Below are 225512 nucleotides of genomic sequence, written 5' to 3' on the forward strand. Positions count from 1 at the left end.
CAGAAGACGCTGGCGGAGTACAAGATCGCCAAGCCGTCGCCCGCCGTCCCGTACACGACGGTCGAAGCCCAGCAGGCCGCGCTGAAGCAGACCGCCATCATCGACTCGACGAATACCTGGACGCTCAACTTCATGCTCGGCAAGAAGTCACTCACGTCCGACTGGAACGACTACGTGAACGAGCTGAAGGGCAAGGGCCTGCAGTCGTACATCGACGGCGCGAACAAGGCCTACCACGACGCGAACACGAAGAAGAAGTCGACGAAGGACTGATCCATGGCGAAACAGGCGACGAGGGAGATCACTAACGGTCCGCTGTACCGGGCGTCCGCCGGAATCTACGGCGTGCTCGGTCCGACCGTGTGCTTCCTCGTCGCCTGTTTCCCGTTCGCGGTGGTGACCGTGCTCGTTCCGAGCCCGGTCGCCATCGCCGTGGCGGGCATCCTGATCGGTCCGGCGTGGACCGCCTTGCTGTACGCGGCACGGATCGTCAGCACGGACCGCGAACGCGGACCGATGGCGTCGTACTGGCGGGGCTATCGCCTTGGCTGGCGCCAGGCGCTCGCCGTCTGGACGCCGTACTGGATTCTGCTCGTCGTCGCGGCCTCGGACATCACGTCCACCGCGACTCCGCTCGCGCTGCGCTGGATCGTCGGCGTCATCGCCGCCGTCTCCCTGCTCTGGATCAGCGCCGTGCTCCTGATCATCAGCCGCTACGCTTTCCGCCTCCGCGACGTGCTGCGACTCGGCCTCTATCTGCTCTTCGCCGCCGTACGCAGCACGCTCACCAACGCCGCACTGCTCGTGGTCGCCGCGGCCGTCATCTACTTCGCCTCCGAGTTCGTGCTGGGGCTCCTCTCGGGAGTCTTCGCCCTTTTCGCGGTGATCGGCGCACGCGGACTGTTCGCGCTGGTCGACTCGCGGTTCACCACCGAAGCGGTGGTCGAGGAGAGCACCGGTCGAACCCCCGCCGCTGATTGAACTCGCCGAACCAGGGTCGTCACCTGGTTCCGCTCCCCAGCACCAACGGCCGTCACGCCGCTACACGACCGGCCAGAACCAGGAGCCGGAAGCCCGAGGCTCAACCGGCCGTGTGGGCAGCGAGCTCGACCCGGAAACCCGCTCGCCCGAACCAACGGAAAGACAGGACACGTACATGCCCCGCCCCGACAACCCCCGTCCCGCCGGCATTCCACTGGCATCGAGCGCGGAGCGCATGGAGGCGCTACGCACCCGACTCGGCGGGTTCGCGTTCGGAGGCGACTACAACCCCGAGCAATGGGACCGCGCCGTCTGGCGCGAGGATGTCGAACTCATGCGCCGAGCCGGCGTGAACATCGTGACGCTCGGCGTCTTCGCGTGGGCATCACTCGAGCCGGAACCGGGCGTGTTCACGTTCGAGTGGATGGATGAGGTCATGGACCTGCTCCACTCCGCCGGCATCGCCGTCGACCTCGCGACGCCGACCATGGCTCCGCCGGCGTGGCTGTCCCAGAAATGGCCGGAGACTCTGCCCGTGATGGCGGACGGCGAGACCTTCGGGTTCGGCAACCGGCTCCACTACGATCCGTCGTCGCCGGTGTACCGGGAGCGCGCGGCGATCATCACGCGCGCGCTCGCGGAACGCTACTCGCGGCATCCGGCACTGGCGATGTGGCACATCAGCAACGAGTACGGTCCGACCGCCTACAACGCGGAGAGCTCTGTCTCGTTCCGCGCCTGGCTGCAGCGCGAGTACGGCTCGCTCGGCGCGCTCAACGACGCCTGGTACACGCGATTCTGGAGCCAGACGTACACGGACTGGGCACAAGTGGACGTGCCGGCTGTTCCCCGGTCGTGGATGAATCCGGCCAGGCAGCTCGACTTCAAGCGCTTCGTCTCCGACGCGCTCCTGGAGTGCTTCGTCGCCGAACGCGACATCGTGCGCGAATACCGCGACGACCTCCCTGTGGTCACGAACTTCATGCGGTTCTACCGCAACGCCGACTACTGGAAGTGGGCGCGCGAGGAAGACGCCGTCGCGCTCGACATCTACCCGAACCCCGGCGAGGAGGATTCCTGGGTCTCCGCCGCGCTCAACTTCGATCTGATGCGCTCACTCAAGGGCGCGCCGTGGGTGCTCATGGAGCAGGCGGCGAGCGCGGTGTCGCAGTGGAAGGTGAACAACGTCAAGCGACCGGGGATGATGCGCGCCGGCTCGTACCAGGCCATCGCGCACGGATCCGACACCGTTCTGTACTTCCAATGGCGCGCCAGTCGCGGCGGGCACGAGCGCTTCCACTCGGCGATGCTTCCGCACTCCGGCACGGCGTCCCGCACCTGGGTCGAGGTGGAGGCGTTCGGCAACGAGCTGCCGCTGATCAAGGATGCGCTGGGGGCGACATCCCGCTCCGACATCGCCGTGCTGTTCGACTGGGATGCCTGGTGGGCGCTCACGGAGACGCACGGGCTGCCGCGCAACGAGTTCGACTATCCGCAGCTCGTCACGGATCATTACCGACCACTGCTCGAGGCGCACCACGGCGTCGACCTCGTGTCGTTCGACTCGGATCTCTCCGGCTACCGCATGCTCGTCATCCCGAACGCCTACCTCATCACGGACCGCTTCATCGCGGAGCTCACCCGCTTCGTCGAGGGCGGTGGCGTCGTCGTGTGCTCGTTCTTCTCCGGTGTCGTCGATGAGGTCAACCAGGTGCGTCAGCCAGCGTATCCCGGCGGTCTGCGCGGCCTGATCGGCGGCTACGTCGACGAGTACTGGCCCGCTCGCGATGCCGAGACGTTCGGGGTGCGCTTCGACGACGACGGTGGGTCGGAATCCACCGCCGACTGGTGGCAGGACAGTCTGCACGCCGAATCGGCGAGCGTGCGTGCGGTGTACACGTCCGGTCTGCTGGACGGACGTGCGGCCGTGCTCGAGAACGCCGTCGGCGACGGGCACGTGGTGTACCTCGGGACTCGGCTCGAGCCCGCAGCACTGGCACGCGTGCTGACGGGCGAAGCGGAGAGGGCGGGCATCCGCTCGCTGGTTCCAGATGCCCCGGCTCACGTCGAGGCGACACTTCGCGAGTCGGCCGGCGCGCGGTTCCTCTTCCTTGTGAATCATTCGGAGACGGATGCCGCGACCGTCGCCCTGCCCTTCGCCGGGCGCGACCTGCTGGCCGGCACGGACGTGGAGGACGCGCTCACGCTCGCACCGCTCGGCGTTGCCGTCGTACGCGCACAGCACAGCTGAGACCGGTCCTCGCCTCCAACCTGAGCGATCTCTCAGGTTGGCTCTCATAAGCTCTCGACTCCACGGCCGCACCCGACCACGGAGCATCGATGAGTCTCGAACCCCCTCCCGCCCGAGCACCCTGGTACGAAATGGTCGAGCATGCGGGGGAGCGTTTCCTTTTCGCGAGCCGTTGGCTGCTGGCTCCGCTCTATGTGGGACTCGTCGTCGCGCTGGTCGCGATCGCCATCAAGTTCTTCCAGGAGCTGTGGCATCTCACGACCCACATCATCGATTCGACGGGAGACGACATCGTGCTGAGCGTGCTCGCGCTCCTCGATCTCGGCCTTCTCGCCAACCTGGTGCTCATCGTGATCTTCGCCGGATACGAGAACTTCGTGTCCAAGATCGCCGCAGCCCGCAAGTCGGAGGACCGGCCGCACTGGATGGGCCACGTGGATTTCTCCGGCCTGAAGATGAAACTCATCGGATCGATCGTGGCGATCTCCGCGATCGGACTGCTGGCCGACTTCACGGGCCTCACCAAGAAGGATCACATCGACACGAATGAGTTGATGTGGCGCGTGGTGCTGCACCTGACGTTCGTCGTCTCCGGCCTGCTCTTCGCAGTCATGGACTGGGTGGGCGAGCGGCGCATGCTCCTCACGAAGCAGACGCACGGACATGCCGACGAGAGCGAGTAGCTGCGACTCTTCGATAGCGGGGCTCAACGAGACGAATCGGATGCGCCGACCCCGGTTTCCGCCGGCGGCTGATGCTCGATGAGACCGACGAGATTGCCCTCGGAGTCGCGGAGGAGCGCGTGCCACTCGACGGTGCCCGGTGGACCGGCCGCGGCATCCACTCTCGCGAAGAACACGTGCGGCTCTCTGACGATCACCGCTCCCTGCGCCCGTAGCCGCTCGGTCGTGGCATGGATGTCGCGCGCCTTCACGTAGAACAGCGATGTGGAAGGGGCGTTCCGGTCGAGCACGAGGCGCACCCCCTCGAGCTGGAAGTAGACGGGCCCTTCCGCCGCGACCCGGTACACCGGCGCTGTGCCGGTGAACGATTCGTAGAACGCCGTCGCTCTGGCGAGGTCGTCGACGTGCAGCAGAATCTGACCGATCTCCATATCGCTCTCCTCGTTGCGCTCAGTATGTCGTCGTGCCCGGAGCGCGGGTTTCGACATGCGACCCGTGATCGGTCGATGCGCCTGTCGGTACGTTGCGAGCCGAGATCGCGCGGCCGTGACTGACTCGTGTTGAACGCGGAGATCGCTCTGCCAGCATGTCGGGCATTCGACGTTACGGGACGTCCACGCCCAGGATGATGTCGGGAGACCCACCTGCTTCGAGTGTGATCGGCTGGGGTCGCACGATCGGTGTGCCGTCGAGGGATTCGGCCACAACGAAGTACTTACCCGCGTCGACGGTGCACGAGAAGGTTCCGTCGGCTGCGGTTCGGACCTCGCGGACAGGTGTTCCCGATACGGCCTGTTCGCCATCACTGCGTCGGTAGATGGCGACGATGCCCACGGCAGGTCGTGGCGTCGGCTGTGTTCCATCCGCGGCGACGGGTCCGCCGAATTGCAGGATCGATCCGCTGATCGTTCCTGGTTCGTGGCCCGGGATGAGTTGTTCCAGTTCGGGGACGAGATTGCTTCGGGCGATGGAGGGACGGACCAGGCCGCCGTTGCTGGCTGTTTCGCATCCGCTCGTCCAGTAGCGCACGCGGATGTGCTGAGTGGAGTCCCAGTAGTAAACGTCCAGGTGCGAGGCGTCATCCATCGGGCAATTGACGACGCCGAGGTTCGGCAGTTGTGCTGCCGCATTCGTGTCTGCCGCCAGCCGCGCTGCCTTGGCCCCGGCCAGCCTCGCGGTACCGGAGAGACGCCCGGCCGGGGACTCAGCGGAACCGTTCATCCCGTTGTACCGGCACAACAAGGCGTGCACTGGGCTGAACGGAACCAACCTCAGCTGTGACTCCGGAAGCCCTGAGTAGCCGGGCGCCTCCGGCGGCTCACCGGGACAGGTCGAGGGAACCGGAGCCGCCCGAGATGCGATAGACGCGTTAGTGATCAGACCGCCGGCAACGACAACGGCCAGAACGCACACCACTGTCAACCATGGCCCGCGCCGCATAATCGCAGGCTAACGACGCACATCATCGATGGCGGTCACGATCACACAACAAGACTGCGTCGAGTCGTCGTCCGCCGTTCCCGCACTTCTTGTCCAAAGGAGAGTTTCGCGGCCATCCGTCACGGAACTGGCCGTGTTCCGGAGGCCGCACGCACGGTGGGAGCAGAATCGGTCGGGTGGATTCGGCAGTGAGCATTCGGGATGCGCAGCAGGACGACTGGCCCGCCATTTGGCGGATCATCCGGGAGGTCGCTGCCGCCCAGGGGACGTTCGCGATGGATGCCGCGCCCGAGGAGCACAGCGCACGTTCCGACTGGATGACCAGGGCGCCGGGGCGCGTCGTGGTGGCGGTGGCGGACGACGTCGTCGTGGGCACCGCGAACATGTACGCGAACCGTCGGAACCAGGGATCCCACGTCGCATCCGGTTCGTTCATGGTGGCAACGGCGTCGCGCGGTCGAGGAGCCGGCCGCGCACTCGTGCGGGACATGATCCACTGGGCCGAGGAGCGGGGCTTCGCCGGCATCCAGTTCAACGCCGTCGTGCGGACGAACGTCTCGGCGATCCGGCTCTACACCTCAGAGGGCTTCCGCATCATCGGCTCCGCCCCTGGCGCCTTCGAGCATCCTGAGCACGGTCGCGTCGATCTGCTCATCATGTGGCGGGACCTCGAATCATCCGTGAGCTAGCGCGTCAGCGGGCCACTCGGTGGCGACGGCACGCTCCGCCAGGCGCCCGCCTCATGCGTACACCCGGATGAGCTCGCAGATCGTAGGGACGATGCTCGGGATCGGGATGCCGGAGGCCAGCATCGCGAGCAGCTGTCGGAGGTTCAGGATGCGTGCATGCTCACGCCAGTCGCCGTGCAGCGGGCGCACCTCGGCGTACGCGTCGAAGAAGCACTCGGGAACGCCCCCTGAGCAGAGCATGTGCGCGACGTCGATCTCGGCCCACGTGTAGCTCACGGCGGGATCGAGGAACGCCGGTTGTCCCGTGCTGTCGGCGATCACGTTGTTGCGCCACATGTCCCCATGGGTGAGGCAGGCGCCCGTGTCGGGGACCAACTCGGGAAGTCGCGCGCACATCCGCTCGATGCCGCTGCGGTCGGCAGCGTCGAGTGCGGCTTCGACCCGCGGTTCGCCGAGATAGCGCAGTACGCGATTCTCGGCGAAGAAGCGATGCCCGTCCGAGGTCCACGGGTTGCGCTGCGGGAGGAGGCCGAGCCAGCCATCGCGCTCCCATCCGAAGAGGTCGTGCGACGTGGAGCTGTGCATGCGGGCGGCGTGGTGGCCCGCGCTGCGCCAGAATTCGTCAGTCTGCGGCAGCTCCAGATCGAGCGCCTCAAGCACGATCGATCGCGGACCGACCGCGATCACCCGCGGTGTCCTGAGACCGCCGAGTTCGGCGAGCACCTCCAGGCCCTCGGCTTCCGCGGCGAACAGCTCGGCACTGTCGCGCGATGACGCCTTGACGACGACCTGCTGACCGTCGTCGAGGTCGCACAGCCAGACCGGGCTCGCGAACCCTCCCGTGAGGGAGCGCCGTCGCCGTACGGTTCGGTCTCCGGGCACGAAGTCGGGAGACCACTCGACCTCGGGCACTCGCACTCCTCTCCGCTATTTGTTGCAGAACACTACAAAAGCTCGAACACCGGGTCAAGGCTTGGCGGCGGCCTGGGCGGCTGACACGCCCTAGGCTGGCGCGCATGACAGGACGGGAGCACGAGGCGTCCGACGGAACAGCGACCCCTGGGCGGACTTGGGCGCGCGGAGACGTCGTCGTGCTGCGCAATGTGAAGGATGCAGATCCCGGCCACCACGAACCCCACGTCGGCTACGCGCACACGGCGCGCGTCATCGCCGATGGCGACCTGGTCGTTCTGTACCAGCCGCCGAAGACTCTGCACATGGAGCGGAGCGGCGAGCGCGGCGGCCCGCGCGGACGCAACATGGTGCGCGGCGGATGGGACGGCTCTCACTCCGAGCGGGAGTGGCGCGGCGATGGTGTGGTCTACCTGCATCGGCCGTCGGAGCCCTGGTCGGTCTGGCGCTGGGTGGATGCCGACGGCGTCTGGTCGACTCACTTCTACGTCAACTTCGAGCGTCCTTGGCGCCGCACCCGGCTCGGCTTCGACACCGACGACTGGGTGCTCGACCTCATCGTCACCGGACCGGAGCACGACGTGACGGTGAAGGATGCCGACGAACTCGAGTGGTGCGTCGCCGCCGGTACGATCTCCGCCGAGCAGGCGGAGCTGGCGCGGCGCTCCGCGGAGGAGATGACCGAGGTCGCAGCACGCGGCGGCTGGCCCTTCGACGCCGACTGGTCGGCGTGGCTTCCGGATGCGAGGTGGAGCGCAGAGCCGCTGCCGACCGGCTGGGCGGACATCGAATGAGCGGACCCGGAATGAGCAGACCGGGAATGAGCGAGATGGAGCGTGAGGCGCAGTGAGCGAACCGGTGCGACGCGTGCACGTCGAGCAGTTGCTGCCACGCAACCAGTACCTGGTGACGAACGCGGTGGTGGCATCCGCGCTGCGTGACGGACGCTGGGTCGACGGCGAGCTCGGGTTGACCGAGGAGTGGCTGGTGTTCGCGTCGGGGGATCCGCACGACGCGCCGGACTTCGTGCTGCTCGACGGCGATGTGGACGCAGACGTCAGCGAGGGTGCGGGTACCGCCATCGTCACGATCACGGTGTCGACAACGGCGCACCGGTACCGCGCGGATGCCGCAGAGGTCGCGCCGCTCGTCGACGCGCTGCGGCGGTTGCGCGCCGACCCGCCCGCCAGCACCCACGTCTGGCGAACGGACGCCGGCGCGGATCCCACGCCCTGAGGGCTGTAACGTCGAGTGGTGACGGATGGCGCAGCGACCGGGGCGGGCAGCACCACCACCCACTCACGCTACGCGGCGCTCGTCGTCGCGGGGCTCGTGTTCCAGGAGGTCGGGGCGTCCGTCGCCGTGCTGCTCTTCCCGCAGGTGGGCGCGCTCGGCATGGTGTTCCTGCGCGTGCTGTTCTCGGCGGTGATCCTGCTGCCGATCGCGCGGCCGTCGCTGCGAGGCGTCCGCGGCACGTCGTGGCTGACGGTCATCGGATTCGGTCTCGTGCTGGCGCTGATGAACGGACTGTTCTATCTATCGCTTGACCGGATCCCGCTCGGCGCGGCCGTGACGATCGAGGTGCTAGGACCCCTCGTGCTGTCCGTCGTGGCCGCGCGCCGGGCGATCGCCTGGCTCTGGGCCGGCCTCGCGGCGGTAGGAGTCGCGCTGCTCGGCGAGGGCAGCTTCGGCGACCTCGACCCCATCGGCGTTCTGCTCGCGGCGGGCGCCGGCGCGGCCTGGGCGGGATACATCCTGCTGTCGCGGCAGACGGGTCGCCGGTTCGCGAAGCTCGACGGCCTGGCCCTGGCGATGCTCATCGGTGCCATCGCGGCCGCTCCTTTCGGGATCGTGTCGGCCGGATCCGCGCTGCTGCGCCCCGAGGTACTGCTGCTCGGTGCCGCTGTCGCGCTGCTGTCGTCGACCATCCCGTACGGGCTGGAGCTGCTGGCGCTGCGGAGGCTGCATCCCTCGGCGTTCGCCATTCTGCTCAGCCTCGCTCCTGCCATCGCGGCACTGGCGGGCCTCGCACTGCTGCACCAGACGTTCACCTGGGTGGGTGTGATCGCTGTCGTGCTCGTGGTCTCCGCGAGCATCGGTGCGGTCTGGTCGGCACGCGCCCATGAGCCGGCGCCGGAGGCGCCTGACGAAATGGGCTGAGCTCGCTCGGCGAGGATCCGCTGCAGCGCTAGGCGGTTCCAGTCACCGCTTCGACGCCCGGACCCAGGCCTTGAGACGTTCGTACTCGGCGTCAACGTGCTCCACGACGGCGGGCGCCGTGCCGGCCCGGTTGCCCAGGTTGAGGGCGATGAGGCGGGTGCTGTGCTCGCGGCCGGCGGCATCCGTCCATTCCAGCGACGGCTTGTTCGTCGCCCTCCGGATGCCCGCCCTCGGCACCGTCGTCGTCACCAGAAGCCCGCGCACGGTGGCGGCATCGGGGGCGAGAGTGACGGAGACCGTCTGACCGCGCACCGCAACCACCACGCCGTAGGCCACCAGCAGCACGCCGAGGACCGCCAGAAGCCAGACCGTGCCCGACGAGAATCCGAGGACGAATCCGACCACGACGAGGAACACTCCGATGACGGCGACGAACAGCCCGCCAACGAGGTAGCCGCGCCGCGTCACCGGGAGCGGCCGCAGCACGATGGAATCGGATGCGGATGCGGGTGCCGCGCCCGAACGGGACTCGGCATCGGAGCCGGACTCGGCGCGGGCGTCGGCCGCATCGTCATCTGACGACGAGTGGGACGAGGGCGGAACGGGCACAGCAGCACGCTACCGCGTGCCGGCTGACGACCCGCACCCCATCGAAAGTGCACGTTTCCGGTCGCGAGGGCACGCCTCCGGTCGCGAAAGCGCACGCCTCCGGCTGCGGAGATGCAGACGCTCACAGCACGACACCGGCGACCAGCACCAGCACGAACCCGGCGACGACGACAGCGACGCGTGCGTAATGGAGGCCATCCCAGCGACGGAACTGCTCGCGCCAGTCGGCCGGGTGCTCCTGCGCGGTCCAGGTCTTGCTGCGGTTGTTGATCGGCACCAGCAACGTGATGGACATGATGACGCTCACGGCGAGCAGCGCAGCGCCGACCAGCGCCGAAGCAGCAGCCGCCGTGCCCCACGTGAAGACGGCGAGGAGGACCGCGAAGATGAGCGATCCGAAGTACCAGAACGGCATCGCCCGGCCAAGCATCCTGCCGCCGTGCGCACGGGCGTCGATCGACGGTCCGATGGGCAACGCGGTCATGATCGGGTTGAAGACGAAGGCCACGGCGAACTCCACGCCGGCCATGAGGCCGACGACGGTTCCGGTGATGACGGCGAGGGCGGGAATCATGGAGTGTTCCTCTCGAATCTAGCGACGCTATATTTCCTAGCGGTGCTAATGTAGACCTCGGGCCCTCGGATCCGCAAGAGCCGGTTGCGGCCGAGGCGTGAGCACAGATCGCGGAACCACGAAACGGTGGCACGGATCCGGGCGGAGATCCGCGGTCGCGGATCAGCGCAAGATCCGCACCCCGCCTGCGAATGGGCGATCGGTGACCGAAGGATGAGTGAGGGAGTGCAATGGCCGACACCACGGCTCGTCAGCAGCGCAGCGACGAACGGCGGCGGAGCATTCTGGATGCAGCGCGAGAGCGAGCGGATGCCGACGGCTGGTCCGCTGTCACCACCCGGCATCTCGCCGATGCCATCGGCTACACGCAGCCGGTGCTGTACGGGCACTTCCCCGGCGGCAAGAACGAGATCATGCTGACCGTCGCACTCGAGGGATTCGTCGAGTTCACCGATCACTGCCGCTCCGCTGTTGGACGCAAAACCGGACGCCGTGCCGTCGAGGCCATCGCCACCGCCTATCTGGAGTTCGCGACGGCGCATCCTGCGGTGTACGAGGCAATGTTCCAGCTGCCGATCGACACCAGATTCGCCAGCGACGACACGGTCTCCGAGCTGCGCGACGCGTTCGATGTGCTCGCGCAGACGCTCGGCGATACCGGCGGCGCGCAGACCGAGGTGTTCTGGGGCGCCCTGCACGGAATGGGACAGCTGGAGCTCGCCGGCCGGATGCGGCCAGAGCACCGTGCCCAACGCATCCGCGAGCTCGGCGCCCGCTTCGGCGGCACGCCGTAGCGCCACTCCTGCCGCGGTCACCGCAACGTGCCCTTCTGCCGGTCGAGAGCGTCGCCCACTCCGGGCGAAGTACTCGCACGACGCCGAGCGGCGCGAATCCGGCGGCTTAGCGTCGTCGAGGGGCCGGTCTACGCCGATGGCCCTTCCATCCACCCGGACAGAGAGCACTGGATCACGCGAACCGTCTACGCCGGCGCATGCCGCGTCACCCCGAACCCTAGGAGGCCCTCGTGAAGATCATGCGACCGCTGATGGGACTCGCCGGGCGCAACGTGGTGCGGGAACTCCTCGCCGGCGTCACCCTCCTCGCCATCGCCGTGCCGCTCAACATCGGCTACGCCCAGATCGCCGGCCTTCCGGCCACCGCCGGCCTCTACGCGCTCATCGTCCCCGCCGCCATCTATGCACTGACCGTCTCGTCGCGCCAGCTCGTCGCGTCGCCGGATGCCGCAGCCGCTGCCCTGGTGGCATCGTCGATCGGCGGGCTCGCGGCTGCCGGCAGCGACAACTACCTCACGATGGCCCTCGCCCAGGCGATCATCTGCGGTGCACTATTTCTCATCACGGCCGTCTTCCGCCTCGGATTCCTCGCCAACTTCCTGTCGAAACCGATACTCGTCGGATTCGTCGGAGGCCTTGCGCTGGACATCCTGATCAGCCAGATCGCGAAGATGCTCGGCGTCAAGATCAACTCCGGGGGCGAATTCGTCGAAAAGGTCGGCGACCTGTTCGCGGGCATCGGATCGCTCAACTGGTGGTCCGTGCTCATCTCCGCGGTCGCCATCGTGGTGCTGATGGTCGGGGCGCGCATCGCGAAGGTCGTGCCGTGGGCTCTGATCGTGCTCGTGCTGGCCACCATCGTGGTCGTGACGACGGGCCTGGAGTCGGCGGGCGTCTCGGTGCTCGGCAAGGTCGACGCCGGACCGCCGCACTTCACGTGGCCGATCCTCACCTGGACTCAGTGGCTCAACCTCTTCCCGTCGGCGATAGCTCTGCTGTTCGTGACCATGGCCGAGGGCCTGCTCGTGGCGCGCAGCTACGGAGAACGACGCGGGTACGCCACGAATCCGAACCAGGATCTGTTCGCCTTCGGACTCGCGAACATCGCCTCTGGCGCAACGGGCGGGTTCACCGTGGGATCGTCCACCTCGCGCACCGCCGCCATGGACTCCTCCGGCTCCCGCACGCAGCTCCCCAGCCTCGTCGCTGCCGTTGGCACGCTCCTCCTGGTGATCTTCGGCACGGCACTGCTCGCGGACATCCCGTCCCCGGCGATCGGCGCCATCGTGGGAGTCGCTGTGCTGCCGCTGCTCGGCATCCGCGACTTCGTCGCCATGTGGAAGCAAGACCGGTTCGAGTTCATCATCGGGGCCGTCTGCTTTCTCGTGACCCTCTTCGTCGGCGCGATCGCGGGCATCGCCGTGTCGTTCGTGCTGGCTCTCGTCAACCTGGTGAGCAGGGCGTCGCGACCGGCGATCGACGTTCTCGAAGCGGATGACAACCCCGACCACTCACTGCTCGACAGCGCTCCGAGCGGGCACGAGACCGCGCCGGGTGTCATCGTGATCCGGCTCGCCGCGCCGCTGTTCTTCGCCAACAGCACGGTCTTCGCGGATGCCGTCAAGCGCGCCGTACAGGCGTCCGTCAACCCGCCGGTGCACGACGTGGTGATCGATCTGGAATCCGTGACCGACATCGACGTCACGGCGGCCGAGACCATGGAGGCGCTGAAGACGTGGCTGAAGGACCACGACGTCACGCTCGGATACAGCCGCGCCCGGCTCCCGCTTGTGAAACGGATGCGCGACATCGGCATCGTCGACGACGAGAAGTTCTACGACACGAACCGCGAGGCGCTCGCGAAGCTGGGCGACCCCGCCAGAGCCCGCTGACTCGGGGTCTCGGCGTAGTGTGTGGTCGCGGATGCCGCCTGCCGCATCCGTCCGTCGTCATCGAGGAGGCACCGTGTCCGAACCCATCGCCTACACCGCGCTGCAGAAGGGCGCAGTGGTCACGGCCTCCGGCGGCGAGCGCCTGGGGACCGTCGAGCACGTGCTGCAGGATCCGTCGCTCGACCTGTTCGACGGCCTCGCCGTGCGCACGCACCACGGGCTGCGGTTCGTCGACGCGCGCCAGGTGACCGGGATCACGACCGACGGCGTCGACACGACCATCGACGAATCCGAGGTGGCCGGGCTCCCCGCGCCAGACGGAGACGCCGTACTGGATGCCGATCCCGAGCAGTACGAAGGCGAGGGCCTCACCGCGTGGTGGGGTCGCACGTTCCGCCGGTCGCACTGGCTGCGCGAGAAGGACTGAGCCCATGGCCGAGAATGCGGGCATCGACCCGGCAGTGCCGCCGAGCGGCACAGGATGCGTGGACTGCGACGCAGCAGGCGGCTGGTGGTTCCACCTCCGGCGCTGCGCAGAGTGCGGTCACATCGGATGCTGCGACTCCTCGCCCGCGCAGCACGCGACAGCTCACTTCCGCGAGACGGGCCACCGCTTCATGCAGAGCTTCGAGCCGGGCGAGGACTGGTATTGGGATTACGTGACCGAGTCGATGGCATCCGGTCCGGTGCTCGCGGCGCCGTCGAACCGGCCGGAATCGCAACCCGCTCCCGGTCCGGAGGGCCGCGTTCCCGCGGACTGGCAGGAACTGCTGCACCGGTGAGCAGGGTGTCCGCGGCTCGAGCGCTCGACGGCTCACGCTGACGGGGCGGTGACCGCGAATATGGCCGCCGAACACCGACGCTCGGAGCTCACGCCGTTTCTCGCTGCGCTCGACGCCCTGGCCGCCGACGTACCGGACGACGCCGAGTTCCTGTACGACCCTTCGACGCCGCGGGGTGCACTGCGCCGCGGCAATCTGCTGCACTATCTCGCGCTGATGGCGGAGATCCGCCCGAAGGTGCTGCTGCTCGCCGAGGCGCCCGGATACCGCGGGATGACGGTCAGCGGCGTGCCGTTCACCAGCGTGCGCCAGCTGACGACTCGTCCCGGACTCATCACCGGCCGGGCTGAGGGGGACGGGTTCGAGGTACCGGAGCATCCGGATGCAACGTGGGAGTCCTCCTCCGGCATCGTGTGGCGGGCGTTGCAGTCGTGGCGCGGACCCCTGCCGCTGCTCTGGGGGGTCTACCCGAATCATCCGTTCGTGCCCGGCGACCGCCTCACGAACCGGGCACCGCGGCCCGCGGAGGTGCGAGCCGGCGCCCCTGTCGCGCTGGCCCTGGCGGAGGCGTTCGGCATCGGTCTCATCGCCGCCGTCGGCCGCAAGGCTCAGGGCGCCATGGCGAGCGCCGGAGTCGATGCGCCTGCGTTACGCCACCCTGCACAGGGTGGAGCGACGATCTTCACGCAGCAGGTGCACGACCTCAACGAGCGGATGCTCACGTCCTGACGCCCCGAGCGTCCCGCTCCCTCCCTCCCTCCCTCCCTCCCTCCCTCGAGGGTGCCCGTTCCTCCGCCCGAGGGTGCCCGTTCCTCCCGCCGAGCGTGCCCGTTCCGCCTCCCGAGGGTGCCCCTTCCTCCTCCCGAAGGTGCGCGTTCTTCCTCCCGAAGGTGCGCGATCCTCCCCCGAAGGTGCCCGTTCCGCCTCCCTAAGGTGCCCGCTGCTCCTCGCGAGCGCGCTGTCCATCCCGACGAACGTGCATACCTTGGCGAGGACGGATGACTCCGCGACTCGGCACCCCGATGCCGCGATGTCACAGTAGGAACATGAACGACTCGGATCCGTGCCCGTGCGGAAGCGGATCGACCTACGCCCAATGCTGCGCGCCACTGCACCGCGGTGTCGCGACGGCCGGCACGGCCGAACGGCTCATGCGATCGCGGTACTCGGCGTTCGCGGTGGGTGACGCTGCATATCTGCGTGCGACGTGGCATCCGTCGACGCGGCCGCGCGACCTCGAGCTGGACCCGGAGGTCGAGTGGCGGCGTCTGGTGATCGTCGACACGGCCGCGGGCGGCGAGGCCGATGACTCGGGTGAGGTCGAGTTCCGCGCATTCTGGCGCACACTGCCGGCACCCGGCAGGGCGCGGGACGGCGGCGTGCTGCACGAGCGCAGCCGTTTCATCCGAGAACGCGGCCGCTGGTATTACGTCGACGGTGACATCGCCTGACGGTCCACCACGTCGATTAGGCCCAGGCCCCGCAGTCGGCCGGTCGAGAGCAGAGATAGGCAGTTTCGGGAGGAGGAACGGGCACCCTCGGGAGGAGGAACGCGCACCCTCGGGAGGGGCGGGCGCCCTCGGGAAGAGAAACCGGCACCCCCGAGAGGAAAAACGGGCACTTTCGGGAAGAGAAACCGGCACCCTCGGGAAGAGAAACGGGCACCCTCGAGGAGAGGAACGGGCACGGTCGGGAGGCGGAACGGGCACCCTCGGGAGGAAGAACGGGCACGGTCGGGAGGAGGAACGGGCACCCTCGGGAGGGGGAACGGGCACGGTCGGCGGGGCGGCGCGCGTATGCGCCGCCCCTTGGACCTACTCCGCGAGGATCAGGTACAGCGCCTTGCGCAGCTCGTCGATCTTGTCGGCGGCCTGCTTGCGCTGCTCGTCCGTCGCCGCGAAACGGAATTGGTGCACGACGCCCATCAGCTTGCCGATGGATTCGTGCAGGGCGGCATCCTGGGCGCTTCGGCCGGGAGTGGCCTGCCAGGCCGCATCGAGCTCCGACCGGTGCTCCGCGATGTAGGCCTTGCCGGCATCCGTCAGCTCGTAGTCGGTGCGGCGGCCGTCTCCGGTCGCCTCGACGAGTTCCTCGTCGACCAGCTGCTGAAGCGTCGGGTACACCGAGCCGGGGCTCGGCTTCCACAGTCCATCCGTCTTCTCGGCGATGGCCTTGATCAGCGCATAGCCGTTCTTCGGACCGTCGGCGAGCAGGCTGAGGATGGCGGCACGGATGTCGCCGCGCGATGCCCGCTTGCGTCCGCGCGGCCCGAAGGCGGCCAGTGCCGCCGGGTCGAATGCGCGCGGATCGAAGCTCGGTCCGAATCCGCGACGACCGTAGCCGCCGAAGCCACGAGGACCGTAACCCTCGAAGCCGGGGCCGCCTTCGCCGTGCTCGTGCTGGCCGTGCCCGTGCTGGCCGCGCGGATCCTCGCCGTGGCCCTCGTCACGACCGGCGCCGTGGTGCTGCGCACCGTGCTCGTCGTCGTGGTGGAAGCGCCGAGGGCCGCAGCCCCACTGCGCGTTGTCGCGGCCGGGGTGGCCGCCGGGTGCGTGATGGCGACGATGCTCGTCGCCCGAAATGTAGACGTCTCTCATGACGTACTCCTATCGTTGACTATCTAAGACACGTCAACGATATATCGTTAATGTTCGAATGACAATGACGAGCGTTCGTCTCTGAGCGAACGCTCGGCTGCCTTTTCCTACGGCTGCACCGGGTCCAGCTTGAAGCGCACGACGTCGACGGAATCCTCGTCGCGGATGCCCGGGTAGTGCCCCAGCAGACCGGTGCGCAGGTCCTCGGCGATCGCACCGCCCTCGAGCCGGGCATCCGCATCCGTGATCTCGTCGAACCGCTTGGTCTCCACGGATTCCACGACTCCGCGCAACCGCTTGTACCCTTCGTCGAACTCGAACACCAGCCAGGCGGGGCCAGGAAAGCACGGATCGTCGAATCGCGTCGTCGCCGTCTTCCGACCGCTGAGCACGGCGTCGTAGTAGCGCGGGTTGAACCGGATGAAGCGCTGTGGTGCCGCCTCCGGCCAGCCGTACGAATACGGCAGGAGGTGCCGGATGTTCACGAGGCCGGGGCCATCCGGCGTCGGCACGATCACGGCGCAGCCCGGCTGCTGGTCGAGCATCACCTGCCAGCAACGTCCGCACGGCGAGACGACCCCACGGCCCTTGTCACCGACCGCCACCATGGTGGTCAGCGGCCCTGCGCCGGCTGCGGCGGCGACGCCGAGGACGACCAGCTCGGCGCACGGCCCGCCCGTGAAGTGATGATCGTTGAAGGCGGTGTAGATGCCGCCGGCGGTGTCCATCGCGGCGGCGGCAACGGTGTGATCCGGATCTCCTACGAGAGCCTGGGCCTGACGGATCGCGGCGTCGAGGACGCGCTGTTCTGGGGGATACAACACGCGGACACTCTTCCAGACACCAGTGGAGCAACCTCCGGGTGTCGGTGCGCGCCGAGCTCCGCGACCCTAGCTCAGCATCGGCTCACAGGGCCGCCCTCAGGACTCTCGCGTCGCCGGTCGGCTCATTCGCCCTCGGCCTCGGCAGCCTGCGACGATGCCCACTGGGCGACACGGTCCGCGCTCTCCTCGAACGAGAGGTCCTCCACCCTGGTCATCACCGACCAGCGCACGCCGAACGGATCCAGCAGCGACGAGTATCTGTCACCCGTCACGAAGGTAGCAACGGGCTCGCGCACTGTCGCGCCTGCTGCTGCGGCGGCATCCGTCACGTCGTCGCAGTTCGGAACATACAGGGCCAGCGAGTAGTCGTGACGTTCCGGCTCGTCGGGAGCGACGAGCCCGTACGACTCCATCGGGTCGCTCAGGGTGAGCATTCCCGTGCCGAAGTCGAGGATCGCGTGGGCGACGCCGTCTCCGCCGGGGAATCGGGTCACATCGAGGACTCTGGCGCCGAAGACATCGCGATAGAAGTCGAGTGCCGCTGCGGCGTTCCGCACCACGATGTGCGGAGTGATCGAGGTGGAACCGTGCGGCATGCCGTTCGTGGTGTGCTGTCCATTGGCGGGGGCGATCGACTGGCTGATGGTCATGACTCCGACGCTACGGCTGGGCGTCGGCGGGCTCTTGTACTTTTGCGACAGTGCCGACGAACGGGTCATCCGACCGAGCCGACAATCGGCTGAGCGCACGGTCAAACGGAGGAGCTGAGCAGGAGCAGATGACGGATGCCGCACCGCAGTCCCGCGGACACCTCAACCCCGGGGACCCCCGCGTGGTCTTCGACCGCTTCGTGCTCGGCGCGCACCTTCGCGATGTGGTGCGCCACGTGTGGGTCGTGCGCTGGGATGCACCGGACGGTACGGAACTCGCGCAACGGGTGCTGACGTATCCGGCGTTCAACGCGGTGTTCGAAGCCGGCGGAACGTCGTCCGGCGACGCGGAGGCGAGACTGTATCCGCCGACCGGCCGGGTGGATGTGCGACGCCTGTCGGGAACGGGATGGGGGGTCGGCATCCTGCTGCGGCCGTGCGCGGCACACCTCATGCTGACCGGCGGAGACACACGGATCGACGTGCACGGCGTTCCTCGCGAGGGCCTGCTGCTGGAGGACGCCCCCGTCGCCGCGGTCAGCGACGTGCTCCTGCGCGCGGGCGAGCTGCCTGAGGGGCTCGGGCTTGACGGGCGGGAGCAACTGGGTGACATCCTCCGGAGCTGGCTCACGCCGCACGCCCGACGAGTCGACGATCGCGATCGCCTCGTCAACGAGGCATGCCGGATCGCCGAGGAGGATGCGTCGGTGCAGCGGGCGTCGGAGCTGGCCTCCCGGCTCGGGCTCGCTCCGCGCACGCTCGAGCGTCTGATGCGCGACTATCTGGGCCTCGGCCCGAAATGGCTGATCGAATGCCGACGAATGCAGGAAGCCGCGACCACGTTGTACGCGCATCCGGAGACGGACCTCAGCACGCTGGCGGCCGACCTCGGCTACGCGGACTATGCCCACTTCTCGCGGCGCTACCGCTCCGTGCTGGGCGAGACGCCGAACCGGACGAGGGCCGCCGCATCCGCCGATCTGCAGTGACGGCTACCCGAGCAGCGACGTCCCCGTGGCATCGAGGAAGTCGATATGCAGGTGATTGCAGGTGTCGTCGATCTGCTGGAAATGGATCAACGAGACGCTCGAACGGCAACCCACCTGCCCGACGGTCGACTTGGATGGCGCGACCTTGTCGAGTGTCTCGAGGAGCTTGATGGAATCGGAGTCGCCGCCGGTGAGCGAGTGCCCGTTCAGCCTGAAGAAGTCGACGGCGTGCCCGCCTCCGTCGGTGTAGTGCGCGGATGCCGTGCCTGCACCCTCGATCTGCCCCGTGCAGTGCCGGTTGATGTCACTGACGCCGACGGTGTTGAACGTGCTGAGTGCGACGGCGATCGTCTGCAGCACGCGATAGTCGATGCCGCAACCCTGTACAGCCTCCCCGGCAGCGAGGTAGCGGATCTCGAAGATGTGGTCTGGGGTGCTTCCAGTGAGCCTGCCCTGGGCGACCGCCGTCATGAGTTGCTGGGCGAGAGCCTGCACCTCGGGGGCGACCACGCTTCCCGTCGTCGAATCGAGCGTGGCAGGCAGAGTGTGCGCGCCGAACTCGTCCTTGACGATCGAGCCGTCCTGGATCGCTCCGACGGCGAGCGTCTGGGTGCGGCCTGTGCTGGGGTCGATCCACGTCGGGGAGTCGAACTGGGCGTACGCGGGCACGGCGGTCGTGGCGACCATGCCGGCTGCGGCGAGCATGATGCCGGCCTTCGCGAGGAACCTCGTCAGCGGCGACCGACGCTTCCTCGACATCGCGGACATCGACGCTGCGCGGAGCCTGGCGCCGTGCACCCTGACGGTCTTGGCCTTCGGCCTGGGGTGGGTCGTCGCTGATACCGCACCACGCGAAGGGCTGCGCCCCGCCCGACCCGCTGCCGCGGAGGGACCGGCCACGTCGGCGTAACTGCCGGCATCGTCAGCGCCCGGCCTCTTCGACGGCTTCGATTCCGGCCGGCTCGTGCCTGCGCGCTTCGCCTCGGCCGCCGCGAGTTTGGCCGCCTTGGCGGCCGCACGCTTCTCGGCTTTCGGAACCTTGCCCGTGAGGCGTCCCGACGCGGCGCCGGCAGCGGCCCCGCCGAGTTCGTGCTCGACGAACGCGGCACCGCCGAAGATTCCGCCGCCGACTTCGTCGGAACCGAACGGATCGGTCTCGAAGGGATTCGGGCCGACGGCACCGCCACGACCCTGATCGGCGAACTGGGCGTACTGCGCTCCGGGCAGCGCGAGCGGAATGGGAGCGGAATCCGTCGACCGGGCGAACTCTTCCGGACGCAAGCGCAGACGACCCGTGTGCGTCGCAACGACCACTTCGTCGACCCGATGCGCACGGCCGGCGTCCGGCGAACGACGGGGATCGTCGAGGCGGGCATCCGTGTCGCGGACATCGACCGTGCCACGCCGCGATGCTTCGCTCGCAGGTTCGGCAAGGCCCAGCAACTGCGCGAACGGATCGGCGTTCTGCACCGGGGGCCGAGGCGCCGCGACACTCGGTGCCTGCAACCCGGCGGCCGGCGTGTACGGCGCGGATGCAGAGGCAGGCGTGTACCGGGCCGACGCAGCAGCCGGTGTGTACGGGGCAGACCCAGCAGCCGGCGTGTACGGCGCAGGTGCGGATGCCGGTGTGTACGGCGCAGGTGCGGAGGCCGGCGTGTAGGGAGCGGATGCAGCTGGCGGGCGAGGGGCAGACGTTGGAGCCGCTGGACCGGTGTAGCCGCCCGACGTGTAGGGAGCTGGCACCGAGGCGGGATACCCACCCTGAGGATCCGCTTCTGCAGGCGTTCCCGATGCCTGTGCCAGCGCATCCTCGTACGCCCGCCGCGCTTTGCGACTGCTGAAGACCGGCTCTGAGCCCGTGAAATCGGGCGCGCTCGCCTCGGAATCGGGGCCGGGTCTGAGCATGGGGTCTGTCACGAGAGGGCTTCGGGGGCTGTCGGGTAAGCCGGGAGGACTCCCGGCACAGTGTCCCCATGTTATCCACCCGTTATCTGGATGTCACCTGGCCGCCCGTACCTGCGAGGACACTCAGGCAGCCGGTCACCGCATGGACGCTGGCGAACAGGTGATTCACAGCATGCGCACGGAGGCCTTCTTGAGACGCAGCCGTTCGCGTTCCGGGTCGTTGTCGCAGAGCGCGATCGCCTCGTCGTAGGCGAGCTCGGCGTCATCCGCTCGCCCGAGTCGCTGCAGGAAATCCGCTCGCGCCGCTTGCAGGTACGGATACCGCACGAGCTGCGGCTCAACGGCGAGTTCGTCCAGCAGCGCAAGGCCATCGGCCGGTCCATCCGCGAACCCGATCGCGATCGCCCGGTTCAGCTCGACGACCGGCGACGGCCACACGGCGCGCAACGTGTCGTAGAGCCCCGCGATGCGCCGCCAGTCCGTGGATTCCCAGTCCGGGCTGCTGTCGTGCACCGCTCCGATCGCGGCGAGCAGTGTGTACCTCGACGGCGGCACGCCCTCCACGGCGACCGCGAGCTGTTCGAGCCCGAGCTCGATGAACCGCGGATCCCATCGTGTGCGGTCCTGCTGTTCGAGGAGGATCTCGTCGCCTGCGACATCCGTTCTTGCCGGGCGCCGTGCCTCGGTGAGGTAGATGAGTGCGAGGAGGCCCGCGACGTCGGGATCGCGAGGGAGCAGCATGCGGAGCAGCTCGGCGAGCTCGCGGCCGCGCTCGGTGAGCTCGCGGCGGGACAAGGCCGCGCCGGCCGGGGCCGTGTGGCCCGTCGTGTAGACGAGATGGACGACGTCGAGCACGCCGCCGACACGGTCGGGGAGGTCCGCGGAGGCCGGCACGGCGTATGGGATGTGCGCCTGCGCGATCTTGCGCTTCGCCCTCGTGATGCGCGCCGCCATCGTCGGCTCCGACACGAGGAACGCCCTCGCGACCTCGGCCGTGCTCAGTCCGCACACCATGCGCAGCGTGAGCGCGACGCGGGACTCCGGCGCGAGTGCTGGGTGACAGCAGGTGAAGACGAGACGAAGGCGGTCGTCCGACACGAACGATTCGTCGTCGTCATCGGTGAGGAGTGGGGATCCGGATGCCGCGGCGCGCTCCTCAGGGTCCACCAGCTTCGGCAGGGCCCTGCGTGAGACATCCGTGCGCCGCAGCAGGTCGAGCGCGCGATGCCTCGCCGCCGTGGTGAGCCACGCCCCGGGACTCGTCGGGATGCCGCGCGCTGGCCACGTCTCGAGCGCACGGGCATAGGCATCCTGCACGGCTTCCTCGGCGTCGTCGAGGTCTCCGGTGACGCGCACCGTCGCGGCGAGCACGAACGCCCACTCGCGGCGGTGCGCATCGGCCACGGCCGCGGCGACGGCGGCCGCCGCGGCCGGGCCGGTCGGGGCCATGTCAGCTCCGGATCGCGATGGGACGCAGCTCGATGCCGCCGTTCCGCACCGGAACCTGCTTGGCGATCGAGATCGCCTCGTCGAGGTCGGCGGCCCGCAGCACCCAGTAGCCGCCGAGCACCTCCTTGCTCTCCACGAAGACGCCGTCGGTCACGGTGACGTTGCCCTCGGCATCCGTTCGAACGGATGTCGCAGTCTCCGGCCCGGTCAGCGCGGCGCCGCCGAGGAGGTGGTCCGCGTAGGTCTCCATGAACGACTGGTACGGCGAGCTGACCTCCGTGCCGGGTGTTGGGGCGACGAACGCGGGATCGGGATGCACGAGCATCAGGTATTCAGCCATGGGATCATCCTTGTCTCTTGCAGTGGTGATGAGCCCGGATCGGGGCTCATTCCTACCGACGCGGATGCCGGCGCGAAATCGACAGCTCTGCGGAAGAAGCGCTCGACGCCGCTCAGGATTCCTCGACATCCGCGAACACGACGCGCACCCCGCCCGTCGCCAGTTCGAGCGCACGAGGGAACAACGCCCCCATCTCCTGGGTCGCCACCGCCGCGTTCGCCGCGTCGTACTCGGCGAAGTAGAGGTCGATCAAGCGATAGGCCGGAGTGGGCGTGCCGTCCTCCTTGGGCCAGACCTTGGAGGTCTCCATCTTCAGCACACCGGGAACGCGTCGAGCGCGCTCGATCAGGTCCGGGTAGGCGGACTCGAATGCGGCGGGATCGACCGGGTTGTCGAAGATGAACGTGATTTTCGTGGACATGGGAACTCCTTGCGTGATGGGTGATCGGTGATGGATAGGTGGGCGGTCAGGCGGCTGCTTCGACGGTTCCGCTCGTCATGCTCGCTTCGCCCCCTTCCGGATGACCGCGTGCAGCCGGATCGCCGAGATCAGGAAGAAGATCCCGCCGAGGATCGCATAACCGCCCACGCCGGTCAGGGCTGCGTTCGGTCCGCCGGCCATGAGCACGAACCCGGCGCCCGCGAACACGGAGATGCCTCCACTGAGAATCATCGCCAGCTGACCCCCGAGCCGCCACCGCAGGATCGCGATGATCAGCTGCACGATGCCTGCGGTGATCGCCCAGGCGCCCCACACCCGCAGCACATTCGGGATGCCGGTGCCGACGACGAAGGCGAGTGCGAGCGCCGTCAGCAGGCTGAGCGCCATGTTGACGTACAGCGGCGCCTTCGGCCTGCTGGATCCGGACGACCGGTAGTCCACGATCGCCGCAGCGACGTCGAACAGCGGGTAGATGACGAGCAGGGTGATCGTGACCGGATCGACCGACTTCGCGATCGCGATGAGCAGGATCGCCCAGACGATCGCGAAGCCGAAACGCACGACGTACAGGTTGCGCAGTGCCTTCGTGCTGCCGGTCAGACCCACCGTGCCGGCGGCAGGATCGCTTGCGGCGCCCCCGATCGAGTCGGAAGTGGTTTCACGGTCGTGAGGTATGGACGGCTGCGTCGATGGGGCGTCGGCTGATGCCACGGTGAGCTCCTTGTAGATAGAACGATCGGTATTGCTGAGCTTGAACCTCGTCGGGCGAGATGTCAAGAACGATCGTTCTGTCTCTTTCTGCTATCGTAAGAACGCACGTCGTCACGACCGGAGCGGAGAAACATGTCGGAGGCGAAGACTCGACTTCTGGAAACGGCCTCGCGGCTCTTCTACGCCGAGGGCCTGCATGCCGTCGGCATCGATCGGGTCGTCGCGGAAGCGCAGGTCACCCGTGCAACGCTCTATCGGCACTTCCCGAGCAAGGACGACCTCCTCGTCGCCTATCTGACCCAGGCCGATGAGGCGATCCGCGCCCGCGCGGCGGAGGCGCAATCCTCGGGCGCAGACGCCGATGACGTGATTCGGACCATCGCCGAGTCGATCGCCGATGACATCGGCAGTCCGGGTTTCCGAGGATGCGCCTTCCTCAACGCCGCCGCGGAGTACCCCGACCCGAAGCATCCGGTGCACAAGGCGGTTCTGGCGCACCGGCAATGGTTCCTGAAGACCATGACCGGACTCTTCGCCACGACAGGGAAGACGGACGCCGAACCCGCGGCACGGCACTTCGTCATGCTGCGCGACGGCGCCATGGCTGCCGGCTGCCTCGCCGATCCGAAGCCCATCTGCGCGACCTTCCTTCGCGGGGTCGAAGGTCTGCTCACGTATCGCAGTGGCCTGGAGTCCGACGCGGATCTGTCCTGACGATCCGCGCGCCGAACCGCACACAGCAGCTCGCGGGCGCTCAGCCCTCTGCCATGGCCAGCGCCTCTTCCGCCCGCTCCGGGCTGCCCTCGGCGAGACCCTTGGCGATACCGCGCGAGTTCAGCGCCCACAGCACCAGGGCGACGATCAGCACGACGATCTCGGTCACCGTGAGCGCCCAGATGATGCCGGTCAGTCCGAACCAGAGGTTGCCGAGGATGACGATCGGGATGAACAGCACGCCCTGCGTCATCGACAGCACGATCGCCGCTGTGCCGCGTCCGGTGGCCTGCATGAGCGAGGTGATGAGCCCGGTGAATCCGTTGCCGATCATCGCCACGAGCTGTGCCGTGATGATGGTGACGCCGATGCCGAGCAGAGAGTGATCCGAGGAGAAGACGGAGAACAACTGGTCGCGGAACAGGAACACCGCGACGAAGAAGATCGCTCCGATGCCTCCGACGGCGACGGCCGACGATCGCACCGATGACCACAGCCGCTTGCCGTCGCCCTTGCCGAATGCGTATGCGAGCAGCGGCAGCACGCCGATCGTGATGCCCATGACGAGGAACTCGGGCACCTGGGCGATCCGGACGGCCACGCCCATGGCGGCCAGCGGACCGTTGCCGTACTGCGCCGCCAGGTTGTTGAGCACCAGGCTCGTGACGATGAGGAAGGCGGACTGCAGCAGCTCTCCTGCCCCGATGCTGAACACCGGCTTCAGCACGGACGCCTTGAGCGTGAACCAGCGCGGCGCGATGCTCACGTGCCGGCTGTGCTTGGTGAGCCACGCCCCGTAGTACACGACGGCGATGACGTTCGAGAGGCCGAGGGCGAGCGCAGCCCCTGCGACGCCCCAGTGCAGCACGAGGATGAAGAGCACATCGAAGACGAGGTTCGCGATGGTCGATGCGATGAGGCCGATCATCGACTGCCTCGCTGCGCCCTCGGCGCGCACGAGTTGCTCCAGGCAGAACGTGGCGGCCAGCACCGGGACGAACGCGAGCATGACGGCGACGTAGGCGGAGGTGGCCGATGCGGCAGCGGCATTCGCCCCGAGCAGCGAGACGAGCGGATTCAGCAGCAGCAGCCCGATGGCGCCGACCACGGCTCCCGCGATGACGGACCCCCACACGGCGAACGACGAGACGTGCTTGATCTCGCCCGCCTTGGATGGATCGTTCTCGGATGCCCCGAGCAGCCGCGAGATCAGCGCACCGCCACCGACGCCGAAGACGCCGCCGACGGCCATGATGATGCCGAGCAGCGGAGTGCCGAACGTGATGGCGGCCAGCAGCACGGAGTCGTGCAACGAGCCGATGAAGCCGGCGTTGATGACGTTGTACACGGCGCCGACGGCCATGCCGGCCGCCATCGGGACGCAGAGATGGATGAGTGCGCGCACGATCGGCGCGGCGGAGAGGTACCAGCGGTTCGAGCCGACGGTGTCGGTCGTTGGTGCGGTTTCGATGCTTGTGGTGCTCATGATGGGCTCCCTTCAGGGCATGACGAATCGGTTCAGGGCATGACGGGATGGCGTCGGGTGACGGCGCCTGCGTCAAGGCATGACGAGATGGCGTCGGGAGGCCGACGCGGTGATGTCGCCTCGGTGGTGCGGTGGCTGTGCGGGCCCGGCGCTTACGGCCGCTCGGGCTCCGGCAGTGCCACTGTGATCTTCTTGAGCATCGTGGTGAGCTGCTCGCGCTCGGCGGCCGTCAGCGGGGCGAGGATCGTCTCGTCCGCCGCGACCATCGCCTCGTCGAATCCGGCGATGAGTTCCAGACCCGCGGGGGTGGCGTACACGCGCTTGCTGCGTTCATTGCCCTCCTCCGTTCGACGTTCGATGTATCCGCGGCGTTCGAGCCCCTGCAGCATGCTGGACACGCTCGCCGGGGTCGTGCGGGTCATCCTGGCGATGTCGCGCTGGATGGCGCCGGGCTCGTGCTCGAGGTATCCGAGCACGAATCCCTGCTCGAACGTGATGTCGCGCTCGCGGATCCAGTCCTCTGCTGCCTTGCGCTGAGCCCAGCCGATCCAACGCAGCAGCTGAAGACCGCTGGTGTTCTCGACCTCTCGCCTTTCCATGGTTAAGACTCTAATAGTTTGAGCTCTAACTGTCAAGCTTCTAACTATCGCGGATTCGAGGCTCAGTCGAGCAGTGCGCGGATGTCGTCGGCCGACAGCGCCGACGAGAACGTGCCGTCCCCCTCGAGCACGGCATCGAACAGTTCGGCCTTGGCTCGACCGAGCTGCATCACCTTCTCCTCGATCGTGTCGGATGCCACCATCCGGTACACCATGACCCGTTTCGTCTGCCCGATGCGGTGCGTGCGGTCGACGGCCTGGGCCTCGGCCGCCGGGTTCCACCACGGGTCGAGCAGGAACACGTAGTCCGCCTCGGTGAGGGTGAGCCCGAATCCGCCCGCCTTCAGGCTGATCAGGAAGACGGGCGCGTCTCCCTCCCGGAATCGGCGGATCACCTCGGGCCGACGCCGCGTCGATCCGTCGAGGTAGACGTACGGGATCCCTTCGTGATCCAGTCGCGCCGCCACCTTGCGCAGATACGAGGTGAACTGGCTGAACGCCAGCGCTCGATGTCCCTCGGCTACCACATCGCCGAGCTGGTCGACCAGGGCGTCGAGCTTGGCTGATGGCACATCGGCATACTCGGGGTCGATGAGCGACGCGTCGACCGCGAGCATCCGCAGCAGGGTGATGGACCGGTAGACGATGAAGCGCTGGCGGTCCATGTCGGCGAGCAGGCCGAGCAGCTTGGTGCGCTCCCGCTGCAGCCAGGTGTCGTAGATCCGTCGATGCGCCGGGTCGAGCGGGATGCTGAGCACCTGCTCCTGCTTGTCAGGCAGCTCGGGTGCCACCACGTCTTTCGTGCGCCGCAGCATGAGCGGACGGATGCGCCGGCGCAAGCGGGAGAGTCGCGCGGCACCGTGCGCGGTGTCTGTTCCGTGCGCCGGGCTCGCGGCTGCCGCGATGGGTTTGACGTACTCCTCCTCGAATCGGCGCCGGGACGGGAACAGTCCGGGAGCCACGATCGAGAGCATCGCCCAGAGTTCGAGCAGGTTGTTCTCGAGCGGCGTTCCGGTCACGGCGAGGCGGAACGGGGCATCGAGCTCGCGTGCATGGCGGTGGGTCTGCGACGCGTGGTTCTTCACGAACTGCGCCTCGTCGAGCACCAGCCCCGACCACTTCAGCGCCGCGAACTGCTCGTGATCGAGCCGGAACACCGTGTACGTCGTGAGCACGATGTCGGCGTCGGCGATGACATCCGCGAGGCTCGTGCGCTCCTTGCGACGCGTCGCCGTGACGGATGCCACCCGCAGCCCGGGGGTGAACCTCGCCGCCTCGCTCTCCCAGTTGGCCACCACCGATGCCGGGGCGACCACGAGAAATGGCGCCCCCGCACTCGCGGGAATCCGGCCCCCGAGATCCTCCGGGACCCGAGACCGCTCGACCGCGTGAGCGATCAACGCGAGCGTCTGCACCGTCTTGCCGAGCCCCATGTCGTCGGCGAGGACACCGCCGAGGCCGTGCCGCCAGAGAAACACGAGCCAGTCGTAGCCATCGCGCTGGTAGGGACGCAGCTCGGCGGTGAGGCCCTCGGGCAACGGCTCCCGCTCGACGAACCCAGCCTCGTCAGCCGCACGCGACTCCGCCGGTGCGGCCAGCGCCAGCAGCCCCGCCACCGTCTCGCGCCACTCGACGGCGGGCAGAGCCTCGTCGGCGAGGTCCTCGAAGTCGGCCCAAAGCGCAGCCTGGTAGCGGCTGATCCGCGGACCCGTCTCCCACTCGGCGAGCGCCTCCGCCTCGGCGAGCAGTTCCTTCAACCGGTCGAACACCGGCTGGTTCAGCGAAAGGTAGGTGTGGTCGACGAGCAGCAGCTTCTTGCGGCCGCCGGCCAGCGCGGTGAAGAGCGGCTGGAAGGGGATCGTGCGGCCGGCAACGGTGACCATCACTCCGAGATCGAACCAGTCGCGCTGATCCGTCGGCACCGTCGTGACGGTGAGCTCGGGAGTCTCGGTGAGCTCGCGGTAGTCGACGCGATCGCCGACGACCTCGATGCGGATGCCGTCCCCTGCGTGCTCCTCCAGCGACGGCAGCACCGTCGAAACCCACTCGGCCGCCGCGATGCCGGTCAACGTGCGGTCCGCGAGGCTCGCCGCAGTGCCGTCCGCGGGGGCACCTGCGGTATCCGTCGCCTCCGCGATCGCCTGCAGCACGCGACGGACGATCGCCGCCTCGGCATCCGTGTCGCGCTGCATCGGATCTGCGCGTGCCTGCGCCATCGCCACCACGTCGACGCGCTCACCCGTTCGGTACTCCCAGGAGAACGACAGCGACACCCGCTGCCGCGACAGGAACATGACGGTCAGCACGAAGACCGGCGGCTCCAGCGCCGGGAGCCGATTCGTCGACGCCCGCTCAATGGGGAAGGACCGCGCCAGCACGGGATACACCTCGCGCGTGAACTCCGCGAGGTCATCCGGCGGCACGACGATCGGATCCTCGCTGAGCATCGCGAGTTCACGGGACGACACGGGCCGATCAACCGGCGCGAGCGTGACGAGCGGTGCTGCCTGCGTCCAGTCGACGATCGCAAGCCCGTGATCGCCGATCGGCCGCACCGTCACTGCCGACGGAGCCTCGACGCCGTCGACGCGAACCCGCGGTTGCAGCAGCAGTCCGCCGTCGTCGGTGTCGGTCGCCACGATGTCGAGCTCGGCACGATCGGCCACCTCGACGCGACCGCTCTTGGCCGCGGAGGCGATGCGGATGCCGCGGGCACGGGCATCCGCGAGCATGCGCCAGAGCAGGGGGCTGGCGTACTCGTCGAGCACGAGCCTCGAGCCGTCGCTGCTCGAGTACCGTCCGGGCTCCGCCCGGGAGAGCACGTCGACTTCGACGAACCAGCGCACCTGATCCGGATCCAGTCCGAGCTCGTGCGTGCGGTACTGCAGACCGCCCCAGGTGATGGGTGCGTTCACCCATCCGCCGCGCTTGCCGGGCACGCCGGGACGCACGGTGACGACGAACGGACCGACGGATGCCACCGTCGCCGTCTTCGTCGTGTCCCCTGTGTGCTCCCATCGCCCGGCTCCGCCACGTCGTGTGCGCTCGCGCACCTCGACGAGGAGAGCCAGCGGCAGCGTCTCCGCCGCGCGGCCCTGACCGCTTCGGAGGGTCAGCGGAAGGAGCTGGTCCCGCCAGTCGTCGTGCTCGTCGTGCCCGGATGCACCAGGGGAGAACGAGCGGCCGGACACCCGCTCATGCTCTCATGCGCCCCCGACGCCGGCGGCAAGCCGCTGGAGCATCGACACGGCGGCGACGCTGTCGACGCCGGCGAAGAATCGTGCGTCGGCGTCCTCCACGACGGAAACGGCACGGCCGGCCAGCTCACGCCCCGCCACCGTGACCTCGACCGCCTTCGCCCTGCTGTCGTTCGGGTCGGGTCGCCGGGTCACGAGACCCTTCGCCTCCAACCGCCCGAACACCTCGGACGCCGTCTTCACGTCGGCTCCGGCCTGCGCCGCCACCTGCGCCTGGTTGGGCGTGGCGCCCTCCCGGCCGAGCCACCATGAGCAGGCGAGCAGCACGAACTGCACGTGCGTGAGGCCGAGGGGTGTCAGAGCGGATGCCATCGCCCGCTGCCACGCGCCCGTCACCCTCCAGAGCAGGAAACCCGGGCTCTCGGCTGGTCCGCCGGCGAATCGTGTGCCCGATGCCGGCGCTTGGGCGCTGTCGGATGCCGCGGCCTCAGGCATCGGCATCCTCCGGGTCCCATGCGTCGTTCGACGCCGCCGCGATGAACAGGTGCCGCATGACCTCGGGGAAGTCACCGGCGATCTGCGGCCCGAGTTGCGGACCCACCTCATCGGACGGCTCGCCGTCGATCTCGAGGCGGTGCGTCACCCGGGTCCCCGTGCCGACCGGCTCGAGGAGGTGCCGGAACCGCAGCGTGAGGTCACCGTAGATGGTCTCGTCGGCGTACGCGGATCCTTCGATCAGCTCCACGATCGTCGAGTCGAAAGTCTCCTGCCCGTCAGGGGTGACCGACAGCCGGGTGCCGACCGCGAACGGACCGTGCAGCACGTAATCGTCGCCGCCCTCGTAGGTGAACCGGCCCTCGTGCAGCGCACGAAGTGCAGCCCACACGCGTGCGGGTGCAAGCTCGGTCTCTTCCGTGTATTCGGTGCTCCACATGATCGCGCCTTTCGTTGTCGAAGTGATTTGATCTGTGTACAGATTATCCGTACACGGACTAATTGACAAGAGGTCGGCCCCAATTGGTCCCCTCAACCGAGAAAGTCAGCCCCGCGGCGTCGCAGGAAGGTGCAGCACGATGCGCGCGGCGTCGCAGAAGAGGTCATCCGCAGTGCGCCCGGTTCCGATGAAGTAGTCGCCGATCGCCTTGGAGATGACGGGGAATCGGCGCCGGACCTCGTCCACCGATGGCGCAGGGCCGTCTGGCTGCGGCGATTGCTCCTCGAGGACCCAGCCGACCGTGAAGCGCTCGCCGACGAGGACGAGGAGGCGAGCATCCTGGGCGTCCATGCCCCACTGAACGAGCGACGCCATCGCCGTCTCGGAGAAGTCACCGCGCCGCAGCGAGTATCGGGCCCCCGAGATGATGCGCGCGCCGTCGGTGTGCCGCAGGAGAGTCGCGCGCAACGCGGTGAGCGCATCGAGGTACCACGTGCGTCCATCGCCTTCGCCGCCGGCGTCCGGATGCGGCACCGCTGCGATCGCCTCGTCCATGATCGCGTCCGCGAGGCCGTCGAGCAGCTCCGACTTGTTCTTCACGTGCCAGTACAGGGTGGGCGCCTGCACCTCGAGGCGGGAGGCGAGAGTTCGGAGGCTCAGCGCGTCGAGTCCGTCGTCGTCGACGAGCCGAAGCGCTTCCTCGAGCACACGATCGCGATTCAGGGGCACCGTCGTCCTCTCTTGCGCATCTCCTCTAACAGTGTTAGAACAAGCATAGTCCCTAACACTGTAAGAGAAGGATGATGCGATGAAGGCAGCCGTAGTCGATCGGGTCGGCGGTGTCCCGGAGTACCGGCAATGGCCGGATCCGGAGCCGCATGACGGCGAGGTCGTCGTGACGGTCGAAGCCGTCGCCGTCGAGAACGTCGACCGCGCCATCGTCGCCGGCACGCATTACGCGTCCGCCGACTTCCAGGCGGCGCTTCCGGCCGTCCCGTGCTTCGACGGCATCGGACGCCTTCAGGATGGAACGTTGGTCGGCTTCGGGGGCTCACGGCGCCGAACGGGGCGCTGGCCGAACGCGTGGTCGTTCCTGCCGCCTACACGTCGCCGATCCCCGCCGGCATCGAACCATCTGTCGCGGCCGCGCTGTCCTCGGCGATCAGCGGCATGATCGGCCTGAGCGCCGCCGGAGAGCTCGCGGCGGGCGAGATCGTGCTGGTGCAGGGCGGCACCGGTGTCGCCGGGCGGCTCGCGATCCGGATCGCGCGGCTCCTCGGCGCCGGACGCATCGTCGCCACCGGCCGCGACGACGCCGCGCTGGACGAACTGCACGACCTGGGCGCCGACGCCACGATCTCCACGGCCGTCGACGACGACGCGCTGGTCAAGGCCTTCGCCGAGGCCGCCGGCAACGGTTACGACGTCATCGTCGACTATCTCTGGGGACGTCCTACCGAGCTGCTCATCCGCGCCCTCACCCCCACGAGCTTCGCGCTGGGCTCGCCGACGCGGCTCGTGCAGGTCGGCGAATCAGCCGGCCACGACCTTCGGCTGCCCGCGGATGCCCTGCGGACCTCCGGCCTCGAGCTCTACGGCGCTGGACGCAACGCGGCCACCGGCATGGCCGCCGCCTACCAGCGGGTCGTGGAGTGGATCCGCAACGGTCAGCTGACCATCCCCGTCGAGACGATGCCACTCAGCAACATCGCCGAGGCCTGGGCTCGCACTGACCTCCGCGGGAGGCGACTGGTCATCGTCCCCGACTGAGAGCCGACCGCTCCACACGAACGCATCACCACAGCCCCATCAACACGGCCCGATTAACAAGAACACCGGAAACAGGAGAACATCACCATGAACACCTTCAGCAAGACTCTTCACGGCCTCACGCACCTCATCCCCGGCATCCCGGAGCACTCCGACAGCGCCAACGCACGTCACCATCGGCCCGCTCAGGGTTCGCATGGGCAGCGGCACCAAGGAGTCGCGCTGCGGAGCCCGAACCGGCACCACCAGAACCCGCCGCGCGTGCTCGTCGGCTGGCAGAACCGCATCGCGCGCCTGGTGCACGCCGACCGTTAGGTCGGCGCCGGTCGCCATCGCGGGCGCGACGGGCACGGCGCGATGGCTCGAGGCCGCCGAGCCGCCGTTCAGCACAGCGGCTCTGCACCCGTCTCGATGACGGAAAGGGACCGTCGTACGCGACGGCGGCAACGCCTTCTGCCATCGAGACGGGACTCGGTCGGATCCGAAGATCCGATCGGGCCCCTGCTAGACGTTCTCGGCGCGCAGGGAGCGGACCATGCTCCGCAGAAGGCGGAAGGCATGCGACTGGTCGTCCTGCGTCAGGCCGTTCAGCATGCGGAGCTCAACGGATCTGACCACGACTGTCGCCTTCTCGAGACTGCGCCGACCACGTGGCGTGAGCCGAGCGGGAAGGGCCTTGCCGACCGGAGCCTCCGACGGTCTGGTCACGTAGCCATCCCGTTCGAACGCCTGCAGCAGCACGTTCATCGACTGGCGCGTGACGAAAGTCCCTCTCGCCAGCTGCGAATTCGACAGGCCGGGCCGCTGGGCGAGCAGTTCGAGACATGAATACTGCGTTACGGTCAGCCCCAGCGGCCGCAGTGCCGCCTCCATGGCCGCTCGAAGTGCGCTTGACGCCTCCTTGAGCAGATAGCCCAACGAGGTCTCGAGATCGATTCCGGCCCCACCTTGACTCATGTCAGTATTCTGACATACAGTTGCCTGTGTCAGAACACTGACACGAACGCGCGAGAAAAGGACATCCTCATGCCTGCCACCGGCCCCGACTTCATCTCCCTCCAGGTGCGCGATCTCGATGCGTCCCAGGCGTTCTACGAGACCTATCTCGGCCTCGTTCGCTCTCCGGCCGGCCCACCGCACGCCGTCGTCTTCGGCACGAAGCCGATCGCGTTCGCGCTGCGAGACATCCTGCCGGGCACCGAGCTCGCATCCGCCCCGCAGCCCGGCATCGGTGTCGCGATCTGGCTTCACGCCACCGAGGTGCAATCCATTCATGACGCTCTCGCCGCGGACGGGCGCACCATCGTCGCCCCGCCGATCGATGGCCCCTTCGGACGCACGTTCACCTTCGCCGACCTCGACGGCTACCACGTCACCCTCCACGACCGCGCCTGAGCCGCGGATTCCCGTGGCAACCGGATATGATCCGGCCCTCCTCTCGGAGTTGACCGTCTCGCGTTCCAGGGCGTCCGAGGTATCAGTCGGCGACGACGAGCGGTTCGATCCCGGCGAGATCCGGATCGAGCCCGATGTCGACGAGCACGACGCGTCCGGCGTAGGCGGCCGCCGGCTGCCGCAGCAGCCCGGCCTTGTGGGCGCCGAACGTGACGGTCACGTCGGCGGGCAGGACCGTCTCGTCGGGCACCGCGCCCGTGTCGGGGTCGACGCCGCTCGGCAGGTCGACGGCCACGACCCGTCGACGCGGTGAGGCCGCCAGCGGCCGGATCGCCGCAACGGCATCACGGGCCGTTCCCCGCAGCGCCGGGCTCCGGTATGCGCCGGTGCCCAGGATCCCGTCGACGATGACGTCTGCTTCCGTCACCGCCTCGACGATGGAGGCGACGGCATCCGCACCGAGGTCGACGACGGTGGCACCGGCGGCGAGCGCTGCGGCCAGACCGGCCTCGTGGATGCGCGAGCCGAGTTCGACGACGTGCACCGAGCATCCGGATGCCGCGAGCTCCGCACCCGCGAGCAAGGCGTCGCCGCCGTTGTTGCCGGATCCCGTGAGCAGCACGACGCGCGCCGTCTGCACCGGATCCTCCATCTCGGCGATCTCGTCGCGGATGGCGTCAGCGAGCCCAGCGGCTGCGCGCGCCATCAGCGACTCGCCTGCCTCGAGGTGCGGCGCCTCCGCGGCACGGATCTGCTCGGCCGAATACCCCCGGATCACGCTTGCGACACTACGCGCGCGTCCCGTCCGTGTGCGGCCCCACCCCGTCGAGTGTGCGGAGAACGTGCTTCGTTCGTTGCGCTAGCGCGTTCCTGGCGCCGAACGGGATGTCGCAGTCGACCCGGGGTCGCACCCGGCGGAGCGCCGTGCTGGCGGGATGCCGGCGGAGCGGGTTCGGCATCGGTCAGCGTCTACCGGATGCCGTGATCGTGAACTTCGCGTTGCGGTCGACCTGACGCGTCGGTCCGACGAGCTGCCGCAGCGCCGGCCGGTAGCCGAGGTGCGAGTTGTAGACGGTCCAGAGTTCGCCACCGGGGGCGAGGATGCGCGCTGCGGCCGCCACCAGCATCCGCCCGATTCGTAGGTCGATCGCCGCGCCGTTGTGGAACGGCGGGTTGAGCAGCACGAGGTCTGCCCATCCGTCTCCGATGCCCTCGCCCGCGTCCTCCCGCCGCACCTCGACGCGGTCGGCCACGTCGTTCGCCGCGGCCGTCGCCCGAGCGGATGCCGCGGCCGCAGCCGACTGATCGCTCGCGATCACGCTCACCTGCGACCGGCGCAGCGCCAGTGTGCCGGCGAGCACCCCCGTGCCGCAGGCGAGGTCCACCGCGGTCCGAGCCGTCGGCATCGCGGCGTCGAGGTGGTGGAGCAGGAATCGCGTGCCGATGTCGATGCGCGTGGCGGCGAACGCTCCGCCGTGCGCGCACACCCACAGTCCGGGACGGATGTCAGCGTGGAACGCCCGGGCCGGCCAGGTATCGACGCGTGCCGCCGTCCGCGGTCCACGCACGGTGAGCGTGCGCGCCTTCTGGCGTCCGTGGCCGACGTCCACGCGCTCGAAGTGCCGCAGGAGCACATCGTTCATCGCCGGGGTCATGTACTTCTGCATGCCGCCGGCGACGATCACGACCTCCGGATCCGCGCGGCCGGCGAGCACCGCCGCGATCTCGTCGAGAGCGTCCAGGCTCTTCGGCAGCCGCAGGAGCACGAGACGCGCCCCTCTGGCCAGCTCCGGATCGAGCTCGCAGGAGCGGTATGCCCCCGCGAGTCCGAGACGTTCCGCGTTGGCGGCGAGCGCTCGCTCACCGACGACCGGATCCTGGTGCACGCGGATGCGGTCGGCATCGACGGCTTCGCCCCGTCCGCGGTCCATCAGGGCGGCGGCAGCGAGCGTCAGCGCGCCGTACGCGTCACCGATCACGACGACCTCTCGCGGGCGCAAGGCGTCCAGCGCGGAGGCCGCGGTGTCGAAGATCAGCCGGTCGGCGGCATCCGCTGCGACGAGGTTGTCGGCCTCCTGGTCGGGCCAGCGACGCAGTCGTTCCCACGCGAATTCGGCCACCCGACCAGCCTAGGTTCCTCCAGCGCCCGCATACCCCCACCCTCGGGCCGCGCTGGGTCTCAGCGATCGGCGAAGGCGAGGCGCAGGTACTGCAGGTCATCGCGGTCGACGACCACGGTGAGCATCCGGTCGCCGAGGTCGGCACCGAGTGCATAGACGTAAGGATCCGTGTCGATGCGGATGCCGTCCACCGCTCGCCCGTTCACCTGCACCTCGACCCCGTGCTCGACGTGCGAGTCGGCGACGCGGTCCCAGGCCTCGGGGCGCGGGATCCCGTCCCCATCCACATCGGTCGGCTCCGGATGCCGGTTGATCAGGATGTAGTTCACGTGCCGCACCAGCTCGTGCTCCAGCGTCGGCCTCGCATCCGCACGCTCCGGGGAGTACCACGCGGTGCTGACGGCATCCCAGAGCGACGGATAGTGTGCGCGCCGCCGCGCCTCCATGACCCAGTCGGGCAGCTCGACGGGCGGCGAAGTGTCCAGGGCTCGCTGAAGGTCGTCAGGCAGGTCGGCGAGGTTGCGCGGATCTTCGCGATCCTCCGGGATGCGCCACAGCGTGTACGACACCCGCACGGTCCGCTCGTAGACGATGCCGTTCGACGTGCCGGATGCGTTGCTGCCGCCCAGCTCATCGAGGTGCGGCTGCGGCACGAATCCGAGCACGGGTACGGGCATCAGCGCGGCCCACTCGTCGAGCGACGGTGGTGCCGGTCGGTCTGGCTCGAGGTATCCGCGCGCCCACATGCCGCAACTCTGTCTGGCCAGGCGGGCCGGGTCAAGGGTTGCGGCGGGCGCGGCGCCAGTGAGGGGCGAGCCTACGCGTTCAGTGCGTCGAGCTTGGCCTGGAGCTCCGGATCGGTGGGCTCAACGAAGTGCGTGCCATCAGGGAAGACGACCACGGGGATCTGCGTGCGACCGCTGATCGCGTGCGCCCGATCGGCCTGCGTCGGATCCGCTTCGAGGTCGATGTACTCGTAGTCGGCGCGCACCCGGTCGAGCAGAGCCTTCGAGCGGCGGCAGTCGCCGCACCAGGCTGCACCGTACATGGTGACGCGGTCGACGGGGGCTTGGGTGAGGTTCTCGGGCATGGTTCAAGGGTAGGCGGCTTGCCTGAAGGGTGCCGGAGCCCTATACCGCGACGGCGTCCCTCGAGTCCACGAACGCCCGCACGCAGCGTTCGATCTGCTCGGCGGTGTGCGCGGCGGAGAGCTGCACCCGGATGCGTGCCCGCCCGCGCGGCACGACGGGGAAGCTGAACGCCGTCACGTAGATGCCGCGTCTCTGCATCTCGTCCGCGATGCGCGCGGTCAGGGCGGCATCCCCGAACATGACGGGAACGATCGGATGCTCGCCGGGCAGCAGTTCGAATCCCGCCTCCGACATCAGCCGACGGAACAGCGACGCGTTGTCTCGCAAACGCTCGCGCAGCTCGCCCGACCCCTCGAGCAGATCGAGCGCGGTCAAGGTGCCGGCCACGATGGAGGGCGCCAGAGTGTTGGAGAACAGGTAGGGGCGGGCGCGCTGCCGCAGCAGGTCGACGATCTCGCGGTGCGACGACACGTAGCCGCCCGACGCACCGCCGAGCGCCTTGCCGAACGTTCCCGTGTAGATGTCCACACGACCCTCGACGCCGCAGAGCTCCGGTGTACCGCGGCCGTGCTCGCCGACGAATCCGACCGCGTGCGAGTCGTCGACGAAGACGAGCGCGTCGTACTTGTCGGCCAGGTCGCAGATCTCGCGCAGGGGGGCGATGTAGCCGTCCATCGAGAACACGCCGTCGCTGACGATCACACGGAACCTGGCGTCGGATGCCTCGATGAGCCGCGCCTCGAGATCCGCCATGTCACGGTTCTTGTAGCGAAGCCGCTGCGCCTTGGAGAGACGGATGCCGTCGATGATCGACGCGTGGTTCAGCTCGTCGGAGATGATGGCGTCCTCCGCCCCGAAGAGGGTCTCGAACACTCCGCCGTTGGCGTCGAAGCACGACGAGAAGAGGATGCTGGCCTCGGTGCCGAGGAACCGGGAGACGCGTCGCTCCAGCTCGAGGTGCTGCTCCTGCGTTCCGCAGATGAACCGCACGCTGGCCATGCCGTAGCCCCACTCGTCGAGCGCGCCCTTCGCTGCGTCCACGAGTCGCGGATCGTCGGCGAGGCCGAGGTAGTTGTTCGCGCAGAAGTTGAGCACCTCGGTGCCGTCCGCGACGATCGCCGTCTGCTGCGGGCCGCGGATGCCGCGCTCCCGCTTCGTGAGCCCCGCTGCTTCGATCTCGGCGAGTTCGTTCGATGCGTGCTGCCGATAAGTCCCGTACGTCACAGCTGTGTCCAATCCAGGATGATCTTGCCCGTGCCGCCGGCCGCGGCGGCCTCGAAACCACGTTCCCACTCGCGGGCGGGGAAACGCTCGGAGATGACGGAGGCGATCGCATCCCGCAGCACGGCGCTGGTCTGCAGCATGGCGCCCATCGCGTTCCACGTCTCGAACATCTCGCGTCCGTAGATGCCCTTGAGCGTGAGCATGTGCGTCACGACCTTGCCCCAGTCGATGGAGAACGGCCCGGAGGCGAGACCCAGCATGGCGATGCGACCGCCGTGGTTCATGTTCTCGATCATCTGCGGGAGCGCGCTCGGTGAGCCGCTCATCTCGAACCCGACGTCGAACCCTTCGCGCATCCCGAGCGCCGTCTGCGCGTCGGCGATCGGGGTGGTCGAGACATCGACCGTGTAGTCGGCGCCCATGTCGCGCGCGAGCTCGAGCCGCGGGGCGCTCACGTCGGTGCCGACGATGAACCGGGCGCCGACGTGTCGTGCGACCGCGATGGCCATGAGGCCGATCGGGCCGCATCCCGTGACCAGCACGTCCTCGCCAACCACGGGGAAGGCCAGGGCGGTGTGCACGGCGTTGCCGAGCGGATCGAAGATCGCGCCGACATCAGGATCGATGGAGGAGTGGTGCACCCACACGTTGGTGCCGGGCAGAGTGAGGTACTCGGCGAAGGCGCCGTCGCGCTGCACTCCGAGACCCTTGGTGCGGATGCACATCTGCCGCCGGCCCGCCCGGCAGTTCCGGCACATACCGCACACGATGTGCCCCTCGCCGGAGACGAGGTCCCCGACGGCCACGTCGTGCACGAGCGGTCCGACTTCGACCACCTCGCCGAAGAACTCGTGACCGGGGATGAGTGGGGCGTTCACGGAAGACGCCGCCCAGTCGTCCCAGCGCAGAATGTGCAGGTCCGTGCCGCATATTCCCGTGCGCAGCACCCGGATGGTCACCTCATCGGGGCCGGCCACCGGATCCGGACGGTCCACGAACTCCAGCCCGGGGCCGCGTTCGGGTTTGAACAATGCCTTCATGTCGTTGACTTCCGATCGTGTCGTGTCGTCGTGACGTGCGCGGCAGGTTGGGCCGCGAGCCGTCAGCAGTGATTCTGCACCGCGAGCGGGCGCGCGTCAGCACCCGCCGGCCATTGCCGGTCGAGCTCGCCGGAAACACCTCACATGAGATCCCGATCAGACATGTTCCGGCGGCCATGGGCCGGCTTCGGCAAAGCTCACCCGGCTAGCGGGCTGCCCTCAGCAGACTCACACCGAGGCAGCAGCAGCCGGCTGCCCCGCCTCGAAGTAGTCGACGAGGTCCGCGTCGAGCCGCGGAACGTCGAGCAGGCATCCGGATCCGCGCAGCGACTCCGTCGCCCGGATGCCGGTCGCCACGGCATTGCGGGCAGCGATGGGCGAGGTGGCCGTTCGCCCGCCATCGCGCACGAACGCGGTGAACTCGTCGATCAGCAGGCTGTCCGCGCCGCCGTGGCCGCCCTGCGCCTGAGGGACGATGAACGTCTCGTCGGCAGGTCCGGCGCCGTTGCGGCGCGTGTTCCACAGCCGCACCTCGTCGCCCGAGCCGTCCCCCATGTTCTCGAGACGTCCCTCGGTGCCGATGACGGTGTAGTTGCGCCAGTAATCGGGCGTGAAATGGCACTGCTGATACGAAGCGAGCACACCGCCGTCGAGCACCAGGTTGAGCTGCGAGATGTCCTCGACGTCGACGACCGGGTTGAGCCCGGTCTGCTCGGTGGGGGGCCAGTTGTCGAGGCTGTACCAGTCCCACATCCGCTCGCCGACGTGCTCGCGCCGGTCGGCGATGTCTCCGTACACGCTGAGCGAACCGACGGCCTGCACCCGTTCGGTGTACGCATTCGCGAGCCAGTGGATGACGTCGATGTCGTGCGCACCCTTCTGCAGAAGAAGTCCGACGGACTTCGACCGGTCAGCGTGCCAGTCCTTGAAGTAGAAGTCGCCTCCGTTGCCGACGAAGTGCCTGCACCACACCGCCTTGACCTCGCCGATGCGCCCCTCCTGGATGAGCCGGCGCATCAGCGTGATGACGGGCATGTGCCGCATGTTGTGCCCGACGTAGAGCCTGCTCCCTGTGCGTCTGGCCGTCTCGAGGATCGCGTCGCAGTCCGCGATGGTGGTCGCGAGCGGCTTCTCGCACAGTACGGCGACGCCCGCCTCGAGCACCGGTATGGCGACGCTCGCGTGCAGGTGGTCGGGGGTGAGCACGAGCACGGCATCCACTCCGGATGCCAGCAGCCGGTCGAGCGAGTCCGTCACGACGGCATCCGGGAACGCCGCTGCGGCATCGGCCCTGCCCCTCTCGCTCGTGTCGCAGACGACGGTCACGGCGGATCCCGCCCCCGGCCGGTGCGCCTCACGCGCCAGGCTTCCGCGCAGGCCGAAGCCCACGACGCCGATCCTCAGGTCGTTGCTGTTCTCACTCAATGGGGTTCCCCTTGTTCGTGCTCATCAGGAAGCTTCCCGCCGGAGCGGGGCAGGTGGAAGGAATGCTCCACCTGCCCCGCTCGTGGTGGGGAGTCGGCCGCTACCGCGCGGCCAAGGTGACGTACTGGCCGGCGTCACCCGGGGCTTGCTGCGCGAGCCGCATCCGCCCAGCCGCGAACTGGAGTGCGAGCCCGCTGTTGCGGTTCACGAGACGGTACGTCGTGGAGCCGGCCACCGAGGTGCCGTGGGTGGCGACGCGCTGCAGGTACCACTGGTCGCTTCCGCCGGTGGATCCGAGGCTGGTCGACGACATCGCAGTTCCGTTGGGCTGCTGGTCGCCGACCTTCGCGACGGCGCCCATGGCCCTCTGCGCCGCGATCCCGTCACCTGCGATCTGCAGGTCCTTGCCGGTCGCCGGGTTCACGAGACGGAAGAATCCGCTGTTCTGGCCCGTCGAATTCGGATCGGCAACCGGCACGAGTTGCCACGACGACGAACTCGTCGCCGCGCCGTTGCCGCCGACCAGGGACGGTCCGCCGTTGGCGTTCACCGCCTTGCCGCCGACGCGGAGGATGTACGAGCCGTCCGCCGTGACGGCGTTGCCGTCCGTGTCGCTCGGCACGTACTCCTTGCTCGCGACCGACCCGTCGGCCGCTGCCGTCTGGTCGATGTCCACCACCGTGCCGTTCAGGTCGGAGATCGTCAGGAACGAGCGTCCGGTGACGTTCTGGTTCGTCAGGCTGCCGTCGTCGAGCGACGTGAGGTATCCACCGTTCGATCCCGTCGGCATCGTGCCGACGACCTTCCACGAGTTCGGGTCGCCGAGGTCGGCGGTCTCGTACACGTTGCCGTCGTATCCGACGATGCGGTACATCCCGGCGTAGGCGTTGTAGCTGATCGCTGACTCGTTGTTCACCGCCGGCAGGTAGATGTGTCCCTGCGCGTTCTTGAAGTACCCGCTGCCGGTGATCAGGTCGACGGTCTGCGATGCACCCGTCTTCGGATCGGTCTGCGTGACGTAGAGGCCGCCGGTGACGGTCTTCACACCGTTCACGTACACATCATCGAGGACTCTGATCCACATGTTCATGCCGGTCGTCGGATCGGTGTACTTCACGGTGCGGCCCGGCACGGCCTGACCCGTCGCGTTGTTCACCATCGTGTGCGCCAGCGTGTTCACCGTGTAGGAGTTGCCGGAGTCGTCGGAGAAGACGGCGATGTGGTCGCTCTGCACCTGCGCTCCCTGGTACGACACCGCGGAGTTCGCTCCCGTGCCGTTCCACGAGATCGCATCGGTCGTCGGGTCGTACGCCACGTTCAGTCCGCCGATGGAGTTCACGTTGCCGTCGATGCCACCGATGCCGGGCTGCGACCAGGCTCCGTCGTACCACTTCTGCCAGGTGCCGGATGCCATGCCGCCGCTGATCGGCGCGCGCGCCATCTCGGTCCAGCTGGCCAGTGTCGACGACGCGGGCTTCTTGTAGATCTTGACGTTGTAGGTGATGTAGAAGTACCCGGACGAGTAGTCGACGTAGAGCCGGCATCCGGAGTTCCCGAACGGATACGACGTGCCGGGAGACGCCGCGCCGTCGATGACCTGGTCGTCATCCCATGCCGAGGTGAGTGCCGGTCCCGCGTACTGCCATGACGCACCCTTGTCGGTCGACGTCGCGAGCAGAATGCGGTTGTTGTGGTTCGCGGTCGCGATCTTCTGGGCCACCGTGGCCGTAGGACCGGACGTCGACCACGGGTCGAACTGGAACTCGTCGTTGAGCAGCGCATGCCAGGTGCCCGCCTGATCCACCCGCACGCCGATCACGTCGCAGTGGTCGTCCTGCTGGGGCGACGGGACGGGGTGCGTCCCGTCCTTGTCGAGCTGGTAGCAGATGGTGCCGGGATCGGCGTAGTACGCGGCTGCCGTCTTCTTCGTGGTCGTCGTTCCCATGCCGGAGCTCACCGCGCCGAGATCGGTGTTCGTGAACGTGTTCGCCCACGCGTGCGCGGGATTCGTGTCGTACGGCGTATCGCCGTTGGACCAGTGGAACTGGCCGTCCTTGTCGACGAACGCCGAGCCGGCGATGTCTGACAGGAGTCCGCCGTTGAGCTTACCGGTCTGGGCTGCCGTGTACTGAGGCGGGGTGGTCGCGCTGTCGGCGAACCCCGCTGCGGGCACTGCGGCGAGCACCGCGGTGGTGACGACGGCCAATGGAGCGAGCACGCGGATGCGTGCCGACACGCGTCGTCGCGGGCCGGGTTTGTGGTGCATGGTGCCTTCCTTTCGTCGAACTATGGATGGGTGGTGCTCGGGAGCCTTCGACCGGGTCAGAGCTTTACCGACGCGGTCTTCGCGGCAGCCGGTGCCTCCGCCACGTCGGGGTTGACCTCGACGGTCTGCCGCTGTGTCTCGTCGCGCTCCACCTCGATGGCGTAGACCAGCGGAACGGATGACTCGCGCGGCACGTCGACGGAGATGGTGCGCTCGTCGAGCAGCCGGGCCTCGACCGGTGCGCTCGTCGCGAGCGCCGTCACCGACCGCAGCCGGGTGCCGACCGGGAGAACGGGCTTGATCACCCCGGTGACCGGGATCCTGGTGACGATCGCGTAGGTCACGCCCGTCTCGGCGTTGTGCGTGTAGTGCCCCCAGCCGGGATAGTCCCAGTCGCGCGCCATTCCGCAGCCGTGGATGGCGGCGCCGTTCACCTCCATCCAGTCGCCGATGGCCGCTGCGGTCTCCACCTCGAAACCGGGGAGGGCGCCATCACCCATGGGGCCGAAGTTCAGGAGCAGATTGCCGTCGAGGCTGACGATGTGCGCGAGCTGCTCGATGAGCTCGCTCGGCTTCTTCCGCGACGCCGCGGCAGCGGCTCCCTCGTGGTAGCCCCACGATCCCTGCGGGATGGTCATGCACGCTTCCCAGTCGTGCGCGGCGACGGAACGGTCCCAGGCGTCGGGGAGCCTGCGCTCGTATCCGCTGAAGAAGTCGCCCATCATGTCGCCGTTGGAGTCGTGGTGGCGGGCGCCGTGCTCGTCGGCCCGCAGCCTGCTGTTCACCATGACGCCCGGGATGAGCTGCTTCAGCATCCGCTCCACCTCGAGGGTCCACCAGCCGTTCGCCTTCACGGATTCGTCCCACGTGCCGTCGAACCAGAAGCCGCGAACGGTCGGATACCTGGTGGCGAGTTCGCGCAACTGGTTCTGCGCGAACTCGAGGAACCGGGCGAAGGCGATCTCGTCGTCGGGGCTGTCGATGCGGTAGCGCCAGTCCGGATGGTGCCAGTCCAGAACCGAGTAATAGAGATGGACGGCCAGTCCCTCCTCCTCGTACGCCTCGACGATCTCGCCGAGCAGGTCGCGTCCGTGCGGGGTGGCAGCCACCGTCGTGTCGCTGAACGCGCTCGGCCACAGGCAGAACCCGTCGTGGTGCTTGGCGGTGACGGTCACGTACCGTGCCCCCATGGCCTTGGCCGTGCGGGCCCACGCCTTCGCGTCGAAGTGCTCGACGGTGAAGTCCGCGGCGATCGCCTGCCAGTCCGCGTCGTCGATGCGGGCCGACTTGGGCAGGAACTCGGCCGCGAAGTCGTAGGTCGTGCCGTTCCAGGCGCCGGCGGGCAATGCGTAGAGCCCCCAGTGGATGAACTGCCCGAAGCGATCGTGCCTGAAGGCCCTGATGGTCGGATCGTCGCGGCGTTCCAGAGTCTGTGCGCCGTACTGCAACTCCATGCGGATGTTCACCTCAGAGGTTGGCGGACTTGGGGCCGGTGTGGTGGTCCCACGGCACGAAGGTCACGAGATCGCAGTCGACGGTGGATCCGTTCGTCCAACGCACGCGCACGGTGCTGCCCGCCACTTCGACGTCGACGGCGGATGCCCACTCGTCGGGCCGCGGATCCTCGGTCGTGGTGAGCACGTGCAGCGTGACGAAGACGCTCGATCCGTGCACGGTGCTGCCGAACAGCGCGGGTGTCGCCGAGTGCGGGCCCATGGCGTTGGCGCCCTGGTAGCGGAAGACCACGGCTTCGTCCCAGCCGTGCAATCCGATGACGGCCGCGGTCACGGATTCGGCGCCGCGCACCCAGGCGGTCGAATCCGAAGCGTCGCCGCCGAGCGGCTCGGCATCGGCCACGGCGAATCCGCCCTCGCGGACCCTGCGCACGACTGGCGACTCGACAAGGTGGGCGCGCACCTCGTAGATCCCCTCGACGAACGACACCGTCGTCACGGAGCACCCGTCGAAGAGCTTGCGGTACAGCTGCGGCAGGTGGACGGATCCCGCGACGGTGCCCTCGACGCGGGATCCCCGAATGGCGCTGCGCCGACTGGCGTTGCCGTCGTCGTCGAGCAGCGCGAAGTGGGAGTCGACGTTGTCGTTCCACGCCTGGGCGGTGCCCGGCGCCGTGTGCGTCGAGTACGCGAACTTCGCGTAGTGCGGATCGTCGGAGTCCACATCGCGGCCCACCGGGATGCCGACGTGGTCGGTTCCGTGGTTGACGAGCCGCACGATGCCGTCTCCTGGCGACGCGAGGACGAATCCGGTGTCGGGCATCCCGGCCTGGAAGGCGTTCCCGTCGCTGGGCTGCTCCTGCTCCGGCTGCGTCCACACCGGCGCGTCGGCGGGCAGCGCGAGGCCGAGGAATCCGATGCCGGCGAGGTACGGAGACCCGAAGCCGCTGTAGTCCTGGCACATCGGTTCGAACGGTTCGTACCAGCCGAGGCCGAGGGGACCGTCGACGCCGACGCCCTTGTCGGTGAAGCGGGAGAGAACACCGGATGCCAGGCGCCGCGTCGTCCCCGGGGACAGCGGATTGACCCCGGAGATCTCCGCGCACCACAGCGAGGCGAGCACCGCCGTGCGGTACGTGAGCGACCGGCCGAAGTGCAGCACCGATCCGTCCGGCGCGAACATGCGCGAATACGAGCCAACGAAGGATGCGAGGCGCTCGAGGTGGCGCTGCCCCTCCAGCGTGTCCACCGTGTCGGTCATGCGGTACCACGCCCAGAGATAGGGGTGGATCGCCCACGCGTTGTAGTAGTCGATCGAGTGCTCGGGTCCGTCCGTGTACCAGCCGTCGCCGAGGTACCACGACTCAACCCTTGCCACGTTCCGGTGACCGATCGTTCCGCTGACGTCCTCGCCGACCGAGCGGAGGAATCCTTCGGCCATGGCGGGGAACAACTGCCAGTTGTTCTGCCACACCTCTGCCCTCGCATGGTGCAGAAGCCAGGTCGCGAGCTGGCGCTGGTCGTTCCGGCCGAGACGGTCCCAGAGCTTCTCACGGGTGACGTGCAGGCCGAACGCGATGTTCGCCGCCTCCACGATGGAATTCGTCACCCCGGGCAGCGGGGTGCGACACGTGACCCCTGTCGGCCATTCCTCGTCCCCGCCCGGACGAGTGCCGGCCAGCAGCGCTCTCGAATACCACTCCAGTTGTTCCTCGGCCGCTGCGTCGGACGCGCCGGCGATGCGCGGAGCGGCGAGCAGGAACGACCTGCCCACCGTCTCCATGCATTCGCGCCGCACTCCGTCTTCGGTCACCCGACCGGGAAGCCGGGTCATCGCGCCCTCTGGACTGGAGAAGCTCCGCACCTGCGACAGCCAGTGGTCGGCCACCGCAGTCCAGTGCTCGCGCCCCCAGCCCGTGCTCGGCGATCGCTCGAGGTCGAGCTCCGGCAGACGCAGGCCACGTATCACTGTCACTCCTGGTATTTCGATGGGGCCGCTGACGGGACGAGTGCTCAGGACGACGGGGTCGCCGTCGAGCCGCTCTTCGAGCCCTTCATGGCCTTCTGGTATTCGGAACGGATCTGGTCTCCACCGCCCGACTTCCAGTCCGAGACGGCGCTCTTGAGCTGGGCGAGTGAGCTGCGGCCCGCGATGTAGTTGTTGGTGGCGTCCGTCATCGCCTGCGACAGCGTGAGCCCCTTCTGCGCGTTCGTCGGGCTGAACAGGTTCGCGGTCGGGTCGGCGACGCCGATCGGGATCAGCTTCGAGTAGGCGCTGTGCAGCGTCTTGATCGCGTCGGGGAACTGCGGAGAGTACAGGGCGTTCGGACCGGCGGCCAGATACTTCCACGGCACAGCGGTGTCCAGCGCGGCCTGATCGGTCGCGATCGGGTTGCCTGCGCTGTCCAGCTTGTAGTCGGCGCCCTCGACGCCGTAGTTCATCAGCAGGTACTCCTCGCTGCCGAACGGAGCCGCCAGGAAGTTCGCCACCTGCAGCACGAGCTTGATGTGGTCGGAGCTGCCCTTCTTCACCATCGTCCAGGCGAAGTCGATGTTGTCCAGCCAGGTCATGGCCTTGCCGCCGTTGGCGCTGAACGGGATGAACGGGGCAGCCTGGTTGTCGGGGTTCGCGGCCGGCAGGGTCTGCTGGTATCCGCCCGGCTTGCCGTACGCGGGAAGCCCGTCGTAGATCTGGGCGACCTTGCCGGAGATGAACGCATTCGACATCTGCGACTTCGTCCAGCCCTCGCTTCCTGGAGCGATCACGCCGGCCGCGTAGAGCTTCTGCACGTACGAGATGGCCTCGATCCATTCCGCGGTCTCGTAGTTCTTGACGAGCTTGCCGTTCTTCTCGGTCCAGTTGAACGGCACGTGGAAGATGTGCATGAACGGCACGAGGCCGAAGTTCGTGCTTCCGAACGCCCACTGGTTCGCACCCGTGAGCTGCTTCGCGAGCGTGAGGTAGTCATCCGCACTCGCGATCTTGCTGGTGTCGGAGACGCCCGCCTTGGTGAAGTACGTCTGGTTGATGAAACCGGATCCGCCGGTCATGCTGCGGGGGATGGGCACCCCGTAGAGCTTTCCGTTCTGCACCGTCGGTTCCCAGAACGCCTGCGGGATGTTCGCCAGGTTCGGGTACGCCTTCACCTTGTCGCCCGCGAGGAAGGGCGTGAGGTCCTGACAGGACGACTCGAGGAACCCGATGATGTTCGGGATCGCCGTGGCGTCGTTCAGGATGAGGTCCGGCAAATTGCCGCCGGCGATGACGGTGTTGAGCTTGGTGTCGTAGTCGCTGCTGGACACCGACGTGATGTCCACCGTGCCGCCGAGACGCTTCTCGATCGCCTGCCAAGCCGGGTTGCTGGAGCGGTCGGTGGGCGGCGGTCCGAAGATGTTGGTGATGCCGGTGACGGTCTTGCCCTTCATGAAGGGGCTCGCCACCGAACGGAACGGGTTCTTGGGGTAGTTGAAGAACGCCGCGGGAACGCCCTCGGCCGTGGCCGCCAGATCGGCGGTGAGGCCCTTGACCGGGGTGTAGCTCGGCAGAACCGAGGTCGAGACGCTTGACGCCTTGAGCGCCGTCTGCGAACCGCAGCCGGCGAGCGAACCGCCGGTCACGACAGCCAGCGCACCGAGTGCCGTGTAGGAGAGGAAGGTGCGCCGGGTCGTCTGGGTGGACATCGACGGCTCCTTTCGTGGGTTGATGGTGGGTGATTGAGGGGGAGACGAAATGTCAGCCCTTGACGGCGCCGGTCAGGACGCCCTTGGTGAAGTACTTCTGCAGGAACGGGTAGACGAGCAGGATCGGAACGAGACTGATCACGACGACGGCCATCTCGATGGCCTGGGACGGTGCCGAGATCTCTCCGACGGTCGCCGTGTCGAGCGGGGACCCGAGCAGCACGTACTGCCGCAGGATCATGGCCAGCGGCCACTTGTCGCTGTCGAGGTAGAGCATCGCGTTGAAGAACGCGTTCCAATACGCGACCGCGTAGAACAGTCCGACGACGGCGAGCACGCCCTTCGACAGCGGCAGAACGATCGTGGTGAGGATGCGGAAGTCACCAGCACCGTCGATCCGCGCCGCCTCGAACAGTTCCTGCGGCAGCCCCATGAAGAACGAGCGCACGACGACGAGGTTGAACGCCGACACCAGCACGGGGAGGATGAGCGCCGCGTAGCTGCCCAGCAGCCCGAGCTGCTTGACCATGAGGAAGCTCGGGATGATGCCGGGGCTGAACAACATGGTGAAGAGTGCGACGAGCAGGATGAACTTGCCGAAGGCCAGGTCGCGACGGGACAGGCCGTACGCCATACCGACCGTGGCCGCCAGCGACAGGATCGTGCCGATCACGGTGATGAGGATGCTGCGCACGAGCGCCGCCGTCACGACCCCGCCCGCAAAGATCGTCTGATACGCGGCGAAGGTCGGATGCAGCGGGAAGAGCACCAGTCCGTTCGCGTTCGCGATGTCCGTGCTGTCCGACAGGCTCGTGGAGATGACGGTGAGGAACGGATAGATCGTCAGGATGCTGATCACCACGACGGCGATCACCTTGCCGACCCTGCCCAGTGCCGAGGGCTTCTCCATCCACGCGGGGCGGGCATCCACGGCACTCGGGCGCCGCTTGCGTTGCGCCGGCTTCGTCTGAACGAGAGCGGTTTCACTTGCCACTGGAGTAGACCCCTTCCTGACCGAACAAGTGGGCGACCTTGTTCGCACCGAGCACGAGCGCCAGGCCGACGATGCCCTTCACCAGGCCGACCGCCGCGGCCGGACCCCATTGGCCGTCCTGGATGCCGTGGTAGTAGACCCACGTGTCGAGAACTTCACCCGCACCGGGGCCGACGTTGTTGCGCTGCAACACGATCTGCTCGAATCCGACGGAGAGGATGCTGCCCAGGTTGAGGATGAACAGCAGGATGATCACCGGCATGATGCCCGGCAGGGTGATCTTCCACAGACGCGTCCACGGGCCTGCGCCGTCGACGGCCGCAGCCTCGTACAGCTCCTGATCGATGTTCATGAGCGCGGCGAGGAAGATGATCGTTCCCCATCCGGCGTCCTTCCAGATCTCCTGGATGGTGACGAGGAACGGGAAGAACGCCGGCGTCGTCATGGCGTTCCACTGCGGGAGACCGAGCATGTGCAGGAGGTTCGGCACCACTCCCGACGCACCGAGCACCTGGCTGAAGATCGAGACGATGATGACCCAGCCCAGGAAGTGCGGCAGGTAGACGACGCTCTGCACGAACTTGCGCACATTGCTCGACAGGATGCTGTTGAGCAGCAGCGCGAGCGCGATCGGCACCGGGAAGAACAGCACGAGCTGCAGGGACGTGATCACGAGGGTGTTGCGCAGCGACTGCCAGAACGTCGGATCTCCGAAGATCGTGACGAAGTTCTCGAACCCGGCCCACGCACTGTTGATGAAGCCGAGATAAGGCTGGTAATCCTCGAACGCGATGATGTTGCCCGGCAGCGGCAGGTAGTGGAACAGCACGAAGTAGAGGAAGCCGGGCGCGATCAGCAGCAGCATCACCTTGTCGCGCTTGATGCGCTGCCAGAGCGTCTTCTTGCGCACCGTCCGCGCCGTGGCGCTGCCTGCAACGCCCTTGCTCGTGCGGGTCGCCTGCAGCGCACCCGACCCTCGCGAGGCATCGGCGCCGTGACGTGAGGCGCCGCCACGACCGGAGGCTCCGGCCGCCTCGGACGACGTCGAGTCGTCCGCCAGCGTCTGGCTGTAGCTGCTCATGTGGTCCCTAGATCTGCAGCTCCGCAAGGGAAGCATCATTGATTCGCTTGACCGCCGACGATAGTAAGCGGTTTCTTTCGGACGACCGTAACAGCAGCCTCGCCAGGATGTCAACGCGAGCCGTTTCGCCGAAATTGTTCTGCAATCATGCAGAAACAAGGGGAAGTTGCACCGGTCCTTGCGTGAACGCCCGTTGATTCAGATACAGTAAGCGATTACTACGACCCATCGAGAGGACCTGTCGAAGCATGGACGAAGGCGCCCGAATGCCAGCGATCTTGGCGATGAGTGAGGCTTCGCTCGCCGAGGTGTTCTCGCCGCGTGCGCTTGCGCGACTGGAGCGTGCTGTCGAGATCGTCGGGCCTCGTCCGATCACGGAGTTCCGCTCGCCGGAGGCCCGCGCCGCTCTGGCCAACGCCCGGCTCATGGTGACCGGGTGGAACCCGCCACGAGTGGACGCCGCGGTCGTCGCCGCTGCACCGAACCTGCGAGCGATCGTGCATGCAGCGGGAACGGTGAAGACGTTCCTGTCCGAGGACGTCTTCCGGAGCGGAATCCGTGTCTCGAGCTGTGCCGCAGCGAACGCGATCCCCGTCGCGGAATTCACGTTCGCCTCGATCGTGTTCGGCATGAAACGAGTCGGACGGTTCTCCGCACGCCTGCGAGCCACCCATGCCCCGCGTGATGTCTCCGGCATGCCTCCGATCGGGGCGAGCGGCGTCACCATAGGGCTCGTCGGAGCCTCCCGTGTCGGCCGCGAGGTGATCCGTCTGCTCAGCGGACTCGACGTGCGCGTGCTCGTCAGCGACCCGTATCTTCCGGAATCGGATGCCGCACTCCTGGGCATCGAGCTCACGGATCTGCACGACCTGTGCCGGCGATCCGATGTGCTCAGCCTGCATGCACCGCTGACCCCGGAGACGAGGCGGATCATCGGGGCGGCCGAACTCGCGCTGCTCCCCGACGGCGCCGTGGTGATCAACACGGCTCGCGGACCGCTCATCGACACGGCGGCGCTCACCGCCGAACTCGTCTCCGGCCGCCTCGACGCCTATCTCGACGTCACAGATCCCGAGCCGCTGCCGAAGGACTCGCCCCTGTACGACCTGCCCAACGTGACCCTGACCCCGCACATCGCAGGCGCACTCGGCAATGAGGTGCTGCGGCTCGGCGACCTCGCCGTCGACGAGATCGAGCGACTCGTCTTCGGTGCCCAGCTCAGGCACGAGATCCGCTACGGCGATCTCGCCCGGATCGCCTGAGACTGGGGCTCCGACCGATGGCCCGACCGCGGAAGAATGCAGGTGCACACGACCCTGGGAGAGGCGCGACGATGAACTCCGACGCACCACGCGGAAAAGCAGGCACCACACGTATGCCCACCATCGACGACGTCGCCGCCCACGCGGGAGTCTCGACGGCGACGGTCTCGCGCGTGCTGAACGGGAACTATCCGGTGGCCAAGCACACCCGCGAGAAGGTGCTGGAGGCCGTCGCCGAGCTGCGCTACACGGCCAACGCCCACGCAAGGGCTCTTGCCGCTTCCGCGACCCGCACCGTCGGCATCATCGTGAACGATGTGGTCGACCCGTTCTTCTCGTACATCGTGCGCGGCGTCGAGCAGGAGGCGACGCTCAGCGACAGGCTCTGTCTCGTGGCCGCCGCACGAGGCGGCAGCGGCAGGAGCAGCCGCGACGAGGAACTCGAGCTGATCGACCGGATGCGCGAACAACGCGCGGACGCCGTGATCGTGGTCGGCGGCGCCTACGACGACGAGGGCCTGCGGCGCAAGATGGCGGATCGGGCGCGGGCACTCGCCGACGTCGGATCCGTTCTCGTGCTCTGCGGCCGCCCTTCGCTCGGAGACTCCGTGCCGACGAAGATGGTCGGCTACGACAACGAGGGAGGCGCCTTTGCGCTCACCGAGCACCTGATCGCGCAGGGCCACCGACGCATCCTGTACCTCGGTGGTCCTCCAGGGCTCTCCACCACCAGCGCGCGGCTCCAGGGATACCGTCGCGCCCTGCTCGCTCGCGGCATCGCACCCACGGATGATCTCGTGCACGAGGGCGCCTTCGGCCGCCATTTCGGCTACACCCGCATGCGCGAGCTGCTGCAGACAAACCTCTCCTACACCGCGGTCTTCGCAGCGAACGACCTGGTGGCGGCAGGCGCGCTCGAAGCGCTCACGGATGCCGGCATCCGCGTTCCGGAGGACATCTCGCTCGTCGGTTACGACGACATCCCGCAGTCGTTCGAGCTGCGACCCAAGCTGACGACCGTGCACGTACCGCTCGAGGAGATGGGACGCGAGTCCGTGCGCATCGCGCTGCACCGCGAGGATGCGTTCGACCGCCAGTCCGCCAACGAGGTCGTCGTCGGCACGCACGTCGTGGTGCGCGAATCCGTCGCCCCGCCGAGGGAGGCGTAGCCGGCGACACCACCTCACGCTGCCGCCCCGATCCCGGCGATCAGAGACCCGAACTCTCCTTGTCGTAGCCAGACCTCGCCATCCGATCTCGAGGACGAGAGAAAGAGAGAACCATGCACGGCAACGAAACATCCGGAGTCGACGCGAGCGCCGGCGCATTCACGCTGTCACGTCGGAGCCTGCTCATGCTCGCCGGCGCCGGAGCGCTCGCCACCACACTGATCGGCACGACTTCCGGAGCGCTGAGCGCCTCGGCGGACACGGCGGACATCGCGGTGCCCACGCTCGCCGACCTGATCGCCAGGCGGGCGACGATGCTCATCGGATCGGGCAACGCCGACGAGGTAGCGGCCCTGGCGGGCACCCTCGCGCGCATCTCCTCCGACGCGACGGCATCCTGGTCGGCCATGACCCTGAGTGCCGGTGCGCCCGGCCTGTGGGCCGACCTGCCGCTTCTCGGCATCGCCGCCGCGACGGCGACGGGCAACATGGGCGTCACGTTCGATCGAGTGCTCAGCCTCGCCAAGGCCTGGGCGACGAAGGGCACCGCTCAGTTCGGTGATGCGCAGCTCGCCGAAGACCTGGTCACAGCCCTCACCTGGCTGAGCACGAACTCCTTCGTGGCCGGAAAGGCGGCGGCGGGCAACTGGTGGTTCTGGGAGATCGGAGTGCCGCGCGACGCCGCCGACACGCTCGTCCTCCTCTACGACGAGGTACCGGCTCCCGTGCGAACGAGCCTGCTGGCAGCCGCCAGGTACTTCGCGCCGAACCCGAACTATCGCGGCAGGGGCACGAGCCTGGCCGAGACGGGCGCCAACCGGAGCGACAAGGCGCTCAACACGGCGCTCCGCGGCATCCTCGACGACCGGACTGACGAGATCGCCATCGCGAGGGACGCCCTCAGCGACGTCACCGGCAACAGCCGCAACAGCCTCTTCGCCTACGTCACCTCCGGCGACGGGTTCTACCGCGACGGCTCGTTCGTGCAGCACACCTACCTTCCCTACGCCGGCACCTACGGAACCGTGACGCTCTCGGGTGTCGCCTCGATCCTGGCGCTGCTGGGCGGCAGTACCTGGGCCGTCACTGATCCGAACCAGTCCGTGTTCCTCGACTCCATCCAGAAGACGTTCCAGCCGTTCGTGGTCGGCGGACGCGTGATGGACACGATCCGCGGAAGGGCCGTATCACGCGAGAAGGAGCCTGACTACGTCGACGGCGCCACCCTTGTCGCCTGCACGCTCCTGCTCGCGACGGGCGCACCGGCGCCGTATCAGGCTCAGTTCCTCTCGCTCGCCAAGGGCTGGCTGCAGCAGTGCACCGACGTCGACCTCGTCGGCGTGCCCACGCTGACCATCGCCCAGGCGCTCCTCGTCGCCGGCGTGCTGTCGGACGACTCCGTGCAGCCTGCACCGGCCCCGGTGACCACGCAGGCGTTCGGCGATCAGGACCGCCTCGTTCACCACCGTCCGGCCTGGTCATCGGTCGCGAGCGTCTCGTCCAAGCGCATCGGACGCTACGAGTGGGGCAACGACGAGAACAACCTCGGCTGGTACCAGGGCGACGGCATGCTGTTCGTCTACACGCCGCAGTCGGATCCCGCCCACTTCAGCGCGGACTTCTGGCCGACGGTGGATCCGTACCGCCTGCCGGGCACGACGGTGAACGACGAGACCCGCGCGTCGGGCGCGGGCGGAGCGGGCACCGGCATCCCTCGGGCGTTCCAGGCCTTCGCGGGCGGACTCGCTCTCGAGAACCGGTGGGGTGTTCAGGGCATGGACCACCTCAACTTCGACAAGACCCTCGCCGGCAAGAAATCGTGGTTCTTCCTCGATGACGGGGTCGTGTGCCTCGGCGCGGCCATCGCCGGATCCGGCGGCCACGATGTGCTCACCACCATCGAGAACCGCTCCTACGCCGCAGGGTCCGCCCCCGTGCTGCGCGTCGACCACGCCACGAAGAAGCCTGTGGCAGGCAACGCACCGCTCGCCTTCACCGGCAGCCTCCACATCGAGGGCTACGGCGGGATCGTGCTGCTCGACGCCGAAGGCGTCTCCGGCACCCCGCAGGTTCAGATCGTGCATCGTGAGGGAGCCTGGTACGACATCAACTCCGGAGCGGATACCGCCGGCTCGACGACCGTGCGGCAGCGCGACTACGTGACGGTGACGCAGCCGCACGGCACGGACCCGACGTCGGGCGGATACGCCTTCCTCCTGCTCCCGACCGCCGCCCACAGCACCACGTTCTCGACGCAGGCGCAGAAGCCGGTCAAGGTGCTGGCCAACACGGCGGCGAGCCAGGCGATCCTCGACACGAGAACCGGCGTCACGCTCGCCAACTTCTTCGCCGTCCCCGCGAATGCCGTGAAGGGGATGCAGGTGAGCGGCCCGTGCTCCGTCGCGGTGCACAGGGACGGAGACGTCGTGACCGTGGCGCTCGCGGATCCGAGCCGCACGCAGTCGACGGCGACACTCGTGCTTCCCGACACCGGATCGTTCACGGTGCAGCAGGCGGACGACGGCGTAACGGTGACGGGATCCGCCCCGCTCACCCTGCAGTTCGCCCTCGACGGTCATGGGCACGCGAAGCAGATCGTCCTGACGCGCTGAAGCACAGCGGGCCGCGTCGCAGCGTCGGCGTGGCCCGCTCGCCCCTCACGGTTCGCACCACGACTCTTGCTCGATCCGACAGAGGCGAGCGCCGCCGCTACACGAGGTGCTGCTTCTCCAGCTGCTGTTCCACCGCAGCCGCGATCGTCAGCTGTCCGTCCGAATTCGGATGCACGTCGTCGGACTGCATGTATCCCGGCTTGTTCAGCAGGGGCGTTCCGATCTCCAGGTAGTACCCGTCGACGGACGCCGTCGCGGCGTGCATGTCGTCGTCGATCTCATCGAGCTGACTCGGCGGCTCGTTCTCGTTCCACACCGGACTGACCGCCACGATGATCGTGCGCGGGAGATCGTGGCGGAGGGTCTGCATGGCGTCGATCATCGACTGCTGCACGTCGGATTCCGAGACGCCGAGGTCGTTGCTGCTGCCGGAGATGACGACCATCGACGGATCGAACCGGACGGCCTCGGTGACCTGGTCGGCGAAAATCCCGCCGCTGTTGCCCTTGGTGACGAATCCTGCGCCATCGGTGGAGAGATTCACCAGTCGCCATCCGTTGTACTCGCCCAGCACATAGGGCCACGCCTGATAGACCGAGTCCAGACCGTGGCCGTTCATGATGGAGTCCCCGATCGCGACCACCGTGCTGGCCCTGGCCGTGGATCCGCTCGTCACCGGATGCCGGTGCACATTCGCGTTCAGCGCCGTTGAGATGGCGAGGGCACCGCATCCGATCACGGCTGCCGCAGCGCAGGTGATGAGCGCGAGCGCTGCGAGGGGCGTCTTGGCCATGCGGCCGATGCTAGGGACGGATCCTCTCTGCTGGCTGACACCGCGCATCCGCTCGCCCGCTTCTGCCTGAGTGCTACTTCTCCAAGGGCCGCCACACGACGACCTGGTTGCTGCGACGCACCCGAGTGCCGGCCCGCAGAGACACCACTTCGCCCTCGGACCCCGCGGCGAACACCCGCCTGCCCGGCCGATTGAGCAGCTCGTCTGCGAGCGCGCTCTCGAGCTCGCGCACCCGCTCGTTGAGACGCGTCACATGGTTCTCGAGCTCCAGAATGCGGCGGATGCCCTCCAGGCTCACTCCCTCTGAGCCCAGCCGCGACACCTCCCGCAGCTGCACGACGTCGCGCATCGAGTAGCGCCGGGAACGCCCGGCCGTGCGCTTCGGGCTCACCAGCCCGAGCCGGTCGTACTGACGCAGCGTCTGCGGATGCATGCCGGCCAACTCGGCGGCCGCGGTGATCGCGAAGACGGGAGTCGTCTCGTTCAGTTCGACCATCGCCGTTCACCTCGCTCTCTTTCGGTACCGCTCATTCGGCGCAGTCCATGCCGCCCGACGGTCCGTGTACTGCCTGCGTACGCGATGGCGCCGCCGCTACGCGTTCGGCACGCCGGTCAGCGCGCCGCTGCCCTCGCCTTCGCGAGCAGCTCATCGCGCGGGTTCTCCTGCGGCAGGGTCTCCTCGAACGCGTGCAGCGCTTCCTCGCCCGCCTTCGTCAGGTGCGACGGAACGACGATCTGCACGACGGCGAGCAGGTCACCGGTGCCGCTCTTGGTCGAAACGCCGCGTCCCTTGACCCGCAGCACGCGTCCGCTCGGCGTTCCCGCAGCGACCTTGAGCCGAACGGTGTCTCCGCTCAGCATCGGCACCTCGATGGTGGCGCCGAGCGTCGCTTCACCGAAGGTCACGGGCACCGTGACGCGCAGGTTCAGGCCGTCCCGCTCGAACACCGGATGCTTGCGCACCGACACGGTCAGGTAGAGGTCACCGCGCTCGCCGCCGTCCGGCGACGGTCGTCCCTTGCGGGGCACGCGGATGCGCTGCTTGTCCGAGACGCCGGCCGGGATCCGCACCTTCACGGTCTCGCCGTCGACTGTCAGGTGAACGGTCTCGCCGCTGACCGCGGTCTGGAAGTCGATCGTCGTGGATGCCGTGACGTCCTGGCCCTGCGTCGGGCCGCCGTATCCGCGGTATCCGCCCGTCGACTGGCCGAAGCGTCCGTTGCCGAAGAGACCCCCGAGCAGGTCGTCGTATTGACCGCCGCCGCCCTGCTGGAACGTGTACGACTGGCCGCGGCCGCCCTGGCCGAACATGCCGCCGAAGACGTCCTCGAAGCCGCCTGCGCCCTGGCCGCCGCCGGGTGCGGTGAAGCGGGCGCCGGATCCCATGGCCCGGATCTGGTCGTACTCCTTGCGCTCCTCCTCGTCGGAGAGCACGGAATACGCTTCGCTGATCTCCTTGAACTTCGCCTCGGCCTTCGCGTCCCCCGGATTGGAATCCGGGTGGTACTGGCGCGCGAGCTTGCGATACGTCTTCTTCAGCTCGGACTGCGATACGTCCTTGGAGACACCGAGGACCTTGTAGAAGTCCTTGTCGAACCAGTCCTGACTGGCCACCCGGCACCCCCTTCCTTGTGTTGCTCTTGTCTGTATTGAGTTGAGGACCGCCGCTGCCGTTGGTCGGGCTTTCTGCCGCTGGTCGAGCTTGTCGAAACCAGCAACCCGCCGGTCGAGCCTTCCGAAGCCGCTCTTCCTGGTTTCGACAAGCTCGACCGGCGGTGCAGGCGAGTCCGTTCTGCCGGTTCTACGCGGGAACCGCGACGACCACCTTGGCCGCACGCACGAGCGTGGAGCCGAGCGTGTAGCCCACCTCCACCACGTCGATGATCGTGGGCTCGGTCACGCCGGGAGACGGCTGCTGGAAGATCGCCTCGTGCACGTTGTGGTCGAAGACCTCACCGGCCGCACCGAACGGCGACAGTCCGAGCTTCTCGGCCGCGCCGCGCAGCTTGCCGGCGATGGTCGCGAAGGGGCTGTCGCCCTCGAGGTCCCCGTGCTTCTCCGCACGGTCGAGGTCGTCGAGCACGGGCAGGATCGCCTTCGCGGTGTCGGCGACGGCGCGCTCGCGCTCCACCTCGCGGTTCGCCTCGGTCCGCTTGCGGTAGTTCGCGTACTCAGCGGTCACCCGCTGGAGGTCGGCGAGCCGCTCGGCAGCGAGTTCCTCTGCGCTGGTCTGGCCGGAGAGGAAGGCGAGGTCGACGTCGGAGAGCGAGGTCTCGACATCCGGTCCCTCGTAGCCCTCGCCGGTGTCGACCACCTGCTCGTGCTCGAGATCACCGGTCTCGGCGGCGGAGCCCTGCGACTCCGCCGCGTCATCCGGCTGACGAACCTTTCCCGTTTCGGGGTCGATGCGCCGCTTGTCGCGGATCACCGGCTCCTCGTGTTCGTTCGATTCGTCCTTCTTCGCCATGACTACTTCTTCTCGTCCTCGTCGTCCACGACCTCGGCGTCCACGACGTCGTCATCAGACGACGACTCCGGCTCGCCTGCCGGCTGCTCGCCCTGCGGAGCGGATGCGTCGGCCTGCGCTGATGCGTAGATCGCCTCGCCCAGCTTCTGCTGGCTGGCACTCAGCTTGTCGTATGCGGACTTCACGGCCTCGTCGTCGTCACCGGCGAGTGCGGACTTGAGCGCGTCGACGTCGCCCTGCACGTCGTCCTTCACGTCGGACGGCAGCTTGTCCTCGTTGTCCTTGATGAGCTTCTCGATCGAGTAGACCATCTGCTCGGCGCTGTTGCGCACCTCAGCGGACTCGCGGCGCTTCTTGTCTTCTGCGGCGTGCTCCTCGGCCTCGCGCACCATGCGCTCGATGTCGTCCTTCGGCAGCGACGAGCCGCCGGTGATCGTCATCGACTGCTCCTTGCCGGTGCCCTTGTCCTTGGCGGACACGTGAACGATGCCGTTCGCGTCGATGTCGAACGTGACCTCGACCTGCGGGATCCCGCGCGGAGCCGGCGCGATGCCGGTCAGCTCGAACGTGCCGAGCGGCTTGTTGTCACGGGTGAACTCGCGCTCACCCTGGAACACCTGGATGGCCACGGACGGCTGGTTGTCATCCGCGGTCGTGAAGGTCTCGCTGCGCTTGGTCGGAATGGCCGTGTTGCGCTCGATGAGCTTGGTCATGATGCCGCCCTTGGTCTCGATGCCGAGGCTCAGCGGGGTGACGTCGATGAGCAGGACGTCCTTGCGCTCGCCCTTCAGCACGCCGGCCTGCAGAGCGGCGCCGACGGCGACGACCTCATCGGGGTTGACGCCCTTGTTGGGGTCCTTTCCGCCGGTCTCCTGCTTCACGAGCTCGGAGACGGCCGGCATGCGCGTCGATCCACCGACCAGCACGACGTGGGCGATGTCGCTCACCTTGATGCCGGCCTCCTTGATGACGTCCTGGAACGGCTTCTTGGTGCGGTCCAGCAGGTCGCTGGTCATCTGCTCGAACTGGGCGCGCGTGAGCGTCTCGTCGAGGTTCGCAGGGCCGTTCTCGGTCAGCGACAGGTACGGGAGCTGGATGCTCGTCGACATGCTCGACGAGAGCTCCTTCTTCGCCTGCTCAGCGGCTTCCTTCAGACGCTGCAGCGCGATCTTGTCACCGGAAACGTCGACGCCCGTCGTGTCCTTGAACTTCTTGATCAGCCACTCGACGACGCGCTGGTCCCAGTCGTCACCACCGAGGCGGTTGTCACCGGCGGTCGCGCGCACCTGGATGGTGGAGAAGTCGTCGTCCTTGCCCACTTCGAGCAGCGAGACGTCGAACGTTCCGCCACCGAGGTCGAAGACCAGAATCAGCTCGTCTTCCTTGCCCTTGTCCAGGCCATAGGCGAGCGCCGCAGCGGTCGGCTCGTTGATGATGCGCAGCACGTTGAGGCCCGCGATCTCACCGGCCTCCTTGGTGGCCTGGCGCTCGGCGTCGTTGAAGTACGCGGGGACGGTGACGACGGCGTCCGTCACCGTGTCGCCGAGGTACTGCTCCGCGTCCCGCTTGAGCTTCTGCAGGATGCGCGCGGAGATCTCCTGCGCGGTGTACTTCTTGCCGTCGATCTCCTGCGTCCAGGTGGTGCCCATGTGGCGCTTCACCGACGAGATCGTGCGGTCCACGTTGGTGACGGCCTGGCGCTTCGCGGTCTCACCGACGAGCACCTCGCCGTCCTTGGTGAACGCGACCACCGACGGAGTGGTGCGGAATCCCTCCGCGTTCGCGATGACGACCGGCTCGCCGCCCTCGAGCACGGCGACCACGGAGTTGGTCGTTCCGAGGTCGATACCTACTGCACGTGACATGTGTTGTGTTTCCCTTCCTCGGGCGCACGTCGGTGCACCCTTGTGGCCCGGTGCCTTCTGCACCCGCGACCGAAGTCATGGAACGAGACCCGGTACTCCAGGCGTCGCGGCGTGAAGATACTTGAGTCTCGCAGACTCAACTTATGTCACAGCCGAGTGCGTGTCAAGCGCGACCGGACAAAACTTGAGTGCACTTATATCAACTTTCAACCCGGCTGTCGTATTCCGCAGAACAAGCGGCGCGATCACCCGATTCACGGCAGGGCGGAGAATGCTGTGCGACCAAGGCGACGCCGTGATCCGACGCCCGCGAAGACGAGAGCCAGCCCGATGACGCCCCAGAGCAGTGCGATGACGGTGCCAGCCACGGCGAGCGCTGGAACGCCGCCGATCGCACCCCGCAGGGCATCGAGCGCGCTGGACGTGGGAAGGATCCCCGCGATCGTGACGAGCGCGGCAGGAACGGTGGATGCCACACCGACGGCGAGCGCGACCACCCCGATCACCAGGGCGATCACCCTGCCGATCGCGCCCATCGCCGCCGCCAGACCCTGATTGACCACGGCGAACACGGCGCCGACGACCACGGAGACCCCGATATAGCCGAGCCAGATGCCGGGTGTCAGTCCGAGTCCGATCAGCACGACCGTCGACACCAGCAGCCCTTGCACGGCACCCAACGCTGCGCTGACGCCGGCCGACCCGATGGCCAGGCGCAGGGATGACCTGCTCCCCAACAGCCGTTTCTCCGGCACAGACTTGCGCACGAGCGCCAGCACCATGGCACCGATCCACAGGGCGAGCATGGTGAAGAGCGGCGCGGACTGAACGCCGGACGGTGCAGACCGCGGGTCGATCACCACCGGCTGGGAGGCCGTCGACGACAGCACCTGAATATCCGAATCCGAGTACGACGGGATCTTCGGCACGGCCGCAGCGAGCCCGGATGCCAGCTGATCCGCTCCGCTGCTCTCCTGCTGCGCGCCCGTCGACAGGCTGGCCGCACCGTCGGCGAGCGACGCCGCGCCCGACGCGGCCTGGTCGATGCCACCCACCAGCTGAGGCGACGCTGCCGCGAGCTCGGCAGCCCCTGACGCGACCTGATCGGAGCCGGCCGCGAGCTTCGCCGTGCCGGTCGCCGCCGCCTGCATGCTGGCGAGCGCGGCTGTCGCCCGGTCGCACAGTGAGCCCGGGTGCTGACAGATCTCGGCGACCACCCCGGCGAACGACGCCAAGGCGGCGGACAGCGAACCCGAGATCGCGTCGTTTCCGGAACTCACCTGGGCCGCACCCGCCGCCAGCTGCGCGGTCTGAGCGGGCAGCGCTGCCGAACTCGCGGAGAGGGTGTCGAGTCCGGACGACAGCGAGGCGGCGCCGTCGGAGAGCTGCTGTGCACCGCTGGAGACGGAGTCCGCTCCCGCTGACACCTGAGTCGCACCGCTCGACGCCTGTGCGATCTGGTCGTGCACGGAGTTGAAGCCCTGATAGACGCCCTGGAGGTACTGGTCCACGATCTGGCGGTTCAGTTGCGCCGTCGCCGTGGCCGTCACAGCCTGCACGAGCGCGGGGTCGAGGAGCGCAGCCGACGCGCTCGTCCGCACCTGAACGAGCGCCGGTACCGCGCTCTGAGCCGGTCCCGACAACGAACTGATCGATGTCGAGAAAGTCGTGGGGATTGTGAGGACCGCGGCGTACCGACCCGCGGCGAGGCCGTCCGCCGCGTCCTGATGGTTCGTGAGCACCCACGTGAAGTTGGATCCGACCACTGCCGGCTGAATGGGTGTCTGCTCGTCCGGGGATGAACCGCCGATGAGGCCCGCCGCGAACTGCCGTCCGATCGGTGTCGAGGTTCCGTTGATCGTCACGGGCACGTCGTCGTTCACGATCGCGGCGCTGACGCGATCGAGATGCAGCGCCGGTGTCGAGAGCCCCCACGACAGCAACAGGCCGAGGAGCACCGGGAGCAGCACGACGACCGCGACCGCGATGCCGCCGAGCCTCTCCGAGCCGGACCGTCCCGACAGTGGACCACCGGTCATGTCAGCTCACCTCCGAGGCCATGCGCTCATCCGTCGATGCCGGTGCCGTCGCCTCGACCATCGCGCTGTGGGTCGTGACGGACTGGCCCATCAGCTCGGCGACATCCGCATCCACTCCTACAGATGCGACGACGGTCAGCGGTGGGGCACCGCTTCGCAGGCGTTCCGCCCGCTCCCGCTCCAGTACCTCCGCGATCGCGTTCCGATCCCGCTCATCGCCGACGCTGTCCGGATCGCAGAGCCCGAGCACCGCGATGCCATCGCGGAGCGCGAGATCCACCTCGTCGGCGGGAGCCGACGATCCGCGCAACGGGACGATGGCGGACCGTGCGCGCACGGCGCCCGCCCTGGTGGGCAGCACGAAGCCCGCGACCTTGAGGCGGCCGGATGCCACGTCACCGCGCCCGCAGATCGCCGCCACTACGATCGCACCGGCAAGGTCGTCATCCGCGCGCACGAGCAGAACATCGCCGTACGGGACGAGGACATCGAGCCCCGAGGCGATCTCGCGCCCAGAGCGGGCGACCGCGACGTTCTCCGCGGCGATGGCGTATGCCGAACCGTCAGCCGGCCAGTCGGCGAGCTCCAGCTCGTGGGCGATGCCCTCACCCTCGGCGTCGAAGTGCGGCAGCATACGGTCGAGGCCGGCGGGCATCCACCAGGCGAACCTGCCGAACAGCCTCAGCACGGCGGGGATCAGCGTCATGCGCACGATGAACGCGTCGATCGCGACGCCGACGGCGAGCCCGAGGGCGATCGGCTGGATCGAAGCGTCGCCCTCCGGCACGAAGGCCGCGAACACGGCGAACATGATGACGGCTGCCGCGGTGACCACCTTGGCCGAGCCGAGGAATCCCGCTTCGACGGCGCCGTGCGCGTCACCGTGATGCACGTAGTCCTCACGCATGCGGCTGACCAGGAAGACCTCGTAGTCCATGGCCAGGCCGAAGAGCACACCCATGAGGATGATCGGCATGAAGCTGATGACGGACCCCAACGAGGCGACTCCGAGCGGTCCGGAGAGCCATCCGTCCATGAAGACGAGGCTCGTGATGCCGAACGCGGCGCCGATCGAGAGCAGGTAGCCGAGTGCCGCGGTGACCGGAACCACGATCGACCGGAACACCATGGCCAACAGAACGAGAGACAGTCCGACGACCAGGATGCCGAACGGGAGCAGCGCCTGGGCGAGGCGCTCGGAGACGTCGATGCCCGCCGCCGTGTATCCGGTCACGGACAGGTCGACGCCGTACTGCTTCTGGAACTCGTCGTGCATCCCTCTCAGTCGTCCGACGAGGTCCTCCGTGGCCTGCGAGTCAGGGGCGCCGCTCGGGATGACCTGCACGATGCCCGTGTCCCCGCTCTGGTTCGGCGTGGAAAGCGGCACCGCGACGACGCCCGGCACCTTGGCGATGCTCGCGCCGAGATCGTTCATCAGCCCGACCGGATCCTTGCTCTGGATGACCGACCCGGTCATGATGAGCGGCCCGTTGTATCCGGGGCCGAAGTGCTTGTCGATGAGGTCGTACGTGACGCGCCCTGGTTCGCCGGCGGGCAGTGATCCGGCATCCGGAAGTGCAAGGCGCAGATGGGACGCGGGAACCGCCAGCAATCCAAGTGCCGCGACGATGACGACCACCGTGACGATCGGCCATCGGGTGGCGCCGCGGACCCAGCCGAGGAACAGCCGAGACGGACGGGCAGCGACGCGATCGGGAGTTGCGCCGGATCCGTCCTTTTCCACGTCGTCGTCCTGGCCATCGGCCGGACCGGATGCCGAGGGTGACGGATCGCGGGTCGTGGCATCCGTGATCGTCCCTGCGTCGGATCCGGCATCCGGGGTCACCGCCGCCGACCCCTCGGACGCCGCTTCGTGCGCCGACGCCCCGGACGCCTGCGCGGAGTGGCCCGTGCCCTCGTTCACGTGGCGGCGACCGTGCGGCGTACGTCCTGCCGCGCCGGGACGGAGGGCTTTCGGAACGATCCGCCATCCGAGGAATCCGAGTAGCGCCGGCATGAGCGTCATCGAGATCAGCACGGCCAGAGCCACCGCGCCGGCGGATGCGACGCCCATGGTGGTGAGGAACGGGATGCCGGCCACGCTCAGCCCGAGCAGCGCGATGATCACCGTCACCGCCGCGAACACCACGGCCGAACCCGCCGTTGCAATGGCCCGCGCTGCGGATTCTTCCGGATCGATCCCGCTGCGCACCTGGTCGCGATGTCGGGAGGCGATGAACAAGCCGTAGTCGATGCCCACCGCCAGACCGAGCATGAGAGCCAGAAGCGGCGTGGTCGACGTGATGGTCGTGACCGACGTCATGGCGAGGATCACGGAGAGCGACACCGCGACACCGAGGAGCGCGGTGATCAGCGGCATCGCCGCCGCCAGGAGCGACACGAACGTGAACGCGAGCACCACGAAGGCCACGGCGATGCCGAGAAGCTCCGTGATGCTGATCCCCGTCGATGTCTGCGCGAACAGTTGACCGCCCATGGCGGTCTGCGACCCCTTCGGCAGCTGCGACTCGAGGTGATGCGCCTCCGTCTGCAGGGCCGCATCCGTGGCGTCGGACACCGCGCTCTGCGCGACGGAAAGCTGCACGGGAACGATAACTGCCGACTCGTCGGAGCTGATGTTCGCCGTCGACGTCGATGAATACGGCGACGTCGCGGACGATACCTGAGGGATCCGCGACAGCCGGGTCACGCTCTCCTCGACCGCTGACTGGAAGGCCGGATCCCGCACGCTCGCGCCCGCCGGCGCCACGGCGACGAGTTGGGCGGATGCGCCGCTCATCTGCGGGAACGTGCGGGCCAGAGCGTCGAGCGCTTGCTGCGACTCGGTGCCTGGAATGGCGTACGTGTTCTGGGTCCCCGTGCCGAGCAGCGCTGCCCCTGCGATGGCCAGGGCCACGAGCGCCAGCCAGATCGTGAGAACCCAGGAGCGTCGCCGGAACGCCCATCGTCCGACGGCGTAGAGAAAGGACGACATGCTCAGCCCCCTGCCATGGTCCTGCGGTGAATGTAGGTCGGAGTTCGACCCGCCGCAGGCCCCCTAATGAGGGGTCTCATGTTCAGTACAACGCCCGCGTCGGGTACCTGGTCGTCGCTGTCGCGGCGTTCGCGAGCGACTCGGTGCCGGCATCCAGGTAGCCGAAGGTGGTCACGTGCTCGCTGAACTTCTTCGCCAACGCGGTCATGTCGGTGACACCTGCGTATGCGGCGGATGTCGGATCGTTGTTCCAGTTGGAGTGTTTGATCGGCTCATGGGCCGTCACGGGCAGGCGTCCGCCCGAGCCCTCGACGTGAAGGATCGTGGCGCCGAACGACGGCGAACGCGGATCCTGTCTCGTGAGGCGCCCCCACTGCGCCTGGGTGTCGCCGACCGCCTCGCCTGCGTACACGTGTTCCGCGTGCAGGGCACGGGCATCCCGGATATGCGCCTCGATTCCCGCAGACCCGAGCATGACGAACGAGAAGATGCCGAGTCCGCGGGTGGATGCCAAGGCGTTCGCCGCCGTCGTCGTGCCGTAGGAGTGCGCGATGACGCTGAGGTCCACGCCGACGCCGCCGTCTCGGCTCGCACGGAATCCCTCGAGCGCTGTCACCAGCCGCGGAGCACCGCGGGCCGCGTAGCCGCCGAGGGCGGCGTCGATGCCGGGAGGCGGGGTGATGTACCCGATCCACGCGATGACGGATCGATGCGACGGGGCGCCGGCCTTGCCCTGCTCGTCGTACACGTTCTGCGCCGCCTGCGTCCACAGCTGCATGTCGTCGGCGTACGTTCCCATGCCCGGCACGTCGAAGGTCACCTGCATCGCCTGATCGGGATTGCCGACGGCCACCGCCGCGAGCGGCCGAGGCGCCGGCGTCAGCTCGACGAGGTAGCGCTCGGTGCCGCCCTTGCCGGTGAGTGATGCCTTGACCGCTTTGAGGGCGCGCAGACGGAACTGCGCCGTCGCATCCTTCGGGCGCGCCGCGACGCGCTTCTTCGTCGCGGCGAGCGCTCGCCCGAGGTAGAGCCGGTTCGCCGCGTCCCTGTCGACGTAGTCGACGCCCTCGAGGTTGCCGATGAGGTCCGGCGCGTTGCGCAGGGCGGTCTTGCGCTCCTTGCCCGTCGCGTCGTTCCAGAGTTCGTCGACGTACTTGCTGTCCGAGTTGGCGAGATCGACGGCCGTCTCCGGATGCTTGCGCAGATACTCCTGCGCCTGTTTCGGCGGCATGCTCCACAGCTTCTGCAGCCCGTCGTCGATGACCTGCTTGCCGACGGTCGGCGCGGTCAAAACCGCCGTCACAGCGACACCGGCCATGACGATGATTCCGACGGCTCGCCCCCAGCCGATCATGTGCCGAAGTCTAAGCGCGCTCGGAGAGGCCCTGCCCGCCCCGAACGGGGGACGAACGGACGGATCGGTTCGGATCGGTGAGAGCCGCGAGGTGGCCATCGGGCCGGTGGGCACCGCACCGCCTGTCGCGGCTGAGAGCGCGACCACGGCCGCGCATCGACGGATGCGCGCACAGGCCGACATGCACCATGCTGGTCATTGCAACGATTCGATCGATGACGATCTCCGCCTCGCGAGGCGACGGGGAGATCAATGAAGGAGCATCCCCATGGCTGCCGAGACAGCGTCCACCCCCTCCGTTCAGCTCTACTCCGTGCGCGACGCCATCGACGCCGACCTCGACGCCGCCGTCGCGCGCGTCGCAGAGATCGGCTTCCGCAACGTCGAGCCCTACGCCTTCCACCTGCGCACGGCGGACTACAAGCGCGCGTTCGCTGCCAATGGCATCCAGGCGCCGTCCGGCCACGCGCCGGTCATCGACTCGGATGACGCGGCATCGATCTTCGACGCCGCCTCCGAGCTGGGCATGACCACCGTCATCGACCCGTTCATTCCGACGGATCGCTGGCAGACGGCGGATGACGTGCACCGCATCGCGGACCGCGTCAACGAGCTCACCGAGCAGGCCAAGGGCAACGGCCTCGAGTTCGGATACCACAACCACCAGTGGGAGTTCACGAACAAGGTGGACGGCCGTGCGGTCTACGACCTGTTCGTCGAGCTGCTGAGCCCCGACACGGTGCTCGAGGTGGACACGTTCTGGGCCACGGTAGGCGGCGCCGACGCGCCCGCCGTGCTGCGCGCGCTGGGCGACCGGGTCCGCGCCTTGCACATCAAGGACGGCAAGATCGACGAGGACATCCGCAACGTGCTGCCCAGCAGCGAGAGCGCGCTGATCGTGCCGGAGGCGCTGCAGCGTGCGTTCGAGAACCAGACGCCGGCCGGTCAGGGCGACGTCGATGTGAAGGCGATCCTGCAGGCCGCGCCGAACGCGCTGCGCGTGGTCGAGTTCGACGCGTACAGCGGCGACGTCTTCGTAGGCATCGCCGAGTCGCTGGCCTGGCTCGCCGAGAACGACAACTAACCACCGGCCGGCCACTGGCCAGTGGCCACACCTGCACCGAGAACAGCAACTGTCGCGCTCTCAGCACGAGAACAGCAGCAATTCTGCTGTTCTCGCAGACAGTTGCTGTTCTCGGAGCGGGCAGTGGTCAGCGGCGGTGACAGCAACTACAGCGGCAGGTCAGGCCGAGGCAGCGATCGACGCCCGCCGTGCGACGCCGCCGCTGCGCAGGAACTCAGCGACCGGCAGCGTCGCGGCGCCGAGTGCAACGGCATCCCGACCGAGGTCGGCACGCACCACCTCCAGCCGCTGGAACGGGCGAGCCAGCGCGTTGCGTCCGATGGCTTCCCGGATGAGCGGCAGCACCTGGTCGGGCAGCGCATGCCCCAGCCATCCTCCGATCACGATCTTCTCGGGCGTGAACAGATTGACGAGGTTTCCGAGCCCGACTCCGAGGTAGTCCACCAGCTCGCCGACGACCTCCACGGCCGCCGGATCGCACGTCGAGCCATCCGTCGAATCGGTCACCGAACCGCGTGCGGCCCCGCCCAGTATCCCGACGAGCCGCTCCTCGACCTCCCGCGGATTCGCCGCACGCTCGCGTCCGGTGAGGTAGTCGTATCGCGCGACAATGGCATCCGCTCCTGCGTACGCCTCGAGGCATCCGTTGGCGCCGCAGACGCAGTCGCGTCCGCCTGCCACGACTGTGGTGTGGCCGAGTTCTCCCGCGAACGACCTGGCATCCGTGCCGGGCGTCGCCACGATGCTCGCGCCGACTCCCGCGCCGAGCAGCACGATGATGGCGTTCTCGCTCTGCGCTGCCGCGCCGAACCAGCGTTCGGCCTGCCCGAGGGTGTTCGCACCGTTGTCGACGACGAGCGGAAGGTCGGTGCGCTCGCGAAGCATCCGCTCGATCGGCAGGGCTCCCCATCCGATCGACTGGTCGTAGACGACGGCTCCTTCGTCCTCGCGCTCGACCAGGCCGGGGACTCCGACACCCACGCCGAGGATCTCGTCGGCCTCCACCCCTGACTCTGCCATGACGGCATCGATGCCCGAGATCACGTGGTCGATCACCTCGTCGGGACCCAGCCGCACGTTGCTCGTGCGGGAGCGGTGCGAAGCAAGCACGTGCATCCCGAGGTCGAAGAGTTCGACCCGCACCGTCGTCTCGCTCACGTCGACGCCGATCACATGACCCGAGCGGGGATCGATGTGGAACAGCCCGCGAGGACGTCCGCCGTTCGACTCCTCCGATCCGACCTCGGCGACGCATCCGATGCGCAGCAGGTCGCACATCACGTTCGAGACGGTGGCGAGGCTCACATGCGCCGCCCTTGCGATGCCCTGATAGGTGAGTGGACCGTGCAGGTACAGCTCCCACAGCGTGCGCGAACGGTTGGTCCTGCGGAGGTCGCGCACCGTTGTCGGGCGTGCTGACGGCATCCGATCCACCTGACTGTCGTGGCCGCCGACGCCACGACACGTCTCCGCGGCGACACACAGCCTGTTCCGCCCATCGTAGTGAGAGCGCGACCATTGCCGGACCGGAGCATCGACCGGGTCGACCGACCCACACCGCCATGCCCTTATCGCGGCCGCGCCACTTCAACCGACTCCATCGGCTCGGCCATGCGAGCAAGCTCGCGCGGCGCTCACCTCAGTCGTCGGTTATCGCGGCCGCGCCACTTCAACCGACTCCATCGGCTCGGCCATGCGAGCAAGCTCGCGCGGCGCTCACCTCAGTCGTCGGTAAGGTGTCCGCATGACCGACCACCCGACCGGCCGCGGCAACGACGCTGCAACTGGCGCCCAGCAGTCCTCCACCTCGTCCGCCGCCACGGATGCCGCCGCCGGCGAGACCCTGCTCGTCGCGCCCGTCCCACGGCGCAAGGTGCTCGCCTGGGCGCTGTACGACTGGGCCGGGTCCTCCTTCAACGCGGTGGCCACCACCTTCGTCTTCACCCGCTACCTGACCAGCTCGTCCTTCGGCGACACGGATGCGCTCTCGGGCCAGCTTGGTCTCTGGCTCGGTCTCGCGGGCGTTCTCGTCGCCGTCACCGCGCCGATCACCGGCCAGCAGTCGGACGCCGGCGGCCACCGCAAGCGCTGGCTGGGCGTATGGACAGGCATCACCGCCGTCGCCCTCCTCGCGATGGCCTTCGTCTTCCCCGAGCCGCGGTTCGCGGTGCTGGGGTTCCTGGCCCTCAGCATCGGCACGATCGCCAGCGAGCTCGCCAACGTCAACTACTACGCCATGCTCACGCAGGTCTCCACGCCGAAGAACGTCGGCCGGGTCAGCGGATTCGGCTGGGGCATGGGATACGTGGGCGGCATCATCCAGCTGCTCATCCTGTTGTTCGCCTTCATCAACCCCGAGTTGCAGATCGCCGGATTCGGATACGTGCAGCTCTCGATGATCGTCTCCACCCTCTGGTACGTCGTCTTCTCGCTGCCGGTGTTCTTCGCACTGGGCGAGAACAAACAGCCGGTCGTCGGCGGTGTGCAGCGCGCCGGCCTAATCGGCGCGTACGTCGAACTCGGACGCTCGGTCGCCCGTCTCTGGACGCGCAGCCGCAACACGGTCTGGTTCCTCATCGCGAGCGCGGTGTTCCGCGACGGCCTGACCGGAATCTTCACGTTCGGCGGTGTGATCGCCTCCGGCTCCTTCGGCTTCTCGGCCAGCCTGGTCATCTATTTCGCCGTTGCGGCGAATCTCGTCGCCGGCATCGCCACCATCGGAACCGGGGTACTGGACGACCGGTGGGGTCCGCGACGCGTCATCATCACGTCGCTGGTCGGTCTGCTGGTCTCTGGTGTCGCCGCCGTCGGCCTGGCGCTCGGCATGTTCGATCCGACGGCGGGCGCCATCAAGTCCGACGGCTCGCCAAGCGGCCTCGCGCCGGCGTGGATCTTCTGGATCTTCGGCCTCTGCCTCTGCCTCTTCGTCGGACCGGCGCAGTCGGCATCGCGGAGCTTCCTCGCGCGCATCATCCCCCCAGGCCACGAGGGCGAGGTGTTCGGTCTCTACGCCACCACCGGGCGTGCCGCCACGTTCCTGTCGCCGCTGCTCTTCACCGCGTTCATCGCGATCGGCGGCAGGCAGATCTGGGGCATCGCCGGCATCATGCTCGTCATCCTGGCCGGCCTCGTGCTCATGCTCTTCGTTCGGGCGCCCAAGGACGACAAGCTCGACCTCACCAGCTGATCGGGGCCGGCCGAACCGGATTCGACCAGCTCGACCGGCGGCCTACCCGACGCTCACCCACCCGCCACCGGCACGCAGTGAGTCACGCGCCGCGAGCGCCGTGCGCAGAGCCAACACGGCGTCGCCGACGGGCGCCACAGTCGACGGCCGACCGGATGCCACGCATTCCATAAAGTGGGCGGCCTGCCTCGCGTAAGGGTTGGCTTCGACGGCGTCCGCTCCGGCGTGCGACGCGGAGGCCGTTTCGGGAACATCCGTCTCGAGCGGATCCGCGCTGCGGATCGCCACGAGCCCACCGTCTCCGATCACCTGCAGCGAGGTCGCGAACGGGAGGCTCTCCGGCATCCGGGCGTGACTGAGCACCTGGGCGAGGCCACCTCCCGCGTACCGCACAGTGGTTTCGACCGGCCCGAGCGGATCCGACGCCGTCGCCCGCACAGTGACCGGCGCGCCGAGCAGCACGTTCGCCTGGTCGAGGTCGTGGATGCCGACATCCACGACCAGCCCGCCGGACTGGTCCTCGTCGTACCACCACGGCGTCGGCGGCTGCGCGATCATCCGCTCCGCCCGAACGTGCAGCGGATGCCCCACCTCGCCGCCGTCCACACGCAGACGCATCCGCTCGTACTCGGGGAAGAACCGTACGACGTGCGCCACCATCAAGATCAGGCCGCTCCCCTCCGCCACGGTGGCGATGGCCTCGGCATCCTCGACGGTCAACGCCATCGGCTTCTCGAGCAGCACGTGCTTTCCCGCTCGGAGCGCGGCAACGGCGAGCTCGCGATGCGTCGGAGTCGGCGTGCAGATGGACACGATGTGGACGTCAGGGTCGTCCAGCGCGAAGGCGACATCGGTCACGGTACGAGCGTTCGGTGCGGCATCGAGCGCTGCATCCGCTCGCCGTGAGACGAGATAGGAGACCTCGGTGCCGGTCGCGCGCCACGCGCCCGCGTGCGCGGCGCCGATCATGCCCGGCCCGATTATCGCGACTGTCATGACGGCATCCTGTCACCTGCCGGGCTGTCGTGTTCCGGCGCTAGGGCCGCTGGATGTCAATCGGATTCGTCGGTGTCTCGTCCGGATCGTAGCGGGGGTACACGACCGTGTCGTCCGGGTCGTACTGCGGGTACACCGCGGTGTCGTCCCACTCCTCGGCCGGACGCACCGTGACCGTCGGCACCTGCTGCGGCGGGTAAGCGGCGCCGCCGCCCTGCGCCCCGTCGACGTCATCGGACCACCAGTCGGTGTGTCCGCGCAGGCCGGCCCTCTGGATGACCCGTTGGATGGTCAGCCCGCGCTGGTCCGGCTTGCCGACGTAACGGATCTGCCGCAGCCCCTGCGCCTGGGCAGCCGACTCGAAGATGAAGTGGCCGTACCCCAGGATCCGCCCGATGACCGGCTTGTCGACGGAGATGTCGAGGATTCTCGCGAGCGGCATCGTCGCGATGTGCTCGGAGAGGATGCCGTGGATGCGGAACACCCGCATGTTCGTGATGACGAAATGGTCGCGTTTGCGGTCGAGGATGCGCCACGACGCGTGCACGATCCCGACGACCGCGATGATCACCAGGAGAATCCAGATCATTGTGGCGACGCCGGCCAGGATGAGCACGATCACGCCGGCCACGAGCTCCAGCACCGGACCGACCTGGGCGGCCCAGTGCTTGCGCACCTCGTCGATCACCACCTCGCCCTGATCGGAGATGAGGTGCTTCGCGGTGCGTGGGTCGACGGCGGGCATCAGCTCGCGAGAGCGGTGAAGAATTTCACGACGGCCTGCCCGGCGTCGAACACGGCGCCGATGGCGACCTGCACCGCGTTGGCCGCATCCTGCGGGCGTGCGACGACGTAGAAGACGGCGAAGGCGATGATCACGATGATGACGACGCGCTTGACGATCTTCACAGGGGGAATCCTTTCAGTCCACGTCAGCGAAGCGATCCCCCCAGATGCCATGCCTTGCCGTTTCTACCGTGGACGGGGCCGATTCGCCACCGGACACGCGCGCCGCGACGGAAACTGGGCGCGCTCCCGCACTCCGAGAGAGCTCAGGACAGTCGCTCGGCGGACTGGGCGGCCGGGCGGAACCGACGCACTCGCTGACCGGCGCACGGCGGGCTCAGGCCAGCCGGGTCCCCTCGAGGTGTTCGACGAGCGTCCAGGTCGCGCCCTCGTCGTCGCTCACCCATCCGTCGAACTCGTAGTGGTCGTCGGAGACGGCGCTGAAGTTCCAGCGGATCGGCCGCTCGTCGTTCTGCGTGCCGTCCTGGCGAACCCCGTCGCGCCACCCCTGTGCGACGAGGTTCGCGTACTGGTTGTTCGCCGGGGAGAAGTAGCTCACCCGCACGATGCCCGCCGCCGGGTCGTAGACGCGCACCGCGACCGCGATCGTCAGCGGTCCGTCCTCCGTTGCGACGACCTCGATGTCCTCGATGGCGCGTCCACCCATGACCCACGACACCATCCAGGTGAAGTCGCGGTCGACCCAGACGCCATGCTCGTCCAGGCGACGTCCGAGGACCCGCCATGAACCGACGAGCTGTCCGAATCGCGTCATCCGGTTGGGATGCTCTGGCGCAACAGCGCTGCTGATCAGCGCACCTGCGAAGTCCGAAGCCGGGGCAGAATCCGGTGTCGCTGGAAGGTCCGGCTGCTCGCCCATGGTCGTCACCCCCGGTTCACGGTGTCGGATGCCGGTTCCCGCCCGACCGGGACCTCATGCGCGTCGCGCGAGGCGGCCACCTGCTCGGCGGCGATCTCTCCGACGGTCGTTCCGCTGACATCCGTGCGGTGGAAGTTGAGATAGGAACGGGATGCCGTCGGCCCCCGCTGACCCTGGTACCGCGAGCTGTACGCCGCTGACCCGTACGGCTTCTCGGCCGGCGACGACAGCTGGAAGAAGCACATCTGCCCGATCTTCATGCCCGGCCAGAGCTTGATCGGGAGCGTCGCGACATTGCTGAGCTCGAGCGTGACGTGTCCGGTGAATCCGGGGTCGATGAACCCGGCGGTGGAGTGCGTGAGCAGGCCGAGTCGTCCCAGCGAGCTCTTGCCCTCGAGGCGCGCCGCGATGTCATCAGGCAGCGTCACGCGCTCGAATGTGGATCCCAGGGCGAACTCACCGGGGTGCAGGATGAACGGCTGGTCGCCGTCCACCTCCACGAGGTGCGTCAGCTCCGGCTGGTCTTCCGAAGGGTCGATGAACGCGTACTTGTGGTTGTCGAACAGCCGGAAGAAGCGGTCGAGGCGCACGTCGATGCTCGACGGCTGGATCATCGCCGGCTCGTAGGGCTCCAGAGCGATGCGCCCGGCGTCGAGTTCGGCCGTGATGTCGCGATCGGAGAGCAGCACGTCGCCAGACTACCGGGTGAGTGTTTCGGCCGCCGCGGCCGCTGGGCTCGTGCGCGGTATGCGCTCATCCGCGACGTGCGGGCCTCTACTCTTGTGGCATGCGCACGGAGCGGGGGCTGGACCGGCTGGTCTTCTTCACGGACGCCGTCTCCGCGATCGCCATCACTCTGCTGATCCTGCCGCTCGTCGACTCGGCTGCCGCCGCGGCCGGTCACCTCAGCGCGTCCCAGTTCATCGCCGCCAACCTCAATCAGCTGTTCGGATTCGTGCTCAGCTTCGCCGTAATCGCCCGGCTTTGGGCTGCTCATCACTCGATGTTCGAACACGTCTCCTCGTACGACAGGTCGCTGTTCGTGCTCAGCCTGTTCTGGGCGCTGACCATCGTGTTCCTGCCGCTGCCGACGGAGATGCTGTCGCAGTTCGAGACGACTCCGACGACGGTCGCGTGGTACATCGGAACGATGCTGCTGAGCAGCATCGCGCTGCTGCTCCTGGCGGTCACGATCCGACGGCATCCGGAGATCGCCCGCAAGGACAACCCGATCTCCGGACGCGCGGTCTTCGGCGTGACCGCGAACGCGGTGTCGTTCCTGCTGGCGTTCGTCGTGGGTGTCTTCATCCCGGAGATCAACTTCTTCGCGCTGCTCCTCGTGTTCCTGGCCACTCCCGCCACCTGGCTGTACGACCGCGCGATGGCGCGACGGACGGCGCCCGAGACGGGGACGGGGTCACGGCCCGAGACGGGGACGGGGTCACGGCCCGAGTCGTGACATCCGTCATCCGCACTCCCGAGCCGGTCGGCCTAGCGTGAAGGCATGGACGACGCGATGGACACCCGTGATCGCTGGCGATCGCGCACGCTGCCCGCGCTGCGCGGAACGGTGCTCGACGTGGGCGCCGGCACCGGAGTCGCCGCCGGCCTGCTCGACGCGTCGGTGACGTGGATCGCTCTCGAGCCGGCACGGTACGCCCGGGTCGAGCTCTCTGCCCGAGTCGCCGCGCGCAACGGATCTCGCTACCTCACCGACCGCGCCGAATCCATCCCGCTCGACGACGGATCGGTGGATGCCGCCATCGCCTCGACCGTGCTCTGCTCCGTGCGCGACCAGCGTGCCACGCTCGCCGAGGTGCTGCGTGTGCTGCGCCCAGGCGGATCGCTCGTGTTCTACGAGCACGTCATCGGATCCCGCGGCAGCTGGACCCGCTTCCTCCAGCGCGCCTACGCTCCGTTGTCTCGGATCATCGATGACGGATGCGACCCAGCGCGCGATACGGAATCCGCCATCCGCGCCGCCGGCTTCGCATCCGTGCAGGTGAGGGCCTTCGAGACCCCGGGGATCCTGGGCACCGTGGAGCCCCACATCGAAGGGGTCGCGGTGCGGTGACGGTTCGTCGCGGACGCTGAAACCCCGGGTCTACGATGCGGTCGCTCGGTTGTTGGTCGGAGCGCGCCGAACCCGGGCGAACGGCAGAAATGCATACGCTCCGACAACATCGAGTCCTGTGGGCTGGGAGCATGACTCATCCCACCCGAACCACTGCAGGCGTCGGCGTCCGGACTCCGTCATCAAGATGCCATGGCAAATCACCCCGGCGCTCCCATTGGTGCTTTCGGATCGTTCCCTCCCAGGCTTGAATTGCGGCGCCGTGTCCTCGGAGCGACAGAGAATGACATGGTGAACGATCCGACTCTCGGGCTCGCGCTGAGCGGTGGCGGCGCATTCGGCGCGGCTCACATCGGGGTGCTCGAAGAGCTCGCAGCCCGCGGGCTCGATCCGGGCGTGGTCGCCGGGACCAGCTCCGGCGCCCTCGTGGGTGCCGCCTTCGCCGCGGGGATCGGCCTGTCCGAGATCGCGCGCGGCGCGGCGGCCTTCCGATGGCGGGACATCGCCGGATTCTCGCTCCGCCCTCGATGGGGATTGCTCGACTCGGATGTCCTCGGCGTCAACCTTCGCAGGATCCTCGGCGAGGACCCCTCGATCGAAAACCTCGAACGTCGTTTCGGTGCCGTCGCCACGGATCTGCGGACCCGTCGAGTGGTCGTCCTCGACAGGGGACCGCTGAGCACTGCCCTACGAGCCAGCATTGCCGTGCCCGCCATCCTCGCCCCGATCTCGCGAGATGGCATGCTCCTCGCAGACGGCGGCCTCGTGGACAACGTGCCCGTTTCCGCCACGAAGCAACTGGGAGCGACCCGCACTATCGTCGTGAAGCTGCACGCGAAATGGGAGAACGTGCGGATGATGCGCTCGACCGCACTCGTCGAGGACTCGTCGGTCATCTTGATCCAGCCCGACATGGCACGGATGGCGCAATGGACGATGTCCGACGTGCCGCGTCTCATCGAGGAGGGGCGAAGGGCCGCGGCCGCCGCGCTGGACGCGACCGAGGCGCAGGACGAATCGGCCACCACGGCCTGAGAGATTGGTGCGGGCAACGACTTACCCGCACCGCACCATCTCAGCGTTCGGCCGCACGACGACGGCTGCGGAGTACTTCAGTCAAGCCACGCTGATGATGGTCCGCCGAAGGCGAAGTAGCCGAGGAGACCCGCGCCCACGGCCCCACCGATACCCGTAGGATGGCTGTGGCGCCCGCAACGGGGACGCCATAGCTATGTGGGAACCAAGGTTGGGTAACCAACCGCGATTCCAATGTTTTCAAGGCAATGCCGATGTAGTTCAATGGCAGAACTTCTGCTTCCCAAGCAGACAGCGCGGGTTCGATTCCCGTCATCGGCTCTCATGGTCTCGGCGGTGTCCCTCGGGTGCTGACGAGACCATTTGTGTGCGGGATGATCCGCCGCTCAACCAGCCGTTCTAGCTCGTCGCGCCCCGAACAGCCGCGCGAACGGCCCCCGCAGCACGCCGGTGAACAACAGTAGGAACAACGCGAAGTAGCTGATCACTGGGAACACGATGGCGACCCCGAGGCTGATCAGGAACAGCACTGTCATCGCGAGGCTGGCTCCCAATCCGCGCAACAAGGCGTGCTCCGGGATGTCGTGCAGCTCCGGATGCGCGCGCAGGTACAGCTCCTGCACGAGCGCGAGCAGGCTGGTGAGCGCCATCGTGCCGATGTAAGCCACGAGCACGAGCACGTCGTCGCTGTGCAGGATCCCCGTCATCGCAGTGGCAACCGGCAACCACACGATGGTGAGCAGCCACGCCATGTTCAGCCAGAGCAGCGGTGTCGTCACGCGGCGCACCCCGGCGAACATGCGGTGGTGGTTGATCCAGAACATGGCGATCACCGCGAAGCTGATCAGAAAGCTCACGAGCAGCAGGTAGTTGCCGTCGAACCACAAGGCGGCCGGGATCGAAGGCTTCGCGTGCCCCTCCGATCCGAGGCTCGTGATCGCCTCGAGCAGAGGCAGGATCAGCAGGGTCATCGCGATGGCGACGACGGCGTCGATGAACGCCTTCGCCCGGTCGGCGCTGAAGAAGGCCTCGACTGTCGTCGCCTTCGCGTCCGCGGTCGCCGGCACCGCCGTCGAATCGTGCGGCATCGGCTCGGGAATCCGCTTGTCGTCCGACGGCTCATCGCTCACGTGACGATGGTACGGGCGAGCCGGTGACCCCGAGGTCCGCTCGCACCCGCGTCCATTAGGCTCGCACTGCACAGCATCCGCCGAGGATTCGGACAGGATGCCGCGCACCACGGTTCGGCTCGGCAGACGGGGGCGCCATGACGGACACGGCCGGCCAGCTGCTCGGCCTCAGCGACGCGGATGTCGCGCAGCGCGTCGCCGACGGGCGTACGAACGCCTACACGGATGCCACCAGCCGGTCGGCGTGGAGCATCATCCGGGCGAACGTGTTCACGCTGTTCAACGGGATCATCGTCGCCTGCTTCGCCGTGCTGCTCATCCTCGGCCGCTGGCAGGACGCGCTCTTCGGCCTGAGCGCCATCGCGAACACGATCATCGGATCAGTACAGGAGTTCCGCGCGAAGGCCGCCCTCGACAAGCTGGCGCTGCTGCACGCGCCGACCGCACGCGTGATGCGCGGCGGGGAGCTGCGCGAGGTGACGACCGCGGAGGTTGTGCTTGACGACATCCTCGTGCTCCGCGCTGGAGACCAGATCGCCGCCGACGGGGCCGTGCTCGACACGGCGCGGCTGCAGGCCGACGAGTCGATGCTGACAGGCGAGTCGGATGCCGTCGACAAGCTGCCCGACGACGAAGTGCTCAGTGGTTCGATAGTGGTCGGCGGCGAGGGTGTCGTACGCGTCACCCGGGTGGGCGCCGACTCGTTCGCCAACAAGCTGGCGAGCGAGGCGAAACGGTTCTCGCTCGTCGCCAGCGAACTGCGGCGGTCCGTGGACAAAGTGCTCAAGTTCCAGGCCTGGATCATCGGACCGGTCGCGCTGCTCGTGCTCAACGCTCAGATGTTCGTGTTCGGCGGGTGGCAGCAGGCGATCGAGAGCGGCGACTGGCGGCAGGCAGCGGTGAACGCCATCGCGGCCGTGATCGCGATGATCCCGCTCGGGCTCGTGCTCATGACGAGCATCGCGTTCGCGGTCGGTGCCGTGAAGCTGGCTGCTCGCCAGGTGCTCGTGCAGGAGCTGCCCGCCGTCGAGGGCCTCGCCCGAGTCGACGTGATCTGCCTCGACAAGACGGGCACGCTCACCGAGGGCGAGATCGTGTTCGACGAAGCGCATCCGGTGACGGAGGCCGCCCCCGAAGGCTGGAACGACGTGCTCGCCTGGTACGGCGCGGAACCGGACGCCAATGCGACGGCACGCTGCCTGACGGCGGCCTACGTGGTCGACGGCGCGCTCGATCCCGCCGGACGGATCCCGTTCTCGTCCGCGCGCAAGTGGAGCGCCGTCTCCTTCGAGTCGGATGCCCGAGGCACCTGGGTTCTCGGCGGCCCCGAGATGGTGTTCAAGGGTGCGGATCACGCGACGTTGCGGGCGCAGTCGGCCCAGCTGGCGGCATCCGGACGGCGCACCCTCGTGCTGGGATACGCGCCGTCGCCGCTGTCCGCCGCCGAGATCGAGGAGGAGACGCTGCCGCAGAACGTGGTGCCGGTCACGCTGCTCACCTTCAGGGAGAGCGTGCGCTCGGATGCCCTCGAGACCCTCGGCTACTTCGCGTCGCAGGGTGTGGCCGTGAAGATCATCTCCGGAGACAACCCGCAGACCGTCGCCGCGATCGCCCGCGAGGTCGGGCTGGATGCCGAGACAGGATTCGACGCGCGCGAACTGCCCGAGAACGAGGACGCTCTCGCTGCCGCCCTGGAGGAGCACACCGTGTTCGGGCGAGTGACTCCGACCCAGAAGAAGGCGATCGTTCAGGCGCTCAAATCGAAGGGACATACGGTCGCGATGACCGGGGACGGCGTGAACGACGCCCTCGCCATCAAGGAGGCGGACATCGGCATCGCGATGGAGTCAGGATCCGCCGCAACGAAGGCCGTCGCCCGGATCGTGCTGCTCGACGGCAAGTTCGAGCACCTTCCTGGCGTCGTCGCCGAGGGCCGCCAGGTGATCGCGAACATCGAACGCGTCTCGATGCTGTTCCTCACCAAAACCTCGTACGCGACGGTGCTTGCGATCGTCTTCGGGCTCAGCATCATGCAGTTCCCGTTCCTGCCCCGTCAGCTGTCGGTGATCGACGGGTTGACGATCGGGATCCCCGCGTTCTTCCTGGCGCTCATGCCGAACATGCGGCGTTACATCCCAGGATTCCTGCGCCGCTCGCTGAGCTTCGCCATCCCCGCTGGCATCATCGTCGGCCTCGTGCTCTGGTGGTACGCCTGGGCGGCGACGGGTGCGGACATCGAGCAGGACGAGCTGCGGACGGGATCCACGCTCATCCTCACGATCGTCGGCCTCTGGGTGCTCGTCGTGCTGTCGCGGCCGATCGACGGCTGGAAGATCGTGATCATCGGCGCGATGATGATCGGCCTCATCCTCGTCTACGCCGTGCCGATCGCCCGCCAGTTCCTCGGACTCGTGGACCCATCGCTCACCGTCACAGTGCTCGTGATCGGGTTCTCCGTGCTCGCCATCGCAGGGATCGAAGTGGTGAGGTTCATCCACCGCCGCTACGTGCGCCGCCTCGGCGGCACCGGCGACTACTGAAGCGCTGCCTACAGACCGGTGTTGCGGGAGGCGGCATCCCGCTCGGTGATGTGGTCGAAGTAGCGTCCGGTTCGTCCGACCCAGAGCACCACAGTTGTCAGCACGGCAACGGCCATCAGCACGATCTCGAACCAGTACGACGTGCCGTCGATGATGAGCGACACCACGGCGAGCACGAACTCGACCACCATCGCGACGGTGAGGAGCACGCGCGCGTAGTGCTTGCCGCGCGTGAGGGCTGAGGCCAGCGCGATCACGAACAGGCCGAACAGGATCACGATCGCTCCCGTCAACGTCACGGCGAAGGATCCGCCGAGCAGCCCGTTGTCCACGGCATATCGCAGCAGGATGAAGAGGATCCCCACGCCGATCGCGATGAAACCCGCCACATAGGTGAGCACCACGATCACGATCAGCTCGGCCGGCGGACGTTGGCGCTTCTGGCCGGATGCCGCACCCGAGGCATCCGCGGACCTTCCGGCCGGCGTTCGGTTGGTCATGGTGTCACCTTATGGCTGTAAAGAGGTTGCGATACCTTCCGTCGCAGCGCAGCTGCGTCGGCGCTGGGCCCCCATCGCCGGTTCCGACGCGCCGATTTCGGCGTGACGGCCGTGCGATAGGGAGGGTCGAGGCGAAGGCCCGCCGAGCCTTCGCCTCCAGCTGCACGGAGTTCTGGCCGGCACACCGTGTATTCGGCCGAATGGCGGCGTGCCGGCCGGGCCCCGCCGCATCCGAGCGACGGGCGGACCCCTTCAACTGTCGGGTGGGGTCCAGGAGGCGCCGGCGGCCAGAAGGCCGTCCTCAGCACCACGCTCCTGACGTCGATGGCCACGACTCCGACCGGGAACACCCCGCTCCAGCCGCAGAAAAGGGGAGCCAGTGGGCGCGGTTGCGGCCCCCGCGGCATCCGCGCCCCTGGCATTCCCACATGAACCCAGCGCTGAGGCGAGCCCCCCGGCAACATGCCCTCTGCGCACGTGACTCATGACCCCCATCTTGCACCCGTTATCCGGCAGTGACCAGGGCCCATTCCGGGTGAAAACGCGGCATTCGGGCTTGCTGATGCCCCAATCCGGGTGACGATCGGGAGTCGACGCGGTGCAAGGTAACGGCGCATATCGATCCGCTCAGCGTCTGCTGAGCTTCACGGCGATCTGCCACCGGCGATGCTTACGGTGTACCTCTCGACGCCGATGGGGGCTGGCGCGAGCGATGCCTCCGAACGAGCACCGGGCCACGACGAAAGATGTCGGAACGGCCCGGACCGAGACGAAGAGGAGGATCCCGTGTCGGATGCCCGAGCACTCCGTCCACCCCGAACCCCGCGCGCGCCTCTACGCGTCGGGGTCTTCACGCGCGGCCGCCTCAGGCGCCTTGCAATGCGGGACGCCCGTGCTGGCGTTCCCCGCGCCGCGTACGAAGCCGAGCCGGTCGGCGATCCGACACCGACAGTCCAAGCGCTGCAGGCGCACGCCGCGACCTACGCCCAGCGCGAGGGACAGCGGTTCTTCACGGACGTGCGCGTCCAGTGGACCGAGAACGAAGCCCTCGTCGAGACGATCGGACGCGAGCAGAGCGAGTACGCAGAGCGCGCGGCGGCCCTGCAGCACCAGCCGGCGGAGGTGGCGCAGGATGCCACTTCCCCCGCTCACGAGGATCTGCGCCGCCTCGAGCGCCGCATCCAGCGCGACCATCGGAGGTCGGCGCACCTCAAGGCGCTGATCCATACGCGGTTCACCGTGGCGCGGCTGCGCGCCCGCCGATACTTCGACTACTCGGATGAGAAGGTCGCGATCTACTGGGGCACTCTGCGGCGCAAGCATCCGGCGGCGGAGAACATCGCGGATCGGCCGCCTGTGCTGACCCGCCCGATGTGGCTCACGGTCGACGACAGCCACCGGGCACTCGAGTTGTGGCACGGCACGGACCTGTTCGCTGCGCTGGAGCAGCGCGGACCGTGAGTTCCCGGAGCGAGCGCAGCGCGCGTCCGGGCTTGGGTTCGGGTTTCGGGTTCGGAGACAGGTTTTCAGCAAACAGCACGGCGGCCGACGCAGGCTGCTGAAGGGGGCCGATCGGAGCATCCGATCGGAGCAAGGAGGAACCATGTCGGCTCGTGACCGAATGGGAGCCGTCGTCGCGGTGGTGGACACTCACGACGCGTTCGGCCTGGAAACCGTTGGGTATCGCCTTCCAAAGGTGAGTGCCCTGTCGCGCAAGCTGCGATGGCGGCTGTGGCGCATGCGCAAGTCGCTCGATGTCGAGACTCTCGATGTGTTCGAGCACGAGCTCGACGCGTTCGAGCGAGCAGGGCTCGCCGAGCTCGCCAGGCAGCGCACCCGGCACGAATCGACGTGCGAGGCCCTGCAAACGATAGCGAAGGCGCGCATCGAGCTCGTGGACGGCGCTCTGCGCTCCGCGAGCGGGGACCTCGCCAAGGCGGAAGCCGACGCACTGATGCTCGAGCGCAAACTCGCCGACCGCGACCCGCAGTTCCACAGCTACGCCTAGCGCGGCTGCACCGCTCACCGACTCGATCGACTCGGCGACACGAGCGAGCTCGCATCGCTCGCACCTCAATCGCCTATGAAGGGGATCTCATGGCTCGCGACATCGTCATGAAGCCGCCGCGGAGCGGTCCGCGGCTCGGGCGGCTCTCGCCGTTCGTGCACGTGCTGGTCTACGTGCTCCTCGTCGGCATGATCGCCGTCGACTACTACCTGCTCTCGCAAACGCTGACGCTGCTGCTGCGCAACGACAGTCAGTACGGATCCATCGGCGCCATGATGTACATCATCACGGCGGGCATCTCGGCGGCCATCGTCACCATCCCGCACCTGGTCGCCGTGCTGATCCGCCGCATCGAGAGCGGCATCACGACCCGCGGATGGGTCCCGGTGGTCATCGGACTCGGCATCCTCTGGGCCGCCATCCTGATCGTCGTCACGCTCGCCCGGATCAAGGCAGGCATCGACAGCCAGAACTCCGGCGGCCTCTCCGGGCTCGTCGGATCCGGTCAGTCCGCGACCACAGCAGGCTTCTCGTGGACTGCCCCCGACACGATCATGGCGTTCCTCATGCTCGGCGTGCTGGTGACCTCCGGATGCCTGAGCTTCGTGGCCGCGTGGCTCACCACCCGTCCGCTGGTCACCGCCGTCGAACGGGGGTGGCACCGCGTGCAGCGTGCCCGCCAGTACCGCGACCGGCTCGTGGCCGAGCGGGTCAAGGCAGCGGATGCCGTCGCCCAGCAGGCTGTGCAGAACGCCGCGGATCTGCAGCGATACGCGCTGGCGCAAACGATGCTCCATGCCCAGCTCGAGGAGCTGCGGGCTCAGCTCGCGACGACGCTCGCCGAGCGCTTGCGGGATCCGCAGGGCACCAGCCAGATCATCCACGAGCTGCAACTGCGGCGGGACCCGCCATCGACCGCGTCCGCCGAGTGACGACCCGCCCACCATTGAAAGGACACTCTTACGTGAGATCCGCGATCCGCTTCGTCGCTCCCGCCCTCGCGGCCTGCCTCGTCGCGGTCGCCCTTGCCGCCTGCTCGTCGTCGGCCGCCTCGGGACCGTGCAGTCAGGCGAGCAAGCGGAACCTGGGCGTCGTCGCCGGCAGCACCGCGAACGAACCGGCGATGCAGCTGCCGGCATCCGCGGCGAATCAGCTGAAGGCGACGGGAGCCAGCAACGGGAGCGTCACGATCGTGATCCCTTCGGGCACGCCGGAGGCGCGCGGCACCACCCTTCTTGGTTCGACGGCCAACGACGACATCGTGTGCAAGAGCGACCAGCGCAACAAGCTCGCCCAGGTGACGGACTACATCGACGCGCTCAAGGCGTCCAAGCCGGAGGTCGATTTCCTCGACGCCATCGACCAGGCAGCGCGCAACCTAGGCAAGAACTCGATGGGCGTGCTCGTGGTCGGCAACGGATTGCAGACCGTCGATCCGCTGAACTTCGCCGTGAAGGGGCTGCTCTCGGCCGAGCCGCAGCAGGTGGCGTCCGATCTGAAGTCCAAGGGCGAACTGCCGACGGATCTGAGTGGCGTCACGGTCTACTGGTCGGGTCTCGGCGACGTCGCTGGATCCCAGCAGCCGCTCACGATCACTGCCCGCAGCAACCTGGAATCCATCTGGGCTGCGATCATCAAGACCGCGGGCGGCACGCTGTCCGTGCTGCCCGAGCCGGCGTCCGGATCCGCGGGAGACGCACTGCCTGCCGTCACGGCCGTGCCCGTCCCTGCTGCTGCCACGAAGACCGACTGGAGTCAGCCCATCATCGTGCGCGACAGCGACCTGCTCTTCGTGAAGGACACCGCCACCTTCTCGGATCCCACGACCGCCTCCAAGGTGCTCGAGGCCCTGGTCCCTTCGATCGAGCAGAACGGTCAGGTCGTGACCATCACCGGCACGGCATCCAAAGATCAGGCGACCAGCAACACCGCAGACCTCGCGCTCTCGAGACAGCGAGCGGATGCCGTCAAGCAGGCCCTCACGTCACTCGGCGTCCCTGCGTCCCTGCTGGCGACCGCCGGAGTCGGACACCAGTGGTGCGGGTTCAAACCCGAGACGGACGCCACCGGCACCTACTCGGACGCTCTCGCGGAACAGAACCGCACCGTCATTCTCACATCGCCGGGTGTGTCGCTCTGCGGATGATCCGCGGCGCACCAGGCCGAGCCCGAGTCGCCGGTTGAGCCCGACGCCGCTGGTTGAGCGAATCAGCCGTGGGAAACATCCCACAGGTGGTGCACCGGGTCGTGGATGTAGTACCGGGCTAGCGACTCCACGCTGAAGACGGATCCGTCGCTGCGGCGCCCCGACCGGCCGAGCACGTCGTCTGGGACAGCTTCCCAGGCATCCGCGATGGCGAGGCCGGCGTCCCGCAGCTGCACGGCCACAACGGCCGGATCCTGCTCGCCGTACCGCTCGGCGACGGCGGCGGCGTCTTGATCCCAATTCGCGAACTCGGGATCGTCCTGATCCAGGATCAACTGGAGACGGCCGCTCATCACGCCGAACACGTCGCGCACGTGCGCTGCGTACTCCAGCGGCGACCACGTGGTTTCGTTCGGACGCACACGCACGTCGTCGCGCTCGAGCACGGGCATCCAGGCGGCCACATTCTCTCGAGTGAGCCGCGGAATGGCGCGGAACGGAACGGTGCTGGCGTCGAATCCACACTCGGGGCAGGGACGCTCGAGCACCCAGGTCCAGCTCTTGGTCTCGGGAACGATCGGCATGGCATCGACGATAGCGCCACGCTGAGACGCATCCGCACCAAGCGGGCCTCGATCAGTTCGACGGGAGGGGACGGTAGACGGCGGGCGGCGGCGTGGGCTCCGGCGTCGGAGTCGGAGCCGGGGGAGCACCGGCCGGACGGCAGGTCGCGAGCTGGTTCAGCGACGCAGCAGCGGCATCCGCGTTCCACGGAAGCGTGATGGTCGGAGCCTTGCGCCCTTCGACGGGCTTGAACGTCGTGGCGATGGCCGCGAGCTGCATCGCGAGGGCCTGAGCGTACGCGGCACCGGACGTCGAGTCGTTCAGCATGACCACGATCGTGAGCCCGGAGGCCGGATCGCTGAGCATCGAGGTGATGAAGCCCGGCGCGCTCCCGTCGTGGCCGCGCATCGGCCCGAGCTGTAGCCCTCCCATGCCGTAGGTCTGCCAGCCGGCGACCGTCGTTCCCATCGGCACGGTTTTCCATGCCGCCTTCTTGGCGTCGCCGCGCAGCAGTGAGGACGTCGCGAACGCCTGGGCGAAGGTCTTCAGATCGCTAAGTGTCGAGACGACGCCGCTCGCGGTCCAGGTCGCTGTCGGCGCCACCTGCGTGTCGTCAACGACCGTGCCGCATGCCGGGCTTCCGGTCACGGCATCGAGCGAGGTCGCGTAGCCGTGCAACGCGGATCCCGGGATGCTCGTTCCGGCCGGCAGCGAGGACGAGCTCATGCCAAGCGGCTGGAAAACCTCATTGCGGTACAGCGTCGTCCAGTCCTCGCCGGTCGCGGCCTGGAGCGCCATGCCGAGCAGGATGAAGCCGGCATTCGAATACGACCAGGCCTGTCCCGGTGTGCCGGTGCGCGGTTCGCCGAGACCGCTCGCGACCAGTTCCATCGGCACATAGGGGCGCTGCGGATTGTCGACGAACTGCGGGTTGAGCGCGCTCGTGTAGTCACCGAGACCCGACGTGTTCTGGCAGAGCTGGCCGAGGGTGAGCCCGTCGACGCCGACGAGCCGCGGCAGATACTTGGTCACGGGATCGTCGAGCGCAACCCTGCCCTTCTGCACAAGGGAGAGCAGCACCGTGCACGTCATCGGCTTGGTCACCGATCCCACGCGCCACGCCATGTCCGACGTGACCGCCTGCTTACCCTTCGCCGTGGTGGTTCCGATTCCTGCCGTGTACGAACCGGCCCATGGTGCCCAGACACCGACGATCGCACCGGATGCCGCGGTCGAGCCCATCGCATCCGTGACCGCCTTCTTGACGGCAGCAGCCTCGTCTGCCGGCAACGTCACCGAGGCCTGCGACGGTACGGGTGCGTTCGTCTGCGAGGTGCATCCGGAAAGGAACGCAGATGCCCCGAGCACGACGGCCACGGCCGCCGCGATCAGCGTGGAGCGACGCGTGCGCCCCCGAAGTCCTGACATCAAACGCCCCCTGCGGTCCCCCCGGTCCTGTCTTTCAGACTAAACGGACGCCTGTCGATATCGCGTAGGCGGCGGTAACGAGAAGGCAACATCGGAGAAGAAATCATCCGTTGTGATGACAGGGGAGATCGTGTGGTCAGACCACATCGGCGCTGGCCTTTCGGCGAGAGTCCTGGCTGTGCTGCACGTCGGGGATCGCTTCATGGCTGTTCCCGCACGTTTGGCGTGCACCGCTCGGATCGCCGACTCCGATCCGGTGCACCCGAGACCGGTCTCGGTGCTACTTCTCGCCGTGCATGAAGCGGTCGACGTCGCGGTCCACCATGACATCGCTCGGACGCAGCGGCCGGTTGAGGTAGAGGCCGTTCAGGGAGGTCAGCCGGCTGAGGGCGACGTACGTCTGTCCGGGGCTAAACGCGCGAGCGCCGAGGTCGACGATGGCGCTGTCGTACGTCTTGCCCTGGGACTTGTGGATGGTCACGGCCCAGGCCAGTCGCAGCGGGAACTGCGTGAACTCCGCTGCGACATCCTTCGTCAGCTTCTTCGTGAGCGGGTTGTAGGTGTACTTGTACCGCTCCCACACCATGGGCTCGACCTCGTGCACGTCGCCGTCGACCTCGACGAAGACGTTCGCGTCGATGCGGACGACCGTGCCGATCGTCCCGTTCACCCACCGCGGCGGCTCGCCACCCTGGCCGGTGTCGTTGCGCAGGAACATCACCTGCGCTCCGACCTTCAGCTCGAGGGTCTCGTCGGCGGGATAGTTGCGCTGCCCGAAGTCGCCGGATACCTCGGCCTTCGCCGTCAACGCACGTCCGGGGAGCCGAGCCAGCGCCGACGCGTTGATGCGGGCCACTGTGTCGTTGCGGGTGGCCAGGGTGATGGTGCCGTCGTCGGGTTTCGGACGCGCGCCGACGCCGTTGAGGCGATCGGCGATCTCTTTCGTCACACGTCCGTGGCGCACGGCGTTGAGCATGTACTTGAAGTCGAGCTCATGCTGTCGATGGATCTCGGTGAGCTCGAAGCGATGGAGGGATGTCTCGTCCCACACCTTCGCGTCGAAGAACCACATCGACCGGTAGTTGTCTGCGAAGTACGCCCGCTCTTCGGCATCCCCCGGCACCGGTGCCAGCTGGTACGGATCGCCGAAGAGCACGATCTGCACACCGCCGAAAGGTTCGAGCTTGCGTTGGCGGGCCTGCCGGAGGGCACGGTCGATGGCATCCATCAGGTCTGCATTCACCATGGACACCTCGTCGATGACGAGAGTGTCGATGGAGTTCAACAGGCTGAGCAGCTCGCGGGGCTGGTCGAGGTCGTGGTCGGCGATGACGCCGATGGGCAGACGCAACAGCGAATGGATGGTCTGCCCGCCGACGTTGAGCGCTGCTACGCCGGTCGGAGCACTGATCACGAGCTGCTTCTTGGTGTTCCAGCTCAGGTGGTTGAGGAGCGTTGACTTGCCTGTGCCGGCTCGCCCGGTGACGAACACGTGATCGCTCGTGTTCTCGATGGCGTCGTAGACGGAGGCCTGCTCGGCCGTCAGCCTCAGCTTGCTCAACCCCGTGGCTCCTCGTGCTCGTGCGCCGACGCGACCGCGGTCGCGGCCGTGCTCAACGCTGGGGCTCCCGGGTGGCATCCGCACTGGAGGGCGCCGATGCCCCCGTGGTTGCAGGCGTTCCTGCGACATCCTGGGACGCATCGGATCCCCTGGCGGATACCGCCCCCTCGGCGCCGTTCGCGCCGGTGGATGCCATGCGTTGCAGCATCGCATTGTAGGCCGCGAGCTCCGCGTCACCCGTGCGATCCGCCTGCCTGTCGCGACGCTTGGTCTCTTTCGCGTCGCTGCGGCTCCACTGGATGGCCACGAGGATCGCGAGCACCACCGTCGGAATCTCGCCGATGCTCCACGCGATGCCGCCGGCGAGCTGCTGGTCGGCCATGGGCGTCACACCCCAGGTGCGCCCCATGGCGCCGTACCAGTCGGCCAGGAAGAGCCCATTGGCGGTGATGATCGACAGGCCGAAGAAGGCGTGGAACGCCATCGTGCCGAGCAGCAGTACGAGCCGCAGCGGATACGGGAAGCGGTACGGAACCGGGTCGATGCCGATCAGGGACTGTGCGAACAGGTATCCGGTGATGAGGAAGTGGACGATCATCCACTCGTGACCGATGTGGTCGGTCGTGGCCCAGCTGAACAGGGACGAGTAGTAGAAGACCCAGAGGGAACCGGCGAAGAGCACGGCGGCGGTGATGGGGTGCGTCAGGAAGGCAGCGATCTTCGAGTGCACGACCAGGAGGATCCACTCGCGACCGCCTCTGGAACCGTCCGTGCGCTTCACGATGGCGCGCAGCGCCAGCGTGACGGGCGCCCCGGGGACGAGCAGGACCGGCACGGCCATGGTGAGCAGCATGTGCGCCAGCATGTGGCTCGAGAACAGGTACTTCTCGTAGACGTTGATGCCGCCGTTCGTGACCCAGAGCAGCAGGATGATCCCGGCCACCCACGCGATCGTGCGTCCGATGGGCCACCGGTCGCCGCGACGACGCAGCCGCACGACGCCTGCGATGTAGAAGAACAGGGCGAAGCAGCATCCGATCAGCCACAGGGGATCGATGTTGATGCCGAAGAGATAGTGCGCGAGGGTCGCTGGAGCAGGAAGGGGCTCGCCGGTGAGCACCTCGGCCGGTGTCGGCTGACTGACCGGGACGTCGGCGACAGGCGTCGCGGTGCGCGCGAGGGCCGCCGCGACACCGGACGCGATGCCCATGAAGGCGAGCTCGCAGGAGACGAGCCACCAGAACGGTCCCTTGCTGCCGGTGCGCTTCAGCCGGCCGATGAGGTAACGACGCTGCAACAGGCCGAACAGCCCGAGCACGACGAGAGCGAGCGCCTTCACCAGCACGAGCACACCGTAGGAGGTGAGGAGGTTCTCGAGCGTCCCGATGCGGAGGTCTGCGTTGATGACGCCGGAGAACGCGACGACGACGAACGACACGATCGCCAGAGTCGAGAACCGCTCGAGCACCGCGACCAAACGGTCTCCGCTCAACGACTTGCGGATGAGCACGATCGTGAGCAGCCCGCCGAGCCAGATCGCAGCGAAAACGAGGTGCAGGCCGAGGGATGTGATGGCCTGGTCGTGTCCGGCGGTCCCTGCGGAGTGACCGCTCAGCGCCATCGGGATGAGGGAGCACAGGGCCACGATCGCGACGAATGCGACAGCCGTGTGATTGCGCACCGCGAAGCAGAGCACGGTCGTCACGGCGGCGATCAAGGTGATCGCGAGCCAGACCTGCCCGATCGCGATCTGCGTGGCGAACTGGCTGATCCCGTCGCTGAACTGCTGGTCGAGGGAGAGCGCCGACCCCGTGACATCCAGATAGGTCAGCACGCCGGTGACCGCACTCGCGACGGTCATGATCGCGGCGGAGCCTGCCGCGGCATCCATCGCCCTGTCGTACTCGGGCTTCTCAGGGCTGAGCGCGAAGCACGCCATGATGAGCGCACCGATCATGCCCGCCGCACTGAGGTTGACGAAGAGGTTCGCGACCGGAAGTCCCCAGCGCACGACGGGACCCGGATCCAGCAGCGCGGGAGCGGATGCCGCACCGCCGTACGCGAGCGCCGCGATGATGGCGAGCAGCGCGAAGACGACCAGGGCGACGGGGCCCGCCACGCGCTGAACTCTGCTCACCAGACAAGCGTAGGCGGTTGGACCTGGGCACCCGACGTGACCGGATGGCCGTGTGCAGACATCCGTGGTCCGCAGCCGTGTGGACGGAGAGTCGACACGACGGGATGGCGCCTGACCCTGTACTGCGAGCCACCTCGTGCTGCCCAGCCACCCCGGCACTCGCGCAAACAAGCGGGTGGCTCGGCAACTGGCTGGTGCTCGGCGACAGACCGGTGGCTCGGCGAGGGTGATCCGGCGCCGGCGGCGCGGTCGGATATCGCAGCGGGATAGGAGGCGAGTCGCGGGTCCGGAGGCGGGACGCGCACGCCGCTGGTGCTGGGGGCACGAGAAAGGGGATGCCGGCGAACCGGCATCCCCTTGTCAGGCGCTGATGGCTACTTGACGGAAGCCTTGAGCTTGCTGCCCGCGGTCAGCTTGACACGGTGGCCTGCCGGGATCTTGATTTCGGCACCGGTCTGCGGGTTGCGGCCCGTACGCGCGGCCGTCGACGTGCGCTCGGCGGCGAGCCAGCCCGGGATGGTGACCTTGCCCCCGCCTGCGACGGTCTCGGCGATGGTCGCGAAGAAAGCGTCGACCACAGCCCCCACGGCGGCCTGGCTCTGACCGGTCGACGCGGCGACCGCCGCCACGAGCTCGGTCTTGTTCAGCGACTTGTCAGCCATTGAGTGTCCTCCTCGGACGTTCTGCTGCTGAGCAGCGATTTGGTGATGAGCGGCGATGAGCCGCATGGAGTGGTTCGCGAACAGGTCCGCGAACCGCCCTCAAAGTACCAAGAAACCGCGGAATTCCGCGGATTTCTGGGGTTTCAGAGGCCATTTGGAGCGGTTCTGGAGAGCTATCCACCGTTCTTGGGCGAGTTATACACAGAACCGGCGGAGTTATGCACAAGCAAAGGTGCGTCATCGCTTCGTCCGGGCGCATGCCAAAGGGGCGCCGTCCCTCAGGACGACGCCCCTTTCGAAGCACTACGCCGGACGAACCGGCTGCTGGGCGTTGCTTACCAGCTCGACTTGGTGATACCGGGCAGCTCGCCACGGTGCGCCATGTCGCGGAAGCGAACACGGGAGATGCCGAACTTGGTGAGGACACCACGCGGACGGCCATCGACGGCGTCGCGGCTGCGGAGGCGCACCGGCGACGCGTTGCGCGGCAGCTTCTGCAGGCCGACGCGAGCGGCTTCGCGCTCCTCGTCGGTGGAGTTCGGGTTGATGAGGGCCTTCTTCAGCTCGAGACGCTTCTCGGCGTAGCGGTCCACGACTTCCTGGCGCTGCTTGTTGCGCGCGATCTTGCTCTTCTTGGCCATGCTTCTACCGCTCCTCGCGGAATTCGACGTGCTTGCGCACAATGGGGTCGTACTTCTTCAGCACGAGACGGTCGGGGTCGTTGCGGCGGTTCTTCTTGGTCACGTAGGTGTAACCGGTGCCGGCCGTCGAACGAAGCTTGATGATCGGGCGGATGTCCTGCTGCTTGGCCATCAGATCTTCTCCCCACGGGCCAGAATCTCACTGACCACCACGTCGATACCGCGGGCGTCGATCACCTTGATGCCCTTGGCGCTGACATTCAGCGTGACCTTACGGCGAAGCGACGGCACGTAGTACGTGCGCCTCTGGATGTTCGGGTCGAAACGGCGCTTCGAGCGCTTGTGCGAGAACGAGATGGTGTGCCCGAAACCGGGCACAGCTCCCGTCACCTGGCAGACAGCTGCCATGATTTCCTCCATCAGTACCGAAGGGCGGATGCCCTTCCCAAGATCTCTTGTCGGCGCACACAACGACTCACGCTTTCGCGACGAGGGGGATTGTGTGTGCGAACTGCGCAGAGGAGTCCGCGCAGACAAACGGCAAGTCTACGCGACACGCCGCCGGTACCCAAATCGGTGTCGTCCGAGCGGCCCGATCCGGCCAGTGCGGTGCGTCGGGTGCGCGCCGAAAGCAGGAGATGTGGCCGAGAACCGGAGGAATCCTGCTGTTCTCGACGCGAGAGCGCGATCCCTGCTGTTTTCACCCCACGAGGACAGGACGCGACTGGGCAGGCTGGCGCCCGGGGCAGGACGCGACTGGGGCGGGACGCGACTGTGCAAGCTGGCGCCGTGGCCAGCCGGCGCCGTAGGCGGCAGGGGTGGGCGGCAGGTGGCGTGAGCGGCGCGGGTCAGTGGTCGGAGGCGGATGCCGCGCAGGCCGCGCACAGACCGAAGACGTCGACCACGTGGCGCGCATCCGTGAAGCCGTGCTCGGATGCCACGCGCTGCGCCCACTGCTCGACGTCGTCCGCCGCGATCTCCACGGTGAGCCCGCAACGGCGGCAGATCAGGTGATGGTGGTGCCCGCTGGTCGAGCACGCTCTGTACAGCGCCTCGCCCTCCGGCGACTGCAGCGAGTCCGCCTCGCCCTCTGACGCCAGGTCGGAGAGCGCGCGGTAGACCGTGGCCAGGCCGATGGGGGATCCGTGCTCGCGCAGCTCGGTGTGCAGGCTCTGGGCGCTGACGAATCCGTCGTTGGACGACAACGCCTCGCGCACGGCCTCGCGCTGCCAGGTGTTCCGTTTCATCGCTGCACCCCCGATCGTCCGTCCATCATGACGCCTCCACGGGCTCCGCGACCGGGGTGGGGTCTGTCGCGACCGACGGTCTCGAGGCGGCGAGCGGCGCCTGGACGGATGCCACAGGCATCCGCCGTCCGCTCACTCCTCGGCGCTTGCGGCCCCACGCGATCAGTCTGCAGACCACGTAGATGAGGAAAGAGATGGTCGTCACGTAGGGACTGATGGGCACGCTGCCGCCGAGTGCCAGCATGATGCCGCCGACCATCGAGACCACGCCGAACACCACGCTGAGCACAGGAACCCAGAGCGGCGACGACGACACTTTCAGCGCGGCGGCAGCCGGCGTGACCAGGATCGAGAGCACGAGCAGGGCACCGACGATCTGCACCGAGACCGCTACCGCGAGCCCCAGCAGCAGCATGAACACGATCGAAAGCGAACGGGTCGGCACGCCGCGTGCGGCCGCGACATCGGCATCGGTGCTGGCGAACATGAGCGGACGCCACACAACGCCGAGGCCGACCAGCACGATGATCGAGATGACCAGGAGTGCGCCGATCTGGGGGTTGTCGATAGCCACGATCTGCCCGGTGAGCAGTCCGAACTTGTTGGCGGAACGTCCTGGATAGAGCGCGAGGCACAGGATGCCCAGCCCGAGTCCGAACGGCATCAGGACGGCCGTGATCGAGTTGCGTTCCCGCGCCCGCGAGCCCAGCAGCCCGATCAGGAGCGCGGCGATCAGAGACCCTACGATCGACCCCTCGACCACGCCGACGCCCAGCAAGAGGCCGGCAGATGCTCCGGCGAACGACAGCTCGCTTATACCGTGCACCGCGAAGGCCATGTCCCGCGACATGACGAACACCCCGATCAGCCCTCCGATGATGCCGAGCATCGCCCCGGCGAGGATCGAGTTGTGCAGCAGCACGAGCAGCTGGCCGTAATCCGTGAAGTTGAAGATCTGGCCCCACCAGCCGGGGGCTGCGTCCAGATGGATCACAGGATCGTCCTCACTCCCTCGGTGTCGTGCGACGGGTCGTGCTGCTCGTCGTGGTGGGCGTGAGGTCCGTCGGGATGCCCGCCAGGGGCATCCGCCGTGCCGACGACCACGATGCGGCCCCTCGTGCGGATGACGTCGACCGGCGACCCGTACAACTCGCTGAGAACCTCGCTGCGCAGCACCTGATCCGGTGTCCCGATGCGGAACTTGCCGCCGGCGAGGTAGAGCACGCGGTCGACGAGGTCGAGCACGGGATTCACATCGTGCGTCACGAACAGTACGCCGAGCTGGCGCTCACGCCGGTGACGGTCGATGAGCTCGCTGACGGCGCGCTGGTGGGTGAGGTCGAGCGAGAGGAGCGGCTCGTCGCACAGCAGCATCCGCGGATCGCCGGCGAGAGCCTGCCCGACGCGCAACCGCTGCTGCTCGCCACCGGAGAGCGTCGCGACCGGCACCTTGGAGTACGACGAGGCGCCGACGGCCTCCAGCAGACCGTCGATGCGCCTGCGCCGCTGCTTCGACGGCCATGGGATGCCCCACCGGTGTCCGTCGACGCCGAGCCCGACGAGATCCCTGGCGCGCAGCGGCGTGCCGTCGTCGGCGAGCTTCTGTTGCGGGATGTAGCCGATGCGGCGATTGCCGCTCGTCACCGGCTCGCCGAGGAACTCGATGGATCCGGACAGGAGCTTCTGCTGCCCCAGGATCACCTTGAGCAGGCTGGTCTTGCCGGATCCGTTCGCGCCGAGCACCGCGATGAACTCGCCGGCGTGCACGTCGAGGTCGAGATCCGACCAGAGCGTGCGGTCGGCGAATCCGAGCGTCGCGTCACGCAGAGAGAGGACGGTTTCGAGGGATCCGCGCGGAACGTCGAGGGAGCTGTCGGAGCTGTTCGTCATGAAGCCGCCTTCTCCAATGCCGCGCCGATGTTCGTGAGGTTGCTGCGCATCCAGCCGAGGTAATTCTTGCCTTCGGGGAGCGTCTCCGTCACGCCGACGACGGGGATGGCGTTCGCCTTCGCCGCGGCCAGCACCTGCTGGGTCTGCGCGCCCGTCGTCTGCTCGTTGTACGCCAGCAGTGAGACTGAGCGACTGGAGAAGAGGGCGAGGGTCTGCTGCATGACGGCGGGTGCCACATCCGTGTCGTTCTCGATGGCTTCGCTGAACTTCTCGGGCGTCTTGTCGACGAGGCCGATCGCCTCAAGCATGTAGAGCGGAACCGGTTCGGTAATGGCTGCACCCTTGCCGGCGAACCGGCTCTTCAGGTCGGCCTCAGTGTTCTGCAGCTGCGCGACGGAAGCGCGGAATGCCTTCGCATTCGCATCGAACGTCGACGCATCGGCCGGTCGTGCCTTCGAGAAGGCACTCGCCAGTTCGTCCGCCACCTTGTCGACGGTCGGCAGGTCGTACCAGACGTGCTCGTTGAATTCGCCGTCTGCCGGGTGCTGGTCATGGCCGGAGATGTCCGCCGCGTTCAGCACGGTGGGCGACGTGTGCACTGCCGACAGCATCTCGCTGACGAAGTCGTCGTATCCACCGCCGTTCACCACGACCACCTCGGCCTTCGAGAGTGCGAGCTGGTTCTGCCCGCTGGCCTGGTACTCGTGCGGGTCCTTGTCGGGGTCGTCGATGATCGACGTCACGGCGACCTCGCCACCGCCGACCTTCTTCGCGATGTCGCCCCACACATTGGTGGAAGCGACGACGGCGATGCGGCCGGTCTTCGGGCTGGAGGGATCGGCGGATGACGCGGAGCATCCGGAGAGGAGAAGGGCCGCAGCGACGACCGATGAGAGGGCGGACAGCGTCAGGACGGAACGCTTCATGAAGGGGGAACCTTGTCTAAGCCGCGTGAGTGGCCGGATCGGTTCCGATCCGGCACCGATCGCCGCGGAAGTGCGGCAGACGAGCGACGACGACGCGACTGACGTCGACTCTTATTGATAATGATACTCAAAAGCAAGAAGGTGTGTGGCCGTCGTGCCAGACGTTCCGGCGGACAAAAGGGGGCGAGCCCCCACGCGTCACCGGTGGGTGCGAAGATCGAGCGCATGGGCCGACTGATGCTGCTCGACACCGCTTCCCTGTACTTCCGCGCGTTCTATGGCGTGCCCGACAGCGTGAAAGATGCGGACGGGATGCCGGTGAACGGCATCCGCGGACTGCTCGACATCATCGCGAAGCTCGTCACCGACTACGAGCCGACGGCACTCGTGGCGTGCTGGGACGACGACTGGCGCCCGCGCTGGCGGGTGGACCTCATCCCGCAGTACAAGGCGCACCGGGTGGCCGAACTGAATCCGGGCGGCGTCGACGTGGAGGACACGCCGGCGGGCCTGGTGCCGCAGGTGCCGGTGATCCGCCGGCTGCTGGGCGAGCTCGGCATCCCCGTGGTCGGTGCTGAACAGGCGGAGGCCGACGACATCATCGGATTCCTCACCCGCCGCGCCTCGGACCGGCCGTCCGGGTCGATGGCCGTCGACGTCGTCACAGGGGACCGCGACCTGTTCCAGCTCGTCGACGACGCCGCCGGCGTGCGCATCATCTACACGGCGCGTGGCATGAGCAAGCTCGAGCTGGTGACGGATGCCGTCGTCGAAGCCAAGTACGGCATCTCGCCTCGCCAGTACGCCGCGTTCGCCGCACTGCGCGGAGACCCATCGGATGGATTGCCGGGGGTCGCCGGCGTCGGCGAGAAGACCGCCGCGGGACTGCTGCGGGAGTTCGGCGACCTGGACGGGATCCTCGCGGCGGCGGCGGATCCATCCGTGGCGCTTTCGCCCAGCGTGCGGATGAAGCTGACGGCGTCCACCGAGTACCTCGCCCGTGCGATGCCCGCCATCGTCGTCGGGGAGCGGGTCGACCTGCCGGAGGTCGACGGGACGCTGCATCCGCTGGATGCCGAGCGACTCACATCCGTGCACGCTCTGGGCCAGCGCTACAACCTGGGCGGCTCGCTGGACAGGGCCCTGAAGGCGCTCACGGCCGCTGCCTGAGAAGCCGCCAGCTCAGTCCAGGAGGAGCGCCGGTTCCTCGATGATCGAGGCCACGTCGGCGACGAAACGCGAGACGACATCGCCGTCGACGACGCGATGGTCGAAGGATCCGCCGATCGTGGTCACGAAACGCGGACGCACCTCGCCGTCGACCACCCACGGCTTCTGCTTGATCGTGCCGAGAGCGACGATGCCGACCTCGCCGGGGTTGAGGATCGGCGTTCCGGTGTCCATGCCGAACACACCGATGTTCGTGATGGTGATCGTGCCGTTCTGCATGTCGGCCGGCGTCGTCTTGCCGTCGCGGGCGGTCAGCGTGAGTTGCTCGAGCGCGCGTGCCAGCTCGAGGAGGCTCATCGACTGGGCATCCTTGACGTTCGGCACGATGAGACCGCGCGGCGTCGCAGCGGCGATTCCGAGGTTCACGTAGTGGTGGATGATGATCTCGTCGTCGGTCCAGGTAGCGTTCACGCTCGGGTTACGGCGCACGGCCCAGATCATCGCCTTGGCCATGATGAGCAGCGGCGAGACGCGCACGCCGGCGAACGCCGTCGAGTCCTTGAGTCGCTTGACGAACTCCATGGTGCGGGTGGCGTCGACGTCGACGAAGACGCTCACGTGCGGAGCGGTGAACTTGGAGCGCACCATCGCGGATGCGATCTGCTTGCGCATGCCCTTGACCGGCACGCGCTCCTCGCGCTCGTCGGCCCACTCCGGAGTGTCGATGTTGCGGAAGACACTGGCCTGGCTCGCGTTGCGCACCACATCGTCGCGCGTGATCTCACCGGCGATGCCGGTTCCGGAGATCGCGAGCAGATCGACTCCGAGGTCCTTGGCGAGCTTGCGGATCGGCGGCTTCGCGATCACGGGCGTCGCCGATGCCGCAGGCACGAGGTCCGCTGCCGTCGGCACATGGCGTCCTGCAACCTCCGACCCACGCGTCTGGCCGCGGCGTCGGCTCGCGCCGTGACCCGCGGATCCGTAGCCGACGAGCACCGCTCCCGGCTTGGGCTCGTCGCCCTCGCGCTCGATGAGGGTTGCCGCCTCTGCATCCTCCCGCGCGACCGCTGCGGCGTCGGCTGCGGGAGAGTGCCCGGCCGAGGTCGCGGAAGCTGCGGACGAAGCATCCGACGATCCGGATGCTTCACGCACCCTCGCCAGTTCGGCGTCGTCCACCTCGATGACGTTGTCGAGACCGCCGACGTGCTGCGTGGAGTCCGCCTGGGCTCCGTCACCGACGATGATGATCGGCGCACCGACCTCGACGGTGTCGCCCTCGGTGACCAGCAGCCGGTCGACGACACCTTCGAACGGCGAGGGCAGTTCGACGAGCGACTTCGCCGTCTCGATCTCGCACAGCACGTCGTTGACGTGCACGGTGTCGCCCGGCGCCACCTTCCACGAGACAATCTCGGCCTCCGTCAAGCCTTCGCCGACGTCCGGAAGCAGGAACTCGGACTCACTCATGGTTCTCCTCGCGGACGTTTCTTCGTGGTGTGGTGATCGCGGACGCGCTGGGCGGATTCAGCCGGTGGATGTCGCCGTGCGAGGCCGTCAGTAGGCGAGCGCGCGATCGACGGCTTCGAGCACGCGGTCGGCGTCCGGCAGGTAGAGGTCTTCGAGCTTGCCGGGAGGGAACGGGGTGTCGAATCCGGACACCCGCAACACCGGTGCCTCCAGCGAATAGAACGCCTTCTCGGCGACGGTGGCTGCGACTTCGCTGCCCACGCTCACGGATCCCGGTGCCTCCTGCGCCACGACCAGCCGACCGGTCTTTCGCACGGATCCGAGCAGCGGGCCGTAGTCGATCGGCGACAGTGATCGGAGGTCGACCACTTCGAGGCTGGTGCCCTCCTCCGCGGCGATCTCGGCCGCGCGGAGCAGCACGCTCACCATGGCGCCGTGACCGACGAGTGTGGCGTCTGTTCCCGTGCGCACCACCCGGCTGGCGTGCAGCGGAGCGGCACTGGAGCTGAAGTCGACCTCGCCCTTCGGCCAGTAGCGGCTCTTCGGCTCGAGGAAGATGATCGGATCGTCGGAGGCGATGGCCTCCTGCATCATCCAGTACGCGTCGTTCGGCGTCGACGGGCTCACGACCCGCAAGCCGCCCGTGTGCGCGAAGTACGCCTCTGGGCTCTCCTGATGGTGCTCGACCGCACCGATGTGCCCGCCGTAGGGGATGCGGATGACAACGGGCATCCGCAGCGCGCCCTCATGTCGCGACGTGATCTTGGCCAGCTGGGTCGTGATCTGGTCGAACGCGGGGAAGACGAACCCGTCGAACTGGATCTCGCAGACCGGTCGGTATCCGCGCATCGCGAGCCCGATCGCGGTGCCGACGATGCCCGACTCGGCCAGCGGGGTGTCGATGACGCGCTGCGGTCCGAACTCCGCCTGCAGACCCTCTGTGATGCGGAAGACGCCGCCGAGCGGGCCGATGTCCTCGCCCATGAGCAGCACGTGCGGGTCGTCGGCGAGCGCCTGACGGAGCCCGGCGTTCAGAGCCTTCGCCATCGGAAGACTCTCGGTCCCGGTGCGGAAGGGCGTGCGGGCGGATGCCTGCGCCGCGTTCTGCGCGGTCGTCACGTCTGTCACGCGCTCGCCCCCTGCGTTGATGCCTGTGCCGGCGATGCCGTTGTCGTCGAAGCCGGCGACGGTGCGGAAGTGGATGCCGCGGCATCCGCCTCGAACGACTTCTCGTAGCGCTCGAGCCACGCCTGCTGCTCGACGACGTCCGCGTGCGGCTCCGAGTACACGTGGTCGAAGATCAGCTCGGCCGTCGGAACCGCGATTTCGAGCGTGCGCCGGCGGATGTCGGCCGCGTAGTCCGCTGCCTCCTCGTCGACGGATGCGAACCACTCGTCGCCGATGCCACGACCGGCCAGAAACGCGCGCATTCGGGCAATCGGGTCGCGTCCACGCCAGTGGCTCTCCTCGTCCGAGGTGCGGTACCGAGTGGGGTCATCGCTGGTGGTGTGCGCACCCATGCGATAGGTGACCGCCTCGATGAGGCTCGGACCGTCGCCGTTGCGCGCAGCGTCGAGCTGCTTGGCGCTGACCATGTAGCTGGCGAGCACGTCATTGCCGTCGACCTGGTAGCCAGGCATGCCGAAGCCGCCGGCGCGGAGGTGGAGCGGCGAGCGCGACTGCGTCTTGACCGGAACCGAGATGGCCCACTGATTGTTCTGCAGGAAGAAGACCTCCGGCGTCTGGAAGCTCCCGGCGAAGACGAGCGCCTCACTGACGTCGCCCTCGGAGCTGGCTCCGTCGCCGAAGTAGACGATGACGGCCTGGTCGACGTCGGGGTCGCCCGTTCCGACGTTGCCGTCGAACTTCACGCCCATCGCGTATCCGGTGGCGTGCAAGGCCTGCGTGCCCAGCACGAGCGTGTAAATGCGCACGTTGCCGTTCTTCGGATCCGTCGGATCCCACCCGCCGTTCGTCACGCCCCGCATCACCCGGATGATGTCGAGCGGATCCACCCCGCGGATCGTCGCCACCACGTGCTCGCGGTACGACGGGAAGATCGTGTCCTGAGGCTTGGCGGCGTAGGCGGATCCGACCTGAGCGGCCTCCTGCCCGCTGCTCGGCGGCCACAGTGCGAGCTGCCCCTGCCGCTGCAGGTTGGTGGCTTCGACGTCGAAGCGGCGCACCACGACCATGTCGCGATAGAAGCGGCGGTAGTCGTCGTCGGTGAGCGTCTCGAGGTAGGGCAGGAACTCGGCCGCGTTATCCGTGGGCTCGAATCGACCGTCCTCGGTCAGTACTTGTACGGTCGCGGCGGAGAGCCCCTCCGACGACGCGAATCGGTCGTTCGTGGCAGACATCCTCACTAACCTAACTGCTCGTTTCGTGGGGTCTTCGGTAGGGTGCCGACAAGCTCCCCCGCGATCTTTAGAACGCGATCGACAGATTCCTGTTCGCCGACCCCGACGCGGATGCCGTCGGGCGCGAATCCACGCACGGCCAGTCCGCCGTCGAAGAACGCGTCGACGCAGCGTGCCGTGTGCTCTCCGGTGCGCAGCCACACGAAGTTGCCCTGCGCCTCGGGAACGTCCCAGCCCTGGGCGATGAGACCCTCGCGGAGTCTGGTGCGACGCTCCGCGATGACGCCGACCCGGTCCAGCAGCTCGCCCTCACGGTCGAGCGACGCCAGCGCGGCCGCCTGTGCCGTGTCGGTGACGCTCATCGGGATGGCCGCTGCACGCGCCGCATTGAGCAGCCGCTCCGGTCCGATGGCGTAGCCGATGCGCAGGCCGGCGAGACCGTACGCCTTCGAGAACGTGCGCAGCACGACGAGGTTGGGGTAGCGGCCGATCTGCCGACGTCCGTCGACGTGGTCCGGATCGGTCACGAACTCGACGTACGCCTCATCGAGGATGACGAGCAGGTCCGACGGAACCGACGCCATGAACCGCTCGAACTCGGCCGTCGTCACGATCGGTCCTGTCGGGTTGTTCGGCGTGCAGACGATGACGACGCGCGTGCGTTCGTTGATGGCCGAGACCATGCCGTCGAGGTCGTGCCTCGCGTCGGGCAGCAAGGGAACCGTCACGCTGGAGGCGCCCGACACGACGACGAGTCCCGGGTAGGCCTCGAACGACCGCCACGCGTACACCACCTCGTCGCCGGGACCGGCCGCGGCGTTGATGAACTGCGACAGGATGGCGACCGATCCTGCACCCAGATGCACCTCTGACGTGCCGACACCGAAGCGTTCGGCCAGGCGATCGCGCAGCGCCAGCGCCGCACCGTCGGGATAACGGTTGAGCGCATCCGCCGCGGCGACGGCGTCGACGACACCGGGGAGGGGATCGAACGGGTTCTCGTTGCTCGACAGCTTGAAGCCGTCCTGGGCGGGGACGCGGCCTTGCGCATAAGCGGCGAGGCCCGCGATCTCCGGGCGCAGGCGCACCCTGTCGACGTTCTGGGGATCCACACCGATAACTTACCCACGGGCATATTCCGCTGGCTGCGTGCCAGAGGAGAACTCTCATCCGCGGGACGGCGCGCGCAGCGCGCCCTGTTTCCCGGGCGGCGCACCACCTGGAAGACTGTCCGCATGAGGTTTCTGCTGAAACTGATCATCAATGCGTTCGCCCTCTGGGTCACCACGCTGATCGTGAGCGGCGTCACGGTGGAGTCGTACGACCCGAACGGCGGCGAGTTGCCGCTCATCCTGACGTACCTGCTGATCGCACTGATCTTCGGCGTGGTCAACGGGATCGTCGGTACGGTGATCCGGATCGTGGCGTTCCCGCTGTACATCCTGACGCTCGGACTGATCTCCTTGATCGTCAACGGGCTGCTGCTGCTCATCGTTTCCTGGATCAGCGACGCCATGGGCTTCGGCCTCCACGTCGACGGGTTCTGGGACGGCGTGTGGGCGGCGCTCATCCTGGCCGTCATCAGCTGGCTCCTCGGCCTGATCTTCCGCCCGGTCATCCGGCGCTGAGCCGGCGGCACTGCGTTGGCGGCGTTCATCCGTCGCCTCCGGTGATGCGCACGCCGCGGTAGAGCCCGGCCTCGCCGGGCGATCCGGTGGGAAGGGCGGCGAGGCCGGCGGCGAGCCGGAGATCGTTCGCGTCATCCATCTGCTGAGCCGTGATCGCGTACTCCGAGATGCGGTGCGAGTCCGCGGGCGACGAACCGGGAACGGGCTCGCCATCGAACGTCTGCCGCGTCACGAGTATGCGGTCACCTCCTGGAGCTCCGGAACCGATCGGCAACCCTCCGAGCGCCGGAACAAGGTCGTCCGTGTGCTCCACGGCAATGTCCGTCACGTCCGCCGGCACGGCGACGCCGCCGGTGGGAGATCCGAACGTGACGAGCGCAGGAGTGTTGAACTCACCGGAGGTCGCGATGTCCGTGGCGATGATGCCGCCCTGCGAGTAGCCGACGGGAATCACCGTGTCGCCTGGCTGGATCCCCGCTTCCCGCATCGCCTCCTGCGTCGCCCGCAGTGAAGCCGGGTCCAACTGCGCGACGCCGGTCAGATCACTGGTGACGTCGAACGGCTCGTCGCCGCTGACCGGATTCCAATCGGCCGTGCCGCCGACGTAGACCAGGTAGACCGGATCGCCGCCCGCTCCCGCGTAGCGCTCCACGCGCACCTGCGGACCGTCCGTGGTTGAGGACGGGATGCGCCGCACGAGGTCCGCATAGTCCGATGGCGGAGCGACGGTGCCGGCGGACATCCGGTGAACCTGTACCGGGGTTTCGCGGAGGAGTCCGATGGTGGATCCCGCGCCCACAACGACCCGCGCTGCACCGTGCACGCCGAACGCACCCGTTCCCTGGTCATCCGCCCACGCAGCGACCGGCAGTGGGACGCCTGCCGCTCCGAGCATGGCGTCATCCGTCGCCGAGACCGCGTACCGGATGAGCGCGACCATGCGTGGATCGCGCAGCAGACTCGCCTTGCTGCCCAGAACTCTGCCGAGTCCATCGAGCAGGACACTGGGCGAGCCGGCCGTCAGGCTTCCCACCCCGAACGCGATCGCCAGCGTGGCGACCAGCTGTGGTCCGGTCAGGATGCCCAGCGCCATGGCGAACGGCGCCAGTTGTCCGAGCGCCCATCCGCTCAGGGTGCTCAGCGTGTTCAGGAGCGCCGGGTCGCTGAGCAGGTCCATGCCCGAGCGGGCGCCGGCCTCGGCAGCGTCGTACGAGGCTGCCGCGTCACCGAGGTTTCTGGCAAGCCTGGTGGACTGCGACGCGGCCGAGCGGATGCCGGTGGCCGCCTCGTGCGTCAGCCGTGCGGCATCCGCTCCGCTCGCAGCGCCCGGCAGTGCCGGATTCGCGGCGCCGGCCGCCGCCGTGGCCGGGCGCAACGAATGCGACAGGTCATCGAACACGCCGCCCAGCGCCACGAGCGAGTCCCGCGCGGGGTAGAGAGCGTCGGTCGCGACTCGTGTCCCACCCCCGGACACCGTGATGCCGTCAGCCATCGGAACCTGCCGGCGACGTGGAGACCCTTGCACCGGCACCGGTGGCACTGTCGAGAATCGCAGCATCGCGGAACGCGATCGCCGCGTAGTCCAGCGCCTTCAGTGCGTCGTCGACGGTCGATCGAATGTCGTCGAGTCGTGCACGGCAGCGCCGTTGCGCGTCCGATCTCCACTCGACGTCCGCGGCGTCGGGGAGCTGCGCGAGCGCGGCCGTGAGCTCCGACCGCACGTAGTCGACCGCGGAGCGTGCCGCACTGTATGAGCCGTCCAGAGGACCACCTCCCTCGAGGTGTTCACAATGGCGGCCGGCGGCCGGCGGCTGCGGTCGAATGCGCGCATCCGTGGAATGCTCCGCGCCCGCTGAACTGGGGAGGACGGGAGGACGAGTGGGCGGACGACCCCGAACCTGCAGCACAATGGAGGCATGAGCTTCGCGCCGGATTCGACGCAGGCGCAGTCGCACGCTGTGCCGCAGGATGCCCGCACCGCGGAGGCAGCCGCGCCGGCGACTCCGCCCTTCCGCATCTGCTTCGTCTGCAGCGGCAACATCTGCCGGTCGCCGATGGCCGAAGTGGTGTTCAAGCAGCTCGCCGAGGACGCCGGGCTCGGCAGCCGCATCCAGGTTTCGTCCGCCGGGACCGGCGACTGGCACGTCGGCGAACAGGCCGATCCTCGCGCCGTCGAGACCCTGCACGTGCATGGCTACGACGGCTCCGCCCACCGCGCACGTCAGTTCGATCCTGAGTGGTTCGAACAGCTCGACCTCGTCGTCGCACTCGACCGCAGCCACGAGCGGATCCTGAAGAACTGGACCACCAACAGCATCGACCGGAGCAAGGTGCAGCTTCTGCGCAGCTTCGAGACTCCGCGATCCGATTCACTTGATGTGCCGGATCCCTATTACTCCGACCACACCTTCTTCGCCGCTGTGCTCGGCATGATCGAGCGCGCGGATCGCGCGCTGCTCGCCCAGCTGGCTCCCGCGCTGCGACCTCCGACCCAAGGAAACGGAAAGCAATGACATCCCTCCCTCCCCAGCCGCTGAGTCCGCTCGACGGCCGCTATCGCGCCGCCGTCTCGTCGCTCGGAGACTTCCTGTCCGAGGCCGGCCTGAACCGCGCCCGCGTACAGGTGGAGGTCGAATGGCTGCTGTACCTCACATCGCACGGGATGTTCGGCAGCGGCCGGCTGACGGATGCGCAGGCATCCGCTCTGCGCGCGCTCGTCACCGACTTCGGACAGAACGAGATCGACCGGCTCGCCACGCTCGAGGCGACCACGCGCCACGACGTCAAGGCCGTCGAGTACCTGGTGCGCGAGAAGCTGCACGAGCTGGACCTCGACTCGATCGCGGAGCTCACGCACTTCGCCTGCACGAGTGAGGACATCAACAACCTCTCGTACGCGCTGACGGTGTCGTCTGCGGTGAAGGACGTGTGGCTGCCGAAGTTCCGTGTCGTGATCGACGCACTGCGCGCTCGTGCGATCGAGATGCGTGACGCCTCGATGCTCGCCCACACGCACGGCCAGCCCGCGACGCCGACAACGATGGGCAAGGAGTTCGCGGTCTTCGTGTACCGCCTCGAGCGGATCGCCGAGCAGGTCGAGGGCAGCGAGTACCTCGGCAAGTTCAGCGGGGCGACGGGAACGTTCTCGGCGCACCTGGCTGCGGATCCCGAAGCCGACTGGCCCGCCATCTCGCGCGAGTTCGTCGAGTCGCTCGGGCTCACCTGGAACCCGCTCACCACGCAGATCGAGTCGCACGACTGGCAGGCCGAGCTCTACGGCCGTATCTCGCACGCGAACCGCGTGCTGCACAACCTCGCAACGGATATCTGGACGTACATCTCGCTCGGATACTTCCGGCAGATCCCGCAGGCCGGTGCCACCGGCTCATCGACCATGCCGCACAAGATCAACCCGATCCGCTTCGAGAACGCCGAGGCGAACCTCGAGCTGTCCAGCGCGCTGCTTGATTCGCTCGCCTCCACGCTCGTCACCAGCCGTCTGCAGCGCGACCTCACCGATTCGACGACGCAGCGCAACATCGGCGTCGGGCTGGGGCACTCGCTGCTCGCACTGGACAACATCGAGCGTGGCCTGCGCGAGATCGCGCTGGATCAGGACGCGCTCGACCGTGACCTCGAGGCCAACTGGGAGGTGCTCGGCGAGGCGATCCAGACGGTGATCCGGGCGGAAGTCGCCGCCGGACGCTCCTCGATCAGGGATCCGTACGCCCTGCTCAAGGAGCTGACCCGCGGCAAGCGGGTCGATCGCGAAGGCCTCGCTGCGTTCATCGAGACGCTCGACATCGGAGCGGATGCCAAGGCTCGCCTCCTCGAGCTGACTCCGGCCGGCTACGTGGGGCTCGCCTCGCAGCTCGTCGACCGGATGTAACTCGGCGGGACGCGGCTCCGCGGCGGTCCCGATTTTGAACTTTTCGGGTCCCCGATCCTGGGGCGCAGTCGGGCAAAGCCGCCATGCCGCCCCGTCGAACGGCAGATCGTGCGAGGCCGCCGTCACACTGGGACTATGACTCCCGCACGCCGGTGGGTGCTGCACGTCGACCTCGACCAGTTCATCGCGGCCGTCGAGGTGCTGCGACGGCCGGAGCTTGCAGGCAAGCCGGTGATCGTCGGCGGCAGCGGCGATCCGACCGAGCGAGCCGTGGTCTCGACGGCGTCGTACGAGGCTCGCGCCTTCGGGGTCGGGTCCGGGATGCCACTGCGCATCGCTGCGCGCAAGGCGCCGGATGCGATCATCCTGCCCGTCGACGCACCGGTGTACACGGCCGCGTCAGAGGAGGTGATGGCTACTCTTCGAGAGCAGCCCGGCGCCATCGTGCAGATACTCGGTTGGGACGAGGCCTTCCTCGGAGTGACCACCGACGATCCTGAGGCGTACGCGCGACGCGTCCAGGAAGCGGTGCTCGAGCGGACGCAGCTGCGCTGCAGCGTCGGCATCGGCGACACGCTCGTGCGCGCCAAGAACGCGACCGACTTCGGAAAGCCGAACGGCACCTTCCGGCTCACCGTCGAGAACTGGATGGAGGTCATGGGCGACAAGCCGGCGATCGCCCTGTGGGGAGTGGGTTCGAAGATCTCGAAGCGGCTGGCTGCGCACGGCATCCTGACCGTCGCACAACTCGCGAACGCGGATGAAGCCGTGCTCGTGACGGAGTTCGGGCCGAGGATGGGGCCATGGTTCCGTCAGCTCGGCCGTGGCGATGGCTCGTCGGAGGTGGATGACACGCCCTGGGTCGCGCACGGCCACGGGCGTGAGACCACGTTCCAGCAGGATCTGCTCGACCGCTCCGAGATCGAGCAGGCGGCCGGCGACCTCGTCGCGCGGGTGCTCGAGGACGTGGTTGCAGAGGGCCGTCCGGTCATCGGCGTCGGACTCAAGGTGCGGTACGCGCCGTTCACGACCAAGACGCTCGTGCACAAGATCGACGCCACCTTCGATCGCCGCACGGTCCTGGTCGAGACGATGAAACTCGTCGACAAGATCGAGCCGGACCGCCCGGTGCGTCTCCTCGGCGTGCGGGCGGAGATGGCTATGCCGGATGATGCCCGCACGGGCCACACTCCGACCCGCAGCGGATGGTAGTCGCGGTCAGCGTGGGGCTGCGGCGTTCCGTGTCAACGCGTGGAGAGGAACTCGAGGATCGCAGCGGCGAGTTCGGGGGCGACCAGCGCGCTTCCGTGGTCGCCCGGAACGCGCACGAATCGGGCACCGTGCACAAGCGACGCCAGCCGATCGGCGTCGGACCGCTCATCCCGGTCACCGATCGCGATGAGCGTCGGGACGGCAATCCGTCGCAGGGCCTCCTCGGGGGTCGGAACAAGCGATTCCAGCAAGGAGAGCAACGCCCGAGGGTCCGTTCCACCCCGAGAGAACGCCTGCGCGATCCGCGCATCGGGCGAACCCTCCTCGATCGTGACTCCGTTGACCAACGCGGTGAGAACGCGATGATTCATCCCGCCGCCTTGAGGGCCGGCCACCTTCGCCAATCCTTGTCCGGCCGCAATCGCATGCCCGGGCTTCGCACCCCGCACCAGCATGCGCACCACGATGCGCGCACCGAGTGAGTAACCCCCTAGGTCGTAGTCTCCGTCTCCGAGGCCGAGATGTTCGACGAGCGCGAAGCCGTCGTCGGCAAGCACGTCCGACGGATACCCGTTGGGGTCTTCCGGTGAGGCGCTGTCCCCGCATCCGCGCGAGTCGGGAACAATGACGCGATACCCGTGCCCCGCAAGCGTGCGAACCGGGTCGTGCTCGAGCAAACGCGAGCCAACACCACCGAAGCCGGGCAGAAAAACCACCGTGCGACCGGATCCCGTCTCAGCCCACGCCAACTCCACGCCATCAGCGCCGGCGAATCGATGCGCACCCATAACGCTGTCGACACTAGACCGACGGAATGGGGCGCCACCCACTACGCGCACTCACCTGCGACCGGTTTCGACGGACGCAACCAGAGGTGAAGCGACTCAGTCGTGCGGGTTGCTCGGGCCCGACGGGGCGTCCGGGGTGCCGCTGGTGCCGGCATCCGTCTCGCCTGAAGGGAGCTCGGGATGCTCGTGGTTCTGCTCGGCGAGATCGCGCCGCTCCTCGTCGTCGGGCTTGAACCCGAGCGCGAACATGGCCAGCACGACGAGCGTCACGATGAACGCGACGCCGAAGAAGATGAGGGACAGCACCGGCTCGCGCGTGGCCAGCAGCACGACGAGGCCGACGAAGAGCGCCAGCACCGCGGCGATGCCGATGAACTCGACCGGCTTCATGCGGTCGCGCAGGGTCGGCTTGCGCCCGTCGGGCGTCTGGTTGTCGTCGGTCACGCGTGTTTCTCCGAAGCTGTGTTGTCGTCGGCGTGCCCGTGCGCCAGTCCGAACTTGAGGGTGAAGGCGCCGATCCCCACGTAGACGCCGACGATCACGGCGTAGGCGCCGAACAGGCCGACGGCCAGCAGGGAATCGGTGGGGATGAGCAGGAAGACCACGGCAAGCACCACGGTGAGGGCGCCGATGACCATCCAGTCGCGGGCCGACTCCGACCGGCCGCGGCTACGGATTCCGCAGTACAGCTCGGCGAATCCGGTGAGCAGAGCCCAGACGCTGACACCGTAGAGCAGAACGCCGAGCCCGGCGTCGTTCAGCGAGAGGGCGGCGACGCCGACAACGACGCTCAGTGCGCCTTGGGCGACGAAAAGCCATCTGATCAGGGAATCCTTGAGCACAAGGCTGCCGATGCCGACGACGATCCCCTCGATCAGCGCGAAGCTGCCGAAGACGATCAGGCCGACCCGGGCCGAGTGTTCAGGATCGAAGGTGATGAAGCCGCCTGCGAGGAGGGCGACGACCGCACGCGTCAGGGCGACGATCCAGTACCGATCCGGCCAGGATCGACGGGCGCTGACGCGCTCGGGCGCGGCTGAGCTCACGTGACTTCTTTCCTGCATTCAGTGGCGGCATGCGCGGTGCGGGGAGGCGGATGCCGAGGCCTCATCGATTCTACCGGTCGTAGACGAGTGGTCGCCTGGGCTCCTATCAGGGAGCGTCCACGGTCGGCGCCGTCCCGATCGCGACGGTGCCGTCGACCTCGTCGTCGTGCACGATCGACGCGGCGAACCCGGCCGACTCGAGGATGCCGGCCGTCGCGGATGCCTGCCTCCTGCTCGTCTCGATGATGAGGTTTCCGCCTGGCCTGAGCCACTCCCGTGCGCCGTGTGCGACCCTGCGATGCAGCACCAATCCGTCGTCCCCGCCGTCGAGCGCTGCCAGGGCTTCGTGCTCGCGGGCTTCCGGTGGCATGAGACGGATCTCGTCGGTCGGAACGTACGGCGCGTTCGCGACGATGAGGTCGACGGATCCGCGCAGGGATGCCGGAAGAGGCGCGTACAGGTCGCCGACGTAGACCTGCGGGTCGGCATCTGCCGTCGCACCTGAATGGTGCGCGGCCGAGACGGATGCGAGCGTGCGGCGCGCGCAGTCCGCAGCGGCCGGGTCGATGTCGACGGCGTGCACCGCGGCATCCGGCCGGGCGTCGAGGATCGCCGCACCGATCGCGCCCGCGCCGCAGCAGAGGTCGAGGACCACGGGATTGCGCGGCGCGAGGCGCAGCGCCTCGTGCACGAGCACGGACGTGCGCTGACGCGGTACGAACACACCGGGAGTGACCGCGACCCGCAATCCGCGGAACTCCGCCCAGCCGAGGATGTACTCGAGCGGCTCTCCCGCCACGCGTCGCGAGACGTCGCGTTCCAGTTGTGCGGCGTCGGCCGACTCGTCGATGAGGAGGCGCGCTTCGTCTTCGGCGAAGACGCATCCGGCGGCGCGGAGCCGTGCGACGATCGCGTCGAGATCATCCGAGTGCGGCCGGGCCATGGGTGTCCTTCCGGGTGGGTGCCGCCGGGTCAACCCGCGGTCGACGCTGCGAGAGCAGTTGCGCCAGGCGGGCGGCGGAATCGGATCCGGGCGCCGGCGTGTAGATCACCACGTGAAGGTCAGGGTGGTCGGACGGCGACAACTGGTGGTGCTCGAGCGTGAGGAGTCCGGCTGTCGGATGCCGGAACATGCGCTCGCGCGACGCGAACCCCTCGATGTCGTGGGCCGCCCAGGCGGTCCGGAACTCCGGGCTCGCCGCCTCGAGCCGCGCCACGAGCGCGAGGTAAGCCGGATCGCCGAGCCGGGGACCCGCATCCGCCCGGAATTCGGCCACGAACCGGCGACTCGTCGCCTCCCAGTCAGGGAGCAGTTCGCGCACGTACGGGTCGGTGAACACCAGCCAGAGCAGATTGCGGTCCTCGCCGTGTGCCGTCGCAACCCCTGGGTACAGCGCGGCATAAGCCGCGTTCCAGCCGGCGATGCGCCAGTCGGCCGTGACCGTGTAGGCGGGCGATCCGGCGAGCGCGTCCATGAGCCGCTGCACCTGCGGCGGGGCGATGGCGACCGGAGCCGGAGCGGATGCGGTGGCCGGCGAGTATCCGGCCAGCGCGAGCAGGTAGTCGTGCTCCGCGACAGTGAGCCGGAGCGCACGCGCGATCGCGTCGAGCACCTGTCTGGACGGATGGATGTCCCGCCCCTGCTCCAGCCAGGTGTACCAGGTGACGCTCACGCCGCTCAGGTACGAGACGTCTTCGCGACGGAGCCCCGAGGTGCGCGTTCGGCCGAGCGTTGGCAGGCCGGCATCCGCTCGCGAGAGGGTCTCCCGTCGGGCACGCAGGAAGGCACCGAGCTCCGAACGACCGTTCTCCGCTTGCTTCGCCTGTGCCAGCTTCGTCTCTGCCCGGTTCGCCTGCCAGGCTGCACCATCGAGCATCGCCACGGTGACAACGCTAATACGCCGGGTACTAGTATCCGGCCATCGTGCCGGCCGCCTTCGGTGCAACCGGTTGTGCTGCGCGGGCCTGTCACGTCCAGTCGGAGAGGTCGGTCGGTCCGCGACGCCCGCGCGGGGCATCGGCGAGGGTTCTGAGCGTGACGTCGATGTTCGCGTCGCCGACGCGCTCCCGCCAGCGCCGCAGCTCGCGGGAGAACGCCTCGGCCGATCGGCGCAGCATCTCGTGGCCATGCGGCGTCGGGGTGAGGATGCGTTCCCGTCGGTCGCCCGGGTTCCGTTCACGACTGATCAGCCCGAGCTGCTCGAGGGTGCCCGCGGTCTTGGTCGCTGCCTGCTTGCTGACCCCGAGCCGCTCGCCGAGCTGCACGCTCGTGCAGCCTGCACCGATCGCCTGCATCGCGAAGCCGTGCGTCGGCCGGACCTCGGCGAACCCGGCCGGCGCGAGTTCCTCGTGAGCGGCGTCGACCAGGCCGCGGAACGCCGACATGAGCAGGAACGGCATGGCGAGGTCGTCGATCGGGTCCATCGCATGATTCTACGTGAATGGACAACGTGGTTGACCGTATACTGGTCAACCATGTTGTCCAATTCGGAAGGGTGAAGTCATGCCGCATCTCGCCAGCACCTCGACCAGCAGTCACCGGCTCCAAGGAGTCACGTTCACTCCGTTCGTCAACACCGCCGGCGGCGCCAGGGACCTCGCCGCGTGGCAGGTGGACATACCGGCCCGCACGCCGGGAGCGCCTCACACGATGTCCGAGGAAGAGGTGCTGCACGTTCTCACGGGAGCGGTGGATGTCGGCATCGACGACGAACGGTTCACGGCGCGCGCGGGGGACGCCATCCTCGTTCCGGCCGGAGCGCTGTTCCAGCTCAGCAACACCACCGATGAACCCGCTCGCGCCTGGGTCACCACGCTGATCGGGATGAACGCTGTGCTGGCCGGCGAGCGCTTCGAGCCGCCGTGGGCGCAGTGACGGCCGGCCTCGGGGCGGAATCCAGATCCGGCGAGCACTTACCCTCGAAAGGTCCGCCCACCTACGAAAGCGTCACCGTGTCGAACGCCGAACCGACAGCATCCGCCGACCGCACGCCGCGCATGGCCCGCGGTGGGCTCGTGCTCATCGGACTGCTGCTCATCGCGGCGAACCTGCGTGCGTCGATCACGTCCGTGGGGCCGGTGCTCGGCGATATCCGGGCGGATCTGGGCATCAGCGCGGTCACGGCGTCGGTGCTGATCTCGATCCCGCTCGTCGCGTTCGGCGTGTTCTCGCCTGTGGCGCCGCTGCTTGCGTCGCGACTCGGCATCGAGCGCACCCTCGGCGCCGCGCTCCTCGTGCTGGCCATCGGCATCGTGACGCGATCCTGGCCGGGAACGGTCACGATCTGGGTCGGAACCGTGCTGCTGGGCCTGGCGATCGCCCTTCTCAACGTGCTACTGCCCGCGCTCGTCAAACGCGACTATCCGACCCGAGTCGGTTCCGTCACTGGGACCTATTCCGCCGTGCAGTCGGCGTTCGCCGCCGTCGCCGCAGGAGTCGCCGTGCCCATCGCGGATGCCGCACCTCACGGCTGGCGCCTCTCTCTCGGCATCTGGGCGGGACTCGCCGTCATCGCGTTCGGCGTGCTGCTGCCGCAGCTGAGTCGCGGGTCCGGCCCGCGTTCCGGGCGTCAAGCACCGGCACCGGCACAGGCACAGGCACAGGCACAGGCACAGGCACAGGCACAGGCGGAATCTGTCCCGAGCGCACGCGGCGCGAAGGGGTACCGGTCGCCGTGGGGATCCGCCCTCGCGTGGCAGGTGACTCTGTTCCTCGGACTGCAGTCGACCATCTACTACACGGTCGTGACCTGGTGGCCAGCCATCGAGCAGTCCAGCGGACTCTCGCCCGCCGTGGCCGGATGGCATCAGTTCGCGTACCAGATGCTGGGCCTCGTCGGCACGGTGCTCGCGGCCACGACCATCAACCGGCTCAGGGACCAGCGCCCGATCGCCATCGCGGTGAGCGTGCTGATGTTCGTCGGCATCCTCGGTCAGCTGACGGTCCCCGACCTCGGATTGCTCTGGGTCTGCTCGATCGGGCTCGGCTCGGGCGGATCCATCGTGCTCGCGCTGGCTCTGCTCGGCCTCCGCACGCACCACCACGGGCACTCGGCAGCACTGTCAGGGATGGCCCAGTCGGTCGGCTATCTCCTGGCCGCTACGGGGCCGATCGTGATCAGTGTGCTGCACGATGCGACGGACGCGTGGGCCGTGTCGCTCGTCGTGATGCTCGGGGTGGTCGTCGTGCAGGTCGTGTTCGGCATCCTCGGATCCCGCGACCGGCTCATCGAGGCGCGGCGGCCCACGGCCTGAGCGACGACTCGCTCAACCTCGGGCGTGAGTCGACGGGTGCGCCCTGCCACCTCGGCGCGGCATCCGCGGACGCAAGGGCAGCAACAGGAACACGGCGACCAACAGGTACCCGAAGACCGAGATCTTCGGGAAGAACAGCCCGAGCACGATCAGGACGACGTAGCCGCCGAGTCCTGGCGTGAGTCGCGTGGTCAGGAGCGAGATCTCGTCGTCGGCGAGGTCGGGGGCGACGAGCTTCGCACGCACGGCGTAGCGCCACAGCACGGAGAGCAGCACCGAGCACAGGAGCAGCATGATCCCGTAGGTCACCGACGCCACGCGCTCTGCACCCTCCGCGTCTCGGAACTCGCCGAGCAGTCCCGTCGCGAAGGGCAGCAGGCAGACGAAGAACAGCAGCAGGAGGTTGAGGCGGAGGAGCACGGGATCCACGCGCTCGAGGTACTCCGTCATCGTGTTATGGCCGAGCCAGATCGTGCCGATGGTGGCGAAGCTCACGAGGAAGCCGAGGTAGCCGGGCCACTCGTGCAGGAGTGCGCCGACGAGGTCCTTCTGAGCGGCCAGCGGAATGGCGAGGTCCAGCACGAGCAGTGTCATCGCCACCGCGAAGACGCCGTCGCTGATCGCCTCCATCCGGCCCTTGCCCTGCTTGAGACGGCGGTGCGACGGTGCCGGCTGTTCCCCCTGATCGGCCACGCGCCCATTCTCGTTGGCGGATGCCGCGTCACCCGGCCGCACGAAAGGGTGTCGCGTTCGCCACCCGTGTCGATCGCGGCCTGGCCCGTTCGACCTTGGTGATGAGAGGGTCGTAGAAAGAGCGACCCGCAACCACGAGGAGCACCATCATGGCCAAGTACATGCTGATCATGCGGACGACGGATGAGGCGGCCGCCGCGTTCATGAACGCCGACTTCACCGAGATCGTCAACGCGATGGGACGGTTCAACGACGAGCTCATCCGAGCCGGCGTGCTGCTGGCAGCCGAGGGCCTGGACAGCGCAGAGGAAGGGGTCGTCGTCGACTTCACGTCAGAAGCGCCCGTCGTGACGGATGGCCCGTACGGCGAGACGAAGGAGCTGTTCAACGGCTACTACATCCTCGACGTCGCGTCAGCGCAGGAAGCCGTCGAATGGACCAAGCGGATGCCGTACACCGACGGCGCGAAGATCGAGATCCGACGGGTCACGACCATCGACGAGTTCCCGCAGGACAACGAGTGGATCCGTAAGGAGCGCGCCTGGCGGGAGGCCACCGGGCAGCTGTGACCTCGTCCAAGACCGAGGCGCGGCGCACCCTCGAGGCCGTGTGGCGCATGGATGCCGCACGCATCGTCGGTGCGCTCGCCCGGTACACGGGCGATCTCCCGCTCGCAGAAGACGTCGCGCAGGAGGCGCTGGCCGAGGCGATCGTCGGGTGGGAGACCTCCGGGATCCCGCGGGATCCGGTGGCGTGGCTGCTCTCCGTCGGGCGACGCCGCGCGATCGACGCGTTTCGGCGCCGCGCCGCGGGCGACGAGCGCTACGCGCTGCTTGCGCAGGAACTGGACGAGCAGACGCCCGGCGCCGACGTGCTGTTCGATCCGGATGCGATCGACGACGACGTTCTCGCCCTGGTCTTCACCGCCTGCCACCCCGTTCTCTCGCGCGAGGCCGCGATCGCGCTCACCCTCCGGGTGGTGGGCGGACTCACGACGGATGAGATCGCGAAGGCGTTCTTCGTACCCGTTCCGACGGTCCAGGCGCGCATCACGCGCGCGAAGAAGACGCTGGCCGCGGCGAAGGTGCCATTCGAGGTTCCGGATGCCGCATCCCGCCCCGCCCGACTGGCCCAGGTGCTCTCCGTGCTGTACCTGGTCTTCACGGAGGGTTCGTCGGCCACCACCGGGGACGCGTGGATGCGATCCGACCTCGCTTTCGAGGCGATCCGCTTGAATCGAGTGCTCGCACGGCTGATGCCGGACAACGAGGTGTACGGACTGCTCGCCCTGATGGAGCTGACCGCTGCGAGGTTCCCCGCCCGAATAGACCATGACGGCCGTCCGGTGCTTCTCGAGCAGCAGGACCGCGGCCGATGGGACCACGCTGCCGTTATCCGCGGACGAGCCGCTCTGGCACGAGCCAGCGCGTTCGGACGAGGGTTGGGGGCATACGGGCTGCAGGCATCGATCGCGGAGTGCCACGCGGTGGCCCCCTCGGTGCAGGAGACGGACTGGGGGCGCGTGGTCGTGCTTTACGAGGCGCTCGGGAGGCTGGCACCCTCTCCGGTCGTGGACCTCAACCGCGCGGTCGCGGTCGCGATGGCATCCGGACCCAGCGCCGGCCTCGCGATCGTCGACGACCTCCAGGCGCAGGACGCCCTGCCCGGCTCGCATCTGCTGCCTTCGGTACGCGCCGAGCTGCTCGCTCGCATGGGCCGACATGCGGATGCCCGCGCCGCCTACCTGCGCGCCGCCGAGTTGTGCGACAACACCGCGGAACGCGCCGTTCTGCGCGCGAAGGCCGACGCGGCTCTCCGCGGCTGAGCCGACCGATCACGTCACCCACGCTGCCGAATCCCCGAGTGAAGCGCTCCGATGAGCAGTGTTCGGCCCGTGCACTCCGGCCCTCTTGACGCCCAGCTTGCTTTTTGCAAGTGTTAACGCGTTCGCACGATGAACACCAAAACGACAACGGAACTGACAAAGGGGACCACCATGAGCATGATGTTCGTCAACCTGCCCGTCACCGATCTCGAGCGCGCGAAGACGTTCTACGAAGCGATCGGCGGCACGGTGAATCCGAAGTTCACCGACCACAACGCGGCCTGCGTCGTCATCGACGAAGACCACAACTACCTCATGCTCGTGACGCGGGACTACTTCCAGACGTTCACGGACCTGCCCATCGGCGACCCGGCGTCGAATCCGTCGATGACGGTCGCGCTCTTCCGCGACAGCCGCGACGAGGTCGATGCGGTCGTCGCGGACGGCCTCGCCGCCGGCGGTACCGAGGCGCGTCCCGCAGCCGACTACGGATTCATGTACCAGCGCCAGGTGACCGATCCCGACGGCAACATCGTCGAGTTCGGCTGGATGGACCCCGTTGCCGCCCAGCAGGGGCCGGAGGCGTACGCGAGCCAGCAGGCCTGAGGTCGATGGCAGCGCGAGACTACGGCCAGTACGGCGGCATCACGCGGGCGGTGGAGCTCGTCGGCGAGCGCTGGGCGCTGCTCATCGTGCGCGACCTGCTCGTCGGGCCGCGCCGCTATGGAGAGCTCGCAGCGGGACTTCCCCGCATCCCGAGCAACATCCTGTCGGCGCGGCTCAAGGAGCTGCAGGCGGCCGGCGTCATCCGCAGGGCACCGCGTTCGCGCATCGTGCTCTACGAGCTGACACCGTACGGCCGTGAGCTGGAGCCGATCGTGCTCGCGTTCGGAGCCTGGGGGTTCAAGGCATTGGACGATCCGCGCGATGAGCAGGTCATCACACCGGATTCGGTGACGATGGATCTGCGCACCGCGTTCCGTGCGCAGGTTGCAGCCGCGCTTCCCACCACCTCGTACGCCACGCGATTCGGCGAGGCCGAGCTGCTCGTCAAGGTGGACGGCGCCGCACTCGATGTGACACGGGGGGTGGGACCGGCCGACCTCGCCTTCGCGGCCGGACCGGACATCCGCCACCTCATCACCGGAGAGCTGAGCGCGGATCGGGCCATCGCCACTGGCGTCGTCGAAGTGCTCGGCGGACGCAGCGAACTGCTCGGCCGTTTCGCCGACACGTTCCATCTGGCCGCCTGAGTCATTCCCCGTTTTCGCCTCGTGGCGGAGACTGGGGACATGCGACCGCTCAGGGTGCTTCGCGTCGTCGTCGCCTTCTGGGCTCTCGGACTGCTCACCGCATGCGGCGACGGCGGGGTGCACATCTCCGCGTCCACTCCGCCGGCGGCGCCGGGGGCGCCGACGTCGAGCGCTGCACCGTGGCCCGGCTACCACGCAGACCAAGCGCGAACCGGATCCGTCTCAGGGGCGGTCGCCGACCAGGCGCGACAGCTCTGGAAGACCGACCTCGGCGCGGCGGTCTACGGCCAGCCGGTGGTGATCGACGACACCGTGATCGTCGGCACCGAAGAGAACGAGGTCGTCGCGCTGGACCGCTCGACGGGCAAGCGGCTCTGGTCGTTCCGCCTCGGGCGGCCGCTCACCGATGTCGCCCAACGTGCAGGGTGCGGCAACATCGACCCACTCGGCATCACGTCGACCCTCGCCATCGACGTGCAGCGCCGTGAGGTCTTCGCGGTCGGCGAGGTCGTCGGCGACGACGGATCCGTGCACCACCGACTGGTGGGCCTGGACGTCGGCAGCGGGCGAGAGCTGCTGCACGAGAACGTGGATCCGCCGCTGCCGTCGGGCGAGAAGACCATCAACCTGCTGCAGCGAGTCGGCCTCGCGCTCGGGAACGGCCGCGTCTACATCGGTTACGGCGGCAACTTCGGCGACTGCGGCACCTATCACGGCTGGCTCGTCGGGGCGTCGGAGACGCAGCCCGGCGACTTGGTGAGCTTCCAGGTGGCACGGGACGGGGAGGGCGGAGCGATCTGGCTGTCCGGCGGCGCGCCGGCGATCGGCGCAGACGGCAGTGTCTATGTGACGACGGGCAACGCCAATCCGTTCCCGCGGAACCTGGACCGCTTCGAGCTGACGGAGAGCGTCGTGAAGCTGTCGCCGAAGCTCGACGTGTTGGCGTCGTTCAAGGATCCGACGGCATCCGCAGACGAGGATCTCGCGACCGGCAACCCGGTGCTGCTGCCCGACGGACTCGTGTTCGCGGTGGGCAAGACGGATGCAGGGCACCTGCTGCGCGCATCCGATCTCTCCCACGTCGCCACGATCGCGGGCGTGTGCGGCAGCGATCCGGACGGCGGCCCCGCATACGACGCGGCGACCGACCGACTCTTCGTGCCGTGCAGGGACGGCGGCATCCAGGTCATCGACGTGGCGAAACGGAAGCTCGGCAACCGACTCCCCGGGGCGAACGGCGCTCCCATCATCGTGGGCGGTACCGTGTGGGCCGCGACGTATCCGGGCGGCGGCCTCACCGCGTACTCCGCACGATCGGGACAGCGGACGCAGCACCTCACCACGGATCAGCTCCCCACTTTCGCCACACCGTCCTACGCGGGTGGCATGCTCTTTCTCGGCACCCGAACGGGGGTTGTCGCGTTCGGATGATCACGCCGTCCATCATCGGGACGATCGTCGGCGCGGTGATGTTCGTCATCGGCTTCATGCACGGATACGCGTCGGCGGTCTCCGGCGGCTGAGAAGCGCGGCCGGAGCTCAGTCGCGGAGTGCGTCCCGCAGGAAGCCGATGTACCTGTCGTGGTCGGCACGGAACGCAACGGTCGCCGACGGCCCACCGGGTGACCAGGCGCGGCGGTCGACGAGCAGCTCGCCGAGCGTGTGCTCGCCCGTCGTCTCGACCATCACCGGGTACCGACCCGATTCCGTGATCACCTGCGGGTTGACGAGGTACGCAACGCACAGAGGGTCGTGCACCGGCGCACCCGGTCCGGTCTCGGCGTCGCCCGCCGTTGCGTCCCCATCCGTTTCGATGCGGTGCCGGATGAACGTCGCGGCCGCCGTGCCGCCGGGAGTGCCGAGGGAGGCGAGCGCATCGCAGTCCGCGACGGTGAGCGGAGCGCTGTGCGTGGCATCCAGGGGCATGATGACGACATCGCGGATTCCCGCGGTGAGCACCTCCTGAGCGGCGTCCGCGTCGACCCAGATGTTGAACTCGGCCGCCGCCGTGACATTGCCGCCGGAGACCGCGCCGCCCATGAGCACGAGGCGGGGGATCCGCTCGCTGAGGGCAGGATCCCTTCGCAGCGCAGCGGCCACATTGGTGAGCGGACCCGTCGCGACCAGCGTCACATCGGCGTTGGCGTCATCGCGGTAGAAGGTCACGAGGAAGTCAGCAGCTGCGGTCGCACGAGGACGACTGCGAGCTGCCGGCAGCGCGAGCGGCGCTTGGAACTCGGGGTTGTCGGCGTTGAGCACATCCCTGGGAATCGGCAGGTCGTCTCGCACGATGGGCCGCTCGGCTCCCTCGTACACCGGGATCGTCGACCCGAGGTGGTCGAGCACACGCAGCGTGTTCTCGGTCACGTTCGGCAGCGCGACATTGCCGTTCACCGTCGTGATCGCGAGCAACTCGAGGTCGGGATGTCCGGCTGCCGCCATGATCGCGATCGCGTCGTCGGTTCCGGTGTCGCAGTCCATGATCAGTCGAGTCGGCATTCGACCATTCTGGCGGCAGGATGTCACGGTGAGCTACGACGCGACCGAGACCGCCACCGAATACACCGCGACCCGTGTGCAGTTGCACGTGAACGCCCGGTTCGAGTCGTTCGTCGCCGCCTTCGAGGAGGCCGTGCCGGCTCTCAGCGATGCGAATGCTGCCGCACGACTCGCCGAGGACGGCGACTGGTCCGGCTTCGTGCGCGGGCTGCAGTGGGAGGCGCCGAGCGGATTCGTGCGCGTGTGGACCTCCCGTCCGGGCGAGCTCATGCGCTTCGCAGGCAACCAGACGGCGAGCGCCGTCTGGTTGATCGTGAACCACGGCATCGGCGCACGACTGTTCCGGCACGATCCGGCCGTCATGTTGTACTCACCGCTGCGGCTGGAGGCGCACGCCGCACGAGACGCCGGCACCATCCTGGGGTTCGACTTGCCGAGCTCGAGCTTCCGCGGCTTCGGCATCAACAAGGTGACGCAGGCCGGCGCCGAGCTCGACCGCGCACTCGGCGACCTGATCGAGGACCTCGGGATGCCGCGCCCCACCGCACTCCGTCGCTGACTCGGACGCCGGGTGCCGGCATCCGCTCACCGGATGGTCCCGATACCAGCCAGAGGGCTGCTGAAGGTTCCCGGCCGGTCGGCACTCGCGGCGCCGATCCGCGGTGGACATCGACCGCCCGGGAGGATCAGCCGAGCAACTCGATGTCGGGCAACCGCCACGACCCGTCGAACCAAGGCTCGAGCGGGCCGTAGAGACGCACCATCGGGAACCACGCCTTGCCTGCGAGCGTCGGAATCCAGTTGGATTCCTTCCCCTCGGGAGCGGCCGGCCCGAACCAGATGACGTGGGATCCGTCGTCTTCGGCCCGGATGTCCGGCGACAGGCTCGACACCGCCGGGTACTGCGTCGACTGCAGTAGGGAACGGGTCTGCGTGTCATAGACGTCGACCGACCAGAAGTTCTTGGCGGGCGGATCGGCCGGGATGCGCAGCGAATACGTCTTTCCGCCGTCGAGCACGTGACCAGCGGCGTCCTCCGCCGTGTAGGTGTAGGCGGATCCGGCGCCGACCTGGGCGTGCGCCATCGCGGGCGTGATCACCGTCGCGAAGTAGTGGAACTGGGTGCGGGCATCCAGCAGTCGGGCGCCGTCGCGGAGGAACTCGTAGCTGCCGCCGCTGAACGCGTTGAGCCAGCTCGATCCTTCCCACACGTACGCGGCGGGATCCCGCGGCTGGTACACGAGCGCGCGGGAGATGCCTGCTCCCATGCGGGCCGCCTTGTCGAGCGTCGCCTTCCTCCGGTCGTCGGGCGCGAACGGTTGCCCATGCACGATGCCGATCGACGCCAACAGGCCGGCGCGCTCCGAATCGAGCGCCGTGGTCGGCTCCTCCTGGATCAGTTGGTCCACCTCCTCGAAGAACGTGAAGTCGTTCGCATGCACCGTGTTCTGCGCTGCGTCGGCGATGTTGATGAAGGTCGTCTCGCGCGGCGAATCCGCCTCGCTCAACGGGTAGATGCGCGTCTGCTTCATGGCGGGCACGCCGCCGAGAGCGCGGAGCACCACCCAGTTGGTGAACGTCGGGCTGGTGAAGGTGAAGTATCCGTCGGGTGCTGGTCCCGCATGCCCGGGCGGGAGGAAGAGATACTTGCCTCCCGCGCCGTGATCCGGTCCTGGGATGCCCATGTCGGCCACGTAGCGGAACCAGAAGTCGTCGACGACGCAGAGCGACTCCGGTGGCGCCTCGATCACCGTCGGACCCCAGGCCTTCAGGTCGAGGAACGTTGTGCCGTAGGTCGTCTCGGTGTTCGGCGTGAGGAAGAGCGAGCCCGAGTTGGCACGCGGATCCGTGTAACCGACCTTGTCGGGACTGTCGATGCCCACCGAGCGGAGGCCCCGGCGCATCGCCACGAGGGATGCCCCGGGCACTGCGCTCAGGAACGCCTCGATCCCACGTACCAAGTCGAGCGACTCGTAGATGGAATCCACGGATTCGGCCCTCGGCACGCCGTCGAAGAAACTCCACCCCCCGAACGGTGTGGTCAGCGAATCCGGCGAGCTGACGTGCTGCACCTCAGCTGCCAGCTGCTCCTTGGTCAGGCCCGCGCCCCCTGTGCCTTCGATCGGCATGGCTGCTCCCCAGATCAGTGATGAGTGATCTCAGGCTGCGTGCTCTCGCACCACATCGCGACACCCGGTGAGGGTGAGGTGACCTCGGAGGCTGGTGCGGTCGCGGTCGATCATCCTGACCGGTGCCGGATCACCGTCAACGGGGTGCGAGGTGCGCTCCCGCCCCTACCGCGTACGCCTCCTGGAGCCACTGGTCGAACTCGGAATCGAGCTGCGCGGCATCCGTGATGAGGAACTGGTGCACGAAGAGGCGCTTCGTGTACGGCGACACCCTCTTGATGCGCTCGTCCTCGATCACGCGCTGCACGTCGAAGTAGCCGGAGAGTCCCTTCGCTGTGGGTCTGGCCCCGGTGAATCCACGCCGCACGCCCTTCAACGTGATGGTCGTCTTCGAGACGGCGTACGTGAACGGGCCGATGCCCTCGACCATCCGGATGAACGTCCGATAGAGCTCCACGGACGCCTCCGGCTGGCCGGCCAGATGCCGCTCGACTGTCCACTCCGCGTTCGGTTCGTCGCTCATGCGTCGACGCTAGGCGAAGGGCCCGACATCCGGCCGGCGGTCGTCACCCGCCCGGTCAGTCGGCCGTCGTCGTCAGGATCGCCAGCTGCTGCGTCGATCTCGTCATCGCCACGTAGCGGTCGACGGCTCCCTCGATGCCGTCACCGAAGGCATCCGGATCCACGATCACCACCAGGTCGAACTCGAGCCCCTTGACGGTGACGGGGGTGAGCGAGCGCACCCGCGGCATCCCACGGAAGTTCGATGCACCGATCACGCACGCCACTCCGTCGGCGCTCGAGGCCAGCCACGACTCCAGGATCTGCTCGAGCCCACCAACCGATCCGTGCACGACGGGGACGCCGCTGCTGCGGATCGAGGTGGGCACGTTCGCATCCGGGAATGCCGCACGGATCACGGGCTCCGCCTCGGTCATCACCTCGACGGGCGTGCGGTAGTTGACGCTGAGAGACGACAGCGCGACCTCTCCGATGCCGACGCGGTCCAGCCGTTCCTGCCAGGTCTGCGTGAACCCGTGCCGTGCCTGCGCGCGGTCGCCCACGATCGTGAAGCTGCGCGACGGGCACCGGCGCAGCAGCATCTGCCATTCGGCATCCGTGAGCTCCTGGGCCTCATCGACGATGACATGGGCGAACGGTCCGGCGAGCAGGTCGGGGTCGATGGCAGGCAGGGCGTCCTGATCCACGAGGGTGTTCTGCAGGTCCTGGCCGCGCAGCATCCGCATGACCATCAGCTCGGAGTCGTCCGCGGCGATCAGGTCGGCGACCACCAGGTTCTTCTGCTCCTGCTCGACGGCAGCGGCGGCCTCGCGCTGCCGCGACCGCCTGATCGCCTCCGGGTCCCCGATGAGCTGCCGTGCGGCATCCAGTAGCGGCAGGTCGGACGTCGTCCACGCCCGGCCGTCCTCGCGCTGCAGCATCCGCACGTCATCCCGCGACAGCCAGGGCGCGCAGCGCGCGAGATAGCCGGGCACGGTCAGCAGGTCGGCAATGACGCCTGCCGGATCCAGCACGGGCCACGCCCTCGTGAAGGCGCGCGTGAGCGCCTCGTCCTGAGCGAGATAGCGACGCACGAGGTGCGGGGGAGCATCCTCGTCGTCCACGTCGTCGATCAGGATCTCCAGAAGCCTCTCCCACACCTGGTCGCGAGCCTGGTTGTGCGTCGACCCCGGCTCGGCGGATCCGAAGGCCTCGCGCCACTGCGCCGGTCCCACCTCCACCTCCGCCCAGGGCGTCTCAACCGTCAGTTCGGTCTCCGGCGGAGCCTCGTATTCCCGCACGGCTGCCTCGACCGCGCGCTCGATCCCTCCGGACGCCTTGAGTGCGGCCACCAGCGCATCCTGCTCCTCGCGTGCTTCCGCGCCCTCAGGCAGCATGTCCCGCAGCGTGCAGATCTGCACGCTCTCCTCGCCGAGGCTCGGCAGCACGTCGTCGACGTACGACAGATATGCCTGATGCGGACCGACGAACAGCACCCCGCCCCCACCGCGCGCGAACCGAGGCTCCGAATAGAGCAGGTACGCGGCCCTGTGCAGCGCGACGACGGTCTTGCCTGTTCCGGGTCCGCCGTCGACGACCAGCGGGCCGTGCGAATCGGCGCGGATGATGGCATCCTGATCCGCCTGGATCGTGCTCAGCACATCCCGCATCTGCGACGACCGGCTCGTTCCCAGGCTCGCGATGAACGATGACTGGTCGTCGAGAGCGGCATTGTGCTCGAGGCCTTCGGTCGTGAAGACCTCGTCCCAGTAGTCGCTCACCCGCGCGACGGACCACCGGTACCGTCGCCGGCTGACCAAGCCCATCGGGTTCGCGTGAGTCGCCGCGAAGAACGGCTCGGATGCCGGCGCCCGCCAATCCACGAGCAGCCGCCGCCCGCTGTCGTCGGTCAGTCCGACCCGGCCGATGTACACGGCCTCGCCCTCCGTGGTCACCATTCGCCCGAGGCAGAGGTCAAGGCCGAACCGGCGCATCAACCGCAGCTCGGATGCCAGCCGCCGCACCTCGAGGTCGCGGTCCATCGCCTGCTGTCCTGCGCCGCCCGGAGCGGCGCGCTCCTCGTCGAGCCGCCTGCGCAGACCATCGATCCTGGCGCGCAGCGCGGCGCCGATCGCGGCGAACTGCACCTCGTCCTCGCCGATCAGCGCCGGGTCCGCCTTCGCCGCCAGCCGCGGCGGCAGGTCAAAGGCACTGCGCGCCACCTCGGCCCCGCCGTCGAACCCCGATCCGTGATCGGCACCACTCGTCATCATCCGCAATCCACACCCGCTCTTCGTCGCCGAGCGCACCGAGATTTCCGGCGCGACCAGCGATTCTGCCTCACAAGGGGGCCCTTGCCACAAGGCCCCCTCGCCGAGGGATAATGGAAATGCGGGCGATGCCCGTTCAGTCCTCCCGAGTCAGGCAGCCACGCCGAGTTCAGCCTTGATGCGTGTCGCGAGTTCTGCGACGTTCACGGGTCCGTCGGTCCCGACCTCGATCACCGGATGCCCCGAGCACGGCAGCGCAATCGCCGCCCACGAGTCCCACTCGTCCAGACGCCTCGTGTCTCCGTGGATCGGATGCCGCGGCCTCGTCAGGAACCGTTGCCGTGCGACCTCCAGCGGCACGGTGCACCACACCTCCACGACCGGCCCCGCGTTCGCGACCTCGAGGCCACGGCGCAGGAACTCCTGATCCCGATCCGATCGCCAGAAGCTCTCCACGATGACGGGACCGTCGACGAGGGCGGCGAGCGACCACATCGTGTCGCTGGCAAGCGCACCGAGCATCGCGGTCTTCTCGACCGGCACACCGAGGATGTCGCCGAAGACCTCCTTGAGCATGTCCTTGCCGACGAGGGGCCACCCGAGCTCGGCGGCCAGGTGCGGAGCGAGGGTCGTCTTGCCGGCACCAGGCATGCCGTTGATCAGGACGACGGGACGGGTCCTGTGCACCGTTATCGGATCACCGATCCGCGGGTCGCTCGGGTTGGTCACCACTGGCTCAGTGTTCCACGGCAGCACGGCTCGCGGCGAGGATGGGCGAGGGTCTCCGCGAGCGAGGCGCCGCGTCCATGCCGTCCTCTCGTGCGGATCGGCTCCCTTGCGCACTCGCTCGGCGCACTACCCCGACCCACGACGTCCTGAATCGCCGCCAACGATGACGCGTTCAGTCGTCCTGTTCGGTCGGCCGCACCAGCAGCTCGTTGATCATCATGTGCCGCGGCCGCGTGACCATGTACCTGATGGCATCCGCGATGTCGGGCGCCTGCAGCCGCTCCATGGTCGCCATGCGCTCAGCCTGCGCCTCACGTACCTCGGGTCGCAGATGGTCGCGCAGCTCGGTGTCGACGGCACCCGGCTCGACCACGCCGACCCGAAGGTGCCGGCGGCTGAACTCCTGACGGAACGATTCGCTGAAGGCGCCGACGCCGTGTTTCGTGAGGTTGTAGACGGCGGATCCGCGCTTCACCTGGCGTCCTGCCGTTGACGAGATGTTCACCAGACCCGCGACGTGACGCGGGCCGCTGTCCGCCGCCGCGAGCAGGTGCGGGAGCGCCGCCTCTGTGACGGAGAGCAGGGCGCCGAGGTTGAGTTCGAGCATCCGGTCCCACTCCTCGATCGGCGCCGCCTCGATCGGGCCGAGCAGCATGACGCCCGCGTTGTTCACCAGAATGTCGAGCCGGCCCCACTCGTCGATCGTGCGTGCGACCGCGGTGCGCGCCTGGTCTCTGTCGGTGATGTCCGCCTCGACCACGAGCACTGAAGACCCCGTGGATGCCAGCTCTGCCGCCAGTTCCTCCAGCCGATCACGGCGACGTGCGACGAGCGCAACACTCGCACCCTCCGCTGCGAGCGCCCGCGCGGTCGCCTCGCCGATTCCACTCGATGCTCCGGTCACGACTGCGACGGTCCCGTTCAGTTCGCCCATGCGAACAGGCTATTCGCGCGACCGGACCTGACGCAGATACGTCGGGAGAAGTTGACATGTCGGAGATTCCCGACGTATCGTTGAACCATGCCAGACGTCTTCAGCGCACTCGCCAATCCCGTGCGGCGCCAGATCCTCGCGGCGCTCCGCGACGGGCCCCGCGCGGTGAACGACCTCGCCAGCATGTTCGAGCTCGGCCGTCCGGCGGTGTCCGAGCACCTTCAGGTGCTGCGCAAGGCCCAGCTCGTCCGCGAGGAACCGCGCGGCCAGCAGCGCTTCTACCACCTCGAGGCCGTCCCGCTCGCGGAGGTCGATGCGTGGCTGCATCCTTTCGAGCGCTACTGGCGCGCGCGGATGCGCGACCTCGGATCCGTGCTCGACGACCTCGCCGCCGACGACGCTCCGGCTCCCACCGCCGCCTCCGCCCGACCGACGACCGACATCGGGAAGAACACGACTGCTTAGCGGGCCACCGTGCAGATCCGATTCCGACCGAGCTCAACCCGCTTCGACCCCCACCCGAGGAGAACCCGATGACCGACCTCGCAACGATCGCGTGCGACCAGTTCTATCCGTATCCGACACACGCCGTGTGGCGTGCGCTGACCGAGCCGGAGCTCTTCGCACGCTGGTGGGTACCGGGCGACATCCGCCCCATCGTGGGTCACCGGTTCACGCTCGACATGGGGTCGTGGGGTGCTCAGCCGTGCGAGGTCACGAAGGTCGAGCCTGAACGCCTTCTCGTGTTCACGTTCGCCGAGGGCGACCTGAACAGCACGCTGTCGTGGCGCCTCGAGCCGGAGGGCAGCGGCACTCGCCTCTTCCTCGAGCATTCCGGTCTCGATCGCGGCACCCCGCTGGGCCGTCAGGCATACGCCGGCATGGGCGCCGGCTGGCCGAAGGTGCTGGCGACCATCGAAGGCGTCCTCGCCGGCTGAGACCGCAACCACCGGGTGGCGGCTCGCTATCGGCGCGGTGTCAGACCGAGGAGCCTGCGGGCCTCCCTCACGATCCGCAGGGCTTCCACCTCGGATGCCGGGCCCTCCACGCCGAGCAGCCGCTGCCTGTGACGCTCGCCGAGCAGCAGCGAGAACATAGCGGGCGCGAGCTCGCCGGCATCTTCGCCGTGCTCGTGCACGAGATGGGCGCGCAACGCGATGATGTGGCGCGCGTCCGTGCTCTCGTAGAACGTCCTGGCGAGTTCCGGGAACCGAGGGGCCTCGGCGATCACCAGGCGGTGCAGTCCGACCAGATCTGCCGAGTGGATGCGCACGACGATGCGCGTCGCAAGCGACTCGAGCGTGTCGCCCGAGGTGTCGGATCCGCGGCTGATCCCGCCGGCGAGGGCCTCCACCATGGCGGCGAAGAGTCCTTCCTTGTCGCCGTAGTCGGTGTAGATGGTGCGCTTGGTGACCCCGGATGCCCGCGCCAGCTCATCGAGGCTGGACCCCTGGTATCCGCGTTCCAGAAACACGGCGAGAGAGCGTTCCAGCATGCGCTCGCGTCGCACCTCGCGCTGCTCGGCCGTCGGACGGCCACGACGGGGCTCCTCGACTGCCACCTTCATGACGGCCTCCCGATCCCGCTCCGCACGGCGTATGATTTCCCTCGTAATGATACTCACCGGTGTCATTTACAACAGGCGCCCACGAGACGCCGGGAGGAGAACCGTTCCATGGCCGATCCGGCGCGGACGACGCGAACCACGTCCGCACGCACGACCCGTCCTGCTCCGTCCCGCTCTGCACGCCGCCCGAAGCTGGGCGACGCCGAGCGGCAGCGGCTGACGGAGTACTACACGCACATGATGCTCATCCGCCGCTTCGAGGAGCGCGCCCAGCGCGCATACACCGAAGCCCTGATCGGCGGATACTGCCACCTCAACCTCGGCGAGGAGGCCGCGATCGTCGGGCTGCTCGGCGAGCTGAACCCCGACGACTACCTGTTCACGAACTATCGCGAGCACGGCTACGCCCTGAACCGCGGCATCGAGCCGCGGCGCGTGATGGCAGAGCTGTACGGCCGCGTCGACGGGGTGTCGAAGGGGTGGGGCGGCTCGATGCACATGTTCGACGTGACCCACCGCCTTCTCGGCGGCTACGGGATCGTCGGCGGCCAGCTTCCGATCGCCACCGGCGCAGCGCTCGCGCTGCAGTACCAGGGCCGGTCGGAGATCGTGATGGTCACGATGGGCGACGGCACCACCGCCACCGGCGCGTTCCACGAGTCGCTGAACCTGGCCGGCCTCTGGGACCTGCCCATCGTCTACGTCATCATCAACAACGGTCTCGGCATGGGAACGGACGTCGCGCACTCCTCCGCGGAACCCGAGCTGTACAGGCGTGGCGCCGCGTACCGCATCGAGTCCGCTCGAGTGAACGGGCTCGACCCCGAGGAGACCGCTGCCGCGGCGAAGAAGGCCGTCGAGGTCGCACGATCCGGACGTCCGTACCTGCTCGAGGTGATGACCGAGCGCCTCCGCGGTCACTCCGTCGTCGACCCGGCGAAGTACCGCAGCGCGGAGACCGTCGAGTTGCTCAAGGAGAACGATCCCGTGCACACATTCGCGGCCAAGCTCAAGAAGGCCGGCGTGCTCGACGACACGGAGCTGGCCGAGATCGACCGCCAGGCTGTGGCCATCGTCGATGATGCGGCGTCGTTCGCGGCATCCAGCCCGAATCCGGATGTCTCCACGCTCTTCGACTACACGTACGCCACCCCCGTCGCGAACGATTCGCGACGGTACCCGGGCGATCCGCTGTTCCCGGCGCTTCCCTCCCCGGCTCTGGCCACCACCGCGCAGGCTTCCGGGAGGATCGCATGACCGAGATGACCTACCGGCAGGCGCTGCACGACACGCTGCGCGAAGAACTGCTGCGCGATGAGAACGTGATGCTGATCGGCGAGGAGATCGGCATCTTCGACGGCTCGTACAAGATCACGGCCGGTCTTCTGAAGGAGTTCGGCGCACGTCGCGTTCGCGACGCGCCCATCTCCGAGGAGGGCTTCACCGGTGCGGCGATGCTCGGCCTTCGGCCGGTCGTGGAGATCATGACCATCAACTTCTCGCTGCTCGCGCTCGACCAGATCGTGAACCACGCCGCGAAGATCCACGGCATGTTCGGCGGACAGCTGGGCGTTCCCATGGTGATCCGCACGCCGGGCGGCGGCGGACAGCAGCTGGGCGCATCGCACTCGCAGAACATCGAGCTGTACTACGCGTTCGTGCCGGGCATGAAAGTGGTCGCTCCGTCGACGCCGGCCGACGCGAAGGCGCTGCTGATGGCATCCATCCGCGACGACGACCCTGTGCTGTTCCTCGAGAACCTCGCGCTGTACAACACGAAGGGCGACGTGCCCGACCACGTGGAGCCCGCTGAGATCGGCAAGGCGAAGGTCACCCGCACGGGCAAGGACCTCACCCTCATCGGCTACTCGCGGATGGCCCTGGTCGCCCAGCAGGTGGCCGATCGTCTGGCCGAGTCCGAGGGCCTCGACATCGAGGTGGTCGACCTGCGCAGCCTGCGTCCGCTCGACCGCGATACCGTGATCGAATCCGTCAAGAAGACGAACGCGGCCGTCGTGCTCGAGGACGACTGGCTCACGTACGGCATCGGCGCGGAGGTCGCAGCCTCGATCTCCGACGGAGCGTTCGACTACCTGGATGCGCCCGTTCGTCGCGTGGCGATGGCGGAGGTTCCGCTGCCCTACGCGAAGCCGCTCGAGACAGCGGCGCTGCCGTCGATCGACGACGTCGTGAACGCGGTGCACGAGACGCTCGACGCCGTCGGACGCCGGCGCTGAGCCGCCAGAAAACCTGAGACCTTCGGCGAACAACAAGGAATCGTCATGAAACAGATCACCATGCCCCGCCTCTCCGACACCATGGAGGAGGGCGCGATCTCCACCTGGTACAAGAAGATCGGGGATCACGTGGAGGCGGGCGAGACGCTCGCCGAGATCGAGACCGACAAGGCCACGATGGACTTCGAGGCCTATGAGGCCGGGACGCTGACCGCGATCCTCGTTCCGGAGGGCAAGACCGTGGCGATCGGGACCCCGATCGCGGAACTCGACGGCGCACCTGGCGGGTCGGGTGGAGGCGAGGCTGCGCCGAGCGCGGCCGCCGAGGCCGGTCCGGCCGGCACTGCGACGACTCCTGAAGAGGCCACCGCCGAGGCCGTCAAGCCGGTGAACGCCGAGACCCCTACGCAGTCCGTCGCCGCTGTCGATTCGGCCACCGGGTCGACCGCCGGGGCGAACTCGCGCGAGCGTCTGCTGGCCTCGCCTGTTGTGCGCACGATCGCTCGGGAGAACGGCATCGACCTGCGTTCGGTGACGGGCACCGGTCCCGGTGGACGCATCATCCGTGCCGATGTCGAGCACCTCGTCGGCGCAGCGGATGCCTCGGCCGCCGCACCTGCATCCGCCGCGGTACCCGCTGCTCAGGCTCCCGCGGCGAGCGCGCCAGCGGCATCCGCTCCGGCGCCGGCCCAGGCATCCGCTGCTCGTGCAGGATCCAGCTCACTCGACGAGCAGCGCGGCACCGAGCAGGTGCCGATGGACTCGGTGCGTCGCGTGATCGCGCGCCGTCTCGCCGAGAGCGCACGGACCATCCCGCACTTCGCCGTCACGGCGGTCGCGGACGCCGAAGAGTTGATGACCATGCGCGCGACGCTCAACGAGCGCCTCGTGGCGGCCGGACGCCAGAAGATCAGCGTCAACGACCTGCTCGTGCGGGCCGCCGCGCTCGCGCTGCGAGAGCATCCGCTCGTCAACGCCAGCTTCACCGGCGAGGATGCCACCACCATGCAGGTGCATCACCGCATCAACATCGGCATCGCCGTCGCCTCGGACCACGGTCTCGTGGTCCCGGTGATCGACGACGCAGACACCAAGTCGGTCGGACGCCTGGCCGAGGAGGCGAAGCACCTTGTGAAGCTCGCCCAGGACCGCAAGCTCACGCCGGATCAGATGAGCGGCGGAACGTTCACCATCAGCAACCTCGGCATGTATGGGGTCGAGGAGTTCACCGCGATCATCAACCCGCCGGAGGGCGCGATCCTCGCGGTCGGCGGCACGAAGGCGGAGCCGGCCGTCGTGAACGGCGAGATCGTGCCGCGGCAGCGCATGCGCTACACGCTGAACAGCGACCACCGCATCATCGACGGGGCCCTGGCGGCGCAGTGGCTGCAGACGTTCACGCGGCTGATCGAGGATCCCTGGACGATTCTGGCGTAGGGGTGCCGCCACCGGAGGTGGCTGACGGAGGCCCGGGTCGTTCGAGGACGATCCGGGCCTCCGTCGTCCTGCGGCACCCCTCGACGCGTATCGCTCACCAAATTGATTGAAACTGAGCGCAAACTCCCCTTTCCGATCACTAATTCGCGTTCTAGCGTGAGATTCGTCCCCCATCGAGGGGGCCCACCACGAACAAGGAGATCGCATGGGAAAGGGTCGTGCTGCTGCTCTCGCCGTCGCGAGCGCAGCCGTCGTGATCGCCGGATTACTGGCAGCCCCGAGTGCGGTGATGGCCGCCCCGCTGCAGAGTTCCAGCGCCGCAACCGGATCCACGTCGTCGTACAACGGTCAGGCTCTCACGCCACCGATGGGCTGGAACGACTGGTCGTACTACCAGTGCGACATCAACGAGAAACTCATCCTCGATCAGGGGGCCGCTCTCGTCTCGAGCGGTCTCGCCAAGAAGGGCTACAACACCGTCACCATCGACGACTGCTGGATGCAGTCGCGCGACGCCAACGGAGTTCTGGTCGCGAACCCGACGACGTTCCCCGACGGGATGAAGTACGTCGCCGACAAGCTGCACGCCATGGGCCTCAAGTTCGGCATCTACGAGGATGCCGGCACGAACACCTGCGGCGGATATCCCGGCAGCTGGGGGCATTACACGCAGGACGCCGACACGTTCGCATCCTGGGGCGTTGACTACGTGAAGCTCGATGGCTGCAACGTGCCATCGGTCGCCGGACAGTCGGACGCGCAGACGTACATCCAGGCGTACAACCAGTTCAGCCAGGCGCTCGTGGCCACCGGCCGCCCGATCGTGTTCTCCGACTCGGCGCCCGCGTACTTCCAGGGCACCTCCGACTGGCAGACCGTCATCTCCGCGTCGAGCAAGGTCGCGAACCTGTGGCGTGAGGGAGCGGATACCGCGCTCGGGCAGGAGAGCGGCGCGTCGAAGTGGAGCGCCATCGCCTACAACTACTCGTACAACGAGCCGCTCGGACAGTACGCAGGGCCAGGCCACTGGAACGACCCGGACTTCCTGCTCGCCGGCGACTCCGGACTGAGCACGACCGAGATGCAGAGCCAGATGTCGTTGTGGGCCGAGATGGCCGCACCGCTCATCAGCAGCACCGATCTCACGTCACTGTCGCCCGCATCGCTCGCGGTCTTGGGCAACGACCGCATCATCGGCGTCGACCAGGATCCGCTCGGCGTCCAGGGGCACATCGTGCAGCAGGGCACCGGATACGACGTGCTGACCAAGCCGCTCGCGAACGGCGATGTCTCCGTCGTGCTGTTCAACAAGGGCACCTCGTCGCAGACCATCGGCACCACGGCTGCTGCAGCGGGTCTCACCGGATCGGGACCGTTCACGCTCACCGACCTCGTCGGCGGCCAGCAGTCGGTCACCAACGGCGTCGTCTCCGCCGATGTCCCCGCGCACGGCACGGTCATGTACCGCGTGCACCGCGGCGCAGGCAAGGGACTCGCGGCGGCCGTGTCGCTGTCGTTCCAGAACAACACCGTGGGCGGCGGGTCCAGCAACATCGACCTCACACTGACGAACAACGGTCCGACCATGGTGAGCACCGCGGATGTCACCCTCGCCGTTCCGTCCGGCTGGAAGGTCAGCGGGTCGCGACAGACCGTCCACGCGCTGAAGGCGGGCGGCTCGGCAACGGTCTCGTTCAAGGTGACAGGCCCTACGCCTCCGCCAGGGCCGCACACAGATGAGCTGACCGCCACGGTCGGCTACCGCTCGCAGAGCGCGACGGCGACCCTTATCGGCGTCGACGACCTCTACAGCAACGTGCCGTATCCGAACCTGGCCGCCGCGTTCAACAACGTGGGCGTCACGGATCTGTCGAACTACACGGTCGGAAACTTCGACGGGGACGGGAACAGTTTCTCCGCCGAGCAGCTGCAGGCGGCAGGCGTGACACCGGGGAGCACCGTCTCGTTCGGAGGGGCGACGTTCACGTGGCCGTCCGCCGCCGCAGGCACGAACGACAACGTGCAGACCACGGGTCAGGTCGTGGAGGCGAGCGGATCGGGCACCAAGCTCGCCTTCCTCGGATCCGAGGCTGGCGATGTGCAGGGCACCGTCACGGTGACCTACACGGACGGCAGCACGTCGACCGGGCAGCTCGGGTTCCCGAACTGGTCGTTCTCGTCGGCGACCGAGTTCGGGTCTCAGGTGGCCATCTCCACCCAGGGCAGGAACACCCCGAGCGGATACGGCGACTCCGCCTACGCCTACCGGGTCTTCTACAACACGATCCCGTTGGCCTCCGGCAAGACCATCGCGACCGTGACGCTGCCGGACAGCGCGTCGATCCACCTCTTCGCCCTCGCGGCGCAGTAGACGGCGGCGCCCGACGAGTAGCGGGCCCCGCGGCATCCTCGAGGGATGTCGCGGGGCCCGCTTCCGTTGCGGTGCCGTTGCCACCGGCCCGGTCACACCTCCGGCGCCACCCCCGTGTCGAGGAACTCGAGGATCATCGCGGCAGCGGCGGCCGGCTTCTCCCGCAGGAGCAGGTGGGTGGCGCCGCGCACCACGCGCCGTTGGGCGTCGGGGATCGTGCCGGCGATCATCCGGGTGTGGGACTTCAGGACCACGTCTCGCGACCCGGTGAGCACGAGCGTCGGCACAGCAATGCGCGCCAGGTCGCTGCGCGCGATTCCCGGCGGCACGAGCATCAGCTGAAGCTGTTCGTGTTTGCGCCCGAGCGCATGGGAGAGCCTCGAGCGCGGGAGCACGCGGGCGCGCATCCGCAGCACGAAGTCGACGAATCCGACGCTCCACAGGAAGCCCGGTCGCACCCCGCGCACGTCGATGTTCCCCGAGTTGAGCACCAGCGAGCGCACGAGTTCCGGATGTCGCAGTGCCAGCAGCATGGCCACGTTCGCGCCGTCAGAGAACCCGACGATGTCGAACGGGTCGGGTGCGGCATCCGTCCCGTTGCCCAGCGAGCGGATGACGTCTGCCGCGTCGTCCGCCATGCGTGCGATCGTGAGCGGGCCTTCACCCCGTGCCGATAGCCCCTGGCCGCGGCTGTCCATCGCGATGGTGCGTCGCACCTGCGCCAGGATCGGCACGATCCGGTCGAAGTAGTGCAGATCGCCGGAGTTGCCGTGGATGAGCAGCACGGGACGCCCCTGCCCGTGCACCTCCACGTGCAGGTCGCCGACGGTGTACACCACCGCGGCGGACGTCGGGGCACTCATGCACGGAACCGTAGGTGCGGATGCTGTGCGGCGGCCGTGGGACGGCTATCGACGTCGGCACGCTCCCGTGGTCACCGCGGAGCACCCTCGGGAGGAGGAACGGGCACTTTCGAGAGGAGGAACGGGCACCCTCGGGAGGTGAGGGGGAGGGGGTTACTCCTCGGTGTGGCCCAGGGAGAGACCCGCGACGAAGCGGGCGGTGGGAGCCGCGAGGGCGTCGAGCTCGAGCACGACGAGGTCGTTGGATCCGGATCGCGTCGCACCCCTCGGCACGTACAGCGTGTGCTGCGGACCGGCGCTCCAGTATCGGCCGAGCGCGAATCCGTTCACCCAGGCGAGTCCCTTGCCCCAGCCATCCGTGCTGAGGAACAGGTCGGCCGGCTCGGCGAGCTCGAACTCCGCGTGGTGGAACGTCGGGAGCATCCCGGGTGCCAGCGAGGTTGCGGCGGGATCGGTGCCGGCTGCAGTCGTGTCGACGAGGGCGTCGACATCGAGCTCGAGCGTGTCCCAGGCGTCGAGCGCGACTCCGTCGAGCGTCGCCGGGCCGATGAGGCCCTTGCGTTCGCCGATGCGGGATCCGTAGTCGACGCGGCCCTCGTCCTCGACGATCACCACGACTTCACGTCCGGCTGGGATGACGAGCGCGCTCTCGTGCCGCTCCCGGGCGAGCACGCCGACGCGCGCGCCGTCCACGAGCACGATGGCGCGATCGCGCACTTCGGCGAAGGACAGCAGCGCAGGCGCATCGGTGTCGATGCTCGTGCGGTAAGCGAGCAGACCGCGGTAGACGCCGAGATCCTCCATGGTGGGGAGCGCGGTGTGGCTGGTCCATGCGGTGCCCGAGGATGCGGCATCCGCAGATCCGCGCTCGGCCGCCAGGGCGTCGGCCGCCGTCAGCACGTCGGCACCGCCGCGAAGCGGCACCTCGAACACCGGGGCTGCCGCGGCATCCGCCGGCTGCACGTCGGGCACCGGCGCGTACTTCGCGATGACGTCGCGGAACGCCCAGAACTTCTCGGTCGGCCGTCCCGCCTCGTCGATCGGGGCGTCGTAGTCGTAGGAGGTCGTGATCGGCTGATACACGCCCTTGTCGTTGGCGCCGTTCGTGAAGCCGAAGTTCGTGCCGCCGTGCACCATGTAGATGTTCACGGACGCGCCTGCCGCGAGCAGCGCATCCAGCTCGGCAGCGGATGCCTGCGCCGACGTCGTGTGGTGGTGCGCGCCCCAGTGGTCGAACCATCCGCACCAGAACTCGCCGCACATCAGCGGACCGGTCGGCTGCTTCTCGCGCAGATGCGCGAGGCGCTCGGCGGCGTGGGATCCGAAGGATGCCGTCTTGTGCAGCTCCGGCAGGCTGCCGTCCGCGATCATGTCGTCCGCCGGCTGGTCGACCGTGATGAGCGGAACGGTGATGCCGGATTCCCTCGTCACGTCGGTGAGTGCTTTCAGATACTCCTTGTCCCGTCCGTAGGCGCCGTACTCGTTCTCGACCTGCACGAGGATGACGGGTCCGCCGTTGTCGACCTGCAGTGGGGCGACCTGTGCGAGCACGTGCCGAAGGAAGCGGCTCGCCGGCTCGAGGAAGCGCGGATCGGAGGTACGCATCCGCAGATCGGGATCCGCGAGCAGCCACGCGGGGAGGCCGCCGCCGTCCCACTCAGCACAGATGTACGGGCCGGGACGCACGATGGCGTACATGCCCTCCTCGGCGATGAGTTCGAGGAAGCGGCGCAGGCCCAGCCGCGGGTCATCCGTCACGAAGACGCCGGGCTCCGGCTCGTGCGCGTTCCACGGAACGTAGGTCTCGATGGTGTTGAGGCCCATCGTCCTCGCGAGACGGATGCGCTCCCGCCACTGCGCGGGATGCACGCGGAAGTAGTGCATCGCGCCGGAGATGACGCGGAACGGCTGCTCGTCGAGCAGGAAGGCGTCGGATCCGATCTCGAAACGACCCATGGGATGAGCTCCAGGTGGTGCGGGGGCGGGAGTGATGTTCAGCGGGCGTGGGAGCGGGCCGGCTCGAGGAATCCGAGCCGGCCCACTCTCGGGTGCGAGCGAGGTTATCCGGCCTTGACCTTGAAGCCCTGCTCGTTGCCGTACTTCACGAGGGACTGCTGCCACTGCTGCAGTCCGTCGTCGAGCGACTTGGCATCACTGTAGGACTGCCCGACCGAGTCGGAGAAGATGCTGTTCGCGTAGACCTCGTAGGGCAGGTACTGCCATCCGGGGACGACGTTCTTCGCTCCGTCGACCAGCACCTGGTTGATCTTCTGGCCGCCGAAGTACTCGGGAGCCTGGTTCAGGAAGGCGCTCGAGTTCTGGTCGGCAGTGGTCGACGGGAATCCGCCGCCCGAGTTGATGAAGATTTTGACGCTGTCCTTGCTGTCGTTCAGCCACTTCAGGAATCCGGCCGCGAGGGCCTGGTTCTTGCTCTGCTTCATGACGACTTCGGAGCTGCCGCCGTTCTCCGCGTTCACGGCCTTGCCGTCGTACGTGGGGATCGGGGCGACCGCCCAGTCACCGGATGCCTGCGGCACCGACGACTCGAGCACACCGGGCATCCAGGCGCCGGTGATCAGCGTGGCGACGTCACCGTTGCCGAGTGCCTTGTACCAGTCATCCGTCCAGCCGGGAACCTGGGAGAGGAGGTTGTTCTCGACGAGCTCGTTCCAGACGGCCGTGAACTTCTTGGTGCCCTGGTCCTGCAGGTTGATGGTCACGTTCGTGCCGTCGACCTTGAACGGGTGGCCGCCCGCCTGCCACGCCATGCTGGTCATGAAGCCGGGGTCGCCGCTGTCGGCGGTGATGTAGGCGTTCGGGTCGGCAGCGTGCAGCTGCTTCGCCGCTGCGACGTACTCGTCCCACGTCTTCGGCACGGCGATGCCGTACTTGTCGAACACGGTCTTGTTGTAGAACATCGCCATGGGGCCGGAGTCCTGCGGAAGGCCGACGAGCTTGCCCTGCACGTTGACGCTGTTCCACGGGCCGACCGAGTAGTCGCTCTTCAGCTTGTCGAAGCCGAACTGCTTCAGGTCGACGAGCGAGTCGCTGAGGGCGAACTGCGGCAGAGCGTAGTACTCGAGCTGCGCGACATCCGGTGCACCCTTGCCCGCCTTCACTGCGTTCTGCAGCTTGGTGTACTCGGTGGTGTTCGTGCCGGCGTTGACGACGTTCACCTTGACCTTCGGGTAGGCCTTCTCGAACGCCTTGACCTGGGCCTTAGCGGCCGGGGTCCACGTCCAGTAGGTGATCGTCCCGCCCTTCTGCAGGGCGGACGCGACATCGGATGCGTTGCCTCCGTTGCCTGAGCCGGACGAACATCCGACCAGGGCTGCGGCGACGACAGCGCCTGCCGCGGCCACGGATGCGATGCGGCGCAGAGCCGACGATCGCTTGCTGTGATTCATGGGTTGCCTTTCACTTCATCGGGATGGAAGTCGAAACAAAAAACGGGAGTCGGAAGAGTGGGGATCGCGCGGGTGCCGGGTTGCGGCATCCGCTCGCCGGTCAGGCCTTCACGCTTCCGGCGGTCAGACCCGACTGCCAGTAGCGCTGGAGGAACAGGAAGGCCACGACGATCGGCACGATCGTGAGGAGGCTTCCCGTGATGACCAGGTTGAAGATGGGCTGGGCGCCAACGCCCGTCGCCTGTGCGCTCCACTGGCTGAGGCCGACCGTGAGCGGATACCAGGTCGGATCGCTCAGCATGATCAGCGGCAGGAAGTAGTTGTTCCAGGTGGCGACGATGGCGAACAGCGCGACCGTGACGATGCCGGGCGTGAGGAGCTTGAGCGAGATCGTGAAGAAGGTGCGGAACTCGCTGGCACCGTCCATGCGCGCAGCCTCGAGCACTTCGGTCGGCACGGCATCGATCGCGAACGTCCACACCAGGTAGAGACCGAACGGGCTGATCAGCGACGGCAGGATCACCGCCCACGGCGTATTGGTCAGGCCGAGCTGGCTGAACAGAAGGAAGGTCGGCACGGCCAGTGCGGTGCCGGGCACGGCGATGGCGCCCAGCACGACCGCGAACACGGCACGACGTCCGCGGAACTTGTACTTGGCCAGGCCGTATCCGGCGAGCGTGGCGAGCAGCGTCGCACCGCCCGCGCCGACGACCACGTACAGCAGCGTGTTGCCGAGCCAGTGCACGAAGATGCCGTCCTTGTAGGTCAGCGTCTCCACGATGTTGTCCCACAGCGCGAAGTGGCTGCCGAATCCGAGACCGAACGACGAGAACAGGTCGCCCTGCGTCTTCGACGCGTTGATCAGCAGCCAGACCAGCGGAACGAAGGAGTAGATGACGAACACCGCCATGACGATCGTGAGCACGATGTTCTTGCGCGGCCGTGCGACGGTCGCCGGCCGACGGCGACGTCTCGGCATCGAGGAGCGACGGGCAGCGGACCTCTCGCGGCGCGTCGCCGTTGAGGCGTCGGCCGGGCGGCCGGTCGCCGTTGTCGTTGCGGTCATCATCGGTCCCGTGGTCATCGGTTCTGTGCTCATCGGTCCCGTGCTCATCGGTTCTCCGCGCTCGTGCCTCGCACCTGCACCACGTAGGCGATCACGGCGGTGATGAGGCCCATCACGATCGCGACGGTTGCCGAGTAGTTGAACTGCTGGCCCGCGAACGACAGGTTGTAGGCGTACATGTTGGGAGTGAAGTAGCTGCTGATCGAGTTCGGTGCCAGCGGCTGCAACAGATTCGGCTCGTTGAAGAGCTGGAAGCTGCCGATGATCGAGAAGATCACCGCGATCACGACCGAGCCGCGCAGAGCCGGAAGCTTGATGCTCCACATCACGCGCCAGGCGCCTGCGCCGTCCAGCTCCGCCGCCTCGTACAGGTCGGGGGAGATGACCCGCAGCGCGGAGTAGAAGATGAGCATGTTGTAGCCCATGAACTCCCAGGTCACGATGTTGCCGATCGAGCCGAGGATCCACGACTTGGCGAGCGGCTCGAGGTGCCATCCGAGAGCGTGGTTGATGGCCGCGGTCAGGCCGAACTGGTCGCCGTAGATGAAGCCCCAGATCAGAGCGGCGACCACACCGGGAACGGCGTAGGGCAGGAAGATCGCGATGCGGAAGAATCCGACGCCGTGCAGGCGGGCACTGTCCAGCGCCAGCGCAGCGACCAGGGAGAGCACCAGCATGATCGGCACCTGCACCACGAGGAACAGCAGGACGCGCAGGAACGACTGCCAGAACTTCACGTCCTGAAACAGCGAGATGTAGTTGTCGAACCCGACGAACGTCGTGCCGCCCACCAGCTGGGTGCGGAACACGCTGAGGTAGAGCGCGTAGACGATCGGGGCGACGACGAAGAGCGCGAGCCCGATCATGAACGGCGTGACGAAGCCGACGCCCGCGAACGAGACACGGCGCTGCAGCACGGAGCGCTTGCGTCGGCCGGGCGGTGTGGCGGTCGTGCGACGGCTCGCGGCGGTCGCAGCGGTTCGCGAGTCTGCGGCCGCAGTCTTCTGCGACGCCACAGCGGTCGCATCCAGCCGACCTGCGGTGTTGTGGGTAAGGGATGACACGGGCAACCTTCATCGGGTGCGGAGGGGGCGGTGCTCCCCGGCGCCATGCGGCACCGGTTCGCACCAGGGGTGGATACCGTTCGGGTCGGCATCCCATCACGCGATGTTCACGTAAACATGTTTACGCTAACATAGTCAAACGGATGCTTCGTCCACGTCGGTCCTTGATCGCCGGTCGGTCCGCAACGCGGCCGGCCCGGGTCATCGCGTGCCTGTGTTCATCAGGGCCGGAGTTGAATACGATGCAGGAACCGATCCTGCCGCCGCACGGCGCAGCGTCGACGGCAGGGAGTGACGCATGGTCTTGATCGAGCCGCGGGGGCGCCAGCGCGCGGCATCCATCTCCGACGTCGCCGCACGTGCCGGCGTCTCGGCCCAGACCGTGAGCCGTGTCTCCAACGGGCTCGACACCGTCAAGGCCGCCACCCGCGACAGGGTCCTCTCCGCCATGGCGGAGCTCGACTACCGTCCGAACAGTGCCGCGCGTGCGCTGAAGAGCGGACGCTTCCAGAACGTCGGCGTGCTGATGTTCTCGTTGCAGAACATCGGATCGGTGCGCATCTTGGATGCCATCACCAGCGCCGCCGCGGCCGAGGGCTTCTCCATCGACCTGATCTCGACGGGGGATCCCTCGACCGGCAGCATCACGGACGCCCTCTCCCGCCTGGACCAGGAGGCCGTGGACGGCATCATCGTCATCGTCGAGGCCCACGAACTGAGCGAGCATTCGATCACGTTCCCCGATCGCATCCCGTCCGTTCTGGTCGACTCCCGCGAATACGACGACAGGGTCTCCGTGAACGCCGATCAGAAGCAGGGCGCCCGGTTGGCCGTCGAGCACCTGCTGGAGTTGGGGCATCCGACGGTCTGGCATGTGTCGGGACCGATCGGCACGTCGAACGCCGCAGCCGACCGCGCCGATGCCTGGCGCGAGGTGCTCGATGAGCACGGAAGGACGGTGCCCGAGCTCCTCGGCGGCACGTGGAACGCCGAGTCTGGATACGAGGCGGGCAAGGTCATCGCGGCACGCGACGACGTCTCCGCCGTCTTCTGCGCCAACGATCAGCTCGCGCTCGGCGTGCTCCGCGCGCTGCACGAGGGCGGACGCGCCGTGCCCGGCGAGATCAGCGTCGTCGGATTCGACGACAACCCCGAGTCCGCCGAGTACTGGCCGCCGCTGACCACCGTGCGACAGGACTTCACCGAGGTGGGACAGCAGGCCTTCGGACTGCTGAGCCAGGCGATTCAGGGCGAGGGCATCGACACGGGGCTGCGGCTGATCGAAAACGAGCTCATCGTGCGAGCGTCGACCGGATCGTTCGCGAACCGGTCCGCTCTTTCGGCTTCCTGAACGCGTCTTTCGGCTTCCTCAACGCAGGGATGCGTGTGACCGAACGGCGATCCGATGTGACGCGCCGGGTGCCGCTCGAGGCGCCGCGGCATCCGGACTGACGTATCGCCGGACGACGCGACTCCACGGGCTCACGCCTCCGGGATCGACCTGTCGTACATGGCGGGGCGCGGCACCTCGGGATCAGGGCCGCTGCGCACGCCGGTGTCGAGGGCGTCGATGCGCGCCAGCTCCTCGTCGCTCAGCTCGAAGTCGAACACGTCGAAGTTCTCGGCGATGCGCGCCGGGTTGGTCGACTTCGGAATGGCCGACCGTCCCTGCTGCAGGTGCCAGCGCAGCATCACCTGGGCGGCGCTCTTGCCGTGCCGGCCGGCGAGCTCCTGAAGCGTCGGGTCGTCCATCACGCTGCGCCGCTCGTCGCCGTATCCGGGATAGAAGGTGATGCCGCCGATCGGCGACCACGCCTGCGTCACGATCCCCTGCTCCGCATCCGCCCGCTGCACGTCCCGCTGGGTGAAGTACGGGTGCAGCTCCACCTGGTTGATCGCGGGGACGACGCCGGTCGCATCCAGGAGCATGGCGATCCGCTCCGGCACGAAGTTGCTGACTCCGATCGCGCCGATCCGTCCGTCGGCGTGCATCGTCTCCAGGGCCTTGTAGGCCGCGATCGTCTTCTCGAAACGGTCGGGTGCTGCTTGGTGAAGGATCAGCACGTCCAGCCGGTCGACGCCGAGCTTGCCCGTCGCCTTCTCGAATGCGTGCAGCGTCTCGTCGTATCCGTAGTCGGAGACCCACACCTTCGTCTCGATGACGATCTCGTCGCGCGGCACACCTGAGCGGCGGATCCCTTCGCCCACCTCGCGCTCGTTGTTGTAGGCGGCAGCGGTGTCGATGTGCCGGTATCCGACGTTCAGTGCGGCCTCGACCGCCTGCGCCGTCACGTCGGGGGCGCTCTGGAAGACGCCGAAGCCGAGTGCAGGCATCCGCAGTCCGTTGTTGAGTGTGATGTCGATCATCGGTTCTCCTCGGTGATTCGGTGGTTTTCGTGTGCTGAAAGATGGATCGGGGAGCGTCCTCGACGGCGGCAGCGGTGCTCGGCCGCTTGCCTGCGCGACTCGTGCTCGACTGCGTCGCCGCGGCCACTGAACGGGTGCGCGTGCGAATCGCCCGGTCGCGGTGGCGAGTTCGACACGGCCTCAGGGATTCGGTTCGGTCAGCGAGCTGCTGGTCCCGCCGGAGTCGTATCGGATCCGGCGTTCTCGGCCGTCCGTGCCGCAGTGCGGGGTGCAGGCAGGTCCTGCGTGGCAGCCCAGCTGGCGAGCAGCTTGAGCGCGTCGGCGGATGCCGTGCCCGGCTCGGCCGTGTACGTCGAGATGGTGAGTCCCTGATCCGCCGGCAGCTCCAGGGCCTCGTAGACGAGTTCCAGGTCGCCCACCACAGGATGGTGCAGGCGCTTGATCCCGCTGCGGTGGTAGCGCACATTGTGGGCGCCCCACAGAGTGCGGAACCGATCCGACCGCGTGGACAGCTCGCCCACCAGATCGCTCAGCCGCTTGTCGTAAGGGTTTCGTCCGGCCTCGCCGCGCATGGTGGCGACCAGTTCGGCCGAAGTCTGCTCCCACTCGAGGTAGAACTCCTGCGCTGCGGGATTGAGGAACGTGAACCGTGCACTGTTCGGAGCCGTCTCGGCGAACACCGGCGCGTACAACGCCCTGCCAAGGGCATTCGCGCCGACGTAGTCGAAGTAGTTGTTGCGGATGAGCGCGGGGGCGTCGGTGATGGCATCCAGAACGCGCTGGATGCTCGGCCGCACCACGTCGGACCGCCTGCGCGGCGTGCGCGCGAGCGGAGATCGGTTGGCCTGACGCGCAAGATCGAACAGGTGCGCCGTTTCCGCCTCGTCGAGCTGAAGCGCCCGCGACAGAGCGTCGAGCACCGTCTCCGAGACGCCCGCGAGATTGCCGCGCTCGAGCCGGTTGTAGTAGTCGACGCTCACACCGGCGAGCATCGCCACCTCTTCGCGACGAAGTCCTGGCACGCGGCGGTTGCCGCCGTAGACGGGCAGTCCGGCCTGATCCGGCGTGACCTTCGCCCGCCGGGAGCTGAGGAACTCCCGCACCTCCTGTTGCATCGTCATGTCTCGACGGTACGTCTCCCACGCCGCAGAGGGAGGTACTGGCAATACACGGAAGACCACGCACTGCCGCGGTCGTCGCGAAGGGAGTGGCATGGATGCATCGCCCCGATGAAAGGAGCCGCGATGCCGATCACACCCACCGCAGACACGGCAGCCGTGCCGGCCGCCTCCCCCGAGGGGAGCGGATCCGCTGCGTCCGTCGCACCTCGCAAGGGCGCGATCCTGGCGATCATCCTGGTCGCCTACTTCATGATCCTGCTCGACAACTCGGTCATCTTCACCGCACTGCCCAGCCTCGAGAAGGGGCTGCACCTGGCGCCGGCCGAACTCGCCTGGGTACAGGACGCCTACACGCTCGTGTTCGGCGGATTCCTCCTGCTCGGTGCGCGAGCGGGAGACATCCTGGGGCGCAAGCGCGTGTTCGTCGCGGGACTCGTCGTGTTCTCGATCGCCTCGCTGCTCGTCGCTGTCGCGCCCACCGGCTGGTGGATCATCTCGGCCAGGACGCTGCAGGGCATCGGTGCGGCGATCGTGGCGCCGACGTCGCTGTCGCTTCTGACGGCGTCCTTCCGCGGCGAGGAGCGCACCAAGGCGATCGCCTGGTACTCGGCGATGGCCGGGATCGGATCAAGTCTCGGCCTGGTGCTCGGCGGCGCTCTCGCGTCGTGGCTCTCGTGGCGCGCCGGATTCTTCGTGAATGTGCCGATCGGCGTCGCGATGATCGTTCTCGCGCCGCGGTTCCTGCCGCGGACGGCCACGGTCTCCGGACGCTTCGACGTGCTCGGGGCCATCGCTTCGACGCTCGGCGTCGGGTCGGCGGTGTTCGCCGTTCTGCACGCGGCGGAGAACGGCTGGACCAGCGCACCGACGGTGATCTCGCTGATCGCGGCCGTCGTGCTGCTCGTGTTCTTCGTGCTGCACGAGGCCAGGGCCGCACAGCCGATCATGCCCCTGCGGCTGTTCCGCAGCAGGGAACGCGTCGGCGGCTACCTCACCCGCCTGCTCTACCTGGGCGCGATGATCGGCTTCTTCTACTTCACGACGCAGTATCTGCAGGGCGTCCTCGGTTACACGCCTCTGCAGGCCGGGCTCGCCTTCCTCCCCATGACAGCGGCCAACTTCGCGGTGGCGGCGGCGGTGCCCGCGCTGACGCGGCGGATCGGCAACGCGCCGATGCTCGTCGCCGGCGTCGCGATCACGTTCGCCGGCCTGCTCTGGCTGAGCCGGATCGGCGTCGGCAGCGACTACGTGACAGCTGTCGCCGCTCCGATGCTCCTCATCGGTGCCGGACAGGGCCTCGCGTTCGCTCCGATGACGGCCGCCGGGATCGCCGGGGCGTCCGCTGAGGACGCGGGCGCGGCATCCGGGGTGCTCAACACCTTCCACCAGATGGGCACGTCGCTCGGGCTGGGAGTGCTGGTCGCCGTGACGGCCCTTGCCGCCCCCGGTGCGGATGCCGCCGCCACGCCGAGCGCGCAGGTCTCCGCCGCGATGACCGGTGCTTCCGCTCTGGTGCTCGGCGCACTCGCCGTCGTACTGGCCCTGATCGTGCCGGCGGCGCTCGCCGAACGTCGCCGATCCGTCTCGGCCGCTCCGAACGTGCCCGCTCCGAACCCTTCCGCACCGAACCCGATCGCCCCCATCACCGGCGCGACGACCATCATGGAATCGTCCCGCTGAGTGCTCAGCGCACGCATCCCGATTTCCACACGACGACCACAACGACCGACAGCGAGTACGACGAGGAGCATCATGAGCGCCGAATGGACACGCACCGACCTGAACGCGATCGACCGGAACGACGAGGTCGGCATCAGTTCGTACCGCAGCGACGGGACGCTGCGTCCGTACGTCACGATCTGGGCCGTCGAGGCCGACGGGCACGTGTACGTGCGATCCGCCTACGGCGCGACGAACCCCTGGTACCGCCGTGCGCTCGCGTCGGGACGGGGGAGCATCCGCGTGGCCGGCGTCGCGCACGACATCGACTTCGTCAGGGCGGATGCCACCGAGGAGCCCGCCGTGGACGACGGGTACCGCGCCAAGTACGGTGCGCGCTACGCCAGCATCGTCGCGGGAATCGTCGGCGACTCGGCACACGACGTGACCCTCCGACTCGAGCCCAGCGCGGCCTGAGTCCGCTCCGTACCTGTCCTGCCCTGTTCTTTTCGGTTCTGAAAACAGGAGTGTTCGCGCTCTCGGCGCGAGAACCGGAGCTTTTCTGCTGTTCTCATCGCTTCCTGCTGTTTTCGGAGCGACACGACACACGACACACGACGCGACACACGACACACGACACACGACACACGACACGAAGGAAGAGACACATGGAGTACACACGACTCGGCAGCACCGGCCTCAAGGTGAGCCGCATCACCCTCGGCTGCATGAGCTTCGGCGACCGGTCCACCGGATGGAACGAGTGGTCGCTCGGCTACGACGACGCATTGCCGATCATCCGGCACGCGTTCGAGCTCGGCATCTCGTTCTGGGACACCGCCAACATCTACAGCCTCGGCACGAGCGAGGAGATCGTCGGTCGCGCGATGCGCGAGCTCACCCGCCGCGAGGACATCGTGCTGGCCACGAAGGTCAACTTCACGATGCACGACGGCCCCGGCGGATCCGGCCTCAGTCGCCGGGCGATCATGGAGAACATCGACGCGTCGCTGAAGCGCCTCGGAACGGACTTCGTCGACCTGTACCAGATTCACCGCTTCGACCCGGAGACCCCGGTCGAAGAGACGATGGAGGCGCTGCACGACGTGGTGAAGGCCGGCAAGGCCCGCTACATCGGCGCATCATCGATGTGGGCGTGGCAGTTCGCCAAGCTGCAGCACGCAGCCGACCTCGGCGGATGGACGCGCTTCGTCTCGATGCAGAACCAGTACTCGCTGATGATGCGCGAAGACGAGCGCGAGCTGTTCCCGCTGCTGGCCGACCAAGAGGTCGGATCCATCCCGTGGAGCCCGCTCGGCAAGGGCCGACTGACCCGGCCGTGGGGCCAGCAGTCCAGCCAGCGCGGCCAGACGGATCCGCTCCAGAGCCGCTATGTGCAGGACCTCGATGAGCCGATCGCGGATGCCGTCGAGCGCGTTGCCGCGAACCGTGGCATCCCGATGGCGCAGGTCGCCCTGGCCTGGGTGCTGCGCAACCCGGTGGTGGACGCCCCGATCGTCGGCGCCTCCAAGGTCGCGCACCTGGACGACGCGGTCGCCGCACTCGACGTCGAGCTCACCGATGACGAGGTCGCCGCACTCGAGGCGCCCTACAGGCTCCGTATGCCGACCGGCTACTGAGGCTCCTTCGGCGGCCGCGCTGCCGTCGCAGCCCTAACCTGCGCCGCCTGCGCTCGATCGTGTCGCTCCGCCGACGCGGGAGCGCAGGCGGCGCTTGTGCGTGCGGCTACAGGTCGGTCGGATACGGCCGATCCACGACCAGATTCTTCATGACGAGGGTGGACTGGAACCGCTGCACGCCCGGCAGGCGGGCGAGCTCGTTGTCCTGGAACTGCGCATAGGCGTCGAGGTCGGCCGTGCGCACCCGCAGGATGTAGTCGGGGTCGCCGAACAGGCGCTGCGCGAGCAGCACGTTCGGGATGCGCACCACCGCCTCTTCGAAGGCCAGCAGAGTCTCGCGATCCTCCTGCTTCATCGTGATGAACACGAGAGCCTCGAAGTCGAGTCCGAGGGCGGCGGGATCGACGATCGCGCGATACCCGACGATCGCTCCTGCGGCCTCCAGGTCGCGCACCCGTCGGTGCGCGGGCGACAGCGTCAGGCCGACCCGAGCAGCGAGATCCGTGACACTCAGCCGGCCCTCGCTCTGCAGCTCGGCAAGAATCTTGCGGTCAAGTCGATCGATCGCCATATTCCTTCCACTCCGCACTGCAGGTGTCTCAGAAGTGAGCAGCACCTTGCGGGCATTTTGACATAAGTTCCTGCTCGAAAGGGGCCGGAATGAATCCCACCGCAGTACTCGCATTCGCGGGCGTAGCGCTCTCGCTGATCGTCGTGCCCGGCCCGGACTGGGCGTACGTGCTCGGCGTCGGAGCGCGCGACCGCGTCGTCCTCCCCGCCGTCGGCGGCCTGGTCGTCGGCTATGCGCTGCTCACGGGAATCGTCGCCGCCGGCGTCGGTCCGCTCGTGGCCGCGCTTCCCGGCTTCCTGCTCGGCCTCACGCTCGTGGGCGCCGCGTACCTCGTCTACCTCGGTGTGATGACGTTGCGGCATCCGTCTGCGGTGGAGGTCTCGAACAGCGCGGCCATCGGATCGCCGCGCTGGCGTCTGGTCGGCAAGGGCATCGGCGTGAGCGCTCTGAACCCCAAGGGGCTGCTCGTCTTCCTCGCTATCCTGCCGCAGTTCGCGCGTGAGAACGCGACCTGGCCGATGACAGCGCAACTGGCGCTGCTCGGGGCCGTTTTCGTGGCCCTCTGCTGCGCGTTCTATCTGTCGTTGGGCTTCGCCGCACGGCGCATTCTGGGGGCGCGTCCGGCGACGGCGCGGATCATCAGCCGCGTCTCCGGCGCGGCGATGATCCTCGTGGGGTTCGCGCTCGTCGCCGAGCGCGTCGTTCAGCTGGTCGAATCGCACACCGGGTGAGTGCGGACCGTCGAGGGATGAGGATGCCGCAGGTCTCGCGCGGACGCGGCACCCCATCGTCGGATGCGCCACGTGCGCACCATCGCCGGAGGCCGTGGCGGGTGGTGCGCACGTGGCGCGGTCTGGAGAAGCGACTCGGTACGAGACTATGGAGCGCGCCTCGGTCGCAGCTCACCCCTCACGCGACGACCAGGTCGAACACGTGGAGCTTGGCGTTGGACGGCAGATCCACCGCGGAGACGGCCTTGCCGACGGTGAGCGTCACCGCGAAGGCGAAGATCCCGACCGTGTGTCCGTCGCTGCTCTTCGTGCTGGCCACCGCCTCGTCGCCCGCCGACGGCGTCGTGTGCCACCAGTCGCTGAACGAGACTGTCGCAGTGCTGGTCGTGCCATCCGTGTAGTGCACGGTGACCGTCCCGCTCTGGTTGCCGTTGGTGGCGAGCCCGAGGAATCCGAGCTGGGTGCCCGATCCGGAGAGCAGAACCGTCTGGCCGGCCGTGGCCACGTTGTCGGCGGTGCCCGCAGCCGCACTCGGCCAGGTGAACGCGAACGCACCGTGCTTCACCGTTGCCCCCGGCGTGAGACCGGATGTCGCGAGCGAGTCACGAGTGAGGTAGCGTCCCGCACCGTCGAGGTCGCCTGGTGCCCCGGCCGTTCCCGTCCCGATGTCGTTGAACGCCGCAGCGAGGTTCTCCAACTGTGCGGGCGGTGCCGGCGTCTCCCGGTTGTAGCTCGCACCGCTCTGCAGGATGACCGGAGCCCCCGACGTCACGGTGATCGACGTGGCCGCGTCTGCGCTGACCGTCGCGTTCCGGATCGTCAATCCCGTCGTCGCAGCGATGGTCACGCCCTGCAACGAGATGGCCGTCAGCGGCTGCTCCGGGACCCCGACGAGCTGGCCCGCGACATCCGATCCGATCGCCGAGACGTTCGAGACGACGATGTCGTGGATGTTGGGCGTTGTCGCGGTGACCGGCTGCGTGGGATCGCCGTCCGACGGCACCTTCGGGTAATACGCCGTGATGCCGATCGCCGTCGAGACGTTCGTCATCGCGAGGTGGTCGTACGTGATGCCGCTGATCTCGCCCCCGCGGTCGCGTGCCGTCTTGATCCGCACGCCGGTCGACGTGCCGACCAGCGAGTTGTCCGCGAAGCGCACGTCGTTGATGCCGCCTCCTGTGTAGCTGCCGATGGAGAGGCCGTGGCCGGCGCCGATCCGGTTCTCCGTCACCGTGATGCCGGTGGTCGGCGAGTCGGACGAGTCGAGCGCGATGTCGTCGTCGCCGTCGCTGATCGACGAGCGGCTGACCGTCACGTTTGACGACGACCAGATGTCGACTCCGTCGGTGTTCGGGCTGTCGCTCGGCGACGAGATCGTCACGCCGGTGACCGCCACATCGGAGACGCTGTGCATCGAGACGTGGGAGTTCGGCGCGTCCTTCATGGTGAGCGTGTCGACGATCACGTGCTTCGATCCGGTCAGCGACAGCAACCCGGGCCGCGGTGACAGATCCTTGCCCGCCGCCTTCTCCGCCTTGATGGTGTCCCACCAGGGCGAGCCTTGGCCGTCGATGGTGCCGCCGCCGGTGAGGGTGACATTCGTACGGTCGGTCACGTCGATGAGCGGTGCGAGGTGGGATCCGGATACCGGATATGCACTCGCATCCGTCGTCCCGAGCAGAACGGACCCCCTGATCAGCTCGACGGTCTCCTTGTCGGCGACCTTCACCGGGCCGGACAGGTAGCTGCCGCCGGCGAATGAGACGCGCCCGCCGTTCGCACAGGCATCGAGCGCCTTCTGGATGGCGGCGGTGTCGTCGGTCTTGCCGTCAGGCGCAGCGCCATAGGACTCGGGCAGGCAGGTCTTCTGCGCTGTCGTGACCCTCGGGATCTCATAGCCCCATGGCGCCCAGTGATCACTGCCCGACAGGTACTTCTGGGGCGTGTAGTCCTTGGCCTGCTTGTCGGTGAGTTGAGGGCGGTACAGGTTGTCCGGACCCGACGTGGCTCCAGGGCCGCTGTTGTCGTATTCGAAGTACCGTGCAGAGACCCACGACCATCCGGACATGCCGGTCCACGGGTGATCCGCGATCTGCGCGCCCAGCTTCGAGTCGCGCACGACGACGGACGCGAAGGGCGCCGGGTCGCCGGTGTGGTGCCACGGGCGTCCGAGTGCGATGACTCCGTCCTTCGTCTCGCCGACGAAGGTCGATTTCGTGAACAGGAACCCGTACGGGTTGTCGAGCTCGGTGTTCGCCGCCGTCACGTAACCGACGTCGACGGAGTCGATCGTGTCATGGTCGAACACCGCCGTCGCCCTGCCGAAGATGAAGTCCACCGATCCGGCCACGTAGGTATCCCGCACGTACACGCGGGCAGTCGTCGTCGGCGAGGCGGTGTCCAGGTAGAGGGTGTCTTGGCGTCCGGTGATCCGGTCGTTGTAGAGGCCGATCCGATCGCCCGTCGTGCGCAACGCGACGGCCTGGCCGCCCGGGTCATTCCGGTGCAGCACGGGATCGTAGGCGTTCGCGACGCTGATGCCGGCGACAGTCGTGTCGACGGCGCTCAGCGTCATGGTTGCCGAGCCCTCGGTGCCGTAGCCGTTGCCCGACGCATCCAGCATGCCCGCGTAGTGGTTCTCGGTGATGACCACGTCTTTCGGGTCTCCGGTCGCGCCGATGAAGCTGATCTTCGGTTTGTCGGCAGGTACGTTCACCGTTCCGACGTACGTGCCGGCCGCGATCACGATCGTGACGGGCTTCGCGTTGCCGGATGGCACGGCATCCACCGCGGCCTGCACCGTGGAATACGGCGCGCTGCCGTCCTGGGCGACGTGAAGCGTGGTGCCGCGGCCGTTGTCGGCGCCGGACGGAGCGGCGACCGCCGCGAGCGGAACGGATGCCAGCACCACGGCGACCGCGACACCCAGCGTCGGCCGGGCCAGCGTCCGTCGGCCGAGCGCCGACCGGTCCAGTGTTTTCCTGGTCATCGCGCTCATCCGATCGCGAGGTCGAAAACGTGGATGTTCGCGTTGGCCGGCAGCTCGACGGATGCCACGGTCTTGCCTGCGGCCAACGGAACGCCGAAGCTGAAGATCCCGACCGCGTGGTTATCGCTGCTCATCGCGCCGGCCACCGGCTCATCCCCTGCCGAAGGCACCGGATGCCACCAGTCGCTGAACGCGACTGTGGCCGTGTCCGCTGTTCCGTCGCTGTAGTTGACGGTCAGAGTTCCGCTCTGGTTGCCGTGCGTCGCCAGGCCGAGGAGGCCGAGGGTACTGCCGGATCCGGACAACAGGATGGTCTCGTCGCCCGCCGCCACATTGTCGTTGCTGCCGGCAGCGGCGGTCGGCCACGTGTACGTGAGCGCACCGTGCGTGACCGCGGCTCCCGGCGTGAGTCCTGCCGCGGCGAGCGAGTCTCTGGTGAGGTACCTGCCAGATCCGTCCAGGTTGCCCGGCGACGCTGCAGTGCCGGTTCCGATGTCGTTGAACGCGTCGGCCAGCGTCGCGAACGGCTTCGGCGGTTCAGTCTTCTGCCCGTTGACCCACACGTTCGTGAACGTGACGTTGTCGGTGTACTTCGACACCGAGGATCGCTTGGCCGTGTCGACGAGCACGTTCGTGAGCGAGATGTTCGTGATGAGGTCGTCCGGGTATCCGACGGCATAGAGCGGATAGGACGCCGTGCCGACCCGCACATCCTGCAGGCTGATGTTCTTCACCACGGGGTTGAAGCCGTGGCCGGCGCCCTCGCCGTAGAAGAAGTCGACGATGAGCACGGCATCCGCGACCTCCTCGATCGTCATGTTTCGCACGTGCACGTCGGTGATGAAGCCGCCGCGCATGGAGTTGGTCTTGAGCCGGATGCCCTCGTTGAGGTTCTTGCTGTCGCAGCGGTTGTCCCTGGCGTAGACGTTGCGCACGCCGCCGGTCATCTCGCTGCCGATCGTGATGGCTCCGTGTCCGTCGAAGAACTCGCACTGCTGGATGACGATGTTCTGACTGGGCACGTTCACCCGGCGACCGTCGGCGTTCTTGCCCGCCTTGATGGCGATGCAGTCGTCTCCGGTGTCGAACGTGCAGCCCGTGATGAGCACGCGGTTGCAGGACTCCGGGTCGCAGCCGTCGTTGTTCGGCCCGTGGCTGCTGGCGGTGACATTCTCGATCGTCACATCCGTGCACAGCACGGGGTTGAGTTGCCAGTTCGGAGTGCGGTGGGTGGTGACGCCCGAGATGAGCACCCGCTGGCAGTTGTACGGCTGGATAAGCGTCGGCCGCATGTAGTGCCCGTCGCCGAACACACGCTGCGCGACCGGAACGCCCGACTCGGCCATGGCATCGAGAGCAGCGCCGTCGGCGTCGGATGTCGGCATCCCCGGTTGCCATCCCCACGACGTGCTGCCGGTGTATGGCCACCAGGCGGTCGTGCTCGCCTGCCCGTCGATGACACCCGTACCCGTGATGGCGATGTCGGTCTTGCCGTACGCATAGATGAACGGGGAGAAGCTCATGCACTCCTCGCCGCCGAACCGGGTGAGCACGACGGGCAGGTAGGCGGCCGGATCCGTGGAGAACAGGATCCTCGCACCTTCCTCCACGTGCAGGTCGATGCGGCTCTCCAGGTGAATGGCGCCGGTGAGGTAGGTGCCCGCGGGAACCGTGAGGCGTCCGCCGCCCTTCGCCGACAACGCGGAGATCCCGGCACGGAAGGCTTCGGTGTTGTCGGTGGTGCCGTCGCCGACGCCCCCGAACTCCGTCACCGAGCGCGTGCGCCCCGGGATGCGCGGCTTCTTGACCGAGGCGATGATCTTCTCGGCCTCCGGCCACGGGGTGACCGGCGTCGATCCGTGCTGCACGTCGCCGAACGCGGATTCGCTGCCGACTGCCAGCAGCGTCACCGCCCCGAGGAACGAGGCGCCGCCGAGGGCGAGCGCCTCGCGTCTGCTGAGTGTCTTGGGCATTCCAGCCGTCCTCTCCGTTGAGGTTCGGCGGCGATCCGACGGTCGCCCGGGCATGCGTGAGCCCGGATTCTCCCTGTGTCACCGGCGAGCGAAAAGGCATGGAAAAGAGTGAAAGATTTCGCTCGCACTACCGAAGATTTGGTTGAGCTGTGAACAATTGATCACGATAGATCCCCGATATCCCGGCTGTCAACGATGCGCTATCATGGATTTGTTGGCCGAAACTTTCGGCAGAGCTCACTCGCAGTGCTCGTCGAAACCAGGCCGGACGATAGTGGCCGATCTTGTCTGCAGATGGGCGAGAGCGAGAGGCAATCGAAAAGGTGGCAGTGCGATGACGACGGTGACGGATCGGGTCACTCTGCAACAGGTCGCGGATCTGGCGGAGGTGTCCGTGCCGACCGTGTCGAAGGTGCTCAACGGACACGACGACATCGCGGCCGAGACGAGGCAGCGCATCGAGTCCGCGATCGCCCAAACCGGCTACCAGCGCCGCCACACCTCGCGCCGCACCGGCGGTCTGATCGACCTGGTCTTCGGCGACCTCAGCCCGTGGTCGGTGGACATCATCCGCGGAGCCGAGGAGGCGGCGCTCCACGCCGGCCTGCGGGTGGCGGTCTCCGTCGCGAAGAACCGGGGCGACATCGGCCAGTGGATCAACAGCGTGGAGCGCGGCAACACCGACGGCGTCATCCTCACGCTCAGCGACCTGTCGGATGCTGCGTGGGCGCGACTGCGCAAGCTCAAGAAGCAGATCGTGGTGATCGATCCCGTTGGGCAGCCGGAGGCGGGCATCCCGTCGATCGGTTCCTCGAACTGGGCAGGAGGCATGCAGGCCACCGAACACCTGCTCACGCTCGGCCACCGGCGCATCGCCACCATCACCGGTCGCATCGACACGCTCTGCGCTCAGGCACGACTCGACGGATACCGGGCAGCACTCGCCCGCGCGGGAGTCGACGCGGATCCTGCACTGGTCGCCGAGGGCGACTTCCGCTTCGAGTCGGCGCTGACCTCGGCCGGCAGACTGCTCGAGCTCGACGATCCGCCCACCGCGATCATCGCGGCGAGCGACGTGCAGGCGATGGGTGTCTACGAGGCGGCACGGCGGCACGGGCTGCGCATCCCGGACGATCTCAGCGTCGTCGGATTCGACGACATCCCGTCCGCAGGATGGATGGCACCCCCGCTCACCACCGTGCGACAGCCGCTCGCCGAGATGGCCTCGCTCGCGGTCAAGATGCTGGTCGCCGGCAACTCCGCCGACTACAACAACCGCGCTGAGCTGTCCACGAACCTCGTGGTGCGCGCGAGCACGGCGTCGCCGCGCTGACGCGCGACGGTCACTCACCCCGAATTGCTGGCGCACGTTGTCGCTTCCGTACCCGGTCACGACAAGAAGGGCCAGACATTCGACGGCCCGAAGCGGATGGCCGGACTCGGCTAGCGCAGGCGGCGGCCGTGCGCCAGGTCGATGAGCCGCACCAGCACGTCGCCGGATCGAAGGCCGTTGTGCTCGTGCTCGCTCGTCACCCACGGCGTCACACCGGGCAGCAGTGCCGCTGTCTCCATCGAGAACTCGAACGGCACGTACGCGTCGTTGACGTAGACGGCTGCGGCGCCCTTCGCTCCGGACGCCTGCAGCGCATCCGCGTCGTACAGTCGGGGCCACTCGAACTCCGCGAGCTGGAGCGTGACGTCCTGCCACGGCTGCAGTCCAGGGACGGTGTCGAGCCAATCGCGGTGCACGTGCTCGCCGGTGAGGAGCGTGGGATCCGCTCGGAAGTCGTCAGGTTCGACGCGCTCGGCTGACCAGCGGGTGGCGTGTCCGTCGGCGTAGCTCGACTCGTGGAACACGTAGTAGAGCGGGTTGCGGGCCGAGAACGGGAGGGCGTGGGCGAGATCGTGACGGAACGCGTTGGTCGCCGGATCCTGGTCGAGGAGCGACCAGACCGTCTGCCATCCGTCGTTCGTGCCTAGCAGCATGCCGATCGACCGAAGCCGCGAGACCGAGACGACCTCGCCGTCTGGCAGGACGATCCGTCCGGCGTGGGCGAGGTCGACGAGCCGGCGCACGGCATCCCTGTGCTCCGGGAATCGGCGGTAGTACCGCAGGGACTCGGTGCGCATCTTGTCGTACGTAAGCGCGTAGACGTCGTCGGGGTGACGACCGACGGCACTCAGGCCGCCAGTGAGGTAGACGTGCTCGAGGGATGCGGCATCCGTCGTCAGATAGGCCAGCGTCGTGAAGCCTCCGAAGGACTGGCCGAGTACGCTCCAGGTGGATGCGCCGAGGTGCTCGCGCATTGCCTCGCAGTCGCGCACGATCGAATCGGCGCGCAGATGCGTGAGGTATTCGGCGACCGCGGATGCTCCGCGGTCCAGGTCAGCGTCGCTCACCGGCGTCGACTTGCCGGTGCCGCGCTGGTCGATCATCACGACCCGGTGATGAGCAAGGGCGTAGTCCAGCCAGTACGGATCCGTCGAGGAGTGGAACGCACGAGGCGCCTCGAATCCGGGTCCGCCCTGCAGGTAAACCAGGTACGGAAGGTCTGCGCCGCCCTCCCGGGAGATGACGGATGCGTGCACCTCGATGGTGCGGGCATCCGCGGGCTCGTTCCACACCAGCGGAACGGTGATGGTGTGGTCGTCGACGGTGAGGTCCTGCATGCGTCGGGTTGTCACGGACATCACCGCAGTCTAGGTCGGCACATCGCTGCTCGGCCCGGCAGCTGCGCCGCTTGCCCGGCCGAGAACCGGCGAGCGCGGCGCACTGGTGCGCACACGGTGCGACGGAGCCGGGTCCGATCAGGCGTACCCGAACTGCTTGCGGGTGAGAGCGTCGAAGGTGCGGTCCGGCAGCAGCGTCGCCATGGCGACGGCGATGTTCGCACCGGCGCCGATGCGGTAGCGCGTGTGCGGGTGCGGGGTGAGCGCGGCCTTCACGATGAGCCGGGCGACGGCGTCCGGGGTCGACATCTGCCTGGCGAGGGCCGGGCTGGAGAAATAGCGGCGCATTGCGGCGGCCATGCTCGCGTAGGGACCATCACCTGAGGTCTCGGCCAGGCGCTCCATGGCCGTGTCGTGCCAGTCCGTCGCCACATAGCTTGGCTGCACCAGGGTGACGTCGATGCCGAACTGCGCGACCTCACCGCGGAGCGAATCGGAGAGGGCCTCGAGGGCGAACTTCGAGGCGTGATACCAGCCGCCGAGCGGGGCGGCGAACTCACCGGCGAGCGACGATACGTTGACGATGCGTCCGTGGCGGGCATCGCGCATGCCGGGGAGTACCGCCTGGATGAGGCCGACCGCGCCGAGCACGTTGACCTCGAGCTGCTGGCGCGCCGCGTCGAGCGAGGTCTCCTCGACCGTGCCGAACTCGCCGTAGCCGGCGCAGTTGATGAGGATGTCCACTCTGCCGACCCGCTCGGTCGCCTGGGCGACGGCGGCGCGGATGGAGGCGTCATCCGAGAGGTCGAGCTTCACCGGGATGACGCCCTCGATCGCCGCGACGGCGTCTGTGTTTCGGGCGGCGCCGAAGACCGTCAGGCCCCGCTCGACGAGCAGCGCCGCGGTACGTGCGCCGATTCCGGATGATGCTCCCGTGATGAGTGCAGTGCTCATGATGTGATGTCCTTTCTGTGAACGACATTCACAGTAACAAAGACTACAGTGAATGTCATGCACAGTTCGGAAAGCCGGGCGCTCAAGGTGCTCTGGGGTGTCGAGACCACACCGGTGCGCGGGCCGAAGGCGCGCTTCAGCCCTGAGGAGGTCGCGGCATCCGCCGTGGAGTTGGCGGATGAGATCGGGCTCGATGCCGTCTCTCTCGCCCGCGTCGCCGCTCGCCTCGGCATGACGACGACTGCGCTCTACCGCTACGTCGACGCCAAGGCGACGCTGGTCGAACTGATGGTGGACGCCGCGATCGGCGATCCGCCCGGCATCGCCGGCCGGGACTGGCGGGCCCGCGCCCGGAAGTGGGTGCGGCTGCTCGCTGACCGGTACGCGGCGCATCCCTGGCTGACCGACGTGAAGGCGACGGGGATGCCGCGCCAGCCCCGACCGTACGCCTGGATCGACGCGCTCGTGAGCGGGATCCCGCCGACATCGGGCGTGGACGCGCTACGCCTGGCGTTGCTGCTGGACAGCCTCATCCGCTCGTACGCGACGCTCGAGCGGTCCGTGACCGCCGCGGATCCGGAGCCGTGGCTGGCAGCTGCCGTCGCCGAACGGTTCCCTGCACTGGCGGCGGCGCCGCAGCAGGACGTCTCGGATGCGCGAGCCGAACTCGACTACGCGGTCGACGCCGTGCTGCGCGGAGTTGCGTCCTGAGTTCTGCGGCGATCGGATCCCGTCGTCCACCGCTGAACGAGGCCTCTGCCAGGCTACTTGCCGACGTAGCCCAGATGCTGTGCGCCGTAGCGGTCGCCGTGCACTCCGATGCGGCCGGCAAGGGCGTCGAGGTCGGAGCGTTCGTCGGCGGAGAGCGGAACGAGCGTGGCGTCGGCGTTCTCCCTGATGCGCTCGCTGCGTCGCGTGCCCGGGATCGGCACGATCCACGGATGCTGCGCCAGGAGCCAGGCGAGGGCCACCTGCCCGGGTGCGACGGCTTTGCGTCGCGCCAGTTCGGTGACGTGATCGACGAGCGCTTGGTTCGCGGACCGGTTCTCGTCGGAGAACCGAGGGATCGTGCTCCTCACGTCGCCCGCGGCGAACTCGGTGCCCGCTGTGACGGTTCCGGTGAGGAATCCCTTGCCGAGCGGGCTGAACGGCACGAATCCTATTCCGAGCTCCGCAAGGGTCGGTAGCACCTCGGGTTCCGGATCCCGCGTCCACAGCGAGTACTCGCTCTGCACCGCGGTCACCGGGAACACTGCGTGCGCTCGACGGATGGTCGCTGCCGCCGCCTCGGAGAGGCCGAAGTGCCGCACCTTGCCCGCCTGCACCAGTTCCCCCACCGCGCCTGCGACGTCCTCGATCGGCACATCCGGATCGACGCGGTGCTGGTAGAAAAGGTCGATCGTGTCAGTGCGCAGGCGGCGCAGGGAGGTATCGGCCACCTCCTTGATGTGGTCTGGCCTGCTGTCCAACCCGGCGAGCGCGCCGTTCTCGAACCGCCAGCCGAACTTCGTGGCGATGACGACCCGTTCGCGGATCGGCTGAAGCGCCTCGCCTACGAGTTCCTCGTTGACGAACGGCCCGTAGGACTCCGCCGTGTCGAAGAAGGTGACACCGACGTCGACCGCGGAGCGCAGCACACGGATCATCTCGTCGCGATCGCCTGGATTCGGACCGTAGCTCTGCGACATGCCCATGGCGCCGAGGCCGACGGCGGAGACCTCGAGGCCGTTTCCGGGTCCGAGTCCCTGCCCGAGGATGCGGGTATGCATCAGTCCGCCGCCGGTTCGTTGGCTGCGTGCTGGTTCGCGGCGGCGTAGTCCGCGTCGCTCAAGTGCTCGAGCCACACCGTCGTCGGCTCCGGTCCGTCGCCGTCCTCGAGCATGGCCAGGTGCTCCATGAAGAGGTCGGTCGTCGCGCCGTGCCAGTGCTCCTCGCCGGGAGGCGTGTAGACGGTCTGACCGGGAACTGCGCGGATGACCGTGCCATCCCTCGTCCCGACCAGCGCGATGCCCTCGGTGATGTGCAGGGTCTGACCCTGGGCGTGCGAATGCCAGGCGGTGTGCGCACCCGGCGCGAACCGCACGCGACTGACCGCCATGCGGGACGGCTCCGGCTTGCGGGTCGCGATGGAATCCACGTACACATCGCCGGTGAACCAGTCGGACGAGCCCTTGCCCGTCGGGTGAGTCGGTTCGAGGTTCATGGTGTCCTTCTCTCTGCGGCGCTCGGCACGATCGACGGTACGCCGCGACCGGATGCCGTGGGGTGCCCTGCCGGTACACGTCTCGCCAAACACTCCCGCACGTCGCGGAACAGGCGTTAGCTGATGGCATCCACTCACGCGAAGGAGACAGCCATGACCGAAACACCGGATGCCGGCAGCACGCCCTCGGGCTGGACCGGCGGCCTGCGGGCCTTCGGCGACTTCGCGCCCGGACTGGTGCACTACACCGACCGGGTACTGTTCGACGAGGTGTGGGAACGCACGGAGCTCTCGAAACGGGACCGGAGCCTGATCACCGTGGCCGCGCTCACCGCGACCGGTAAAGCTGATCAGCTCAGGTTCCACCTCGACTTCGCTCGACGGAACGGGGTGACGGAGGACGAGCTGAAGGAGGCCATCCTGCAGCTCGCGTTCTACACGGGCTGGCCGAACGCGATGAGCGCGATGACCGTCGCGAAAGAGATCTTCACGGCGGATCCGACGGATGCCGCGGCATCCGTGAGTCCGTCCGCCGACACGACCACAGACGAGGAGCACTGACATGTACGGAGCGATCCTGTACGGCCCCGGCGACGTGCGGTACGAGTACCGCGAAGACCCCGGCATCATCGAGCCGACGGATGCGGTCATCAGGGTGACGGCATCCTGCGTCTGCGGATCGGATCTGTGGACGTATCGCGGCATCAACAAGGTGCGACGACCGATTCCGATGGGCCACGAATACGTCGGGATCGTCGAGGAGATCGGCGGCGACGTGAAGAACGTGAAGGTCGGCGATTTCGTCGTCGGCTCCTTCATGGCCTCGGACAACACGTGCGAGATCTGCAAGGCCGGGTACCAGTCCCGCTGCGTGCACGTGCACTCGATGGGCAGGGAGGGCGCGCAGGCCGGCCTCCTGCGGGTGCCGCTGGCAGACGGCACTCTTGTCGCGACCCCCGGAATCCCGGATGCTGACATCGTCCCTTCCCTGCTCGCCGCCTCGGACGTGCTCGGCACCGGATGGTTCGCCGCCGTCGCCGCCGAGGTGCAGCCCGGCAAGACCGTCGCAGTCGTCGGTGACGGGGCGGTCGGATTGCTCGGCGTGCTCGCCGCGAAGCAGCTGGGCGCCGAACGGATCATCGCGATGTCCCGCCACGAATCACGGCAGCGTCTCGCGCTCGAGTTCGGCGCGACCGACATCGTGACCGAGCGCGGCGACGACGGCGTTGCCCGCATCAAGGAGCTCACGAACGGGCTCGGTGCGCACTCCGTGATCGAAGCGGTCGGCACGCAGGAGTCGATGATGCAGGCGATCCGTGCGACCCGTCACGGCGGACACGTCGGATTCGTCGGCGTCTCGCACGACGTCGCCGTCCCCGGCGAGGAACTCTTCTACGCCACCGTGCACCTGATGGGCGGACCGGCGCCCGTTCGCCGTTTCCTGCCCGACCTCATCGACCGCATCTGGCGACGCGAGATCGACCCTGGCAAGGTGTTCGACCTCACGGTGCCGCTCTCCCAGGTGGCGGAGGCCTACGCGGCGATGGACGAGCGCCGCGCGATCAAGGCGCTGCTGACCCCGGAGGGGTAGGCAAACGACCAGGCGCACGAGGGGGGAGCGAACCATGAGGGCAGCTCGATTCAGCAGCTTCGGCGCACCGGACGTGCTGGAGATCGTGGACGTGCCGGATCCGCACCCCGCTCCTGGCGAGATCCGCATCGCCGTGAAAGCCGCGGGCGTCAACGCCAGTGATTGGAAGAAGCGGCAGGGTCTCATGGATCCCCAGCTGCCGCAGACCCTCGGATACGAGGCAGCCGGCATCGTCGACGAACTGGGCCCCGGTGTCGACGACGTCGTACTCGGCGATCGCGTCTTCGGCTTCTGCACCGACGGCGCCGCCCAGGCGGAACTGGCGGTGCTGTCCGTCTACGCTCCGATCCCATCGACGCTCGGCTTCGCAGATGTCGCGGCGCTGCCCGCATCCGTCGAGACCGCTGCCCGCGCGCTCGACCAGCTAGGGCTGGGCGCCGGTGACACGGTGCTCATCAACGGTGCCTCCGGCAACGTCGGAGGGGCGGCGGTACAGCTCGCGGTCGCGCGCGGGGGCCGCGTGATCGGATCCGCGGGTGCCTCCAGCCAGGAGTACGTGCGCCCGTTGGGAGCCGAGCCCGTCGTTTATGGCGAGGGACTAGGCCGACGGGTGCGGGAGCTCGCCCCCGACGGAGTCGACTTCGCGTTGGACGTGGCGGGCAACGGCATCCTGCCCGAACTCATCGAGTTGGCCGGCGGCCCGGACCGTGTCATCACGCTCGCGGACTTCGCCGGAGCGCAGGAGCACGGCGTGCGCTTCAGCCGTGGCGACACGGGTAGGGCGATGTACGTGCTGGGCGAGCTGCCCGGACTGATCGAGTCCGGGGCGTTCACGCTCCCGCAGGTGACGACGTTCCCCCTGGCGGACATCGCCGAGGCTCATCGAGCCGGCGAACAAGGCCGTGTTCGCGGCAAGCTCGTGCTCGTCGTCGACTGAGCGGTCGACCGGGGGTTCGAACGGCTTTCAAGCCGTCGCCGTGGCATCAACGTGCTCGGCGAGCGCCAGCGACCAGGCGACTTCACGGCCCAGCTGACCAGTACTGCGGAACAATTCCACCTGATGAGAGCCCGCGAGCACGGATGCCAACTGGTCGCGATCCGCTGCAGCGAATCCGAGCTTCTGCCAGAACGGTCCCGACCGGCGTGAGAACAGCCAGGCGCGTTCCGCTCCCGCGCCGCGTGCGGCATCCAGCGCGAAGCGGGCCAGGCGGGATCCCGCACCGGCCGTCCGCCGGTCCTGCGCGACGGCGACGCTGCGGATGAGCGCGTGGCGGCCGTCAGCACTGAGCTCGAATCCGGTGCTGCCGACGATGACGCCATCCGGATCCCGCTCGACCCAGAGCCTGACGCCCGGCGCCTCCAGCCCGGCCAGCGTGAGGTCGGCTTCGCCGAGGAACGAGCGCAACGCGTCGACATCCGACGGGGTGACGGGGGCGAGGAGCACATGACGATCCTTGCGTACGCGCCTGGAGGTCCCCGCGGTGTCCGTGATGTCGGCCCGAGACCTGGCCTCCGATTTGTGCGCGTCACCGGTACAAGGAAGCGCTCGCAGCCTCCTCCTGACGGCGCCGATCTGCGAACCATCGTGCGCCACGAGATGATGCCAGGGTGAACCCCCGCCTGATCCTGATCAACGGCGCGCCCGCGAGCGGCAAGACGACACTCGCCCGCGAGTGGTGCGAACGGCACGCGGCGACGTTGCCGCTCTGCATGGACGTCGACACGATCCGCTCGATGCTCGGCGGGTGGCGGGATGCGCTGCAGGAGGCCGGACTCGCCGCGAGGGACCTCGCGATCGCCGCCGTGCAGACGCACCTGGAGAGCGGCCGGGACGTGGTCGTTCCGCAGTATCTGCGTCGTCCGGAATTCATCGATCGGCTCGAGGAGACGGCGAACGCAGCCGGCGCGAGGTTCGTCGAGACGGCCTTGGTCGTCGACGCGGCCACGGCCGAAGGCCGCTTCACGGCGCGGGCCGACTCGCTGACTCACGCGGATCCGCATGGCGCCCTCCCGGCCGAGATGGCAGACATCGTGCGGGAGTTCGACGAGTTCCTCGCGACGCGTGAGAGCGTCATCCGCATCGCCAGCGGTCCCCACGCCCTTGCGTCGCTCGAGGCCGCGGTGAGCGCATCGCGACGAACGCTCGAACGGGATCGATAGCATCCGGCAGAATCACTGAGGCGTTCCGCCGACGACGACGTCGCTCGTCGTGTCATCCGCTCCCGACTGGAGGCTCTCATGCCAGAACTCGCCGCGACCCCGCCGATGGGCTGGAACAGCTGGGACTCGTACGGCACAACGGTCACTGAGGACGAGGTGCTGGCGAACGCCCGGTTCCTCCACGATCACCTGCTCGACGCCGGCTGGGACACGATCGTCGTCGACATCGCGTGGTTCGATCCGTTCGCGCACGCTCACGGGTACAACGATCCGCTACGGCCTTCGATGGATGCCTGGGGCCGCCTTCTCCCCGCACCGAACCGGTTTCCGTCCTCCGCCGGCGGCAAGGGCTTCGCTCCGCTGGCGGATGCCGTGCACGCGCTCAGCCTCAAGTTCGGCGTGCACGTGATGCGTGGCATTCCGCGCGCCGCCGTCGAGCAGGATCTGCCGGTCTTCGGGACGGAGTTCACCGCCCGTCAGATCGCGAACACCGGCGACACGTGCGTGTGGAACCACGACAACTACGGTCTCGACCACGAACACCCTGGCGCTCAGGCGTTCTACGACGGATTCGTCGCGCAGCTGGCGTCGTGGGGCGTCGACTTCATCAAGGCCGACGACATGCTCTCGCCGTACCACGACGCCGAGATCGAGGCATACGCGAGGGCGATCGAGCGGTGCGGACGACCGATCGTGCTGTCGCTGTCGCCCGGCACCCACCTGTCGACGCGGCATGTCGAGCACCTGCGGCAGAACGCGCAGATGTGGCGAATCTCCGACGACCTCTGGGATCGCTGGGACGACGTGCACGCCCAGTTCGCGCGACTCGCCCGATGGGCGCCGTTCCAGCGTTCTGGCCGCTGGGCGGACGCCGACATGCTCCCACTCGGACGCATCGGCATCCGCGCCGAACGCGGCGAACCGCGAGACAGCAGGCTGACCGACGACGAGCAGCAGACCCTCCTCACCCTGTGGGTGATGGGCCGCTCTCCGCTGATGGTGGGCGGCGATCTGCCGTCCAGCGACCCCCGCACGATCGAACTGCTGGCCAACCCGTGGCTCGCCAGAGTGCTGGCGGATGCTCGCGACAGCGCCGAGATCATCCGCGAACCGCAGGACGACGGCGAGTTCATCGTCTGGACGGCCCGCTCGGCGCAGACGCCGTCGCACTACGTCGCGTTGTTCTGGACCGGAGCGGATGCCGTCACCCGCGCCGTCCCGCTCTCGGCGATCACGGGAGACCCCTCCCCCTCGAACCGGTGGTCCGTTCGGGAGCTGTCGGCGGGTGGCAACTCTGCTCACGAAGACGCGCAGCTCACTTCAGGTGAGGTGCGTGCGGACATCCCGTCGCACGGCGTGCGCTGGTTCGCGGTCACGCCGGCCTGACGGGCTGCGGATTCACTCGCGGGAAGCGCCGTCCGCGTCGTCGACATCGTTCAGCGACTCGGTCCCTTCCCCGGCGGTTCCCTCATCCAGGAATCCGCTGCCGTCCGGGTACCCTGCTTCGTCCGGATACTCGAACGACTCTGGTCTCGCTGTCATCGTTCCCACCCCGCCTCTCGCCTCGGATGCTGCAGCATCCAGCCTGCTCCCGTCGCGGGACGGGCGCCAGGGGACGGATCAACGAACCGGTCTCAGAACAGGTCTGCGTACCCGAGGTCGACCAGGTGCTCGCGCGAGTCGGCGAGGCAGTCGAAGATGTCACGGCCGTACTGGTCGTCCTGCTCGATGAGCAGGTATTCGGCGCCGGCGGCGATGCCCGCATCCACGACGCCCTTGAAGTCGAGGTTGCCACGACCGACCTCAGCGAACTGCACGAGGTTCTGCCATGCCTCGCCCCAGGTCGTCTGGTCGCCGGCGGCGAGCGCCTCGAATGCCGAGGCCGGCGGCAGCTCGATGCGGTAGTCCTTGAGGTGCACGAGGTCGACGACGCCCGCATAGCGGCCGAGGACCGTCACGGGGTCCATGCCACCGCGCTGGATCCAGTGCACGTCGAGTTCGAACTTGAGGTCGGGGGCGTTCTCCCGGATCAGGTCGAGGAGGTGCACGCCGTCGATCCGCGCGAACTCGGCGTGGTGGTTGTGGTAGCTGAGAACGATGCCCTCGTCGGCCAGCCGACGCGCCATGACGTTGGCGTCCGCCGCGAACTGCAGCAGTGCATCCTTCGACGCGAGCGACGGCATGGGAAGCATGCCGATGCGCACGCGGCTCGTGCCCAGCGCACGGCAGTCGGCGACGATCTTGTCGAACGATTCACGCAGCGAGTCGTTGCCACCGCCTCCGGTCGCGCCCATTCCGCCGGAAATGGCGGCGACGCTCATGCCGAAATCGGCATTCGCGCGCACGATGTCATCCCTGGTCTGTTCCGTGAGCTCGATCTGCGACACTTCGACGACGCGGAACCCACCGGCGGCGAGCCGCTTCCAGATCGAGTAGGCGCCGCTTTCGGCCACCTGCCGCTTCAGCATCATCGCCTGTACGCCGATCTTGGCCACGCTTCTTCGCTCCCGGTCCCGTATTCTTCGTCGTCGTCCATCGGTTGCGGACGACCGTGCGGATGCTCCGCCCGAGCAAGTCTGACGCTCGCCCTCGACCGATGGCAAAGGGTTGCCACATGTTTGCCATCGCGGAGGGTGGTGCCGGATGGTTCGCCACCGGCGGCGCCTGGAGAGGGAAGAACTCTCGCCGTCGGCGGGTTCAGCAAGTGTGAGCAGCAATGTACGTCGTGCGACGGTCGTCGTGATCGGGGCCGGCCAGGCGGGCCTGTCAGCGGCGTACCACCTGAGTCGACGGGGGTTCAGGAGTGCACTCGACGGTCCGAGTGCCTCTCGCACATTCGTCGTGCTGGATGCGAACCCGGAGCCGGGCGGCGCCTGGCAGCATCGCTGGCGTTCGTTGCGCGTCGCAACCCTCAACGGCATCTTCGCGTTGCCGAGCTATGCCGCACCGCATCTGGATCCGCAGGAGCAGAGCAGCACCGCTGTGCCGCGGTACTTCGCCGGGTTCGAAGAAGCGAACGAGCTGCCGATCCTGCGACCTGTCACCGTGACTTCCGTTCGACGACTCGACGACGACCCGAGCGGACAGCTCTCGATCGAGACGGACGACGGCACGTGGCTGGCGAGCGCGGTCGTGAATGCGACCGGTACCTGGAACAACCCTGTACTGCCGACGTATCCGGGCGCCGGATCGTTTCTCGGCAGGCAGCTGCACACCCGCGACTATGTGTCCCTCGACGAGTTCGCCGGGCAGCGCGTCGCCGTCGTGGGCGGCGGGATCTCCGCCATCCAGCAGCTCGAGGAGATCTCCCGCGTCGCCACCGTCTTCTGGTACACCCGACGCGAACCCCGCTTCATCGACGGCGAGTTCCAGCCGGAGACCACGGGACGCGCCGTCATCGCGAAGGTCGTTGCCGACGTCGAGGCCGGGCGACCGACCGGATCCGTCGTCTCCTACACAGGCCTGGCCTGGACGCCCTACGCTGTCGCCGCCTGCGAGCGCGGTGCGCTGGTGCGTCGCCCGATGTTCACCCGCATCGAGCCGCGCGGGGTGCGCGAAGCCGATGGGAGCTTCACCGAGGTCGACGCCATCCTCTGGGCGACCGGGTTCAAGGCGGATCTCGCCCACCTGGCTCCGCTGCAACTCCGCAACGAGCTCGGCGGCATCCGGATGTACGGCACCCAGGTCGCCAGCGACCCGCGCGTGCACCTGATCGGCTTCGGCCCGTCCCAGTCGACGGTCGGGGCGAATCGTGCGGGACGGGATGCCGCCGTCGCGCTCACGGACTACCTGTACCCGCAGCAGAAGAAGACCGCATCGGCCGCCGGTTGAGCCTGCACAGCAGCGCCGGTTGAGCTCGACAAGCAGCGGCAAACTCATCCAGCGGCGCGGCTCACCGCCACATGTCGTAGAGCGCCAATGCGCCTCCGGATCCGTCGTCACGCTCCTGTTCGGCATCGGCTCTGTTCCGCTCATGTGGGATGAGGCGGGACACCGAACGGCGCCATAACGGGGATCTTGATGACCGGGCCGCGAGCGGTGAACGTGGCGGCGAGGGCCGTCCGCCGAGTCGCACGATCAATCTGGAAGCGTTTGCACTTCGGCGTCCCTTGATGCATGAGCTTGGATGGACGAGACGACGAAGGAGGATCCACAGTGCACCCCACCGAGATCACCGAGGTTCTGAACCGCCCGATCAGCCGGGAACTGCTCGCGCGCGACATCATCCGATTCGCCTACGTGGCGACGGACGGAACGCCGCGCAACGTGCCGATGGGTTTCACGTGGAACGGCACGGAGATCGTCATGAGCACACCGACGAACTCGCGGAAACTCGCACACCTGCGCGCGAATCCCGCCGTGGCGCTGACGATCGACACCGAGGCGCATCCGCCGAAGATCCTGCTGTTGAGGGGCAGAGCCGACCTCGACTACGTCGACGGGATTCCCGACGAGTTCATGAAAGCGAACACGACGTACGAGATGACCGAGGAGCAACGCGTCGAGTGGGAGAAGGAGGTGCGCTCGCTCTACGTGGACGGCATGGTCCGTGTGGTCGTCACGCCGACCTGGGCGAAGCTCATCGACTTCGAGACGACGCTGCCGATCGCCGTCGAGGAACTGGTCAAGGCGCGCGCCGAGCGTGAGCAGGGCTGAGCCCGTCGTCGCTCAGGGCCGCAGCAGCACCTTGCCGACGCGGCCAGGACGGGTCGCCGCCTCGACTGCCGCACGCACGTCATCCAGCGGGAAAACCGCCTCGACCGGAAGCGTCAGCTGCCCGCTGCCGATCAAGTGGAAGAGCTCGCCGAACAGCGCATTTCGCGTCTCTGCCGGCATCGCCACCGACACCTTGCTGCCCCAGAACCCCTTCACTGTCGCCTGCTTGAAGATGACGTCGCCGGATGACAGCTCCATGCGATCGGATTCCATCGCACCGAACGACACGAGTGTTCCGCCCTCGCCGAGCAGATGAAGCAGGTCTCCGGATGCCGACCCTCCGACCGAATCGACCGCCGCGCTGATGGGACAGTCGCCGGCGAGCGCGCGAACGCGATCGCGCCAGTCGTCGGATGCGGTGGCCACGACATCCGGGATCCCGTATGCCGCCAGTTCGGCGACATCGGCCTCACGGCGCACGATGCCGATGACGCGGATGCCTCGGCTCGCCGCGATCTGCGCGACCAGGCGCCCGACGACCCCGTTCGCCGTGTTCTGCACGATCACGTCGCCCGGCTCGACCTCGAGGTAGTCGACGAGCGAGATGGCGCTGAACGGCATGGCGATGAGCTGGGCTGCCACCTCGTCGGGAATCCCCTGCGGAACGGGCACGACGGCGCCGGGCTTGGCGATCACGTACTCAGCCCAACTGCCGAACGTGCCGCCGGTCGCGACGCGCTGGCCCACCTCAAAACCGTCGATCTCGCTGCCGAGCGCATCCACGATGCCCACAGCTTCGGTTCCGGCTCGCGCAGGCAACTCGGGCTTGTAGCCGTAGGTGCCCCTGATGGTCCAGAGATCGTGGTTGTGGATGGGGGAGAGCACGACCCGAAGCCTGAGCTCTCGCGGTCCGGGCTCCGGAAGCGGTTGGTCTTCGACACCGAGCACTTCCGCCGGGTCGCCGAACTCGTGATGGACGATCGCGCGCATTGATCGAGCCTACGCTCGGGCGCCCAGTGTCCGAGGCGTGGGATCCGTCGCGCCGGAGAACTCGAGCGTCAGTCGGATGCGTTGAGCAGCTCCCAGTGCCCTTCCGACACCACACCGACCTCGCGGTCGACGACGGTGATCGCGGTCTGGTCGTCGATGGCGTATGCCGGTCCCTGGATCGTCGTCGCCCACGTGTGCGCCCGCTCGGTCGTGTTGTACGACCAACCCGGATAGTCCAGGTGGGGGAAGATCGAGAAGTCCACGACGCCGATCGTCTCGTCGCCGCCGTCGGGCTTCCAGTCGACGAACTGCCGCCCTATCCGCGGTGTCATCACCATGCTTCCCGCACTGACGCCGACCCAGACGGTGTCGGTCAGCGACGGGATCAGGTCGGCGAGACCGGATTCGCGCATCCAGTGGGCCAGGTAGATGGCCTCGCCGCCGTCGACGAGGAGCACGTCAGCGTCGCGGACCCACGGAACCCACCGTTCTTCGCCGATGCTCGGCAACGCGGTGAGCTCGAGCACGCCAACCGACTTCCAGCCGAGCTCGCAGAGGCCGACCTCGCCTGGCCAGCCTCCGGCGACCGACATCCATACCGACTCCGGTGAGCAGGCCGGTTGACCCCACTGCGCGGTGGGGATGAAGAGTGCACGGCTTTCCGAGATCGGCTTTGCGAGAAGCCGCACCAGCGCATCCTTGATGCTCGGGTTGGTGACTCCGCCGGACGTGAGCAGCAGTTTCATGGTGACCCTTCCCGCCCGCGAAAGTAGCACCGACCCTCACGCCCGGCAATCGGTGAACGCGCCGCGCGACGTCCCGGCTTGCTCAGCCGCCGAACAGACGCCGGCGACCGGCCGGCAGAGCCGACCGGCCGCTGAACGAAGCTCGTCGTGTTCGTCAGGCCATTGCGCGAGGCGCTGCTCTCGTCACTCCGCGACCAGGCTCGCTGATCCCGGCAGCGCGCTGAGCCGGCGGGATGCGCGCAGCGGCACGATCCTCCGGCTGCGGTGCGCGGCCAGCAGCATGACCACGGAGAGCGCGATGCTCACGAGCACGGGCACGATCGACGCCTCGAGGCCGAACGCCCCGCCGGTGAGGAACGCGGGTCCGTGCACTGAGGTGAGCATGACACCGGGGTCGACGTGGCCGGAGACCGGGATGCCGATGGCCTGCTCGAGTCCGTTCCAGGTGGCGTGCAGGGCGAAGACGAGCCACAGGCTGCGGCGCCACAGGAACGCGGCACCCATCAGACCACCGGCCTCGACGGCGATCGCGATGGAGCTCCACAGCGTCGCCCCCGGGTTGGCGGAGTGCGCGAGTCCGAACAGAGCGGCTGTCGCGATGAGTGCGATCCAGCTCCCGCCGAGCTTCTCGAACGCCTGCAGCGCGAGCCCCCGGAAGAGAAGCTCCTCGGTGACGGCACCGCCGATCGCGACAGCGATCAGTTCGGGGAGCGCGCGCAGACCTGCAGCGCCGTCGAAGGTGAAGCTGTAGCCGCCGAGCAGTGCGATCGCACCGACCGACAGGGCGAGGAATCCGGCGCCGATGGCGGCTCCGATCCCTGCGTCGCGGAGCGCGTGGCGCCATGCGATCTCGGGTGTGCGACGGCCCGCGACGAAGCGCATGACAGCCCAGTAGCCGACGATCGCGAGCACGGCGCAGATGACGGCGGGAACGGGACCCGCCCCGACGAACAATGACACCGCGCCGACGACGATGACGCCGACGACGAGCCATACGAGCGGGTAGTGGAGGAAGCGGATGAAAGGCTTGTTCTGCTGCGCATCTGTCATGGCTCCGACGCTACGGATGCCCCTGCCCCGCCCGAATCGCCCCCTGGCGGACAATCGCGATCCCTCTCGTGGGGGATGCAGCCGTCCGATCGAGACACGTCATCCGACTGGGCCCGATCCGACTCGGCCCGATCCGAGTCAGCCCGATCGGACTGCGGCCCGATCCGGATCGGAGCGTGCCGCTCAGCGCTCGGGGACGATCAACCCGCTTCGGTACGCGTAGGCCACGGCCTGCACCCTGTCGCGGAGCTCGAGCTTGAGCAGGATCCGCGACACGTACGTCTTGACCGTCTCACGGCTGATCACGAGCGCCTCGGCGATCTCGGCGTTCGAATCTCCGTGCGCCATCGCGGTGAACACCTCGAGCTCCCGCGGCGTCAGCTGCGCGAGCAGCGGATCCGCCTCGGCGCGCGCTCCCGGCGGCAGCACTCGCTCGGCGAACCGTCCAAGCAGCGCCTGGGTCACGGTCGGGGCCAGCAGGGATTCGCCGGCCGCGATCGTGCGCACGCCGTCGACGAGCTGCGCCGGACTCGTGTCCTTGAGCAGGAATCCGCTCGCCCCTGCCCGCAGCGCGTCGTACACGTACTGATCGAGATGGAACGTCGTCACCACGAGCACGCGCGGCGCGTGCTCCACGCCCGGCCCCGCGAGCATCCGCGTGGCCGCGATGCCGTCGAGCACAGGCATCCGCACGTCCATCACGACGACGTCAGGATGCACCCGGCCGGCGAGCTCGACCGCGTCACGACCGTTCTCGGCCTCGCCGACCACATCGATGTCCGGCTGCGAACCGAGGATCGTCGCGTACCCGGCCCTGATCAGCGCCTGGTCGTCGGCGATGATGACGCGGATGCCGTCCGCGCTCGCCCCGTCAGTCGTCACGGTGTCCCTCTCCGATCCCGGCCCCGTCCGCCACCGTCACGGGGATGACCGCCTCCAGCACGAATGCACCGGAGGGATCGGCATCCGCTCGCAGTCGTCCGTCGAGGCGCCGCACGCGCTCGCCGAGGCCGGCCAGCCCGCGGCCTGAGCCCGGCGCGACAGGCCCGTCGGATGCCTGACCCACCGCCTGCGTGACCAGCCGCACGTGCACCTCTGACGGACCCCAGTCCACCCTCACCTCGGTCGATGCGCCGGCCGCGTGCTTCAGAGCATTGGTCAGCCCCTCCTGCACGATGCGGTACACCGCAAGGCGCAGCTCATCCGTCCCGACGGGATCCCCGCTCTCGTGCAGCACGACCGGCTGACCGGCACGCTGAGCATCGGAGACGAGGTCGCGGAGGTCGCCGATGGCGGGCGAGGTGGCCGCACCCTCCGGACCGAGCACGTCGAGCAGTTGCCGCAGGTCGGCGAGCGCGCGTCTTCCACCGTCGGCGATCGACTCCAGCTGCCGGCGCACCACGGTCTCGTCCGCCGGCAGGAGGAAGGCGGCGGAGTCGGCCTGCACCACCATGCCTGTCACGTGATGACTCACGACGTCGTGCAGTTCTCCGGCCAGGCGCGCACGCTCGTCGCTCACCGCGTCGTGTGCGGCCCGGTCGGCCCTGGTGCGCGCCGCCGCCATTTGCAGGCGTACGACATCGCCGACGCCCCAGGCCGCGGCGAGCACCAGGGCGAACGTCGCGAAGTCCCACGGCTGTTCGCGTGAGCCGAGCCAGGTCAGCGCGGCGGCGAGCGCCACGTAGGCCACGACGCTGATCGTGATCGCGAGACCCCGGTGTCGGCTCAGGTGGGCGGCCGCCGAATAGAGCGCGAACAGCATGCCGAGACCGGCCGGAGAGGCCGGATACCCGAGGCACTGATCCAGCGCGAACGCCAGGCCGACAACGCCGAGCACCCATCCGGGAGCGATCCGCCTCGCTGCAAGTGGCAGCGTCTGGGCGAGGATCAGCACGATGTGCAGGGGATCCGCGGGCCGTGACGCCAGCTCACCCAGCGCGAGCCCGTATGACCGCAGCGCCGGCACCAGGGAGATCACCGCGAGCGCGACGGCACCGAGGCTGTCCCACACCCATCCCGGCAGGGACCGGCACCACTGAACCAGTCGCACCCGCCAACTGTAGGGCACCCCGGCATCCGCCCAGCCGGCCCATTGCGCCGGGCAACTCCACGATGAATCCGACTCGGCGCCTTAGTGCTGTTCCGCTCGGTTGGCAACCCGTTCCACCGCGCGGGCATCGGCGTAGCGTCCCGATCATGGAGAACACGAAGGCCGGGCTCCTGGAGACGCTCGACACACGCGACATCGGCCGGTTCTACATCTACCTGGCCGTCCTGGCCACCATCGGCGGGTTTCTGTTCGGATTCGATTCCTCGAACATCGGCTCGGCGCTGGTCTTCCTCCCGTTCAAGCTCGGCCCGCTGGCGATCGGCATCATCGTCGCCGGCGCCTCGCTTGGCTCGTTCGTGGGTGCTCTCGCCGCTGGTCCGCTCACCGACAGATTCGGACGCAAGTCCCTACTGCTCGTCGACTCCGGACTGTTCGCCGTCGGTTCGCTCATCTCGGCGTTCGCGTTCGAGCCGGTCACGCTGACCGTCGGCCGTCTGATCATCGGCATCGCGATCGGCGCCGACTCGGCGATCGCGACCGCCTACATCTCGGAGTTCGCGCCGAAGCGACGGCGCGGATCGCTCGCCATCATCCAGCAATGGATGATCACGATCGGCATTCTGGCCGCATACGTGATCGCGGTCATCGTGCTGCTGATCGCCCCGAGCGCGGCGTCGACCGTCGATTGGCGCATCCTGCTCGGCATCGGGTTCATCCCCGCGATCATCTCCCTGATTCTGCGCGCGCGAATGCCTGAGTCCCCGCGCTGGCTGCTCGAACGCGGCAAGGAGGAGAAGGCCATGCAGGCCTTCCAGACGCTGGGGCTCGAGGTGACTGAAGAGGACGTCCATGCCGAGGCGGTCGCCGTCCGTGCGGAGAAAGAGCAACTGGCGGGCCAGACGCAGTGGACCCGCCCTGTGCGTCGCGCGCTGATCATCGTGAGCGTCTTCTTCATCCTGCAGCAGATCACCGGCATCAACGTGGCGTTCTACTACGGTCCGCACCTGCTCGGCCCGTACTTCGCCCACCCGGGCACCACGGCCGTGCAGTCCGAGGTCTACGGGGTCTACGCCGCAGGAATCCTGGCCGTGGTGAACGTCGTCGCCACCTACTTCGCCTTCCGGTTCATCGACAGCATCGGGCGCCGCCGGCTCGCGATAGGTGCGTACATCGGCATGACCGTGTTCCTGCTCGTCGGGGCATACGGCGCGACCTTCCTCACCGGAGTGCCGCAGCTGGTGGTCATCATGGTCGGCTTCGCCCTGTTCATCTCGTGCTTCGCGATCGGCATCGGCGGCACCGGATGGCTGCTCCAGGGCGAGGTGTTCCCGACCTCTGTACGCGGCCGGGCATCCGGAATCGGTGCAGCGGTGGACTGGCTCGCGAACTACGGGCTCGTGCTGGTGTTCCCGATACTGCAGGCCGGAATCGGCCTGGGCTGGGTGATGATCATCTTCGCCGTACTGTGTGTGGTCGGCATCTTCTTCGTCTACTTCTTCCTGCCGGAGACGAAGGGCCATTCGGTCGAACAGGTCGTGCGTCTGTTCGACGGTCCGGTCAACCTGAAGGATCCTGGCAAGCCGTCGACGAGCGGATGATCCGGGCCGACTCGGCCTACGTGCCAGAGGGCTCGCGCGCGGCTCGCGCCGCGAGCACCTCCGGCACGTGTGCTTCCGCCCATTCGCGAACCGCTCGCAGCGGGACCAAGAGGGATCGGCCGAGCTCCGTGAGCTCGTACTCGACGTGCGGCGGGTTCACGTCGAACGCGACACGGGAGACGAGGCCATCCTCTTCCAGCGATCGCAGGGTCTCCGTGAGCACCTTGGGGGTGATGCCCTGGATGCGCGCGGCCAGTGCGGTGAACCTCATCGGTCCGTGCTCGAGCGCGTTGACGATGAACACGGTCCACCGCGCCCCGATCCGTCGCAGCACGACACGCGACGGACAGGTCGCTGACATGACGTTGTGGGCCATCCGGCCGCCCTCCCGGTTACGTTGAAGTCACTGGTTACTTTTCCATAGCGTCGAACCATCGGCGCTGCAACCGCGTGTGCCGTCAGGATCATCAACGCTCGAGGAGAAGAAATGACCGGACGATTCAGCGACCAGACCGTCCTCGTCGTCGGCGGAACCCAGAGGTTGGGCGCCGCCATCGCCGAGGCCGTCGCATCAGAGGGCTCCAGGGTGACGGTGTCCTCGCACGCACCACAAACCGACACCGTGCTTCGCATCGACCTGCGCGACGAGGAATCCGTTGCGCATGCCGCCACGCTTCTCGGTCCCGTCGACCATGTCGTGTCGACCGCGAGCATGACCTACAGCGCGAGCATCGGCGACCTCGAGCTCTCCCGCCTGCAGGACGCCATCGCCGCGAAGGTGACCGGTCCGCTCCTGCTGGCCAAGCACATGCGGATCCGCCGCTCGCTCACCCTTTTCTCCGGGCAGGCCGCCTGGCGTCCCGGATCGGGAACCTACGCCACCGGTATCACCAACGGCGCCGTCGCCTTCGCCGCCCAGCACCTTGCGGCCGAGCTCGCCCCGGTGCGCGTGAACGCGATCTCTCCGGGCATCGTCGATTCGGGTTTGTGGGATGGCCGCGGCGCGCAGAAGGCGGACTTCCTCGCAACGGCCGCCTCCCGCACCCTCGTCGGAACGACGGGCACGATCCAGGATGTCGTCGACGCCGTGCTCTGGATTCTGTCGGCCGGATTTCTCACCGGCGAGACGGTGCATCTGGATGGCGGGCGGCGCTGATCGTCGTCTCGAACGATATACATGTTGCGACATCCATGTCGCGACATGTATATTGCGAGCATGACGAATCACGTGAAGAAGGTTGCGGTCGTCAGCACGGGAACCGTGAGCATTCGGCCGGAGCACGTCGAGACGAACGGAACGCCCCTGCTGTGGTGGCTTACTACCTCGCGCAGCTGGACCGCGCCCCGTCCCATCAACGTGTACGTCATCGAGCACGAGCGCGGCCTCGTGCTGTTCGACACCGGCCAGGACCGACGTTCGGTCACCGATCCCGGCTACTTCCCCGGTGGCGTGGTCGGGCACAACTACCGTCGGCTCGCGCGGTTCGACATCCCGAAGACCGCAACGCTCACAGAGCAACTGAAGGCGGTTGGATACGACATCGCGGACGTGCGCGTCGCCATCCTGTCGCATCTGCATCAGGACCACATCGGCGGCCTGAGCGAGCTGCCGCGAACCGCGCGAGTCATGACGAGTGCCGTGGAACTGGCATCCGTGAGCAAGCGGTTCGCCGTCGTCAACGGCCTCATGCGCGATCACATCCTGATCCCTGGCCTCGACTGGGTCCCGATCACCCCACAACCGGTGGGGGATCGGTCGATCGCCCCCTTCGCGAGCGCTCACGACGTCATGGGTGACGGATCCCTGCTGCTCCTGCCCACCCCCGGTCACACGGCCGGGTCGATGTCACTGCTCATGCGCAGCAACGGCCTCCCGCCGATGCTGTTCGTCGGCGACCTCACCTACGACGCCGACCTGCTCGCGGCCGACCGAGTGCCGTGTGTCGGCAACCGTTCTGGACTGCACGAGACGACCAGGGCGGTCAACGAGCTGGTGGCGCGCCATCCGGGGATGCCCGTGCTCGCGGCCCACGATCCTGCAGCGGCCACCCGTCTCAGCGCGGCCCTGGCCGAGGCAGGGGTTCAGCGATGAGGTCCGCCGAACAGGTGCGCTTCCTCGTCCTCGCGGCACAGCGGGAGGGCAACCGTCAGCTCACCCTTGCCCTGGCGCAGCTCGGCCTCACGCCTGCGCAGTCCGAGGCGCTGCGCATCCTCGACGATCACGGCCCGCTCTCGCTCAAACAGCTCGGCGACATGCTCGTCTGCGACACCGGCGCCAGCCCGAGCCGCATCGTCGACCGGCTGGTCACCGCCGGCCTCGTGCAACGGGATGCCGGCGAGCACGATCGCAGGCAGATCCGGCTCAGCATCACCGCACTGGGCACTGAGAAGTCGGCACAGGTCGGAGCAATCGAAGACGCCATGTACGACGCGATCGACGGCGCCATGAACGCGGATGACACGCAGACACTCCTCCGCATCCTTCGTGCTCTCACGAACGGCTCGCCGGCCGGCACCGCCTTCGGCAACCGCCTCGCCGCCGAGGAGTCGCAGTGAAGTGCAGCGTCACCGTCAAGGTGCACCCACGGAGGAACGGATGACATTCTCACTCGAACTCGACATCACCGCGTCACCGGCCGACGTGTTCGCCTTCGTCTCGGACTTCGCGAGCACGCCACTGTGGTATTCGGCGGTGCAGCGCGTCGACCGACTGAGCGGAGACGGAAGCGGTGTCGGCACGCGATACTCCGTCCATCGGCGCCTTCCCACCGGCCCGGTCGTCAACACGGTGGAAGTCACGACGAACGTTGCAGGACACGAGGTCGTGTTCGAGTCGGTCGACGGCCCGACGCCCTTTACTTACCGTTACCGTGTGCAACGGGCATCCGCCGGCACACGGCTCCACTTGGAGGGCTCGATCAGTGCGGCCGGCCTCCCGGGACTGGCCCGCCTGCTCGGATCAGCCGCCGAGCCTCTCTTCAAGCGCGGCATGCAGGACAACCTGGGTGCGCTGAAGCGGATCCTAGAACGGCGTCACAACTTCGGCGCCGCCTAAGAACAGGGGCGCAGGCGCCGCTCGAGTGGTGTCCAAGGCGCAGGTTGCCGATCCAGGTACCGGCCGCTTCGGTAGGGTCATCGCGTGCCCAACGTCAGCCTGATCCGATCCGATTCCCTGGCCGCGACACCCGGCTACGCGTATGCGTCCGCCGTTGCACCCGGTACCCGGCTGATCCACCTCGCGGGAGCGTGTCCTCTCGAGGCCGATGGCTCCGTCGCTCCCGTCGGTGACTATGCGGGTCAAGCGGAGAAGTGCATCGAGAACATGATCGCTGCACTCAGCGAGGCGGGTGGCGCACTCTCCGACATCGCGTACACGCGGGTGCTCGTCGCATCGTCGAGGAACGAAGACCTCGGCACGGTCTGGTCCGTCGTCCGCGCCGCCTTCGCCGATCACGAGGTGCCGAGCACCCTCTTCGGCGTCACCGTGCTCGGCTACCAGAACCAGCTCGTGGAGATCGAGGCGGTCGCGGCGGTCGCCGCGTAACATCCTCGCCGACGGGGACCTTCCGACTCGCGGCTCCTCGAAGGAGGGCATCGAACCCGCGGCTTCGTGTGGAACCCACCGCAGGCCTGCGGGTTCCACACGACGAGGACGGTGAGTGCGGGCATCTCCGACCCGGTTGTCGGTGATCTCGAGCCCCGAGGCGAGACGGCAAACACCTAGACGAGCCCTGCGGATCCGTGCTGCACCTGCGCCGGCTCGTCGCCGATGCCAGCTTGCTGTGCACGCCCGCCGAGAAACTCGCGCCACGTTCGCTGACCGCGCTGGACGGTGTCTCCGGCGAGATTGTCTCCAGCTCTGTAGGCACGACCGATCGCCCCCGGGATCCTGATCGGGAGTCCCGGACGAGGGCGGCTGCCCATCACCTCGGCATATGCGTCGGCGAGCTGCCGCACATCGACAACCTCGGGCCCTGCGATGTCGGCGACGCGGCCGGCAGGATCACCGAGCGCCAGTTCCACGAGTCGCGCTGCGACCTCGTCCACGTTCACCGGCTCGAAGCGCAGCCCGCCAGGAGTGGGAAGAAGCGGAAGCTTCGCCATGCCCCGCACCATCGGATACACGAATTCGTGCAGCTGCGTGGCGCGCAGAACGCTCCACGGCGTACCCGATTCCGCGATTGCGCGCTCAGCCTCCGCCTTCGCGCGGAAGTAGCCGATGGGCATCCGATCCGCGCCGACCACGGAGATGAGGATGAGGTGTCGCGTGCCGGCGGTCTTCGCCGCGGCCGCCAGGTTGCGGGCGGCGATGTCGTCGCCCTTCGCCCCGCCTGCGAGGTGCAGCACGACATCCACACCGTCGAGCGCCTCCGCGAGTCCGGTGCCGGCGACGGTGTCACCGGAGACGTGGTGGATTCCGGGCTCATCCGCACGCGGATGCCTCGAGAGGATCCGCACATCGCGTCCGGCCTCCCGTAGCATCGGCACGACGCGGCTGCCGATGGTTCCGGTGCCGCCTGTCACGAGCAATGTTGCATTCATGTTCTTCGTCCTTTGATGTCACAACCGAGGGCGTTCCCTCGTCGACACCATGACGACCGACATCGAGGAGATGTGACATGACGGACAAAAGAATTCTCGCCCGCAGATTCGAGACCGAACGCCCACGGCTCAGCGCCATCGCCACACGCCTGCTCGGCTCGGCCGCGGACGCGGAAGACGCTGTTCAGGAGACCTGGCTGCGACTGGAGCGCACCTCCGTCGACGGCATCGACAACCTGGACGCGTGGCTGACCACCGTCGTGTCGCGCGTGAGTCTGGACATGCTGCGGGCACCTCGCCGCACCCGCGAGCGTTCGTGGCAAGTCGAGGAGTGGCGAGACGAACCGGTCGCCGTCGCGGCAGACCCGGCCGAGCTCACTGCCGAGAGCGACCAGGTGAGCGTCGCGCTCCTCGTGTTGCTGGAGCGGCTCGGGCCCGCAGAGCGGATCGCGTTCGTGCTGCACGATGTCTTCGGCCAGTCGTTCGAGGAGATCGCCGTCGTGCTGGATCGGTCACCGGAAGCCGCGCGCCAACTCGCTTCCCGAGGCCGACGACGAGTGCGCGGCGCGGACGAACCGACCCGGCCCAGCCGCGATCAGGGCCGGCGCATCGTGGAAGCGTGGCTGGCCGCCGCTCAAGACGGCAAGATCGGAGCGCTCCTGAGTCTCCTCGACGACGGCGCGGTCCTCCATGCAGACTTCGGCACCAATACCCAGATCGTCGAAGGCGCCCAGTCGATCGCGGAACAGGCGGTGCTGTCGGCTCGCCTCGCCGCGCATTCCACGCCCATCCTCATCGATGGACAGCCCGGTGTGGCCGCCGTCATGAACGGTCGAGTCGTGTCGATCATGGCTTTCGATATCGATGGCGACCGGATCGTGGGACTCGACGTGCTCGCCGACCTGAAGCGCCTCGACGCGGTGGTCGTGAACGCGATCCGCTGAGCGGACTCGACGTTCTCATGGCCGCAACGCCGCATTCCAAGCGCCTGTCTCGCGTGGCTCGAGTCGGTGTCTCGAGGTCGTATCCCCAATCCGGGTGTCACCGCCCCCGATGACCATGCACTAGGCGGTCTGCTGGTCGTAGCGTGATGCCTGCGGCCGTCAGATCGGCTGCGTCGTTCGTGTACGAGGGGATACACAATTGAGTGAGGATTTGGAAACTGCTGCGGTGAACACCGGCGCCGAGCCGGAGGCCGTGTCGACCGGAGAGTTCAACATCAGGGTCGTTGTGAATGGTGTGTCGCAGGGATGGTGGACCGACAACGGCTCTCCTGAATGGTGGATCACAACAGTGTCCGACCAGTCGGACAGTACGACGTGGACGTGGGTCGACTACAACGGGGGGCGCTACCTCAAGAAGTCGACGAACAACTACCTCTCCTACCGGTCTGGAAACGTCATCTACTCGACGGGTCTGAAGATGAGGGCGTGGGCGTACGCCGCCCGGTGGAACTACGATCCACGGTCTAAGCAACTCAGCTCTGTCGACAATGACAATGCTCTGGTGGGCCGTAACGGCGATTACTTCTACTGCAACGGCGAGAACGTGGTCGAGCTGGAATTGGTCGCCGTATAGCAACTCGCGACGCTCGGGCGCCGAACGCGGCGACCGTGCCGAGCATGCTGCACCCTCACCCTTGTGGCGAGGGTGCAGCTGTCTGTAAGGCCGTTGCTGACACGGCGTTCCGGCCCCGAGGCCACACCGGATCGCTAGGCGATCCCGGTGCGCAGGCTGCGTTGGCTGCTTCGGCGTGGGCTGTACTGCTGTAGGTGGTGGATGCCCCGGCTGCCGCTGGTGCGGGTCGGGGCATCCGATCCTGTGCTGTGCTGCTGGTTTAGTTGGTGTCCATCTCGCGTCCGTGCACGGTCAGGGCGAAGATCACGACGACGTCCAGACCCAGGACGGCCAAGGACAGCCACGGCTGCACGTCCATCAGTGTGATCTGCCCGACCGCGTTGATCGCCACCAGCACGATCGCGGTGATCCGCGCCCACTTGGCACCGGTGAGCAACATGATGCCCACCAACACCAACAGCACACCGATGATCAGGTGCCACCACCCCCACCCGGCGACATCCACCGCGAAGATCCCCACCTTCCCAACGAAATACGCCGTATTCGGGCCGATGATCGCCTGCAAACCATGGAAGACATCAATCGCGCCGCCCACGATGAGCACAACAGCCGCGAACGTCCGCCATCCCGCCCAACCCGATTTCCTTGTTGCCGTGTTCTCAGACATAAAAGGAACCCCTTCACTCAACGCGGGGCCGCAAGCAGGCTCCCCCGGACGCGCTCCGCTTCGAGGGTGCATCCCCAACAGCACCCTTCGAGCCACACACTAGCCACATGAAAGGTTCCTGAACACACCATCACAGCCAGTCGCCCCACAACCAGCCCCCTGCGGAACCCTTCAGCGGGGCTCAGGCCGGGGCCACCTGCTCATGTCCACCACCGTGTGGCGTTCAGTGTGTCCAGGAGATGCTTCGAGGTGCGGTCGTCGTTGAGGTGGTCGCGGTGCCATTCCGCGGCGGCGAGGGTGCGCAAGATCGTGTAGTAGCGCACTCGCTCATCGAAGAGTTCACCCGTTCGACCACCAGCCGCGATGAAGCCGGCAACGATTGCCGAGACCGCTTGGGGGATCCATACTCCCAAGACGGCAACGTCCATTGCCGGGTCACCCGTGCGAAGCTCCTCGACATCGATCATGCTGACCTGCTCGTCGGCACCCACGATGAAGTGGTCGGGACGCCCATCGAAGAGAATCGCACCGTCGCAGGCGGCGTCCATGCTGGGACCGAGATCCGCCAGCGCGCGCTCGAAACCGACATTCGCTACGTCCTCGCCCGGTGGTGCAGCCCGCCACCACGCCAGTGCGTGCCTTGACCACCCGGCCATCCATTGACTCCACGTCGCGTTGCCGCCGAAGTTCGAGTCAGTTCGGACCGCGTGGACACGTGCGAGGAGTGCCCCGACGCGCTCGCAGACGGCGCGCGGATGTCGCTCACTGAGGGCATCACCGGGAATCCACGGTAGTGTCAATGTCGATGGCGCGATGCGCTGATGGCCTGACGGGAGCAAGACAGGCATCCCGGCCTTGGCCAGGAGCGTTCGGGCCCGAACTTCGCGGCCGAACTCGTCCGCCTTCGGCGACATCTTCACCACGATCGGCCGCCCCTCGCCTTCACGGAACAGCACCGTCAAGCGGTCTTCCTGCTGCGCGAGTACGCGCGGCATCCAGTTGGACATGTGACGGGCCTCCCGCGGAATGAGACATGTTCACGCGGAACTTACTGCAGGTTCCATGCCGAGATGGCGGACATCCCTGGGGATTCAGCGGTAGTCAGCGGTGATTCCGAGCCCGGATTCCGCGGAAGATGGCGAATTCCTACAGCGGTGCCTCGCGTTTCAGGGCCTCATCGGGGCCCGGTCGACTCGCATCGGACCGGCCATCCCATCCGAGCGCAACGTAGTCGCGTGCCGAACTGAAGAAACGAGAGCTCATCGAGGCGGAAGGGGCGAAGCCTCGGGCTCGAGCGCGCAGAGCAGTTCGTGGAACGCGGCGTCGGCCCGAGCGAGGTCGCCGGTGGCGTCGATGTCCATCATGAGTCCGCGGATCACGGCGAGGACCAGGGTTTCCGAACCGGACCGGCCGATGCTTGCCAGGCCGGTCTGGAGTGGTCCGAGCCAGTCCGTTGTCGCTAGCCGACGGAAGCCGGGCCAGAGCGAACGTTCCGACTGCTCCCGAAGCTGGCCGAACATCCGCAGGTACGACTGCGCGTCCGCGCCGGTCGTGGCGACCCAGGCGCGTCCGAGCGTCGTTGTGTAGTTCTCGTCCGGCCGCAGGCAAAGGAGTTCGCCGAAGCTCGCCAGCTGGCGCTGCCGCGCTCGACGCAGGATTGCCAGCAGTAGGTCGTCGCGGGTACCGAAGTGGTAGAGCAGCATCCGTGCCGAGCTGCCGGTCGCGCTGACGAGCGGTTCGAGGCGGTCGGGCAGGCCGTGCTCGAGAGCGTGATCGGTGCAGCGCTCGAGCAGCTGCTCCGCGATCGCCGGCTGCGGTCGTCGTCCCATAACCTCATCTTTTCACGTAACAGTCGTTACAGATAACGTTGGAGAGGCCCGATCGGCAGTCGGAGGAGGAGCAGGTGGACGTCATCTTCGTGCACGGAGCCCTAGTGCGAGACGGAGCGTGGTGGTGGCAGCCGACTGCTGCGCTCCTGCAGCAGCAGACAGGCATCACGAGCAGAGCGATTGCTCTGCCGTCCTGTGGCGAGACTGGCGCCGAGAATACAGCGGGAGGACTCGTCGCAGATGCGGCAGCGCTCCGCCGCGCGCTCGATCGGGTCGACTCTGCAATCGTCGTTGGCCACTCATACGGCGGGACCGTGATCGCCGAGGCCGGACGTCATCCCTCCGTCTCGCACCTGCTCTATGTGTCTTCGTACCTGCCGGATGTTGGACAGTCGCTGGCCGACGTCATGAGCGGAGAAACGGACCCAGTGCACGTGGGCGAGGTCGGCCAAGGCATGGTAGGCCTGCAGGGGTACGACGTGGGATCGTTCGGCGTGAGATTCCTGCAGGATGCCGACTCGTCGGTCCGCGAGGAGGCTTGGAGCCGGGTGACCGCGCAGGCGGTCGGATCGTTCGGGACAGCAACAACTGCTGCGGGTTGGCAAGGAGTCGACTCGACGTACCTCGTGTGCGGCGAGGACCGCAGCACCTCACTCGAACTGCAACGGTTCCACGCTGCGCGTGCGACGCGCTCCGTCGTCCTGCCGACCGGTCACCACCCCTTCATCTCACGCCCCGACCTCGTCGTCTCCGAGCTCGAGGCGTTCCTGACCTGAACCCGAAGCGACTCCTGGGACGACCGCGGTATTGCCTGCGGGCGTTGTCTCATTCCCGAGGCCTGGCTCACTGCAACGTGGTAAACAGCGTGCCCACCTGCTCAGCGACCAACCCCGGGGCATCGAGCGGGACGTCGTGGGAAGTGCCTGCTGCAGTGATGAGCGTGCGGTTCGGTGCTTGTGCTGCGAATGCCTCTTGCGCTGCGCGCCAAGCGTCGGCATCCGGACCGGCAGGGAAGGGCGTCGAGGCGGACACGATGACGGCGACGGGGATGGTCGACGGCCACCCGAGCTTGCCGAATTCGAGGTGCTCGCGCCCATAGTTCTCTGCGACCTGAAGCAGCTGGCGGTCTGCCGCGGTGAGCTTTCCCGCCGGTAGCTTCTCGAGAGCCGCCACTGTTGGCGCATTGCCCGCGACGATCCGCGCGGTTTCGATCGGCGTGTAGAACTCGGGGAGGCTCGCATCGATCAGCACGGCGGCGAGGATGGCGTCCGGCGCGTCGTTCACGAGAGTCGTTGCGATCTCGCCTGCCTCTGAATGAGACACCAGCACACTGTGGCCCACCACTCCGAGAGCTGCGAGTCCAGCATCCAAGTCCGACGCCTCCTCGTGATCCGAATACGCGCCGGGCACGTACTGACTCTTGCCCATGCCCTCTCTGTCGTACGTGATGATCTCGGCGCCGGTCTGCTTCGACAGTCGTGGAACGAGTTGGTCCCAGTAGCTCGCGTCGTTGCCGCCGCCGGCATCCAGCACGATCGCCGGCTTGGTGGCTGCCCCGGATGTGACGTAGAACGCGAGCCTGTGACCGTCGTTTCGTACCCAGTGCAGGGTTCCGGTTGCGGACGTACTAGTGCTCTGCGACGTGCTCCGGTGCGGGGCGTGCTCATTCGTGCAGCCGACTAAACCAGCGACCAGGGTGAAAGCCGTTGCGGCCATCGCCAGGCGTGTGCGTGGACGGATACGGATGGCGGACGAGGACATGGGGTCTCCTGTGGTTGTGCGGCGCCTCTCAAGGGACAGCGACCGCCGAAATGTTGACCTCTTCAGCCTCATGAGAGCGGCTCGGGCGACCCATCCGATCACCCCCCGAAGTCGATCGTGGGGTCAGCCCCCGGTGACGGCGGGATAACGCACCCGCGCCCGGCGGGGCGGAGCGGGCAGGAGGCGGGCGCGATCGCGGGCTACAGGCGTGCGCGGAGGCTTCGGAGCCCGTCCCGGATCTCGCCGACCAGGATGTCGGGCTGCTCGAGTGCGGCGAAGTGTCCGCCCCTCTCCGCCTCGCCGTAGTGGATCAGGTTCGCGTACGTGTCCTCGATCCAGCTGCGCAGTAGGCGGGGAATGTCGCGGGGGAACACGGTCACGGCGACGGGTAGCGTGAGCTTCGGGCCGGCCATGCTGGCGGCGCGGTTCTCCCAATAGATGCGGGCGGAAGATGCGGCGCTGTTGGTGAACCAGTACAGCGAGATCGCATCGAGCATGGCATCGGTGCTGAGTGCGTCTTCGGCTCGCCCATGGTTGTCGGTCTTCGACTGGAACTTCTCGTAAATCCAAACGGCCTGCCCGGCGGGGGAGTCCGCGAGCGCGATTCCCACGGTCTCCGGCTTCGTCCCCTGCAGGTGGTTCGACCCGCCGAGGATGCCGGTGTAGAGGGCGAGTGTGTCTACCGCGTACTGCTCGTCGGGCGACAGGTTGTCGGGGATCTGGTCAGGGAAGGCGTACTGCGTGTTCAGGTGGATTCCGAGAAGCCCCTCTGGTCGTTCCGCACCGAGCGCAGTCGTCACGACGGCACCCCAGTCGCCTCCCTGAGCGGCCACCGCGCATAGCCGAGGCGACCCATGAGTTCCGCCCACGCCTTCGCGATGCGTGCAACGGTCCATCCCGTCTCGGTCGGCTTGCCGGAGAACCCGAATCCGGGCAGCGACGGAATGACGACGTCGAACGAGTCCTCGACATCGCCACCGAACGTCTCGGGGTCTGTGAGCGGGCCGATCAGCTTCAGGAACTCCACGATCGAGCCCGGCCATCCGTGTGTCAGTATCAGCGGCATCGCGTTCGGGTTCTTCGACCTGACGTGGATGAAGTGGATGTCGAGCCCGTCGATCTCCGTCACGAACTGTGGCAGACGATTGAGTTCGCGCTCGAAACGCCGCCAATCGTATTCGCGCGCCCAGTAGTCGACGAACGATCGGGCGTTCTCCACTCGGACGCCCTGCGACCAGTCCTGGACTGTCTCCGGGTCAGGCCATCGCGTCGCGACGAGGCGGTGCTGCAGGTCATCGATCTCGGAGTCGGGGATGGCGACTGTGAAGGGGCGGATGTCGCTCGCGGATGCAGACGTCGACGCGGTCATGGGATTGTCCTCCTGAATTCTCTTGCCTATCGGTCAAATCGCGTCCAGCGGCGCCCACTTCGCGAAGGCGAAGCCGCCGCCATCCCGTGTCACGGTGAAGCCGCCGTGGCCTGGGGTGTGCGACGGGAACACCAGCAGCCCCTTGTCCGCGGCCTCACCGAAGACGCGGATGCGAGTGGCCTCAGCGGTGGTCGGATCCTCGCAGAAGCAGCTGCTGATGCCATGGTCGTGCACCTGCCCCGGGCTGTGGATGGTGTCGCCGATGAACAGCGCCTCCGCGTCGCCGGACTTCACGCGCATGATGGCGGAGCCGGGCGTGTGACCCGGGGCTGCCTCGAGTGCGAGGTTCTCGTCGATGCGGTATGTTCCGCGCCATGCCGTCATCTGTCCGGCGTCCAAGACGGGCTGGATGCTGTCCGCCCACGCGATGTGCGCCCCCGGACCCATGATGGTCTCTGATCCGCGCTCGGGATTCCAAAAGTCCAAGTCATCCTGCGGCATGAGATATCGGGCGTTCGGGAAGGTCGGCACCCAAGCGCCGTCGACGAGGCGGGTATTCCAACCGATGTGATCGGCGTGCAGGTGCGAGTTGATGACGATGTCGATGTCCTCGGGGAGGATGCCGACAGCGGCGAGCCTGTCGAGGAAGCCGGTCTTCAGGTGCGACCAGCCCGGGACGTCCGGGCGGTCCTTATCATCACCGATGGCGGTTTCGAAGAGGATCACCTTCCCCGCCGAACGGAACACCCAACTCTGGAAGGCGACGCGGGCGGTACTGCCGAGAACGGTGTCTCCGTCCGACTCCAGGTGGTGCGGGCGCAACAGCGCCTCGTGGTCCTCCCACGCGGAGGGATCCGTACCGGGGAAGAACTGCTCGGGCGTCATCCCGACGCTGCCGACGCTTTCGACCGCGCGAGTGACAGTCACAGTTCCGAAGGTGAGGGTGGCTGAGGTTGTGGTCATGATGTTGTCTGTCCTGTCCTTTGCTGGTTGCCGGGGTGATGGGGTCCCGCGTGGAAGTGCCACGTTGCTCCGCGAGATCCCGCTGGGGGTCTTCGCGATGCCGGCCGGTACGTGCCGAGGCACAAAGACAACCTCGCTCGCGGATGGACACCACCCCAGCCCATGCCAGACCTACCCCTGCCAGGGGCAGGCAGCTGTGGCGGCCGGCCCGGATACTGGGACCGTGGCCCAACGACCGGATACCAACGAACTCGGCGACTTCCTCCGCGCTGCGCGGGGCCGCGTGCAACCCGAACAGGTCGGACTGCCGGCCGCACGCGCCTCCCGTCGTCTGCCCGGACTGCGCCGCGAGGAGGTCGCATTACTGGCGGGCGTCGGAGTCTCCTACTACACCCGCATCGAACAGGGGCAGTCCCGTAACATCGGCGCCGATGTACTGGGCGCGTTGGCCGACGTGCTGCTGCTCACACCGGCGGAGCGCACTCACCTGCGCACGCTCGCCGACGGCACGTCCCTCGACAGATCCGAGATGGAAACGCCATTGAGAGCCGACCCTGGGCTGCTCCAACTACTCGAGGTCGCCGCACACGTACCGGCACTGATCATCGGACGGTACACCGAGGTATTGGCCTGGAACGCCGGCGGCCGCAAGCTCCTGATGCCGGATTTCCCCGACGTCGCGCTCACCGACGGCAATCGACCGTACATGGCCGAGGCTGTGTTCCTCGATCCCGGGACGCGCAGCCTGTATGCGAATTGGACGCAGAATGCGCACGCCGTTGTCGGCAACCTGCGCATCGTCAGCGCTCAGCACCCCGGGGACGCGAAGCTCGCCCGACTCATCGGCACCCTCGCCATCCGCAGCACGGAGTTCTCGGCACTTTGGAACGACCACCGCATCCAACCCTGTGCGGCAATGGAGGTGACGCTCGACCACCCCGAACTCGGAACGCTCATCGTGCTGCAGCAGTCGCTTCGGTCCGGCGCCTACCCCGACCAGATCCTGGTCACCCACACGGCGCCGTCGCGAACCAGAGAATCCGATGCCCTCGCCCTCGCCTCTCATCTGGACGACGCCGCAACACTCGTCCAAGACGGCCCGCCGATCGCGTGATGTGTGCCGACCACAGTCTTCGACGAGACAACGGCGGCACGGTTGCGCATCCGCTGCACGCCTTGTTCGTGGCCGGTGCGAGGCGCGTGCTTGTCGAAGGGGCGATGCATTGGTGGCGCGAACCTGCGCTGCCCTGGTGAGTGCGGTGAGAACGTGCGGCTACAAGGCCAATCCGCTGCCGCCGGCGACCACGATGTTCTGCCCGGTCAGATAGGCGGCCCCGTCCGAGGCGAGGAAGGCGACGGTTTCCGCGATCTCGCTGGCGTCGCCGAGTCGGCCGAGCGGAATGAGGGAGGCGAGGGCCCGCTTCTGCGCGTCGGCGGCCTCCGTGGACATCCCGAACTTCGACCAGATCGGTGTGTCGATCGCGCCGGGACTCACCGCGTTCACCCGGATGCGACGTGCTGCGAGCTCAAGGGCGAGAGTCGGCACCATCGCCAACCGTGCGCCCCGGCTTGCGGCCGCAACGCTTCCCCCGGCTATGCCGTACGGCGGCGTCGCCCCGATGCCGATGGTGAAGACGATGGCAGCGCCGTCGACGAGCAGAGGCAGGGCGCCCTGGACGGTGAAGAACGCGCCCTTCGTGTTGATGCCGAGCACGTCATCCCAGGTCCGCTCGTCAACGGAACCGAGCGGCGTCGCCCGGCTGACTCCGGCGTTGACGAACAGGGTGGTCAACTGTCCGAAGCGATCTCGGACCTCCTCGATCATGCGTGCTGTGTCGTCCGAGGAGCGTGAATCCGACTGCAGCACGAGGACATCCTCGGGCAGCTCGGCGCGCGCTCGCGCAGTGCTAGTAGCCCCCTGCCCGGTGACTGCGACGCGGTATCCGCGCTGATGCAGCAGCTCGGCGGTGGCACGGCCGATGCCGCTCGTTCCGCCGGTGATCAGGGCAGAAGGAGTCGATGTAGTCATAGGCAACATTATGCGCAGGAGCTATATTGTTGTCAATGACTACATCGGATGTCCGCAGCGCGAGCGACAAACAGCGGTCGTACCACCACGGGAACCTTCGCGACGAACTGCTCGTCACGGCGGAAGCGGTGCTACGCGAGAAGGGCGTCGAGCAGGTCACACTCCGCGATCTCGCCCGGCGCGCGGGCGTCAGTCACGCCGCTCCCAGCAGACACTTCCCCGATCGGGAGGCTCTGCTCCTGGCACTTGCGGCGACAGGCTACGAACGGCTCGGTCGTGCGGTGATGGAAGCCAGAGAGGAAGCCGGCGACAACTTCGATGGGCAATTCCGAGCCGTAGCCACCGTATTCGTGCGCTTCGCCGTTGAGAGCGCGGCGCTCGTGGAGGTCATGTTCACGATCGGGAAGGGCACCGGCTCCACAGCACTCCAAGAGGCAAGGAGCGTGCTCTACGACGCCTTCGGGTCCCTCGTCGAGGAGGGCGTCGGGCGAAGAAGCCTTCGCCGTCTCGAACCCGACCGACTGAAGCCGCTGATCATCGCGACCCTGCAGGGCGTGGCCGCATTCGCCGCCGCAGGGACCTTGCCCTCGGAAGCCGTCGACAGCTTGATCGACGACGCCTGCAGCCTCTTCATCATCTGAACCGAGACACCCATCGTGCCCAATCCGCCGCCGTGCGCCGGATCACCGATGCATGCGCTGTCGCGCCGTGTTCTTCCCGACTCCGATGCGCTCGTGCGCGGTCGCCTTCGCCAGTCCGAAGACAGGCATATCGCTGTAGACAGCCTCGCTGTCTACAGACGGCACCTGGTAGGTCTCGTGCCACACGCCGACATCGCCAGTTCCGGAGAATCCGCGCTGGAACTCGCGCCACGGTTGCAGATGCGGCGCATCGCGATCTGCGGCGAATCGCTGTAGATGCTCGGGGCTGCGCCAGTACGACACGATGATCGTGGTTCGACCGAACCACTGCTCGAAGCCGAGCAGGCCGGCATCCGGATTCGTGGCGAGGTAGCGCAGCATCGGCGGCATCCTGCTTGCGACGCGCATCACCCGGCCCATGCGCCACCACCGGTTCGCCCGCATGCCGATGAGGAACACAGTGATGCTCTCGCCTTCGACCCGCGCCGTGTACCGCCCTGGAATGACCTCGCTACTCATGACCCACCCCGAATCTGTTCGTAACACTGTTATGTAACGATGTTATGCGTAGAATGGACGGGATGTCCAGACCGCCCAGCTACGACGATGCCCTTCGTTCCCGGCTCCTCGCCGCCACCGCGGAAAGGGTCGCCACGCAAGGTCCCGACAGAGTCTCGCTGCGCGAGGTGGCCGGGGATGCTGGCACGTCGACATCCGCCGTGTACTCGCTCTTCGGCGGTAAGCAGGAACTGCTCACCGCGGTGATCGTCGACGGGTTCGCGTCGTTCACTGCCGCACAGTTGGCCGCCGAACCGCAAGGACTTCGAGCGCTCGGACTCGCCTACCGCTCGTGGGCCAAGGAGAATCCCGCACTCTACCGGCTGATGTTCGGTGGAGCGCTTGCGGGCTACGAGGGGCATGGGTCGAACGATGCGTTGGGCCCGCTGATCCGCACCCTCGCTGCACGCGGCGCACTCGATCCGCTTGGCGCAGCGCTCACCGTGTGGGCACACGTGCACGGCGCCGTGAGTCTTGAGTTCGCGTGCGTGGCACCTGCCGAGATCGATCAGGATGCCGTCTACGTCGACGTGCTCGATGCGGTGGAGCGCCTGTGGTCGGCGCCACAGAAGAGCGCAGCTTCGGGATGAGCCTTCGCGCAACGAGCCAGCCCCGCCGTCGGGTTCGGCGCGCTGAGGGATCCCTGTCCGCGGCCGAACGTGCTTCGTGTGGCGTGGAAGAGCGCCATAGGAAGAAAATCGATCGCCGGGCCGAGCAGCGTCCAGCCGGGTCATGGACCCGATGAGCTCCCCAGAGGCAAACACCGGCGAGTACGAGGCCGCTCCATTGACTACTCGTCACTGAGACCTGGCGCGTCCTTCACAGTCCTTGAGGGTCCCAGACAAGCCGGAACTGGAAACGTTGCCTAGCTTCACGTATCGGGATCTCGCACCGTCCGTTAGGCCCTTGCTTGCGATGAGGGTGAACCACGGACCCTGCCGCTTCCGACTCGCATACCGAGACTGCGTCGGCGTTCACCACCTGCGGCCCATGCCCAACGCGCTGTACCCTGCGACATGTGCTGATCGGGATCATCGTTCTGTGTGTGGCGTCCATCCTGGTCGCCGTTGGGATCATTCTCTGCGCGGCCGGTGTGATTCGGCGTAACCCGTGGGTCGGGCTTCGGATCCCCTCGTTGTTCGCCTCTGATGAAGCCTGGAGGGCTGGTCACCGTGCAGCGGTCCTTCCTCTCGTGTGCAGCGCCGCGGTCAACATCGTTCTCGCAGTCCTGGCGCTGACCGTGCTGCCCCCCACTCCCCGCTCTGTACTGCTCTGGGTGGCGCTGATCGTGCTCCTTGCCGGCACCATCATCGGTGCGATCGTCGGCGCACGTGCCGCGAACGGGATACCGGTGGCATGAACTCACTCGCCCCGTCGAGTCGCTGCGTGATTGCCCTCCAAGCAAACCCCAGGGCCCGCTAACGGATCCCGTTTCGGGTGTGGGAGTCTGGTCGCCCTGGCGGACCGACACGTTGCTCGCGCGCTGTATCGGTACGTTCAGCGCGAGTAGAGGCACCAGCTAGTACGGAGCAATGTGCTGCGTCTTCGGGGCACGGCGACCTCGAATGGTTGACGTCCGACATGCGTCAGCCGGCGATCCGCTTACGGGCGGCTCACCAGGGTGTTCCGTGCAGGTCGATGTCGCCGCGCGGCCACTCTTCGATGGCTCGCTGTGCCGCACAGATCAGGAGCGGCGCATTCTCAGTGACGATGTTCGTTGCTTGATCGAGCCAGGATATGCAGCGTTCGATCGCGTGAATGCGGTGCCAGCCGACGCTCTCGTAGAAGGGGACGACCCCCTCGCGGCAGCCGAGGTATCCGAACTCGACTTCACGTTCGGTGCGCATCGCAAGTTGGGCTGATTCCATCGCGGCCCGGCCGTAGCCCGCGCCGCGAACGGCCTTGTCGGTGAGTACGCCTCCTGTTCCTGCGATTGTGACGGCCTCGTCGCCGACGGTAATCGTTCGGATCTGGAAGCCGACGTGGGCGACCAGTGCCCTCCTGCGGAAGACGAGGGTGTGAAAGTCTGCCGGCGAATAACCGTACGGGCTGTCCGGAGTCCATGTCCCGAACTCTTGTTGGTATTGCGCGTCGAAGAGCTCGCCGATTCGAGCTAGGTCTGAGCTCTGGAGCTCGCCGTGCGCGACAGTCCGGACGCTGATGCTCACCGCTCCAGCCTACGAGCGGTGGTGGAACGCCCGCGCGATGGGTGGATCCGCAACTGACGTATGCGGCTGCCGAAGCACAGTCGCTCACGGGGGACCAGTTCCGGCACGGTCGTTGACGCACTTTCGGTCAGTGTGCGTTAGGCGGACTCGCGAAGGATCAGCCTGTGACTGATCCTTTGCCAGCGTGGCCCGGGCGAGTGCGCCGGGTCGAGGAGTGATCGTGTGATGGACATCGTGGCTTCTGCAGCCTCCTCCATGTCCACACCAAGCGTCGTCAGTTCGGGAGTGGTGTAGGTGCCGGCGGCGAGGCCGTCGATACCCATCACCCGGATGTCTTCAGGGACGTGGATTCCGTTCCGTCGGAGAGCCTTCATGGCGCCGAAAGCGGTGTAGTCGTTGAAGGCCATGATCGCGTCGGCCGATTGCACCTGATCGAGATGCAGGGCGGTCGTTGCCTCTCCTGAATGCACGTCGTCGCGGCCTGTTTCGAGCACGGGAGCATCGATTCCCTGTGCGGCCCACTCCTTCACGATCACTCGGGCCCGGAGCGATGGCCGCCCGTCCGCCCCGCCGCTATCGAGTACGAGCGGTCTGCTGACGCCCCGAGATCGCAGGTGGGCAATTGCTTCGCGAAGTCCTGGCAGAAGGTCGAACTGCACGCCACCCCAGTTTGCGGCGCCGGAATGGGACGTCGTGTCGATCCGGATCACCGGAACTCCCGGCAGGATCAGGTCGAGTTCGCGTTTGCTGAGGTCGACGTAGCCGAGGAGGGCGTCGACCTGTGGTGCAAGTTTTGACAGGAGTTCGCGTTGGTCGTCGATACCGCTGGTGTCCAGGAGCAGCACAGACCAGTCCAAACGAGCAGCGTGTGCGACGATTGCGGCCGCGAGCTCGGGGAAGTACGGGTTGCGTAGGTTGTTGACCATCAGTCCGACGGTCTGTTGACCGCGTTTGACCAGACCCCGGCCGAACCGGGACGGGCGGTATCCGAGGACGCGAGCTGCCTCGAGTACTCGCTCCTTGGTACGGGCACTGATCCCAGGCATGTCGTTCATGGCCCGGCTCACCGTCTGTCGTGAGACGCCGACGGCCGAGGCGACATCGACAATCGTCGCGCGCCTGTTGGTCTCCATGGCAGCCGATTGTAAGCGGTCGGAGCGATCGGGTTCGTCGACTTCGCTCCGCGTCCGTTCGGCCGGCGGGCACGACTTTTGATTTCGTCAGATCTCTTGACATGGCCCCCGTTCGGGTGCCACTGTGACCGCTACGTGAACGTTCACGGAATCGACCGTGGACGGGATCGAGCCGCAAACCCACAGGCACGCGAGGGTTCCAACGGCGCTGCGCGGATCCGGTCGTGCACCGGTCCGCCCCCAGTCCTCAAAGTCGAGAAACGAGGGGTTCCATGGCTGCATTTTCACGAAGATCATTCCTGACCGGAGCAACGAGTGTGAGCTTCCTGGCCCTGGCCGGCGGGTTGACGGGATGTTCGTCTCAGGTTTCGGTGTCGACCAACCCCAAAGAGTTGGTGTTCTGGTACTGGGACCGTTCGATGACCCCCAGCGTGCTCAGGGACGCTGCGCACGGCATCCCGGGTACGAACATGTTCCTGAACTCGCAGCAGCCACCCACCGCCAACTGGGACACCAAGCTCCGCACCAGCTTGGCCGGTAATGCCTATATCCCGGACATCACGGCGATCAACTCCAATGTGTCGCTGTACTTCCCGGATGAATCGCTGTTTGTTGACATGAACAAGTTCGGTGCGGAAGAGCTGAAGGACAACTACTTCCCTTGGAAATGGGAATACGGTTTGACGCCTAGCGGGCGGATGTGCTTCTTCCCGATCGATAGCGGACCCACCGGCTTCTACTACCGATACGACATCTTCGCCAAGGCCGGCCTCCCCTCGGAGCCCGAGGAAGTTTCAGCTGCCGTGCGCTCCTGGGATGACTGGATCGCGTTCGGCCAAGAGCTGAAGGCCAAGGTCGGCTCCTACATGTTGATCAAATCGGGCCAGCTGTTCAACCAGATCATCAACGCCTCACCGGAGCGTTTCTTCGACAAGTCCGGAAAGCCGCTTTACATGGAGGCGAACTCAGCGGTGAAGCAGGCGTGGGACATTACGGTGAAGGCCATCAAGGCTGGCGTGCTCGGCAACCAGCAGCTTTCCACGGACCAGAATGCGGCCTGGATCAGTGGAAAAACCGCCGGACACATTGAAGCGGTCTGGTGGGCCCAAATCCTGCTCAGCACAGCGCCCGCGACCAAGGGCAAATGGCGGCTGGCGTCTCAGCCCGTCCGAGCGGGCAACAGCGGCGGCTCGTTCCTCGCAATCCCCCACACCTGCAAAGACCCGGAAGCGGCCTATCGCTTCGTCACCTGGTCACAGACCGCCGAACACCAAGCGCAGGCCTACAACGAGGTGCAGTTGTTCCCCTCCGCACCTGCCGCCTTGAAGAGCGGACTCATGAAGGATGCGAGCAAAGGATTCTTTGGCCCGCAGAACTCGCTCGACTTCTTCACCAAGCAGGCCGAGACCGTCCCCGCGGCATTCATCTCCACATTCGAGAGCATCGCGAGCTTCTTCACCGCGGAGATCACCAATGTCGAGGCTGGGGCGAAGACCTCCGACCGCGCATGGGAGGACGCCGTGAATGAAACCAATCGAGTCCTCCAGAAGAACGGGGTGCAGCTATGACCACGCAGACCACAGGGGTCCCGTTGCGCGCCAAGCCGCGAAATACTCCAATCGCCGCCGTGAAGAGAGGGTCGGTCCGGAAATCCTGGCCACAATATCTCTCCATCACCCCGTTCTACGTTCTGTTCCTGGTCTTCGGCGCCTTTCCGATCGTCTTTTCGATCGTGATCTCATTCACGCAGTGGGATGGCATGGGGAAGATCACCTTCGTCGGATTTGACCAGTACCGCTTTCTCTTCAGCGACTCACTGTTTTGGCAGTCGGTGCTGAACACCTTCATCATCTGGATCATCTCGACGGTACCGATGCTGTTCCTCGCGCTGGTAATCGCGTTCCTGCTGCACCAGAACATTCGGATGAAGTCCTTCTACCGTGTTGCCTTCTTCATCCCGAACGTGACTTCGATGGTCGCAATGGCAGTCGTATTCGGCTCGATGTTCTCCGACCAGTTCGGCCTCGTCAACTCGTTCCTGCAATGGTTCGGTGGAACGAGCGCAGGCGTGCAATGGCTCTCGGACCCCTGGGGAATCAAGGTCACCGTCGCGATCATGGTGATCTGGCGCTGGACCGGATACAACGCGATCATCTACCTCGCCGGATTGCAGTCGATCTCTACCGAGCTTTACGACTCGGCCCGTGTGGACGGAGCGGGAACGTGGCGGATCTTCTCCCGCATCACCGTCCCCATGCTGCGTCCCGTGATTCTGTTCACCGTCATCGCCTCCACTATCGGCGGCCTGTCGCTCTTCACAGAGCCGCAGGTCCTACTGGCGAACTCCGGAGTCCCCAATCTCGGCGGCACGAACAGCGCCGGCCTCACCATCGTGCTCTACCAGTACTACGAAGCGTTCAACAAGTTCGACTTCGGCTATGCCTCCGCCATCGCCTGGGCCTTGTTCGTCCTAGTGCTGTTGTTCGCCGTCATCAACTGGCGGCTCGTCAACGGGCGCAAAGAGAACGCATTCGGAGAGGCCGTCCCCGGTCTCTTCGCCCGAATGGCACAACGTTCGAAGTCCAAGAAGGAAGTGTGACCATGACCGCGATCGCCTCCACTGAAGCCCACGACACCGTTCGCGGATTCAGCGACGTTGAGAGCCGCGCCGCGCGCAAACGCCGACGTGTCGCCCGCATCATCACCCACACGTGCATCTGGGTCGGTGTACTCCTTGCCCTGTTCCCGTTCTATTGGTTGTTCGCGATGTCGACACAGACCACGGCGCAGATCTTCGGATACCCGCCCGATCTCCTACCCGGCGATCAGCTCTTCGCAAACATCAAGGGCGTACTGGACAACATCAACCTGTTCCAAGCGATGCTCAATTCATTCATCGTCGCTGGAGCGAGCGCTGTGCTCGTGATGTTCTTCGATTCACTCGCTGCCTTCACGTTCGCGAAATTCGAGTTCCCCGGCAAGAACGTGCTGTTCCGGATCATGCTCGTCACGTTCCTCATTCCGGGCAGCCTGTCCCTGGTGCCGAGCTTTGTGGAGATGAGCAAGCTGGGCTGGGTCGGCGGCCTGCAGGCCCTGATCATTCCTGGAGCGGCGAACGCATTCGGCATCTTCCTGCTGCGACAGTTCTGCGAACAGTCCCTACCGAACGAACTGATCGAGTCGGCACGCATCGACGGAGCGGGATACTTCCGCATCTACTGGAGTATCGCCATCCCGATGATTCGAGGCGGGATCGCCTTCCTCGGCATCTTCACCTTCATCGGCGCCTGGAACGACTACGTGTGGCCCCTCGTGGTACTCGTGAACCCTGGGACGCAAACACTGCAAACCGCGCTGGCCGCGCTGAACACTTTGTACGCGACCAACTACGGCTGGGTGATGGCGGGAGCGCTCATCAGCGTGCTGCCATTGATCGCGATCTTCATCATCGGGTCAAGACACTTCATCGCCAACATCGCAGCGGGCGCCGTCAAGGGCTGAGTGACCGCGAGCGTCAGTGAGCGCGAACTGGGGTCAAACGTGCTCTGTCGGGCATCCATCCGACCCTGCCACGAGGCGGCCTCATGAGATCGAAGGAAACCTGCGGATCGTCCATGGAGAGTCCTGTCTCCTACTGTGTAGTCGAGCACGAGGCGAGACTGTCCACGCGCCGACCCGCTCGCAGGCGGATCTCTGTCGTTCCCTGGTCGGGGCGGGGACTTCGTGAGCACGGACGCGACTGTCACACGTGGGAGAGGATCGCGGATAGGTCGGTGATGTGTTCCCCCGACCACTCCGTGTCTTCGTCGATCGGGTCGCCGATACCTGCACAGGGCGGTAGGAACCGGAGCGTGCTCATGCCCAGCGATTCGGCGCCTCATCCTCAGTCATGCGAGGTGCTGGTTATACGCTGCGTTTCGCTGCCTCATCCGACACGTGGCCGATGACGCGGCGGGCGTAATGCCGGCGGGCCTTCATCCGGTTGCCGCAGTCCGACATGGAGCACCAGCGTGCCGTGTTCGGTTTGCTGTGGTCGATCAGGAACTTGTTGCAGTCCGGGTTTGCGCAGGGGCGCAATCGGCCCGGCAGCTCTCGTGTGACCCGCGCCCACTCCAGCACGATCTCGGCCGCCTCCTTGGCCGCGGCGGGTGCACGAACCTCCCATCCGAGTCCCTCGGGGGTGAAGACGGGCGTTTGGTGCACGCCCTCCAGATGACGCGCCAGGATGCCCGCCTCGGCTTCCCCGCGGATCACCGAGTGCAGCTCATCGCGCACGGCAACGAGTTTCGGGTCGTCAAGAGTCTCCACGATCGCGCCCGCCACAACGGGCGCACTGTTCAGCACTGCGAGCAGGCGGTCTTCGGTCACAGACATCTAACCAGCCTAGCGCGATTGACAAGTTAGAAAGGGAATCGTATGATCGCAATCTAACTATTTATCGATCGATTACTGGTTAGAGCGATCACGCTCCCTGCGTCGATCGACGGAAGGGTCGTCCGTGAGTACCGCTTTGATCGTGGGGCACCCCGATCTCGCAACATCCCGAGTGAACTCGGCTCTGACGGAAGCAGCGCGCTCTCTGCCGTCCGTCGACATTCGTGTCTTGAGCGATCTTTATCCGGGTGGTGGTCCGGACGTCGCCGAGGAGCAATCCGCGCTAGCGGCGGCCGACCACCTCGTTCTGCTCTACCCGACGTATTGGTATGCGCCTCCTGCGCAGCTCAAGCGCTGGCTCGACGAGGTACTGGTGCGTGGCTGGGCTTACGGCACCGGACGGCCCGGCGCTCTCGCAGGCAAATCCTTGACGGTCGTCACCTCGACCGGCGGTGACGAGCCGGGGTATCAGCCCGGCGAGCTGCACAGTTTCGCGTACGACGTCATCTTGGCGCCGATGAAGGCCACCGCGCACCGGCTGGGAATGAGGTGGCAGCCGCCGCTCGTCGTCCACGGCGTCCGTGACCTGAGTGACGACGACCTCGATGAACTCGGCCGAGCTTTTCAAGAGCTGCTATCCGAGGAGCGTCAGCCCGAAGCGTCGGACCGGAGCGTCGCGTGACGAGTGTGCGCACCCGACGCGTCATCCGAGCCGTTGAAAAGTTACCCCAGGGGGAAACGAAGCTCGTTCATGCTGCAAATCGTCTCGATGGGGTCCTCTGCGACCTCGAGGGCGATGCGGTGCTCGCTGGCGACACGGCTGGTCTCGGCGATGGCGAGTGCATGAGCGGCGAGCGTCTCGAGAACGCGCACGTCGACCGCATGTGAGCGGCCGAACGGCATCTCCACCGCGCCGATGGCCAGCACGCTGCGTCGCCGGCCAGGAACGTCGGAGACCACAGCGAACGTTCTTGTGCTGTCACTGCCGTAATGCGAGCGCAGGTATTGATCGTTTTGAAGCAGCAGCGCAGCATGCGAAGTCGACAGCGGACCGAGTGTAGAAATGATCTCCGCCGCCAGCGGACCGCCTTCCGGGTGCTCGTCGGAGGTGTTGAATGCGGCCGCATACGACACGAGCGCGGTCCGCCAAACCGTGTCGAGTACCTCGGGGATCTCGATGTCATGGCGGACAAGATCCCGGTAGCCGTCGCACAGTCTCATGCAGCGCCTCAAGTGGTTTTCGGCACGCGTGGCCTCCGCGAGGTCGTCAGCCACATGCCCTTCGAGCTCGACGACGCGCTGACCATCAGGCACGGTGGGTCTGGCATAGATCTCGTCCCCATTGACGACGAGATCGAAAGCGGCAAATACAGATTCGGTGACGCGGTCCATGATCGACCCTTCCGTGCACCAGCATGCGCGCCAAGGTAGAGACCGGCAACGGCGGATCTGACTTCGACCGACCCACATGCGCCGGACTCGACACTGCGGGGACAGATCGAAACGCACTAAGGGTGTTGTTCATGCGTCTTCGATCTCGTTACGGACGCACGAAAGGCACGGAGAACCAACCAGCTAACGAGTTCGGCAACGCCCGCATCGAAGGCGACCGGCGCCCGCACGCCGATCCGTCGCTGACGCGTTGAGTCGGCAACGGCACTTCGCGGCAGCCGGCTTCAATTCCGGCGTCGTGGAGGGTCGTCTACTGGGACGGTCCGTCTCGGCGGTCGCTTTGTGCCGGGCAGGACAGACCGTCATCTGTCTGCACGAACGTGGCGACCCCGCCGCACCTATGACGTGCGGGTGGGGTTGGCGAGGGGTTGATCTGGGGGGAGGACGCACCAATGCTGAGCCCATGACCACGAGCCGAATCGACGATGTCCGGGATGCTCGTGCCACGTATGCGAGAAGCGACCGGCCCTGCCATCCCCGGGCGGCGGCCACAATGTGTCTTGGTCGGCGTCGCTGGACGGATTAGCTGCCATGAACCAGGGAGGTTGTCGCATATGGCGGATCGCGTAGACGAGAGGTATCTCGACAGAGAAGGAAGAGGGTTGCCGCGCGGCGTGCGCACGGCATCCGAGTGGGCGTGGCGACTGCTGGTCATCGCAGCTCTTGTCGCCGTCGTGGTGTATCTGATCGTGGTCTTTCAGGACGTCGTCGTGCCACTCCTGGTGGCGCTTCTCGTTTGCGCCTTGGTCGCCCCGACGGTTGCTGGGCTCCGGCGCCGTCATTGGCCGAAATGGATCGCCATTCTGGTCTGCCTGGTGGTGTTGATCGTCGTGGTTGCCGGCCTTGTGCTGCTCGTGGTGTGGCAGGTGCGTGTCGGGCTGCCGCAGTTGGAGCGGGAATCCACGGCCTCATACACCCGGCTCAGGGACGCCCTGCGCGAGCCGCCATTCGACATCACGGATCGCCAACTGGCGGGGTACTTCTCCCAGGCGGCCGACTTCCTCCGGAAGGATTCAGCATCCATCCTCGGTGGTGCGCTGAAAGTGGGTGCGGCCACCGGTCACGTGCTGGCCGGATCGCTGATCGCCCTGTTCGCCACGATCTTCATCCTGATCGACGGGGCGGGAATCTGGCGCTGGATCGTTCGCCTCTTCCCACGTACCGCGACGCCGGGATTGACCGCGGCGGGGGAGGCCGGCTGGCGCACATTGACCAGCTTCATTCGAGTGCAGATCGTCGTGGCGCTCGTGAACGCCGTGGGGATCGGCCTCGTCGCGTTCTTCCTCGGACTGCCGCTCGCGATTCCGATCGCGGTGATCGTACTGCTGGCGTCCTTCATACCCGTGATCGGTGCCATCGTCTCCGGCATCGTCGCCGTCGTGATCGCCCTGATCTTCGGCGGCCCCATCCAGGCGATCATCATGCTCGCCGGTGTGCTCGGCGTGCACCTTCTGGAAGCGCACGTTCTTCAACCGCTCCTGGTCGGCGGTGCTGTGAAGGTGCATCCGCTGGCTGTCGTGGTGGGAGTCGCGGCGGGCACCGGACTCGCCGGTGTTCCCGGCGCCCTGTTCGCCGTGCCCTTCCTCGCCGTCGCCAACGCCATGATCACGGCCATGCTGCACTCCGGTCGCCAACCCGCTCCTATCGACGAGCACGGTGACACCGAAACGGCGCCGCACCACGAAAGCGAGATCACCGGACCGCCGGCCGGAGCAGAGACAGATCGATAGCACCCGCACCGAACGATTGCCGGCCCGCACCGGACGCGCAGCGGGCCGGTAGTCTTCTCGCATGTGTTCAATGCACTCTTCGTGGTGGCTGCTTTAGCAGCCGATTGACGCATGTTCGCGGGCTGCACGGCAGTCCGCGAGAGTCGCGGAGTCCTTTCCCCGTGCGGCCCCTCATCGGAAGGGGACCGCCATGGATTCGTTCGCCGCCGCTCGCTCACGCATGCCCGACCTCGAAGCCCGCATCGCCGCCAACCCGGGAGCGTTTCGAATCCTCACCGGAGAACGACCGACGGGACGATTGCACCTCGGGCATTACTTCGGAACCATTCGAGAACGGGTGCGCCTCCAGACGCTTGGCGTTGACACGTTCGTGATCCTCGCGGACTACCAGGTCATCACTGACCGCGACACCTCTGCCAACGTCGCCGACAGCGTCGACTCCGCGGTTCTGGACTATCTCGCGGCGGGACTCGACCCCACCAGGACGACGATCTTCACCCACTCGGCCGTTCCCGTACTGAACCAGCCGATGCTGCCGTTCCTAAGCCTGGTGACCGAGGCGGAACTACGCCGAAACCCAACCGTGAAGGCCGAACTGGCCGCATCCGAGCGGGCACTGAGCGGCCTGCTGCTCACCTACCCCGTGCACCAAGCTGCCGACATCCTCTTCTGCAAAGGCAACCTCGTCCCAGTCGGAAAGGACAACCTGCCGCACGTCGAGCTGACCCGCACCATCGCCCGCCGATTCAACGACCGCTACGGGCGGATCTTCCCGGAACCCGAAGGCATGGTCACCCATGCGCCGGAGATCCCCGGAGTCGACGGTCGAAAGATGTCCAAGAGCTACGGCAACGCGATCGCACTGTCGATGACCGCAGACGAAACCGCGGACGCGATCCGACGCACCCGCACCGACGCCGAACGCACCATCACATACGATCCGGAAGGTCGCCCCGCCGTTTCCGGGCTGCTCTCCACCGCAGCCTTATGCCTCGGCACGACCCCCGGGCAGGTCGCCGACCAGATCGGCGACCGCGGAAGCAGAGCACTCAAGACCCTCACCACCGACGCAGTCAACGACTTCCTCACCGAGCACCGGCGTCGACGCATCGAGCTGGAATCGGACCCCCGCATCGCCTGGGACGTTCTTCGGGCCGGAAACGAAGCGGCGAACCGCATCGCAAACACCACGCTCGCCGAGGTCCGCGACCGCATGGGGATGAGCTACGCGAACGTCCGATAGCTGATCGGTCAGCGCGCGGCGTCGTCGAGCACGTTGTCGATCCACTCGTGCACGCGCATGGACCATCGACCGTCACGGCAGTATTGTCGGCCCGTGTCGAGGCGAATCCGGAGCGCGAGCGCGGCGATCATCATCGTCCTCGCACTCAGCGGTTGCACGACGGCAAGCAGTCAGCCGCGGTCAACGGCGACGGTGAACCGGGCCCCCATCGCAAGCACGTCAGCGGCACCTCCGGCGAAGCCCATCGTGGATCCATCTGCAGGTGTCTCGACGGTGTGCAGGTGCGTATGCGAATGCCGGGAGCGCGGCGGGGAAGGCACCGCAAGAGCCTACGGGCACCCCTGCAACGCAACCTTGGTACTGACGGCTTCCCAGGGACTCGATCACACGCATCACGCGGTGCGCTGCGACCTCGAATCGGGGACACGGACACGGGCACCGAGGTGATCCGGCCGCTTGGGTAGATGAAGAGGTTTCGCGAACGGGTGCGAGGCACGGACACCGTTGGAACGGCTCACTCCCCCTACATCGAAGCCATATCCGCGAACCGCGAGAAGTGCCCCTGGAACGCGACGGTCACGGTCCGCGTCGGGCCGTTGCGGTGTTTGGCCACGATGAGGTCGGCCTCGCCCGCCCGCGGGTTGTCCTTCTCGTAGGCGCTTTCGCGATGCAGCAGGATGACGACATCGGCGTCCTGCTCGATCGACCCCGACTCGCGCAGGTCGCTGAGCGCGGGCAGCTTGTCGGCACGCTGCTCGGGTCCACGGTTCAGCTGGGAGAGCGCAACGACGGGGACCTGCAGTTCCTTCGCGAGCAGCTTGAGCGCACGCGAGAACTCGCTGACCTCCTGTTGGCGACTCTCGACGCGCTTGCCGCTCGTCATCAGCTGCAGGTAGTCGATGACGACCATCCGGAGGCCGACGCGCTGCTTGAGCCGACGGCACTTCGCACGGATCTCGACGAGCGTCATGTTCGGGCTGTCGTCGATGTACAGGGGAGCGTCGTTGATGCGTCCGCGGGTCGAAGCGATCGTGGTCCAGTCGCGCTGGTCGACCGTGCCCTTGCGCATGTTCTGAAGCGGAACGGATGCCTCGGCCGACAGCAGACGCATCGCGATCTCGCTCCGCCCCATCTCGAGCGAGAAGAAGATGGTCGGCAGATCGTGATGGATGGCGGCGGCCCGGGCGAAGTCCAGCGCCAGCGTCGACTTACCGAGTGCGGGTCGCGCGGCGACGATCACCATCTGCCCCGGATGCAACCCGTTGGTGAGTTCGTCGAGGTCGGCGAATCCGGTCGGCACGCCCGTCATGCTGCCGTCTTTGTGCTTCGCTGCCTCGATCTCGTCGATGGCAGCGGTGACGGCATCCGTCAGTGGGATGTAGTCCTCTGTTTCCTGATGACCGGTCACCGAGTAGATCTCGGCTTGGGCCTCGTTGACGAGGTCGAGCACCTCGCCCTCGCCGTTGTATCCCATCTGCGTGATGCGGGTGCCCGCCTCGACGAGGCGACGCAGCAATGCTCGCTCGGCCACGATCTCGGCGTAGTAGCCGGCGTTGGCCGCTGTCGGCACCAGGCTCGTGAGGGAATGCAGGTACTCGGGACCGCCCGCCCGGCTCAGATCGCCGGTCTTGCTCAGCTCGTCGGTGACGGCGATCACGTCAGTGGGTTCGCCGCGTGAGTAGAGCGAAAGGATCGCCTCGAAGACGACCTCGTGCTTCGGGATGTAGAAGTCGCCACCGCGCACGGTCTCGACGACATCCGCAACGGCATCCTTGCTCAGGAGCATTCCGCCGAGAGCGCTCTGCTCGGCGAGCAGGTCATGCGGAGGCGTGCGCTCCGTCGATCGACGTTCGGGTTCGGGTCCGCCATCGGCAAGACCCAGGTGAGCGATCGACACCCAGACCTCCTGTTATCCCCCCGGTGCCGGCCCAATGCCGGCTCTACCTCTTCGACTTCGCGCTCGGAGCGGATCCACCGCTCATCACGTCGCGTTCCTTGTGGGCACAACGCATCAGCGGTGTCCTCCAGCAGTGCTCTTCAACGGTCTCAGTCACCCCCGACAAAGACCCTCGAATCGCGCTCGGCACCCCATCGCCTGCAACGCTGACCCACCCTAGGGAAGCCTCTCCGCACAGCACAACTCAGCCTGTGGATAACTCTGGGGACAATCTGCGTGAAACGCCGACGGCTGTGTGCACAAGGTGTGAGGAATTCTGGGGATAACCAAGAAAGTTCACCGCGTTTATGCTGCCTGACCAGGTAAATAGTTATCCCGGCCCTGTGTGTAAAAACTCGTCGAATCCTGTGGCAAGCGCACGTCACGACACTCCCGACATGTGGACAAAGCTTGCGGAAAGTGAGGCGAGGTGTTAGCTCACGACGGGTCGGCGGCCGACGTCCCAGAGTGCTCAGAAGAGCGTCGACTCGACGTTCGGCATCCGCTCTTCCATGTTGCGTAAGGCATGCAACGGATCGCTACATGCGGCCTTGCATACCCGGGTACCAGCGGCACCGCCGCGCGCTGTGCGGGTGCCCATGAAACCGTCCGGACATCCGATGTTTCCCGGCTGGCAATGTGGCTTGGCAATCGGATCGGAGTTCGGTTCGGCGATCATCAGCTGCCACCCTCACGGGTGCTCGGCCGGAAGTCCGGGTCCGCCTTCCGACGAATCCAGCCGCCGCACGGCCGGAGCGCCGCCAGCCGCACACGCGAAACGGGCCGCACCCAGAAGAGGATGCGGCCCGTTTCGCGAGAAGAGCGACGCCTACTTCGCGGCGACCACCTGAAGGGTGATCGTTGCGTTGATGTCGTCGCGCAGCTTGATGGTCGCCTCGTGCGTTCCGACCGACTTGATCGGCGCGGCGATCTCGATCTTGCGCTTGTCGACGGCACCGATACCGGCGGCCTCGACGGCGGCGGCGATGTCGGCCGGCTTCACCGAACCGAACAGACGGCCCTCGGCGCCGGCCTTGACGGTGAGCTTCACCTTCGTGGCCTGCAGCTTCGCCTTGAGGTCCTGAGCCTCTTCGATCGTCGCGTGCTCGCGAGCGGCACGTGCCGAACGGATCTGCTCGACCTGCTTCTCGCCACCACGGGTCCACGCGATCGCGAAGCCCTGCGGGATGAGGTAGTTGCGGGCGTAGCCGTTCTTGACCTCGACGACGTCACCGGCCGAACCGAGGCCGGAGACCTCGTGAGTCAGAATGAGTTTCGACATGGGGGTGACTCCTAACGGCCCGAGCCGGCGTACGGCAGCAGGGCCATCTCGCGGGCGTTCTTGACGGCCTTCGCGATGAGGCGCTGCTCCTGCACGGAGACACCGGTGATACGACGGGCACGGATCTTGCCGCGCTCGGAGATGAACTTGCGCAGGGTGGCGACGTCTTTGTAATCGATGACGCCGACGCGGACGGTCTTCGCCGGAGCAGCGTTCTTCCCGTCCTTACCCTTGCGGATCGGCTTGCGGCGGTCGCCGCTCGACTTTCCAGCCATGGTTTTTCCTTCGGATGATGCGGATGCCCGTGCTCAGGCATCCGCGGAATGCTTGTTATCGCGGCTCGCGCCGCTCGGCTCAATCGCTTCGGCGATGCAAGCACGCTTGCGTCGCACTCGGCTCAATCGCCTCTAAAAGGGGGTCTCGTCGCTGTAGTTGCCCGGCGTGTTCCACACGTCGGAGCTCGAGTCGGACCCGGTGGACGGCGCCCACTGGTCGTCGTTCGACGGCGCACTGCCTACGCGGCCGCCACCTCCCGACGACTGAGCGCGCGTGACGGACGCGGTGGCGTAACGCAGCGACGGCCCGATCTCATCGATCTCGAGCTCGATCGACGTGCGTCGCTCGCCTTCCTTCGTCTCGTACGAGCGCTGCTTGAGCCGCCCGGTTGCGATGACCCTGGAACCCTTGGTCAGTGATCCCGCAACGTGCTCGGCGAAATCACGCCAGACGCTTGCACGCAGGAACAGAGCCTCGCCATCCTTCCACTCGTTTGCCGCACGGTCGAAGGTGCGCGGAGTGGATGCGATGGTGAAGTTGGCAACGGCCAGCCCGTTCTGCGTGTAACGCAGCTCCGGGTCGGCGGTGAGGTTGCCCACCACGGTGATGATGGTCTCGCCTGCCATCGGACTAGGCGCCTGCCTTGTCGGCCTTGCGGGCCGCCTTCTCGTCGGCACGCTTCGCAGCGGCGGCGACCTGGGCGATGGCTTCCTCGGCACGCAGCACCTTGGTGCGCATGACGGCCTCGGAAAGGTTCAGCTGGCGGTCGAGCTCCTGCGTGGACGCGGACTCAGCAGTGAAGTCGACGACGGCGTAGATGCCCTCTGACTTCTTGTTGATTTCGTAAGCCAGGCGGCGCTTGCCCCAGATGTCGACCTTGTCGATGGTTCCACCATCCGTGCGGATGACGTTGAGGAACTTGTCAAGGCTGGGAGCAACGGTGCGCTCATCGATCTCCGGATCGAGGATGACCATCAACTCGTACTGATGCATGACTAACCCACCTCCTCTGGACTAGAACGGCTGCAGTATTTCTGCAGCAGGAGGGTTGTGCATCGTGTCCACCCCGCACGAGCGGGTGCCCGGAGGGCAGACAACCTGTAAATAGTACCGGAATAGGTACGGACCAGCCAATTCGCCGCTGCCACCGCGTTTGTTCGGTGCCTAGAGGTTTCACGTCAACCGACCGCCGCGACGGCGGTCGGCGTCACGGCGAAGGCCAGAAATGGCGTTCGCTCCTAGCTCCAGCGCGCCGCTCCGTAGGCTGGCCCCATGCCCCACACGTCTCTGAGCATCGCTGTCGTCGCGCTGCACACATCGCCCTTCGCCGCGCCAGGGTCCGGCGACGTCGGCGGCATGAACGTGCTGGTGCGGGCGACGGCCGAGCGGATGGCATCCGAGGGGCATCACGTCGAGGTGATCACGCGACGCTTCACGCCGGACCTTCCCGCCGTCAGCACGCGGCCGTCCGGAGTGGTGCTGCGTCTCATCGACGCCGGACCCGCCACTCTGCGACCGAAGGGCGAGCAGGAGGCGTTCGTCGCGGCGTTCCGTCGGGGGCTGGATGACGTCGGCGACATCGACATCGTGCACTCGCACCACTGGCTCGCCGGCATGGCAGGGCTTCCGTTCGCTCGCGACCGTCGCGTGCCCCACGTGCAGAGTTTCCACAGCATCGCGGCGCATCCGTCGACCGCGTTGAGCGAGGGGGAGCGGCCGGAGTCGGCCGGGCGACTCTCCGGTGAGGAATGGCTGGCCACAGAGTCCGACGCCATCGTCGCCGTCAGTCATGCCGAGGAGCACACGATCGCCGCGAGGCTCGGCGCCGATCCGGAGCGGGTCCACGTCGTGCTTCCCGGGGTGGATGCCACTCTCTTCCACCGCGCGCCCCGCACGGTCGATCCGCGTCCCTACGTCGTCACCGCCGCTCGCATCGAGCCGCTGAAGGGCCTCGACCTCGCCATCAGCACGATCGCGGCCATCCCGACCGAACGGCGGCCGGATCTCGTCATCGCCGGCGGCCCGACGGATGGCTATGAATCCCATGTCGACGAGCTGCACGCTCTTGCGGCCGATCTGGGCGTGACGGATCGCGTGCGCTTCGTCGGCCCGCTCTCTCGCGAGGATCTCGCTGAACTGTTCGCGCACGCATCCGCCGTGCTCGTGCCGTCGCACTCCGAGACGTACGGGCTCGTCGCGCTCGAGGCGGAGGCGAGCGGTGTTCCCGTGCTGGCGTCGGCATCCGGCGGTCTGCTCGAGGCCGTGAGCCAACGCGCGGCTGCGCTGCTGCCGACGAGGGACCCGCTGGAGTGGGCGCGACGGCTGACGGAGCTGCTCGACGATGACATCCTGTGGAACTCGCTGTCGGCGGCCGGCCTCCGCTTCGCCCACGAGCGCACCTGGGACCGCACCGTGCACGAGACGATCGGGGTCTACCGTGATCTGCTGGGCCGCGCCGCTCACGAGTCGTGGCGGAACTGCGCGTGAATCCGTTCGCGGGCGTGCGGTCTGTGCTCTTCGTGCACGCCCATCCCGACGACGAGACGCTGTCGTCGGGCGGCCTGATCCTGTGGCTCGTCGAGCGTGGCATCCGGGTCGCGCTGCTCACCGCGACGCGCGGCGAACGCGGAGGGGTCGTGCCCGAGTTGCAGGCCGAGATCGGCGACGATCCCGACGTTCTTACGCGCATCCGACTGGGCGAACTGGAGCGCGCCGTGCGGTCGTTGGGCATCGCCGATGCCTTCTTCTTGGGCGACCCTCCTGCACGCGCCGACCACCGGCCACCGAGGCGGTACAGCGACTCCGGGATGCGCTGGGTCACCCCAACGCTCGCGGGTCCCGTCGACGACGCCCCGGCCGCGGCCCTCACCCTGGCGCCCGAGTCCGAGATCGTTGCGGACATCGCTGCGCTCATCCGCCACCTGACTCCGGACCTCGTCGTCAGCTACGACGACCAGGGCGGATACGGACATCCGGACCACCGAGCCATTCGCGCGGCCGCACTCGCGGCCAGCAAACAGGAGGGCGTGCCGTTCGCCGAGCTCAGTGCACCCGATGCGACTGACGCCTACGTCGTCGACGCCGATGACCGTCTGGACGCGATCGCTGATGCCCTCCGCGCCCACGCCACGCAGGTCACGGTCGACGGCACCCACGTTGTGCACTCCGGCGGCCAGCGCGAGCCGATCGTCACGTCGTTCGGCGTCCGCCTCGTCGGGTAACCGACTATGCCGGTGACTGCCCGGCCCACCACTCGCGGAGCCGGCGTTCCACCTCGTCGTGCGGCAGCGGACCCTCGTCCAGCCGCAGGTCGAGCAGGAACTTCATGGCCTTGCCGACCTCGGGTCCCGGCTTCAGTCCGAGTATCTGCATGACCGCTGTGCCGTCGAGGTCCGGACGCACGGCATCCAGCTCCTCCTGCTCCTTGAGCTCGGCGATGCGCGTCTCGAGATCGTCGTAGGCGAAGCCAAGACGATCGGCCTTGCGGCGGTTGCGGGTGGTGACGTCGGCGCGGGTCAGCTCGTGCAGGCGCTCGAGCTGGTCGCCGGCATCCCGCACGTAGCGGCGAACAGCGGAATCGGTCCAGGCGCCGTCGGCGTAGCCGAAGAAGCGCAGGTGCAGCTCGATGAGGCGGGCGACGGCGTCCACGGTGTCGTTGTCGAAGCGGAGGGCGCGCAGCCGCTTGCGGGCCAGCTTGGCGCCGACGACATCGTGGTGGTGGAAACTCACCACACCGGCGGCCTCGAGTCGCCGTGTTGCCGGCTTGCCGATGTCGTGCAGCAGGGCGGCGAGGCGCAGCACCACGTCGGGCGCCTCACCCGGATGCCGCTCCCGCTCGTACCCGATCGCCTGGTCGAGCACGGTGAGCGTGTGCCGGTAGACGTCCTTGTGGTGGTGGTGCTCATCGATCTCCAGGCGCAGCGCAGGCAGCTCGGGCAGAACCCGCTCGGCCAGCCCGGTCTCGACGAGCAACTCGAGCCCGGGCCGCGGGTCGTCGCTGGCGAGCAGCTTCACGAGCTCGTCGCGGATCCGCTCGGCACTGATGATCTCGATGCGGTCCGCCATGGCCGTCATCGCTGCGACGGTGTCGTCACTGACGGCGAATCCGAGCTGGGATGCGAAGCGCGCCGCCCGCAGCATGCGCAGCGGATCGTCACCGAAGGAGATCTCGGGCGTGATCGGCGTGCGGAGCATATGCGCGACGAGATCGTCGACGCCGTCGGACGGATCGACGAGCACGACCTCCGGCACACGAAGCGCGAGTGCGTTCACTGTGAAGTCGCGACGGATCAGATCGCCATCGAGGCTGTCCCCGAACTCCACTTCCGGCTTCCGCGTCGACCCGTCGTAGCTGTCCGCCCGATAGGTCGTGATCTCCACGGTGTCGTCGCCGATTCGGGCCCCGATCGTGCCGAACTGGCGGCCGATGTCCCACCAGGCATCCGCCAACGGCTTCACGATCTCGATCGTGCGCTCCGGGCGTGCATCCGTCGTGAAGTCGAGGTCGTGCACGTCACGGCCGAGCAGGGCGTCGCGCACCGGTCCGCCGACGAGGGCCAGCTCATGGCCCGCCTCGGCGAACGCCGTGGCGAGGCGCGAGACGGTACGGGACTCCGCTGTTTCGCGCAGGCGCGCGAGGGACTCGGCGACGCTCTGCATAGTGGTCGCCAGTCTACCGGCGGCCGGAAGCGCATCCGGCGGCCCATCACCGGTAGGGCCGATACCGGAGAAACCGATGCTCGCTGCAAGGTAGGTAACAGATGCTTGTGAGCCCGCGGCATCCGCCGCTCCTTCCCCGGATTCGGTCGCCTTCGTCCCCGTACAATTGCCGTCATGCTCCCCGTCGAACCCTGCGCTGCCGCATGCGGCTGAGTCGCAGACCCCGGGGATTCCGCCGGAGCGCGCTGTGGATGGCGTGCGCGGCCGTCGTGCTGACGGCGCTCGCGCCGACGGCCGCTCAGCCGGCCCATGCTGCGACCGCGCTGAACTCCGACGCCGGTGCCGCCGCGGTCTCCTTGTACGCCGGCAACGCCGGCACGGAATCGTCCGGCGAGTCCGTGACCGTCACCGTCAGCATCGGCAACTCGTCGTCGAATGTGGTCGGACCGGGCACCGCGACGATCTCCCTGACCGAGAAGCCGCTGGCCACGAGGGACTCGCTGAACGCCTGGCTCAAGCCGGACGGCGACCACGCCTCGACCAGGGTCATCGCGACGACACCGACTCAGGGGGTTACGGCCGGCACCAACCAACGCGTCGCCACGGTCACGATCCCGGCCGCTGCCGTCGGGTTGAGCGGACCCACGGCCGTCTACGGACTGCAGGCGACGGTGACGTCCTCGGGCGGAACCGTCGGCACCGGTTACTCCACCCTCGCCTACGTCGGAGACGGCGTGCAGCAATCGGTCGGACTCGCCATCGCGATGCCCATCACGGTGCCGCCCACCTCATCCGGCCTCATCGCTGCTGACGATCTGGCGACCTATACGGCGCCCGACGGCCTGCTCACCCGTCAGCTCGAGGTCGCGAGGGATCATCCCTCGATCGCCATCGCGATCGACCCGATGATCATCGCGTCCATCCGGGTGTACGGCAGTTCCGCGCCGGCCAGCGCGCAGAACTGGCTCAACGAGCTCGACAACACGCTGAGCAACGACTCGTTCCCGCTGCAATACGGCGATGCGGATGTCGCCAGCCAGCTCCAATCCGGCATCACCTCGCTGCTCAGCCCGACGTCGTTCGGCTATGCCATGGATCCGAGGAACTTCCCCGCGCCGCTCGAGGTGGGCGAGACGCCGCAACCCACTCCGACGACCGGCACGAACCCGTTCGTGACCCCCACGCCGACAGCCACGCAGCCGACGTCGAACGTGCCGACGACCGCGCAACTCCTGTCCTGGCCGTACACGTACAGCGGAATCGCATGGCCGGCGGACGCCAGCCTGCGCACCAGCGACGTCGAGGCGCTGGCGAAGAGCGGATACCAGTCGACGATCATCTCGGGATCCAACACCAACCAGACGTCGCTCTCTACCACGCCGAACGCACCGCTGCCGGTCAAGGGCGGCACTGCACTCGTCACCGACCAGGGCGTGAGCACTGCGTTGCGGGCCGTGGTCTCGGCCGCCACCACGGACGAGCAGAACGCAGCCCTCGCGTCCGTGTCCGCGCAGCTGGCCGAGATCGGCGAGCACAACAGCGGCGGCGTCATCCTGGCCGGACTCGATCGGGACTGGCCGACGAACGCCGCCGACACGACTCGCGCTCTGTCGTCCGTCTTCTCGCTGCCCTGGGTGACCACCTCATCGCTGCATGACGCGCTCGCGGCTCCGGCGAGCGACGGACTCGAGCTCACGGATGTCACGCAAGACGGCACCCGCACCGCCGGCGTGCAGACTCTCAGCAGCGCCGCCGGCCGCCTGGATGCCTTCTCCACCGTGCTCACGGATCCCACGGTGCTCACCGGCCGCACTCGCAACCAGCTCCTGTCGCTGCTCGGCGTCGGATGGCGCCAGCCGGACAACAACTGGGGTGCGGCCGTCGCGGAGTTCCAGAAACAGGCGAGTGACACCGTCGCATCCGTCCAGATCGAGCCGACGGGCAAGATCACGGTGGCGAGCGCGCAGAGCCTGATCCCCGTCACGGTCACGAACAAGTTCAGCCTGCCGGTGAACATCGTGCTCACGGCAACGCCGTCGAACGGGCGCCTCGACGTCGAATCCGACACGGCCAAGACGATTCCCGCTGCCACCAGCAGCACCGTCGCGGGCAGCGCGAAAGTCCTGGTGCCGGTCAAGGCGCGACTCGGGAACGGCAGCGTCAAGCTCGGCCTGCAGCTCTACAGTCCGACCGGGCTGCCGATCGGGTCGCCGCAGACGTCATCCATCGAGGTCCATGCCGACTGGGAGGGCCTCGGTGCGCTGATCCTCGGCATCGCCGTCGTGCTGTTCTTCGGTTTCGGACTGACCCGCAGCATCGTGCGCCGGGTGAGGTCGCGCGGCAAGCCGGCCGATGCCGGCGACAGCGAACCGCTCTCCGACGGAACCACGGCGACGGATGACCCCGCCCACGATCCGGAAGGAACCCCCGACGCAGATGCAGTCACCGCAGAACCTTCCTCCGACGGATCCGCGGGCGACTCGCCCGGAAGCAGCGCAGCCGGAAGCCAGGACGCTGCGCCACAGGACGCCGGATCCGGAGAATCCGCCGTCGGCACCGGAGACGGAACGCCGCGTGGCTAGCGTCGGCCGCGCGAGCGCGATGCTCGCCTCGGGGACGATGGTGTCCCGCGTACTCGGGTTCGTGCGCTCCTGGGTGCTGATCCAGGCGATCGGCGTCATCGCCGTGGGTGCGAATGCTTACGGCACCGCCACCCAAGTGCCGAACAGCATCTACGCGATCATCGCGCAGGGCCTCCTGTCCGCCATCCTTGTGCCGCAGATCGTGCGTGCATCGGTGCATGCGGATGGCGGCAAGGCCTACATCAACAAGCTGGTGACGCTCGGGATACTCATCTTCGCCGGAGTCGCGATCGTCGCCACTCTGATGGCGCCATGGCTTGCGCAGCTGTTCGGCGCCCGCGGAGACTTCGCGGGCCTGGTCACGGCCTTCGCCTACTGGTCACTGCCGCAGATCTTCTTCCTCGGTCTCTACACGCTTCTCGGTGAGGTGCTGAACGCACGCAAATCGTTCGGTCCGTTCACCTGGGCGCCGGTCTTCAACAACGTCGTGAGCATCGCAATGCTGCTCGTGTTCATCCTCGTCTTCGGCACCCAGGCGCAGCACCCGCGGCCGCACGCCACGGCTTGGACGCCAGGCATGATCGCGCTGCTCGGCGGTGGCGCCACGCTTGGCATTGCGGTGCAAGCGCTCGTGCTGTTCTTCTTCTGGCGGAAGGTCGGACTGAAGTTCCGCTTCGACTTCAAGTGGCGCGGAGTCGACCTTGGCACCGCCGGCAAGGCCGCGGGCTGGACGTTCGCCATGCTGCTGCTCACCCAGCTGGCGGCTGTCATCGAAACGAACGTCGCCAACACCGTCGGTGACAGCAACCACTTCGCGTCCGTCGCAGCGATGACGCAGTCCTGGCTCATTTTCATGCTGCCGCACTCGATCATCGCGGTGTCCATCGTCACCGCCTTCTACACACGGATGGCTGAGCACGCTCGCGAGGGCGACATCACCTCGTTCCGTACCGACTTCTCAACGGCAACACGTTCGATTTCGGCTCTGATCAGCTTTTTCTCGGTCGCGATCATCGTTGCCGCGTATCCGATCGCACGCGTCTTCACTGAGGATTACAGCCAAATGGGCAACGTGCTGATTGGATACGCGGCCGGTCTCGTGCCGTTCTGCATCCTTTTCGTCATCCAGCGAGCCTTCTACTCCCTTGGCGACACCCGTACGCCGTTCCTCTTCACACTCGCCCAGGTCGTCGTCGTCATCGCCGGCGTGCTGCTCTGCCTGTTGGCCGATCCGCAGTATCGCGCGATGTCCATCGCCTTCGCGGTCTCCGCCGCAGGAACCGTGCAGGCGATCATCGCCGCCTTCCTATTGCGTAGGCGCGTGCGTGGCTTCGATGGGCGCCGAATCTTCCGGGGTCTGTGGCGATTCCTTCTTTCGGCACTCGTCGCTGGCGGGGCAGGCTTCCTCGTGCTCTTCCTCCTGGGCGGATACACGAGCGGGTTCGCTGTCCACGGCATCATCACCTCTGTGCTCTCGATCGCCGCCGTGGGCGTGGTCATGCTCGCCGTCTACGCAGGAATGCTGCGGCTGCTCCGAACCCAGGAGTTCGGTGCCGCCTGGGCCATGGTCCAGGGCCGCCTTCCGCGACGTTCTGGGCGTTCGTGAGCGGAGCACCTTCTGGGCGCGGGGGTGCCTCAGGGGGCGCGGAATAGCATCCGCCTACACTGTGTTTCACACGTAGCAAGCGCTGGACCAGTGAGTCTGACGCTGGCACGCAGAGGGTGAACCGTCTCAGGCGGTTGCTCCCGGCGCAGTACAACGAGGAGAGCACGTGCGGCAGATCATCATCATCGGTTCCGGCCCTGCCGGTTACACCGCGGCAATCTACGCGGCCCGCGCCAATCTGGAGCCGCTCGTCATCGCCAGTTCCGTCGAGGCGGGCGGTGAGTTGATGAACACCACAGAGGTGGAGAACTTCCCGGGATTCCCAGACGGCATCATGGGACCCGACCTGATGGCGAAGCTGCAGGTGCAAGCCGAGAAGTTCGGCGCCGAGGTGCTGTACGACGACGTCGTATCGCTCGAGCTCTCCGAGGAGATCAAGAAGGTCACCGTCGGAAGCGGCGAGACGTTCGAGGCCAAGACGGTGATCTTCGCGACCGGATCCGCGTACCGCAAGCTCGGGCTTCCCGAGGAGGAGCACCTCTCCGGTCACGGCCTGTCGTGGTGCGCGACGTGCGACGGATTCTTCTTCCGCGAGAAGACCATCGCGGTCGTCGGCGGAGGAGACTCAGCCGTCGAGGAGGCCACGTTCCTCACACGCTTCGCGTCGAAGGTCTACGTGATCCACCGCCGCGACCAACTGCGTGCATCCAAGATCATGCAGGATCGCGCGTTCGAGAACGACAAGATCGAGTTCGTTTGGAACAGCGAGGTCGTCTCGATCAACGGTGACGGCGCTGTCGACGGCGTGACGCTGCGCGACACGGTCACGGGGGAGCAGCGTGTGCTGCCCCTCGACGGACTCTTCGTCGCCATCGGCAACGACCCTCGCACGCACTTGGTGCACGGCCAGCTCGATCTCACCGGCGAAGGGACCATCGCCGTCGCCGGTCGTAGCTCGAAGACCAACCTCGAGGGTGTTTTCGCCGCGGGCGACGTTGTCGATCCGACCTACCGTCAGGCCGTCACCGCCGCAGCGAGCGGAACCGTCGCCGCCCTGGACGCCGAGCATTACCTGGCCGCCCTCGAGCAGGCCGAACACGAGGCGCTGACCCTCGCGAACTGACTCTTCGGATGCCGCGCAGCGGCTTCCCGAATCCAGACCCTATAGAAGGAGAACAATGTCCACCGCCAAGTCCGTCACCGACGCCTCGTTTCAGCAGGACGTCCTCGACAGCGAGAAGACCATCCTGGTCGACTTCTGGGCCGAGTGGTGCGGTCCGTGTCGCGCGGTCGCGCCGATCCTCGACCAGATCGCCGCTGAGCACGGCGACAAGATCGAGATCGTCAAGCTGAACGTCGACGAGAACCCGCAGACCGCTTTCAAGTACCAGATCACGTCGATCCCGGCACTGAAGGTCTACCAGGGCGGAGAGGTCGTCAAGACCGTCATCGGCGCCAAGCCGAAGCCCGCCCTCGAAGCCGACCTGGCCGCCTACATCTCGTAGTCGGTCGCAGGCTCGCACGCCCGCCCGGCATACGCCGGGCGGGCGTTTTCTATCTCCGGCCCTCTCGCGGATCATCGGCCGCACAGTACCGCTCGTCGAGCCCGTCGAAGCCAGCGACTTGAAGACGCTCGCTTCGACGAGTTCAACCGGCGGCTACCGGTCACCACCCGCACCTCGAACCCCAGCAAGTTCGCGGACAGGCATCCCCTACCATGGAATCCACGCCCAGAACGGAATGACACGTGATTGAAAACGGCAGCCTGCGCAGCGCAGGCAACAACCTCGACCCCTGGTACTCGCACTACGCGCAGCGCACGGCCGGCCTGGCCGCCAGTGAGGTTCGAGCTCTGTTCGCCGTCGCCTCGAGGCCCGAAGTGGTCTCGCTGGCGGGCGGCATGCCGTATGTCTCCGCTCTTCCCGAGGATCTCGTCGTCGGGGCGATGGAACGCGTCATGCGCGAGCAGGGCCCCGTCGCCCTGCAGTACGGATCGGGTCAAGGCGTTCCGCTGCTCCGTGAGCAGATCACCGAGGTGATGGCGCTCGAGGGGATCAGCGCAAGCGCCGACGATGTCATCATCACGACGGGATCACAGCACGCTCTCGAGCTGTTTTCGAAGCTGTTCATCGACCCGGGCGACTTGGTGCTCGCCGAGGGACCGAGCTACGTGACGGCTCTCGTCATCTTCAAGTCGTATCAGGCGGATGTCGACCATGTGCCCATGGACGAATACGGCCTGATCCCCGAGGCGCTCCGCGAGCACATCGCGAATGCCCGTGCGGTGGGACGCAGCATCAAGTTCCTCTACACGATCCCCACCTTCCACAACCCGGCCGGGGTGACGCTCACTTGGGAGCGCAGGCTGGAGATCCTCGAGATCTGCCGCGAGAACGACATCTTGGTACTCGAAGACAATCCGTACGGACTGCTCTACTTCGATCAGAAGCCGCCGGCGGCGATGCGTTCGATCGACGAGGACGGCGTCGTGTACCTCGGTACGTTCTCCAAGACTCTCGCCCCCGGGCTGCGCGTCGGATGGGCGCTCGCGCCGCATGCCATCCGCGAGAAGCTCATCCTCGCCAACGAGGCCGCCGTGCTCAGCCCGAGCTCGTTCACTCAGCTGGTCGTCTCCCAGTACCTCAGTGACGCGGATTGGCGCGGCCAGATCGACACCTTCAGGGGTGTCTACCGCGAGCGGAAACAGGCGATGATCTCCGCACTGGAGGAGTACCTTCCCGATCTCTCGTGGACAGACCCGAACGGCGGATTCTATGTGTGGCTCACGTTGCCCGAGCCGCTGGATTCCAAGGCGATGCTGCCGCGCGCGGTGACGGAACTCGTCGCCTATACGCCCGGCACGGCGTTCTACGCGAACGGCGACGGCGCGCAGAACATCCGGCTTTCGTTCTGTTACCCGACTCCCGCGTCCATCCGGGTCGGTGTTCGCAGGCTGGCCAACGTCATCAACGGTGAGCTCGACCTGCTCGACACCTTCAAGGGATCGGGACAGCTCCGTGCGGAACGCGCGACGGCCAACACGTTCCCTCCGTCCGACCTTCGCTGACTCCTACCGGAGAAGGGCTGCACCATGACTGACTTCGAACGCCTCAACGTGCTCGTGCTCGCCGGCGGCATTTCCCACGAACGAGACGTCTCGCTGCGATCCGGCAGGCGGGTCGCGGACGGGCTCGCCGCGCACGGTCACAAGGTGACAGTGCGTGAGCCGGACGCGACGCTCCTTGCGAGCATCCGCGACGTGAATCCCGATGTGGTGTGGCCCGCTCTCCACGGAGCGAGCGGCGAGAACGGTGCACTCCGGGCCCTCCTCACGGCGGCCGGCGTGCCGTTCGTCGGCGCGGATGCGGAATCCGCCCGTCTCGCCTGGCTCAAGCCCGTTGCCAAGACGGTCGTGAGCCGGGCAGGCGTCGATACCCCGGCATCCGTCACGATTCCGACCGAGACGTTCCGCGAGCTCGGCGCCGTCAGCGTGCTCGAGGCACTCGGCGACGCGCTCACACCCCCGCTCGTCGTCAAGCCGGCCGAAGGCGGATCCGCTCAGGGTGTGACCTACGTGGATGACATCGCCGATCTGCCGCGCGCCCTTGTCAACGCCTACACGTACAACGACGTCGCGTTGATCGAGCGGCGCGTGACGGGGATCGAGGTCGCCGTCACGGTTCTGGACACCGGCGCCGGTCCCATCGCACTTCCCGCCGTCGAGATCGTGCCGCGCAACGGCGTGTACAGCTTCGAGGCCAGGTACAACGCGGGGGAGACCAGTTTCTTCACGCCAGCCAGACTCACGGATGCCGCCACCTCGCGCGTCGCAGATGTCGCCATCGCCGCGCACGAGGCCCTCGGCCTCCGCCACCTCTCGCGCATCGACCTGATCGTGGATCCTTCCGGAGCGCCATGGTTCCTGGAGGCGAACGTCCTGCCGGGTCTTACGGAGACCTCGCTCGTCCCTCTGGCGATCGAGGCCGCCGGATTCGACCTCGGTGCCGTGTACGCGGGCTTGGCCGAGCAGGCGATTCGCGACGGGTTGAGCCTGGCTAGGTAGCTGCCGAGCCCGCGACGCGGGCTTGCTCCCCGCTGCGTCCGCGGCGTCTGGCATTCCGTCACTCGACGGCGTGTGTCGTCCTCGGTTTCCGAGTTTGCACGGTGCACCAGTCCGCGTAGTGCAACAGGAACAGCAACGTTTCACGTGAAACACGGTGATCCGGCACCGGTCCCGCTGGGCGCATCACGCAAGCGAAACTCGCTTGCGCCCTAGGACCCGATCCAATCCGCTCCCAAGGATCGCCCTGCGGGCTCGCGTCCAAGTCGGACTGTTCAGTTCAGCCTGCTCGTTGCGTCTCCGATGTTTCACCTGAAACGCGGTAATCCGACGCCGGTTCCAGTGGGCGCGACAGAAGCGGACCACGCTCGTGCCCTAAGGCCCGATCCACGTCCATGGATCACCCTCGTGGGCTCGCGTTCCAAGCCGGACTGCTCCTCAGTTCAAGCTGTTTGTCGCCTGCGATGTTTCACGTGAAACGCGGTGATGCGGTGAATGCCCGGCGAACCCGCGAGTCAAGCGCCGCATGGCGGGTGCTCAGATGTCCTGCCCGCCAACGTCGGTGCCCGCTGTGTGGCACGTCGACCCGAGCCCATTCGATTTGTCAGCCGCAGTTGGTTTCACGTGAAAACACGGTGATGCGGCGGATGCGCGCCCAGTCCACGATTCAAGCGCCGCCCGCATGGCTGGATGTCCGAAGTCCCATCCACCAAGGTCGGTTCCCTCTATTTCTCACGTCCACCCGAGCGATTCGGTCTGTCAGCCACAGTTGGTTTCACGTGAAACATGAACGAGTGAACGGAGTACCGTCCTGCAGTGACCGGTTGCGAGATCATCCGACGCCCTCCGAGACCATCGGATCACCGCTCGACAGTCAACAGCCCACATACCTACGTATCGAGGATGGAAGCGATCACTTGACGGTGCGAGGGTATCCGCCGTGAGACCGGGCGGTGCGAAATCATCGAGATCTCGTCAGTGTCACCAAGCGCACTGTTTCACGTGAAACATCCGCACTGGACGCCCTGCATCACTGCTGCCGCATCGCCGAGCACCGATCCCTGAGGACAGTCGACCACCAACCATCCCTGGTTGGACCGCCTGAGCCAGCGCGAGATCGACCGCGAAAACCAGCTTGAGAACGACGGCGCCCCGCGAAAACGAACATTTGCGCGAGCGTTGAACGAGCGCGGGAGAAAGGGGGTGAGCGCTATACGAGCGCGAGCGCGAGCGCGAACCCGAGGCAGAGCGCGAGCGCGAACCTGCGAGCGCGAACCTGCGCGCGAGAACGAGCGCGAGAACGAGCTCGGGCACGTGAGCGAGCGCGAGAACAATCAGACGCAGAAGCCACAGACGCGTCGCGCGATGGCTCAGTGACCCCCGTCTCGCAAACGTTTGCCCTGAGCCACGCGCCTCGGATCAGGACTGCAGCCGCTGCTTCACCCACGAGTCGCCGGTTCGGTCGTAGCGCAGGCGGATGTGGTCCCGGCTCGGGGATCCCTGCCAGAACTCGATCGACGCCGGCTCGATGCGCCACACGGACCAGTCGGCAGAGACGAGCAGCGGGTCGGCATCGATCGCGACGCGAGCCTCGTCCACGCTGGAAGCCAGCGCTGATTCGTCCACCACGGGTTCGCTCTGCCTGTGTGCGAGAACGAGGGCTCGTGCATCCGGATGCCGCGCCAAGAAATCCCGAGCGGAGTCTTCCGCCGATCCACGGGTCGCTTCGCCGCGAATCCGGACGGCGCGAGCCAACGCGGTCCAATAGAACGTCAATGCACACCACGGATTCGCCTCGAGCTGCCGTCCTTTGGCCGACTCCGCACTGGTGGCGATCTCGAACGATCCCTCGGCGGTCACGTCCTTGAGAATCAGCACGCGCGCGTCCGGATGACCAGCACCATCAACCGTCGACAGCGTCGCGGCATGGGGTTCCGGAACGCCTGCGTCGATCGCGTACCCGAGCCACTCGACGAACAATGACCGTGGTTCACAGGGCGCCTCGGCAAGATCCCATCGGGCTGGCGAGCCGACGAGCGTGGGGAGTGAACGGAGTCGGTCACGGAGATCAGTCATGGCACGATACTGCCAGCAGTCGCCATGCGCCACGTACCGATCCCTCTCGACGTCGACCGTCAGGATCCGACCGTTTCGAACCCGCGTGCGCCCGCCAGATCGCTCCCTCGACATCGACATCTCCGCAACGAGCGCAGCAGCGGGGGAGCGTCGGTTCAGTCGCAGGACCCGCACGTACCATCAGGGGCGCAATGCCGCCTTCGCGCACATCCTATGGAATAGTCGCTCGAGCACAGACCGGACCGCCAGTCGGTTGCACCTGACACAGAAGGAGATAACTCCCGGGATGTTTCACGTGAAACACCGCCGCTGAGGGAATACTAGAGCCGGAACGCTTCTGCTTCCAAGACTTCGCGATCCAGTGCCTCACACCGAAGACGAGGGTTCTGCTCTGCTCGTCACGAGCGTGTATTCCGAGAGCATCGGGCCACGGCACCCGTCGATACCGACACGTGCAGCGCCTAAGTACCCAGCCGCGAGCGACCGGCGCGCTACATTTCGCCCGTCGTCGATACGATCCCTGATCGTTCGCCGATACCCCAACCCAACTGCATCAGCGGTGTGACGGTGGGCAGGCGGAACACTCACATGATGCTCGACCACTCGCCGCCATGAGCTCTCGGTCACGCTCACGCCGCGAGGTTTCACGTGAAACATCGGACCGGTTGCCACGTTCTGGCTGGTACGAACGGACGGCTCCAGCATCAATCCGACGCCAGCTGCTGAAGATCCGAATGCGCGCGTCCGTGGAAAGGGCTCCGGGACCCGCGCCCGACCCTTCAGGCTCTGAGCTCCGGTTCAACGACGCATGCCACGGACGGAATGTCATCGTCCGCCGGCAACCGAACCTTACGACCGGGTGCCGCCTCCCGTGCGGCCTGTCGCACGGGAGTCCGAAGCCCCTGTCCGCTGGCGCCTCAGCTGAGTGGCGAACAGGCAGCCCGAGCCTGCGCTTGCGTGGCCGACCCACGCAATTCCGCCCGACCCACGCCGCCCGCGTCGCATGTTGATCCGAGCTCGCAAAACGACGTCCGGATCGTCTGAAGAATCCTTAGGCGCAGTCGCTCCGCACCTGCTTGCGCTCCGCTCAGGTACCGCAACGAGCCAGCCGAGTCGAGCACGGGAAGCCTCAGCCCGCGTACGGCCCCTCACCGATTTCGCCGAGGATGCGGTTGAGGTCCTGCACCGAGGCGAACTCGATGGTGACCTGACCCTTGCGTGCGCCGAGCGTCACCTTCACTCGCGTGTTCAAGCGGTCACCGAGGCGATCGGCGACTTCATTAAGGTGGCCTTGGCGCTTGCCGGCGGCCGGTCGGGGCTTCGCGGGCTTGGCAGACGGGCTCACGAGAGCCTCGGCGGCTCGCACCGAGAGGTCCTCGTTCACGATCTTGTCCGCGATCTTCTGCATCGCCTCCGGGTCACCGGCGGCGAGGATCGCGCGGGCGTGGCCCGCCGTCAGAACGCCGGCGGCGACTCTCTGCTGCACAGGTGCCGGCAGCTTGAGAAGGCGGATGGTGTTCGTGATCTGCGGTCGCGATCGTCCGATCTTGGTGGCGAGCTCGTCCTGCGTGATGCCGAAGTCGGCGAGAAGCTGCTGATACGCCGAGGCCTCCTCGAGCGGATTCAGCTGGGATCGGTGGAGGTTCTCCAGCAGCGCGTCGCGCAGCATGTCCTCATCCGCCGTTTCCTTGACGACAGCAGGAATCGTCTCGAGCCCCAGAGTCTTGGACGCACGCAAGCGGCGCTCGCCCATGATGAGCTCGTACTTGCCAGGAAGGCCGGTCAGCGGACGGACGACGACGGGCTGCAGAACACCGACCTCGCGGATGCTTGCGACAAGCTCGTCCAACGCCTCCTGGTCGAACTCAGTGCGCGGCTGCTGGGCGTTGGGAACGATGTCATCGGGGGAGAGGCTGGCCAGTCTCGCGCCCGGAACGGCGACGAGGCCGTCGGACTCCGCGGTCATGACCGGCGTCGTTCCGTGATCCTCGCTGAAGAAGACGTCGATGGGGCGATGCGTGTCGCTGTCCGTGGTGGGGATCAGCGCGCCGATTCCGCGGCCCAAACCCGTGCGCTTCGCTGCCATGGTGTCGTGTTTCCTCGTCTGCCGCTGCGTGCGGCCTCGGCGATATGGATGGTGCTGATGCGGCCGATCAGCGCGGTGCGCCGCGCTTGGCGATCTCCGCTGCGGCTTCCAGATACGAAAGGGCGCCTGGCGAGCCCACGTCGTAGCTGATGACGGTCTGTCCGTAGCTCGGCGCCTCTGAAATGCGCACAGAGCGGGGAATGATCGTGTCGAGCACCTGCTTCGGGAAGTGCTCACGCACCTCATCCGCCACTTGATGTGCCAGATTCGTTCGCGAATCGAACATCGTCAGCAGGATCGTCGACACGTGGAGCTTCGGATTAAGGTGCTTCTCGATCAACGAGATGTTCTTCAGCAGCTGACTCAACCCTTCGAGCGCGTAGTACTCGCACTGGATCGGAATGAGCACCTCGGTAGCAGCCACGAAAGCATTGATCGTCAGCAAGCCGAGGGACGGAGGGCAGTCGATCAGTACGTAGTCGATCCCTTCCGGGATCTCGTCGAGGTACGTCTGGAGGGCACGGGCCAGCCGCTGTTCGCGAGCGACCATCGAGACCAGCTCGATCTCTGCACCCGCGAGATCGATCGTCGCCGGGACGCAGAAGAGGTCCGGCTGTTCGGGGGACTGCTGTACGACATCCGCCATTTCGGCATCGTTCACGACGACGTCGTAGACGCTCGGCGTACCCTCGCGATGCTCAACGCCAAGCGCCGTCGATGCGTTGCCCTGCGGATCGAGGTCGACAACGAGCACCCGGGCGCCCGATCGAGCCAGTGCCGCGGCGAGATTGACGACCGTGGTCGTCTTGCCGACTCCACCCTTCTGGTTCGAGATGGTGAACACGCGCGTGCGCGACGGCAGCGGAAGAGTCGCCTCCTCGATGGCCTGACGGCGACGATTGAGTTCGACGATCTCACTCGCCAGGGGAGTCGACATGTCCACAGGTGCAGGCACCTCCGCGCTCTCGTTCTCGGGATGTTTCACGTGAAACTTGGCTGTTTCGTTGCAAACTGATCGCCCGCGCACGGCACTGCACAGGCGCTCGGGAAGCTATCTCACTGTAGCCCGGATGATCCTGGTCACCTCGTCCACGACGCCTGTCCCGAGAATCTCCACGCGCACGTCGTGGATGTGGAAACGTCGTAGTTCCTTCGCCGCCGCGCCGATCTCCGCTTGGGCGTTCGCACCCTTCATCAGCACGAGCTCACCGCCGTCTCGGACCAGGGGAGCGGTGATCGGGATGAGTTTGCGGAACGCACTGACTGCGCGCGCGGTCACCTGATCGAGTGCCCCGTCCAATCGCACGTCTTCTGCCCTGGCCCGCAGGACGTCCACGTTATCGAGACCGAGTGAATTGCTCTGCTCCTGGAGCCACGCGACCCTGCGTTCCATGGGCTCGATCAGCACGAAGCGCACATCCGGTCGAGCGATGGCCAGCACGAGGCCAGGAAGCCCCGCGCCACTCCCGACGTCCCCGACACGGCCGCCGCTGACCAGCAGCGGAGCCATCAGAGCACAGTTGATCACGTGACGCGACCACAACCGGGGCGGCTCCAGTGGCCCGATCAATCCACGTTCTTCACCTTGGCGTGCCAGGGCATCCGTGAACGCCCTGGCCGTATCAATACGGTCGCCGAACAACGTCGCGGCGACCGGTGGTTCAGGCTCGACGTTCGTCGTCATGTTTCACGTGAAACTAGGCGCGTGTGATGACGGTGTGACGATCGGATGCTTCGCCCACCGAATGCGACGCGAAGCCACGCTCCGCGACGACGTCGTGAACGATCTTGCGTTCGTACGACGACATCGGTGGGAGCGCGGCCTGGGCTGCGCCTTCTTCGACTCGGGCGATCGCCCTGTCGACAAGGAGCGCCAGCTCGCCCTTCCGCGCGTCCCGTGATCCACCGATGTCGAGGATGAGCCGCGAGAACGCGCCCGTCTTGGACTGCACAGCAAGGCGGGCAAGCTCCTGAAGGGCGTTCACCGTGTCGGCACGATTGATGGTCCGCAGTGCCTCGGGGTCCTCGGCGGACACCGAGACATACGGACGTCCGTTCTCCACGTCGATGTCGATGTCGCCGTCCAGGTCGCAGATATCCAGCAGTGCCTCGATGTAATCGGCTGCGGCATCGCCCTGCGCTTCCAGCGCCTCCAGGCTCGTCGTCGCATCGGCCTCGACGGATGAATCCGCGCCGGTCACTGCTGCCTCGTCAGTCATACTCACTATTTCTTTCCGCTGGACTTCTTCGCCCGGGACTTTCCCATCGGCTGCTGTCGCTGAGTGGTGATCGGCTTCGCAGGGATCTCGTCCACCACGAGAATCGGTGCGCCTTCGGGCGTCTTCAGCTTGCCCTTACGAGCGAGGCGCGCCTCGCGAGCCTTCTCCGCATCACTGCCCGGGGTAGGCATG

Annotated in this window: 225 protein-coding genes and 1 tRNA gene (2 of these 226 running past the window's edge); 94 read left to right on the forward strand and 132 right to left on the reverse strand. The window is 67.4% G+C overall.

What is annotated here, in order from left to right; translation table 11 throughout:
- The 4 genes from HII28_RS10895 to HII28_RS10910 all read left to right on the forward strand — a co-directional run.
- Nucleotides 1-273: the 3' portion of an extracellular solute-binding protein gene (locus HII28_RS10895; protein WP_170025418.1), read on the forward strand. The gene continues 1410 nt to the left of window position 1, outside the view; only the last 273 of its 1683 coding nucleotides appear in the window; its start codon lies off the left edge, out of view; its stop codon occupies nt 271-273.
- A gap of 3 nt (nt 274-276) precedes the next feature.
- Nucleotides 277-981 carry a DUF624 domain-containing protein gene (locus HII28_RS10900; protein WP_170025419.1) on the forward strand — a complete coding sequence of 235 codons (705 nt, stop codon included), beginning with the start codon at nt 277-279 and terminating at the stop codon, nt 979-981.
- Between the two features lie 175 nt (nt 982-1156).
- Nucleotides 1157-3232 (forward strand): beta-galactosidase, encoded by a 2076-nt coding sequence (locus HII28_RS10905; RefSeq protein ID WP_205864625.1) that lies wholly within the window; start codon nt 1157-1159, stop codon nt 3230-3232.
- A gap of 89 nt (nt 3233-3321) precedes the next feature.
- Complete coding sequence (locus tag HII28_RS10910) at nt 3322-3915, forward strand: TIGR00645 family protein (protein WP_205864626.1); 594 nt, start codon at nt 3322-3324, stop codon at nt 3913-3915.
- A gap of 23 nt (nt 3916-3938) precedes the next feature.
- Here HII28_RS10910 and HII28_RS10915 read toward each other — a convergent pair whose 3' ends face one another.
- Together HII28_RS10915 and HII28_RS10920 are read right to left on the reverse strand one after the other, a co-directional pair.
- A complete protein-coding gene (locus tag HII28_RS10915; protein WP_170025420.1) occupies nt 3939-4346 on the reverse strand; it encodes a VOC family protein in 408 nt (135 codons plus the stop codon).
- Nucleotides 4347-4518: 172 nt separating this feature from the next.
- Nucleotides 4519-5136 (reverse strand): hypothetical protein, encoded by a 618-nt coding sequence (locus HII28_RS10920; protein ID WP_170025421.1) that lies wholly within the window; start codon nt 5134-5136, stop codon nt 4519-4521.
- 395 nt (nt 5137-5531) lie between these two features.
- Here HII28_RS10920 and HII28_RS10925 point away from each other — a divergent pair, with 395 nt between their 5' ends.
- The gene (locus HII28_RS10925; protein ID WP_170025422.1) at nt 5532-6044 is read left to right on the forward strand and encodes a GNAT family N-acetyltransferase; all 513 of its coding nucleotides are present in this window, start codon (nt 5532-5534) and stop codon (nt 6042-6044) included.
- 51 nt (nt 6045-6095) lie between these two features.
- Here HII28_RS10925 and HII28_RS10930 read toward each other — a convergent pair whose 3' ends face one another.
- Nucleotides 6096-6956, reverse strand: coding sequence for a fructosamine kinase family protein (locus tag HII28_RS10930; protein WP_170025423.1), 861 nt, complete (start codon nt 6954-6956; stop codon nt 6096-6098).
- Nucleotides 6957-7060: 104 nt separating this feature from the next.
- On the opposite strand from HII28_RS10930, the gene HII28_RS10935 reads away from it, so the two are divergent.
- From HII28_RS10935 to HII28_RS10945, 3 genes are read left to right on the forward strand one after another with little or no spacing between them, the layout of a single operon-like run.
- Nucleotides 7061-7750 (forward strand): DUF402 domain-containing protein, encoded by a 690-nt coding sequence (locus HII28_RS10935; RefSeq protein WP_170025424.1) that lies wholly within the window; start codon nt 7061-7063, stop codon nt 7748-7750.
- Between the two features lie 52 nt (nt 7751-7802).
- Nucleotides 7803-8192 (forward strand): hypothetical protein, encoded by a 390-nt coding sequence (locus HII28_RS10940; protein ID WP_170025425.1) that lies wholly within the window; start codon nt 7803-7805, stop codon nt 8190-8192.
- Nucleotides 8193-8210: 18 nt separating this feature from the next.
- The gene (locus tag HII28_RS10945) at nt 8211-9116 is read left to right on the forward strand and encodes an EamA family transporter (protein ID WP_346769269.1); all 906 of its coding nucleotides are present in this window, start codon (nt 8211-8213) and stop codon (nt 9114-9116) included.
- 42 nt (nt 9117-9158) lie between these two features.
- Here the strand turns inward: HII28_RS10945 and HII28_RS10950 are convergent, their stop codons facing one another.
- Together HII28_RS10950 and HII28_RS10955 are read right to left on the reverse strand one after the other, a co-directional pair.
- Nucleotides 9159-9725 carry a hypothetical protein gene (locus tag HII28_RS10950; protein ID WP_170025426.1) on the reverse strand — a complete coding sequence of 189 codons (567 nt, stop codon included), beginning with the start codon at nt 9723-9725 and terminating at the stop codon, nt 9159-9161.
- 121 nt (nt 9726-9846) lie between these two features.
- Complete coding sequence (locus HII28_RS10955; protein WP_170025427.1) at nt 9847-10299, reverse strand: DUF1772 domain-containing protein; 453 nt, start codon at nt 10297-10299, stop codon at nt 9847-9849.
- Nucleotides 10300-10529: 230 nt separating this feature from the next.
- On the opposite strand from HII28_RS10955, the gene HII28_RS10960 reads away from it, so the two are divergent.
- From HII28_RS10960 to HII28_RS10985, 6 genes are all read left to right on the forward strand, one after another.
- Nucleotides 10530-11093: a TetR/AcrR family transcriptional regulator gene (locus tag HII28_RS10960; protein ID WP_170025428.1), complete on the forward strand. Its 564-nt coding sequence runs from the start codon at nt 10530-10532 to the stop codon at nt 11091-11093.
- A gap of 239 nt (nt 11094-11332) precedes the next feature.
- Entirely contained in the window at nt 11333-12985 is a 1653-nt protein-coding gene (locus tag HII28_RS10965) for a SulP family inorganic anion transporter (RefSeq protein WP_205864888.1), read from the forward strand.
- Nucleotides 12986-13058: 73 nt separating this feature from the next.
- Complete coding sequence (locus HII28_RS10970) at nt 13059-13412, forward strand: hypothetical protein (protein WP_170025429.1); 354 nt, start codon at nt 13059-13061, stop codon at nt 13410-13412.
- Between the two features lie 4 nt (nt 13413-13416).
- Entirely contained in the window at nt 13417-13767 is a 351-nt protein-coding gene (locus HII28_RS10975) for a UBP-type zinc finger domain-containing protein (protein WP_170025430.1), read from the forward strand.
- Between the two features lie 48 nt (nt 13768-13815).
- On the forward strand, nt 13816-14496 hold the full coding sequence (locus tag HII28_RS10980; RefSeq protein ID WP_346769270.1) for a uracil-DNA glycosylase: 681 nt from the start codon (nt 13816-13818) through the stop codon (nt 14494-14496).
- Nucleotides 14497-14813: 317 nt separating this feature from the next.
- Nucleotides 14814-15218: a YchJ family protein gene (locus tag HII28_RS10985; protein ID WP_170025431.1), complete on the forward strand. Its 405-nt coding sequence runs from the start codon at nt 14814-14816 to the stop codon at nt 15216-15218.
- A 363-nt stretch (nt 15219-15581) separates the two neighbouring features.
- On the opposite strand, the gene HII28_RS10990 is transcribed toward HII28_RS10985, so the two are convergent.
- From HII28_RS10990 to HII28_RS11000, 3 genes are all read right to left on the reverse strand, one after another.
- On the reverse strand, nt 15582-16364 hold the full coding sequence (locus HII28_RS10990) for a PadR family transcriptional regulator (RefSeq protein ID WP_170025432.1): 783 nt from the start codon (nt 16362-16364) through the stop codon (nt 15582-15584).
- Between the two features lie 107 nt (nt 16365-16471).
- Complete coding sequence (locus HII28_RS10995; RefSeq protein WP_170025433.1) at nt 16472-17188, reverse strand: ASCH domain-containing protein; 717 nt, start codon at nt 17186-17188, stop codon at nt 16472-16474.
- 122 nt (nt 17189-17310) lie between these two features.
- Complete coding sequence (locus HII28_RS11000) at nt 17311-17838, reverse strand: VOC family protein (protein WP_170025434.1); 528 nt, start codon at nt 17836-17838, stop codon at nt 17311-17313.
- 128 nt (nt 17839-17966) lie between these two features.
- Here HII28_RS11000 and HII28_RS11005 point away from each other — a divergent pair, with 128 nt between their 5' ends.
- Nucleotides 17967-18827 carry a helix-turn-helix domain-containing protein gene (locus tag HII28_RS11005; protein ID WP_170025435.1) on the forward strand — a complete coding sequence of 287 codons (861 nt, stop codon included), beginning with the start codon at nt 17967-17969 and terminating at the stop codon, nt 18825-18827.
- A gap of 3 nt (nt 18828-18830) precedes the next feature.
- On the opposite strand, the gene HII28_RS19900 is transcribed toward HII28_RS11005, so the two are convergent.
- The 5 genes from HII28_RS19900 to HII28_RS11030 all read right to left on the reverse strand — a co-directional run bounded on the left by HII28_RS19900 (nt 18831) and on the right by HII28_RS11030 (nt 23674).
- A complete protein-coding gene (locus HII28_RS19900) occupies nt 18831-20732 on the reverse strand; it encodes a hypothetical protein (protein ID WP_205864628.1) in 1902 nt (633 codons plus the stop codon).
- Between the two features lie 165 nt (nt 20733-20897).
- The gene (locus HII28_RS11015; protein ID WP_170025436.1) at nt 20898-22181 is read right to left on the reverse strand and encodes a sigma-70 family RNA polymerase sigma factor; all 1284 of its coding nucleotides are present in this window, start codon (nt 22179-22181) and stop codon (nt 20898-20900) included.
- Nucleotide 22182: 1 nt separating this feature from the next.
- The gene (locus HII28_RS11020) at nt 22183-22521 is read right to left on the reverse strand and encodes a YciI family protein (protein ID WP_170025437.1); all 339 of its coding nucleotides are present in this window, start codon (nt 22519-22521) and stop codon (nt 22183-22185) included.
- 112 nt (nt 22522-22633) lie between these two features.
- Complete coding sequence (locus HII28_RS11025) at nt 22634-22942, reverse strand: EthD family reductase (RefSeq protein WP_170025438.1); 309 nt, start codon at nt 22940-22942, stop codon at nt 22634-22636.
- Nucleotides 22943-23017: 75 nt separating this feature from the next.
- Nucleotides 23018-23674: a hypothetical protein gene (locus HII28_RS11030; RefSeq protein WP_346769271.1), complete on the reverse strand. Its 657-nt coding sequence runs from the start codon at nt 23672-23674 to the stop codon at nt 23018-23020.
- A gap of 132 nt (nt 23675-23806) precedes the next feature.
- On the opposite strand from HII28_RS11030, the gene HII28_RS11035 reads away from it, so the two are divergent.
- Nucleotides 23807-24388: a TetR/AcrR family transcriptional regulator gene (locus HII28_RS11035; protein ID WP_170025439.1), complete on the forward strand. Its 582-nt coding sequence runs from the start codon at nt 23807-23809 to the stop codon at nt 24386-24388.
- Nucleotides 24389-24428: 40 nt separating this feature from the next.
- On the opposite strand, the gene HII28_RS11040 is transcribed toward HII28_RS11035, so the two are convergent.
- The 6 genes from HII28_RS11040 to HII28_RS11065 form a co-directional block, all read right to left on the reverse strand.
- Nucleotides 24429-25874, reverse strand: a complete 1446-nt coding sequence (locus tag HII28_RS11040; RefSeq protein WP_170025440.1) for an MATE family efflux transporter — start codon at nt 25872-25874, stop codon at nt 24429-24431.
- Nucleotides 25875-26026: 152 nt separating this feature from the next.
- On the reverse strand, nt 26027-26473 hold the full coding sequence (locus tag HII28_RS11045; protein WP_170025441.1) for a MarR family transcriptional regulator: 447 nt from the start codon (nt 26471-26473) through the stop codon (nt 26027-26029).
- A 62-nt stretch (nt 26474-26535) separates the two neighbouring features.
- Complete coding sequence (locus tag HII28_RS20720; RefSeq protein ID WP_170025442.1) at nt 26536-29664, reverse strand: DEAD/DEAH box helicase; 3129 nt, start codon at nt 29662-29664, stop codon at nt 26536-26538.
- A gap of 12 nt (nt 29665-29676) precedes the next feature.
- Nucleotides 29677-30165 carry a MarR family winged helix-turn-helix transcriptional regulator gene (locus HII28_RS11055; protein WP_170025443.1) on the reverse strand — a complete coding sequence of 163 codons (489 nt, stop codon included), beginning with the start codon at nt 30163-30165 and terminating at the stop codon, nt 29677-29679.
- Nucleotides 30158-30604: a polyketide cyclase gene (locus HII28_RS11060; protein WP_170025444.1), complete on the reverse strand. Its 447-nt coding sequence runs from the start codon at nt 30602-30604 to the stop codon at nt 30158-30160. The genes HII28_RS11055 and HII28_RS11060 overlap by 8 nt, the downstream gene beginning before the upstream one ends.
- A gap of 105 nt (nt 30605-30709) precedes the next feature.
- Nucleotides 30710-31333: a TetR/AcrR family transcriptional regulator C-terminal domain-containing protein gene (locus HII28_RS11065; protein WP_170025445.1), complete on the reverse strand. Its 624-nt coding sequence runs from the start codon at nt 31331-31333 to the stop codon at nt 30710-30712.
- A gap of 79 nt (nt 31334-31412) precedes the next feature.
- Between HII28_RS11065 and HII28_RS19905 the strand changes: the two genes are divergently transcribed.
- The 3 genes from HII28_RS19905 (at nt 31413) to HII28_RS11075 (ending at nt 32689) form a co-directional block, all read left to right on the forward strand.
- Nucleotides 31413-31778: a hypothetical protein gene (locus tag HII28_RS19905; protein WP_205864629.1), complete on the forward strand. Its 366-nt coding sequence runs from the start codon at nt 31413-31415 to the stop codon at nt 31776-31778.
- Nucleotides 31775-32374: a zinc-binding dehydrogenase gene (locus HII28_RS19910; protein WP_205864630.1), complete on the forward strand. Its 600-nt coding sequence runs from the start codon at nt 31775-31777 to the stop codon at nt 32372-32374. The genes HII28_RS19905 and HII28_RS19910 overlap by 4 nt, the downstream gene beginning before the upstream one ends.
- An 87-nt stretch (nt 32375-32461) precedes the next feature.
- Nucleotides 32462-32689, forward strand: a complete 228-nt coding sequence (locus HII28_RS11075; RefSeq protein ID WP_170025446.1) for a hypothetical protein — start codon at nt 32462-32464, stop codon at nt 32687-32689.
- Nucleotides 32690-32878: 189 nt separating this feature from the next.
- On the opposite strand, the gene HII28_RS11080 is transcribed toward HII28_RS11075, so the two are convergent.
- Entirely contained in the window at nt 32879-33331 is a 453-nt protein-coding gene (locus tag HII28_RS11080) for a MarR family transcriptional regulator (protein ID WP_170025447.1), read from the reverse strand.
- Nucleotides 33332-33400: 69 nt separating this feature from the next.
- Between HII28_RS11080 and HII28_RS11085 the strand changes: the two genes are divergently transcribed.
- A complete protein-coding gene (locus HII28_RS11085; RefSeq protein ID WP_170025448.1) occupies nt 33401-33769 on the forward strand; it encodes a VOC family protein in 369 nt (122 codons plus the stop codon).
- An 82-nt stretch (nt 33770-33851) separates the two neighbouring features.
- Here HII28_RS11085 and HII28_RS11090 read toward each other — a convergent pair whose 3' ends face one another.
- The 13 genes from HII28_RS11090 to HII28_RS11150 form a co-directional block, all read right to left on the reverse strand.
- The gene (locus tag HII28_RS11090) at nt 33852-34547 is read right to left on the reverse strand and encodes an NAD(P)H-hydrate epimerase (RefSeq protein WP_346769272.1); all 696 of its coding nucleotides are present in this window, start codon (nt 34545-34547) and stop codon (nt 33852-33854) included.
- Nucleotides 34548-34731: 184 nt separating this feature from the next.
- Nucleotides 34732-35889: a methyltransferase gene (locus HII28_RS11095; RefSeq protein WP_170025449.1), complete on the reverse strand. Its 1158-nt coding sequence runs from the start codon at nt 35887-35889 to the stop codon at nt 34732-34734.
- A gap of 59 nt (nt 35890-35948) precedes the next feature.
- Complete coding sequence (locus tag HII28_RS11100; RefSeq protein WP_170025450.1) at nt 35949-36635, reverse strand: hypothetical protein; 687 nt, start codon at nt 36633-36635, stop codon at nt 35949-35951.
- A gap of 71 nt (nt 36636-36706) precedes the next feature.
- Entirely contained in the window at nt 36707-36979 is a 273-nt protein-coding gene (locus HII28_RS11105; RefSeq protein ID WP_170025451.1) for a glutaredoxin domain-containing protein, read from the reverse strand.
- A 40-nt stretch (nt 36980-37019) separates the two neighbouring features.
- Nucleotides 37020-38204, reverse strand: coding sequence for a glycine C-acetyltransferase (locus HII28_RS11110; RefSeq protein ID WP_170025452.1), 1185 nt, complete (start codon nt 38202-38204; stop codon nt 37020-37022).
- The gene (tdh, locus tag HII28_RS11115; RefSeq protein WP_170025453.1) at nt 38201-39244 is read right to left on the reverse strand and encodes an L-threonine 3-dehydrogenase; all 1044 of its coding nucleotides are present in this window, start codon (nt 39242-39244) and stop codon (nt 38201-38203) included. The genes HII28_RS11110 and tdh overlap by 4 nt, the downstream gene beginning before the upstream one ends.
- Before the next feature lie 228 nt (nt 39245-39472).
- Nucleotides 39473-40669: a Gfo/Idh/MocA family oxidoreductase gene (locus HII28_RS11120; RefSeq protein ID WP_240977333.1), complete on the reverse strand. Its 1197-nt coding sequence runs from the start codon at nt 40667-40669 to the stop codon at nt 39473-39475.
- A 100-nt stretch (nt 40670-40769) separates the two neighbouring features.
- Complete coding sequence (locus HII28_RS11125; protein WP_170025454.1) at nt 40770-42935, reverse strand: RICIN domain-containing protein; 2166 nt, start codon at nt 42933-42935, stop codon at nt 40770-40772.
- Between the two features lie 56 nt (nt 42936-42991).
- Nucleotides 42992-44389, reverse strand: coding sequence for an alpha-L-fucosidase (locus HII28_RS11130; RefSeq protein ID WP_170025455.1), 1398 nt, complete (start codon nt 44387-44389; stop codon nt 42992-42994).
- 13 nt (nt 44390-44402) lie between these two features.
- Nucleotides 44403-46358 carry a DUF2264 domain-containing protein gene (locus HII28_RS11135; protein WP_346769273.1) on the reverse strand — a complete coding sequence of 652 codons (1956 nt, stop codon included), beginning with the start codon at nt 46356-46358 and terminating at the stop codon, nt 44403-44405.
- Between the two features lie 44 nt (nt 46359-46402).
- Complete coding sequence (locus HII28_RS11140; RefSeq protein ID WP_170025456.1) at nt 46403-48070, reverse strand: extracellular solute-binding protein; 1668 nt, start codon at nt 48068-48070, stop codon at nt 46403-46405.
- 52 nt (nt 48071-48122) lie between these two features.
- Entirely contained in the window at nt 48123-49064 is a 942-nt protein-coding gene (locus tag HII28_RS11145; RefSeq protein ID WP_346769274.1) for a carbohydrate ABC transporter permease, read from the reverse strand.
- Nucleotides 49054-50145, reverse strand: coding sequence for an ABC transporter permease subunit (locus HII28_RS11150; protein WP_240977335.1), 1092 nt, complete (start codon nt 50143-50145; stop codon nt 49054-49056). The genes HII28_RS11145 and HII28_RS11150 overlap by 11 nt, the downstream gene beginning before the upstream one ends.
- Before the next feature lie 266 nt (nt 50146-50411).
- Between HII28_RS11150 and HII28_RS11155 the strand changes: the two genes are divergently transcribed.
- The 3 genes from HII28_RS11155 to HII28_RS11165 all read left to right on the forward strand — a co-directional run bounded on the left by HII28_RS11155 (nt 50412) and on the right by HII28_RS11165 (nt 55188).
- Complete coding sequence (locus HII28_RS11155) at nt 50412-51407, forward strand: hydroxyacid dehydrogenase (protein ID WP_170025457.1); 996 nt, start codon at nt 50412-50414, stop codon at nt 51405-51407.
- 71 nt (nt 51408-51478) lie between these two features.
- The gene (locus tag HII28_RS11160) at nt 51479-52576 is read left to right on the forward strand and encodes a LacI family DNA-binding transcriptional regulator (RefSeq protein ID WP_205864633.1); all 1098 of its coding nucleotides are present in this window, start codon (nt 51479-51481) and stop codon (nt 52574-52576) included.
- Between the two features lie 113 nt (nt 52577-52689).
- Nucleotides 52690-55188 carry a polysaccharide lyase 8 family protein gene (locus HII28_RS11165; RefSeq protein ID WP_170025459.1) on the forward strand — a complete coding sequence of 833 codons (2499 nt, stop codon included), beginning with the start codon at nt 52690-52692 and terminating at the stop codon, nt 55186-55188.
- 97 nt (nt 55189-55285) lie between these two features.
- Here the strand turns inward: HII28_RS11165 and HII28_RS11170 are convergent, their stop codons facing one another.
- The 8 genes from HII28_RS11170 to HII28_RS11205 form a co-directional block, all read right to left on the reverse strand.
- Nucleotides 55286-55981, reverse strand: coding sequence for an SGNH/GDSL hydrolase family protein (locus tag HII28_RS11170; protein WP_170025460.1), 696 nt, complete (start codon nt 55979-55981; stop codon nt 55286-55288).
- Nucleotides 55982-56054: 73 nt separating this feature from the next.
- The gene (locus HII28_RS11175; RefSeq protein WP_170025461.1) at nt 56055-56477 is read right to left on the reverse strand and encodes a MerR family transcriptional regulator; all 423 of its coding nucleotides are present in this window, start codon (nt 56475-56477) and stop codon (nt 56055-56057) included.
- A 116-nt stretch (nt 56478-56593) separates the two neighbouring features.
- Complete coding sequence (locus tag HII28_RS11180; RefSeq protein ID WP_170025462.1) at nt 56594-57595, reverse strand: DnaJ C-terminal domain-containing protein; 1002 nt, start codon at nt 57593-57595, stop codon at nt 56594-56596.
- 187 nt (nt 57596-57782) lie between these two features.
- Nucleotides 57783-58448 (reverse strand): nucleotide exchange factor GrpE, encoded by a 666-nt coding sequence (locus tag HII28_RS11185; protein WP_170025463.1) that lies wholly within the window; start codon nt 58446-58448, stop codon nt 57783-57785.
- A gap of 2 nt (nt 58449-58450) precedes the next feature.
- Nucleotides 58451-60313: a molecular chaperone DnaK gene (gene dnaK / locus HII28_RS11190; RefSeq protein WP_170025464.1), complete on the reverse strand. Its 1863-nt coding sequence runs from the start codon at nt 60311-60313 to the stop codon at nt 58451-58453.
- Nucleotides 60314-60567: 254 nt separating this feature from the next.
- Nucleotides 60568-62352, reverse strand: a complete 1785-nt coding sequence (locus HII28_RS11195) for a hypothetical protein (protein WP_170025465.1) — start codon at nt 62350-62352, stop codon at nt 60568-60570.
- Between the two features lies 1 nt (nt 62353).
- Nucleotides 62354-65347 (reverse strand): MMPL family transporter, encoded by a 2994-nt coding sequence (locus tag HII28_RS11200; protein WP_170025466.1) that lies wholly within the window; start codon nt 65345-65347, stop codon nt 62354-62356.
- A gap of 82 nt (nt 65348-65429) precedes the next feature.
- Entirely contained in the window at nt 65430-66701 is a 1272-nt protein-coding gene (locus HII28_RS11205; RefSeq protein WP_170025467.1) for an alpha/beta hydrolase, read from the reverse strand.
- A gap of 268 nt (nt 66702-66969) precedes the next feature.
- On the opposite strand from HII28_RS11205, the gene HII28_RS11210 reads away from it, so the two are divergent.
- Nucleotides 66970-67785, forward strand: coding sequence for a sugar phosphate isomerase/epimerase (locus HII28_RS11210; protein WP_170025468.1), 816 nt, complete (start codon nt 66970-66972; stop codon nt 67783-67785).
- 159 nt (nt 67786-67944) lie between these two features.
- Here the strand turns inward: HII28_RS11210 and HII28_RS11215 are convergent, their stop codons facing one another.
- On the reverse strand, nt 67945-69210 hold the full coding sequence (locus HII28_RS11215; protein WP_170025469.1) for an ROK family protein: 1266 nt from the start codon (nt 69208-69210) through the stop codon (nt 67945-67947).
- Nucleotides 69211-69529: 319 nt separating this feature from the next.
- On the opposite strand from HII28_RS11215, the gene HII28_RS11220 reads away from it, so the two are divergent.
- Nucleotides 69530-70972, forward strand: a complete 1443-nt coding sequence (locus tag HII28_RS11220) for an MFS transporter (protein ID WP_170025470.1) — start codon at nt 69530-69532, stop codon at nt 70970-70972.
- A gap of 42 nt (nt 70973-71014) precedes the next feature.
- Here HII28_RS11220 and HII28_RS11225 read toward each other — a convergent pair whose 3' ends face one another.
- The 5 genes from HII28_RS11225 to dcd form a co-directional block, all read right to left on the reverse strand.
- Nucleotides 71015-71968: a Gfo/Idh/MocA family oxidoreductase gene (locus HII28_RS11225; RefSeq protein ID WP_170025471.1), complete on the reverse strand. Its 954-nt coding sequence runs from the start codon at nt 71966-71968 to the stop codon at nt 71015-71017.
- 40 nt (nt 71969-72008) lie between these two features.
- Nucleotides 72009-72713, reverse strand: a complete 705-nt coding sequence (locus tag HII28_RS11230) for a PH domain-containing protein (protein ID WP_170025472.1) — start codon at nt 72711-72713, stop codon at nt 72009-72011.
- Entirely contained in the window at nt 72713-72877 is a 165-nt protein-coding gene (locus tag HII28_RS11235) for a hypothetical protein (RefSeq protein ID WP_170025473.1), read from the reverse strand. Before HII28_RS11235 ends, HII28_RS11230 begins: the two co-directional genes overlap by 1 nt.
- A 214-nt stretch (nt 72878-73091) precedes the next feature.
- Nucleotides 73092-73634 (reverse strand): hypothetical protein, encoded by a 543-nt coding sequence (locus HII28_RS11240; RefSeq protein WP_170025474.1) that lies wholly within the window; start codon nt 73632-73634, stop codon nt 73092-73094.
- A 5-nt stretch (nt 73635-73639) separates the two neighbouring features.
- On the reverse strand, nt 73640-74323 hold the full coding sequence (gene dcd / locus HII28_RS11245; RefSeq protein WP_170025475.1) for a dCTP deaminase: 684 nt from the start codon (nt 74321-74323) through the stop codon (nt 73640-73642).
- A 98-nt stretch (nt 74324-74421) separates the two neighbouring features.
- Between dcd and HII28_RS11250 the strand changes: the two genes are divergently transcribed.
- The 4 genes from HII28_RS11250 to HII28_RS11265 all read left to right on the forward strand — a co-directional run bounded on the left by HII28_RS11250 (nt 74422) and on the right by HII28_RS11265 (nt 77064).
- Nucleotides 74422-75093, forward strand: coding sequence for a TMEM175 family protein (locus tag HII28_RS11250; RefSeq protein WP_170025476.1), 672 nt, complete (start codon nt 74422-74424; stop codon nt 75091-75093).
- Nucleotides 75094-75138: 45 nt separating this feature from the next.
- Entirely contained in the window at nt 75139-75708 is a 570-nt protein-coding gene (locus tag HII28_RS11255; RefSeq protein ID WP_170025477.1) for a class I SAM-dependent methyltransferase, read from the forward strand.
- 288 nt (nt 75709-75996) lie between these two features.
- A complete protein-coding gene (locus HII28_RS11260; protein WP_170025478.1) occupies nt 75997-76743 on the forward strand; it encodes a patatin-like phospholipase family protein in 747 nt (248 codons plus the stop codon).
- A gap of 250 nt (nt 76744-76993) precedes the next feature.
- Nucleotides 76994-77064, forward strand: a tRNA-Gly gene (locus tag HII28_RS11265).
- Between the two features lie 65 nt (nt 77065-77129).
- Here HII28_RS11265 and HII28_RS11270 read toward each other — a convergent pair.
- Complete coding sequence (locus tag HII28_RS11270; protein ID WP_170025479.1) at nt 77130-77873, reverse strand: TMEM175 family protein; 744 nt, start codon at nt 77871-77873, stop codon at nt 77130-77132.
- Between the two features lie 137 nt (nt 77874-78010).
- On the opposite strand from HII28_RS11270, the gene HII28_RS11275 reads away from it, so the two are divergent.
- Complete coding sequence (locus HII28_RS11275) at nt 78011-80413, forward strand: HAD-IC family P-type ATPase (protein ID WP_170025480.1); 2403 nt, start codon at nt 78011-78013, stop codon at nt 80411-80413.
- An 8-nt stretch (nt 80414-80421) separates the two neighbouring features.
- Here HII28_RS11275 and HII28_RS11280 read toward each other — a convergent pair whose 3' ends face one another.
- Nucleotides 80422-80913: a hypothetical protein gene (locus HII28_RS11280; RefSeq protein WP_170025481.1), complete on the reverse strand. Its 492-nt coding sequence runs from the start codon at nt 80911-80913 to the stop codon at nt 80422-80424.
- Nucleotides 80914-81792: 879 nt separating this feature from the next.
- Here HII28_RS11280 and HII28_RS11285 point away from each other — a divergent pair.
- The 4 genes from HII28_RS11285 to HII28_RS20725 all read left to right on the forward strand — a co-directional run bounded on the left by HII28_RS11285 (nt 81793) and on the right by HII28_RS20725 (nt 85067).
- Entirely contained in the window at nt 81793-82374 is a 582-nt protein-coding gene (locus HII28_RS11285) for a hypothetical protein (RefSeq protein ID WP_170025482.1), read from the forward strand.
- A 142-nt stretch (nt 82375-82516) separates the two neighbouring features.
- On the forward strand, nt 82517-82921 hold the full coding sequence (locus tag HII28_RS11290; RefSeq protein WP_240977337.1) for a hypothetical protein: 405 nt from the start codon (nt 82517-82519) through the stop codon (nt 82919-82921).
- Between the two features lie 89 nt (nt 82922-83010).
- A complete protein-coding gene (locus tag HII28_RS11295; RefSeq protein WP_170025483.1) occupies nt 83011-83853 on the forward strand; it encodes a hypothetical protein in 843 nt (280 codons plus the stop codon).
- Between the two features lie 32 nt (nt 83854-83885).
- Entirely contained in the window at nt 83886-85067 is a 1182-nt protein-coding gene (locus HII28_RS20725; RefSeq protein WP_346769275.1) for an OmpA family protein, read from the forward strand.
- 62 nt (nt 85068-85129) lie between these two features.
- On the opposite strand, the gene HII28_RS11305 is transcribed toward HII28_RS20725, so the two are convergent.
- From HII28_RS11305 to HII28_RS11360, 12 genes are all read right to left on the reverse strand, one after another.
- Nucleotides 85130-85651: a DinB family protein gene (locus HII28_RS11305; protein WP_170025484.1), complete on the reverse strand. Its 522-nt coding sequence runs from the start codon at nt 85649-85651 to the stop codon at nt 85130-85132.
- A 52-nt stretch (nt 85652-85703) separates the two neighbouring features.
- Nucleotides 85704-87059 carry a serine hydrolase domain-containing protein gene (locus tag HII28_RS11310; protein ID WP_170025485.1) on the reverse strand — a complete coding sequence of 452 codons (1356 nt, stop codon included), beginning with the start codon at nt 87057-87059 and terminating at the stop codon, nt 85704-85706.
- Nucleotides 87060-87339: 280 nt separating this feature from the next.
- Complete coding sequence (locus tag HII28_RS11315) at nt 87340-88620, reverse strand: AAA family ATPase (protein ID WP_170025486.1); 1281 nt, start codon at nt 88618-88620, stop codon at nt 87340-87342.
- A 52-nt stretch (nt 88621-88672) separates the two neighbouring features.
- Nucleotides 88673-90757: a cytochrome c oxidase assembly protein gene (locus HII28_RS11320; RefSeq protein WP_346769276.1), complete on the reverse strand. Its 2085-nt coding sequence runs from the start codon at nt 90755-90757 to the stop codon at nt 88673-88675.
- Between the two features lie 374 nt (nt 90758-91131).
- Entirely contained in the window at nt 91132-91419 is a 288-nt protein-coding gene (locus tag HII28_RS11325; protein ID WP_146321257.1) for an HU family DNA-binding protein, read from the reverse strand.
- A 335-nt stretch (nt 91420-91754) separates the two neighbouring features.
- Nucleotides 91755-92060 (reverse strand): 30S ribosomal protein S14, encoded by a 306-nt coding sequence (gene rpsN, locus HII28_RS11330; protein WP_170025487.1) that lies wholly within the window; start codon nt 92058-92060, stop codon nt 91755-91757.
- A gap of 4 nt (nt 92061-92064) precedes the next feature.
- Nucleotides 92065-92235 (reverse strand): 50S ribosomal protein L33, encoded by a 171-nt coding sequence (rpmG, locus tag HII28_RS11335; protein ID WP_205864894.1) that lies wholly within the window; start codon nt 92233-92235, stop codon nt 92065-92067.
- Complete coding sequence (gene rpmB, locus HII28_RS11340) at nt 92232-92468, reverse strand: 50S ribosomal protein L28 (RefSeq protein WP_170025488.1); 237 nt, start codon at nt 92466-92468, stop codon at nt 92232-92234. Before rpmB ends, rpmG begins: the two co-directional genes overlap by 4 nt.
- Nucleotides 92469-92908: 440 nt before the next feature.
- Nucleotides 92909-93307: a transcriptional repressor gene (locus HII28_RS11345; protein ID WP_170025489.1), complete on the reverse strand. Its 399-nt coding sequence runs from the start codon at nt 93305-93307 to the stop codon at nt 92909-92911.
- Nucleotides 93308-93332: 25 nt separating this feature from the next.
- A complete protein-coding gene (locus HII28_RS11350; RefSeq protein ID WP_170025490.1) occupies nt 93333-94301 on the reverse strand; it encodes a metal ABC transporter permease in 969 nt (322 codons plus the stop codon).
- Nucleotides 94298-95197 (reverse strand): ABC transporter ATP-binding protein, encoded by a 900-nt coding sequence (locus HII28_RS11355; RefSeq protein WP_170025491.1) that lies wholly within the window; start codon nt 95195-95197, stop codon nt 94298-94300. The genes HII28_RS11350 and HII28_RS11355 overlap by 4 nt, the downstream gene beginning before the upstream one ends.
- Complete coding sequence (locus HII28_RS11360) at nt 95194-96123, reverse strand: zinc ABC transporter substrate-binding protein (protein WP_170025492.1); 930 nt, start codon at nt 96121-96123, stop codon at nt 95194-95196. The genes HII28_RS11355 and HII28_RS11360 overlap by 4 nt, the downstream gene beginning before the upstream one ends.
- A gap of 237 nt (nt 96124-96360) precedes the next feature.
- On the opposite strand from HII28_RS11360, the gene HII28_RS11365 reads away from it, so the two are divergent.
- Entirely contained in the window at nt 96361-97293 is a 933-nt protein-coding gene (locus tag HII28_RS11365) for a 5'-3' exonuclease (protein WP_170026100.1), read from the forward strand.
- 12 nt (nt 97294-97305) lie between these two features.
- Here the strand turns inward: HII28_RS11365 and HII28_RS11370 are convergent, their stop codons facing one another.
- The 4 genes from HII28_RS11370 to HII28_RS11385 all read right to left on the reverse strand — a co-directional run bounded on the left by HII28_RS11370 (nt 97306) and on the right by HII28_RS11385 (nt 102232).
- Nucleotides 97306-98760, reverse strand: coding sequence for a dihydrolipoamide acetyltransferase family protein (locus HII28_RS11370; RefSeq protein WP_170025493.1), 1455 nt, complete (start codon nt 98758-98760; stop codon nt 97306-97308).
- An 87-nt stretch (nt 98761-98847) separates the two neighbouring features.
- Nucleotides 98848-99807 carry an alpha-ketoacid dehydrogenase subunit beta gene (locus HII28_RS11375; protein ID WP_170026101.1) on the reverse strand — a complete coding sequence of 320 codons (960 nt, stop codon included), beginning with the start codon at nt 99805-99807 and terminating at the stop codon, nt 98848-98850.
- Nucleotides 99808-99884: 77 nt separating this feature from the next.
- On the reverse strand, nt 99885-101120 hold the full coding sequence (pdhA, locus tag HII28_RS11380) for a pyruvate dehydrogenase (acetyl-transferring) E1 component subunit alpha (protein ID WP_170025494.1): 1236 nt from the start codon (nt 101118-101120) through the stop codon (nt 99885-99887).
- A 5-nt stretch (nt 101121-101125) separates the two neighbouring features.
- Nucleotides 101126-102232: a histidinol-phosphate transaminase gene (locus HII28_RS11385; protein WP_346769277.1), complete on the reverse strand. Its 1107-nt coding sequence runs from the start codon at nt 102230-102232 to the stop codon at nt 101126-101128.
- Between the two features lie 123 nt (nt 102233-102355).
- Between HII28_RS11385 and HII28_RS11390 the strand changes: the two genes are divergently transcribed.
- Nucleotides 102356-102748, forward strand: coding sequence for a phage holin family protein (locus HII28_RS11390; protein WP_170025495.1), 393 nt, complete (start codon nt 102356-102358; stop codon nt 102746-102748).
- Nucleotides 102749-102773: 25 nt separating this feature from the next.
- Here the strand turns inward: HII28_RS11390 and HII28_RS11395 are convergent, their stop codons facing one another.
- Nucleotides 102774-104240 carry a hypothetical protein gene (locus HII28_RS11395; RefSeq protein ID WP_170025496.1) on the reverse strand — a complete coding sequence of 489 codons (1467 nt, stop codon included), beginning with the start codon at nt 104238-104240 and terminating at the stop codon, nt 102774-102776.
- The gene (locus tag HII28_RS11400; protein ID WP_170025497.1) at nt 104233-104469 is read right to left on the reverse strand and encodes a hypothetical protein; all 237 of its coding nucleotides are present in this window, start codon (nt 104467-104469) and stop codon (nt 104233-104235) included. Before HII28_RS11400 ends, HII28_RS11395 begins: the two co-directional genes overlap by 8 nt.
- Nucleotides 104470-104802: 333 nt before the next feature.
- On the opposite strand from HII28_RS11400, the gene HII28_RS11405 reads away from it, so the two are divergent.
- The 3 genes from HII28_RS11405 (at nt 104803) to HII28_RS11415 (ending at nt 107849) form a co-directional block, all read left to right on the forward strand.
- Nucleotides 104803-105261, forward strand: coding sequence for a low molecular weight phosphotyrosine protein phosphatase (locus tag HII28_RS11405; RefSeq protein WP_240977863.1), 459 nt, complete (start codon nt 104803-104805; stop codon nt 105259-105261).
- Complete coding sequence (purB, locus tag HII28_RS11410) at nt 105258-106637, forward strand: adenylosuccinate lyase (protein WP_170025499.1); 1380 nt, start codon at nt 105258-105260, stop codon at nt 106635-106637. The genes HII28_RS11405 and purB overlap by 4 nt, the downstream gene beginning before the upstream one ends.
- Before the next feature lie 135 nt (nt 106638-106772).
- Nucleotides 106773-107849, forward strand: a complete 1077-nt coding sequence (locus tag HII28_RS11415) for a DNA polymerase IV (RefSeq protein WP_170025500.1) — start codon at nt 106773-106775, stop codon at nt 107847-107849.
- A gap of 32 nt (nt 107850-107881) precedes the next feature.
- On the opposite strand, the gene HII28_RS11420 is transcribed toward HII28_RS11415, so the two are convergent.
- The 6 genes from HII28_RS11420 to HII28_RS11445 form a co-directional block, all read right to left on the reverse strand.
- Nucleotides 107882-108637, reverse strand: a complete 756-nt coding sequence (locus tag HII28_RS11420) for an alpha/beta hydrolase (protein ID WP_170025501.1) — start codon at nt 108635-108637, stop codon at nt 107882-107884.
- A 96-nt stretch (nt 108638-108733) separates the two neighbouring features.
- Nucleotides 108734-109081 (reverse strand): hypothetical protein, encoded by a 348-nt coding sequence (locus HII28_RS11425; protein ID WP_346769278.1) that lies wholly within the window; start codon nt 109079-109081, stop codon nt 108734-108736.
- Nucleotides 109078-109683: a DUF308 domain-containing protein gene (locus tag HII28_RS11430; RefSeq protein ID WP_346769279.1), complete on the reverse strand. Its 606-nt coding sequence runs from the start codon at nt 109681-109683 to the stop codon at nt 109078-109080. The genes HII28_RS11425 and HII28_RS11430 overlap by 4 nt, the downstream gene beginning before the upstream one ends.
- A gap of 106 nt (nt 109684-109789) precedes the next feature.
- Nucleotides 109790-110626 (reverse strand): putative protein N(5)-glutamine methyltransferase, encoded by an 837-nt coding sequence (locus HII28_RS11435; RefSeq protein WP_170025503.1) that lies wholly within the window; start codon nt 110624-110626, stop codon nt 109790-109792.
- Nucleotides 110604-111560 (reverse strand): helix-turn-helix transcriptional regulator, encoded by a 957-nt coding sequence (locus HII28_RS11440; protein WP_170026103.1) that lies wholly within the window; start codon nt 111558-111560, stop codon nt 110604-110606. Before HII28_RS11440 ends, HII28_RS11435 begins: the two co-directional genes overlap by 23 nt.
- Before the next feature lie 91 nt (nt 111561-111651).
- Nucleotides 111652-112107, reverse strand: coding sequence for a MarR family transcriptional regulator (locus HII28_RS11445; protein WP_170025504.1), 456 nt, complete (start codon nt 112105-112107; stop codon nt 111652-111654).
- 79 nt (nt 112108-112186) lie between these two features.
- On the opposite strand from HII28_RS11445, the gene HII28_RS11450 reads away from it, so the two are divergent.
- Nucleotides 112187-112558: a cupin domain-containing protein gene (locus tag HII28_RS11450; protein WP_170025505.1), complete on the forward strand. Its 372-nt coding sequence runs from the start codon at nt 112187-112189 to the stop codon at nt 112556-112558.
- Nucleotides 112559-112635: 77 nt separating this feature from the next.
- Entirely contained in the window at nt 112636-113937 is a 1302-nt protein-coding gene (locus HII28_RS11455; protein WP_346769280.1) for an MFS transporter, read from the forward strand.
- Between the two features lie 12 nt (nt 113938-113949).
- Here HII28_RS11455 and HII28_RS11460 read toward each other — a convergent pair whose 3' ends face one another.
- On the reverse strand, nt 113950-114630 hold the full coding sequence (locus HII28_RS11460; RefSeq protein WP_170025506.1) for a TMEM175 family protein: 681 nt from the start codon (nt 114628-114630) through the stop codon (nt 113950-113952).
- 149 nt (nt 114631-114779) lie between these two features.
- Here HII28_RS11460 and HII28_RS11465 point away from each other — a divergent pair, with 149 nt between their 5' ends.
- From HII28_RS11465 to HII28_RS11485, 5 genes are all read left to right on the forward strand, one after another.
- On the forward strand, nt 114780-115199 hold the full coding sequence (locus HII28_RS11465; protein WP_170025507.1) for a YciI family protein: 420 nt from the start codon (nt 114780-114782) through the stop codon (nt 115197-115199).
- 47 nt (nt 115200-115246) lie between these two features.
- Nucleotides 115247-116455: a DUF6596 domain-containing protein gene (locus HII28_RS11470; RefSeq protein ID WP_170026105.1), complete on the forward strand. Its 1209-nt coding sequence runs from the start codon at nt 115247-115249 to the stop codon at nt 116453-116455.
- Between the two features lie 171 nt (nt 116456-116626).
- On the forward strand, nt 116627-117061 hold the full coding sequence (locus HII28_RS11475; RefSeq protein ID WP_170025508.1) for a VOC family protein: 435 nt from the start codon (nt 116627-116629) through the stop codon (nt 117059-117061).
- Nucleotides 117062-117066: 5 nt separating this feature from the next.
- Nucleotides 117067-117708 (forward strand): helix-turn-helix domain-containing protein, encoded by a 642-nt coding sequence (locus HII28_RS11480; protein ID WP_170025509.1) that lies wholly within the window; start codon nt 117067-117069, stop codon nt 117706-117708.
- A gap of 39 nt (nt 117709-117747) precedes the next feature.
- Complete coding sequence (locus HII28_RS11485) at nt 117748-119139, forward strand: PQQ-binding-like beta-propeller repeat protein (protein WP_170025510.1); 1392 nt, start codon at nt 117748-117750, stop codon at nt 119137-119139.
- A gap of 108 nt (nt 119140-119247) precedes the next feature.
- On the opposite strand, the gene HII28_RS11490 is transcribed toward HII28_RS11485, so the two are convergent.
- A complete protein-coding gene (locus HII28_RS11490; protein ID WP_170025511.1) occupies nt 119248-120207 on the reverse strand; it encodes a nucleoside hydrolase in 960 nt (319 codons plus the stop codon).
- 28 nt (nt 120208-120235) lie between these two features.
- Here HII28_RS11490 and HII28_RS11495 point away from each other — a divergent pair, with 28 nt between their 5' ends.
- Nucleotides 120236-120766, forward strand: a complete 531-nt coding sequence (locus HII28_RS11495; protein ID WP_170025512.1) for a hypothetical protein — start codon at nt 120236-120238, stop codon at nt 120764-120766.
- A 127-nt stretch (nt 120767-120893) separates the two neighbouring features.
- Here HII28_RS11495 and HII28_RS11500 read toward each other — a convergent pair whose 3' ends face one another.
- The 5 genes from HII28_RS11500 to HII28_RS11520 all read right to left on the reverse strand — a co-directional run bounded on the left by HII28_RS11500 (nt 120894) and on the right by HII28_RS11520 (nt 126770).
- Entirely contained in the window at nt 120894-122336 is a 1443-nt protein-coding gene (locus HII28_RS11500) for a DUF1254 domain-containing protein (RefSeq protein WP_170025513.1), read from the reverse strand.
- 136 nt (nt 122337-122472) lie between these two features.
- Nucleotides 122473-122859, reverse strand: coding sequence for a DUF5655 domain-containing protein (locus tag HII28_RS11505; RefSeq protein ID WP_170025514.1), 387 nt, complete (start codon nt 122857-122859; stop codon nt 122473-122475).
- A 55-nt stretch (nt 122860-122914) separates the two neighbouring features.
- Nucleotides 122915-125107, reverse strand: a complete 2193-nt coding sequence (helR, locus tag HII28_RS11510) for an RNA polymerase recycling motor ATPase HelR (RefSeq protein ID WP_170026106.1) — start codon at nt 125105-125107, stop codon at nt 122915-122917.
- Nucleotides 125108-125257: 150 nt separating this feature from the next.
- The gene (locus tag HII28_RS11515) at nt 125258-125839 is read right to left on the reverse strand and encodes an AAA family ATPase (protein WP_170025515.1); all 582 of its coding nucleotides are present in this window, start codon (nt 125837-125839) and stop codon (nt 125258-125260) included.
- Between the two features lie 169 nt (nt 125840-126008).
- Complete coding sequence (locus HII28_RS11520; protein ID WP_170025516.1) at nt 126009-126770, reverse strand: SDR family NAD(P)-dependent oxidoreductase; 762 nt, start codon at nt 126768-126770, stop codon at nt 126009-126011.
- A gap of 87 nt (nt 126771-126857) precedes the next feature.
- Here HII28_RS11520 and HII28_RS11525 point away from each other — a divergent pair, with 87 nt between their 5' ends.
- Both HII28_RS11525 and HII28_RS11530 read left to right on the forward strand, forming a co-directional pair.
- A complete protein-coding gene (locus HII28_RS11525; protein WP_170025517.1) occupies nt 126858-127235 on the forward strand; it encodes a metalloregulator ArsR/SmtB family transcription factor in 378 nt (125 codons plus the stop codon).
- A gap of 68 nt (nt 127236-127303) precedes the next feature.
- A complete protein-coding gene (locus HII28_RS11530) occupies nt 127304-127708 on the forward strand; it encodes an SRPBCC domain-containing protein (protein ID WP_170025518.1) in 405 nt (134 codons plus the stop codon).
- 26 nt (nt 127709-127734) lie between these two features.
- Here HII28_RS11530 and HII28_RS11535 read toward each other — a convergent pair whose 3' ends face one another.
- Entirely contained in the window at nt 127735-128337 is a 603-nt protein-coding gene (locus HII28_RS11535; protein ID WP_170025519.1) for a TetR/AcrR family transcriptional regulator, read from the reverse strand.
- Nucleotides 128338-128445: 108 nt separating this feature from the next.
- Here HII28_RS11535 and pdhA (HII28_RS11540) point away from each other — a divergent pair, with 108 nt between their 5' ends.
- The 4 genes from pdhA (HII28_RS11540) to HII28_RS11555 all read left to right on the forward strand — a co-directional run bounded on the left by pdhA (HII28_RS11540) (nt 128446) and on the right by HII28_RS11555 (nt 134382).
- Nucleotides 128446-129594, forward strand: coding sequence for a pyruvate dehydrogenase (acetyl-transferring) E1 component subunit alpha (gene pdhA, locus HII28_RS11540; RefSeq protein WP_170025520.1), 1149 nt, complete (start codon nt 128446-128448; stop codon nt 129592-129594).
- Nucleotides 129591-130574 (forward strand): alpha-ketoacid dehydrogenase subunit beta, encoded by a 984-nt coding sequence (locus tag HII28_RS11545; RefSeq protein WP_170025521.1) that lies wholly within the window; start codon nt 129591-129593, stop codon nt 130572-130574. The genes pdhA (HII28_RS11540) and HII28_RS11545 overlap by 4 nt, the downstream gene beginning before the upstream one ends.
- Before the next feature lie 45 nt (nt 130575-130619).
- Nucleotides 130620-132011, forward strand: coding sequence for a dihydrolipoamide acetyltransferase family protein (locus tag HII28_RS11550; protein ID WP_170025522.1), 1392 nt, complete (start codon nt 130620-130622; stop codon nt 132009-132011).
- A gap of 205 nt (nt 132012-132216) precedes the next feature.
- Nucleotides 132217-134382, forward strand: coding sequence for an NEW3 domain-containing protein (locus HII28_RS11555; RefSeq protein ID WP_170025523.1), 2166 nt, complete (start codon nt 132217-132219; stop codon nt 134380-134382).
- 92 nt (nt 134383-134474) lie between these two features.
- Here HII28_RS11555 and HII28_RS11560 read toward each other — a convergent pair whose 3' ends face one another.
- The 5 genes from HII28_RS11560 to HII28_RS11580 form a co-directional block, all read right to left on the reverse strand.
- Nucleotides 134475-135245, reverse strand: coding sequence for an alpha/beta hydrolase (locus tag HII28_RS11560; RefSeq protein WP_170025524.1), 771 nt, complete (start codon nt 135243-135245; stop codon nt 134475-134477).
- Nucleotides 135246-135398: 153 nt separating this feature from the next.
- A complete protein-coding gene (locus HII28_RS11565) occupies nt 135399-137201 on the reverse strand; it encodes a beta-galactosidase family protein (RefSeq protein WP_170025525.1) in 1803 nt (600 codons plus the stop codon).
- Between the two features lie 104 nt (nt 137202-137305).
- A complete protein-coding gene (locus HII28_RS11570) occupies nt 137306-138652 on the reverse strand; it encodes a sugar ABC transporter substrate-binding protein (RefSeq protein ID WP_170025526.1) in 1347 nt (448 codons plus the stop codon).
- A 100-nt stretch (nt 138653-138752) separates the two neighbouring features.
- On the reverse strand, nt 138753-139631 hold the full coding sequence (locus tag HII28_RS11575; RefSeq protein ID WP_240977869.1) for a carbohydrate ABC transporter permease: 879 nt from the start codon (nt 139629-139631) through the stop codon (nt 138753-138755).
- A 131-nt stretch (nt 139632-139762) separates the two neighbouring features.
- On the reverse strand, nt 139763-140584 hold the full coding sequence (locus tag HII28_RS11580) for a sugar ABC transporter permease (protein WP_170026108.1): 822 nt from the start codon (nt 140582-140584) through the stop codon (nt 139763-139765).
- Between the two features lie 496 nt (nt 140585-141080).
- On the opposite strand from HII28_RS11580, the gene HII28_RS11585 reads away from it, so the two are divergent.
- Complete coding sequence (locus HII28_RS11585) at nt 141081-142133, forward strand: LacI family DNA-binding transcriptional regulator (protein ID WP_205864636.1); 1053 nt, start codon at nt 141081-141083, stop codon at nt 142131-142133.
- A gap of 131 nt (nt 142134-142264) precedes the next feature.
- Here the strand turns inward: HII28_RS11585 and HII28_RS11590 are convergent, their stop codons facing one another.
- Together HII28_RS11590 and HII28_RS11595 are read right to left on the reverse strand one after the other, a co-directional pair.
- On the reverse strand, nt 142265-143149 hold the full coding sequence (locus tag HII28_RS11590; protein ID WP_170025527.1) for an aldo/keto reductase: 885 nt from the start codon (nt 143147-143149) through the stop codon (nt 142265-142267).
- A 197-nt stretch (nt 143150-143346) separates the two neighbouring features.
- Nucleotides 143347-144270 (reverse strand): helix-turn-helix transcriptional regulator, encoded by a 924-nt coding sequence (locus HII28_RS11595; RefSeq protein WP_170025528.1) that lies wholly within the window; start codon nt 144268-144270, stop codon nt 143347-143349.
- Nucleotides 144271-144393: 123 nt separating this feature from the next.
- Here HII28_RS11595 and HII28_RS11600 point away from each other — a divergent pair, with 123 nt between their 5' ends.
- From HII28_RS11600 to HII28_RS11610, 3 genes are all read left to right on the forward strand, one after another.
- Nucleotides 144394-145950, forward strand: a complete 1557-nt coding sequence (locus tag HII28_RS11600) for an MFS transporter (RefSeq protein ID WP_170025529.1) — start codon at nt 144394-144396, stop codon at nt 145948-145950.
- Nucleotides 145951-146022: 72 nt separating this feature from the next.
- On the forward strand, nt 146023-146406 hold the full coding sequence (locus HII28_RS11605) for a DUF2255 family protein (RefSeq protein WP_170025530.1): 384 nt from the start codon (nt 146023-146025) through the stop codon (nt 146404-146406).
- Nucleotides 146407-146597: 191 nt separating this feature from the next.
- Nucleotides 146598-147569 carry an aldo/keto reductase gene (locus tag HII28_RS11610; RefSeq protein WP_170025531.1) on the forward strand — a complete coding sequence of 324 codons (972 nt, stop codon included), beginning with the start codon at nt 146598-146600 and terminating at the stop codon, nt 147567-147569.
- Between the two features lie 106 nt (nt 147570-147675).
- Here HII28_RS11610 and HII28_RS11615 read toward each other — a convergent pair whose 3' ends face one another.
- The gene (locus tag HII28_RS11615; RefSeq protein ID WP_170026110.1) at nt 147676-148134 is read right to left on the reverse strand and encodes an Lrp/AsnC family transcriptional regulator; all 459 of its coding nucleotides are present in this window, start codon (nt 148132-148134) and stop codon (nt 147676-147678) included.
- 95 nt (nt 148135-148229) lie between these two features.
- Here HII28_RS11615 and HII28_RS11620 point away from each other — a divergent pair, with 95 nt between their 5' ends.
- Nucleotides 148230-148871, forward strand: a complete 642-nt coding sequence (locus HII28_RS11620; RefSeq protein ID WP_170025532.1) for a LysE family translocator — start codon at nt 148230-148232, stop codon at nt 148869-148871.
- A 178-nt stretch (nt 148872-149049) separates the two neighbouring features.
- On the opposite strand, the gene HII28_RS11625 is transcribed toward HII28_RS11620, so the two are convergent.
- Together HII28_RS11625 and HII28_RS11630 are read right to left on the reverse strand one after the other, a co-directional pair.
- The gene (locus tag HII28_RS11625; protein ID WP_170025533.1) at nt 149050-151860 is read right to left on the reverse strand and encodes a pectinesterase family protein; all 2811 of its coding nucleotides are present in this window, start codon (nt 151858-151860) and stop codon (nt 149050-149052) included.
- Nucleotides 151861-151865: 5 nt separating this feature from the next.
- Nucleotides 151866-153833, reverse strand: coding sequence for a glycoside hydrolase family 28 protein (locus HII28_RS11630; RefSeq protein ID WP_170025534.1), 1968 nt, complete (start codon nt 153831-153833; stop codon nt 151866-151868).
- A 334-nt stretch (nt 153834-154167) separates the two neighbouring features.
- Here HII28_RS11630 and HII28_RS11635 point away from each other — a divergent pair, with 334 nt between their 5' ends.
- Nucleotides 154168-155166: a substrate-binding domain-containing protein gene (locus HII28_RS11635; RefSeq protein ID WP_170025535.1), complete on the forward strand. Its 999-nt coding sequence runs from the start codon at nt 154168-154170 to the stop codon at nt 155164-155166.
- A 110-nt stretch (nt 155167-155276) separates the two neighbouring features.
- Here the strand turns inward: HII28_RS11635 and HII28_RS11640 are convergent, their stop codons facing one another.
- Both HII28_RS11640 and HII28_RS11645 read right to left on the reverse strand, forming a co-directional pair.
- Nucleotides 155277-156524, reverse strand: coding sequence for an alpha/beta fold hydrolase (locus HII28_RS11640; RefSeq protein ID WP_170025536.1), 1248 nt, complete (start codon nt 156522-156524; stop codon nt 155277-155279).
- A gap of 117 nt (nt 156525-156641) precedes the next feature.
- A complete protein-coding gene (locus tag HII28_RS11645; RefSeq protein WP_170025537.1) occupies nt 156642-157457 on the reverse strand; it encodes an oxidoreductase in 816 nt (271 codons plus the stop codon).
- Between the two features lie 57 nt (nt 157458-157514).
- Between HII28_RS11645 and HII28_RS11650 the strand changes: the two genes are divergently transcribed.
- Nucleotides 157515-158168, forward strand: a complete 654-nt coding sequence (locus tag HII28_RS11650) for a TetR family transcriptional regulator (RefSeq protein ID WP_170025538.1) — start codon at nt 157515-157517, stop codon at nt 158166-158168.
- 53 nt (nt 158169-158221) lie between these two features.
- Here HII28_RS11650 and HII28_RS11655 read toward each other — a convergent pair whose 3' ends face one another.
- Nucleotides 158222-159226, reverse strand: coding sequence for an aldo/keto reductase (locus tag HII28_RS11655; protein WP_170025539.1), 1005 nt, complete (start codon nt 159224-159226; stop codon nt 158222-158224).
- The gene (locus HII28_RS11660) at nt 159226-159660 is read right to left on the reverse strand and encodes a cupin domain-containing protein (RefSeq protein WP_170025540.1); all 435 of its coding nucleotides are present in this window, start codon (nt 159658-159660) and stop codon (nt 159226-159228) included. The genes HII28_RS11655 and HII28_RS11660 overlap by 1 nt, the downstream gene beginning before the upstream one ends.
- A 153-nt stretch (nt 159661-159813) precedes the next feature.
- On the opposite strand from HII28_RS11660, the gene HII28_RS11665 reads away from it, so the two are divergent.
- The 3 genes from HII28_RS11665 to HII28_RS11675 are packed head-to-tail and all read left to right on the forward strand — an operon-like array spanning nt 159814 to nt 162188.
- On the forward strand, nt 159814-160221 hold the full coding sequence (locus HII28_RS11665; RefSeq protein ID WP_205864638.1) for a carboxymuconolactone decarboxylase family protein: 408 nt from the start codon (nt 159814-159816) through the stop codon (nt 160219-160221).
- Between the two features lies 1 nt (nt 160222).
- Nucleotides 160223-161251 carry a zinc-dependent alcohol dehydrogenase family protein gene (locus HII28_RS11670; protein WP_170025542.1) on the forward strand — a complete coding sequence of 343 codons (1029 nt, stop codon included), beginning with the start codon at nt 160223-160225 and terminating at the stop codon, nt 161249-161251.
- 34 nt (nt 161252-161285) lie between these two features.
- On the forward strand, nt 161286-162188 hold the full coding sequence (locus tag HII28_RS11675; protein WP_170025543.1) for an NADP-dependent oxidoreductase: 903 nt from the start codon (nt 161286-161288) through the stop codon (nt 162186-162188).
- A gap of 27 nt (nt 162189-162215) precedes the next feature.
- Here HII28_RS11675 and HII28_RS11680 read toward each other — a convergent pair whose 3' ends face one another.
- The gene (locus HII28_RS11680; RefSeq protein ID WP_170025544.1) at nt 162216-162695 is read right to left on the reverse strand and encodes a GNAT family N-acetyltransferase; all 480 of its coding nucleotides are present in this window, start codon (nt 162693-162695) and stop codon (nt 162216-162218) included.
- Between the two features lie 164 nt (nt 162696-162859).
- On the opposite strand from HII28_RS11680, the gene HII28_RS11685 reads away from it, so the two are divergent.
- Entirely contained in the window at nt 162860-163411 is a 552-nt protein-coding gene (locus tag HII28_RS11685) for an AAA family ATPase (protein ID WP_170025545.1), read from the forward strand.
- Between the two features lie 78 nt (nt 163412-163489).
- The gene (locus HII28_RS11690) at nt 163490-164797 is read left to right on the forward strand and encodes an alpha-galactosidase (protein WP_240977338.1); all 1308 of its coding nucleotides are present in this window, start codon (nt 163490-163492) and stop codon (nt 164795-164797) included.
- Between the two features lie 12 nt (nt 164798-164809).
- On the opposite strand, the gene HII28_RS11695 is transcribed toward HII28_RS11690, so the two are convergent.
- On the reverse strand, nt 164810-164953 hold the full coding sequence (locus HII28_RS11695; RefSeq protein WP_170025546.1) for a hypothetical protein: 144 nt from the start codon (nt 164951-164953) through the stop codon (nt 164810-164812).
- A 92-nt stretch (nt 164954-165045) separates the two neighbouring features.
- Nucleotides 165046-165906 carry a sugar phosphate isomerase/epimerase gene (locus HII28_RS11700; RefSeq protein ID WP_170025547.1) on the reverse strand — a complete coding sequence of 287 codons (861 nt, stop codon included), beginning with the start codon at nt 165904-165906 and terminating at the stop codon, nt 165046-165048.
- 211 nt (nt 165907-166117) lie between these two features.
- Between HII28_RS11700 and HII28_RS11705 the strand changes: the two genes are divergently transcribed.
- Both HII28_RS11705 and HII28_RS11710 read left to right on the forward strand, forming a co-directional pair.
- Nucleotides 166118-167242, forward strand: coding sequence for an NAD(P)-binding domain-containing protein (locus HII28_RS11705; protein ID WP_346769281.1), 1125 nt, complete (start codon nt 166118-166120; stop codon nt 167240-167242).
- Between the two features lie 324 nt (nt 167243-167566).
- Nucleotides 167567-168067, forward strand: coding sequence for a pyridoxamine 5'-phosphate oxidase family protein (locus tag HII28_RS11710; RefSeq protein WP_170025549.1), 501 nt, complete (start codon nt 167567-167569; stop codon nt 168065-168067).
- Nucleotides 168068-168079: 12 nt separating this feature from the next.
- On the opposite strand, the gene HII28_RS11715 is transcribed toward HII28_RS11710, so the two are convergent.
- The 5 genes from HII28_RS11715 to HII28_RS11735 form a co-directional block, all read right to left on the reverse strand.
- On the reverse strand, nt 168080-169057 hold the full coding sequence (locus HII28_RS11715; RefSeq protein WP_170025550.1) for a zinc-binding dehydrogenase: 978 nt from the start codon (nt 169055-169057) through the stop codon (nt 168080-168082).
- A gap of 68 nt (nt 169058-169125) precedes the next feature.
- Nucleotides 169126-169803 carry a Type 1 glutamine amidotransferase-like domain-containing protein gene (locus HII28_RS11720; protein WP_170025551.1) on the reverse strand — a complete coding sequence of 226 codons (678 nt, stop codon included), beginning with the start codon at nt 169801-169803 and terminating at the stop codon, nt 169126-169128.
- A gap of 183 nt (nt 169804-169986) precedes the next feature.
- A complete protein-coding gene (locus HII28_RS11725; protein ID WP_170025552.1) occupies nt 169987-170853 on the reverse strand; it encodes a CPBP family intramembrane glutamic endopeptidase in 867 nt (288 codons plus the stop codon).
- A gap of 183 nt (nt 170854-171036) precedes the next feature.
- Nucleotides 171037-171735: a response regulator transcription factor gene (locus HII28_RS11730; RefSeq protein ID WP_346769282.1), complete on the reverse strand. Its 699-nt coding sequence runs from the start codon at nt 171733-171735 to the stop codon at nt 171037-171039.
- Entirely contained in the window at nt 171725-172903 is a 1179-nt protein-coding gene (locus tag HII28_RS11735) for a histidine kinase (RefSeq protein WP_170025553.1), read from the reverse strand. Before HII28_RS11735 ends, HII28_RS11730 begins: the two co-directional genes overlap by 11 nt.
- Nucleotides 172904-173049: 146 nt before the next feature.
- On the opposite strand from HII28_RS11735, the gene HII28_RS11740 reads away from it, so the two are divergent.
- Nucleotides 173050-174501, forward strand: coding sequence for a sugar porter family MFS transporter (locus tag HII28_RS11740; protein WP_170025554.1), 1452 nt, complete (start codon nt 173050-173052; stop codon nt 174499-174501).
- Nucleotides 174502-174517: 16 nt separating this feature from the next.
- On the opposite strand, the gene HII28_RS11745 is transcribed toward HII28_RS11740, so the two are convergent.
- Nucleotides 174518-174877 (reverse strand): helix-turn-helix domain-containing protein, encoded by a 360-nt coding sequence (locus tag HII28_RS11745; protein ID WP_170025555.1) that lies wholly within the window; start codon nt 174875-174877, stop codon nt 174518-174520.
- Between the two features lie 111 nt (nt 174878-174988).
- On the opposite strand from HII28_RS11745, the gene HII28_RS11750 reads away from it, so the two are divergent.
- The 5 genes from HII28_RS11750 to HII28_RS11770 all read left to right on the forward strand — a co-directional run bounded on the left by HII28_RS11750 (nt 174989) and on the right by HII28_RS11770 (nt 178045).
- Nucleotides 174989-175657 carry an SDR family oxidoreductase gene (locus HII28_RS11750; RefSeq protein ID WP_170025556.1) on the forward strand — a complete coding sequence of 223 codons (669 nt, stop codon included), beginning with the start codon at nt 174989-174991 and terminating at the stop codon, nt 175655-175657.
- Between the two features lie 60 nt (nt 175658-175717).
- Nucleotides 175718-176593, forward strand: coding sequence for an MBL fold metallo-hydrolase (locus tag HII28_RS11755; protein ID WP_205864640.1), 876 nt, complete (start codon nt 175718-175720; stop codon nt 176591-176593).
- A complete protein-coding gene (locus tag HII28_RS11760; RefSeq protein ID WP_170025558.1) occupies nt 176590-177057 on the forward strand; it encodes a MarR family transcriptional regulator in 468 nt (155 codons plus the stop codon). Before HII28_RS11755 ends, HII28_RS11760 begins: the two co-directional genes overlap by 4 nt.
- 40 nt (nt 177058-177097) lie before the next feature.
- Nucleotides 177098-177556, forward strand: coding sequence for an SRPBCC family protein (locus HII28_RS11765; protein WP_170025559.1), 459 nt, complete (start codon nt 177098-177100; stop codon nt 177554-177556).
- Nucleotides 177557-177640: 84 nt separating this feature from the next.
- The gene (locus HII28_RS11770) at nt 177641-178045 is read left to right on the forward strand and encodes a RidA family protein (protein WP_170025560.1); all 405 of its coding nucleotides are present in this window, start codon (nt 177641-177643) and stop codon (nt 178043-178045) included.
- 176 nt (nt 178046-178221) lie between these two features.
- On the opposite strand, the gene HII28_RS11775 is transcribed toward HII28_RS11770, so the two are convergent.
- Nucleotides 178222-179043 (reverse strand): NAD(P)H-binding protein, encoded by an 822-nt coding sequence (locus tag HII28_RS11775; RefSeq protein ID WP_170025561.1) that lies wholly within the window; start codon nt 179041-179043, stop codon nt 178222-178224.
- Nucleotides 179044-179120: 77 nt separating this feature from the next.
- On the opposite strand from HII28_RS11775, the gene HII28_RS11780 reads away from it, so the two are divergent.
- Complete coding sequence (locus HII28_RS11780) at nt 179121-179987, forward strand: sigma-70 family RNA polymerase sigma factor (RefSeq protein ID WP_170025562.1); 867 nt, start codon at nt 179121-179123, stop codon at nt 179985-179987.
- Between the two features lie 199 nt (nt 179988-180186).
- Nucleotides 180187-180621: a hypothetical protein gene (locus HII28_RS11785; RefSeq protein ID WP_170025563.1), complete on the forward strand. Its 435-nt coding sequence runs from the start codon at nt 180187-180189 to the stop codon at nt 180619-180621.
- A 259-nt stretch (nt 180622-180880) separates the two neighbouring features.
- On the opposite strand, the gene HII28_RS11790 is transcribed toward HII28_RS11785, so the two are convergent.
- From HII28_RS11790 to HII28_RS11800, 3 genes are all read right to left on the reverse strand, one after another.
- On the reverse strand, nt 180881-181288 hold the full coding sequence (locus tag HII28_RS11790; RefSeq protein ID WP_170024277.1) for a hypothetical protein: 408 nt from the start codon (nt 181286-181288) through the stop codon (nt 180881-180883).
- A 200-nt stretch (nt 181289-181488) separates the two neighbouring features.
- On the reverse strand, nt 181489-182295 hold the full coding sequence (locus tag HII28_RS11795) for an aminoglycoside phosphotransferase family protein (RefSeq protein WP_170025564.1): 807 nt from the start codon (nt 182293-182295) through the stop codon (nt 181489-181491).
- A gap of 252 nt (nt 182296-182547) precedes the next feature.
- The gene (locus HII28_RS11800; RefSeq protein ID WP_170025565.1) at nt 182548-183117 is read right to left on the reverse strand and encodes a TetR/AcrR family transcriptional regulator; all 570 of its coding nucleotides are present in this window, start codon (nt 183115-183117) and stop codon (nt 182548-182550) included.
- Nucleotides 183118-183191: 74 nt separating this feature from the next.
- Between HII28_RS11800 and HII28_RS11805 the strand changes: the two genes are divergently transcribed.
- Nucleotides 183192-183893 (forward strand): alpha/beta hydrolase, encoded by a 702-nt coding sequence (locus tag HII28_RS11805; protein WP_170025566.1) that lies wholly within the window; start codon nt 183192-183194, stop codon nt 183891-183893.
- Nucleotides 183894-183960: 67 nt separating this feature from the next.
- Here the strand turns inward: HII28_RS11805 and HII28_RS11810 are convergent, their stop codons facing one another.
- The 4 genes from HII28_RS11810 to HII28_RS11820 all read right to left on the reverse strand — a co-directional run bounded on the left by HII28_RS11810 (nt 183961) and on the right by HII28_RS11820 (nt 187210).
- Nucleotides 183961-184878 (reverse strand): alpha/beta fold hydrolase, encoded by a 918-nt coding sequence (locus tag HII28_RS11810; RefSeq protein WP_170025567.1) that lies wholly within the window; start codon nt 184876-184878, stop codon nt 183961-183963.
- A gap of 200 nt (nt 184879-185078) precedes the next feature.
- Entirely contained in the window at nt 185079-185711 is a 633-nt protein-coding gene (locus HII28_RS20250) for an alpha/beta hydrolase (RefSeq protein ID WP_240977339.1), read from the reverse strand.
- Nucleotides 185675-186247 carry an epoxide hydrolase gene (locus tag HII28_RS20255; RefSeq protein WP_240977340.1) on the reverse strand — a complete coding sequence of 191 codons (573 nt, stop codon included), beginning with the start codon at nt 186245-186247 and terminating at the stop codon, nt 185675-185677. Before HII28_RS20255 ends, HII28_RS20250 begins: the two co-directional genes overlap by 37 nt.
- Nucleotides 186248-186280: 33 nt before the next feature.
- Nucleotides 186281-187210: an MBL fold metallo-hydrolase gene (locus HII28_RS11820; protein WP_170025568.1), complete on the reverse strand. Its 930-nt coding sequence runs from the start codon at nt 187208-187210 to the stop codon at nt 186281-186283.
- A gap of 223 nt (nt 187211-187433) precedes the next feature.
- Here HII28_RS11820 and HII28_RS11825 point away from each other — a divergent pair, with 223 nt between their 5' ends.
- Complete coding sequence (locus tag HII28_RS11825) at nt 187434-188324, forward strand: helix-turn-helix transcriptional regulator (protein ID WP_205864642.1); 891 nt, start codon at nt 187434-187436, stop codon at nt 188322-188324.
- 159 nt (nt 188325-188483) lie between these two features.
- On the opposite strand, the gene HII28_RS11830 is transcribed toward HII28_RS11825, so the two are convergent.
- Nucleotides 188484-189239, reverse strand: coding sequence for an SDR family oxidoreductase (locus tag HII28_RS11830; RefSeq protein WP_170025569.1), 756 nt, complete (start codon nt 189237-189239; stop codon nt 188484-188486).
- Between the two features lie 35 nt (nt 189240-189274).
- Here HII28_RS11830 and HII28_RS11835 point away from each other — a divergent pair, with 35 nt between their 5' ends.
- Entirely contained in the window at nt 189275-189880 is a 606-nt protein-coding gene (locus tag HII28_RS11835) for a TetR/AcrR family transcriptional regulator (RefSeq protein ID WP_170025570.1), read from the forward strand.
- 42 nt (nt 189881-189922) lie between these two features.
- On the opposite strand, the gene HII28_RS11840 is transcribed toward HII28_RS11835, so the two are convergent.
- Nucleotides 189923-190399 (reverse strand): DUF4188 domain-containing protein, encoded by a 477-nt coding sequence (locus HII28_RS11840; RefSeq protein ID WP_170025571.1) that lies wholly within the window; start codon nt 190397-190399, stop codon nt 189923-189925.
- A 62-nt stretch (nt 190400-190461) separates the two neighbouring features.
- Between HII28_RS11840 and HII28_RS11845 the strand changes: the two genes are divergently transcribed.
- Entirely contained in the window at nt 190462-191028 is a 567-nt protein-coding gene (locus tag HII28_RS11845; protein ID WP_170025572.1) for a TetR/AcrR family transcriptional regulator, read from the forward strand.
- Between the two features lie 503 nt (nt 191029-191531).
- Nucleotides 191532-191798, forward strand: coding sequence for an SdpI family protein (locus tag HII28_RS11850; RefSeq protein WP_346769329.1), 267 nt, complete (start codon nt 191532-191534; stop codon nt 191796-191798).
- A gap of 253 nt (nt 191799-192051) precedes the next feature.
- Here the strand turns inward: HII28_RS11850 and HII28_RS11855 are convergent, their stop codons facing one another.
- Together HII28_RS11855 and HII28_RS11860 are read right to left on the reverse strand one after the other, a co-directional pair.
- Nucleotides 192052-192606: a GNAT family N-acetyltransferase gene (locus tag HII28_RS11855; protein ID WP_170025574.1), complete on the reverse strand. Its 555-nt coding sequence runs from the start codon at nt 192604-192606 to the stop codon at nt 192052-192054.
- Nucleotides 192607-192743: 137 nt separating this feature from the next.
- Nucleotides 192744-193739: a LacI family DNA-binding transcriptional regulator gene (locus HII28_RS11860; RefSeq protein ID WP_170025575.1), complete on the reverse strand. Its 996-nt coding sequence runs from the start codon at nt 193737-193739 to the stop codon at nt 192744-192746.
- A 272-nt stretch (nt 193740-194011) separates the two neighbouring features.
- Here HII28_RS11860 and HII28_RS11865 point away from each other — a divergent pair, with 272 nt between their 5' ends.
- The 3 genes from HII28_RS11865 to HII28_RS11875 are packed head-to-tail and all read left to right on the forward strand — an operon-like array spanning nt 194012 to nt 197240.
- Complete coding sequence (locus tag HII28_RS11865; RefSeq protein ID WP_170025576.1) at nt 194012-195307, forward strand: ABC transporter substrate-binding protein; 1296 nt, start codon at nt 194012-194014, stop codon at nt 195305-195307.
- Nucleotides 195304-196338, forward strand: a complete 1035-nt coding sequence (locus tag HII28_RS11870) for a sugar ABC transporter permease (RefSeq protein WP_170025577.1) — start codon at nt 195304-195306, stop codon at nt 196336-196338. The genes HII28_RS11865 and HII28_RS11870 overlap by 4 nt, the downstream gene beginning before the upstream one ends.
- 2 nt (nt 196339-196340) lie before the next feature.
- Nucleotides 196341-197240 (forward strand): carbohydrate ABC transporter permease, encoded by a 900-nt coding sequence (locus HII28_RS11875; RefSeq protein WP_170025578.1) that lies wholly within the window; start codon nt 196341-196343, stop codon nt 197238-197240.
- A gap of 402 nt (nt 197241-197642) precedes the next feature.
- Here the strand turns inward: HII28_RS11875 and HII28_RS11880 are convergent, their stop codons facing one another.
- Nucleotides 197643-198113: a CGNR zinc finger domain-containing protein gene (locus HII28_RS11880; RefSeq protein ID WP_170025579.1), complete on the reverse strand. Its 471-nt coding sequence runs from the start codon at nt 198111-198113 to the stop codon at nt 197643-197645.
- Between the two features lie 142 nt (nt 198114-198255).
- Here HII28_RS11880 and HII28_RS11885 point away from each other — a divergent pair, with 142 nt between their 5' ends.
- Nucleotides 198256-198795, forward strand: coding sequence for an NAD(P)H-dependent oxidoreductase (locus HII28_RS11885; RefSeq protein WP_346769330.1), 540 nt, complete (start codon nt 198256-198258; stop codon nt 198793-198795).
- Nucleotides 198796-198836: 41 nt separating this feature from the next.
- On the opposite strand, the gene HII28_RS11890 is transcribed toward HII28_RS11885, so the two are convergent.
- Nucleotides 198837-199505 (reverse strand): hypothetical protein, encoded by a 669-nt coding sequence (locus tag HII28_RS11890; protein WP_170025581.1) that lies wholly within the window; start codon nt 199503-199505, stop codon nt 198837-198839.
- 662 nt (nt 199506-200167) lie between these two features.
- Between HII28_RS11890 and HII28_RS11895 the strand changes: the two genes are divergently transcribed.
- A complete protein-coding gene (locus HII28_RS11895; RefSeq protein WP_170025582.1) occupies nt 200168-201295 on the forward strand; it encodes an AI-2E family transporter in 1128 nt (375 codons plus the stop codon).
- A gap of 190 nt (nt 201296-201485) precedes the next feature.
- Nucleotides 201486-202538, forward strand: a complete 1053-nt coding sequence (gene trpS, locus HII28_RS11900; RefSeq protein WP_170025583.1) for a tryptophan--tRNA ligase — start codon at nt 201486-201488, stop codon at nt 202536-202538.
- An 8-nt stretch (nt 202539-202546) separates the two neighbouring features.
- Here the strand turns inward: trpS and HII28_RS20505 are convergent, their stop codons facing one another.
- From HII28_RS20505 to rpsF, 7 genes are all read right to left on the reverse strand, one after another.
- A complete protein-coding gene (locus HII28_RS20505) occupies nt 202547-202672 on the reverse strand; it encodes a hypothetical protein (RefSeq protein WP_277348403.1) in 126 nt (41 codons plus the stop codon).
- A 389-nt stretch (nt 202673-203061) separates the two neighbouring features.
- Entirely contained in the window at nt 203062-204435 is a 1374-nt protein-coding gene (gene dnaB / locus HII28_RS11905) for a replicative DNA helicase (RefSeq protein ID WP_170025584.1), read from the reverse strand.
- A 511-nt stretch (nt 204436-204946) separates the two neighbouring features.
- Nucleotides 204947-205153, reverse strand: coding sequence for a hypothetical protein (locus HII28_RS11910; protein ID WP_170025585.1), 207 nt, complete (start codon nt 205151-205153; stop codon nt 204947-204949).
- A gap of 150 nt (nt 205154-205303) precedes the next feature.
- Nucleotides 205304-205756: a 50S ribosomal protein L9 gene (gene rplI / locus HII28_RS11915; protein WP_170025586.1), complete on the reverse strand. Its 453-nt coding sequence runs from the start codon at nt 205754-205756 to the stop codon at nt 205304-205306.
- Between the two features lie 11 nt (nt 205757-205767).
- On the reverse strand, nt 205768-206031 hold the full coding sequence (gene rpsR, locus HII28_RS11920; RefSeq protein WP_170025587.1) for a 30S ribosomal protein S18: 264 nt from the start codon (nt 206029-206031) through the stop codon (nt 205768-205770).
- Nucleotides 206032-206163: 132 nt separating this feature from the next.
- The gene (locus HII28_RS11925; RefSeq protein ID WP_170025588.1) at nt 206164-206658 is read right to left on the reverse strand and encodes a single-stranded DNA-binding protein; all 495 of its coding nucleotides are present in this window, start codon (nt 206656-206658) and stop codon (nt 206164-206166) included.
- Nucleotides 206659-206662: 4 nt separating this feature from the next.
- On the reverse strand, nt 206663-207025 hold the full coding sequence (gene rpsF / locus HII28_RS11930) for a 30S ribosomal protein S6 (RefSeq protein WP_170025589.1): 363 nt from the start codon (nt 207023-207025) through the stop codon (nt 206663-206665).
- Nucleotides 207026-207304: 279 nt separating this feature from the next.
- Here rpsF and HII28_RS11935 point away from each other — a divergent pair, with 279 nt between their 5' ends.
- Complete coding sequence (locus HII28_RS11935) at nt 207305-208519, forward strand: glycosyltransferase (protein ID WP_170025590.1); 1215 nt, start codon at nt 207305-207307, stop codon at nt 208517-208519.
- Nucleotides 208501-209253: a PIG-L family deacetylase gene (locus HII28_RS11940; protein ID WP_170025591.1), complete on the forward strand. Its 753-nt coding sequence runs from the start codon at nt 208501-208503 to the stop codon at nt 209251-209253. Before HII28_RS11935 ends, HII28_RS11940 begins: the two co-directional genes overlap by 19 nt.
- 4 nt (nt 209254-209257) lie before the next feature.
- Here HII28_RS11940 and HII28_RS11945 read toward each other — a convergent pair whose 3' ends face one another.
- Complete coding sequence (locus HII28_RS11945; protein WP_170025592.1) at nt 209258-210691, reverse strand: CCA tRNA nucleotidyltransferase; 1434 nt, start codon at nt 210689-210691, stop codon at nt 209258-209260.
- 251 nt (nt 210692-210942) lie between these two features.
- On the opposite strand from HII28_RS11945, the gene HII28_RS11950 reads away from it, so the two are divergent.
- The 6 genes from HII28_RS11950 (at nt 210943) to HII28_RS11975 (ending at nt 218942) form a co-directional block, all read left to right on the forward strand.
- On the forward strand, nt 210943-213273 hold the full coding sequence (locus tag HII28_RS11950; protein ID WP_170025593.1) for a DUF6049 family protein: 2331 nt from the start codon (nt 210943-210945) through the stop codon (nt 213271-213273).
- Nucleotides 213266-214879 carry a murein biosynthesis integral membrane protein MurJ gene (gene murJ, locus HII28_RS11955; protein ID WP_170025594.1) on the forward strand — a complete coding sequence of 538 codons (1614 nt, stop codon included), beginning with the start codon at nt 213266-213268 and terminating at the stop codon, nt 214877-214879. The genes HII28_RS11950 and murJ overlap by 8 nt, the downstream gene beginning before the upstream one ends.
- Before the next feature lie 166 nt (nt 214880-215045).
- Entirely contained in the window at nt 215046-216002 is a 957-nt protein-coding gene (gene trxB, locus HII28_RS11960; protein WP_170025595.1) for a thioredoxin-disulfide reductase, read from the forward strand.
- 55 nt (nt 216003-216057) lie between these two features.
- Nucleotides 216058-216384, forward strand: a complete 327-nt coding sequence (trxA, locus tag HII28_RS11965) for a thioredoxin (RefSeq protein ID WP_170025596.1) — start codon at nt 216058-216060, stop codon at nt 216382-216384.
- 242 nt (nt 216385-216626) lie between these two features.
- Nucleotides 216627-217946, forward strand: coding sequence for a PLP-dependent aminotransferase family protein (locus HII28_RS11970; protein ID WP_170025597.1), 1320 nt, complete (start codon nt 216627-216629; stop codon nt 217944-217946).
- Nucleotides 217947-217970: 24 nt separating this feature from the next.
- The gene (locus tag HII28_RS11975; RefSeq protein ID WP_170025598.1) at nt 217971-218942 is read left to right on the forward strand and encodes a D-alanine--D-alanine ligase; all 972 of its coding nucleotides are present in this window, start codon (nt 217971-217973) and stop codon (nt 218940-218942) included.
- 1416 nt (nt 218943-220358) lie between these two features.
- On the opposite strand, the gene HII28_RS11980 is transcribed toward HII28_RS11975, so the two are convergent.
- The 6 genes from HII28_RS11980 to yidC form a co-directional block, all read right to left on the reverse strand.
- Nucleotides 220359-221015, reverse strand: a complete 657-nt coding sequence (locus HII28_RS11980; RefSeq protein ID WP_170025599.1) for a pyridoxal 5'-phosphate synthase — start codon at nt 221013-221015, stop codon at nt 220359-220361.
- 1129 nt (nt 221016-222144) lie between these two features.
- Nucleotides 222145-223101, reverse strand: coding sequence for a ParB/RepB/Spo0J family partition protein (locus HII28_RS11985; protein WP_170025600.1), 957 nt, complete (start codon nt 223099-223101; stop codon nt 222145-222147).
- A 67-nt stretch (nt 223102-223168) separates the two neighbouring features.
- Nucleotides 223169-224038 carry a ParA family protein gene (locus tag HII28_RS11990; RefSeq protein ID WP_170025601.1) on the reverse strand — a complete coding sequence of 290 codons (870 nt, stop codon included), beginning with the start codon at nt 224036-224038 and terminating at the stop codon, nt 223169-223171.
- A gap of 114 nt (nt 224039-224152) precedes the next feature.
- Nucleotides 224153-224785, reverse strand: a complete 633-nt coding sequence (gene rsmG, locus HII28_RS11995; RefSeq protein WP_170025602.1) for a 16S rRNA (guanine(527)-N(7))-methyltransferase RsmG — start codon at nt 224783-224785, stop codon at nt 224153-224155.
- Between the two features lie 13 nt (nt 224786-224798).
- Nucleotides 224799-225320 (reverse strand): R3H domain-containing nucleic acid-binding protein, encoded by a 522-nt coding sequence (locus tag HII28_RS12000; protein WP_170025603.1) that lies wholly within the window; start codon nt 225318-225320, stop codon nt 224799-224801.
- Between the two features lie 5 nt (nt 225321-225325).
- On the reverse strand, nt 225326-225512 hold the 3' end of the coding sequence (gene yidC / locus HII28_RS12005; RefSeq protein ID WP_170025604.1) for a membrane protein insertase YidC. The gene runs 797 nt beyond the window's last position; only the last 187 of its 984 coding nucleotides appear in the window; its start codon lies off the right edge, out of view; the stop codon is at nt 225326-225328.

This window comes from Planctomonas sp. JC2975, assembly GCF_012985205.1.
Taxonomy (GTDB): domain Bacteria; phylum Actinomycetota; class Actinomycetes; order Actinomycetales; family Microbacteriaceae; genus Humibacter.

Coding starts and splice junctions, on each gene's coding strand:
- HII28_RS10900 (WP_170025419.1), top strand. CDS start 277: ATGGCGAAACAGGCGACGAGGGAGATCACTAACGGTCCGCTGTACCGG.
- HII28_RS10905 (WP_205864625.1), top strand. CDS start 1,157: ATGCCCCGCCCCGACAACCCCCGTCCCGCCGGCATTCCACTGGCATCG.
- HII28_RS10910 (WP_205864626.1), top strand. CDS start 3,322: ATGAGTCTCGAACCCCCTCCCGCCCGAGCACCCTGGTACGAAATGGTC.
- HII28_RS10915 (WP_170025420.1), bottom strand. CDS start 4,346: ATGGAGATCGGTCAGATTCTGCTGCACGTCGACGACCTCGCCAGAGCG.
- HII28_RS10920 (WP_170025421.1), bottom strand. CDS start 5,136: ATGAACGGTTCCGCTGAGTCCCCGGCCGGGCGTCTCTCCGGTACCGCG.
- HII28_RS10935 (WP_170025424.1), top strand. CDS start 7,061: ATGACAGGACGGGAGCACGAGGCGTCCGACGGAACAGCGACCCCTGGG.
- HII28_RS10955 (WP_170025427.1), bottom strand. CDS start 10,299: ATGATTCCCGCCCTCGCCGTCATCACCGGAACCGTCGTCGGCCTCATG.
- HII28_RS10960 (WP_170025428.1), top strand. CDS start 10,530: ATGGCCGACACCACGGCTCGTCAGCAGCGCAGCGACGAACGGCGGCGG.
- HII28_RS10965 (WP_205864888.1), top strand. CDS start 11,333: ATGCGACCGCTGATGGGACTCGCCGGGCGCAACGTGGTGCGGGAACTC.
- HII28_RS10975 (WP_170025430.1), top strand. CDS start 13,417: ATGGCCGAGAATGCGGGCATCGACCCGGCAGTGCCGCCGAGCGGCACA.
- HII28_RS10985 (WP_170025431.1), top strand. CDS start 14,814: ATGAACGACTCGGATCCGTGCCCGTGCGGAAGCGGATCGACCTACGCC.
- HII28_RS10990 (WP_170025432.1), bottom strand. CDS start 16,364: ATGAGAGACGTCTACATTTCGGGCGACGAGCATCGTCGCCATCACGCA.
- HII28_RS11000 (WP_170025434.1), bottom strand. CDS start 17,838: ATGACCATCAGCCAGTCGATCGCCCCCGCCAATGGACAGCACACCACG.
- HII28_RS11005 (WP_170025435.1), top strand. CDS start 17,967: ATGACGGATGCCGCACCGCAGTCCCGCGGACACCTCAACCCCGGGGAC.
- HII28_RS19900 (WP_205864628.1), bottom strand. CDS start 20,732: ATGCTCAGACCCGGCCCCGATTCCGAGGCGAGCGCGCCCGATTTCACG.
- HII28_RS11015 (WP_170025436.1), bottom strand. CDS start 22,181: ATGGCCCCGACCGGCCCGGCCGCGGCGGCCGCCGTCGCCGCGGCCGTG.
- HII28_RS11020 (WP_170025437.1), bottom strand. CDS start 22,521: ATGGCTGAATACCTGATGCTCGTGCATCCCGATCCCGCGTTCGTCGCC.
- HII28_RS11025 (WP_170025438.1), bottom strand. CDS start 22,942: ATGTCCACGAAAATCACGTTCATCTTCGACAACCCGGTCGATCCCGCC.
- HII28_RS11035 (WP_170025439.1), top strand. CDS start 23,807: ATGTCGGAGGCGAAGACTCGACTTCTGGAAACGGCCTCGCGGCTCTTC.
- HII28_RS11040 (WP_170025440.1), bottom strand. CDS start 25,874: ATGAGCACCACAAGCATCGAAACCGCACCAACGACCGACACCGTCGGC.
- HII28_RS11045 (WP_170025441.1), bottom strand. CDS start 26,473: ATGGAAAGGCGAGAGGTCGAGAACACCAGCGGTCTTCAGCTGCTGCGT.
- HII28_RS11055 (WP_170025443.1), bottom strand. CDS start 30,165: ATGCCTGAGGCCGCGGCATCCGACAGCGCCCAAGCGCCGGCATCGGGC.
- HII28_RS11060 (WP_170025444.1), bottom strand. CDS start 30,604: ATGTGGAGCACCGAATACACGGAAGAGACCGAGCTTGCACCCGCACGC.
- HII28_RS19905 (WP_205864629.1), top strand. CDS start 31,413: ATGAAGGCAGCCGTAGTCGATCGGGTCGGCGGTGTCCCGGAGTACCGG.
- HII28_RS19910 (WP_205864630.1), top strand. CDS start 31,775: ATGATCGGCCTGAGCGCCGCCGGAGAGCTCGCGGCGGGCGAGATCGTG.
- HII28_RS11075 (WP_170025446.1), top strand. CDS start 32,462: ATGAACACCTTCAGCAAGACTCTTCACGGCCTCACGCACCTCATCCCC.
- HII28_RS11080 (WP_170025447.1), bottom strand. CDS start 33,331: ATGAGTCAAGGTGGGGCCGGAATCGATCTCGAGACCTCGTTGGGCTAT.
- HII28_RS11085 (WP_170025448.1), top strand. CDS start 33,401: ATGCCTGCCACCGGCCCCGACTTCATCTCCCTCCAGGTGCGCGATCTC.
- HII28_RS11100 (WP_170025450.1), bottom strand. CDS start 36,635: ATGTGGGCGCGCGGATACCTCGAGCCAGACCGACCGGCACCACCGTCG.
- HII28_RS11105 (WP_170025451.1), bottom strand. CDS start 36,979: ATGCCCGAGAACCTCACCCAAGCCCCCGTCGACCGCGTCACCATGTAC.
- tdh (WP_170025453.1), bottom strand. CDS start 39,244: ATGAAGGCATTGTTCAAACCCGAACGCGGCCCCGGGCTGGAGTTCGTG.
- HII28_RS11125 (WP_170025454.1), bottom strand. CDS start 42,935: ATGCACCACAAACCCGGCCCGCGACGACGCGTGTCGGCACGCATCCGC.
- HII28_RS11130 (WP_170025455.1), bottom strand. CDS start 44,389: ATGGAGTTGCAGTACGGCGCACAGACTCTGGAACGCCGCGACGATCCG.
- HII28_RS11140 (WP_170025456.1), bottom strand. CDS start 48,070: ATGTCCACCCAGACGACCCGGCGCACCTTCCTCTCCTACACGGCACTC.
- HII28_RS11150 (WP_240977335.1), bottom strand. CDS start 50,145: ATGAGCAGCTACAGCCAGACGCTGGCGGACGACTCGACGTCGTCCGAG.
- HII28_RS11155 (WP_170025457.1), top strand. CDS start 50,412: ATGCCAGCGATCTTGGCGATGAGTGAGGCTTCGCTCGCCGAGGTGTTC.
- HII28_RS11160 (WP_205864633.1), top strand. CDS start 51,479: ATGAACTCCGACGCACCACGCGGAAAAGCAGGCACCACACGTATGCCC.
- HII28_RS11165 (WP_170025459.1), top strand. CDS start 52,690: ATGCACGGCAACGAAACATCCGGAGTCGACGCGAGCGCCGGCGCATTC.
- HII28_RS11170 (WP_170025460.1), bottom strand. CDS start 55,981: ATGGCCAAGACGCCCCTCGCAGCGCTCGCGCTCATCACCTGCGCTGCG.
- HII28_RS11175 (WP_170025461.1), bottom strand. CDS start 56,477: ATGGTCGAACTGAACGAGACGACTCCCGTCTTCGCGATCACCGCGGCC.
- HII28_RS11185 (WP_170025463.1), bottom strand. CDS start 58,448: ATGGCGAAGAAGGACGAATCGAACGAACACGAGGAGCCGGTGATCCGC.
- dnaK (WP_170025464.1), bottom strand. CDS start 60,313: ATGTCACGTGCAGTAGGTATCGACCTCGGAACGACCAACTCCGTGGTC.
- HII28_RS11195 (WP_170025465.1), bottom strand. CDS start 62,352: ATGACCGGTGGTCCACTGTCGGGACGGTCCGGCTCGGAGAGGCTCGGC.
- HII28_RS11200 (WP_170025466.1), bottom strand. CDS start 65,347: ATGTCGTCCTTTCTCTACGCCGTCGGACGATGGGCGTTCCGGCGACGC.
- HII28_RS11205 (WP_170025467.1), bottom strand. CDS start 66,701: ATGATCGGCTGGGGGCGAGCCGTCGGAATCATCGTCATGGCCGGTGTC.
- HII28_RS11210 (WP_170025468.1), top strand. CDS start 66,970: ATGGCTGCCGAGACAGCGTCCACCCCCTCCGTTCAGCTCTACTCCGTG.
- HII28_RS11215 (WP_170025469.1), bottom strand. CDS start 69,210: ATGCCGTCAGCACGCCCGACAACGGTGCGCGACCTCCGCAGGACCAAC.
- HII28_RS11220 (WP_170025470.1), top strand. CDS start 69,530: ATGACCGACCACCCGACCGGCCGCGGCAACGACGCTGCAACTGGCGCC.
- HII28_RS11225 (WP_170025471.1), bottom strand. CDS start 71,968: ATGACAGTCGCGATAATCGGGCCGGGCATGATCGGCGCCGCGCACGCG.
- HII28_RS11230 (WP_170025472.1), bottom strand. CDS start 72,713: ATGCCCGCCGTCGACCCACGCACCGCGAAGCACCTCATCTCCGATCAG.
- HII28_RS11240 (WP_170025474.1), bottom strand. CDS start 73,634: ATGGGCGAGCAGCCGGACCTTCCAGCGACACCGGATTCTGCCCCGGCT.
- HII28_RS11250 (WP_170025476.1), top strand. CDS start 74,422: ATGCGCACGGAGCGGGGGCTGGACCGGCTGGTCTTCTTCACGGACGCC.
- HII28_RS11255 (WP_170025477.1), top strand. CDS start 75,139: ATGGACGACGCGATGGACACCCGTGATCGCTGGCGATCGCGCACGCTG.
- HII28_RS11260 (WP_170025478.1), top strand. CDS start 75,997: ATGGTGAACGATCCGACTCTCGGGCTCGCGCTGAGCGGTGGCGGCGCA.
- HII28_RS11275 (WP_170025480.1), top strand. CDS start 78,011: ATGACGGACACGGCCGGCCAGCTGCTCGGCCTCAGCGACGCGGATGTC.
- HII28_RS11280 (WP_170025481.1), bottom strand. CDS start 80,913: ATGACCAACCGAACGCCGGCCGGAAGGTCCGCGGATGCCTCGGGTGCG.
- HII28_RS11285 (WP_170025482.1), top strand. CDS start 81,793: ATGCGGGACGCCCGTGCTGGCGTTCCCCGCGCCGCGTACGAAGCCGAG.
- HII28_RS11290 (WP_240977337.1), top strand. CDS start 82,517: ATGTCGGCTCGTGACCGAATGGGAGCCGTCGTCGCGGTGGTGGACACT.
- HII28_RS11295 (WP_170025483.1), top strand. CDS start 83,011: ATGGCTCGCGACATCGTCATGAAGCCGCCGCGGAGCGGTCCGCGGCTC.
- HII28_RS11305 (WP_170025484.1), bottom strand. CDS start 85,651: ATGCCGATCGTTCCCGAGACCAAGAGCTGGACCTGGGTGCTCGAGCGT.
- HII28_RS11310 (WP_170025485.1), bottom strand. CDS start 87,059: ATGTCAGGACTTCGGGGGCGCACGCGTCGCTCCACGCTGATCGCGGCG.
- HII28_RS11325 (WP_146321257.1), bottom strand. CDS start 91,419: ATGGCTGACAAGTCGCTGAACAAGACCGAGCTCGTGGCGGCGGTCGCC.
- rpsN (WP_170025487.1), bottom strand. CDS start 92,060: ATGGCCAAGAAGAGCAAGATCGCGCGCAACAAGCAGCGCCAGGAAGTC.
- rpmB (WP_170025488.1), bottom strand. CDS start 92,468: ATGGCAGCTGTCTGCCAGGTGACGGGAGCTGTGCCCGGTTTCGGGCAC.
- HII28_RS11345 (WP_170025489.1), bottom strand. CDS start 93,307: ATGAAACGGAACACCTGGCAGCGCGAGGCCGTGCGCGAGGCGTTGTCG.
- HII28_RS11355 (WP_170025491.1), bottom strand. CDS start 95,197: ATGACGAACAGCTCCGACAGCTCCCTCGACGTTCCGCGCGGATCCCTC.
- HII28_RS11360 (WP_170025492.1), bottom strand. CDS start 96,123: ATGAAGCGTTCCGTCCTGACGCTGTCCGCCCTCTCATCGGTCGTCGCT.
- HII28_RS11365 (WP_170026100.1), top strand. CDS start 96,361: ATGCTGCTCGACACCGCTTCCCTGTACTTCCGCGCGTTCTATGGCGTG.
- HII28_RS11370 (WP_170025493.1), bottom strand. CDS start 98,760: ATGAGTGAGTCCGAGTTCCTGCTTCCGGACGTCGGCGAAGGCTTGACG.
- HII28_RS11375 (WP_170026101.1), bottom strand. CDS start 99,807: ATGGCGAAGGCTCTGAACGCCGGGCTCCGTCAGGCGCTCGCCGACGAC.
- pdhA (WP_170025494.1), bottom strand. CDS start 101,120: ATGTCTGCCACGAACGACCGATTCGCGTCGTCGGAGGGGCTCTCCGCC.
- HII28_RS11390 (WP_170025495.1), top strand. CDS start 102,356: ATGAGGTTTCTGCTGAAACTGATCATCAATGCGTTCGCCCTCTGGGTC.
- HII28_RS11395 (WP_170025496.1), bottom strand. CDS start 104,240: ATGGCTGACGGCATCACGGTGTCCGGGGGTGGGACACGAGTCGCGACC.
- HII28_RS11405 (WP_240977863.1), top strand. CDS start 104,803: ATGGCCGAAGTGGTGTTCAAGCAGCTCGCCGAGGACGCCGGGCTCGGC.
- purB (WP_170025499.1), top strand. CDS start 105,258: ATGACATCCCTCCCTCCCCAGCCGCTGAGTCCGCTCGACGGCCGCTAT.
- HII28_RS11415 (WP_170025500.1), top strand. CDS start 106,773: ATGACTCCCGCACGCCGGTGGGTGCTGCACGTCGACCTCGACCAGTTC.
- HII28_RS11420 (WP_170025501.1), bottom strand. CDS start 108,637: ATGGGTGCGCATCGATTCGCCGGCGCTGATGGCGTGGAGTTGGCGTGG.
- HII28_RS11435 (WP_170025503.1), bottom strand. CDS start 110,626: ATGGCCCGGCCGCACTCGGATGATCTCGACGCGATCGTCGCACGGCTC.
- HII28_RS11440 (WP_170026103.1), bottom strand. CDS start 111,560: ATGCTCGATGGTGCAGCCTGGCAGGCGAACCGGGCAGAGACGAAGCTG.
- HII28_RS11445 (WP_170025504.1), bottom strand. CDS start 112,107: ATGGACCCGATCGACGACCTCGCCATGCCGTTCCTGCTCATGTCGGCG.
- HII28_RS11450 (WP_170025505.1), top strand. CDS start 112,187: ATGCCGCATCTCGCCAGCACCTCGACCAGCAGTCACCGGCTCCAAGGA.
- HII28_RS11465 (WP_170025507.1), top strand. CDS start 114,780: ATGGCCAAGTACATGCTGATCATGCGGACGACGGATGAGGCGGCCGCC.
- HII28_RS11470 (WP_170026105.1), top strand. CDS start 115,247: ATGGATGCCGCACGCATCGTCGGTGCGCTCGCCCGGTACACGGGCGAT.
- HII28_RS11475 (WP_170025508.1), top strand. CDS start 116,627: ATGAGCATGATGTTCGTCAACCTGCCCGTCACCGATCTCGAGCGCGCG.
- HII28_RS11480 (WP_170025509.1), top strand. CDS start 117,067: ATGGCAGCGCGAGACTACGGCCAGTACGGCGGCATCACGCGGGCGGTG.
- HII28_RS11485 (WP_170025510.1), top strand. CDS start 117,748: ATGCGACCGCTCAGGGTGCTTCGCGTCGTCGTCGCCTTCTGGGCTCTC.
- HII28_RS11490 (WP_170025511.1), bottom strand. CDS start 120,207: ATGCCGACTCGACTGATCATGGACTGCGACACCGGAACCGACGACGCG.
- HII28_RS11500 (WP_170025513.1), bottom strand. CDS start 122,336: ATGCCGATCGAAGGCACAGGGGGCGCGGGCCTGACCAAGGAGCAGCTG.
- HII28_RS11505 (WP_170025514.1), bottom strand. CDS start 122,859: ATGAGCGACGAACCGAACGCGGAGTGGACAGTCGAGCGGCATCTGGCC.
- helR (WP_170026106.1), bottom strand. CDS start 125,107: ATGACGAGTGGTGCCGATCACGGATCGGGGTTCGACGGCGGGGCCGAG.
- HII28_RS11520 (WP_170025516.1), bottom strand. CDS start 126,770: ATGGGCGAACTGAACGGGACCGTCGCAGTCGTGACCGGAGCATCGAGT.
- HII28_RS11525 (WP_170025517.1), top strand. CDS start 126,858: ATGCCAGACGTCTTCAGCGCACTCGCCAATCCCGTGCGGCGCCAGATC.
- HII28_RS11530 (WP_170025518.1), top strand. CDS start 127,304: ATGACCGACCTCGCAACGATCGCGTGCGACCAGTTCTATCCGTATCCG.
- HII28_RS11535 (WP_170025519.1), bottom strand. CDS start 128,337: ATGAAGGTGGCAGTCGAGGAGCCCCGTCGTGGCCGTCCGACGGCCGAG.
- pdhA (WP_170025520.1), top strand. CDS start 128,446: ATGGCCGATCCGGCGCGGACGACGCGAACCACGTCCGCACGCACGACC.
- HII28_RS11545 (WP_170025521.1), top strand. CDS start 129,591: ATGACCGAGATGACCTACCGGCAGGCGCTGCACGACACGCTGCGCGAA.
- HII28_RS11550 (WP_170025522.1), top strand. CDS start 130,620: ATGAAACAGATCACCATGCCCCGCCTCTCCGACACCATGGAGGAGGGC.
- HII28_RS11555 (WP_170025523.1), top strand. CDS start 132,217: ATGGGAAAGGGTCGTGCTGCTGCTCTCGCCGTCGCGAGCGCAGCCGTC.
- HII28_RS11560 (WP_170025524.1), bottom strand. CDS start 135,245: ATGAGTGCCCCGACGTCCGCCGCGGTGGTGTACACCGTCGGCGACCTG.
- HII28_RS11565 (WP_170025525.1), bottom strand. CDS start 137,201: ATGGGTCGTTTCGAGATCGGATCCGACGCCTTCCTGCTCGACGAGCAG.
- HII28_RS11570 (WP_170025526.1), bottom strand. CDS start 138,652: ATGAATCACAGCAAGCGATCGTCGGCTCTGCGCCGCATCGCATCCGTG.
- HII28_RS11575 (WP_240977869.1), bottom strand. CDS start 139,631: ATGCCGAGACGTCGCCGTCGGCCGGCGACCGTCGCACGGCCGCGCAAG.
- HII28_RS11580 (WP_170026108.1), bottom strand. CDS start 140,584: ATGATCGGGCTCGCGCTCTTCGTCGTCGCCCCGATCGTCTACGCGCTC.
- HII28_RS11585 (WP_205864636.1), top strand. CDS start 141,081: ATGGTCTTGATCGAGCCGCGGGGGCGCCAGCGCGCGGCATCCATCTCC.
- HII28_RS11590 (WP_170025527.1), bottom strand. CDS start 143,149: ATGATCGACATCACACTCAACAACGGACTGCGGATGCCTGCACTCGGC.
- HII28_RS11595 (WP_170025528.1), bottom strand. CDS start 144,270: ATGACGATGCAACAGGAGGTGCGGGAGTTCCTCAGCTCCCGGCGGGCG.
- HII28_RS11600 (WP_170025529.1), top strand. CDS start 144,394: ATGCCGATCACACCCACCGCAGACACGGCAGCCGTGCCGGCCGCCTCC.
- HII28_RS11605 (WP_170025530.1), top strand. CDS start 146,023: ATGAGCGCCGAATGGACACGCACCGACCTGAACGCGATCGACCGGAAC.
- HII28_RS11610 (WP_170025531.1), top strand. CDS start 146,598: ATGGAGTACACACGACTCGGCAGCACCGGCCTCAAGGTGAGCCGCATC.
- HII28_RS11620 (WP_170025532.1), top strand. CDS start 148,230: ATGAATCCCACCGCAGTACTCGCATTCGCGGGCGTAGCGCTCTCGCTG.
- HII28_RS11625 (WP_170025533.1), bottom strand. CDS start 151,860: ATGACCAGGAAAACACTGGACCGGTCGGCGCTCGGCCGACGGACGCTG.
- HII28_RS11630 (WP_170025534.1), bottom strand. CDS start 153,833: ATGCCCAAGACACTCAGCAGACGCGAGGCGCTCGCCCTCGGCGGCGCC.
- HII28_RS11635 (WP_170025535.1), top strand. CDS start 154,168: ATGACGACGGTGACGGATCGGGTCACTCTGCAACAGGTCGCGGATCTG.
- HII28_RS11640 (WP_170025536.1), bottom strand. CDS start 156,524: ATGTCCGTGACAACCCGACGCATGCAGGACCTCACCGTCGACGACCAC.
- HII28_RS11645 (WP_170025537.1), bottom strand. CDS start 157,457: ATGAGCACTGCACTCATCACGGGAGCATCATCCGGAATCGGCGCACGT.
- HII28_RS11650 (WP_170025538.1), top strand. CDS start 157,515: ATGCACAGTTCGGAAAGCCGGGCGCTCAAGGTGCTCTGGGGTGTCGAG.
- HII28_RS11655 (WP_170025539.1), bottom strand. CDS start 159,226: ATGCATACCCGCATCCTCGGGCAGGGACTCGGACCCGGAAACGGCCTC.
- HII28_RS11660 (WP_170025540.1), bottom strand. CDS start 159,660: ATGAACCTCGAACCGACTCACCCGACGGGCAAGGGCTCGTCCGACTGG.
- HII28_RS11665 (WP_205864638.1), top strand. CDS start 159,814: ATGACCGAAACACCGGATGCCGGCAGCACGCCCTCGGGCTGGACCGGC.
- HII28_RS11670 (WP_170025542.1), top strand. CDS start 160,223: ATGTACGGAGCGATCCTGTACGGCCCCGGCGACGTGCGGTACGAGTAC.
- HII28_RS11675 (WP_170025543.1), top strand. CDS start 161,286: ATGAGGGCAGCTCGATTCAGCAGCTTCGGCGCACCGGACGTGCTGGAG.
- HII28_RS11690 (WP_240977338.1), top strand. CDS start 163,490: ATGCCAGAACTCGCCGCGACCCCGCCGATGGGCTGGAACAGCTGGGAC.
- HII28_RS11695 (WP_170025546.1), bottom strand. CDS start 164,953: ATGACAGCGAGACCAGAGTCGTTCGAGTATCCGGACGAAGCAGGGTAC.
- HII28_RS11715 (WP_170025550.1), bottom strand. CDS start 169,057: ATGCGCGCGATCGTCCATCACGAGTTCGGCGACCCGGCGGAAGTGCTC.
- HII28_RS11720 (WP_170025551.1), bottom strand. CDS start 169,803: ATGAAACTGCTGCTCACGTCCGGCGGAGTCACCAACCCGAGCATCAAG.
- HII28_RS11725 (WP_170025552.1), bottom strand. CDS start 170,853: ATGACAGATGCGCAGCAGAACAAGCCTTTCATCCGCTTCCTCCACTAC.
- HII28_RS11740 (WP_170025554.1), top strand. CDS start 173,050: ATGGAGAACACGAAGGCCGGGCTCCTGGAGACGCTCGACACACGCGAC.
- HII28_RS11745 (WP_170025555.1), bottom strand. CDS start 174,877: ATGGCCCACAACGTCATGTCAGCGACCTGTCCGTCGCGTGTCGTGCTG.
- HII28_RS11750 (WP_170025556.1), top strand. CDS start 174,989: ATGACCGGACGATTCAGCGACCAGACCGTCCTCGTCGTCGGCGGAACC.
- HII28_RS11755 (WP_205864640.1), top strand. CDS start 175,718: ATGACGAATCACGTGAAGAAGGTTGCGGTCGTCAGCACGGGAACCGTG.
- HII28_RS11760 (WP_170025558.1), top strand. CDS start 176,590: ATGAGGTCCGCCGAACAGGTGCGCTTCCTCGTCCTCGCGGCACAGCGG.
- HII28_RS11765 (WP_170025559.1), top strand. CDS start 177,098: ATGACATTCTCACTCGAACTCGACATCACCGCGTCACCGGCCGACGTG.
- HII28_RS11775 (WP_170025561.1), bottom strand. CDS start 179,043: ATGAATGCAACATTGCTCGTGACAGGCGGCACCGGAACCATCGGCAGC.
- HII28_RS11780 (WP_170025562.1), top strand. CDS start 179,121: ATGACGGACAAAAGAATTCTCGCCCGCAGATTCGAGACCGAACGCCCA.
- HII28_RS11790 (WP_170024277.1), bottom strand. CDS start 181,288: ATGTCTGAGAACACGGCAACAAGGAAATCGGGTTGGGCGGGATGGCGG.
- HII28_RS11795 (WP_170025564.1), bottom strand. CDS start 182,295: ATGTCCAACTGGATGCCGCGCGTACTCGCGCAGCAGGAAGACCGCTTG.
- HII28_RS11800 (WP_170025565.1), bottom strand. CDS start 183,117: ATGGGACGACGACCGCAGCCGGCGATCGCGGAGCAGCTGCTCGAGCGC.
- HII28_RS11810 (WP_170025567.1), bottom strand. CDS start 184,878: ATGTCCTCGTCCGCCATCCGTATCCGTCCACGCACACGCCTGGCGATG.
- HII28_RS20255 (WP_240977340.1), bottom strand. CDS start 186,247: ATGACCGCGTCGACGTCTGCATCCGCGAGCGACATCCGCCCCTTCACA.
- HII28_RS11820 (WP_170025568.1), bottom strand. CDS start 187,210: ATGACCACAACCTCAGCCACCCTCACCTTCGGAACTGTGACTGTCACT.
- HII28_RS11830 (WP_170025569.1), bottom strand. CDS start 189,239: ATGACTACATCGACTCCTTCTGCCCTGATCACCGGCGGAACGAGCGGC.
- HII28_RS11835 (WP_170025570.1), top strand. CDS start 189,275: ATGACTACATCGGATGTCCGCAGCGCGAGCGACAAACAGCGGTCGTAC.
- HII28_RS11840 (WP_170025571.1), bottom strand. CDS start 190,399: ATGAGTAGCGAGGTCATTCCAGGGCGGTACACGGCGCGGGTCGAAGGC.
- HII28_RS11845 (WP_170025572.1), top strand. CDS start 190,462: ATGTCCAGACCGCCCAGCTACGACGATGCCCTTCGTTCCCGGCTCCTC.
- HII28_RS11860 (WP_170025575.1), bottom strand. CDS start 193,739: ATGGAGACCAACAGGCGCGCGACGATTGTCGATGTCGCCTCGGCCGTC.
- HII28_RS11865 (WP_170025576.1), top strand. CDS start 194,012: ATGGCTGCATTTTCACGAAGATCATTCCTGACCGGAGCAACGAGTGTG.
- HII28_RS11870 (WP_170025577.1), top strand. CDS start 195,304: ATGACCACGCAGACCACAGGGGTCCCGTTGCGCGCCAAGCCGCGAAAT.
- HII28_RS11875 (WP_170025578.1), top strand. CDS start 196,341: ATGACCGCGATCGCCTCCACTGAAGCCCACGACACCGTTCGCGGATTC.
- HII28_RS11880 (WP_170025579.1), bottom strand. CDS start 198,113: ATGTCTGTGACCGAAGACCGCCTGCTCGCAGTGCTGAACAGTGCGCCC.
- HII28_RS11890 (WP_170025581.1), bottom strand. CDS start 199,505: ATGGACCGCGTCACCGAATCTGTATTTGCCGCTTTCGATCTCGTCGTC.
- trpS (WP_170025583.1), top strand. CDS start 201,486: ATGGATTCGTTCGCCGCCGCTCGCTCACGCATGCCCGACCTCGAAGCC.
- HII28_RS20505 (WP_277348403.1), bottom strand. CDS start 202,672: ATGATGATCGCCGCGCTCGCGCTCCGGATTCGCCTCGACACGGGCCGA.
- HII28_RS11910 (WP_170025585.1), bottom strand. CDS start 205,153: ATGATCGCCGAACCGAACTCCGATCCGATTGCCAAGCCACATTGCCAG.
- rplI (WP_170025586.1), bottom strand. CDS start 205,756: ATGTCGAAACTCATTCTGACTCACGAGGTCTCCGGCCTCGGTTCGGCC.
- rpsR (WP_170025587.1), bottom strand. CDS start 206,031: ATGGCTGGAAAGTCGAGCGGCGACCGCCGCAAGCCGATCCGCAAGGGT.
- HII28_RS11925 (WP_170025588.1), bottom strand. CDS start 206,658: ATGGCAGGCGAGACCATCATCACCGTGGTGGGCAACCTCACCGCCGAC.
- rpsF (WP_170025589.1), bottom strand. CDS start 207,025: ATGCATCAGTACGAGTTGATGGTCATCCTCGATCCGGAGATCGATGAG.
- HII28_RS11935 (WP_170025590.1), top strand. CDS start 207,305: ATGCCCCACACGTCTCTGAGCATCGCTGTCGTCGCGCTGCACACATCG.
- HII28_RS11945 (WP_170025592.1), bottom strand. CDS start 210,691: ATGCAGAGCGTCGCCGAGTCCCTCGCGCGCCTGCGCGAAACAGCGGAG.
- HII28_RS11950 (WP_170025593.1), top strand. CDS start 210,943: ATGGCGTGCGCGGCCGTCGTGCTGACGGCGCTCGCGCCGACGGCCGCT.
- trxA (WP_170025596.1), top strand. CDS start 216,058: ATGTCCACCGCCAAGTCCGTCACCGACGCCTCGTTTCAGCAGGACGTC.
- HII28_RS11975 (WP_170025598.1), top strand. CDS start 217,971: ATGACTGACTTCGAACGCCTCAACGTGCTCGTGCTCGCCGGCGGCATT.
- HII28_RS11980 (WP_170025599.1), bottom strand. CDS start 221,015: ATGACTGATCTCCGTGACCGACTCCGTTCACTCCCCACGCTCGTCGGC.
- HII28_RS11985 (WP_170025600.1), bottom strand. CDS start 223,101: ATGGCAGCGAAGCGCACGGGTTTGGGCCGCGGAATCGGCGCGCTGATC.
- HII28_RS11990 (WP_170025601.1), bottom strand. CDS start 224,038: ATGTCGACTCCCCTGGCGAGTGAGATCGTCGAACTCAATCGTCGCCGT.
- rsmG (WP_170025602.1), bottom strand. CDS start 224,785: ATGACGACGAACGTCGAGCCTGAACCACCGGTCGCCGCGACGTTGTTC.
- HII28_RS12000 (WP_170025603.1), bottom strand. CDS start 225,320: ATGACTGACGAGGCAGCAGTGACCGGCGCGGATTCATCCGTCGAGGCC.